At 70.2% G+C, this 230,686-nt stretch carries 192 protein-coding genes, 9 tRNA genes, 3 rRNA genes, 1 other RNA gene and 1 riboswitch (2 of these 206 cut by a window edge); of the genes, 99 read left to right on the forward strand and 106 right to left on the reverse strand.

The genetic code is table 11. From position 1 onward, the window contains the following. On the reverse strand, positions 1–1,310 hold the 5' portion of the coding sequence (locus tag H6726_06760) for a propionyl-CoA synthetase (protein ID MCB9657338.1). The gene continues 580 nt to the left of window position 1, outside the view; the window shows 1,310 of its 1,890 coding nt (coding positions 1–1,310); it begins with the start codon at positions 1,308–1,310; its stop codon lies off the left edge, out of view. Positions 1,311–1,465: 155 nt separating this feature from the next. Here H6726_06760 and H6726_06765 point away from each other — a divergent pair, with 155 nt between their 5' ends. Next, the gene (locus tag H6726_06765) at positions 1,466–2,626 is read left to right on the forward strand and encodes a pyridoxal phosphate-dependent aminotransferase (protein MCB9657339.1); all 1,161 of its coding nucleotides are present in this window, start codon (positions 1,466–1,468) and stop codon (positions 2,624–2,626) included. Between the two features lie 109 nt (positions 2,627–2,735). Here H6726_06765 and H6726_06770 read toward each other — a convergent pair whose 3' ends face one another. Next, positions 2,736–3,299 (reverse strand): hypothetical protein, encoded by a 564-nt coding sequence (locus H6726_06770; GenBank protein MCB9657340.1) that lies wholly within the window; start codon positions 3,297–3,299, stop codon positions 2,736–2,738. A 297-nt stretch (positions 3,300–3,596) separates the two neighbouring features. Here H6726_06770 and H6726_06775 point away from each other — a divergent pair, with 297 nt between their 5' ends. Beyond that, a complete protein-coding gene (locus tag H6726_06775) occupies positions 3,597–4,652 on the forward strand; it encodes a hypothetical protein (protein ID MCB9657341.1) in 1,056 nt (351 codons plus the stop codon). 2 nt (positions 4,653–4,654) lie between these two features. Here the strand turns inward: H6726_06775 and ligA are convergent, their stop codons facing one another. The 3 genes from ligA to H6726_06790 all read right to left on the reverse strand — a co-directional run bounded on the left by ligA (position 4,655) and on the right by H6726_06790 (position 8,627). Then, the gene (ligA, locus tag H6726_06780) at positions 4,655–6,781 is read right to left on the reverse strand and encodes an NAD-dependent DNA ligase LigA (protein ID MCB9657342.1); all 2,127 of its coding nucleotides are present in this window, start codon (positions 6,779–6,781) and stop codon (positions 4,655–4,657) included. Then, complete coding sequence (corA, locus tag H6726_06785; protein MCB9657343.1) at positions 6,778–7,752, reverse strand: magnesium/cobalt transporter CorA; 975 nt, start codon at positions 7,750–7,752, stop codon at positions 6,778–6,780. Before corA ends, ligA begins: the two co-directional genes overlap by 4 nt. 83 nt (positions 7,753–7,835) lie before the next feature. Beyond that, positions 7,836–8,627 (reverse strand): hypothetical protein, encoded by a 792-nt coding sequence (locus H6726_06790; GenBank protein ID MCB9657344.1) that lies wholly within the window; start codon positions 8,625–8,627, stop codon positions 7,836–7,838. A 122-nt stretch (positions 8,628–8,749) separates the two neighbouring features. Between H6726_06790 and H6726_06795 the strand changes: the two genes are divergently transcribed. The 4 genes from H6726_06795 (at position 8,750) to H6726_06810 (ending at position 15,162) form a co-directional block, all read left to right on the forward strand. Continuing rightward, positions 8,750–9,220: an SRPBCC domain-containing protein gene (locus H6726_06795; GenBank protein ID MCB9657345.1), complete on the forward strand. Its 471-nt coding sequence runs from the start codon at positions 8,750–8,752 to the stop codon at positions 9,218–9,220. A 337-nt stretch (positions 9,221–9,557) separates the two neighbouring features. Next, positions 9,558–11,018 (forward strand): hypothetical protein, encoded by a 1,461-nt coding sequence (locus tag H6726_06800; protein MCB9657346.1) that lies wholly within the window; start codon positions 9,558–9,560, stop codon positions 11,016–11,018. Positions 11,019–11,031: 13 nt separating this feature from the next. Then, on the forward strand, positions 11,032–11,523 hold the full coding sequence (locus H6726_06805) for a hypothetical protein (protein MCB9657347.1): 492 nt from the start codon (positions 11,032–11,034) through the stop codon (positions 11,521–11,523). Between the two features lie 108 nt (positions 11,524–11,631). Continuing rightward, positions 11,632–15,162, forward strand: a complete 3,531-nt coding sequence (locus H6726_06810) for a proline dehydrogenase family protein (GenBank protein MCB9657348.1) — start codon at positions 11,632–11,634, stop codon at positions 15,160–15,162. An 82-nt stretch (positions 15,163–15,244) separates the two neighbouring features. Here H6726_06810 and H6726_06815 read toward each other — a convergent pair whose 3' ends face one another. Genes H6726_06815 through H6726_06825 form a run of 3 tightly spaced genes read right to left on the reverse strand, consistent with a single transcriptional unit; the run spans position 15,245 to position 17,528 of the window. Then, the gene (locus H6726_06815; protein ID MCB9657349.1) at positions 15,245–16,261 is read right to left on the reverse strand and encodes a metallophosphoesterase; all 1,017 of its coding nucleotides are present in this window, start codon (positions 16,259–16,261) and stop codon (positions 15,245–15,247) included. A gap of 44 nt (positions 16,262–16,305) precedes the next feature. Next, on the reverse strand, positions 16,306–16,737 hold the full coding sequence (locus tag H6726_06820; GenBank protein ID MCB9657350.1) for a hypothetical protein: 432 nt from the start codon (positions 16,735–16,737) through the stop codon (positions 16,306–16,308). Next, on the reverse strand, positions 16,734–17,528 hold the full coding sequence (locus H6726_06825) for a hypothetical protein (GenBank protein MCB9657351.1): 795 nt from the start codon (positions 17,526–17,528) through the stop codon (positions 16,734–16,736). The genes H6726_06820 and H6726_06825 overlap by 4 nt, the downstream gene beginning before the upstream one ends. Positions 17,529–17,699: 171 nt before the next feature. Between H6726_06825 and H6726_06830 the strand changes: the two genes are divergently transcribed. Then, on the forward strand, positions 17,700–18,866 hold the full coding sequence (locus tag H6726_06830) for an acyl-CoA desaturase (protein ID MCB9657352.1): 1,167 nt from the start codon (positions 17,700–17,702) through the stop codon (positions 18,864–18,866). 29 nt (positions 18,867–18,895) lie between these two features. Beyond that, the gene (locus H6726_06835) at positions 18,896–19,762 is read left to right on the forward strand and encodes a MerR family transcriptional regulator (protein ID MCB9657353.1); all 867 of its coding nucleotides are present in this window, start codon (positions 18,896–18,898) and stop codon (positions 19,760–19,762) included. A gap of 320 nt (positions 19,763–20,082) precedes the next feature. Here H6726_06835 and H6726_06840 read toward each other — a convergent pair whose 3' ends face one another. Both H6726_06840 and H6726_06845 read right to left on the reverse strand, forming a co-directional pair. After that, positions 20,083–20,715 carry a hypothetical protein gene (locus H6726_06840; protein MCB9657354.1) on the reverse strand — a complete coding sequence of 211 codons (633 nt, stop codon included), beginning with the start codon at positions 20,713–20,715 and terminating at the stop codon, positions 20,083–20,085. Positions 20,716–20,877: 162 nt separating this feature from the next. Further along, entirely contained in the window at positions 20,878–21,867 is a 990-nt protein-coding gene (locus H6726_06845; protein MCB9657355.1) for an NAD(P)H-quinone oxidoreductase, read from the reverse strand. 161 nt (positions 21,868–22,028) lie between these two features. Between H6726_06845 and H6726_06850 the strand changes: the two genes are divergently transcribed. Further along, positions 22,029–22,442 (forward strand): SRPBCC domain-containing protein, encoded by a 414-nt coding sequence (locus H6726_06850; protein ID MCB9657356.1) that lies wholly within the window; start codon positions 22,029–22,031, stop codon positions 22,440–22,442. Between the two features lie 21 nt (positions 22,443–22,463). On the opposite strand, the gene H6726_06855 is transcribed toward H6726_06850, so the two are convergent. The 3 genes from H6726_06855 to H6726_06865 all read right to left on the reverse strand — a co-directional run bounded on the left by H6726_06855 (position 22,464) and on the right by H6726_06865 (position 25,555). Then, complete coding sequence (locus H6726_06855; GenBank protein MCB9657357.1) at positions 22,464–23,357, reverse strand: hypothetical protein; 894 nt, start codon at positions 23,355–23,357, stop codon at positions 22,464–22,466. Between the two features lie 123 nt (positions 23,358–23,480). After that, a complete protein-coding gene (locus H6726_06860) occupies positions 23,481–24,548 on the reverse strand; it encodes an ABC transporter ATP-binding protein (protein MCB9657358.1) in 1,068 nt (355 codons plus the stop codon). After that, a complete protein-coding gene (locus tag H6726_06865; GenBank protein MCB9657359.1) occupies positions 24,545–25,555 on the reverse strand; it encodes an ABC transporter ATP-binding protein in 1,011 nt (336 codons plus the stop codon). The genes H6726_06860 and H6726_06865 overlap by 4 nt, the downstream gene beginning before the upstream one ends. A 65-nt stretch (positions 25,556–25,620) precedes the next feature. Here H6726_06865 and argG point away from each other — a divergent pair, with 65 nt between their 5' ends. After that, positions 25,621–26,976: an argininosuccinate synthase gene (argG, locus tag H6726_06870; protein MCB9657360.1), complete on the forward strand. Its 1,356-nt coding sequence runs from the start codon at positions 25,621–25,623 to the stop codon at positions 26,974–26,976. Between the two features lie 472 nt (positions 26,977–27,448). Here the strand turns inward: argG and H6726_06875 are convergent, their stop codons facing one another. Then, positions 27,449–28,153 (reverse strand): hypothetical protein, encoded by a 705-nt coding sequence (locus H6726_06875; GenBank protein ID MCB9657361.1) that lies wholly within the window; start codon positions 28,151–28,153, stop codon positions 27,449–27,451. 115 nt (positions 28,154–28,268) lie between these two features. On the opposite strand from H6726_06875, the gene H6726_06880 reads away from it, so the two are divergent. Then, positions 28,269–28,724: a hypothetical protein gene (locus tag H6726_06880; GenBank protein ID MCB9657362.1), complete on the forward strand. Its 456-nt coding sequence runs from the start codon at positions 28,269–28,271 to the stop codon at positions 28,722–28,724. 119 nt (positions 28,725–28,843) lie between these two features. On the opposite strand, the gene H6726_06885 is transcribed toward H6726_06880, so the two are convergent. The 5 genes from H6726_06885 to H6726_06905 all read right to left on the reverse strand — a co-directional run bounded on the left by H6726_06885 (position 28,844) and on the right by H6726_06905 (position 38,953). Next, positions 28,844–32,929: a DEAD/DEAH box helicase gene (locus tag H6726_06885; GenBank protein ID MCB9657363.1), complete on the reverse strand. Its 4,086-nt coding sequence runs from the start codon at positions 32,927–32,929 to the stop codon at positions 28,844–28,846. 133 nt (positions 32,930–33,062) lie between these two features. Then, positions 33,063–33,956 (reverse strand): NAD(P)H-dependent oxidoreductase, encoded by an 894-nt coding sequence (locus H6726_06890; protein MCB9657364.1) that lies wholly within the window; start codon positions 33,954–33,956, stop codon positions 33,063–33,065. A 94-nt stretch (positions 33,957–34,050) separates the two neighbouring features. Next, the gene (locus H6726_06895; GenBank protein MCB9657365.1) at positions 34,051–35,484 is read right to left on the reverse strand and encodes a TolC family protein; all 1,434 of its coding nucleotides are present in this window, start codon (positions 35,482–35,484) and stop codon (positions 34,051–34,053) included. Between the two features lie 20 nt (positions 35,485–35,504). Continuing rightward, entirely contained in the window at positions 35,505–36,851 is a 1,347-nt protein-coding gene (locus H6726_06900) for an HlyD family efflux transporter periplasmic adaptor subunit (GenBank protein ID MCB9657366.1), read from the reverse strand. Beyond that, positions 36,848–38,953, reverse strand: coding sequence for an ATP-binding cassette domain-containing protein (locus H6726_06905; GenBank protein MCB9657367.1), 2,106 nt, complete (start codon positions 38,951–38,953; stop codon positions 36,848–36,850). The genes H6726_06900 and H6726_06905 overlap by 4 nt, the downstream gene beginning before the upstream one ends. 119 nt (positions 38,954–39,072) lie before the next feature. On the opposite strand from H6726_06905, the gene H6726_06910 reads away from it, so the two are divergent. The 3 genes from H6726_06910 (at position 39,073) to pnp (ending at position 42,407) form a co-directional block, all read left to right on the forward strand. Next, the gene (locus H6726_06910; protein ID MCB9657368.1) at positions 39,073–39,366 is read left to right on the forward strand and encodes a winged helix-turn-helix transcriptional regulator; all 294 of its coding nucleotides are present in this window, start codon (positions 39,073–39,075) and stop codon (positions 39,364–39,366) included. A gap of 197 nt (positions 39,367–39,563) precedes the next feature. Beyond that, the gene (gene rpsO / locus H6726_06915) at positions 39,564–39,833 is read left to right on the forward strand and encodes a 30S ribosomal protein S15 (GenBank protein ID MCB9657369.1); all 270 of its coding nucleotides are present in this window, start codon (positions 39,564–39,566) and stop codon (positions 39,831–39,833) included. A 258-nt stretch (positions 39,834–40,091) separates the two neighbouring features. Next, the gene (gene pnp, locus H6726_06920; GenBank protein MCB9657370.1) at positions 40,092–42,407 is read left to right on the forward strand and encodes a polyribonucleotide nucleotidyltransferase; all 2,316 of its coding nucleotides are present in this window, start codon (positions 40,092–40,094) and stop codon (positions 42,405–42,407) included. A gap of 187 nt (positions 42,408–42,594) precedes the next feature. Here pnp and H6726_06925 read toward each other — a convergent pair whose 3' ends face one another. Continuing rightward, entirely contained in the window at positions 42,595–43,530 is a 936-nt protein-coding gene (locus H6726_06925) for a hypothetical protein (GenBank protein ID MCB9657371.1), read from the reverse strand. Beyond that, on the reverse strand, positions 43,527–44,054 hold the full coding sequence (locus H6726_06930; protein ID MCB9657372.1) for a hypothetical protein: 528 nt from the start codon (positions 44,052–44,054) through the stop codon (positions 43,527–43,529). Before H6726_06930 ends, H6726_06925 begins: the two co-directional genes overlap by 4 nt. A gap of 116 nt (positions 44,055–44,170) precedes the next feature. Here H6726_06930 and dut point away from each other — a divergent pair, with 116 nt between their 5' ends. The 9 genes from dut (at position 44,171) to H6726_06975 (ending at position 51,630) form a co-directional block, all read left to right on the forward strand. Continuing rightward, entirely contained in the window at positions 44,171–44,647 is a 477-nt protein-coding gene (gene dut, locus H6726_06935) for a dUTP diphosphatase (protein MCB9657373.1), read from the forward strand. A 143-nt stretch (positions 44,648–44,790) separates the two neighbouring features. Continuing rightward, entirely contained in the window at positions 44,791–45,120 is a 330-nt protein-coding gene (gene trxA, locus H6726_06940; protein MCB9657374.1) for a thioredoxin, read from the forward strand. A gap of 81 nt (positions 45,121–45,201) precedes the next feature. Beyond that, complete coding sequence (locus H6726_06945) at positions 45,202–45,642, forward strand: hypothetical protein (GenBank protein ID MCB9657375.1); 441 nt, start codon at positions 45,202–45,204, stop codon at positions 45,640–45,642. A gap of 39 nt (positions 45,643–45,681) precedes the next feature. Next, positions 45,682–47,280, forward strand: a complete 1,599-nt coding sequence (locus tag H6726_06950) for a hypothetical protein (GenBank protein ID MCB9657376.1) — start codon at positions 45,682–45,684, stop codon at positions 47,278–47,280. A gap of 77 nt (positions 47,281–47,357) precedes the next feature. Continuing rightward, positions 47,358–48,164, forward strand: a complete 807-nt coding sequence (gene ccsA, locus H6726_06955; protein MCB9657377.1) for a cytochrome c biogenesis protein CcsA — start codon at positions 47,358–47,360, stop codon at positions 48,162–48,164. Continuing rightward, positions 48,161–49,558 carry a glutamyl-tRNA reductase gene (locus H6726_06960; GenBank protein ID MCB9657378.1) on the forward strand — a complete coding sequence of 466 codons (1,398 nt, stop codon included), beginning with the start codon at positions 48,161–48,163 and terminating at the stop codon, positions 49,556–49,558. The genes ccsA and H6726_06960 overlap by 4 nt, the downstream gene beginning before the upstream one ends. After that, complete coding sequence (gene hemC / locus H6726_06965) at positions 49,555–50,544, forward strand: hydroxymethylbilane synthase (protein ID MCB9657379.1); 990 nt, start codon at positions 49,555–49,557, stop codon at positions 50,542–50,544. Before H6726_06960 ends, hemC begins: the two co-directional genes overlap by 4 nt. Positions 50,545–50,662: 118 nt before the next feature. Further along, positions 50,663–51,202 carry a group III truncated hemoglobin gene (locus H6726_06970; GenBank protein MCB9657380.1) on the forward strand — a complete coding sequence of 180 codons (540 nt, stop codon included), beginning with the start codon at positions 50,663–50,665 and terminating at the stop codon, positions 51,200–51,202. Continuing rightward, positions 51,193–51,630 carry an Rrf2 family transcriptional regulator gene (locus tag H6726_06975; protein ID MCB9657381.1) on the forward strand — a complete coding sequence of 146 codons (438 nt, stop codon included), beginning with the start codon at positions 51,193–51,195 and terminating at the stop codon, positions 51,628–51,630. Before H6726_06970 ends, H6726_06975 begins: the two co-directional genes overlap by 10 nt. Before the next feature lie 29 nt (positions 51,631–51,659). Here the strand turns inward: H6726_06975 and H6726_06980 are convergent, their stop codons facing one another. Next, positions 51,660–52,025 (reverse strand): hypothetical protein, encoded by a 366-nt coding sequence (locus tag H6726_06980; protein ID MCB9657382.1) that lies wholly within the window; start codon positions 52,023–52,025, stop codon positions 51,660–51,662. A 270-nt stretch (positions 52,026–52,295) separates the two neighbouring features. Here H6726_06980 and H6726_06985 point away from each other — a divergent pair, with 270 nt between their 5' ends. Genes H6726_06985 through H6726_06995 form a run of 3 tightly spaced genes read left to right on the forward strand, consistent with a single transcriptional unit; the run spans position 52,296 to position 55,736 of the window. Continuing rightward, a complete protein-coding gene (locus H6726_06985; GenBank protein ID MCB9657383.1) occupies positions 52,296–53,462 on the forward strand; it encodes an ArsA family ATPase in 1,167 nt (388 codons plus the stop codon). A gap of 52 nt (positions 53,463–53,514) precedes the next feature. Continuing rightward, positions 53,515–54,936 carry a bifunctional UDP-N-acetylglucosamine diphosphorylase/glucosamine-1-phosphate N-acetyltransferase GlmU gene (gene glmU / locus H6726_06990; protein ID MCB9657384.1) on the forward strand — a complete coding sequence of 474 codons (1,422 nt, stop codon included), beginning with the start codon at positions 53,515–53,517 and terminating at the stop codon, positions 54,934–54,936. Beyond that, positions 54,933–55,736 (forward strand): hypothetical protein, encoded by an 804-nt coding sequence (locus H6726_06995; GenBank protein ID MCB9657385.1) that lies wholly within the window; start codon positions 54,933–54,935, stop codon positions 55,734–55,736. Before glmU ends, H6726_06995 begins: the two co-directional genes overlap by 4 nt. Here the strand turns inward: H6726_06995 and rph are convergent. From rph to H6726_07010, 3 genes are read right to left on the reverse strand one after another with little or no spacing between them, the layout of a single operon-like run. Then, entirely contained in the window at positions 55,726–56,496 is a 771-nt protein-coding gene (rph, locus tag H6726_07000) for a ribonuclease PH (protein MCB9657386.1), read from the reverse strand. The two genes, H6726_06995 and rph, sit on opposite strands and share 11 nt — an antisense overlap. Further along, entirely contained in the window at positions 56,489–58,381 is a 1,893-nt protein-coding gene (locus tag H6726_07005; protein MCB9657387.1) for a HAMP domain-containing protein, read from the reverse strand. The genes rph and H6726_07005 overlap by 8 nt, the downstream gene beginning before the upstream one ends. Next, positions 58,381–61,356 carry a tetratricopeptide repeat protein gene (locus H6726_07010; protein ID MCB9657388.1) on the reverse strand — a complete coding sequence of 992 codons (2,976 nt, stop codon included), beginning with the start codon at positions 61,354–61,356 and terminating at the stop codon, positions 58,381–58,383. The genes H6726_07005 and H6726_07010 overlap by 1 nt, the downstream gene beginning before the upstream one ends. A gap of 75 nt (positions 61,357–61,431) precedes the next feature. Here H6726_07010 and H6726_07015 point away from each other — a divergent pair, with 75 nt between their 5' ends. After that, the gene (locus tag H6726_07015; protein MCB9657389.1) at positions 61,432–62,001 is read left to right on the forward strand and encodes a hypothetical protein; all 570 of its coding nucleotides are present in this window, start codon (positions 61,432–61,434) and stop codon (positions 61,999–62,001) included. Between the two features lie 108 nt (positions 62,002–62,109). Here H6726_07015 and H6726_07020 read toward each other — a convergent pair whose 3' ends face one another. Continuing rightward, positions 62,110–62,412 (reverse strand): antibiotic biosynthesis monooxygenase, encoded by a 303-nt coding sequence (locus tag H6726_07020; protein ID MCB9657390.1) that lies wholly within the window; start codon positions 62,410–62,412, stop codon positions 62,110–62,112. A 111-nt stretch (positions 62,413–62,523) separates the two neighbouring features. On the opposite strand from H6726_07020, the gene H6726_07025 reads away from it, so the two are divergent. Continuing rightward, positions 62,524–63,480, forward strand: a complete 957-nt coding sequence (locus H6726_07025) for a helix-turn-helix domain-containing protein (protein ID MCB9657391.1) — start codon at positions 62,524–62,526, stop codon at positions 63,478–63,480. Between the two features lie 184 nt (positions 63,481–63,664). Here H6726_07025 and ppk1 read toward each other — a convergent pair whose 3' ends face one another. The 12 genes from ppk1 to H6726_07085 all read right to left on the reverse strand — a co-directional run bounded on the left by ppk1 (position 63,665) and on the right by H6726_07085 (position 78,507). Further along, entirely contained in the window at positions 63,665–65,995 is a 2,331-nt protein-coding gene (gene ppk1 / locus H6726_07030) for a polyphosphate kinase 1 (protein ID MCB9657392.1), read from the reverse strand. Further along, positions 65,992–67,419: a DUF58 domain-containing protein gene (locus H6726_07035; protein MCB9657393.1), complete on the reverse strand. Its 1,428-nt coding sequence runs from the start codon at positions 67,417–67,419 to the stop codon at positions 65,992–65,994. Before H6726_07035 ends, ppk1 begins: the two co-directional genes overlap by 4 nt. Beyond that, positions 67,416–68,423, reverse strand: coding sequence for a MoxR family ATPase (locus H6726_07040; GenBank protein ID MCB9657394.1), 1,008 nt, complete (start codon positions 68,421–68,423; stop codon positions 67,416–67,418). Before H6726_07040 ends, H6726_07035 begins: the two co-directional genes overlap by 4 nt. After that, positions 68,420–69,844 (reverse strand): DUF4350 domain-containing protein, encoded by a 1,425-nt coding sequence (locus tag H6726_07045; protein ID MCB9657395.1) that lies wholly within the window; start codon positions 69,842–69,844, stop codon positions 68,420–68,422. Before H6726_07045 ends, H6726_07040 begins: the two co-directional genes overlap by 4 nt. Next, entirely contained in the window at positions 69,841–71,565 is a 1,725-nt protein-coding gene (locus tag H6726_07050; protein ID MCB9657396.1) for a DUF4129 domain-containing protein, read from the reverse strand. The genes H6726_07045 and H6726_07050 overlap by 4 nt, the downstream gene beginning before the upstream one ends. Continuing rightward, entirely contained in the window at positions 71,562–71,843 is a 282-nt protein-coding gene (locus H6726_07055; GenBank protein ID MCB9657397.1) for a hypothetical protein, read from the reverse strand. The genes H6726_07050 and H6726_07055 overlap by 4 nt, the downstream gene beginning before the upstream one ends. A gap of 134 nt (positions 71,844–71,977) precedes the next feature. Then, positions 71,978–72,094: ribosomal RNA gene (gene rrf, locus H6726_07060) — 5S ribosomal RNA — on the reverse strand. A 125-nt stretch (positions 72,095–72,219) separates the two neighbouring features. Beyond that, positions 72,220–75,230 (reverse strand): 23S ribosomal RNA (locus H6726_07065). Positions 75,231–75,494: 264 nt separating this feature from the next. Further along, positions 75,495–75,570, reverse strand: a tRNA-Ala gene (locus H6726_07070). A gap of 51 nt (positions 75,571–75,621) precedes the next feature. Then, positions 75,622–75,695: transfer RNA gene (locus H6726_07075), tRNA-Ile, on the reverse strand. Between the two features lie 331 nt (positions 75,696–76,026). Continuing rightward, positions 76,027–77,588, reverse strand: a 16S ribosomal RNA gene (locus tag H6726_07080). Together the 16S, 23S and 5S rRNA genes with 2 tRNA genes alongside form the textbook arrangement of a ribosomal RNA operon. 469 nt (positions 77,589–78,057) lie before the next feature. After that, positions 78,058–78,507, reverse strand: coding sequence for a D-tyrosyl-tRNA(Tyr) deacylase (locus H6726_07085; GenBank protein MCB9657398.1), 450 nt, complete (start codon positions 78,505–78,507; stop codon positions 78,058–78,060). Between the two features lie 92 nt (positions 78,508–78,599). Between H6726_07085 and H6726_07090 the strand changes: the two genes are divergently transcribed. Both H6726_07090 and H6726_07095 read left to right on the forward strand, forming a co-directional pair. Continuing rightward, a complete protein-coding gene (locus H6726_07090) occupies positions 78,600–79,217 on the forward strand; it encodes a dephospho-CoA kinase (protein ID MCB9657399.1) in 618 nt (205 codons plus the stop codon). Further along, positions 79,214–80,332, forward strand: a complete 1,119-nt coding sequence (locus H6726_07095) for an SDR family oxidoreductase (protein MCB9657400.1) — start codon at positions 79,214–79,216, stop codon at positions 80,330–80,332. The genes H6726_07090 and H6726_07095 overlap by 4 nt, the downstream gene beginning before the upstream one ends. A 71-nt stretch (positions 80,333–80,403) precedes the next feature. On the opposite strand, the gene H6726_07100 is transcribed toward H6726_07095, so the two are convergent. Both H6726_07100 and tldD read right to left on the reverse strand, forming a co-directional pair. Continuing rightward, positions 80,404–81,747, reverse strand: coding sequence for a TldD/PmbA family protein (locus H6726_07100; protein MCB9657401.1), 1,344 nt, complete (start codon positions 81,745–81,747; stop codon positions 80,404–80,406). A 39-nt stretch (positions 81,748–81,786) separates the two neighbouring features. Next, complete coding sequence (gene tldD / locus H6726_07105; protein ID MCB9657402.1) at positions 81,787–83,229, reverse strand: metalloprotease TldD; 1,443 nt, start codon at positions 83,227–83,229, stop codon at positions 81,787–81,789. Between the two features lie 86 nt (positions 83,230–83,315). Between tldD and H6726_07110 the strand changes: the two genes are divergently transcribed. After that, positions 83,316–83,699 carry a TerB family tellurite resistance protein gene (locus H6726_07110; GenBank protein MCB9657403.1) on the forward strand — a complete coding sequence of 128 codons (384 nt, stop codon included), beginning with the start codon at positions 83,316–83,318 and terminating at the stop codon, positions 83,697–83,699. A 15-nt stretch (positions 83,700–83,714) separates the two neighbouring features. Here the strand turns inward: H6726_07110 and H6726_07115 are convergent, their stop codons facing one another. Then, positions 83,715–85,175 (reverse strand): DUF2330 domain-containing protein, encoded by a 1,461-nt coding sequence (locus H6726_07115; GenBank protein ID MCB9657404.1) that lies wholly within the window; start codon positions 85,173–85,175, stop codon positions 83,715–83,717. Positions 85,176–85,220: 45 nt separating this feature from the next. Beyond that, a complete protein-coding gene (locus tag H6726_07120) occupies positions 85,221–85,949 on the reverse strand; it encodes a dienelactone hydrolase family protein (protein MCB9657405.1) in 729 nt (242 codons plus the stop codon). 376 nt (positions 85,950–86,325) lie between these two features. On the opposite strand from H6726_07120, the gene H6726_07125 reads away from it, so the two are divergent. From H6726_07125 to H6726_07140, 4 genes are all read left to right on the forward strand, one after another. Continuing rightward, positions 86,326–87,324 carry a ketoacyl-ACP synthase III gene (locus H6726_07125; GenBank protein ID MCB9657406.1) on the forward strand — a complete coding sequence of 333 codons (999 nt, stop codon included), beginning with the start codon at positions 86,326–86,328 and terminating at the stop codon, positions 87,322–87,324. A gap of 32 nt (positions 87,325–87,356) precedes the next feature. Continuing rightward, positions 87,357–88,373: a hypothetical protein gene (locus H6726_07130; GenBank protein MCB9657407.1), complete on the forward strand. Its 1,017-nt coding sequence runs from the start codon at positions 87,357–87,359 to the stop codon at positions 88,371–88,373. 141 nt (positions 88,374–88,514) lie between these two features. Then, positions 88,515–89,267, forward strand: coding sequence for a hypothetical protein (locus H6726_07135; protein MCB9657408.1), 753 nt, complete (start codon positions 88,515–88,517; stop codon positions 89,265–89,267). 3 nt (positions 89,268–89,270) lie between these two features. After that, complete coding sequence (locus tag H6726_07140) at positions 89,271–90,962, forward strand: hypothetical protein (GenBank protein ID MCB9657409.1); 1,692 nt, start codon at positions 89,271–89,273, stop codon at positions 90,960–90,962. Positions 90,963–91,220: 258 nt separating this feature from the next. On the opposite strand, the gene H6726_07145 is transcribed toward H6726_07140, so the two are convergent. Beyond that, the gene (locus tag H6726_07145) at positions 91,221–91,538 is read right to left on the reverse strand and encodes a peptidylprolyl isomerase (GenBank protein ID MCB9657410.1); all 318 of its coding nucleotides are present in this window, start codon (positions 91,536–91,538) and stop codon (positions 91,221–91,223) included. 68 nt (positions 91,539–91,606) lie between these two features. Continuing rightward, on the reverse strand, positions 91,607–92,452 hold the full coding sequence (locus tag H6726_07150) for an N-formylglutamate amidohydrolase (GenBank protein ID MCB9657411.1): 846 nt from the start codon (positions 92,450–92,452) through the stop codon (positions 91,607–91,609). A 304-nt stretch (positions 92,453–92,756) separates the two neighbouring features. Here H6726_07150 and H6726_07155 point away from each other — a divergent pair, with 304 nt between their 5' ends. The 12 genes from H6726_07155 (at position 92,757) to H6726_07210 (ending at position 107,692) form a co-directional block, all read left to right on the forward strand. Further along, positions 92,757–93,992, forward strand: coding sequence for an SPFH domain-containing protein (locus H6726_07155; protein ID MCB9657412.1), 1,236 nt, complete (start codon positions 92,757–92,759; stop codon positions 93,990–93,992). Positions 93,993–94,124: 132 nt separating this feature from the next. Continuing rightward, entirely contained in the window at positions 94,125–95,810 is a 1,686-nt protein-coding gene (locus H6726_07160) for a protein kinase (GenBank protein MCB9657413.1), read from the forward strand. Positions 95,811–95,857: 47 nt separating this feature from the next. Beyond that, positions 95,858–97,495, forward strand: a complete 1,638-nt coding sequence (locus H6726_07165) for a CAP domain-containing protein (protein MCB9657414.1) — start codon at positions 95,858–95,860, stop codon at positions 97,493–97,495. Beyond that, the gene (locus tag H6726_07170) at positions 97,483–97,878 is read left to right on the forward strand and encodes a hypothetical protein (protein ID MCB9657415.1); all 396 of its coding nucleotides are present in this window, start codon (positions 97,483–97,485) and stop codon (positions 97,876–97,878) included. Before H6726_07165 ends, H6726_07170 begins: the two co-directional genes overlap by 13 nt. 205 nt (positions 97,879–98,083) lie before the next feature. Then, positions 98,084–98,857, forward strand: coding sequence for a sulfite exporter TauE/SafE family protein (locus H6726_07175; GenBank protein ID MCB9657416.1), 774 nt, complete (start codon positions 98,084–98,086; stop codon positions 98,855–98,857). Beyond that, a complete protein-coding gene (locus H6726_07180) occupies positions 98,854–101,301 on the forward strand; it encodes a heavy metal translocating P-type ATPase metal-binding domain-containing protein (protein ID MCB9657417.1) in 2,448 nt (815 codons plus the stop codon). Before H6726_07175 ends, H6726_07180 begins: the two co-directional genes overlap by 4 nt. Further along, a complete protein-coding gene (locus H6726_07185; GenBank protein ID MCB9657418.1) occupies positions 101,292–101,492 on the forward strand; it encodes a hypothetical protein in 201 nt (66 codons plus the stop codon). Before H6726_07180 ends, H6726_07185 begins: the two co-directional genes overlap by 10 nt. Then, a complete protein-coding gene (ccoN, locus tag H6726_07190; protein ID MCB9657419.1) occupies positions 101,473–103,848 on the forward strand; it encodes a cytochrome-c oxidase, cbb3-type subunit I in 2,376 nt (791 codons plus the stop codon). The genes H6726_07185 and ccoN overlap by 20 nt, the downstream gene beginning before the upstream one ends. Continuing rightward, entirely contained in the window at positions 103,845–104,069 is a 225-nt protein-coding gene (locus tag H6726_07195; GenBank protein MCB9657420.1) for a hypothetical protein, read from the forward strand. The genes ccoN and H6726_07195 overlap by 4 nt, the downstream gene beginning before the upstream one ends. Beyond that, the gene (locus tag H6726_07200; protein ID MCB9657421.1) at positions 104,062–104,865 is read left to right on the forward strand and encodes a c-type cytochrome; all 804 of its coding nucleotides are present in this window, start codon (positions 104,062–104,064) and stop codon (positions 104,863–104,865) included. Before H6726_07195 ends, H6726_07200 begins: the two co-directional genes overlap by 8 nt. 2 nt (positions 104,866–104,867) lie before the next feature. Further along, positions 104,868–106,262 carry a cytochrome c oxidase accessory protein CcoG gene (gene ccoG / locus H6726_07205; protein MCB9657422.1) on the forward strand — a complete coding sequence of 465 codons (1,395 nt, stop codon included), beginning with the start codon at positions 104,868–104,870 and terminating at the stop codon, positions 106,260–106,262. Continuing rightward, complete coding sequence (locus tag H6726_07210; GenBank protein ID MCB9657423.1) at positions 106,259–107,692, forward strand: sigma-54-dependent Fis family transcriptional regulator; 1,434 nt, start codon at positions 106,259–106,261, stop codon at positions 107,690–107,692. The genes ccoG and H6726_07210 overlap by 4 nt, the downstream gene beginning before the upstream one ends. 7 nt (positions 107,693–107,699) lie before the next feature. Here the strand turns inward: H6726_07210 and H6726_07215 are convergent, their stop codons facing one another. Beyond that, positions 107,700–108,290, reverse strand: coding sequence for a hemerythrin domain-containing protein (locus H6726_07215; protein ID MCB9657424.1), 591 nt, complete (start codon positions 108,288–108,290; stop codon positions 107,700–107,702). Positions 108,291–108,573: 283 nt separating this feature from the next. Between H6726_07215 and H6726_07220 the strand changes: the two genes are divergently transcribed. The 3 genes from H6726_07220 to H6726_07230 are packed head-to-tail and all read left to right on the forward strand — an operon-like array spanning position 108,574 to position 111,652. Continuing rightward, positions 108,574–109,743, forward strand: coding sequence for a histidine kinase (locus H6726_07220; GenBank protein ID MCB9657425.1), 1,170 nt, complete (start codon positions 108,574–108,576; stop codon positions 109,741–109,743). Beyond that, on the forward strand, positions 109,740–110,087 hold the full coding sequence (locus H6726_07225) for a response regulator (GenBank protein ID MCB9657426.1): 348 nt from the start codon (positions 109,740–109,742) through the stop codon (positions 110,085–110,087). The genes H6726_07220 and H6726_07225 overlap by 4 nt, the downstream gene beginning before the upstream one ends. Beyond that, on the forward strand, positions 110,084–111,652 hold the full coding sequence (locus H6726_07230) for a response regulator (protein MCB9657427.1): 1,569 nt from the start codon (positions 110,084–110,086) through the stop codon (positions 111,650–111,652). The genes H6726_07225 and H6726_07230 overlap by 4 nt, the downstream gene beginning before the upstream one ends. A gap of 31 nt (positions 111,653–111,683) precedes the next feature. On the opposite strand, the gene H6726_07235 is transcribed toward H6726_07230, so the two are convergent. From H6726_07235 to H6726_07265, 7 genes are all read right to left on the reverse strand, one after another. Then, the gene (locus tag H6726_07235; GenBank protein MCB9657428.1) at positions 111,684–113,312 is read right to left on the reverse strand and encodes a hypothetical protein; all 1,629 of its coding nucleotides are present in this window, start codon (positions 113,310–113,312) and stop codon (positions 111,684–111,686) included. Next, the gene (locus H6726_07240; GenBank protein ID MCB9657429.1) at positions 113,309–115,537 is read right to left on the reverse strand and encodes a TonB-dependent receptor; all 2,229 of its coding nucleotides are present in this window, start codon (positions 115,535–115,537) and stop codon (positions 113,309–113,311) included. The genes H6726_07235 and H6726_07240 overlap by 4 nt, the downstream gene beginning before the upstream one ends. Positions 115,538–115,635: 98 nt before the next feature. Beyond that, a riboswitch (cobalamin riboswitch) is annotated at positions 115,636–115,788 on the reverse strand. A gap of 152 nt (positions 115,789–115,940) precedes the next feature. Next, entirely contained in the window at positions 115,941–117,092 is a 1,152-nt protein-coding gene (locus H6726_07245) for a hypothetical protein (protein MCB9657430.1), read from the reverse strand. 39 nt (positions 117,093–117,131) lie between these two features. After that, entirely contained in the window at positions 117,132–117,605 is a 474-nt protein-coding gene (locus tag H6726_07250) for a VOC family protein (protein ID MCB9657431.1), read from the reverse strand. Positions 117,606–117,779: 174 nt separating this feature from the next. Next, positions 117,780–118,544, reverse strand: coding sequence for a M23 family metallopeptidase (locus tag H6726_07255; protein MCB9657432.1), 765 nt, complete (start codon positions 118,542–118,544; stop codon positions 117,780–117,782). Between the two features lie 112 nt (positions 118,545–118,656). Further along, positions 118,657–120,708, reverse strand: a complete 2,052-nt coding sequence (locus H6726_07260) for a hypothetical protein (GenBank protein MCB9657433.1) — start codon at positions 120,706–120,708, stop codon at positions 118,657–118,659. A 61-nt stretch (positions 120,709–120,769) separates the two neighbouring features. Further along, positions 120,770–122,464, reverse strand: coding sequence for a hypothetical protein (locus H6726_07265; protein MCB9657434.1), 1,695 nt, complete (start codon positions 122,462–122,464; stop codon positions 120,770–120,772). Between the two features lie 46 nt (positions 122,465–122,510). On the opposite strand from H6726_07265, the gene H6726_07270 reads away from it, so the two are divergent. The 3 genes from H6726_07270 to H6726_07280 all read left to right on the forward strand — a co-directional run bounded on the left by H6726_07270 (position 122,511) and on the right by H6726_07280 (position 125,361). Continuing rightward, positions 122,511–123,239, forward strand: a complete 729-nt coding sequence (locus H6726_07270; protein MCB9657435.1) for a gamma-glutamylcyclotransferase — start codon at positions 122,511–122,513, stop codon at positions 123,237–123,239. Between the two features lie 155 nt (positions 123,240–123,394). Continuing rightward, on the forward strand, positions 123,395–124,018 hold the full coding sequence (locus H6726_07275; protein ID MCB9657436.1) for a hypothetical protein: 624 nt from the start codon (positions 123,395–123,397) through the stop codon (positions 124,016–124,018). A gap of 20 nt (positions 124,019–124,038) precedes the next feature. Continuing rightward, positions 124,039–125,361 carry a homoserine dehydrogenase gene (locus tag H6726_07280; GenBank protein ID MCB9657437.1) on the forward strand — a complete coding sequence of 441 codons (1,323 nt, stop codon included), beginning with the start codon at positions 124,039–124,041 and terminating at the stop codon, positions 125,359–125,361. A 105-nt stretch (positions 125,362–125,466) separates the two neighbouring features. Here H6726_07280 and H6726_07285 read toward each other — a convergent pair whose 3' ends face one another. The 7 genes from H6726_07285 to H6726_07315 all read right to left on the reverse strand — a co-directional run bounded on the left by H6726_07285 (position 125,467) and on the right by H6726_07315 (position 131,087). Further along, complete coding sequence (locus tag H6726_07285) at positions 125,467–126,393, reverse strand: hypothetical protein (GenBank protein MCB9657438.1); 927 nt, start codon at positions 126,391–126,393, stop codon at positions 125,467–125,469. Then, positions 126,390–126,719 carry a hypothetical protein gene (locus H6726_07290; GenBank protein MCB9657439.1) on the reverse strand — a complete coding sequence of 110 codons (330 nt, stop codon included), beginning with the start codon at positions 126,717–126,719 and terminating at the stop codon, positions 126,390–126,392. The genes H6726_07285 and H6726_07290 overlap by 4 nt, the downstream gene beginning before the upstream one ends. A 44-nt stretch (positions 126,720–126,763) precedes the next feature. Further along, the gene (atpG, locus tag H6726_07295; GenBank protein ID MCB9657440.1) at positions 126,764–127,639 is read right to left on the reverse strand and encodes an ATP synthase F1 subunit gamma; all 876 of its coding nucleotides are present in this window, start codon (positions 127,637–127,639) and stop codon (positions 126,764–126,766) included. Between the two features lie 6 nt (positions 127,640–127,645). Next, entirely contained in the window at positions 127,646–129,292 is a 1,647-nt protein-coding gene (locus H6726_07300; protein MCB9657441.1) for a F0F1 ATP synthase subunit alpha, read from the reverse strand. Positions 129,293–129,373: 81 nt separating this feature from the next. Beyond that, positions 129,374–129,916, reverse strand: coding sequence for a F0F1 ATP synthase subunit delta (locus H6726_07305; protein ID MCB9657442.1), 543 nt, complete (start codon positions 129,914–129,916; stop codon positions 129,374–129,376). Then, positions 129,913–130,620, reverse strand: a complete 708-nt coding sequence (locus H6726_07310; protein ID MCB9657443.1) for an ATP synthase F0 subunit B — start codon at positions 130,618–130,620, stop codon at positions 129,913–129,915. The genes H6726_07305 and H6726_07310 overlap by 4 nt, the downstream gene beginning before the upstream one ends. Beyond that, a complete protein-coding gene (locus H6726_07315) occupies positions 130,620–131,087 on the reverse strand; it encodes a H(+)-transporting ATPase (protein MCB9657444.1) in 468 nt (155 codons plus the stop codon). Before H6726_07315 ends, H6726_07310 begins: the two co-directional genes overlap by 1 nt. Positions 131,088–131,627: 540 nt before the next feature. On the opposite strand from H6726_07315, the gene H6726_07320 reads away from it, so the two are divergent. Next, a complete protein-coding gene (locus tag H6726_07320; GenBank protein MCB9657445.1) occupies positions 131,628–132,197 on the forward strand; it encodes an SRPBCC family protein in 570 nt (189 codons plus the stop codon). A gap of 21 nt (positions 132,198–132,218) precedes the next feature. On the opposite strand, the gene H6726_07325 is transcribed toward H6726_07320, so the two are convergent. Next, positions 132,219–132,824, reverse strand: coding sequence for a polymer-forming cytoskeletal protein (locus H6726_07325; GenBank protein ID MCB9657446.1), 606 nt, complete (start codon positions 132,822–132,824; stop codon positions 132,219–132,221). Between the two features lie 93 nt (positions 132,825–132,917). Continuing rightward, on the reverse strand, positions 132,918–134,561 hold the full coding sequence (locus H6726_07330) for a serine/threonine protein kinase (GenBank protein MCB9657447.1): 1,644 nt from the start codon (positions 134,559–134,561) through the stop codon (positions 132,918–132,920). A gap of 408 nt (positions 134,562–134,969) precedes the next feature. Between H6726_07330 and atpD the strand changes: the two genes are divergently transcribed. The 3 genes from atpD to H6726_07345 all read left to right on the forward strand — a co-directional run bounded on the left by atpD (position 134,970) and on the right by H6726_07345 (position 137,698). Next, a complete protein-coding gene (atpD, locus tag H6726_07335; protein MCB9657448.1) occupies positions 134,970–136,406 on the forward strand; it encodes a F0F1 ATP synthase subunit beta in 1,437 nt (478 codons plus the stop codon). 3 nt (positions 136,407–136,409) lie between these two features. Next, positions 136,410–136,835 (forward strand): ATP synthase F1 subunit epsilon, encoded by a 426-nt coding sequence (gene atpC / locus H6726_07340; protein MCB9657449.1) that lies wholly within the window; start codon positions 136,410–136,412, stop codon positions 136,833–136,835. A gap of 125 nt (positions 136,836–136,960) precedes the next feature. Continuing rightward, positions 136,961–137,698: a hypothetical protein gene (locus tag H6726_07345; protein ID MCB9657450.1), complete on the forward strand. Its 738-nt coding sequence runs from the start codon at positions 136,961–136,963 to the stop codon at positions 137,696–137,698. 106 nt (positions 137,699–137,804) lie between these two features. Here the strand turns inward: H6726_07345 and H6726_07350 are convergent, their stop codons facing one another. Next, positions 137,805–139,466, reverse strand: a complete 1,662-nt coding sequence (locus H6726_07350) for an FAD-binding protein (GenBank protein MCB9657451.1) — start codon at positions 139,464–139,466, stop codon at positions 137,805–137,807. 24 nt (positions 139,467–139,490) lie between these two features. Next, a complete protein-coding gene (locus tag H6726_07355; GenBank protein MCB9657452.1) occupies positions 139,491–140,414 on the reverse strand; it encodes a metallophosphoesterase family protein in 924 nt (307 codons plus the stop codon). Positions 140,415–140,528: 114 nt separating this feature from the next. Between H6726_07355 and H6726_07360 the strand changes: the two genes are divergently transcribed. From H6726_07360 to H6726_07375, 4 genes are all read left to right on the forward strand, one after another. Next, positions 140,529–142,220 carry a metallophosphoesterase gene (locus tag H6726_07360; GenBank protein MCB9657453.1) on the forward strand — a complete coding sequence of 564 codons (1,692 nt, stop codon included), beginning with the start codon at positions 140,529–140,531 and terminating at the stop codon, positions 142,218–142,220. 9 nt (positions 142,221–142,229) lie between these two features. Continuing rightward, entirely contained in the window at positions 142,230–142,724 is a 495-nt protein-coding gene (gene tpx / locus H6726_07365; protein MCB9657454.1) for a thiol peroxidase, read from the forward strand. A 247-nt stretch (positions 142,725–142,971) separates the two neighbouring features. Further along, a complete protein-coding gene (locus tag H6726_07370; protein MCB9657455.1) occupies positions 142,972–143,610 on the forward strand; it encodes a nuclear transport factor 2 family protein in 639 nt (212 codons plus the stop codon). A gap of 107 nt (positions 143,611–143,717) precedes the next feature. Continuing rightward, a complete protein-coding gene (locus H6726_07375) occupies positions 143,718–144,290 on the forward strand; it encodes a DUF1003 domain-containing protein (GenBank protein ID MCB9657456.1) in 573 nt (190 codons plus the stop codon). 158 nt (positions 144,291–144,448) lie between these two features. On the opposite strand, the gene H6726_07380 is transcribed toward H6726_07375, so the two are convergent. The 4 genes from H6726_07380 to H6726_07395 form a co-directional block, all read right to left on the reverse strand. Beyond that, a complete protein-coding gene (locus tag H6726_07380) occupies positions 144,449–147,679 on the reverse strand; it encodes an efflux RND transporter permease subunit (GenBank protein ID MCB9657457.1) in 3,231 nt (1,076 codons plus the stop codon). 10 nt (positions 147,680–147,689) lie between these two features. Further along, the gene (locus H6726_07385; protein ID MCB9657458.1) at positions 147,690–148,922 is read right to left on the reverse strand and encodes an efflux RND transporter periplasmic adaptor subunit; all 1,233 of its coding nucleotides are present in this window, start codon (positions 148,920–148,922) and stop codon (positions 147,690–147,692) included. Between the two features lie 68 nt (positions 148,923–148,990). After that, positions 148,991–150,628: a TolC family protein gene (locus H6726_07390; GenBank protein ID MCB9657459.1), complete on the reverse strand. Its 1,638-nt coding sequence runs from the start codon at positions 150,626–150,628 to the stop codon at positions 148,991–148,993. Between the two features lie 91 nt (positions 150,629–150,719). Continuing rightward, positions 150,720–151,379, reverse strand: coding sequence for a TetR/AcrR family transcriptional regulator (locus H6726_07395; GenBank protein ID MCB9657460.1), 660 nt, complete (start codon positions 151,377–151,379; stop codon positions 150,720–150,722). Positions 151,380–151,486: 107 nt separating this feature from the next. On the opposite strand from H6726_07395, the gene H6726_07400 reads away from it, so the two are divergent. The 4 genes from H6726_07400 to H6726_07415 all read left to right on the forward strand — a co-directional run bounded on the left by H6726_07400 (position 151,487) and on the right by H6726_07415 (position 154,793). Further along, positions 151,487–152,002: a hypothetical protein gene (locus H6726_07400; GenBank protein MCB9657461.1), complete on the forward strand. Its 516-nt coding sequence runs from the start codon at positions 151,487–151,489 to the stop codon at positions 152,000–152,002. A gap of 13 nt (positions 152,003–152,015) precedes the next feature. Beyond that, on the forward strand, positions 152,016–152,372 hold the full coding sequence (locus H6726_07405; protein MCB9657462.1) for a hypothetical protein: 357 nt from the start codon (positions 152,016–152,018) through the stop codon (positions 152,370–152,372). 86 nt (positions 152,373–152,458) lie between these two features. Then, positions 152,459–153,319: an endo alpha-1,4 polygalactosaminidase gene (locus H6726_07410; protein ID MCB9657463.1), complete on the forward strand. Its 861-nt coding sequence runs from the start codon at positions 152,459–152,461 to the stop codon at positions 153,317–153,319. A 79-nt stretch (positions 153,320–153,398) separates the two neighbouring features. After that, positions 153,399–154,793 carry a cytochrome P450 gene (locus tag H6726_07415; GenBank protein ID MCB9657464.1) on the forward strand — a complete coding sequence of 465 codons (1,395 nt, stop codon included), beginning with the start codon at positions 153,399–153,401 and terminating at the stop codon, positions 154,791–154,793. A gap of 55 nt (positions 154,794–154,848) precedes the next feature. On the opposite strand, the gene H6726_07420 is transcribed toward H6726_07415, so the two are convergent. Beyond that, positions 154,849–156,018, reverse strand: coding sequence for a hypothetical protein (locus H6726_07420; GenBank protein ID MCB9657465.1), 1,170 nt, complete (start codon positions 156,016–156,018; stop codon positions 154,849–154,851). Between the two features lie 170 nt (positions 156,019–156,188). Here H6726_07420 and H6726_07425 point away from each other — a divergent pair, with 170 nt between their 5' ends. Continuing rightward, positions 156,189–156,581, forward strand: a complete 393-nt coding sequence (locus H6726_07425) for a hypothetical protein (GenBank protein ID MCB9657466.1) — start codon at positions 156,189–156,191, stop codon at positions 156,579–156,581. Between the two features lie 92 nt (positions 156,582–156,673). Here the strand turns inward: H6726_07425 and H6726_07430 are convergent, their stop codons facing one another. The 6 genes from H6726_07430 to H6726_07455 all read right to left on the reverse strand — a co-directional run bounded on the left by H6726_07430 (position 156,674) and on the right by H6726_07455 (position 164,732). Then, a complete protein-coding gene (locus H6726_07430) occupies positions 156,674–157,411 on the reverse strand; it encodes an NAD-dependent deacylase (protein ID MCB9657467.1) in 738 nt (245 codons plus the stop codon). Further along, positions 157,408–159,855 carry a response regulator gene (locus H6726_07435; protein MCB9657468.1) on the reverse strand — a complete coding sequence of 816 codons (2,448 nt, stop codon included), beginning with the start codon at positions 159,853–159,855 and terminating at the stop codon, positions 157,408–157,410. The genes H6726_07430 and H6726_07435 overlap by 4 nt, the downstream gene beginning before the upstream one ends. Positions 159,856–159,919: 64 nt before the next feature. Then, positions 159,920–160,180 (reverse strand): SemiSWEET transporter, encoded by a 261-nt coding sequence (locus tag H6726_07440; GenBank protein MCB9657469.1) that lies wholly within the window; start codon positions 160,178–160,180, stop codon positions 159,920–159,922. Then, complete coding sequence (locus H6726_07445) at positions 160,177–161,055, reverse strand: DMT family transporter (GenBank protein MCB9657470.1); 879 nt, start codon at positions 161,053–161,055, stop codon at positions 160,177–160,179. Before H6726_07445 ends, H6726_07440 begins: the two co-directional genes overlap by 4 nt. Positions 161,056–161,070: 15 nt before the next feature. Then, positions 161,071–163,008 (reverse strand): transketolase, encoded by a 1,938-nt coding sequence (gene tkt, locus H6726_07450; GenBank protein ID MCB9657471.1) that lies wholly within the window; start codon positions 163,006–163,008, stop codon positions 161,071–161,073. A gap of 50 nt (positions 163,009–163,058) precedes the next feature. Then, complete coding sequence (locus tag H6726_07455; protein MCB9657472.1) at positions 163,059–164,732, reverse strand: alkaline phosphatase family protein; 1,674 nt, start codon at positions 164,730–164,732, stop codon at positions 163,059–163,061. A gap of 54 nt (positions 164,733–164,786) precedes the next feature. Between H6726_07455 and H6726_07460 the strand changes: the two genes are divergently transcribed. The 6 genes from H6726_07460 to H6726_07485 all read left to right on the forward strand — a co-directional run bounded on the left by H6726_07460 (position 164,787) and on the right by H6726_07485 (position 172,290). Continuing rightward, a complete protein-coding gene (locus tag H6726_07460; GenBank protein ID MCB9657473.1) occupies positions 164,787–165,779 on the forward strand; it encodes a hypothetical protein in 993 nt (330 codons plus the stop codon). A gap of 111 nt (positions 165,780–165,890) precedes the next feature. Next, positions 165,891–168,653 carry a hypothetical protein gene (locus tag H6726_07465; protein MCB9657474.1) on the forward strand — a complete coding sequence of 921 codons (2,763 nt, stop codon included), beginning with the start codon at positions 165,891–165,893 and terminating at the stop codon, positions 168,651–168,653. 220 nt (positions 168,654–168,873) lie between these two features. Beyond that, a complete protein-coding gene (locus H6726_07470) occupies positions 168,874–170,037 on the forward strand; it encodes a Re/Si-specific NAD(P)(+) transhydrogenase subunit alpha (protein ID MCB9657475.1) in 1,164 nt (387 codons plus the stop codon). Beyond that, positions 170,034–170,327 (forward strand): NAD(P) transhydrogenase subunit alpha, encoded by a 294-nt coding sequence (locus H6726_07475; protein ID MCB9657476.1) that lies wholly within the window; start codon positions 170,034–170,036, stop codon positions 170,325–170,327. The genes H6726_07470 and H6726_07475 overlap by 4 nt, the downstream gene beginning before the upstream one ends. Next, the gene (locus H6726_07480; protein MCB9657477.1) at positions 170,327–171,769 is read left to right on the forward strand and encodes an NAD(P)(+) transhydrogenase (Re/Si-specific) subunit beta; all 1,443 of its coding nucleotides are present in this window, start codon (positions 170,327–170,329) and stop codon (positions 171,767–171,769) included. The genes H6726_07475 and H6726_07480 overlap by 1 nt, the downstream gene beginning before the upstream one ends. Before the next feature lie 122 nt (positions 171,770–171,891). Continuing rightward, positions 171,892–172,290 (forward strand): hypothetical protein, encoded by a 399-nt coding sequence (locus H6726_07485; GenBank protein ID MCB9657478.1) that lies wholly within the window; start codon positions 171,892–171,894, stop codon positions 172,288–172,290. 190 nt (positions 172,291–172,480) lie between these two features. On the opposite strand, the gene H6726_07490 is transcribed toward H6726_07485, so the two are convergent. The 3 genes from H6726_07490 to H6726_07500 are packed head-to-tail and all read right to left on the reverse strand — an operon-like array spanning position 172,481 to position 174,686. Next, positions 172,481–173,149 carry a hypothetical protein gene (locus H6726_07490; GenBank protein MCB9657479.1) on the reverse strand — a complete coding sequence of 223 codons (669 nt, stop codon included), beginning with the start codon at positions 173,147–173,149 and terminating at the stop codon, positions 172,481–172,483. After that, on the reverse strand, positions 173,146–173,700 hold the full coding sequence (locus H6726_07495) for a hypothetical protein (GenBank protein MCB9657480.1): 555 nt from the start codon (positions 173,698–173,700) through the stop codon (positions 173,146–173,148). The genes H6726_07490 and H6726_07495 overlap by 4 nt, the downstream gene beginning before the upstream one ends. Positions 173,701–173,729: 29 nt before the next feature. Continuing rightward, the gene (locus H6726_07500) at positions 173,730–174,686 is read right to left on the reverse strand and encodes an AraC family transcriptional regulator (GenBank protein ID MCB9657481.1); all 957 of its coding nucleotides are present in this window, start codon (positions 174,684–174,686) and stop codon (positions 173,730–173,732) included. A gap of 191 nt (positions 174,687–174,877) precedes the next feature. Here H6726_07500 and H6726_07505 point away from each other — a divergent pair, with 191 nt between their 5' ends. From H6726_07505 to H6726_07515, 3 genes are all read left to right on the forward strand, one after another. Further along, positions 174,878–175,291, forward strand: a complete 414-nt coding sequence (locus tag H6726_07505) for an MAPEG family protein (GenBank protein ID MCB9657482.1) — start codon at positions 174,878–174,880, stop codon at positions 175,289–175,291. A 20-nt stretch (positions 175,292–175,311) separates the two neighbouring features. Beyond that, positions 175,312–176,784, forward strand: coding sequence for a beta-N-acetylglucosaminidase domain-containing protein (locus H6726_07510; GenBank protein ID MCB9657483.1), 1,473 nt, complete (start codon positions 175,312–175,314; stop codon positions 176,782–176,784). A gap of 87 nt (positions 176,785–176,871) precedes the next feature. After that, positions 176,872–177,822: a hypothetical protein gene (locus H6726_07515; GenBank protein MCB9657484.1), complete on the forward strand. Its 951-nt coding sequence runs from the start codon at positions 176,872–176,874 to the stop codon at positions 177,820–177,822. A 54-nt stretch (positions 177,823–177,876) separates the two neighbouring features. On the opposite strand, the gene H6726_07520 is transcribed toward H6726_07515, so the two are convergent. Continuing rightward, positions 177,877–179,496, reverse strand: a complete 1,620-nt coding sequence (locus tag H6726_07520; protein MCB9657485.1) for a Rieske 2Fe-2S domain-containing protein — start codon at positions 179,494–179,496, stop codon at positions 177,877–177,879. 115 nt (positions 179,497–179,611) lie between these two features. Here H6726_07520 and H6726_07525 point away from each other — a divergent pair, with 115 nt between their 5' ends. Continuing rightward, positions 179,612–181,369: an alkaline phosphatase D family protein gene (locus tag H6726_07525; protein ID MCB9657486.1), complete on the forward strand. Its 1,758-nt coding sequence runs from the start codon at positions 179,612–179,614 to the stop codon at positions 181,367–181,369. A gap of 73 nt (positions 181,370–181,442) precedes the next feature. Here the strand turns inward: H6726_07525 and groL are convergent, their stop codons facing one another. From groL to H6726_07570, 9 genes are all read right to left on the reverse strand, one after another. Then, entirely contained in the window at positions 181,443–183,098 is a 1,656-nt protein-coding gene (gene groL / locus H6726_07530) for a chaperonin GroEL (GenBank protein MCB9657487.1), read from the reverse strand. A gap of 21 nt (positions 183,099–183,119) precedes the next feature. Further along, a complete protein-coding gene (groES, locus tag H6726_07535; protein MCB9657488.1) occupies positions 183,120–183,407 on the reverse strand; it encodes a co-chaperone GroES in 288 nt (95 codons plus the stop codon). A gap of 380 nt (positions 183,408–183,787) precedes the next feature. Continuing rightward, positions 183,788–183,863, reverse strand: a tRNA-Arg gene (locus tag H6726_07540). A 65-nt stretch (positions 183,864–183,928) separates the two neighbouring features. Then, positions 183,929–184,021, reverse strand: a tRNA-Ser gene (locus H6726_07545). An 87-nt stretch (positions 184,022–184,108) separates the two neighbouring features. Beyond that, on the reverse strand, positions 184,109–184,570 hold the full coding sequence (locus H6726_07550) for a nucleoside deaminase (GenBank protein ID MCB9657489.1): 462 nt from the start codon (positions 184,568–184,570) through the stop codon (positions 184,109–184,111). Positions 184,571–184,643: 73 nt separating this feature from the next. Next, the gene (gene arfB / locus H6726_07555) at positions 184,644–185,075 is read right to left on the reverse strand and encodes an aminoacyl-tRNA hydrolase (protein MCB9657490.1); all 432 of its coding nucleotides are present in this window, start codon (positions 185,073–185,075) and stop codon (positions 184,644–184,646) included. 134 nt (positions 185,076–185,209) lie between these two features. Continuing rightward, positions 185,210–185,298, reverse strand: an RNA gene (gene ffs, locus H6726_07560) — signal recognition particle sRNA small type. A gap of 101 nt (positions 185,299–185,399) precedes the next feature. Beyond that, positions 185,400–185,489: transfer RNA gene (locus H6726_07565), tRNA-Ser, on the reverse strand. 97 nt (positions 185,490–185,586) lie between these two features. Beyond that, a tRNA-Ser gene (locus H6726_07570) sits at positions 185,587–185,676 on the reverse strand. 84 nt (positions 185,677–185,760) lie between these two features. On the opposite strand from H6726_07570, the gene H6726_07575 reads away from it, so the two are divergent. Further along, positions 185,761–186,795, forward strand: a complete 1,035-nt coding sequence (locus H6726_07575) for an NAD-dependent epimerase/dehydratase family protein (protein MCB9657491.1) — start codon at positions 185,761–185,763, stop codon at positions 186,793–186,795. 15 nt (positions 186,796–186,810) lie between these two features. Here H6726_07575 and H6726_07580 read toward each other — a convergent pair whose 3' ends face one another. Both H6726_07580 and H6726_07585 read right to left on the reverse strand, forming a co-directional pair. After that, positions 186,811–188,142: a hypothetical protein gene (locus H6726_07580; GenBank protein ID MCB9657492.1), complete on the reverse strand. Its 1,332-nt coding sequence runs from the start codon at positions 188,140–188,142 to the stop codon at positions 186,811–186,813. Continuing rightward, on the reverse strand, positions 188,139–188,840 hold the full coding sequence (locus H6726_07585) for a response regulator transcription factor (GenBank protein ID MCB9657493.1): 702 nt from the start codon (positions 188,838–188,840) through the stop codon (positions 188,139–188,141). The genes H6726_07580 and H6726_07585 overlap by 4 nt, the downstream gene beginning before the upstream one ends. A 366-nt stretch (positions 188,841–189,206) precedes the next feature. Between H6726_07585 and H6726_07590 the strand changes: the two genes are divergently transcribed. Together H6726_07590 and H6726_07595 are read left to right on the forward strand one after the other, a co-directional pair. After that, positions 189,207–190,730, forward strand: coding sequence for a YHYH protein (locus tag H6726_07590; GenBank protein ID MCB9657494.1), 1,524 nt, complete (start codon positions 189,207–189,209; stop codon positions 190,728–190,730). Next, on the forward strand, positions 190,727–191,599 hold the full coding sequence (locus H6726_07595; protein ID MCB9657495.1) for a hypothetical protein: 873 nt from the start codon (positions 190,727–190,729) through the stop codon (positions 191,597–191,599). The genes H6726_07590 and H6726_07595 overlap by 4 nt, the downstream gene beginning before the upstream one ends. 75 nt (positions 191,600–191,674) lie before the next feature. On the opposite strand, the gene H6726_07600 is transcribed toward H6726_07595, so the two are convergent. Then, positions 191,675–192,184: a PaaI family thioesterase gene (locus H6726_07600; protein MCB9657496.1), complete on the reverse strand. Its 510-nt coding sequence runs from the start codon at positions 192,182–192,184 to the stop codon at positions 191,675–191,677. Between the two features lie 118 nt (positions 192,185–192,302). Here H6726_07600 and H6726_07605 point away from each other — a divergent pair, with 118 nt between their 5' ends. After that, the gene (locus H6726_07605; protein ID MCB9657497.1) at positions 192,303–193,229 is read left to right on the forward strand and encodes an AraC family transcriptional regulator; all 927 of its coding nucleotides are present in this window, start codon (positions 192,303–192,305) and stop codon (positions 193,227–193,229) included. Here H6726_07605 and H6726_07610 read toward each other — a convergent pair. Beyond that, positions 193,211–194,479 (reverse strand): hypothetical protein, encoded by a 1,269-nt coding sequence (locus H6726_07610; GenBank protein MCB9657498.1) that lies wholly within the window; start codon positions 194,477–194,479, stop codon positions 193,211–193,213. The genes H6726_07605 and H6726_07610 overlap by 19 nt on opposite strands. Before the next feature lie 154 nt (positions 194,480–194,633). On the opposite strand from H6726_07610, the gene H6726_07615 reads away from it, so the two are divergent. Continuing rightward, positions 194,634–195,065 carry a hypothetical protein gene (locus H6726_07615; GenBank protein MCB9657499.1) on the forward strand — a complete coding sequence of 144 codons (432 nt, stop codon included), beginning with the start codon at positions 194,634–194,636 and terminating at the stop codon, positions 195,063–195,065. Between the two features lie 48 nt (positions 195,066–195,113). On the opposite strand, the gene H6726_07620 is transcribed toward H6726_07615, so the two are convergent. The 4 genes from H6726_07620 to H6726_07635 all read right to left on the reverse strand — a co-directional run bounded on the left by H6726_07620 (position 195,114) and on the right by H6726_07635 (position 199,692). Next, positions 195,114–195,494, reverse strand: coding sequence for a CBS domain-containing protein (locus tag H6726_07620; protein MCB9657500.1), 381 nt, complete (start codon positions 195,492–195,494; stop codon positions 195,114–195,116). 216 nt (positions 195,495–195,710) lie between these two features. After that, positions 195,711–196,157, reverse strand: a complete 447-nt coding sequence (locus H6726_07625) for a DUF4281 domain-containing protein (protein ID MCB9657501.1) — start codon at positions 196,155–196,157, stop codon at positions 195,711–195,713. Next, positions 196,147–197,667 carry a hypothetical protein gene (locus tag H6726_07630; GenBank protein ID MCB9657502.1) on the reverse strand — a complete coding sequence of 507 codons (1,521 nt, stop codon included), beginning with the start codon at positions 197,665–197,667 and terminating at the stop codon, positions 196,147–196,149. The genes H6726_07625 and H6726_07630 overlap by 11 nt, the downstream gene beginning before the upstream one ends. A 51-nt stretch (positions 197,668–197,718) precedes the next feature. Beyond that, positions 197,719–199,692, reverse strand: coding sequence for a hypothetical protein (locus H6726_07635; GenBank protein MCB9657503.1), 1,974 nt, complete (start codon positions 199,690–199,692; stop codon positions 197,719–197,721). A 228-nt stretch (positions 199,693–199,920) separates the two neighbouring features. Between H6726_07635 and H6726_07640 the strand changes: the two genes are divergently transcribed. Further along, on the forward strand, positions 199,921–201,786 hold the full coding sequence (locus H6726_07640) for a hypothetical protein (protein ID MCB9657504.1): 1,866 nt from the start codon (positions 199,921–199,923) through the stop codon (positions 201,784–201,786). 45 nt (positions 201,787–201,831) lie between these two features. Here H6726_07640 and recA read toward each other — a convergent pair whose 3' ends face one another. Both recA and H6726_07650 read right to left on the reverse strand, forming a co-directional pair. Further along, positions 201,832–202,902, reverse strand: coding sequence for a recombinase RecA (gene recA, locus H6726_07645; protein MCB9657505.1), 1,071 nt, complete (start codon positions 202,900–202,902; stop codon positions 201,832–201,834). A gap of 126 nt (positions 202,903–203,028) precedes the next feature. Further along, the gene (locus H6726_07650; GenBank protein MCB9657506.1) at positions 203,029–204,519 is read right to left on the reverse strand and encodes a YifB family Mg chelatase-like AAA ATPase; all 1,491 of its coding nucleotides are present in this window, start codon (positions 204,517–204,519) and stop codon (positions 203,029–203,031) included. Between the two features lie 177 nt (positions 204,520–204,696). Between H6726_07650 and H6726_07655 the strand changes: the two genes are divergently transcribed. The 5 genes from H6726_07655 (at position 204,697) to H6726_07675 (ending at position 206,400) form a co-directional block, all read left to right on the forward strand. Further along, the gene (locus H6726_07655) at positions 204,697–205,413 is read left to right on the forward strand and encodes a hypothetical protein (protein ID MCB9657507.1); all 717 of its coding nucleotides are present in this window, start codon (positions 204,697–204,699) and stop codon (positions 205,411–205,413) included. Between the two features lie 24 nt (positions 205,414–205,437). Next, the gene (locus H6726_07660; protein ID MCB9657508.1) at positions 205,438–205,989 is read left to right on the forward strand and encodes a TrmH family RNA methyltransferase; all 552 of its coding nucleotides are present in this window, start codon (positions 205,438–205,440) and stop codon (positions 205,987–205,989) included. Between the two features lie 70 nt (positions 205,990–206,059). Further along, positions 206,060–206,134, forward strand: a tRNA-His gene (locus H6726_07665). 106 nt (positions 206,135–206,240) lie between these two features. Next, positions 206,241–206,314: transfer RNA gene (locus H6726_07670), tRNA-Arg, on the forward strand. A gap of 13 nt (positions 206,315–206,327) precedes the next feature. Then, a tRNA-Lys gene (locus tag H6726_07675) sits at positions 206,328–206,400 on the forward strand. 677 nt (positions 206,401–207,077) lie between these two features. On the opposite strand, the gene H6726_07680 is transcribed toward H6726_07675, so the two are convergent. The 4 genes from H6726_07680 to H6726_07695 all read right to left on the reverse strand — a co-directional run bounded on the left by H6726_07680 (position 207,078) and on the right by H6726_07695 (position 211,692). After that, positions 207,078–208,139, reverse strand: a complete 1,062-nt coding sequence (locus H6726_07680) for a hypothetical protein (GenBank protein MCB9657509.1) — start codon at positions 208,137–208,139, stop codon at positions 207,078–207,080. Positions 208,140–208,237: 98 nt separating this feature from the next. After that, positions 208,238–209,671, reverse strand: coding sequence for a hypothetical protein (locus tag H6726_07685; protein ID MCB9657510.1), 1,434 nt, complete (start codon positions 209,669–209,671; stop codon positions 208,238–208,240). Between the two features lie 130 nt (positions 209,672–209,801). Continuing rightward, positions 209,802–210,248, reverse strand: coding sequence for an NAD(+)--rifampin ADP-ribosyltransferase (gene arr, locus H6726_07690; protein ID MCB9657511.1), 447 nt, complete (start codon positions 210,246–210,248; stop codon positions 209,802–209,804). 52 nt (positions 210,249–210,300) lie between these two features. Beyond that, a complete protein-coding gene (locus tag H6726_07695; GenBank protein MCB9657512.1) occupies positions 210,301–211,692 on the reverse strand; it encodes a right-handed parallel beta-helix repeat-containing protein in 1,392 nt (463 codons plus the stop codon). 216 nt (positions 211,693–211,908) lie between these two features. Between H6726_07695 and H6726_07700 the strand changes: the two genes are divergently transcribed. Then, entirely contained in the window at positions 211,909–212,643 is a 735-nt protein-coding gene (locus H6726_07700; protein ID MCB9657513.1) for a glutathione S-transferase family protein, read from the forward strand. A gap of 69 nt (positions 212,644–212,712) precedes the next feature. Here the strand turns inward: H6726_07700 and H6726_07705 are convergent, their stop codons facing one another. Further along, a complete protein-coding gene (locus H6726_07705; protein ID MCB9657514.1) occupies positions 212,713–213,339 on the reverse strand; it encodes a TetR/AcrR family transcriptional regulator in 627 nt (208 codons plus the stop codon). A gap of 91 nt (positions 213,340–213,430) precedes the next feature. Here H6726_07705 and H6726_07710 point away from each other — a divergent pair, with 91 nt between their 5' ends. Both H6726_07710 and H6726_07715 read left to right on the forward strand, forming a co-directional pair. Continuing rightward, a complete protein-coding gene (locus H6726_07710) occupies positions 213,431–214,702 on the forward strand; it encodes a DUF2236 domain-containing protein (protein MCB9657515.1) in 1,272 nt (423 codons plus the stop codon). Between the two features lie 19 nt (positions 214,703–214,721). Further along, entirely contained in the window at positions 214,722–215,318 is a 597-nt protein-coding gene (locus H6726_07715; GenBank protein ID MCB9657516.1) for a DUF4334 domain-containing protein, read from the forward strand. A gap of 103 nt (positions 215,319–215,421) precedes the next feature. On the opposite strand, the gene H6726_07720 is transcribed toward H6726_07715, so the two are convergent. Beyond that, positions 215,422–216,036: a hypothetical protein gene (locus tag H6726_07720; protein MCB9657517.1), complete on the reverse strand. Its 615-nt coding sequence runs from the start codon at positions 216,034–216,036 to the stop codon at positions 215,422–215,424. Positions 216,037–216,275: 239 nt separating this feature from the next. Between H6726_07720 and H6726_07725 the strand changes: the two genes are divergently transcribed. Together H6726_07725 and H6726_07730 are read left to right on the forward strand one after the other, a co-directional pair. Next, positions 216,276–217,736, forward strand: coding sequence for a cytochrome P450 (locus tag H6726_07725; protein MCB9657518.1), 1,461 nt, complete (start codon positions 216,276–216,278; stop codon positions 217,734–217,736). A gap of 121 nt (positions 217,737–217,857) precedes the next feature. Next, the gene (locus H6726_07730) at positions 217,858–218,847 is read left to right on the forward strand and encodes a helix-turn-helix domain-containing protein (protein MCB9657519.1); all 990 of its coding nucleotides are present in this window, start codon (positions 217,858–217,860) and stop codon (positions 218,845–218,847) included. Between the two features lie 17 nt (positions 218,848–218,864). Here H6726_07730 and H6726_07735 read toward each other — a convergent pair whose 3' ends face one another. Then, positions 218,865–220,661: a hypothetical protein gene (locus H6726_07735; GenBank protein MCB9657520.1), complete on the reverse strand. Its 1,797-nt coding sequence runs from the start codon at positions 220,659–220,661 to the stop codon at positions 218,865–218,867. A gap of 87 nt (positions 220,662–220,748) precedes the next feature. Between H6726_07735 and H6726_07740 the strand changes: the two genes are divergently transcribed. Continuing rightward, on the forward strand, positions 220,749–222,473 hold the full coding sequence (locus H6726_07740) for a mechanosensitive ion channel family protein (protein MCB9657521.1): 1,725 nt from the start codon (positions 220,749–220,751) through the stop codon (positions 222,471–222,473). A gap of 87 nt (positions 222,474–222,560) precedes the next feature. Here H6726_07740 and H6726_07745 read toward each other — a convergent pair whose 3' ends face one another. After that, positions 222,561–223,079, reverse strand: a complete 519-nt coding sequence (locus H6726_07745) for a hypothetical protein (GenBank protein ID MCB9657522.1) — start codon at positions 223,077–223,079, stop codon at positions 222,561–222,563. On the opposite strand from H6726_07745, the gene H6726_07750 reads away from it, so the two are divergent. The 6 genes from H6726_07750 (at position 223,069) to H6726_07775 (ending at position 229,183) form a co-directional block, all read left to right on the forward strand. Further along, positions 223,069–224,526, forward strand: coding sequence for an energy transducer TonB (locus H6726_07750; GenBank protein ID MCB9657523.1), 1,458 nt, complete (start codon positions 223,069–223,071; stop codon positions 224,524–224,526). The two genes, H6726_07745 and H6726_07750, sit on opposite strands and share 11 nt — an antisense overlap. Before the next feature lie 25 nt (positions 224,527–224,551). Then, positions 224,552–225,403: an SUMF1/EgtB/PvdO family nonheme iron enzyme gene (locus tag H6726_07755; protein ID MCB9657524.1), complete on the forward strand. Its 852-nt coding sequence runs from the start codon at positions 224,552–224,554 to the stop codon at positions 225,401–225,403. Between the two features lie 25 nt (positions 225,404–225,428). Beyond that, positions 225,429–226,265: a hypothetical protein gene (locus H6726_07760; GenBank protein ID MCB9657525.1), complete on the forward strand. Its 837-nt coding sequence runs from the start codon at positions 225,429–225,431 to the stop codon at positions 226,263–226,265. A gap of 136 nt (positions 226,266–226,401) precedes the next feature. Further along, positions 226,402–228,279 (forward strand): MFS transporter, encoded by a 1,878-nt coding sequence (locus H6726_07765; GenBank protein MCB9657526.1) that lies wholly within the window; start codon positions 226,402–226,404, stop codon positions 228,277–228,279. A 108-nt stretch (positions 228,280–228,387) separates the two neighbouring features. Beyond that, positions 228,388–228,663: a hypothetical protein gene (locus H6726_07770; protein MCB9657527.1), complete on the forward strand. Its 276-nt coding sequence runs from the start codon at positions 228,388–228,390 to the stop codon at positions 228,661–228,663. Beyond that, positions 228,647–229,183, forward strand: coding sequence for a GNAT family N-acetyltransferase (locus H6726_07775; GenBank protein ID MCB9657528.1), 537 nt, complete (start codon positions 228,647–228,649; stop codon positions 229,181–229,183). The genes H6726_07770 and H6726_07775 overlap by 17 nt, the downstream gene beginning before the upstream one ends. A 36-nt stretch (positions 229,184–229,219) precedes the next feature. Here H6726_07775 and H6726_07780 read toward each other — a convergent pair whose 3' ends face one another. Further along, positions 229,220–230,686, reverse strand: the 3' portion of a protein-coding gene (locus H6726_07780; protein ID MCB9657529.1) for an FAD-dependent oxidoreductase. 177 nt of this gene lie beyond the right edge of the window; only the last 1,467 of its 1,644 coding nucleotides appear in the window; the start codon falls outside the window, past its right edge — the gene reads right to left on this strand; the stop codon is at positions 229,220–229,222.

Consider the following 230,686-nt stretch of genomic DNA (forward strand, 5'->3'; position numbering starts at 1 on the left):
ACGTCACGCGCGGCCTCGTCCACCACGCGGATGTCCCAGCCCGGGACGGGCAGGGTGGGCGAACCGTGCTTCACCGGCAGCGGCTCGATGCCGAGGCAGTTGGACACGATCGGCCAGCCCGTCTCGGTCTGCCACCAGTGATCGATGACGGGCACGCCGAGGTGCTGCTCCGCCCACTCCAGCGTGGCAGAGTCGCTGCGCTCGCCCGCGAGGAACAAGGCCTCGAAGTGCCCGAGGTCGTAGCGCGCGAGCTGCACGCCGTCCGGGTCGTCCTTCTTGATGGCGCGGAACGCCGTGGGCGCCGTGAAGAGCTTCTTCACGCCGTGCTCGGCAATGACACGGAAGAACGTGCCGGCATCGGGCGTGCCCACCGGCTTGCCCTCGAAGAGCACCGTGGTGTTCCCGTTCAACAGCGGCCCGTAGACGATGTAGCTGTGGCCCACGACCCAGCCCACGTCGGAGGCGGCCCAGAACACCTCTCCTGGCTGCACGCCGTACACGGCCTGCATGCTGTACTGCAGGGCCACTGCGTGGCCGCCCTGATCGCGCACGACCCCCTTGGGTTGGCCGGTGGTGCCCGAGGTGTACAGCACGTAGAGCGGGTCCGTGGCCGCGACGGGGACGCACTCGGCGGGCTCGAGCCCGGGCGCCGCGAGCGCGTCGTCCCAGCTCACGTCACGCCCCGCAACGAGCGTGGCTTCCAGCTGCGGTCGCTGCTTCACGATCACGTGCGTTGGCTTGTGCGTGGCGAGCGCGATGGCCTCGTCCAGCAGCGGCTTGTAGGCGACCGTGCGCGTGGGCTCGATTCCGCACGACGCACACACCATGAGCACGGGCTGCGCGTCGTCGATGCGTGTCGCCAGCTCGGCCGCGGCGAACCCACCGAAGACGACGGAGTGCACCGCGCCCAGGCGGGCGCAGGCGAGCATCGCCACGGCGGCCTCCGGGATCATCGGCATGTAGAGGATCACGCGGTCACCCTTTTCGACACCGTTCGCGCGCAGGGCTCCCGCGAACAGCGCCACCTCGTCGCGCAGCTCGCGGTAGGTGAGCGTGCGCTGCTTCCCCGTGACTGGGCTGTCGTAGATGAGGGCCGCCTGCTCGGCGCGCCCGCCCTCCACGTGCCGGTCGAGGCAGTTGTACGCGGTGTTGAGCACGCCATCCGGGAACCAGCGGTAGAAGGGGGCGCGGCTGTCGTCGAGGGCGCGGGTGGGCGGCGTCACCCAGTCGATGGCGCGGCTGGCCTCGAGCCAGAACGACTCGGCGTCTTCGAGGGAGCGGCGGTGGACCTCACGGTGGCTGGCGGTCATCGAGGGGATCTACCACGCCTCAGGCGGCGTAGTGACCCGCACGGCGATGCCGATGCCTCTGGCGCGCTGGCCCGTACGGCCCAGCACGAGCTTTGTGACCCGCACGGCGACCCCAGCACTGGCGCGCGTCGCGACGCGCTGACACCCTGCGGCGCATGCACGACGCCCGCCTGAGCGCTCGCACGGAACAGATCGCGCCCTTCCTGGCGATGGAGGTGATGGAGCGCGGCATGGCGCTGGCCCGCGAGGGGCACGACGTGATCCAGCTGGGCGTGGGCGAGCCCGACTTCGACGCGCCGCCCGAAGCGGTGCGCGCGGCCGTCGAGGCGCTGCAGCGCGGCGAGACGCACTACACGGACAGCCGCGGGCTACGGGGCCTGCGCGAGGCCATCGCGGCGGACTCCGAGGCGCGCCGTGGGGTGGCCACGGACCCGGATCAGGTGCTCGTGACACTGGGCACGTCTCCGGCCATCTTGATGGCGCTGCAGGTGCTGGTTAACCCCGGCGACGAGGTACTGGTGCCGACGCCGCACTATCCTTGCTACCCGAACATGATCGTGGCCTGTGGAGGCGTGCCGCGCTTCGTGCCCACCTTCGCGCGGGACGGGTACCGCATCGACGTCGAGGCGCTCGCGGCCGCGAGGACTCCGCGCACGAAGGCGGTCATCGTGGCCTCGCCAGCGAACCCGACGGGGGCCGTGCAGTCGCGCGAGACCATCGCGGCCATCGCAGCGCTGGGGCTGCCCATCCTGAGCGACGAGATCTACGACGGTCTCCTGTTCGACGGGGAGCGCGTCACCTCCCCTCTCGCGTACAGCGACGACACCTTCGTGCTGGATGGCTTCTCGAAGCGCTACGCGATGACGGGCTTCCGGCTGGGGTACCTGATCGCCCCACGCTGGGCGTCGCGCGCGCTGCAGAGCCTCCAGCAGAGTCAGTTCATCTCCGCCACGCACTTCGTCCAGAGCGCGGGTGTGGCCGCCCTCACGCACGGCGCGCCGCACGTTTTGCACATGCGCGGCATCTACGAGCGCCGACGCGACCTACTGCTGGAAGGCCTGCGCACGCTGGGGCTCGGCATCCCGACCGCACCGACGGGCGCGTTCTACATCCTCGCCGACGCCCGCCACCTGAGCGAGGACTCGCTCGCCATGGCCATGCGCATCGTCGAGCAAGCGCACGTCGCGGTGGGCCCCGGTCGCGACTTCGGCGCCATCGCCGAGGGGCACCTGCGCTTCAGCTACGCGACGTCGGAGGCCCAGATCACACGCGCGCTCGAGCGCCTGGCGACCGCCCTGCCTGCGCTGCGTAGATGAACCGACAGGTCGCGGACCACAGCGCCGCGTTCGGTCCCCGCCATCGGCTGTCCGCGGACGCGAGGGCGGCGCGCGGAAGCCTGGCGCTGTTCGGCCGGCACCTCGCCGGTCACACCCTCCACGTCACGTGATAGCGCGCGCCGTCCGGGGTCCTGCCCCACTCGACGCGCACGCCCCGCCGCCCCGCGCACTTCAGCACCGTCTCGATGTTGACGGAGAGGATGAGGGCCGAACGCCGTGTCATGCCTGGCCAGCCCATGACCTCGAGGGTGCCGAAGCCGCGCCCGTGGTCGGTCACCGACAGCTCGCCTACGTTGCGGGTGCGCTTCCACAAGAGCGGCGTGCGCGTGATGATCGCGTCGTCGCTGGTCATGCGGAGCAGCACGCGCCAGACCGTGTTCAACGTGCGCTCGGTGGACATGCGGGTCGTGCGCGTCAGCAGCGCGTCCTCGTCGAGTCCGGTGCGCTGGCAGGCCTGGTCGATGACCTCACCGATGTGGACGAGCGGCACCCAGGCGGCCGTGGGGGCGGAGCGCACGGCGTCGCGCGCCTCACGCGGGATGCTCCGCAAGATGTCCTCGAAGACGTCGTCGCCGACGACGCTGCGCAGCGCCCACTGGAAGTCGCGCGCGGCGATACCGGTCGTGCTGGGCTCGATGATCGGGGTGCTCATGGGTGGGGCCAACGATAGTCCGAGTGGAACTCACTCGACACACCTTTGTCTCAACGCTTGATTCTGGCTCGATTAATGATATATTGACGGTCGACTCAATCAGACGTCCTGCACGGCCCGCGCACATCGAACAACACATGGTTCATGGCGTACGAGGTCGTCACCTGATCCAGTCCGAGAAGCACGTTCGCCAATCGCCGCCCATCCGATGGCGCCAAGGCGGTGGTTGCGTGCAGCGTCGCGCGCGGAACGCGCGTGAGCACCCACAGAACCAGCGCCCACTCCCGAGGACTTCCTTTGCAGACATCCATCGACACCCAGACGAAAGACACACAGAACCAGCACGACACCGACGCGGACTTCGCGGCGATGCCATCCCTCTACCGGCACGCGAAGCGCAGCGAGTGGGGGCTCGGCGTCATCCTCGACCGGCGGGTGGACCGCGTGACCATGCAGTTCCAAGACGGTCGGGCGCGCGCCATGCACCTCGACTACTGGGAGCTCTTGCAGCCGGCGGACCGCACCTACGATGCGGCGCACGCGCTGGTGAGCGCGCTGCATGCCATGGCCCCCGAAGAGCTTCGCCCGAGCATGCGCAAGGGTCGCCGACCGATCGCGCTGGCGGAGCAGGTGGCCTACTTCCGCGAGCTGTTCGAGGGCGGCTTCCGCGACGCCGCCTACGCAGAGGAGCACCGCAGCGATGGTCGCAAGCGGCTGCTCAAGCGACACCGTGACGGCATGGTGCGGGTGGCGGCCAAGCTACTGAGCTCCGATGCCCTGCGCGAGGCGCACGAAACCAACGGACCGAGCGCCGTGCACGGGGCCCTCCGACGAGTGCTCGAGAGCTCCAGCATCGTGACGGCCCAGGAGCGCGCGGCCTTCGCCGCCGTCGACGTCGCGCACCACGCGCCCATCGCGGAGGGCGTCCACGAGCTGCTACACGGAAAGGCATCGGTGCCACAGCGGCTCGACGGCTGGGTACGCGTGCTCGAGGCCGCGCTCGGCACGGCCCCGTCTTGGGAGCTGGCCACGTTCTTCCTCGCGGCGTTCCACCCCACGACCCTCCCCGTCGTGCGACCGAAGACGTTCGAGCGCCAGGCGCGCTTCATGGCGCCGGGCCTGCGCGTCGGCGAGCGCCCGATGGGCATCTTGTACGCCCGGTTGGTGCGCATGACGACGGACATCCGCGCTCGGCTGCGCGAGCACGGCCTCGAGGCGCGCGACCAGCTGGACGTGTTCGACTTCGTATGGCTCACGCTCAAGCCAGCCGGACGCGAGCGCATCCTCGCGCTGCGCTCCGAAGCGTTCGAGGCCCCGACGCCAGTCGACGTCCAGGAACGCGCCGCCGCGTAGTCCTACCCGTCGAGCATCGCCAGCAGCGCCGCTTCGTCGAGGACGGTCACGCCCAGCTTCTGCGCCTTCTCGAGCTTGCTGCCGGCCTCCTCCCCGGCCACCACGTAGTCGGTCTTGGCGGACACCGAACCGACCACCTTGCCGCCGGCCTCCTTGATGCGCGCGCCAGCCTCCGAGCGCTTCAACGTGGGCAGCGTGCCGGTCAGCACGAAGGACTTGCCGGCCACCCCCTCGACCTCGCGCGTGGTGGTCTCCGGCGCGGCGAGGCTCACACCCGCCGCCGCGAGGCCCTCGAACACGGCCCGCACGGCCGGGGCGTCGAGCTCCGCGAAGATGCTGTCCGCGGACTTGCGCCCGAGCCCCTCGACGGCGCCGCGCTCACTCGACTTCTCGGGGGCGACGAAGGCCACGGCCTCGGGGTCGCCCGCCACGTAGCGCGCAGCGAAGTCCAGCAGCGCGTCTGCATCGCGCCAGTGCTTGGTGAGCTCCTCTGCCATGGACACGCCGACGTGCCGGATGGCGAGCCCGACGAGCACCCGCGGCAGGCCGCGCGCCTTGGCGCCCTCGAGCGCGGCGATGACGTTGGCCGCGCTCTTCTCGCCCATGCGCTCGAGGCCCGCGAGCTGGGACACCGTCAATCGGAAGAGGTCGTCTGGGCGCCGCACCCCCACCTTGTCGATGACCTGCACGATGAGCGCCTCGCCCATGCCCTCGATGTCCATCGCCTGACGCCCCGCGAAGTGCTTCAAGCGCTCGAGCACCTGGTCCGGGCACGCGGGGTTCGGGCAGTAGATGAAGATCTCCTCGCACACCACCGCGCTGCCACACGTGGGGCAGGCCTCGGGCGCGACGAAGGGCTCGGTCCCCTCGGGGCGCTTGTCGTGATCCACGGCCACGACCTGCGGGATGATGTCGCCCGCTTTCTCGACGTACACCTGGTCGCCGACGCGCACGTCCTTGCGCGCGAGCTCGGGGAAGTTGTGCAACGACGCCCGACTGACCGTGGTGCCCGCGAGCGGAACAGGATCGAGCTCCGCCACGGGTGTGAGCTTGCCGCTCTTCCCCACTTGGACGCTGATGGCGCGCAGCCGCGTGGCGCGCCGCTCGGGCGGGAACTTGTAGGCGATGCCCCAGTGCGGATGGTGGCCCGTGGAGCCCAGCGCGGGGTAGTGCGAGAGCTCGTCCACTTTGATGACCATCCCATCGATGTCGAAGGGCAGCTGGTCGCGGCGCTCGTGGTAGCTCGCGCAGTAGGCGTACGCAGCGGCCGCGTCGGGCGCGAGGAACACCTCGTCGGCGTAGACCTCGGCGCCGGCTTCGGCGAGCCATCCGAGGATCTCGCTCTGGCGCCCGGGCAGCGAGACGCCCTCGCTCCACGGGATCTGATAGAGGAAGGCGCGGATGCCGACCTCGCCCAGCCCGCTCGGATCCTTGCGCTTCATCATGCCGGCGCAGCCATTGCGCGGGTTGGCGATGATCTTCTCGCCCGCAGCTGCCAAGCGCGCGTTGTGAGCGTCGAACGCGTCGCGCGGCCAGTACAGCTCGCCACGCACCTCGAGCTCGCCGCCGCCGACTCCCACCAAGCGCGCCGGGACGGCGCGCGCCTCCAGCACCTGCGCCGTGATGACGTCGCCCTTCTGTCCGTCGCCGCGCGTGACCGCCCGGGTGAGCCGCCCGCTCTCGTAGAGCAGCGACACGCTGATGCCATCGATCTTGGGCTCGACGAACAACGGCAGCTCGCTCCCCGGTGGCAGCTCCAGGTCCTTCAGGCGCCGCTGGAACCACGCGTCGAGCTGCACCTCGTAGGGCACGGGCACACCTTCCGCGTCGCGCCGGTTGGGCGTGAGCTTCTCGAGCGACAACATCGGGACATGGTGCGCGACCGTCTCGAACCCGTCGGTGTGGTCCACTCCTGGGCTGCGGTCGATGCGCTCGTCGGCCGCGACACCCAGCGAGTCCGCCAGCTCTTGATAGCGGTCGAAGAGCTCGTCGAAGACGCTGTCCGGAATCTCAGGCGCGCCCTTGCGGTACAGCGCCTCATGATGCGCGATCTGCGCGCGCAGAGCGTCTAGCTCCGCGAGCGCGTCCCCTGCGTCGCTCGCTGAAAACCCCAGCTCACCTTGCATCACCACCAATTCCTACGCTTGAAGAACAAGAAGATCGCGCTGGCCGTGCCGATCATCACGAACCACGCCACCTGGTAGCCGTACTTGTGGTGCAGCCCCGGCATGAACTCGAAGTTCATCCCGTAGAGGCCCGTGATGAAGGTCAGCGGCAGCATGATGGTGGACATCATGGTGAGCGCCTTCATGACGTCGTTCAGTCGGTGCGACTGCATGCTGAGGTACGCGTCGAGCGACCCGCTGATGGCGTCACGATAGGCCTCCGCCTGGTCCGCGATGCCCACGAAGTGGTCGTAGATGTCGCGGTAGAAGGGGCGCACCTCGCCGGGGATGAACGGCACGGGCCCGGTCGCCAGCTGACGAAGCACCTCTTTTTGGTGCCGCACCAGACGCCCGAGGTGCAGCACGTCGTGCTTGGCGTCGAGCACGGTCTCGAGCACCGACGCCGAGTCGGCTCGGAGCGCCGCGATCTCGAGGCCGTCGATGCGCTCACCCAGCGCGTTCATGCGCACCATGAAGCGGTCCACCATGTGGTCCACGGCGCGGTGCGCGATGACCGCCGGTCCCTGGCGCAGGAGCGCGGGGTTGCGTTCCACCATCTGGCGCACGAACGGGATGGCAGGGACGTTGCCCTCGTGGTGCGTCACCACGAAGCGCTCGGACACGAACAGGTCCAGGTCGCGCAGCGTGATCTCGTCGGGCACCGGATCCGGCTCCTCGGGCCCGAGGATGATGAAGTAGATGTAGTCGTCGTGCGCCTCGAGCTTGGGCGTGTCCTGCGCCTTGAAGGCGTCCTCGATGAGCAGCGGGTGGATGTGCAGGACGTCCCGCATCATGACCATCTGCTCGTCGGTGGAGCCTTCGATGTCGACCCACACGTGGGCCTCCTCGTCGGCCAGGTACGCGGCCAGCTCGTCCAGACCGGGCCGCAGGAGCTTCTCGGAACCCACCTTGGTGGCGTAGATGGCGACGTGCACGGACGGGACTATCGCGCGCCCGCGAAGCCCTGTAAATGCCCACGCGGCCCGGCGCGGAGACGGTCGGCGGGCGCGGGCGTAGCTCAGTTGTTGACCGCGTCGCGCAGGCGCCACTCGTTGCCGTAGGGCCCGAAGCTTGCGGCGAAGCGGCCGAAGTTCTCGACCGACACCCACACCGAGCCCTCGATGCGGTACGGGATGACGAACTCGGGGATCTGCCGGTTGCGCAGCAGGTCGATCAGGTTGCGCGTGGCCTCGCGGAGCAGCGTGATCATCTGCCGCGGGTCCAGCTGCAGGCGCACGATGAAGCGCAGCTCGCTTCCCGCCGGGACCGTGCGCACGCGCAGGTCACTGAAGTTGCGCTCGCCCACGGCAACGGACATGAGGAAGTTGACCGCCGCGTTGGCGAAGTCCTCGCGGCTGCGGATCTCGGGCTCGTCCGAGTCGCACGAGCTGGCCGACTGAGCGCAGTTGTTGGGGTCCTCGCAGAACGTCATGCACACGCTGCCGAGCGTCTGGTTGGCCTCGGTCTCGGGGAAGGCCGTGAACCCGACGAGCGCGGACACGACCGGCAGCGGGATGGGGTTGCGGTTGGTCAGCACCAGCTCGAGGTCGAACAGGAATTGGATCTCGCTCTCGGCCGGCACGTCCCCGATGAAGCCGCAGAGAAAGCGCCCCAGGCGCTCGGCGCAGTAGTACGCGCCCAGCTGCCGACGATCGGGCATCTGCGTGAGGCGGACCTCGGCCACGCTGACGCCGGGTGGATCGGGGGGAGCCTGGGTGCCCTCGAGACCGGGCAAGAAGCCGTAGCACCCGGAGGTGAGCGCGCTGGCCAGCGTGATGGAGGCCAGGAGGAGGGAGCGAGTGGAGTTCATGAGGCTCATCCGGAACGGGTTCGAGGGCTCTATTCCCCAAATGGGGACACCGTGTCAAGGTCCGATGGGTCGGGAGACGTTCGTGCGCCGCGAACCTTCACGCCGTGATAGCAGATCCTGCCATGCCCCAGACCCCCGAAGAGACCATCGTCCGCAGCGTGACGGACATCGACGCGCCCGCCGAGCTCGTCTTCTCCCTGATCACCGACCTGCCCCGCTACCGCGACTGGAACCCGTTCACACCGGTGGCCGTCTCGACCCTCGAGCTCGGTGCCCCCATCGACATGAAGGTGCGCCTGTTTCCGTACTACACCAAGGCGCAGCGCGAGTTCGTGACCGAGCTGAGCGCGGAGCGGCGCCGCGTCGCGTGGGGCATGCACATGGGCCGCCCCGAGTGGGGCCGCGGGCACCGCACCCAGGAGGTCGTCGCGCTCGGCGAGGGCCGCTGCCGCTACGTGTGCGAAGACAACATCGGTGGGCTCCTGCGGCCGGTGATCATCCGGTTCTTCGGGGGCGCGATGCAGCGCGGCTTCGACGACGTGGGCCGCGCGCTGAAGGCGGAGGCCGAGCGCCGGGTCGCCGCGGCCCGCTGAGGTCCGACGACGTGGACGCGCCCGAAGCGGACGCCGAGCGCCACCCAGCCCCGCCGCGGTCACGGGCGTTTGGCGTGGTGCCATTGCCCCAAAGCGTGAGGACACCCGCGGACACGTGGACGCCCCGATGTTTTGGGGAACAGGGCCGGGGCCGTCCGTGCTATCGGGGCGCATGCATTCCCCCATTCGCGTACCGCGGTGTGCCGGCCGCGGCGCGGTGCTCTTTTCGGTGCTGGCGGTCACGTCCGCCGTCACGTTCGGCTGCAAGGGCAGCGCCGAACCCGATCCTGACCCCGACGCGGGTCTGAACGTCGACGCGGGTCCGAACGTCGACACCATCACGGTCCAGGGCAGCGCGACCTACGACTACGTGCCCGTGACCACGACACCGGCGGTCACGCTCGCGTTCGCCGACGCGAGCGCGAGGCCGGTGCGTGGCGCCATCGTGCAGGTGCGGCGCGGTGCCGTGGTCATCGCGACGACGAACACGGACGAACAAGGCCAGTACATGCTCGAGTTCCAAGCAGCCCCGGAGGGCCTCGAGGTCGCGGTGCTGTCGGAGACGACGCTGCCGCCGATTCGCGTCGAGGACAACACCAACGGGGACGCCGTGTGGGGCATGGTCCGCCCCCTCGCAGAGGCCGAGAACGGGACGCTCGATCTGCACGCCACGCACGGGTGGAACGGCACGAGTTTCGACGCGGGGACGCGCGTCGCGGCGCCCTTCGCCATCCTAGACACGATATACGCGACGGCCCAGGCCTTCCGCGCCGTGCGAACGGTCACGTTCCAGCCGCTGAAGGTGAACTGGAGCCCGGACAACGTGCCAGAGGCCGGCGATCACGCGAACGGCTTCATCGGCACCTCGTCTTTCAGGCGCGCAGACCGCGAGATCTACGTGCTCGGCAAGGACGGCGTCGACACGGACGAATTCGACGCGGGCGTGCTCGCCCACGAGTGGACACACTACTTCGAGGATCAGCTGGGGCGCGTCGACGGCCTCGGGGGCGACCACGCGCCCGGAGCCGTCTTGGACCCGCGACTGTCGTTCGACGAGGGCCTCGCCGACGCCATGGCGGGCCTGACGCTCGGGGTCCCTGTGTATGCGGACACTGCTTGGGCAGGCAGCACCCTCACGGGCTTCTCGTTGGACGTGGAGACGCCACCGACGCCGACGGACGACACCACGCCCGGTCCGTTCTCCGAGTTCAGCGTGATGCGCATCGTCTACGACCTCTTCGACTCGGGCGCGAGCGAGGCACATGACACGGTCGCCCTCGGGCTCGGGCCCCTCTACGACGCGCTCGCCGGGCCGCACCGCACGACCGACGCGCTCGGGACCATTGGCTCGTTCATCGCGGGCCTGAAGGCGCAGCCGGGCGTGAACGCGGCCGACGTGGACACCCTGCTCGCCTTCTACGACATCGGTCCGATCACGAGCGACTTCGGCGCGGGCGACCCCGACCTCGCGGCGATGTACACGAACGTCACGGTCCCGTTCACGGGCACCCATGACTTGGTGGGCGGCCAGGACGCGAACCGGCGCGCTCAGAACCAGTACTTCGTCTTCATGGGGACGGGCGCCACGCTCACTGTATCTGCCGGCCACGCGTCGGAAGACGTCGGCATCTCCCTGTACCGCACGGGGCAGCTCGTCGCCTCCGCAGACGCATGGCTGGACGGAGGCACGGAGAGCTTGAGTGCTCCCACCGTCTCGGGGGCGACGTACGTGCTCACACTGACCGGCTTCCGTGGAGCTCCCGGAAGCTACACCGTCGACCTCACCATCGCCCCCTGAGGAGCAGCGCATCATGAACCAAACGACACTCCTCGCGCTCCTCGGTCTCCCTGGCGCGCTCGCGCTCGCCACCAGCGCGTGCAGCAGCCCTCACGCCGCGTCGTCGACGCCTGCGCCCGAGCAGGACGTACACGCCAAGCCCGGGGCCGCCGTCACCGTGGACGCAGCGCTCGCAGCGAGCAGCGCGCGCGTCCACCTGCGCTTCGACGCCGACGCGCAGGACGTCACCGTGCACGTCGGTGGGGTCGACGGCCTCGTCGTCACGCGTGGAGGCATGCTCGACGTGGGCGACGTCGCGCGCGGTGACGTGCGCACGCTCGACGTCGCTTTCACACCAGGCGACGAGCGCTCGCACCTCGTCGTCGCCGTCTCGGGCACGTATGCAACTGGCGCGCTGTCGCGCGTCTCGAGCTTCGCGGTGGGCGAGACGCGCGAGAAGTCGACCCAACTCATCCGCGGTGACGGACGAGAGCGCGTGCACCTGATACCCGTGGGCGGCCGCTGAGGCGGACGCGGGCGCTCCGCATCTGCGAAGCGGTCATGGGTGATCGCCTAAACGACCGCGCCCACGAAATCGCGCGACAAACATCCTCTGAGCCACCAGAGTGAAGGAGTGAATCACGTCGACGCAGCGAAGCTCGCTGCCCGCGAGTCTTCCGACCCCAACGCCTTTCCCGAACCCTCCGCCCCCCCGCTCGCCGCGCTCCACTCCTTGGCGCACAGCGCCATCGCACTCGCGAGGAGGTGGCTGAGCGACGACCGATGTTTGGGCGTCGACGCAAGAGACCGTGAGACCGCCGAGCGGCTGGGCGCGCTCGTCGCGAGCCCCGCGGGGCTCGAGTTTGCGCTGCGCTTCGTGGACGACGTGGCGCGGCCACAGGACGTGCAGGTCTCGGCGCGCGCGCTGCGCCGGCTCGCCTCCCGGACGACGGGCGCGCGCGCGATCCTCGGTCCCGTCGACCGTCGGCTGCTACAGCTCGGCGCTCGCGTGGCAACCCTCGCGCCTTGGCTCGTGGTGCCAGCCGCGCGTGCGCGGCTGCGTCAGCTCGTGGGGCACTTGGTGGCTGACGCGGGGAGCGGCCTCGGCGGGCACCTCGCCCGGACGCGCGCGCGAGGCTTCGCGCTGAACGTGAACCTCCTCGGTGAGGCAGTGCTCGGCGAGGACGAGGCGCGCGCCCGCCTCGAGAGGACGCTCGCGCTCGTGCGACGCCCCGAGGTGGACTACGTCTCGGTGAAGGTCTCCGCCGTGGTCTCGCAGCTGAACCCGTGGGACCTCGAGGGGTCCCGGGCACGCGTGGTCGAGCGCCTGTCTCCGCTCTACACCGCGGCCCTGCAGCACGGCACGTTCATCAACCTCGACATGGAGGAGTACCGCGACCTCGCGCTCACCCTGGAAGCGTTCGTCGAGGTGCTGTCCCAGCCGCAGCTCCACGGACTGCAGGCTGGCATCGCGCTCCAAGCCTACCTGCCCGACGCGCTGCCCGCGCTGCACCAGCTCGCGGCCTTCGCGTCGAAACGCGCGGGGACCGGAGGCGCGCCCATCAAGGTGCGACTCGTGAAGGGGGCCAACCTGGCCATGGAGCGCGTGGAGGCCGAGCTGCGCGGGTGGCCGCTGGCCCCCTACGACAACAAGCCCGACGTCGACGCCAACTACGTCCGCCTGCTCGACTTCGCGCTGCGTTCGGAACACGAGGGCCTCCGCGTGGGTGTGGCCAGCCACAACCTCTACCACGTCGCCCTCGCCATCCTGGCGGCGCGTGCGCGCGGCATCGCCGCCATGCTCGACGTCGAGATGCTGCAGGGCATGGCCCCGGGTCAGGCGCGCGCGGTACGCGACGAGATGGCGGTACATGGGGGCCGTGTGGTGCTCTACACGCCCGTGGTGGCGGCCTCGGACTTCGACGTGGCCATCGCGTACCTCGTCCGCCGACTGGAGGAGAACGCCGCGCGGCAGAACTTCTTGTACGCGCTCTTCGCGCCGGACGTCGACGTCCCGCCGCTCGTCTCGGACGACCTCCCGCGGGCCCACACGGAGCGCAACGCAGAGGCATCCGACGCTGCGATGCACGCCACGGAGCACGACACGGGGGCGCCCAACGCTGCGATGTGTGCCCAGGAGCGCGCCTTCGTCGCTTCCGTCACCGCGGGCGCGTCATCACCACCTGCACATGTCACGCCCCACCGTGGTCTCCGTCGCGTAGGACAGCACACGACGTTTCGCAACGCGCAAGATACGGACCCCACGGTCGCCGAGCATCGACGATGGGCGCGTGCGCTCGTCTCGACACCCCCCGACGCGCTGGCCCTACGGACCGCCATGCTCACGTCCACCGCGGCCGTCGATGCAGCGGTGGACGACGCGCTGCGCGCGCAGGTCGCGTGGGCACGCGCTCCGGGCGAGCAGCGCGCCGAGGCGCTCCGTGCGGTGGCCCGGCAGCTCGAACGCGCTCGCTCGGAGCTAGTGCGCGTGATGGTGCACGAGGCGGGCAAGACCGTGGCGGAGGCCGATCCCGAGGTCAGCGAGGCGGTCGACTTCGCGACCTACTACGCGGACCGCGCGCTCGAGCTGGACACAGTGCGAGGCGCGCGCTTCGTACCCGGAGGCGTCTCGCTGGTCACACCGCCGTGGAACTTCCCCTGCGCCATCGCCGCGGGCGGAGTGCTCGCGTCGCTCGCGGCCGGGTCCGCCGTGATCGCCAAGCCTCCCCCGCCCACCCCACGCTGCCTCGAGGTGACCATGGAGTGCGTCCACGCAGGGCTCGTGGAGCGGGGCGTGGACCCGCTCGTGGCACAGCTCGTGCGCGTCCCCGACGACGCGCTCGGCGAGCACCTCGTCACACACGAAGGCATCTCGCGGGTGCTGCTCACGGGCGCCATCGACACCGCGCAACGCTTCGTCGCGCTCCGGGCAGAGCGCCCCGTCTTCGCCGAGACCTCGGGCAAGAACGCGATCGTCGTAACGCCCGCAGCCGATCTGGACCTCGCGGTGGCGGACGTCGTTCGCTCGGCGTTTGGTCACGCGGGGCAGAAGTGCAGCGCGTGCTCGCTGGTCATCCTGGTCGGGTCCGTGGCGGACCCCCGCAAGGCGACCGGGGCGCGCTTTCGCCGCCAGCTGGTCGACGCCGTGCGTTCGATCGCCGTGGGGCCGGCGACGAACATCGCGACCGTCATGGGTCCGCTGATCGAACCGCCACACGGGAAGCTACTGCGCGCGCTGACGACCCTCGATGCTGGCGAGCGGTGGCTGGTGCCTCCCCGACGCATCGACGCCGCCGGGACGCTGTGGACACCTGGCCTCAAGGAGGGCGTCACTCCGGGTTCGCACTTCCACTTCACGGAGTGCTTCGGACCGGTCCTGGGCCTGATGACGGCGGACACGCTCGACGACGCCCTCGCGCTCCAGAACGCGGTGCGCTTCGGGCTCACGGGTGGGCTCCACTCCCTGGACGATGCGGAGATCACGCACTGGCTGGAGCGGGTGCAGGTGGGCAACGCCTACATCAACCGGTCCATCACCGGGGCCATCGTGCGACGGCAACCCTTCGGAGGCTGGAAGGCGTCGTGCGTGGGGCCTGGCGCCAAGGCCGGCGGCCCGAACTACGTCGCCCAGCTCGGCGTGTGGTGTGACGACGCGCACCAGGTGCCCGATCGAGAGCGCGACCCCAGCGCATGGCTCGCGTGGGCCTTTGCAGACGACGCGCGCTGCTGGGCGACCGACCTGGGTATTCCGCACGACCCGAGCGGTCTCTCGTCGGAGTCCAATCTCTTGCGCTACGTGCCCGTGGACGACATGACCGTGCGTGTAGGCCGCGGCGCGCTCCCGGTCGAAGTCGAGCGAGTCCTGGGCGCAGCGCAGACGGCCGGTGTGGGTCCGCGCGTGAGCTACGCCGAGGGCCCGCGCGCAGAGTCCGACGACGCGTTTGCGGCGCGGGTGGCTCAAGGACACGTCGTCGGACGCGTGCGCGTCCTGGGTGCATCTCCCGGCCTGCGCGACGCTGCTGCAACGCAGGTGGGACGCGTCGACGTGCTCGACCAACCCGTGCTGGCGAGCGGACGCCGTGAGCTGCTGAGCATGCTGCGGGAGCAGACCGTGAGCCGCATCCACCATCGCTACGGGCACCTCCGCACCGCGAGCGAGGCGTGAGGGCCACCTGCGCACCGGTTCCCATGACGCGTTCCGTCGGCGTAGTGCGCGTCGCCACCGGAGGATCCGCAACGGGAACCGTTCAGTCCGCGACCACCTCGGGGAGCGCGCGAGGCGCCCCGCGCGCAGACAACACCCGCGCCCGCCCCGCGCGTAGCTCGATGACCTCCACGGGCCCGCCGTAGTGCGAGCTCATGCCGCAGTCGATGGCGATCACGCGCCCCCCGCAATAGGCCGTGATGCCGTCGTCTTGCACCGTGTGGGCCACGATCATGCGTCGCAGCCCGGCCCCGTCGAGCGAGCGCCCCACCTCGGCGCAGACGCGCGCGTCTGGGCGGACCGAATACCGGCGCGTCCACAGCGGGCTGTCGGGATGCAACGCTACCCCCGAGGGGACCCGACCTTCGTCGCGCAGCCAAGCCTGCGCCTCGCGCTCCATCCCGGCGAGCTCGCTCCAGTGCTCGGGGAGCACGCCGCCGTGCACGAAGACCGCATCACCGCTGCGATAGGTCAGCCCGTAGGTCGCCAAGCGCAGGGCGTAGGGCCCACCCGGCAGGAACGCACGGAGGCGGCCATGGGCCAGCTGTGGGGCACGCCGCACATCGGCCTCGTGCGTGGGGTGCGGCGGCGTGCGCGCGAACTGCTCGAAGCCGCCCCTCGTCACATAGCGCAGGTCGCCAGCGGCGTTCATCAGCTCGTGGTTGCCGAGCAGCAGGTGCACCTCCCCGCCCGCGAAAGGCGCCTCGTCCCGCAGCCGCTCGAAGAGGTCCATCAGCTCGGCCTCGCCGTCCCCGCGGTCCAGGAGGTCACCCACCTGGATCATGACCGTGTCGCCACCGCTCCAGCGCTGTTGTCCGTCGATGAGCCCGGCTGTGCGCAGGGCCGTCAGACCAGCCGCGAGGTCGCCGTGCACGTCGCCAATCGCTACCACGCGGCGTGCATCTGCGGGCAGGTCGCGCGTCGCGATGCGGGTGGGGGCTTGCGCCCGCGCGCTCGGCACCACCACCTCGGCGTGGTCCTCCCCGGCGGGGCGATCGCACGCGAAGGCCGCGCACGCGCACAGCACCAGCGCGGCTCGGGTGAGACAGGCGCCAGCCACCGCGTTAGACCGACTGTGGGACGATCGCGCGCCGAGCCCGGCCATCACGCCGACTCGGGCGGTGCCCCTGACCCAGCCTGCACGGCCGCGGGCTCCGGCTGCGTGAAGAGGTAGGCCCAGGCGATGAACACGGCCTGGAACGGGAGCCGCAGCCACGCTGCCCACTCGGGCGCGGGGTGCTCGGGAAAGATCTGGATGCCCTCCAGCGCCATGTAGATGTTCGCCGGGAACACCGCCACGTAGAGCAGGATGAGCCCCCACGCCGCCGCCCGGCGCGTCTGCGGAAGGAGCAGCCCCACGCCGCCCAGCACCTCGAACGCACCACTGACGAGCACGAGCAAGCGCGCGTCGCCGAAGGAGGGTGGGACGATGCGCATGAAGGGCTCCGGCAGCACGAAGTGCAGCACGCCGATGCCGACCATGCCGGCTGCCAGCGCCATCCGCAACGGCGCGCGGGCGCGCTCGAGTCGGGTCATGGCGTCTCACAGCGATAGCGCACGGCATCGAGGGCCGGCTGCAGCGCCGCCAACACCTCGCTCGCCGTGCTGTAGCGCGCGGGCGTGACACCCGAGGCGGGGGCCGACGACGTGGCGAGCGTGGCGGTGACCACACGTGCGCCGCGCGCTTCCAGATCCAGGACCCCGTCCGTGGTGCCCGAGACGACGCAGCCGCTGGAGGTGTCCGTCAACAGCACCACGAGCGTGTCGCTCAGGTCGGTCTCCGTCAGGCCCTCTGCGGCCCGCTGCATGGCGCGTGCGCGGGGCTTGCCCAAGATGACGCCCTGCATGCTCCACAGCGCCCGCAGGACTCCCTCCATCGAAGACGCCTCACGCAAAGGATACTGCTGAGCCAGCGCGTCCACGCCGGGGCAGTCGGGCTCGTCGAAGGTCTGGCTCGGGAACAGCAGGAGGCCCGCTTGGGACGTATCGGGCAATGACGCGATCAAGTCCGCTGCGGCGGTGCTGGCGACGACGTTCAGCGCTGCTCCGTCTCCGCCGGTCGTGAACTCCGCCATCGTGTCCGAGCGGTCCAGCACGAACAGCACGCGCACGTCCTGCGGGTCGTTGAGGCACCCCACGCCGCCGCCGTCGCCGCCGCCGTCCGACGGGTGTCCCTGGTCTTGGCCAGGACCAACCGGCGGCCGCACGAACCCGTCCGTGCTCCCATCGACGGTAGGGGGCGGGGGCGGAGCCTCGGACGAGTCGACGCAGCCAAAGGGCCCCAGCAGAGCCGCGAACAAGATCCCCAGAGTGGCGGCGTGGCGCATCCCGCCAGTGTAGCCGCCCAACCCCGCAAGGCGAATTTCACACAATGTGACACAAACAACCTTGACACTATTCACTGTCACGCTCATAACTGTCTCATACACAGATGACGCAGTTTATGCGTCCGTTCCCGCGGAGCTCGCCAGCGCGGCCCGCCGACAAGGAGAACACCCATGAACCTCCCCCTGAACCGCCACGATCAGGTCGCCCTCGCCACCAACAGCCGCTCGGAGCGCACCTTCGCCGACGAGCGCGAGCGCTATGACAGCCTCGCCAAGGCCCTCGAGGCCATCCGCCTGCGCGAAGAGGCCGCCGTGGGCGAAGAAGACCTGCTCTACATCCGGCGCGTGGACCGCATCTCGCGCAGCGCCGAGGTGATCGGTCGCGCCCTGATCCACTTCAGCTTCGAGCCCATCCTCTTCAGCCTCGGGGTGGGCGCCCTGTGGGTGCACAAGCAGCTGCAGGCCACCGAGGTGGGCCACACCGTGCTGCACGGCGCCTTCGACAAGATCCCCGGTGAGCACCGCTACCACTCCGAGGGCTTCAACTGGCAGGTCCCCATCGACGAGCGCTCGTGGCACCGCGGGCACAACGGCCGCCACCACGGCGCCACCAACGTGGCGGGGCGCGACCCGGACATCCACTTCGGACCGGTCCGGCTCACCGAGGACACGCCCTGGACCCGTTCGCATCGCCTGCAGCTCTTCTACACGCTGTTCGTGCTGTTCCCGAACTTCGGCGCGCTCATGAACCTGCACTTCACCGGAGCGGTCGACCTGCTGCAGGGCAACGGTCGTGAGAGCGAGTTCGACTTCATCCACGACCGCAGCGCCGCGACGAAGAAGGACGTGCTCAAGCGCGTGATGCGCAAGTACGTGCCCTACTACGCCAAGGAGTACGTGCTGTTCCCACTGCTGGCGGGGCCCTTCTTCTGGAAGGTGCTGCTCGGCAACTGGCTCAGCGAGGTGATGCGCGACGTGTACAGCGCCGCCACCATCTACTGCGGGCACGTGGGCGAGCACGTGGCGACCTACCCCGAGGGCACACGCCCGAAGAGCAAGGGGCACTGGTACGAGATGCAGATCGAGGCCAGCAACAACTTCGAGGTGCCGCACGTGCTGTCCGTGTTCTGCGGGGCGCTCGACCGGCAGATCGAGCACCACCTGTTCCCCAAGCTCCCGACGCAGCGGCTGCGCAAGATCGCGCCCGAGGTGCGGGCCATCTGCGCCGAGCACGGCGTGCGCTACCACACGGACAGCTGGCCCCGCACACTCAAGAAGGCGTTCGCGCAGATCGCGCGGCTGAGCGGGCCGGTCGAAGCCCTGCGGGCGGCCGCGTGATGTTGGCCGAAGGAACCGCAGCCAGCGCGGTGAGCACGGACGACGCGCCGGACGTGTCGGACGTCCACGACGCGGCGCATGAGGCCGAGGGCGTAGCGCCAGACCCGCGCGATGGTGTACGAGACAGCATGAGCGCAGGGTCCGACGAGCCCTCCCCCGAGAGCATGACCATCGACGAGCTGGCCGCGCACACGCGCACCCCCAGCCGCACCATCCGCTTCTACCAGGCCAAGGGCGCGCTCATGGCGCCCGAGATCCGGGGGCGCACCGCCTACTATGGGCCTGCGCACGTCGAGCGGCTCGAGGCCATCGGCATGCTCAAGGACCGCGGGCTGAGCATCCGCGCCATCCGCGACCTGATGAGCCGCATCGACCGCGGCGACCTCGACCTGGGCGAGTGGCTGGGCCTCGAGGAGAAGCTCGCCATGCCCTGGTCGGAGGACGCGCCCGTGGTCATGTCGGCCGACGAGCTGAACGAAGCGCTGACGGGCCTGCCCACGGGCACCCTCGCATTGACCGTGGAGTTCGGCCTCGTGGAGCGCCGCGGCGACCGCTACCTGGTGCAGAGCCCGGGCATGCTGCAGGTGCTGCGGCAGGCCCACGGCGCCGGGGTGGACGTGCACCTCGCGGCCGAGGCGGGCGACATCATCGAGAAGCACGCCAAGGCCCTCACGCGGGACCTCGTGGAGCTGTTCATGGCGCACGCCGGGCGCGGCTTCGGCACGTCCAGCACGCCCGAGGCCATCCGCGAGACCATCGCCGCCGTGCGCGCCCCGGCGCGGAGCGCGGTCAGCCTGCTCTTCGCGCGCGCCATGGAAGAGGCGCTGCGCAAGCTGGTGGAGTCGGGCCTCACGCTGGACCCCAAGAAGCGCCGGTCGAGCTCGCGCCGCAGGTGAGCGGTCAGCCAACGCGCAGTCGCACGGGGCGTTGTCACTGGTCCGAGACCGCCTCGAGGGTGGAGGATGCAACGACCAGCGGGATACCGGCGCCCTAGCAGCCCGTTGAAGAACCTTCCCTTCCTCTCGCTTGCAGCCCGAGGCCCACTTGCCGCACGCCTCGGTCGCAGAACCATCGAGGTTCTGCTCCCTCACCGTGCGGCAATTGAGCCCCGGTTGCTGGCGCGATGGAAAGGGTAGTTCTTCAGCGGGCTGCTAGACACGGGTCGTCGTACGGCGCATGGCGCGGGGTCGAACACCAACCTCTCCGAAGCGCTCAGTCACAACGTCAGTCCTTCGAACCAAGAGTCGATCGACGCCTTCGCGATTCCCAGCCCAACCTCTCGGGCACGCTCGACCCCCACGTGGCGGACGAGGTCCTCCAGCGTGATGACCCCCGCCATCTGACGGGTTTTCAGCCTTGCCAGTAGGTCCGGGACGCGAGTCCACGCGTCCCAGACATCCTCGAGAAGGACCAGCAACCACTCCTGCCGTACTGGTCGGTCACATGCGCGGAGCTTCAGCTCAACCGCGGCCCCTCCCCGCCCATTCGCGTCCAAGAGCGCCACCATGCTCCCCGCGAGGGCAGTGTTTCCGTGCGTGAGCCGTACCTCGTTGCCCACGAAGCGATCCGCGAAGTCGGCTGGGCTGAGTCGCGTGCGCCCAAGCTTCAGCTCCATCGCGACGACCTCGCACTCGAGGACCAGTGCGCAGTCGATCTGATGCTGTCCATCGAAGCGTGGCGAGTTGGCCGATCTCTCGAGCGACGCATTCGGTAGGGCGCGGGGGCGCACCTTGCAGTCGACGAAATCGGAAAGCACCATCGCGACCGTTGGACGCGCCGGATTGCGAACGGGGAGGTCCCCGAGGCTGTCGGCAGAACCAATCAGCCCCGCGACGAGTGCCTCACCCATGTGAGAAGGACTCAGCGAAGTAGGTCCGGTGGGCATCCTGGCAGTCTACACGGCGGCCCATCCCGCACGCTCCCCGTCAGGGATCTGCCGTGCGGCGCCTCGACAACCATGCGCTCGCGCATGAGGCGCACAGCGCCGGTCCGCGGTCCGATTCGGAGGCCGTCACCAGGCCATGACGAGCTTGCCGAACGTCTCGTTGGCGTCCATGCGCGCGTGCGCCGCGACGATGTCCGTCATGGGCAACGTCGCGTCGATCACGGGCCGGTACGCGCCGCTGTCGAAGCCCCCGAGCACGTGCTTGGCGAACGACTGCGCCAGCGCGGCCTTCTCCTCCGGCGCGCGGCTGCGCAGCACGGAGCCCTCGACCCGCGCGCGCTTTGGCAACAGGGCGCCGAGGTTGAACTCGGCCTTCACGCCGCCCATCAGGCCGATCACCACCACGCGGCCGCGCAGCGCCAGCGCCTTGATGTTCTCGTTGGCGTAGGCGGCCCCTACGGTGTCCAGCACCACGTCGGCGCCAGCTCCCGCGAGCCGGGCGAGCTCGTCGGCGAAGCGCGCGTCAGTCGTGTGCAGCGCGTAGTCGAGCCCCAGCTCGGTGCAGCGCGCAAGCTTCTCGGCCGTGCGCGACGTCCCGGCGCTGCGGGCCCCTGCGGCCCTGCAGAGCTGGATGGCGGCCGTGCCGACCCCGCTCGCCACCGAGTGGATCAATGCGAGCTCCCCCTGGCGCAGACCGCCCAGCTCGAACAGCGCGTCGAAGGCCGTCAGGAACGCCTCGGGCACGGCGGCCGCGTCCGTCAGCGAGAGCGACGACGGCACGCGGAGAGCCTCGCGCGCGGGCGTGACCACGTGCGTCGCCATACCCGCCCCGGGCACGATGCCCATGACGCGGTCGCCCACCTTCCACTCGCTCACGCCGGGACCCACCTGCTCCACCTCGCCGGCGAACTCGAGCCCCGGCACGTCGGGCGCCACGCCGGGGGGCGCGGGATAGAACCCACGCCGCTGCAGCGTGTCGGCTCGATTCAGCCCCGCCCCGGCCACGGCCACGCGGATGTCCCCGGCTCCAGCGTCCCGGACCTGCACGTCTTCGACCGCGAGGACCTCGGGGCCCCCATGCTCACGAATGCGCACCGCGCGCGCGTTGATGCTCATGCGAGACCCGTAGCACGGGGCGGCTTTGCTGAGCCAGCAGCGTCGGACGCGGACGTCGCGGAGACGGGGGGCCGACGACCAGCACGCGCGGCCCACACCCAGCCAGACGGGCACCGAGCCGAACGGCGCGCCCACCGCCAGCCTGCTAGACTCGGCCCACCATGGAGTACAGCGCCGCAGCCACGATCAACGCCTCCCCCGACGTCGTGTGGGCCCTCCTGACGAACGCCGCAGACTACCCGAACTGGAACCCCACGGTCGTCCGCGTGGAGGGCGACATCGTCGAAGGCCAGAAGATCAAGGTCGTCGCCACCATCAGCCCCGGCCGCGCCTTCCCCGCCAAGGTCACCGAGCTCGTCCCCCGGCGGCGGATGGTGTGGCAGGGGGGCATGCCCCTCGGGTTGTTCAAGGGCGTGCGCACCTTCACTCTCGAGCCCGCCGGCGAGGGCACGCAGTTCAGCATGCGCGAGGTGTTCAGCGGCCCGCTGCTGGGCATGTTCAAGGGCTCCATGCCCAACCTGCAGCCTTCGTTCGACGAGTTCGCGCGGTCCCTCAAGCTGCGCGCGGAGGGCTGACCCAGGCGACTCGGGTCTGCCCTACGAGCGCAAGAGCAGCACGGCGCGCGCGCGCTCCTCACCCATGATGGGGATCGCCACGCCGAACGCCAAGCCAGCGCGCGTCGCGTCTTGGTCCGTCACGCCGCAGTCTTCACCGGAGGGCGTCCACACCCGCGGCTGCCCCGTGAGCGCCGCTTGCGCCGCGACACCCTCACCCGGCATCAGACACGTGGTGCGGCTGGTGCGCCCGAGCGTCTCGAGCCCCACGTCGTGCACCGCCTGATCCAGCCACAAGCGCCCCTGGTCGTCGGGCACCCACACCTCGAGCGCCCGCGCCGGTGGCGTGCTCAGCGCGGTCAGCAGCAACACCACGTGCTCCACGTGCCCGGCGCGCCCGATCGGCACCCCGAGGCCGAGCACCAGCGCGTGCTCCCGCGCGTGGGCCGCGCGCAGGAACAGGGGGGAGAAGCGCACGTCGTCGATGATGTGCGGTAGCTGGCGGTCCCACGTGATGCCGGGCAGCCCGATCCCGCGCGCGAAGCGCGTCGAGCGGCTCGCCATCTCGAACCCGCTCAGCCCACCGTAGAACCCCTCGACCCGCACCAAGTCGTCCTCTGGCGAGGGCTCCCACACCTCCACGCCCCCGCGTCGTCCCGCCTCGCTGTAGCAGCCCAGCACGACCACGGAGGACACCTCTTCGCCTGTGAACAAGGGGAGCGCGACCCGCACGTGCTCACGCCCCTCCGTCGCGAAGCCCGGCCGCCCGTGGGACACCGTGCGCGTGACCAACGCAGCGGCCCCCTCGCGGCCCTGCGGCGCACCCACCTCCGAGATGGTCTGGCCCGCACGGTTCGCCATCATGCAGGTGTAGGCACCGCCTCCCAGCGGCGACCAGACCTCGACTTCGCGGACGAACGCGGCGTACTCGACCATCAGGAATCCCTAGCGCTTCACTGTAGGGAGACACGGACCACGGGACCACGAAAGCTTGCTCACCGTGCCGCAATTTACGCCGCCGACACACCCGCGAAACGGGTCCGCCGCGCGACGACGCGGTCAGGCCTTGAAGCAGGCCACAAAGTGCTTTGGACGCAGCTCCACCAAGGGCGGCGCCTGCTGGTCGCACACGCCGGGTTCGGCCAGGGGACAGCGCGGGTGAAACGTGCAGCCTCGCGGCGGGTCGAGGGGGCTCGGCACGTCGCCCTTGAGCGGTGGGTGCTCGCGGCGCCGCGTCGGGTCTGGCACCGGCGCGGAGGCCAGGAGCGCCTTGGTGTAGGGATGCCGCGGCGCGCCGTAGAGGTCCTCGGAGCGCGCGCTCTCCACCACGCGGCCCAAGTACATGACGGCCACGCGATCGCTGATGAACTCCACCACGCTCAGGTCGTGCGCGATGAACAGGTAGCTGAGGCCCAGGTCGTCCTGCAGGTCCCCCAGCAGGTTGACCACCTGCGCCTGGATGGAGACGTCGAGCGCGCTGATGGGTTCGTCCAGCACGATGAAGCTGGGCTCCACCGCGAGGGCGCGGGCGATGCCGATGCGCTGCCGCTGCCCGCCGCTGAACTCGTGGGGATAGCGGCGCATGTGCTCGGGCCGGAGCCCCACACGCGAGAGCAAGCTCGCCACGCGCTGCTCTTCTTCGCTCGGGCTGCTGACCAGACCGTGGATGCGCAGCGCCTCGGCCAGCGTCGCGCGCACGGTCATGCGCGGGTTCAGCGAGCTGTAGGGGTCCTGGAAGACGATCTGCATGCGCCGCCGCAGGGGCCGCAGCTCGCGCTCGCCGAGCTTGGCGATGTCACGACCCTCGAAGACGATCTCTCCGGCGCTCGGCTCGATGAGCCGGAGCATGACGCGCCCCAACGTGCTCTTGCCGCAGCCGCTCTCGCCCACTAGTCCCAGCGTCTCGCCGCGCTCGATCGCGAGGCTGACGTCGTCCACGGCGCGCACCTCGCGCGTGGGGCGCCCGAGGAGGTCGCGCTCGACGGTGAAGCGCTTGGTGACGTGGGTGACGCGCACCAGCGGCCCGCTCGGCGTCGCCGCGTTCGTCCCGCTAGCCGCGCGCTCGGCTCCCGGCTGGAGCGACGGCACCTCGGCGTTCGTCCCTTGCTGCGTAGCAGGCCCGCTCATGCGTGGGAGCCCTCCAAGAAGCACGCCGCGCGGTGTTCCTGGCTGCCCCCGAGGGCGGGTTCCTCCTCCGCACAAGCGGCCATCGCGAAGTCGCAGCGTTCGCGGAAGCGACAGCCTCCCGAGAGCGCCCGCAAGTCGGGCACCACGCCGCGAATGGTGGCGAGACGCCGCCGGGAGCCGTCGTGCTGCCGCGCGGTCCCGCTCTCGCCCAATGCGTGTATGCCAGGCAGGCTGGCCAGGAGACCGCGCGTGTACGGGTGCCGCGGATCCGCGAAGAGCTGCTCGGTGCGCGCCGTCTCCACCACGCGACCCGCGTACATCACCACCACCCAGTCGGCGACCTCGGCCACCACGCCGAGATCGTGCGTGATGAGCATCACGCTCATACCGGTGTCGCGCTGCAGCTCGCGCAGCAGCGCGAGGATCTGCGCCTGGATGGTCACGTCCAGCGCTGTGGTGGGCTCGTCTGCGATCAGAAGCTTGGGCTGGCAGGCCAGCGCCATGGCGATCATCACCCGCTGCCGCATGCCACCGCTGAGCGAGTGGGGGTAGTCGTCGACACGCTGCGCGGGCGCTGGGATGCCGACCTTCCGCAGCAGCTCCACCGCGCGCGCCCGCGCGGCCGCCTTGCTGAGCCCTCGATGCAGCCGCAGCGACTCGCCGATCTGGTCGCCCACGCGGTACACCGGGTTCAGCGACGTCATCGGCTCTTGGAAGATCATCGCGAGCTCGTTGCCGCGCAGCCCGCGCATCTCACGCTCGCTCAGCTTCAGCAGGTCACGCCCTTCGAACAGGATCTCGCCAGCCTCGAGCCGCCCCGGGGGCTCGGGCACCAAGCGCATGACCGACAGGGCCGTCACGCTCTTGCCGCAGCCGCTCTCCCCCACCACGCCCACCGTCGCCCCCTTGGGGATGGTGATGGAGACGTCGTCCACCGCGCGCAGCGAGCCTTCGTCGGTGTGGAACGCGGTGACGAGGCCGCGGATCTCGAGCAGGTTCTCGGGCACGGGCACGCACCATATCACCGAACCCGGGCGCAGAACGCTGGTTCGTACTATCTTGCCGCCCCATCATGAGCCGCATCTACCGCACCCTCCCTCCCCCTGGCACCAAACTGGGCATCGCCTTCTCCGGCGGGCTCGACACGCGCTGCGCCGTGGCGTGGCTCACGCACCAGGGCCTGGCGGTGCACGCGTACACGGCGGACCTCGCCCAGCCGGACGAGAGCAACGTGGAGGACATCCCCCCGGTCGCGCTGCAGCACGGCTGCGTGGGCGCGCGCCTGGTGGACTGCCGGGACGCGATGGTGCGCGAGGGCATCATCGCCATCCAGTGCGGCGCGTTCCACCTGGGCGTGGGCGGCAAGAAGTACTTCAACACGACGCCCCTCGGGCGCGCCGTGACCACCACCGCCATCGTGCGCGCCATGCGCGAGGACGACGTGCACGTCTTCGGCGACGGCAGCACGCACAAGGGCAACGACATCCAGCGCTTCTACCGCTACGGCATCTTCGTGGACCCCACGCTGAAGATCTACAAGCCGTGGCTGGACCCCAAGTTCGTGGCCGAGCTGGGCGGGCGTACGGAGATGTCGGAGTACCTCATCAAGCACAACCTTCCGTACCGTATGGGCACGGAGAAGGCGTACAGCACCGACGCCAACGTGCTCGGCGCCACGCACGAGGCCAAGGACCTCGAGTCGCTCGGCACCAGCATGAAGATCGTGCAGCCCATCATGGGCGTGGCCCACTGGGATCCGAGCGTCGCCATCGAGCCCGAGACGGTCACCATCGAGTTCGAGGGGGGCGTGCCCGTTTCCATCTCGGGCAAGCGCTTCGAGACCACGTTCGACCTGTTCCTCGAGTGCAACCGCATCGGCGGCCGGCACGGGCTCGGCATGAGCGACCAGATCGAGAACCGCGTCATCGACGCGAAGAGCCGCGGCATCTACGAGGCCCCGGGCATGGCCCTGCTGCACATCACGTACGAGCGCCTGCTCTCGGCCATCCACAACGAGAACACCCTCGACACGTACTTCACCACCGGCCGTCGCCTGGGGCGCCTGCTCTACGAGGGCAAGTGGTACGACCCCGAGGCCATGATGCTGAAGGACGCGCTCACCCGCTGGGTGGCGCCCGGCGTCACAGGCTCGGTCACGCTCGAGCTGCGCCGCGGCGACGACTACACCATCGTCGACACCAAGGCGACGTACATGGCGTACGAGGCGGACAAGCTCTCCATGGAGAAGGTCGAGCAGGCCTACTTCACGCAGGAGGACCGCATCGGGGCGCTCGAGATGCAGAACCTCAGCCTGATGGACAACCGCGCGTTCCTGCTGCACCACCTCGACAGCGTGAAGCGCCTGGGCGCGCCCGCCGACAACACGCTCGGGAAGCTGCTCACCAGCGACGGCGGCGACGAGGGCTGAGGCCTCGGGACGGCGCCGTGGGCGCTCGGGGGCTTCAGAGGCCGTACCAGAAGCCCGCCTCGACCCGGGCTGGGTGGGGCTGGGTGTCCTTGTTGATGGGGGGCACCAGGCTGAAGCCAGGTGCCCCGAGGCTGCAGCGCGACCAGCAAGTCCGCCCCACTGCGGGGGCGGACTACTGGGTCGTGGGCGATGGAAGACCGGAGCCGCGGTATCGCAGCCCGGACCGCACACGGACGGGACGCAGACTCGACCGCGAGGTCGCAGGCTGGTCCCGGCGACCGCTGCCTCGCCGCTCCAATGTCGACCATCACGTAGTCCGCCCCCGCAGGGGCGCGGACTTTCAGCGAGGATCGCGGCTCCGGGGCACCTGGCTTCAGCCTGGTGCCCCCCAACATCCTCGCCAGCTCACCTGTGCCGCCAAGTGCCCGAGGGACCACTCCTCTGGAGCGACGAACGCCGCGCCCGGTCGCGCTCAGCCCCCCAGCTTCCACCACGGCTTCTTGGCCGGTGGGGGCTGGGACGCCTGGGCCTCGAGGGCCGCGACGCGCCCGTGTTGGTCGAGCTTCACGCGCAGCTCGTCCCCGTGCGGCCAGCGCGCCAGCAGCCCTGCTTCGTTCGCCTCCACGTAGAGCCCCTCGCCCACCAGGAACGCAGCCACGGCGCGCTCGTGGTTCAGGTCGAAGCCGGAGACCAGCTGCTGGATGACGTGCGTGGCGCGCGGCACGTCCACCGCCGCGGCCACATGCGGGGGCGTGTCCAGCACGTAGAAGAACACCGCGCCGCCATCGTAGGGCCCGCGATAGTAGGGCAAGCGCCCCACGAGCCCGGAGCAGGCCAGCGCGATGGCGTGGCCGTCCACCAGCTCCATCCGGAAGCGCCCCTTGCACAGCTCGGGGATGCCCTCGGCGTTGCCGTGATCGTGCAGGTGCCGGCTGTACTCGGTGACGCTCTCGGGCAGGCCGCTCTGGGTGTTGGCCCAGGCCCACATGAAGGTGTTGTCGTGGGTGTTCTCGGTGCCGAGGATCTGGACGGCGTGCTTGCGCTTGCGCCCGAAGCTGACGCGTCCCTCTTGCGTGTTCAGCTCCCACTCGTGCGAGCCGAGGTACTCCGCGAGGGCCAGCTGCCGCGCCAGCCCACACCCCACGCTCGACTCCATCAGGTCCAAGAAATTGCTCATCGCGTGCTCGCCTGCTTCCCCCGAGGCCTCAGAAAATTCCACCGATCCAAGGGCTGGAGTATCACCGCCGGGGTGCGCTAACGCCAGCCCGAAGCGGCATGCTAGATTCGGCGGCATGGGTGAAGTCCTTCCTCGCGCGGCCGCTGCGGCGGTCGTCTTGTGGTCTCTCGGTCTGGGAGCGCTCGGCTGCGGAGGCAGCGCGCCGGCCACGGAGACACCGCCCCCACCGACAGGGGACATCACGGTCTCGCCGGGCTTCGGCGACGTCGCGCGCAGCGGCACGGCGGGCGGCCCCGATGGGGAGACGCGCTGCCCGGGCTTCTTCCCCGCGGAGCCCCAGCATCGGCTGACGCTGACGGGCAACCAGCTGGAGATGCACGTCGAGGTCGCCGGTGAGGGCCTCGCGCTGTTCATCCGCCAGGGCAACAACGTGTTCTGCAACGAAGCGGGCGAGAGCCCCACGCAGGTCAGCCGCGGCGCCTGGAGCCGGGGCGAGTACGAGATCCGCGTCGGGACCGTCGCGGCGGGCGGCAGCGTGCCCTACGTGCTGCGCGTCGTCGAAGACCGCTGAGGCCCTTCACGACGGGGGCTGCGCGCGCCGGGCACGTGCCCCGCAGGCGCGGCCGCGTCGTCTGCAGCGAGAGAGAGCACGCAGCGGCTCGCACCGTTCGCGGGGCGCTGGCTTCGCGCTCAGGCCGAGAGCAGCGCGCGCAGCGTGTCGAGGTCCAGCTTCTTGGCGTCGTCGAGCCCCTCGAGCAGATCGCTGCTGAGCTGCTTCTTGCGGCCGTGCAGGGCCAGGATCTTCTCCTCGATGGTCCCCGCCGTGGCCAGCCGGTACACGTGCACTGGGCGGTGCTGGCCCATGCGGTGCGCGCGCCCCGTGGCCTGCTCCTCGACGGCGGGGTTCCACCACGGGTCCACGTGGAACACGTAGTCGGCGGCGGTCAGCGTCACGCCCGTGCCCCCCGCGTGCAGGCTCATCACGAACACGTCGGCCTCGCCCGCCTGGAACGCCGCCACGCGCTTGGTGCGCTCGGCGGCCGCGAGGCTGCCATCCAGCGTGAGCACCGTCAGCCCCTCGCGCGTGAGGCGCTCCTCGATGCGGGCGAGCGCGCCCAAGAACTGCGTGAACACCAGCGGCTGGTGGCCCTCCTCGTGGAGTGCCACCACGCGCTCGGCCAGCACCTCGAGCTTGGCTCCCTCGGGCCCGTGCTTGGGGTCGTGCAGGCGCGGGTCCACGGCCACCTGCCGCAGGCGCATGATCTCCGCCAGGATCTCCACGCGAGCCTGCCCGCTGGGGGCGTCGCGCTGGGACGCCAGCCGCTGCTCGATCTGGCTGCGCAGCGCCTCGTAGTAGGCGCGTTCCTCCGGATGGGGCGTGACCAGCAGCGTGGTCTCGCTGCGCTCGGGCAGCTCGTCCAGCACCTCCGCCTTGGTCCTCCGCAGCAGGAAGGGGCGCAGCCGCTGACGCAGGTCGACGAGGCGCTCGCGCTTGCCCGCGGCGATCGGGTCCACGAACGACCGCGCGAAGGCGCGCTCGCTGCCCAACAGGCCGGGCACCACCGCGCGCATCAGGCTCCACAGCTCGCCCAGGTGGTTCTCCATGGGGGTGCCCGTCAGCCCCACACGGAAGCTCGCCTGCAGCGCTGCCGCGGCCTGCGCGCGCTGCGTGCCCGAGTTCTTGAGCGCGTGGGCCTCGTCGAAGATCACCGTCTCGAAGGGCTTCGCAGCGAGCGCCTCGGCCTGCGTGACCAACACCCCATAGCTCGCCACCAGCACGTCGTGCGCGCCGGCCTGCTCGATGACCTCGGCGCGGTCGCCCGTCTCCCCCAGCGCGGTCACGCGCAGCCGCGGCGCGAAGCGCGCCGCCTCGGACTGCCAGGCCCCCACCACCGAGGTGGGCGCGACGACGAGCGCGGGCCCGCGCTTGGCGCGGTGCAGCAGGAGCGCGAGGGTCTGCACCGTCTTGCCGAGCCCCATGTCGTCCGCCAGGCACGCCCCCAGCTGCGCCTCGCCCAGACGCGCCAGCCACTCGAAGCCCTCCCGCTGGTAGTCGCGCAGCTCGGCGGCGAGCCCGCGCGGCACCGGGATGGTGGCGGACAGCGCCTGTTCGAGCGTCGCGAGCCGCTGCTGGCTGCGCGCGTCGAGCGTGCGTCGGCCGATGTCCTCACTCAGCTCGGCGAGACGGGGGAGGAGCACCGGGTCGGTCACCAGGCCCTCCTTGCGCCAGGCGCCGAGCGCGCCGAAGGCGTCGAGCCTGCGACGGAGCTCGCCCGTCAGCGCGAGGATGGTGTGCTCACTCAGGTGCACGAAGCGCCCCGTGGCCTGCGTGGCCATCAGCTGCTGGTAGTCGACCACCAGGTCCGCGTCGACTTCGACGTCGATCGAAGCGACCAGGTCACGCCCCTGCCCGCGCACCCTCACGCGCAGCGCGTCCACGCCCACCGTGCGCGGCACGGGCAGTGACTTCCCGTCGGGCCAGGCCACGAGCCGCGTCTGCTCGTCGAGCTCGCCCAGCTCGCTCAGCAGCTCGTAGGCCCCAGGCAGGCCCTCAAGCGTGACGGTGTCCTCCTCCCAGTCGAGCGCGGCCAGGCCGGGCGCGGCGACCAGGAGGGCCTGTTTGGCCTGGCGTTCTGCCCCCAGGTGACGCTCCGTGCGGAGCGGCTTTCCATCGACGACGGCCACCATCTGGGCGGGCCCACGCCCGGGGAGCGCCTGGGGACCCCCGAGACCGAGCGGCACCGCGCGCAGCCGCACCTCCAGGCGCTGACCGATGAAGCGGCAGAGAAACGCGAGGCGCGTCTCGGCGGGCACTTGCTCGCCCGCCAGCTGCACGTCCGCTCCAGCGCCGACGCGCACGCGCCGTCCCACCTGTCCCAGCACCTGGCCCAAGCGCGCCGCCCCCGCCGCAGGGACCTCGAGCGAGCCGTTGGTCAGCAGGTGCGCGAGCTGCGCGAGCTCCGCGGTGCGCTCGTACACCACCAAGCGGTCGGGGGGCTGCGGCACCGCCAAGAGCGCGCTCTTCGCCAGCTCGGGAGGATGCAGCGACAGCCGCGTGGCGCCCGAAGCCAGCGCCTCGGCCCGTAGCTCGCCTTCGCCGCGGACCACCTGCAAGCCCTTTCCGTCTACGTCGACGACCGCGTCGTGGCCCACGAGCGCCGTGAGCGCGCTCGGCTTGAGCGCCATGGGCGGCACCTTCCCCCGCCGCGCCCCCCGCGTGGGCTCCTCCGCCTCGGCGTGTGCCAACACGGCGCGGTCCTGGTCGCTCAGGTAGGGGCGCTCGCCCGTCAGCAGCTTCTCGATGCGGACCTCGCGACCCACGCGCGCCGCCGCGCTCTTGAAGTGCAGGGGACGGATGTCCACGCCGCGCTTGGGCACGACCGTCACCTGCCACACCAGGCGCTCCCCGGTGCCGGTCGCGGGTCGCGACGCGCGCCCGGGCTCCTCGGCCGCGAACTGGGCCAGCGCGTCGAGCGCCAGCTCCCACCCGGCGCGCACCTCGTAGGCCGCCACGAGCGACCCAACGGCGGGCGGCGCTCCACCGATGGCGGAGAGCGTCTGCTGGAGGGGCCGCGACGCGAGCGCGTAGCCCCGCGCCTGGGCCTGCGCGTGCCAGTGCGAGAGGGCCCGCACCCGATAGGCGGACGTGTCGGCCGCCTCCGCGGGTGCGCCGTCGCGCCAGTAGCGCAGCAACGCCGCCGTCAGGTCCACCGTCCAGGCGGTCGTGGGCGCGTCGCGCGGTAGATAGCCATCGCTGGGGTGCGGGCGCCCGAACTGGAGCGCGTGGACGAAGCCCTCGAGGCCGTCGTCGTGCGTCACGTGACCGCGCTCGTGGTGCTCGGCGACCAGGCGGGTGGTGAGCCGCACCCAGGCCCCCGCGTCGTCCCCGCTGGCGACCACCCAGCACCAGACGAGGGCGGCGCGCACGTCAGCGTCGAGCGCGCGAGGCTTGCTGGGGTCCTTTCCGTTGACCGTGTCGGCGAGCTTCCGAGCGGCCTTGAAGTCCCCGCTCCACATCGCGTGGACCAGCTCGAGCTCGGCCCGCGCCAGCCGGCCCAGCTTCAGCGCATCGGCGTCGACGACGTCCCCGCGCAGCAGGGCCAGGCGTGCTGCGCGGGCGCGCAGCGTGGGGCTGTCCGACTCGAGGGCCGCCTGGACGACGCTCGCCGCGATGGGCTCGAGCGCGTCCAGGCCGGCGGAGACCAGCGTCCCGAGGCAGTACGAGAGAGCCCGCGGCCCCACGAACGAGAGCCACCGAACGTCAGGCTCTGCGCCGAACAGCTCGCGCACGAAGTCGGCGATCTTGCCTGGCCGCTCGTCGTAGCCGACCCCGATCCAGAAGCGACGCCGAGCCTCCTCGTGGTTTCCCCGCAGCAGCGCGAGCTGCACGGGTACTGCGTCGGAGAGGAGCTGGAGCAGCTGATGGCGCTGCTGATAGCCACGCGCCGTCCCGGACTCGAGCGTATCGACGAGCGCCGCGAGGGCGCCTCGCTCCCACGCAGCCCGCACCACGGGCCAGCGGCGGTCCGGGTCGAACACCAGATAGGCGGCCGTGGCGGTGGTCGGGCGAAGCGCGCCGCGCCGCTCGAGCTCGTCGAGCGCGGGAGCCACGTCGGCGGGCTTCACGCGCCGCCCCGTCTCGTCGCGACCCGACAGCAGAGACACGGCCTCGGCGAAGGTGGTGCGCGACATGAACGGACGCACCAGCGCGGCGTAGAGCTCGACCTCTTCGACCGTGAGGGACGCTTGATCCAATGTCGCCTTGCGGCTCGCCACGGGGGAGGCTTGCCTGGTCCCGAGCCGCCCGTCCAGTGCGCAGCGCACCGCACCAGCAGGGGGACCAACGCCCCGCGAGCGCGGGTCAGCCCAGCTGCGCGAGCGCGGGTCAGCCCCGCTGCGCGAGCGCGGGTCAGCCCAGCTGCGCGAGCGCGTGTGGCCCCAGCTCGGAGAGCGCGGTCGCCAGGGTGGGCGAGGCGTCGACGCGGGCGATGAGCGCCTCCAGCAGCGCACGCCCCAGTGCGGCGTCGTCGCTCGCCAGGACACCATCCAGGCGGGCCAGCACCAGGGCCGGGCCACCGGGCGGGGCGACGCCCAGCGACAGGGCGAGGAGCTCGGACAGCGCGCGCACGGAGCCGTCCACGTCGGCACCTGACGGCGGCGCCGCAGCCGTGTCCCTCCCCTGCCAGAGGCGCGTGAGCAGCAACGGACGGAGCCAGGTACCACGGACCAGCGCGTCGATGGGCGCGGGCAGCTCGCTCCCGGGTGGATCCGACACTGGCTCGCCAGCCTCGCGCGCTTCGCGAGCGTGACGCGCCGCCGCCACCAGCTGAGCGAGCAACCGTCTCGCCGCTTCGTCCAGCCCGGGCCCGCGGGGGATGGGCTCCCCCCCCAGCACCATGGCCTCGAGCGCGTTCAGGGTCTGCGCCAGCGCGGCGAGGCCCCGCAGGCCGCGACCGGGCCCCGCGCTCGCTGCAGTGATGACCACGGGCTTGCGGTACAGCTCGCCCGAGCCGAACACCCAGTCGATGGCGTTCTTGAGCGCTCCGGGGAGGCTGTGGCCGTACTCCGGACACGCGATGAACACGCCGTCCGCGGCGGCGAGCGCCTCGCGCCAAGCGGCCACGCCGTGTGGCGGTGCCCCTTCGTTCGCGTCCTCGTCGAACGGCGGCAGATCCCGTAGTCCCTCGAACGCGCTCAGCACCACGCCCGGCTCGGCCAGGCCAGGCAGTCGCTCGAGGAGCGCGTGATTGCTGGAGCCAGCCTTCAAGCTGCCACACACGGAGAGCAAACGCAGCGTCGCCATCGGAGGAGCGTTGCAGACGCCGGCGCCCGTGGCGACTCGCCCCGTCACGAACCGCGCGTGGCGGACCTCGCGCGGGCGGGCGCGACCCATTCCGTCATGAACAGCGCGTGGCGGCCCCCCAGCGCACGGACTGGTCCCACAGCGCGCGCACGGCTTGCAGCAGCGACATGGCGGCATCGCCGACGGCCTGCTCGCGCATGTTGACGACCAGCAGCGACGTCGCGCCCAGCTCGAAGCGTCGCCTCTCCGCCTCGGCGAGCCGCGCCGTGGTCTCGCTGAGGCGAGCGAGCAGCGCGTGACGCTCGTGCGCCGCCCGGTAGGCGCTCTCGATGTCCCCCAGCTCGGCGCGCAGCTCGTCCTCCATGAGCCGCAGCTCCTGCTCCGCGGCCGTGACGCGGGCCTCCGCCGCGGCAAGCTGCCCGCGCGCCTCGCGCAGGGCGAGGGGCACCGAGAGCTGCAGGCCCAGCTCGAAGACCGTGCCGGGCAGGGAGGTCGCGCCCTCGCCGAAGTCCCGCGAGAGCTGCGCCTGCGCGTCCAGGCGCGGGAGCCGACGCGCCTGCGCCAGATCGCGGGCAACGCGCAGCTGCTCCACCTGCGCGCGCTTGGCCGCGAGGCGCGGGTGACACGCGAGCACGCGCTCGGCGGCGGCCTCCGCGTCCACGGGCGCGTCCGGCACGGGCAGCGCGGCCGGCAGACGCATCGCGGACGGGGGCGCAGGCGCCCCCGCGGCGTTCCGCACGAAGAGCCCCAGCACCAGCGAAGCGGCTTCGACCCCACGGCGCGCCTGGATGACGCAGTCACCCCGCGACAGGACCGAACGCTCCGCCTCGAGCGCCTCGACCTCGGGGATGAGCCCCGCCGCAGCCCGCTGCGTCACGGCGTCCAGGCGCTCCTCGGCGAGGCTGAGCAGCTCGCGGCACACTTGCTCGGCGCGGCCCGCGGCGACCCACGACCAGTACGCTGCCGCCGCGCGCCGCTCCAGCTCGATGAGCGCGAGCGCGCGGGTGTGGCCCGCGGCCGCGACGCCCAGCTCGGCTCGCTCACGTCCAGCGCGCCGCTCGTCGGTCTGGCGGTCACGCAGCAGGGGCACACGCACGCCGACGCGCAGCTCGCCGCGGTCGAGCGTCTGGTCGGAGTAGTACGTGGGGTAGCGCGCCTCCCCGTCGACCCCCTGCCCGTAGCGGTAGCGCGCCCAGAACTCGGCGCCCAGCCAAGGCGTGGGCGCGCGCAGCTCGGCGTCCGCGCGGCGCAGCTCGTAGTACCCCCCTTGCGTGAGCGCCCCCCGCACGCTCAGCGTCGGGTCGAAGGCCCCGCGCGCGCGCAGCAGCTCGGCCTCCGCGACGCTCTCGTTGGCGAGCGCAGCGCTGACGCTCGGGTGGTGCTCCACCGTAGACTGCAGCACGTGCTCGACGGTGAGCGGCCCGTCGGCCTCGCTCTGCGCGCGTCCCTCTTGCGAACACAGCGCCACGAAGGCCGCCGGCAGCCACGCGCAGCGCCTCGCGGGACGCCCACGTCGTGCGCGGCGCATGGACACTCCACAGGCCCCGCTCATGAGGCCCCTCCGGAGCCTGCCTCGTACCCCGTGGAGGGCGCGCGATCGTAGCGGGGCGGGAAGCCGTTCAGCTGACGCCACAGCTCGAAGCCGACGGTGACCTCTTCCAGCAACAGCCAGCCCTTCACGCGCGTGCCCTGCCTCAAGAACGTGGGGTCGGGCCAGGGCTCGTGGTCGGGGTCGGGCACCACCACCACGCGGAAGTCCCCGCGCCCATCGTCGGACGTGTCCACGAACGCAACGCGCCCGGCAAAGCTCCCGACCGCGACGCTCGGCCACCCCGCGAACTGCACGGCCGGCCAACCCTCGAACTGGAGCCGCACCTCGCGCCCTGGGCTCACGAGGGCCGCGTCGTTGCCGTCGACGTAGAGTTGGACCGAGCGCGACGCCGTGCGTGGCACGAGCAGCGCCAACGTCGCGCCGCTGGAGACCTGCGCCCCCCCTTGCTGGGACATGATGCGCTGCACGACACCCGCGCGTGGCGCACGCACCCTCTGCGCGCTCTGCTGCGCCAGCCGCGACTCGGCCTGGACGAGAGACGCACGGGCCGAAGCCACCTGGGTCTCCGCCGAGCGGAGGGAAGCGTCGGCGGCGCGCAGGTCGGCCTCCGTGGACGCTTCGACGCGGTCCAAAGCGGACCGCGCCACGCGCAGGCGGGCCTCCGAGGCGCTGACCGAGGCGCGCGCGGACCGCAACGAGGCCTGGGCGTCCGTCGCGCCCAGGGTCGCCAGCTCGCGCTCACGCTGCGAGGCGAGGCCGTCGCTCGAGAGTGATGCCACGCGCGCTTGCTGGATGTCCGCCGTGGCCACACGGGCCTCGGCCGTCACCAGCAGCTCACGCTGCGCCGTGAGCGTGTCGGTGGTCACGCGCACCTCTGCGCGGGCGGCCGCGATCTGCGCGTCGCGCGCCTGCCGCAACGCCTCCACGCGCTCGCGGAACGCGGTGACCTGCTCGACGTAGGCGGCGAGGCGTTCGGCCTGCGCGTCACGCTCGAGCGTGAGACGGGCCAGGCGGTCGGGGTCGTTGTCGCTCAGCTCCACGAGGAGCTCCCCCTCCTCGACCTGCTGGCCTTCGACCACGTGCCAACGCGCGATGCGTCCCGAGATGGTCGCCTCGATGACCTGCGGTCGCTCGTCGGGCAGGAAGGCGAACACCTGCCCGGTCCCGGAGACGCTCTGGCGCCACGGGGCCAGCGCCGCGAAGCCCAGGAAGGCTGCGAACGCGAGCGCCAGATAGCGCGCGCGGCGGACGGGCGTCGTGGTGTTGGGGACCAGACGCGAGGCGGGCAGCAGCACGGCGACGTGGCCGTCGTCCACCGCGGCGTGTCCGGGTCGAGAGCTCATGGGCTGTCCTCCGTGAGGGTGAGGTGGGCGTCGACGTGCGCGTCGAAGCCATCGGAGTGAGAGACGACGACGAGGGTCTGCTCGCGTCCGAGCGCGTCGAGCAGCGCGTGTCCGAGGGAGGGTGGGAGCGCGTCGAGCGTGCGGTCGAGCACCAAGAGGCCCGGCTGCGCGGCGAGGGCGCGCGCCACGGTGAGCCGCAGCGCGTCCGTGCGCGTGAGGGGCGTGCCCGACGGCGTCAGCACGGTCTGCAGTCCGTCCGGCAGCGCGCGCACGTGCTCGGCGAGACCCACGCGCTCGAGGGTCTCCCAGATCTCGCGTGCCGAGATGGCGCGGCCGACCGCGCTGACGTTCTCGGCGATCGTGGTGGGTAGCACCTCGGCGCCGTCCACCACCGCCACCCGCTGTCGCAGCGCCCGCAGGCTGACGTCGCGCAGGTCTTCGCCGTCCAGGAGCACGGCGCCGGCCGATGGCGCACGCAACCCGAACAGCACGTCGACCAGGACGTCGGTGCGGCGCTCGTCCCCGCTGACCCGCAGCCGCCGGCCTGGCGCCACGCGCAGGCTGAGACCGTCCAGCAGGCCGTCGGCGGAGCTCACGGTGGAGAGCTCGAGCGCGGCCGGCCCGCGTCCGCGTCCGCGTCCGCGGAGCGTGGCCGCGCCCCCTTCGCGCTCGAGGGGCTGGTAGAGCAGGACGTGCAGCTTGTCGGCCGACGCCGCGAGGTCGTAGGCCGTCTCCAGCTTCGTGCCGAGCTTGTTCAGGGACGCCACGACGGCGCCCACCACCAGCTCCGCCGCGACCAGCTGACCGATGGTGAGCTCGCGCTGGATGACGAGCCAGCCGCCGATGCCGAGCAACGCCGCGCTCGTGATCACCTGCAGCCCGAGCGTACCGACGTACTGCCGGAACACGACTCGGAAGTGGGCGTCCCGGGCCCCGAGCCACGCCGCCGCCAGCCGGTCGAGACGGCGCTGGGCGAACTCGGCGCCGCCCGCGAGCTTGAGCGTGATGCGTTGCGCGGCCATGTCCTCGAGCCACGCGGCGACCGCGTACTTCGCCTTGGACTCGTCGATGGCGGTGCGCGTACCGCCGCGCCCGAGGACGCGCAGCACGATGGCCACGCCGAGGATGATGAGGCCACCGAAGGCGAGCAGGACGGGGTGGTAGAACGCGAGCAGGAGCAAGCCCGCGAACGTCGCCAGCGCTGCCTCGATGCCGCCGATGGCGAGCGACGCGAGCGCCTTCTGTGCGACGAACACGTCGAAGAAGCGGTTCAGCAGCTCGGGCCCGTGCCGCTGGTCGAGCGCGTCGACGTGGAGCCGCGGTAGGCGCGTGGCCAGCTCCGACACGACGCGTACGAACAGGCGCCGCTGCACGACCTCGGCCATGAAGGCCTGCAGCCCCTGGAGGCAAGCGGCGAAGACGAGCCCGGCGGCGAGCATCAGCGTGAGGACCACGATGGGCTGGAGCAGCGTCCCGAACGCGACCGTGTTGACCAGGACCTGCACGGTCAAGGGCAACACGAGCGACAGGACGCCCACCCCCATGGCGTAGACGGCGATGGCGAGCAGGTCCGAGCGGTCTGCGCGCAACAGGTCGCTCACCATCCGCCAGACCGAAGGGTGCTCGCTGGTCGGCAACACGAACGCCGTCGGAGAGTCGACCGCGAGCCACGTGTGCTCGGCGGCTGCGCTCGCGTGCCCGAGGCGGTCGGCGAGCGCGTCCGGGTCCAACCAGGCGCGAGACCCGTCTTCGTCCTCGACGCGCACCAGCCGAGCGACGCGCTCGAGGAGCAGGACCACCGAGCCGCTCCGATCGAGCGCCGCGACGGGGCGCCCCGTGCGCAGCTCGGAGCAGACGACCGACACGGGCGCGTCGAAGCGCTGGAGGGCGATCCCGCGCCGCGCGAGCCGCGTGACCAACATGTCGACCGGACCCGGCGGGGGTGGGTCCGTGCCCTCCTCGACGACGTCGGGCATGTCGAGGTCCGCGGACCGCTCGACGAGCGCCTCTGGGGTGGCGGCGGGGAGTGGTGAGTGAGTCGGCAGGCCGATCAGGTCGCGCAGGCGCTCGACGAAGGGGTCTCGGGTGGACGGCAGTGACATGCAAGACAAATCATGTATTTGTTTGCCCGAAAGTCAATGCATGATATTATATTCACGTATTATCTAGCAGGTCGTCGGCCTACGCTCTCGACGGCCGCTCTCCGCCACGAGGTCCGCAGATGCCCGAAGCCACCTCCCACACATGGACTTTCTTGAGCAATCACGCGCATGTACTGCTCTGCATCGCGCGCGACCCGGACGCGCGCGTGCGCGACATCGCGGAGCAGGTCGGCATCACGGAGCGCGCTGTCCAGCGCATCCTGACCGAGCTGGAAGACGGACGCGTGCTCGCCCGCGAGCGTCGTGGCCGCCGCACACACTACGCGATCGAGGCGAACGCGCGGCTGCGGCACCCCTTGGAGTCCCACCGCAGCGTCGCGGACCTAGTGCGGCTGGTGGAACACGACGGCTGAGCGCGGCGCCCGACCGTCGCGTGGCCCGAGCCCGGGGGCGCGCGGCTCGTCCCGTGGAGTCTCCCTCGGTCGCTTTCTACGCCCCGTCCCTTGACACCCCCCGGTGCCCCTCGCATGCTCCGCCGGCTCTTTTCCTACGTTGCAGATACGGGGGCCCCTGCTGTTTAGAGCCAGCAAGCCCCCGAGAGACGATGAGAATGGCTCAGACCACTGACCGACGCGCGGAAATCATCAATCAGTTCCGCACCCATGAAAACGACACCGGTTCCCCCGAGGTCCAGATCGCGCTCCTCACGGACCGCATCCAGTACCTCACGGAGCACTTCCAGACCCACAAGAAGGACCACCACAGCCGGCGTGGGCTCCTGAAGATGGTGTCCCAACGTCGCGGCCTGCTTGACTACGTCAAGCGCAACGACATCGAGCGCTACCGCAAGATCATCACGGCGCTCGGCATTCGTAAGTAAGCTGTGCGGCGGCTCGAGTTGGTTCGAGCCGCCGTTTTCAATTCCCAACCCAGCAGCTCCCTCGACCTGATACGTGGGTCGTTCGCTCTTCGCTTCGATGGCTCGAAGCACCGCAGCTGAAAAGCCCCGTCGAGCCATGGAACCGAGGATCGAGCCCCGCTCTCGTCGACCCCGGGCTGCGCCTACCGATGTCTCGGGCCTCCGCCTCGACGCTGCCATCCGTGCGCGTGGGCTGTCCGGGCATCTGGAGTGTGCCCAGTGATCATCAGAGAATCCGTCAAGATCGGTGACAAGACCATCACCCTCGAGACCGGCCGCATCGCCAAGCAGGCGGGTGGCTCGGTCTTCATCTCGTGCGGCGAGTCCGTGCTGCTCGTCACGGCCTGCGGCAACGAGGAGGCGCGCCCCGGCACGTCCTTCCTCCCGCTGACCTGCGACTACATCGAGAAGACCTACGCCGCGGGCAAGATCCCCGGTGGCTTCTTCAAGCGCGAGGGGCGTCTGCGCGACCACGAGACGCTGACGTCGCGCATCATCGACCGCCCCTGCCGGCCGCTCTTCCCGGACGACTGGCGCGCCGAGATCCAGATCGTGGCGACGGTCATGTCGGCCGACCGCGAGAACCCGACCGACATCCTGGCCCTCACGGGCGCCTCGCTGGCGCTCATGCTGAGCCCCGTGCCCTGGGCCGGTCCCGTGGCCGGTGTGCGCGTGGGCAAGGTGGACGGCAAGCTCATCGCGAACCCCACCTTCAAGGACCTCGAGAAGAGCACCTGCGACATCGTCATCGCCGCCACCAAGGACGCCATCGTCATGGTGGAGGGCGAGGCCCAGGAGCTGACCGAGGCCGAGATGGTGGAGGCGCTCGCGTTCGGCAAGGACGCCGTGCAGGGCGTGCTCGAGCTGCAGGAGCGCATCCGCGAGGCCGTCGGCAAGCCCAAGTTCGACCACACCCCCGCCGTGCCGGACGCGACCATCGCGGCGCGCGTGCGCGACGTGGGCCTCGAGCCCATCAAGGCGGCCTGCAACGTGCGCGAGAAGTTCGCGCGCTACGCGGCGTTCAAGGCCGGCAAGAAGGCCACCGTGAAGGCGCTCGCGGGCGAGTTCGAGGGCCGCGAGGAAGAGATCAAGGAGGCCTACGGCGAGCTCCAGTACAACACCATGCGCGAGCAGGTGGTGTTCGAGAAGGTGCGCGTCGACGGCCGCGACACCCGCACGGTGCGCCCCATCGCCATCGAGGCGAGCCTGCTGCCCCGCGTGCACGGCAGCGCGCTCTTCACGCGCGGCGAGACGCAGTCCATCGTGACGGCGACCCTCGGGACCCGGCGCGACGAGCAGCGCATCGACGGCCTCACCGAGGACTCGTGGAAGAACTTCCTGCTGCACTACAACTTCCCTCCCTACAGCGTGGGCGAGACGAAGATGATGCGCGGCCCGGGCCGGCGTGAGATCGGCCACGGCAACCTCGCCGAGCGCGCCCTGAAGGGCGTCATCCCGGACAAGGAGGCCTTCCCCTACACCATCCGCATCGTCTCCGAGATCACGGAGTCGAACGGCTCGTCGTCCATGGCGACGGTCTGCGGCGGCAGCTTGGCCATGATGGACGCGGGCATCCCCGTCCGGACGCCGGTCGCGGGCGTGGCCATGGGCCTCATCATGATCGGGGACAAGTACACGGTCCTCACGGACATCCTCGGCGACGAGGACCACCTGGGCGACATGGACTTCAAGGTGTGCGGCACCGCGAAGGGCATCACCGCCATCCAGATGGACATCAAGATCGGCGGTCTCACCACCCAGATCATGAGCGAGGCGATGGACCAGGCGCGGGAGGCGCGCCTGCACATCCTCGGCGAGATGGCCAAGGTGCTCCCGGCCTCGCGCCCCGAGCTCAGCCGCTACGCGCCGCGCATCACCACCCTGAAGGTCAAGCCGGACCAGATCCGGACGATCATCGGACCGGGTGGCAAGATGATCAAGGCCATCGTCGAGCAGACGGGCGTCGCCATCGACGTCGAGGACGACGGCACGGTCAACATCTCCTCGGACGACTCCGAGGCGGTGAAGAAGGCCATCGCCATCATCGAGAGCCTCACGACCGAGCCCGAGGTGGGCGGCACGTACAAGGGCATCGTCAAGCGCATCGAGCGCTACGGCGCGTTCATCGAGATCGCCCCGGGCAAGGACGGCCTGTGCCACATCACCGACATGGCGTGGGACTACGTCGAGAACGTCGAGTCGCTGATGCAGCTGGGCGACGAGGTCGAGGTGAAGATCACGGCCATCGACCGCGAGGGGCGCATCCGCCTGTCGCGCAAGGAGCTGCTCGAGAAGCCCGAGGGCTACGTGGAGCGTCCGCCCCGCGAGGACCGCGGCGACCGCGGTGATCGTGGCGATCGCGGCGACCGTGGCGACCGCCCCCGCCGTGACCGAGACCGTGGTGACCGCCCGCGCCGTGACCGTGGGCCGCGCGAGGGTGGCGAGGGCGGCGAGCCCCGTCGTCGGCGCCGCCGCGAGGGTGGCGAGGGTGGCGGTGAGGGCGGCAGCGCGCCGTCCGGTGGCGCCGAGGGCTGAGCCCCAGCGACACGTCACGGCTTGTCCGTGAGTCCAACGACGTCCGGCCGGTCGCGTGAGTGCCCGGCCGGTGCCGTTTTGGGGGAAGACGAGCGGCGCAGAGCGCGATTTTCGTGAGCTGATGGCCGCGTCGACGCGTCGCGCGTATCACGCCAAGGCGCCCTGCGCGCGCAGACGGCGGGGCTAGCTAGCGTTCCGCGCTGACGTAGAGCTGCCAGTTCACGCCCGCCGGGACGTTGGCGGCCACGATGGCACCGTCCGCGGAGAAGCCCAGGCGGAACGTGCTCGCGACGCGCACGGAGAGCTCCACGCCCGGGCTGACGAAGCGGACGCTCGCGCCCAGCCCCACGGTGCTGCTGACGCCGCTGTTCCGGAACGGGGTCACGCCGACCAGGCGCAGGACGAGCTGCAGACGGTCCCAGCGTTCGCGCACGGGGCTCGTGCCGAGCTCGGCGCGGTACACCAGCTGCATCTGCTCGCCCGCCGAGAGCCCCTCCGGTCGGCCCTGCCGATACGCGAGGCCCCGCGCCCACAGGCCGAGCTCAGCGATGACGTAGTGCGCAAACGGCCAGCGCCGTCCTCCGTGAAAGCTGTGCCCCGCGTAGACCCGCAGCGCCACATCCAGCTCTCCGTCGCCTGTCGGCAAGGCCCGCGCGACGAACTGGTCTTCGACGCTCGCTCCAGCCCCGGCGGAAGGGGATGGATCGCCCGTGGGGAGACCCACCTGCACGCCGAGCGCAAGGCGAAAGGGCGCCGTCAGGAGGCCCGTGTACGCGCCAATGCGTAGATCCCCGAGCCCCGCGGTCGCGCCCTGCTGCACCAGCACGGAGCGTCGAAACAGGTCTCCGTCGAGGCTCAGCGCGAGCCAGCGCGGGACGACGCCTACCTCCGTGTAGAAGCCGAGCGCGTGTTGCCGATAGCCGTCCCCAACGGGGCGCCGCTGTCCGTCGGGGCCATACAGCGAGCTGGCCCGGATGAGGCGGTAGCCGAGCTTCGCGTAGGCGTGGCCCGGCTCGCGGATCCAGGCCTGGGCGCGGGCGCTGGGGCTGGCTGCGAGCAAGGCCGTGATCAGGACCGCCAGGGCGGCGCCGGCACGCTCGGCGCGGTGTGTGACCCGCGTCACGGCGCGGGCTCCAGCTGCGCGCGCGCGACCTCCACCGTGAACGGGAGGCAGTAGACGAACGCATACAGCGCGCCCGCACCCGCTTCGGGCGCTGCGTACGACTGTGCCCCGGTGACGCTGCTCATGGGGCCGAGGGAGATGTCCCCGAGCGCGGGCTGGACCCCACCCGTGACGAGATCGCGCGTCGTCAGTAGCGCGATGGGGCTGGGCACGCCCTGCGCGCGGAAATCGTCGGAGAAGCGCAGCGTCAGCGAGCCATCCACGAGCCTCCGCAGCTCGACGCTCCCGGAGGCGCCATAGCCCGAGCGCCCTTCGAGCGCCCCTGTGGCGATCAGCGCGCCGGTGTCGGCGTCCGCGCCCTCCCCCGCGTCGCTCGACCCGCCGTCCAGCGGGCCGTTGTCTGCGAGCCCTCCGTCTGCGGTCCCGCCATCACCCAGTGGACCTGGTCGGAGGCTCTCGAAGCGCGCATCGCACCCCAGGCCAAGGGCGCCACACAGGATCAGGCTGGTCAGCGAGGTGCGCACGTGCCTCGTAGGCGCGTCCCGCGTCATCGTTAGCCCGCATGACAGATTCCTGCCTCGACGCCTCGCGAGCGCGCGATGGGGGTGCAGCGGAGCGCGCACGGTGGCAGAACGGCGGCATGCAAGACGACGCTCCAGCAACTCGCCCCTCACTCCGTGTGGAGCGCCTCCGCCCGGGCGCCCTGGTGCCCGCCTACGCGTCCGCTGGGGCGGCAGGCCTCGATCTATCATGTGCGTTCGAAGACGAGACCCCTCGGGTGCTGGCGCCCGGGGCGACGCTCAAGGTCCCCATCGGGCTCCGGGTGGCGCTCCCCCCGGGACACGAGGGTCAGGTCCGCCCCCGCTCGGGGCTCGCGGCCAAACACGGGGTCACGGTCTTGAACGCCCCCGGCACCATCGACGAAGACTACCGCGGCGAGCTCATGGTGCTGCTGGTCAACCACGGGCCCGAACCCCTCGAGCTGCGCAACGGCATGCGCGTGGCCCAGCTGGTGGTGGCCCCCGTCACGCGTGTCGGGGTGGTGGAAGAGGCCATCGGGACCGACGAGACCGCCCGGGGGACCGGTGGCTTCGGCAGCACGGGCACGGCCACCTGAGCCCGCCGTAATGCGGCTCGAGGGCGGACGACTCCACCCCAAGAGACCACTGGCCACGGACGCCGCCTCAGGGCGCCAGTTGACAGAAGCCTCGGGGATATCTACTCAGTCCCCTTCCGTACCCCTTCAGGAGATCCCTCACCATGGCAGGAAAGAACATCGTCGCAGCGAACGACCTCAACTTCGACGAGGCGGTCCTCGGCAGCGACACGCCCGTGCTCGTCGACTTCGCGGCCACGTGGTGCGGTCCCTGTAAGATGATCGCGCCGCTCGTCGAACAGCTCGCCGACGAGTACGAGGGTCGGGCCAAGGTCGCCAAGGTCGACATCGACGAGAGCCCCGGCACCGCCTCGCGCTTCGGCATCCGCGGCGTGCCCACGCTGATGGTGTTCAAGGGCGGCCAGGTCGTCGCGCAGCAGGTCGGCGCCGCCCCCAAGGGCAAGATCGCCGAGCTGATCGAGCGCTCCCTCTGAGCGCCTGACCCAGCGTCTCTCGCCGCGGCGCGGGCCTTTCGGGGCTCGCGCCGTATGCGTCTGTGGTGTAGGCTCGGCCGCATGGCGGAGCACCGCATGTTCGTCTCGCAGACCACCCTCGACGAGTGGCTGGGCAAAGGTGACGTCGTCGTGGACGGCGACGTCATGTCCCTCGCGCGCGTCGGACGCTTCCAGCTCGAGACCGCGTTCCACTTCGTCGCCGAAGTCGCCGAGGGAGGCGACGCGGAAGAGCTCGTGGGCAAGGTCAAGACGCAGGAGCAGCTCCTCACCCTGGGCGGAGAGCACTGCGCGGGATCCGTGATCCTCGGAGACAACGCCTACGAGGTGGTCGAGGGCTTCCTGGGCGTGCCGGTCGAGGCCGAGGTCCGCGGCGACGCCTCCGACGAAGCAGGCATCAGCGGCTCCAGCCTGGCCGCGGTCACGCTCGCGGCGGCCGGAGAGGGTCCTCCGTCGCAAGAGATCGATCTCCTCGCGCAGTTCTTCCTGGGTTCCAAGAGCTGACCCTCGAAGACCCGTCCCCCCCATCACCAGGTCACGCAGTTGCACGGCGGCACCACGCAAGAAAGCACCCCGCAAGGCCACGCCCCCCTCCGTCCGGGGTCGGTCATCGGCGAGCGCTACGAGGTCATTCGCCAGCTCGACCAAGACCCCCTGAGCGCGATCTACGAGTGCCGTGACCATGAAGACGACGGCCTCGTGTGGGTGCGCCTGGCCAGCCCTGCGCTATGTCCGGACGCGGACACGGCCGCTGCCTACATGGCGCGCCTGACCTCGCTCGTGGGCGCGCGAGGACCCCACCTGGCCGGCCTACGCGCCGTCGACGTACATCAGGGCACCACGCTGTTCGTGGTGTCGAACCGATCCGCGGGGACGTCCCTCGCCGCCATGCTGTTGGACCGCAGTGAAGCACGCATGAACGCCGACGAGCTCTTGCCCATCATGGCGCAGCTGTCGGACGCGCTCGCCTCGTGCGCGGGTCGGCACCACGGCGAGGTGCGCCTCGAGCGCGTCTTCGTGGACACCACGGGCAAGGTCCAGCTGACGGGTCCGTTCCTGGTGGCAGCAGCGCCTCCCCGCGCCCTGGCCACCGTGCTGCGCGCCCACGACAGGCTGCGCCGAGAATTCGCGCCCGAGGTGCTCACCGGGGTCGCGCGGGAGTCCGCCGACCTCTACGGCGCCGGACAGCTCGCCCTGCAGGCGCTCACCGGCGACCGCGCCAGCGAGCCCGGAGCCACCGTGCCCGCGCGCCTCGGTGGTGTCGGCGACGAGATCGCGAAGCTCATCGCTGCCCACCCGCGGCGTCGTCCCCCTTCGCTCACGCCTCTGCTGGATGCGCTGGCGAAGCAAGCAGGCACCATCGCGCCGGTGCGCGAGGTCGTGAGCGGCTCCATGCTCGAGCTCGACCCCGACGAAGACGACGGCGACGAGGTGGCCGAACCGACCGCAGTGGTGCGCCACCCCAACGCCGCCCTCGCGTCTCCGGAACAGAGCGGAAGCGTCCAGCTCACCCTCGAAGAGGTGCAGATCATGGACTCTGGTGACGCCGACCTCGACGACTTCGTGAGCAACCCGGCGCTGGCGGCCCGCGAGAGTGACCCACCCGAGCTCGAGGAAGAGGCCAAGACCCGTCAAGTCAAGGTCGCCGACATCCAACCCGCACCAAGCGTTGCGCGCACGGCTCACGGGCGCAGCGCCCTCGAGGACGCGCGCGGGCGCGAGCACTCGGCGCTGGCAGACGCTGGCGGCGACGATGGCGAACGCGCCCCGCGGGAAGACAGCAGCGACGAGCTCGTGCTGCCTCGCGACCAGGCCACCATGAAGATCGCGTACGCGGACATCGCGCCTCCCGCCGGCGCACAGCGCACGCGCCGAGGGGCCTCGACCCTGATCACGCGGGTCCCCGCGGGCGCGCAGGCAGCGGCCGCGGAGGCCGCGACGCGGTCCGGACCGCGGAAGCCGAAGCGCAACATCCTGGTCCCGACGCTGGTGGCGGCCGTGGTCATCGTCGCGGCGAGCCTCGCCTTCGCGCTGTTCCGACAGTGGCGCGCAGAGCAAGACCAGCACGAGCGCGTTCGGGAGCACATCGAGAACCTCGAGCGCGAAGGCCAGAGCCCAGCGCCCGCGATCCAGTCGCCCTGACGGGCGCGCATGCGCAATCGGCCTTACACTCTCTGCACCTGTGGGCGCCCCGTCGCGGCCGCAAGACCTCGTCTGCGATGCTCATCTCCGGCCTCTTCATCACTACCGCCGTCCTGTACGGCATCGCGTGCGCGCTGTACCTGGCGCACCTCACGCGCGGGCGCGCTGGACTGACGCGCGCCACGAACGCGGCTCTGGGAGCCGCGGTGGGCCTGCACGTCGCCTACCTCGTCAGTGACATCGCGGCGGGGCACACCTCCTTCACGGACATCTACCGCGTGCTGTCGCTGGTGTCGTTCGCCATCGTGGCCGTTTTCCTGGCGTCGACGCTTCGGCGCCCGGTGACCGTGCTGGGTGCGTTCATCACGCCAGTCACGCTGCTCTTCTTCCTCGCATCGGGGCTGGGACACAGCGTGGACTCGGTCTCCCCCGAGGTTCGCTCGCGGCTGCTCCCGTTCCACGTGGCGGTCAACGTGCTCGGTGTCAGCGCCTTCGCCCTCGCGTTCGGCGCCGCGCTCGCATACGTGCTCCAGGAGCGGCTGTTGCGTCGCAAGGAGCTCGGCGGAGTGTTCCAGCGGCTCCCCGCGCTCGACGTGCTGGACTCGCTGAGCTTCAGGGCCTCGCTCGTCGGCTTCTCGCTGCTCACCATCGGCGTCGTGACGGGAGCGCTGTGGGTGGTCCGCGAGCACGCGAGCCAAGTCATGCTCGCCCCGGCCCCACTCATGGGCATCGCGACGTGGTGGGTGTTCGCCTCCATCCTGGGCCTGCGTGTCATGTCCGGCTGGCGCGGACGGCGAGCCGCCCTCGGGACCATCGTGGGCTTCCTGTGTGCGGTCAGCGTGCTCGCCTTCTACGCACTACGCGCTGGGAGCGTCGCCTCATGAGCGGGGACCTGATCATCGTCGGGCTCTCGCACCACACGGCGCCCGTAGAGGTACGCGAGCGCCTGGCCACCGACGACGCCCACGTGCCCGCCGAGCTCCAGAGCCTCGTGACGGAGGCCGGTCTGCACGAGGCGCTGCTGCTCTCCACCTGCAACCGCGTGGAGCTGTACGCGCACGCGTCCGAGCCCCACCGCGCCATGGAGCAGGCCCGCGCCCACTTCCATGCGCGCGCCGGAGACGGAGTGCTCAGCTGCCTCTACCAGCACCGCGGGGCCGACGCGACGCAGCACGCCTTCCGGGTAGCCGCCAGCCTGGACTCCCTGGTGGTCGGCGAGCCCCAGATCCTCGGGCAGGTGAAGACGGCCTTCGAGCTCGCCAACGACGCCGGGACCGTGGGCATGCTGCTGGGGCGCTGCTTCACGCGAGCGTTCGCTGTGGCGAAGCGCGTGCGTACCGAGACGCGCATCGCCGAGGGAACGGTGAGCATCAGCTCGGTAGCCGCGGAGCTGGCCCAGAAGATCTTCGGCGACCTGCGCGGCCGCCGCGCGCTCCTGCTCGGTGCGGGCGTGATGGGCGAGACCGCTGCGCGCAGCCTCGGCGCCACGGGGGCACGGCTGGTCGTGATCAACCGCAGCCGCGAGAAGGCCGACGCCCTCGCTGCGTCCTGCGGCGGTGAAGCGCGCGACTACGAGCTGCTGCAGAGCGAGCTGGTCCAGGCCGACGTCGTGATCTCGTCGACCTCGTCCGACCGCTTCGTGCTCACCCGCGACCTCATGAAAGAGGTGTGTCGCGCTCGCCGTCACAGGCCGCTGTTCATCATCGACATCGCCGTGCCGCGGGACGTGGACCCGCGCGTCGCGGACATGGACAACGTCTTCCTCTACGACGTGGACGACCTCCAGAAGGTCGCCGACGAGGGCTTGGCCCAGCGCCGCCAGGAGGCAGAGTCCGCCGAGGCCATCGTGCGCGCGGAGGTCGCCGAGTTCGAGGCGTGGCGCCGCACGCTCGCCCTGACCCCGACCATCGTGGAGCTGCGCGGCTACTTCCAACAGGTGGTGCGCGACGAGGTCGCGCGGACGTTGCCGCGCCTGTCGGCTCAAGGCGTCGAAGACGAGCGCGCGCTCAAGGCCATGAGCGAGGCCATCGTCAACAAGCTGCTACACCCTGCGCTCACGAACCTCAAGGCCAGCGCATCGCAACCCGAGGGCGAGCAGCTCATCGCGGCCACGCGCTTGCTCTTCCGACTGGATGTGCAGGGCGCGTCACCACCGGATGCCGACGCGAACACGGCCTCCCCCGTCGGCGACACCGCCTCCGTCCACGACGCCCCACGATCCGGCCGCGAGCCCGCAGGCGCCCCCCCGCTGACCCCTCGAAAGACCCACCGCGCATGAGACTCCGCGTCGCCACCCGCCGCAGCAACCTGGCGCTGACCCAGATGCGCGCCTTCACGTCGCAGCTGACCGCGCTGCACCCGCACGTCACCGTGGAGGAAGTACACGTCACTACGCTGGGCGACCGCGTGACGGACCGTCCACTCGCCGCGATCGGGGGGAAGGGCCTGTTCATCTCCGAGGTGGAGGCGTGCGTCTCGCGTGGTGAGGCCGACTTCGCGGTCCACTCGCTGAAGGACGTGCCGGGTGACGTCGAGCTGGCGGACGGAATGGCGCTCATCTGCTTGCCGGAGCGCGAGGACCCGCGCGACGTGCTGCTCACGCGTGACGGCACGGACCTGATGTCGCTCACGGCGGCGGCGCGCGTCGGGACCACCTCCCTGCGGCGCGTGGCTCAGCTCCGCGTCCAGCGCCCCGACCTGCACTACGCCACGCTGCGTGGGAACGTGGAGACTCGCCTCGCCAAGCTCGATGCCGGCGAGTTCGACGCCATCGTCCTGGCCGCGTCGGGGCTGCGCCGACTGAACCTGCTCGACGCGCGGCCCCATCAGCTCCTCGAGCGCGAGCTGTGCCTGCCCGCCGTTGGCCAGGGTACCCTCGCGATCGAGGCGCGCGCGGACAACCAAGCGCTGCGCGACCTCCTCGCGCCACTCGAACACGCGACCACCCGGCTGACCACCGAGGCCGAGCGCGCGCTGTTGCGCAGCCTCAGCGGCAGCTGCCGCGTCCCCATGGCCGGGCACGCCCTGCTTGACGAGGTCTCAGGGCGCATGCGCCTCGACGGGTTCGTCGGAGGCATCGAGCACGACGAGACGCTGAGTGGGAGCAGCGAGATCTACCTGGAAGGGCGCACCCACGAAGCGCGCTGCGAAGAAGCCCGCGCCTTGGGGCGTGAGGTCGCGGAGGGCCTGATCGAGCGGGGCGCCCAGCGGCTCATGCGAGAAGCCGAGGCCGCGGTGCTGCGCCGCGAGCGCTCCAGCAACTGACCCAACGCCACGGGACGCTCACGAGCGCGACACGTCGGCGTCCCCCCGCTTGACGCCATCGCGCAGGGGCACTATTTGGTATTTTAGATACCCATTCAACCACGACGAGGAGCAGCGCATGCACGAGCGAGTCGAGCACCACCTGGGCGAGAGGGTCCTCCTGGACGAGGAGCTACACACCGTGACCGAGGTGGCGCGCACACGCTGGGGCTCACCGACCTACCGCGCGAGCACGGCGGAAGGCGCTTCCCGCTGGCTCACCCCGCGCGCGGTCGAGACCCCGGCGTCGTACGTCGACGCGGCATCGATCGAACGCTTCGTGCGCGCCTTCTACGGACGTGTGCAGCAGGATCCCGTGCTCGCGCCGATCTTCGCCTCCCGGATCGTTGCGTGGGAGCCGCACCTGGCGCGAATGGTTCACTTCTGGAGCGCGATCCTGCTCGCTGCGCCGGGCTTCATGGGCAACCCCATGCAGAAGCACCGAGAGCTGTCTGGCGTGGCCCCAGAGGACTTCGAGCGCTGGCTCGCGCTGTTCGAGGCCACGCTGCTCGAGGTGTACGAGCCAGATGTGGCGGAGGCCGTGCTGACCCGCGCGCGCCGCATCGCCGCGAGGCTCAGCGCCGCCATGTTCTCGGAGCCGGCGCGCGTATGCGGCTGACCTCGTTCACGGACTACGGGCTGCGCAGCCTGATGTACTTGGCGGTCGCGGCCGAGCGCGGGACCTCGTGCGTGTCGGTACAGGTCATGGCCGAGGCCCTGGACATCAGCGCACACCACCTCGCGAAGGTCGCTCAGGCGCTCGCGCGTCACGGGTTCGTCGAGAGCCGACGCGGGCGCGACGGGGGCCTCTCGCTCGGGCGCGACGCTGCATCGATCCGTGTCGGAGCGGTGGTGCGCGCGCTCGAGCCCAGCGACCTGGTGCCGTGCTTCGTGGACGAGGGTGCGTGCACGATCACGCGCGGGTGCGGACTGCGGGGCGCGCTGGGCGCCGCGCAGGAGGCCTTCCTCGCGGCGCTCGATCCCGTGACGCTCGCCGACTGCGTCACGCGGCCGCGGGCCCTGGCACAGCTGGTTGCGACCCGCTGAACCCGGACGCTCGCGCCGAACGCTGCGCGTCAGTTCGCTGACAGGATGCGTTGGACGCCGGTCACCGAGTTGCTCATCAGCGCGTCACGCGCCACGCCGCCGCCGATGCACGCCAGGTACAGATCCTGCCCGTACAGGCGCAGCGGCCGCACGACGACCTCGCCCCCCCGCAGCAGCGGCGGCAGAGGCATGCCCATGACCGAGCGCGTCATGAGCGGGGCGATGGCCCCGAGCTCCTCGCACACCTCGGCCGCACCGGCGCTCGCCACGACCATCCCCTGTTGATCCGCCAGCACCAGCGCTTCGAGGCCACCGCGGGCGCGACTGTGCTCGAGCTGATAGCGCAGCGCGGCGTCACGCTCGTTGGTTCGTTGCTGACGTCGTTCCTGGAGCATCCACATGCAGTACCTGCCTCCGCGCACGTGAGTATTTGTGCGACATGTAGGCAACTGTAGTCAACGACGACGCGGGGGACAAATTCCAGACGTGCCCCTCGAGCCGCACTCGCCCTGGGTGATCGACAAGGGGCCTCGCGTGCGATATCACCACGGGCCCCCCGCGCGTCCCTGGACGAGGGAAGGCCACCAAGCCGCGCGCTGGCGCGCCATGCCATCACCGAGCGCGCCCAGGAACGACCCGGAAGTACAGGAAGCACGCAGACGACCATGAGCCTGGCAACCGTCCTAGAGAGCAATCGCGTCGTGGTCACCGTGGGCAGCGGCGGCGTCGGCAAGACCACCACGGCCGCCGCGCTCTCGGTGCACGCCGCCATGCAGGGCAAGCGCGTCCTCTGCCTCACCATCGATCCGGCGCGGCGCCTGGCCAACAGCCTCGGGCTGGACGAGATGACCACCAGCGAACAGGAAGTGCCCGCGCGGCTCTTCGCGGAGAACGATCTGCCCCTGCCTGCCGGTGGGCAGCTGGCCGCCATGATGCTGGACACCAAGTCGACCTTCGACGAGCTGGTGCGCACCCACGCCAGCAGCCCGGAGGCGCGCGACCGCATCCTGACCAACCGCATCTACCAGTACGTGGCGGGCTCGCTCGCAGGGACCCAGGAGTACATGGCGATGGAGAAGCTCCACGCCGTGCGCAAAGAGTCCAACTGGGACCTGATCGTCCTCGACACGCCGCCCACCAGCAACGCGCTGGACTTCCTGACCGCACCCGAACGCCTGATCGACGCCATCGACTCGCCGGCCGTGCGCTGGTTCATCCAGGCCACGGAGCCCGGAAAGGGGGGCTTCGGCATGAACCTCGTGGGGCGCGCCTCCACCGTGCTCATCAAGGGCCTGGCCAAGTTCACGGGCATCGAGTTCCTGGAGGAGGTGGCCGGCTTCGTGACCGGCATCAACGACCTCTTCGGCGGGTTCCGCCAACACGCCACCGAGGTCAGCAACGCGCTGCGTAGCCCCGAGGTCGCGTTCGTGGTGGTGACCAGCCCGAGCCCCATGGCCATCCGCGAGGCGACGTACTTCAGCGACAAGCTGGCCGAGGCGGGCATGCGCCGCGACGCGGTGGTCATCAACGCGGTCCACGAGCTGCTGGCAGAGCCCAGCGAGAGTGACGAGGCGCTGGTGCGCGAGCTGGCCCCACACCTGCCAGGCCTCGACGCGGCGGACACCGTCGAACGCATGCTCCAGGCCCTCCAGGACGAGCGTCTGCAGGCCGTGGCCGACCGCATCGAGTCCGACCGGCTTCGCAACCACATCCGCAACACCAAGGCCGGCGACGGCGTGGCGTTCGTCGAGGTGCCCGCGTTCGAAGAAGACGTCCACGACCTCGCGGCGCTCGCACGCGTCGCCGCGCACCTGACCACCACGGCCGCCTGAGACATCACGAACCTGCACACGCAGGGGAACGGGGAAGAACGTGAGCCACGCCATGAAGTCCGACTGGGTCGCCATCGTGCTCGCCGCTGGGCAGGGCACCCGCATGAAGAGCCCCTTGCCCAAGGTGCTGCACACCATCGCAGGCCGACCGCTGGTCGCCTACGCCATCGGCGCGGCGTTCGACGCGGGCGTGACGCGCTGCGTGGCCGTCGTGGGCCACGGACGCGAGCAGGTGGAATCAACCCTCGAAGAGCGCTTCGGGGACCGCGTCACGTCGGCGCTGCAGGCCGAGCAGCGGGGCACGGGGCACGCTGTCCAGTGCGCCATGGCCGCAGCGGCCCTCGCGGAGTTCGACGGGAACGTGTTGATCCTCTACGGCGACTGCCCGCTCATCCCGACCGAGAGCGTGCGCGCGCTGATGGAGGCGCTACCGGCGGAGGGCCCAGCGCTGGCCATGCTCACGTCGCACCTCGACCAACCCACCGGCTACGGTCGCATCGTGCGCGACGCTGCGGGGCAGGTCTGCGCCATCCGCGAGCAGCGCGACTGCTCACCCGAGGAGGCGCTCATCCAAGAGGTGAACCCAGGGGTCTACGCCGTGCGCGCGCCCTTCCTGCGCGACGCCATCGCGCGGCTGCAGGACGACAACGCACAGGGCGAACTCTATCTCACGGACGTGGTGGCCCAGGCGGCGCGCGAAGGCGGCGTGGCGGACCTGCCATGGGACATGGCGGACCTACGCGGGGTGAACGACCGCTACGAGCTCGCGCTATGCGCCGAGGAGAGGCGGCAGCGCATCGCGGCGCAGCTGGCGCGGAGCGGTGTGGCCGTGCGCGACCTGCGCACGCTGTACGTGGACGCCGACTGCGAGGTCGCGCCGTCAGCCATCCTCGAGCCCCAAGTCCACCTACGCGGGCGATGCGTCATCGAGGCGGGCGCGCGCGTGGACGTCGGCGCCGTGCTCACGGACGTGGTCGTCCGCGCGGGGGCCGAGGTGCTGCCCTACACCGTGGCGACCGAGAGTGTCATCGGCGAAGAGGCCTCGGTGGGACCCTTCACGCACCTGCGTCCGGCGACCGAGCTGGGCCGCAAGGCGAAGGTGGGCAACTTCTCGGAGACGAAGAAGACGCGACTGGGCGACGGCTCCAAGGTCAACCACCTCAGCTACGTGGGCGACGGTGTGATCGGCAAGAACGTCAACATCGGCGCCGGCACGATCTTCTGCAACTACGATGGCGTACGGAAGCACACCACCACGCTCGAAGACAACGTGTTCATCGGCAGCGACAGCCAGCTCGTAGCGCCCGTCACCGTGGGCGAAGGCGCCTACGTGGCCAGCGGCACGACCGTCACGCGTGACGTCCCGGCGGACGCGCTGGCCGTCGCACGCACGCGGCAGCAGAACAAGGAGGGCTACGCGGCCCGCTTCCGAGCGCGCGCCAAAGCCTCGCGCGGGCCGACGGAAGGGACATGACTCGCACGCAGTCGCCGACGGCACGGGCCGTGTCCGACATGCGTCCGCGCATCGTGGCGGCTGCGCTTGCGTTGCTGAGTGTGGCGCTGCTCGTCGCGCCAGCGACGGTGTCGGCGCAGGATGCGCTGCACTGCATCGACGAGCTGGACGACGCCGAGGTCGTACGGCGCACGCGCGCGTTGAGCGAACGGTTCCGGGCACACGAGCGGCACACACGGGTGTTCCGCATCGGCTGGGCGAGCCTCTTCGCAGGCTTCGCCATCGCGGAGTTCGCCGTGATCGGCCCTCGCGTGGACGGCGCGCAGCGCTGGAACGCCTACATCAGCGGGGTAGGCGCGGCCTCGGCCATGCTGCAGATGACTGCCCTACCCATGCCCGGCGTTTGGGCTCGCCGTCGCATCGCGCGAATGCCCGACGACACCCCCGAACAGCGCCGGGAGCGCCTCCGCTACGCGCTCCGGGCGTTGGAGACGGCGGCCAATTCCGACCGGATCATCCACGGCGCGCTGTCACACGCCACGGCGATCGTGTGGGGCCTGACGTGGGGCACGACGCTCAGCGTGAAGTTCGACAACCGCTTCGTGGCCGCGCAGGCGTACCTGGGCGGGATGCTCGTGAACGAGCTGCGCATCCTGACCGCCCCATCCTGGGCTACGCGGGCGTGGACGGAGGCGCGCGGGGGCTCGTGCTGGGGCCGCTACGTAGCGCCCCAGCCGAGTGACCCTTACGCCCACGAGCCGGAGCTCGAAGTGCAGCTGGTCCCTTCGATGGGCGGTCTGGGCATCCAGCTCACGTTCTGAGCAACGCGTCCAAGTCGACGCCGGCTCGCTCGAGGGCGGTGCGCTGGCGCGCCATCAGGGCCGGCATGCTGCCGAGTCCGAGGGAGAGCATGGCGTCGAAGCGCTCGCGGGGGATGGGACTCGCCTCCGCCGTCCCCTGCACCTCGATGATGGCTCCGCTGCGCGTACCCACCACGTTGAGGTCCATCTCGGCATCGCGGTCCTCCTCGTAGCAGACGTCGAGCAGCGCCCGTCCCGCGGCCCAGCCCACGCTCACCGCGGCGACAGGCTCTCGCAGCACGCCGCCACCCAGCAACGCGCGCTTGCGGAGCGCGTCGAGCGCCAGGGCCACGCCGATGTAGCCCGCGGTCACCGAGGCCGTGCGCGTACCGCCATCACTCTCGAGCACGTCGCAGTCCACGGTGATCGTCCGCGGGCCGATCTGGTCGAGGCGCACGGCGGCGCGCAGAGAGCGGCCGATCAGTCGTTGGATCTCGGCGCTGCGTCCATCGATGCCGCCTCCCCCGCGCCCATCTCGCCGCTGGCGACGAGCGCTGGCGCGCGGGTGCATGGCATACTCGGCCGTCAGCCAGCCGCCCCGCGCGTTCTGCATGAAGGGTGGCACACCCTCCGCGACGGACGCGGCCACCAGCACGGTCGTTCCTCCGCAGCGGTAGAGCACGGAGCCTTCGGGGTTGCGCTGGAAGCCGGTCTCGACGACCACTGCGCGTAGGTCTTCAGGGCCGCGCCCATCGGGACGCACAGCGTTGGAGTCACTCATGCGGGAACCATAGCTCGAAGGCCGTGCCGCCGCCCTCGGGGCGCACGCACGCGATGGAGCCGCCATGCGCCATGACGATCTGCTGCGTGAGTGGTAGCCCCAAGCCCGTTCCGCGCTCCTTCGTGGTGTAGAACATGTCGAAGATGCGCTCCCGTACCTCGTCGCTGATGCCCTCACCGTGATCCCGCACGGTCAGTCGCACGCCGCTCTCCTCCGAGCGCACCGTGACGTGCACCGCCCCCCCGCCGGGCATCGCCTCACGCGCGTTGCGCAGCAGGTTCAGGAGCGCTTGGCGCAGCTGGCCCGTGTCGAGCGCGACCCGCGGGAGCGGCTCGTCCAGCTCGAGGACCAACGTGGCCCTGTGGGCGCGCATCTCTTCGGCCATGAAAGCGGCGATGTCGCGCACGAGCCCTCCGAGGTCGCCGCTCTCCAACTGCGGGCGCGGCACGCGCGAGAGCCGCAGGTATTGCTCCGTGATACCCGTCAGGCGGTCGACCTCCTGCTGCACCGAGCGCAGCAGCGCGGAGGCCTCGGGCCCGGCGTCCGCGAGCTCCTCCTCGAGCAGCTCGACGTTCAGCCCGATGCTCGAGAGCGGGTTGCGCACTTCGTGAGTGACGTGCGCCGCCATGCGCCCGATGGCCGCGAGGCGCTCCGTCTGGATCAGGCGGGCCGCGGTCGCGAGCTCGTCCGTGACGTCCTCGAGCACGACCAACACCGATCCGAGCGCGGTGCCGTCATCCGCGCGGCCGAACGGGGCGAGCGCGACGTCCAGCGTGGCCTGTCGCTTGCCGCGCGCAACGGCGACCCTGGCGAGGGTCACCCGTTGGTCGCTGTCCCGAACCGTCCCCACGGCGTCCAGCAAGCCGGGTACCTCGGCGAGACCGCTGGTGGCGGCGCGCTCCTCACCACGGACCCCCAACAGATCCGTGGCGGCCGGGTTCGCGATGCGCACGACGCCGTCGCTTCCGATGACGACCACGGCAGCACGCAGCCCCTCCACGATCTCGCGCTGCATCTGCTGCAGCTCGCGCAGGCTCGCGTCACGGCGCGAGAGGGCTTGCACCATGCGGTCGAACGCCGCCGCGAGGCGTCCGAGCTCGTCGTCGCCACCCAGATCGAGCGTCGTGCTGAGGTCACCGCGAGCCACCGCTTCGACGCGCTGGTGCAAGGCCGGGATGGGCTTGAGGATGCGCTGCGACCACCACGTCACGAGCACGCCGAGGCTGAGCGCGAGGAGCACGAGCACACCGAGCACGATGCTCGCGCGGCGCTCGTGCTCGGCGGCGATGGCGCTGATGCTCGCGATGGCCTCCTGGAGCTCACGCCATCCATCGCGGTAGTGGCGCTGCACGTCGCGCTCACGCAGGCGCATCGAGCGCAGCATGCGTTCCGCCCCAGGGCGGTCGCCCCGGCTGTGCGCGAGCTCGAGCGCCTCGTAGTCCGTGTCGCTCGCGCGATAGGCCGCCTCGACGTTGTCGAGCGAGGTTCTCACCCTCCCGAGCGCCTCGGCGCCAGCGTCTCCGCGGGCTAGCCGCTCGGCCCGCTCGAGCCCGTGGAAGGCTCGGCGCAGCGTGGCGGGTCGAACGGCACGCGCGGCGTTCAGCCACCCACGGCGAGAGACGGCGTCTTCGCTCTCGATCTGGTTGAGCAGCGTGGCGAACACGGCTTGGGTCGCCTTCGCCTCACCGAGCGTCAACGCCAGCGGCAAGAGACCCTCGTTCAGGAGGCCGAGCGTGCGTACGGTGCGGGCGTGCTGGGTGAGGCTGAACACCGCGACCGCACCGAAGGCCGTGAGCACGAGCGCGAAGCCCAAGAAGATGCGCGTGGGAATCGAGAGCCGCGGCGGCGGCTGGGCGGGGGCGCGGGATCGTTCGCTGGGCCGCATCAGCGCTGCGCGGCCGCGCCTCCCTGGCCGGGGCCCGCGAGGATGGCCGCAGCGTCCTCGGCTGTGGTGGGGTCGAGGCGCATCGCTTCATCGACGGCGGCCTGCGCGTCGGCCCGACGCCCGAGCGCCATCAGGTGCCGCGCCCGCGCGAGCTGCACGTGCGCAGGCGCCGCAGGCGAGAGCAGAAGCGCCGTGTCGTACTCGTAGAGCGCTCCTTCATGTTGGGCGCGCTCGCCGAGAGCGCCGGCCAGGGCGAGGTGAGCCTCCACCCGCGCGGGGTCTACCATCAGGCTGCGCTCACCGAAGCGCACCGCATCCTCGAAGCGGCGCTCGTCTATGGCGAGGTCGAGTGCCTGTGCGTGCAGCTCGCGATCGTGCTCCTCGAGGTCGACCAGGCGCGCGAGCGCCCGTCGCCGCAGGTCGGCGTCCTCGCTCTGCGTCCCGATCTCGAACAGCCCGAGCCATGCGGTCGAGCGCCAGGGCTGAAGCCGCGTCGCCGCTTCGAGGTGGGCGCGGGCCCCCGCGACGTCCTCGGCCGCCAGCGCAGCGCGACCGAGCAGCAGGCGCAGGTCGAAGCCGTCGCGACCCGAAGTGACGATCTTCTCCAGCGCGGCGCGCGCCTCGGGCAGCCGCTCCTGCGCCAGCGCAAGGCGCGCGGTGAGGTACAGCGCCACGGGCTCGTTCGGGTCCAGCGTGAGCGCGCGCGCCAGGTCCGCGGTGGCCTGCTGGCTGTCGCCGTGGATCAACCGGGCGGCCGCTAGCCGGGCCAGGGCGCCCGCGTCGTTCGGCGCGGCGGCGGAGGCCTGTTGGAGCGCCTCGAGGTCCGTGTAGGCCGACATGTCGACGTTGAACTGCCCGTCGAGCGCGGCGAGGCGCGTGCGGGTGTGTGCGCGGAACTGGGTGTCCAGCTCGGCGGCGGAGACGCCCAGCACCTGCTGGATCACCTCGGCCGTGGTCTTGCCCTCGCCCCACGCGCGCAGCATGCGCGGGATGCGCGCGAAGCCGAAGCGCTCGGCGATGAAGACCACCATCTGCGAGCTGGCGTAGTACGCCACCATCATGTCCTGGCCGGTCCGGGCGTGCGTGAACGCGCGGTTCATGTCCACGATGGCCGGCAGGCGGTCGGCCACGATGGCAGCGTGCAGGTCGTGATCCATCTCGCGTCGCCACTCGGGCCGCGCCACGATGGTCTCGTACTCGGCCAGCCCCTCGGTGAACCAGCGCGGCACGTGGTTGTGGCTGAGCTGGATGTGGAACACGTGCGCCAGCTCGTGCCAGGTGATCTGGCCCCAGTTGAAGGGCCCGCCGCGCGGGGAGATGGCGGTCACCACCTTGCCAAAGCACACGCCCTGGACCCCCAAGTTCGGGAGGCCCGTGGTGCGCAGCGAGAAGTGCTGCACGTCGGCGTAGAGCTCCATGGCGAGCGGACCATCCGGGGTGAAGCCGTAGCGCCGCACCATGTCGGCGTACGCCGCGCTCAGGTGCCGCGGCACATAGCGCTCGAGAACGGGGCGCTCCTCCTGATGCATGCGGAAGCGGAAGGGGGCCTGCTCGAAGCTCCCGTACTGCTGCGGGATGACGTCGTCGTACAGGTTCAGGATGTTGAAGACCTGGACGTTGTAGCGGTCGCGCCGCCACGCCTCGCGCAGCGCCGTCAGCCCCGTTTCCTCGTCGCCCATGCGCAGCAGGTTGATGCCCAGCGTGGCTTGCGCCACGGCGTCCCGCGGGTTGAGCGCGATGGCCTCACGCGACATCGCGACGATGGCGGGGTAGCGGTGCTCCCACTCGGCGTACTCCGCGATGATGGTGAAGAGCTGGCTGTACGTGGGGTGCCGTCGCAGCACCTCACGCTTGGCGGCCTCGAAGCCCGCCGTGTCGTCGGCCAGCAGGCGCCCCGCTGCACGCACGCTGAGCGCCTCCAGGTCGCTCGGGTCCTGCGCGACCACCGCGGCGAGCTCGCGGTCGGTCGCGGCGACGTCGAGGTCGTAGAGCGACAGCCCGGCGCGCGTGACCCTCGCCATCGCCAGGTTGGGGTTCACCGCCAGCGCGCGCTCGAGGTGCCGCTCGGCCTCGACGAAGTTGTAGTTCTGGACCATCCGGATGCGCGCGTAGAGAGCGTGCGCCACCGGGTGCTCCGGGTTCACGCGCAGCGCGTCGCGTACGCACTCCTCGGCGTGCCCCGCGTCGTACTTGTCGAGGAACAGGCGCGCCCACTCGAGCTGCGTCTCCACCCGCTGACGGTCGGCCGTGACCGACTCTTGGAACGCGGTGTTGGCGTCGCGGGGACTCCCCAGCGCGTGCGCCGCGCTGCCGACGTACGCCAGCCCCTCGGCGTCGCGGGAGGTGATGCGGTCCGAGTTGTAGCCCTGGATGATGCGCCGGTAGAAGGTCCCTGCCTCCACCGTGCGGCCACGGCGCTCGGCCGCGCGGGCCAAGTACAGCGACGCGCGGTCGTGGGTGGCGGGCAACGCGCCGAGTAGCCGGTCGACATCGTCCAGGCGACCGCGTGCGAAGTGAGCCTCGGCCTCGAGCATGACGGCCTGTTCACGCAACCCTGTGTCCCGCGCGGCCTCACGCGCCTGCGACACGGCGTCGTCGTAGCGGCCTGTGGCGAGCGCGAGACGAGCCGCGAGCAGCGCACGCGCTGCAGGTGGCCCCGAGAGCGCGTCGAGGCGCTCCGCGACGGCGCCGTAGAAGCCCTCCGTGAGTGCCTGGTTCGCCTCCTCCACGGTGTTCAGAGTGGGAGGCGTACGCGCCGCGCTCGCGTCCTCGGCCGGCGCGTCCGGCATGCTCGGAAGGGGGATGGCGTCGGCGCGCACCTCGGCCCCCTCGCGAGGGCCCTCCCCCCCCGTCTCGGTCGTCGGAGCAGCCCCACCACAGCCCCCACCGCAAGCGCCCACGAGCGCGCCGGTCGACACAGGCAAGGTAAGCCACACCACGAACAGGCGGGCACGGGAAGCAAGGAGACGTCGCATCGCCGCGTAGGATAACGCATGCATCAAGCCACGCCGGCGTGTACTTCGGCGCAAAGGCACTACACTGCGAACTCGATGTCAGTCGATCACTCGCCCTACGCGACGTTCCAGGGCTTCCTGCGCAGCGCCATCACGCAGTACTGGGAGCGGCGCGGAGCCAGTCGGGTCACCTTCCTCGCCCTCCTGTTCGCCACCCGCGAGGCATGGGGCGTGGCCCTCGACAAGACGCTGGACATCGAGACCGGTCGCAAGGCGCTGCGAGGCGCTGCGGGCGTCGCAGCCATCACGGTGCTGCTGCGCATCTTCCTCGGGGGGCCCATCGGGGTGTTGCTCACGGGCGCGTCCCTCGTGTCGTTGGTCGCGGCCTACGCGAAGAACCACGACCGCGTGTGGGCCAAGCAGGAGCGCATCCGTGAGCTGGTGGGGGGCTGCCGCACGGAGCACGAGCGCGTCCTGAGCGAGTTCCGCGCGGGGCAGTTCGCCGAGCACGAGCGCGACCTGATGATCGACGGGTTGATGTCGCGCTTCCTGCTCGCCTTGGATGATGGTCCGGAGGACAAGCGCGAGCGGGGCAAGCCTGCGGCTCCGGCAGGCCCCAAGGCGGATAGCTTCGCGGCGCACGTCGCGGAGAAGCGCAAGGGTTGAGCGCGAAGGCGTCGCTACGGCGGTGGGGACAAGTCCTGGCGTGGGGCCGGTGGCGCGGGCGGGTCCCGCCGTGGGTCCCGTCCGCGCCTCCCAGGGCTCTGCAGCCTGCTAGACGGTGACCTTCGCGCCGAGGACCGACGCGCGCTCGATGACCGGCGGGGTCGCGAGCAGATCGTCGGCCTTGGCCATCAATGCGGCGGCGATGGCGCCCTCCAGGTGACGAGTCCGAGCGGACTCGCTGGCGAAGGCATCGACGATGTAGAAGGTGGTCTCGTCGGCCCGGAACGCGAACCACACGGGCGTGAAGTCTTCCGCGACGGCGAGCGGTTGGGCCCCCGCGAGGAAGGCGGCGACCTCGTCGGCGCGGTCGGGCTTGGCGGTGAGTCGGACGATGAGGGAATGAGTCAGCACGTTGTCTCCTTTGGTCGATGAACCGCCACACTGGCGGCGACCGGGTCAACGTAGGGTGCGGGCGCCGGACTGGGTATTGTCGTATTCGACATCAATGGTATGTTTCACGCCATGAACATCTCTGTCGTCGTCCTCGAAGGAATGTTCGACACTGGGCTCACGGCCACGCTCGACACCTTCGCGCTCGCCAACGAGCTGGCACCTGCGGCGGGTGAGGCCGCGCCGTTCGAGGTCACGGTGACTTCGGTGCGGCGACGAGTGCGCACGATGCAGGGGCTGACAGTCCCCACGGTGTCGCTCGTGCGCGCCCCGACCCCAGATGTCGTCCTGGTTCCGGCGCTCGGAGAGAAGACCCCAGACACCCTCGGGAGAGCTCTCGAACGACGCGATGTGCGCGACGCCAGCGATGCGATCAAGCAGGCTTCGAAGGACGGTGCGCGCATCGCGGCAGCGTGCACGGGCACGTACGTGCTCGCCAAGACGGGGCTCCTGGATGGGCGCGTGGCGACGACCACGTGGTGGCTCTCCGCAGACTTTCGCCAGCGCTTCGACGAGGTGCGACTCGAGGAGTCGAAGATGGTCGTCGAAGACGGGGCCTACCTCACGGCAGGCGCGGCACTCGCCCACGTGGACCTCGCGCTGTGGCTCGTGCGCCAGTCCAGCCCGGCGCTCGCGCAGCTCGTGAGCCGGTACCTGCTCGTGGACGATAGGCCGACCCAGACGGCGTATGCACTCATCGACCACCTCTCCCATGCGGACCCCATCGTCGAGCGCTTCGAGCGGTGGACGCGCGCGCACCTCCGCGACTTCTCGATGAGCGACGCTGCGCACGCCATAGGCGCCAGCGAGCGCACCCTCCAGCGCAGGCTCCGCGACGTGCTGGGGCGCACGCCCATCGCCTTCGTGCGCGACCTGCGCGTGGAGCAAGCGACCCACCTCCTGCGAACCACGGACCTCAGCGTGGACGAGATCGCCGAGGCGGTTGGCTATCACGACGGTGTCACCCTCCGCACCTTGCTGCGCGAGAAGACTGGACGGGGAGTGCGCGAGCTGCGTCGCGGCGGTTGACGCCTGACAGCCCCGCTCTCGAACGGCCCTCTCCGTCGCATCAGCGACCGCGGCTCCCACGCTGCACAGTGAGCAGAACATCGGCGGTCCTGGGACCGAACCGGGCGGCAAGAGGGCGCTCTGGCTACCAGCGAGAGGCAGGAGCGGCTCGAGACCGGCTGCCATGCCGCGCGCCGGTCGCGTATCAGTCGCGGGCCGCAGGCGGCGCGTCGTCCGTGACCGAGCTCGGAGCGAACACGGTCGGAGCTGACGCGGGGGGCGGGGCCGACACATCCACCAACACGGGCGGAGGGGCTGGCACGTCCGCCGGGTCCTGCACCACTGGCGCTGCGGCCGCCACGGGTGGGGGCATGGTCTGCGAGGGGACGGCGTGCTTGGTGGGTCGGATGCGCACGGGCCGGACGAAGAACGGGCGCTCCTCCCGGCGCTCGGCGTCGACGCGACGAGCCGACTCGAGCGCTGCGCGCTGCAGGTCGGCCTGACTGCGGCAGGCCCCTTCGCCGACGACGCGCCGGTACGAGCCATCGGCTTGCAGCTCGTGTGCCTTGGTGTCGTCCCGCAGGGCGAGACCGAGCACGCGGTCCAGGATGCGGCGCTTCAGCTTCTCGTCCTCGAAGGGAAACATCACCTCCACGCGCCGCTGGAAGTTGCGCGGCATCCAGTCGGCGCTGCTCGCGTAGACCTCCTGCGCGCCGCCCGCCTCGAACGCGAAGACGCGGCTGTGCTCGAGGAAGCGGTCGATGACGCTGCGCACGCGGATGTTCTCGCTCAGCTGCGGCACACCCGGGCGGAGACAGCAGATGCCTCGCACGATGAGGTCGATCTGGACGCCCGCCTGGGACGCACGGTAGAGCGCCAAGATCACCTCCGGGTCCACCAGCGAGTTCATCTTGGCGATGATGCGCGCGCGCTTGCCCTCACGCGCCAGCTGCGCCTCCCGCATGATCAGGCCGAGGATCCGCTCGTGCAGGCCGAGCGGCGCGACCACCAGTCGTTTCCACTCCTCGGGGCCGGTGCACGAGGTGAGCAGGTTGAACAGCGAGGTGGCGTCCTCGCCGAACGCGTCGCGGGCCGTGAAGAGGCTGAGGTCGGTGTAGAGGCGCGCCGTGTGCGGGTTGTAGTTGCCCGTGCCCAAGTGCACGTAGCGCCGCAGCTTGCCGCTCTCGCGCCGCACGATGAGCATGACCTTGCAGTGCGTCTTGAGGCCGACCAAGCCGTAGACCACGTGCACCCCCGCCTGCTCGAGCTTGCCGGCCCAGTGGATGTTGTTCTCTTCGTCGAAGCGCGCCTTGATCTCCACCAGCGCGACGACGTGCTTGCCCTGCTCGGCGGCGCGTACGAGCGCAGCCACCACGGGGCTGTCGCCGCTGGTGCGGTAGAGGGTCTGCTTGATGGCCAGCACGTCGGGGTCGCGCGCGGCGCGCTCGAGCAGCTCCACGACGGGGTCGAAGCTCTCGTACGGGTGGTGCAAGAGCACGTCGCCACGCGAGATGGTGTCGAAGGGGTCTCCTTCGCTGAGGGCCGCCACTTGGACACCGTTGGCCGGGGGGTCGCGCAGCTCGCGCATCCCGCGCAGCGGACGGCCCAACTCCACCAACTCCTCGAGCGCCAGCGGCGCCACGCTCGGGATGACGAAGTCCGGGTCCAGCTCCATGGCGTCCGTCAGCAGCGAGAGCGCCTGTTCCGGGCAGTCGTGGGCGACGCTGAGGGTCACCGCGTTCCCGCGGTCGCGGCGCCGCACCTCTTCGGTAATGACGTCCAGCAGGTCCTCCGCCTCCTCCTCGTCGATGGAGAGGTCGAAGTTGCGCAGCACCCGGAAAGGCCACGCGCCCAGGCTGCGGAACCCGCGGAACAGCTCGTTCGCGTGCTGCGCCACCAGCTGCTCCAGCAAGACGACGCGCTTGCCAGCCTGCTCCGGGTCGGCGGTGGGCAAGGCGACGACGCGAGGGAGCACCGGCGGCACCTGCAGCAGCGCGAAGGCTGGCTCCCCGACGCGCTCGCCCGCCAGCATGACGATCAACTGGAGGTCCTTGTTGCGCATGTGCGGGAAGGGGTGCCCGGGATCGAGCGCGAGGGGCGTCAGGACGGGGTAGACCTGCGTGTCGAAGTACTCCCGCAGCCAGCGCTGCTCCTCGCCCTCCAGCTCGCGCGGGTCCACGCGCATCACGCCATGCTCCCGAAGCGCGGGCTCGAGCTGGTCGATGAACACTTGGCTCATGTCGCTCATCAGGCGCGCCACGCGCGCGGCGATGGCGGTGATCTGCTGGCGGGCCGTGAGCCCGTCGGGGCTGCCGCTCGAGATGTGCTCGGCGCGCTGCTCGAGGAGGCCTGCCACCCGCACCATGAAGAACTCGTCGAGGTTGCTCGCGCAGATGCCCAGGAACTTCAGGCGCTCCAGCAGGGGTACGCTGGGATCGCTGGCCTCGTCGAGCACGCGCTGGTTGAACTCGAGCCAGGACAGCTCTCGATTGATGAACAGCGCGCTGGGTTCCGCGAGACTCGTGAGCGTGGTCATAGTGCGTGCTTGGCCTTGATCTCCAGATAGCGGCGCACGGTCGACAGCGCCAGCTCCGAAGCCGACGCCTCCACCAGCCCCACGCCGCTCTTCGCGAGGTGCGCCTTCACCCGCTCCCGGTCCGTCAGCAGGTCCGCCGCCGCCGCCCGCGCGTAGACCTCGCTCGTGTTGGTCGCCGGGGCGTCGGCCAGCCGGGTCGCTAGAGGCTCTTCCAGGGTCACGCACAGGGGGAGATGCTTCTGCCGCAGGACCGCGGCGCATTCGGCGAGGGGCATGGCGTGCTCCTCGTCCAACAGGTCGCTGAACAGTACGACAAGCGCGCGCTTTCTCACGCGTGTTCGCACAAACGACACAAGTGAACGAAAATCGACAAACGTCGACTGCGCCTCCACGTCGAAGCTCGCCTCGAGCAGCCGCGCATAGTGCCCTGCCCCACGACCCGGCGGCACGTACCTCGAGACGCCCGCGCCGAAGATGACGAGCCCCACTTGGTCGCCCTGACGCAGCGCGAACCACGCCAGCATCAGCGCAGCGTGAAGGGCGTGGTCGAGCTTCGTCAGACCCGCGCGACCCGCGTGCTCGTCCATACGCGCGGCCATCATGCGCCCGACGTCCAGGCCCAGGACAATGGTCTGGCTGCGCTCGTGCTGCAGGACGCGCGTCACGGGTCGTCGGCGCTTGGCGGTCGACTTCCAATCGAGGTCGCGGAACGGGTCGCCGGCGACGTACTCGCGCAGCTGGGCGAACTCACCGCCTCCGCCCAGCTGTCGGACCTGTCGGTTGCCCGCGTGCTGCTGGTCTCGGAGCCGCAGCTGCAGCTCGTCGCCACGGGTGCCGAGGACGTCGGGGTAGACCCGCACCGGGGAGGCCGCGGGCGCGCGGACACGGAGGGCTCCGAGCCCGAGCGGGCCCTCTAGGTGGAGGTAGACATCCCCGAGGGTGTAGCTTCCCCGACGCGTCGGTACGAGCGTGTACGGCGCGCGTGTACGCCCGTACGGGGGAAGGACCAGCGACAGCTCGGCAGGCGCCACGGTCAGCTCGCTCGGGGGCGTGTCGCGGAGCCGGACACGCACGAGCGTCGGGTGCGGGTTGTGAACCACGAGCTCGGCGCGGGCGTCACGGCCGCTCACTAGGCGGTCCAGCACATGGCGCGACACGCGCGGAACGCAACGGCGCAGGCGCCGCGCCTCCAGCCAAGCTCCCAGCAGCAGCAGCCCATCGTACGCGACGACCAGCCACAACCCGAGCCCAGATCCTCCATCGAGCGCAGCGAGGGGCAGCCCGAGAGCGGCGAGCCACAGCAGGCGTCGGCCCGGCAGGCCCCCCTGCCGCGCCGATGCTCCACGCGACCCGGTCGGCGCGTCGAAGGCATCGTCGTGTAGGGCATCCGTCGCGGTGCGCTGTGCCGTCCAGGCGAGGTTCACCGTGGTACGTCCACCGTCGTCGCGATGCGACGCAGCACCGCATGACCATCCAGCCCGTCGAGCTCGACGTCGGGGGACAAGACCAGGCGATGCGCGATGACGGAGGGAAGCATCCGAACCACGTCGTCCGGCGTGACGAAGTCTCGTCCCTCCAACACAGCGGCCCAGCGCGCGGCGACCATCAGGTGCACGCCAGCGCGCGGCCCCGCGCCCAGCAGCACCATGGAGCTGCCGCGCGTGGCTCGGATCAGGTCGCGCACATAGCGACGCACTGGCTCCTCCACGCGCACGAGAGCACCGAGCGCCCGCGCGCTGTCCAGCATCGCGGGCGTAGCGACGGGCCTCACGCCGCTCTGCACGACGTCCTCGGAGCCGACCGCTGCCGTCGCCGCCGCCAGAATGCGGTCTTCCTCCTCGGCGCTGGGGTAGCCCACCTGGATCTTGAGCAAGAAGCGGTCGAGCTGGGCTTCGGGCAGCGGGTAGGTGCCCTCCTGCTCGACCGGGTTCTGTGTGGCGAAGACCGTGAAGTGCGTCCCGAGATCGTGGCGCTCCCCGTCGATGGAGACCTGCCTCTCCTGCATGGCCTCGAGCAACGCGCTCTGGGTCTTGGCCGGCGCACGGTTGATCTCGTCGGCCAGCAGCAGCTGAGCGAAGATCGGACCCTTCGTCATGCGGAAGGCTCCCGACTGTAGGTCGAACACGTGTGTGCCGAGGATGTCGCTGGGCATGAGGTCGGGCGTGAACTGGATGCGCCCGAACTGCAGGCCGACCGACGCGGCGAGCGTCCGGACCATGAGCGTCTTGGCGGTCCCCGGCACGCCCTCGAGCAACACGTGTCCGCGGGCCAGCAGGGCAATCATCATCGCGTCGATGGCCTCCTCCTGACCGACAACCACCTTGCTCACCTCCGCGGCGATGGCCTCTCGGAGCTGCACGACCGGGCGCACGTCGAAGGCCGCAGGGACGTTGCTGGCGGGGAGGGATTCGAGGTCGAGGTCGGTCATGACGTGGGCGCTTCGAGGGTGGGTGGGGACGGTGACGGGGTGGGCCGGGCCAGCGCCGGGAGTACATCCGGCGCACAGGCACGAGCAACCAGGATGTCGACGCGCTGAGTCAACGTGAGGAGGGCCTTCTCGCTGGTCACGGGCTCGGCGAAGAGCTGGAGCAGAGCTTCTGTGGCGTCCGCCGCCTGATGCCGGCCCAGCGCGCGTAGCTGACCGACCACCTGCTCGGGGCGGCGCGCGTGGATGCGCTGATGGGTTGCCACCCGGTCGAGCGCGCGGACGAGGAGCACCCGAAGGACGCCGCCACGGTCCGCCGAGCGTGCGTAGAGAGCGCTGGTTGCCGCGACGTACGAGACGGTGCCGCCGGGCGGCTGTGAGGCAGGCTCCTCCAGCTCACCCAGGGGACGACCCGAGCGGAGCAGCCAGAGCGCGCCGAGGAACAGGAGCTGCAGCAGGACGACGCTCACCCCGACTTGCCGCAAGTAACGAACGAGCGAGCGCGTACCCCCGGTCCCAAGGTGGTACTCGTCGAAGACCACCGGCGCCCCCGCGGGCGCGTACGCGTCGACCAGGCGGCTGATGAGCACGCCGCCATGCTGCGACAGGACGCGCTCGTTGGCGAGCATGCTCGCAGACGCGACGAGGATGACGTGACCCTGTCCCAGCTCGAGTGCCAGAACGGCGTCACGTCCTCCGAAGCCAGCGAGCACTTGCACGTCTGCGTTGTCTCGGAGGTCTCCCCGCACCAGGCGCGCCGGGCGACTCATCGGGACGCCCCCGAGGTCGGACAAGGGACCTTCGTTCGCGACCGCCCCGTACACCGCCTCACCGTCCGCACCGGTCGCGAGATACCAAGGGTCGAGCTCCTTGCTCTCGGCCTCCTGCAGCCGCGCGGCGTCGGCATCCGCCGACTCGGGATCGGCGCCGCCTGGTTCGGGAGGTTCGACGGCCGGCGGCTCCGACTGCGAGGGTGCCCCTCGCTGTAGCTCGCCGAGGACCTCGGCCAGATCAGGAGGACCGCAGACACCCGACGCGCGTTGTAGCCGGATCGGAAAGTCGGTCGGGAGGTAGTCGTGTGCGCCGAACACCATCAGCGTGCCTCCCGCGCTGACCCACTCGTGAAGCCTCTCCGCTTCGTACCGGGAGAGGGGACGATGCAGCGCCGCCTCGCATCCCCCGAGCGCTACGAGGGCGCCGTCCGGGGGCAGCGCCCAGAGGTCTTCAACCCAGCGTTGCACCGGGCGCCCGTGGCTGGCAATGAGATCGTACACGGCCCGCGCCCCGTCCGGACCGGCGCTGTAGGTGGACAACGGAGCGGCGTAGCGACCACGGTCGGCGACGCGCGCGCACATGAGCCCAGAGAGCCCGAGCCCCAGGACCACGAGGACGGCTACCAACGCGCGCATCAGGACGCGGGTCACGCCCCCTCCTCGGCAGACCCACGCCGCTCTGCATCATCGCGCCGCGGCAGGGTCAGTGTGGTCGCCAGGGAGCGGCCGCGCTCGTACTCTGGTCGGGACGTCGGCTCGTCGCCGTACCACGTGCGATCGAACAGGGCCGTGAACGTGCGGAACGCGTCGGCGCGACTGCCGCTACCCATGCGGCGCAGGTAGTGCCAGTTGGTGCGTGCAGGGTCGAAGTCGATCTCGCCAGAGCGGTCCAACGCGACCAGCGTCGCGAGGTACAGCGCTCGAAACGCAAGGCGATAGTGCCCCTCGGCCGCCAGGCGACCCGCGTCGTCGAGGTGGTCCCCAGGCGCACGCTCACGGGGGTCGTCCGACGCGCCGAGGGGGCTCGCGACGTCGGAGCGCGCGCGACGCTCGCGACGCCAGCTGAGCAACAGAAACGCGACCACCGCGAGCAGGAGGGTCACGGCCAACGCCACGAACGCCCATGTTGGTGGCACGGGCATTGGCGTGTTCGCGTCGGACCCCTCGGGAGCCGACGCACGAAGGGAGCGAAGCCACCGCTCGAGCGCGTCCAACAGGCGCGTCAACCAGTCGACTCTGCCCTGAGGTCCGCCGGCCATGGGTGCATCTTCGAACTCCCGGAACTCGGAGCCGGACAGGATGCGCGCGAGCTCGCGCTCGGTCACTTGATCCGCTGCCGAGAGGGACGGGGCGGGACCCAGCGTCGCCCCTCCGGCCTCCGAGCGAGCCTCGTCGTCGAACTCGGACTCGGTGGGGGTCCGTTGCCCCACATCAGGGGCATCGACGGTCTCAGCGACCGCCCCGGCGTTCTCGTCGTCCGTCGCCAGCTGGGCGAGTGCGCCGCGCGGGAGCGTGAGTGCCGCGCCGAGCAGCAGCAGGAGCGCGGCCTCGCGCGCCCGGGGCCGCGCTGGCGCGGAAGACGCGCTGAGCGCCAAGAGCGTTGTCCGCAGATCCGCCCCATCACGTCGCGCGCGCGCGTGGAGGACTGCGACGGCGGCGAGCGCCACGCGCACGGGTTCCACGAGGAGGAGGACGAGGGCTGCGGTCGCCAGCAGGGCGAAGTCGTTCTCGAACGACATGAACGCGCCGATGGCCGAAACCTCGAGCCCAAGGAGGCCCTGCAGCCCGGCGAGCGTCATGCCGACCACCGCGACGGCGTTCAGAAACAAGAGCACGGTGCCCAGGAAGAGGCACACGTGGAGCAGCAGCGCGCTGCCCCGCAAGCCCGCGCCGGCGCGCGCAGCAGCCCACCACGTGCGAGGCACACCGTCCGCCGGCTCCGCCGCGATGAGCAGCCACGCGGGGGCCAGAGCTCCCACGGGCACCGCGAATCCGAGACCGAACAGCAGCCCTGGTCCACCCAGGCGCGCGAGGCCCGCGGCAGGGAAGAGCGAGAAGACGAGCAGGATCCCGGCCACGCCGCCCACCCGGAGCGTGTCCAGTGGTTTGGGCGGCGAGTGCTCGCCTCCGAGGGCGCTCAAGAGGACCGCGCCACTCTGCGCGTGGGCGTAGCTGCGGAACCACCAAGCCAGCGTGAGCGCCCAGGCGACGCCCGCGCGGGCGCTGCGTATCCCCTCGACGCGCTCCAGATAGAACGCGAAGACACACACCAGAGCGAGGGGAGCCGCGCCGAGCACACAACGCGCGAACAGGCGCCGCCCAGCCATCCGCAGCAGCACGAACGCTCGGTCGATCCAGTCGAGCGCGTTCACGCCGCCTCCGGAAACCCGAGCTTCAGCAGCGCCCACAGCAGCGCCCACAAGCAAACCCCGGCGATGATGGCGATCGCGAGCCGCGTTGGCACCGACGTGTCGGCGGGCGAACCCTGCGGGACGGCCTCCGCACGGGCACGAGCCGCCAAACAGCGGACGCAGAAGTTGATGCCCTCGACCTTCGTCGTGCACTCCGCGCAAACGCGCGCGCGGCACGCGACGCAGACGCCGAGGGCCTCCCTCTCCGCATGAAACGCGCACGCCGCTGCCTGCATCACCTCCCGGGTGTACCACGCACGTCGCTAGGCCGCGAGCGAGCGCCACCGTAGAGATTCGCCTCCTTCTGCCTGCTTCGAGGAGTGGGTGATTAAAAGGGCGAAGCCCCTCGTCGTGAGACGAGGGGCTTCGATAAATCCGGCGGCGTCCTACTCTCCCACAGCGCTTCCGCTGCAGTACCATTGGCTCTGAAAGGCTTGACTACCGAGTTCGGGATGGGATCGGGTATGACCCTTTCGACATCGCCACCGAAAGAGATGGAGAGCAACAGCTCTGGAAGTTGATTAGACGTCTCCAGGTTGGCAGGTCCGCGCGGCGCTTGGCCTGCGGGACTCATGTCTCCAACCCTGAACTCGAACTGACACGACTCGTACCTTAGAGATAGGTCAAGCCGCACGGCCGATTAGTACTGGTCAGCTCCATGTGTTGCCACACTTCCACACCCAGCCTATCACCTTGTAGTCTACAAGGGGCCTTCAGGGACCCGAAGGTCCGGGATACCTCATCTTGAGGCCGGCTTCCCGCTTAGATGCTTTCAGCGGTTATCCGTTCCGTACATAGCTACCCGGCTATGCCCCTGGCGGGACAACCGGAACACTAGAGGTACGTTCAACCAGGTCCTCTCGTACTATGGTCAAATCCTCTCAAGTATCCTGCGCCCACGGCAGATAGGGACCGAACTGTCTCACGACGTTCTGAACCCAGCTCGCGTACCGCTTTAATTGGCGAACAGCCAAACCCTTGGGACCTGCTCCAGCCCCAGGATGCGATGAGCCGACATCGAGGTGCCAAACCGCGCCGCCGATATGAACTCTCAGGCGCGATCAGCCTGTTATCCCCGGAGTACCTTTTATCCGTTGAGCGATGACCCTTCCATTCGGAGCCACCGGATCACTAAGACCTGCTTTCGCACCTGCTCGACCTGTCGGTCTCACAGTCAAGCTCCCTTATGCCTTTGCACTCTACGGCTGGTTTCCAATCAGCCTGAGGGAACCGTCGCGCGCCTCCGTTACTTTTTGGGAGGCGACCGCCCCAGTCAAACTGCCCACCAGACAGTGTCCCCGCACCGGATGACGGTGCTGGGTTAGAAGCCCAGAACATTCAGGGTGGTATTTCAAGGTTGACTCCACCGAAGCCGGAACCCCGGTTTCAAAGTCTCCCACCTATCCTACGCAGAATGTCCCGAGCTTCACTGCCAAGTTGCAGTAAAGGTTCACGGGGTCTTTCCGTCTTGCCGCGGGTAGAGGGTATCTTCACCCCCAATACAATTTCGCTGGGTCACTGGCCGAGACAGTAGGGATGTCGTTACGCCATTCGTGCAGGTCGGAACTTACCCGACAAGGAATTTCGCTACCTTAGGACCGTTATAGTTACGGCCGCCGTTTACTGGGGCTTCGGTTCGAAGCTTCGCCCGAAGACTAACATCTCCCCTTAACCTTCCAGCACCGGGCAGGCGTCAGACCCTATACGTCCTCTTACGAGTTCGCAGAGTCCTGTGTTTTTGGTAAACAGTCGCAACCCTCATTTCTCTGCAACCCCCTTCCGCTCCAGCCGCAGGGCCTTCACGTAACGGGGGCACACCTTCTCCCGAAGTTACGGTGTCAATTTGCCGAGTTCCTTAGCCAGTGTTCTCCCACGCGCCTTGGGATATTCACCCCGCCCACCTGAGTCGGTTTGCGGTACGGTCACCGAATGCACTCACTGCGCAGCTTTTCTTGGAAGCATGGGATCACCGAGTTCTGGAGCCGGAGCTCCACCTCATCACGTCTCGGCGTTGCCCCCGCGTTTGTCCCTATTGGGTCCTACGGGAACCGCCTACGCGCTTGAACCAGCACAACCAAACGGCTGGCTCGGCCTACCCTTCTCCGTCCCTGCTCAGGTCAACGTACAGTCAGTGGTGCAGGAATATTAACCTGCTTGCCATCACCTACCCCTTTCGGGCTCAGCTTAGGGACCGACTAACCCATGGGAGGATTATCCTTCCCCAGGAAACCTTGGGCTTACGGCGACAGGACTTCTCATCCTGTTTATCGCTACTCATGCCTGCATTTGCTCTTCTCAGGTCCGACACCACTCCTTACGGTATGGCTTGTATCTACCTGACAATACTCCGCTACCGCTCTACTTGCGTAGAACCCTAAGCTTCGGTACCAGACTTTAGCCCCGTTACATTTTCGGCGCAGGCTCGCTCGACCAGTGAGCTATTACGCTTTCTTTAAAGGGTGGCTGCTTCTAAGCCAACCTCCTGGCTGTCTGAGCGCTCCCACATCCTTCGACACTTAGACTGGATTTGGGGACCTTAGCTGTAGATCTGGGCTCTTTCCCTCTCGACTACGGACCTTATCACCCGCAGTCTGCCTCCCGGATACTTGTCACCGGCATTCGGAGTTTGATTGGGTTTGGTAGTCTGGTAAGACCCCTAGCCCATTCAGTGCTCTACCTCCGGTGCAATTCGTCCGAGGCTATACCTCAATATATTTCGCGGAGAACCAGCTATTTCCGAGCTTGATTAGCCTTTCACTCCGATCCACAGGTCATCCCCCGAATTTTCAACTTCGGTGGGTTCGGTCCTCCACGTGGTTTTACCCACGCTTCAACCTGCCCATGGATAGATCGCTCGGGTTCGGGTCTACGCCATGCCACTCAATCGCCCTATTTGGACTCGGTTTCCCTTCGGCTACACCTCACGGCTTAACCTTGCGACATAGCGTAACTCGCAGGCCCATGATGCAAAAGGTACGCTGTCGCACTGTCCGAAGACATAGTGCTTCAACTGCTTGTAGACACACGGTTTCAGGTACTATTTCACTCCCCTTGCCGGGGTGCTTTTCACCTTTCCCTCACGGTACTTGTTCACTATCGGTCGCCGAGGAGTACTTAGCCTTGGAAGATGGTCCTCCCAGATTCACGCCGGGTTCCACGTGCCCTGCGCTACTCGGGTGCCAATGCAGAGGTGTATCGTTTTCGTGTACGGGGCTGTCACCCTGTATCGCCAGCCGTTCCAAGCTGTTCCACTAACCATACACTTGATAACTCTGTGAGAGGCTGGTGCACTCTCTCACTGGACCCACAACACCCATTCAGCAACGCCACCAGGCTTACACTGATTGGGTTTAGGCTGGTCCCCGTTCGCTCGCCGCTACTAGGGGAGTCTCTTTTGATGTCCTTTCCACCAGGTACTTAGATGTTTCAGTTCCCTGGGTTGGCCGCACCGGACCTATGTATTCAGTCCGGCACTAGTGCGTATGACCGCACTCGGTTGCCCGATTCGGAGATCTCCGGATCAACGCTTGTTCGCAGCTTCCCGGAGCTTTTCGCAGCTATCCACGTCCTTCTTCGCCTCTCGTCGCCTAGGCATCCACCGTGTGCCCTTTCTAGCTTGACCGTATCCCTAAGGCACGTTTCGTATCTTCGTCGTTCGAGTCCAGGGTTCGAGTCACGAGCTTCGCTCCGACGCTCCCTGGACACTCACTTCTCGAGGCAGCTTCGCTGCCTTCTAGAAAGGAATTTCTAATCATGAGCTCTCTTTCCACTTTCGTGAAATGAGTTCTCTCCATCCTATTCTGTTGTCAAAGATACACGCGAGAGAGCGGACTCTCTCGATTCTGAGCACCTTCGCAAAGGTGCGCAGAAGCAAACGAATCCAGAAACCGTGGTGGAGCTGATCGGGTTCGAACCGATGACCCCCGGCTTGCAAAGCCGGTGCTCTCCCAACTGAGCTACAACCCCTGCTGGGTCTGATGTACTTCTCGCCGCCTCGCTCTCGAGGGAGGGAAGTAGTGGGGCACGCTAGACTCGAACTAGCGACCTCACCCTTATCAGGGGTGCGCTCTAACCACCTGAGCTAGTGCCCCGGGGAAACCGGTGAGACGGGCGCCATAGCGGCTTACGTCCTCGGTCGTTCCCTGCGAGGTAGCTCCGCTACCTCTCAGTCACTCCCTGTGGGCGCGCTCGCTCTGGCATCCCGTCTCACCGGTTTCCCGGCAACGTGATGGTTCAGAGAGCAAACGCCCGGACGGGCTACCTGGGATGCCACCTCGTGGTGGTTTCAGGATTCTCTCGCGTGTTGTCAACGAGCGGAGCGTTCGGCTTGCGCGGAACGCTGTCGGTCGCTGAAAACTGAAACGGAAACTACTCTTTGCGCGGGTTTGACCGAGCTGACTTCCGAAGAAGTCGATGCTCCTTAGAAAGGAGGTGATCCAGCCGCAGGTTCCCCTACGGCTACCTTGTTACGACTTCACCCCAGTTACCAAGCACTCCTTGGGGACCTGCCTCCCTTGCGGGTTAGCGCAGCCACTTCTGGAGCACTCGACTCCCATGGTGTGACGGGCGGTGTGTACAAGGCCCGGGAACGTATTCACCGTCGCCTGCTGATCGACGATTACTAGCGATTCCGCCTTCATGCAGTCGAGTTGCAGACTGCAATCCGTACTGAGGCCGGCTTTTTGCGATTCGCTCCCCCTCGCGGGCTCGCTGCGCTTTGTACCGACCATTGTAGCACGTGTGTAGCCCCAGACATAAGGGCCATGAGGACTTGACGTCATCCCCACCTTCCTCCGGGTTAACCCCGGCAGTCTCATTAGAGTGCTCGGCCGAACCGTTAGCAACTAATGACAAGGGTTGCGCTCGTTGCGGGACTTAACCCAACATCTCACGACACGAGCTGACGACAGCCATGCAGCACCTGGATTAGAGCTCCCCGAAGGGCACCCCCGTATTTCTACAGGGTTCTCTACTTTTCTAGCCTGGGTAAGGTTCTGCGCGTTGCGTCGAATTAAACCACATGCTCCACCGCTTGTGCGGGCCCCCGTCAATTCCTTTGAGTTTTAGCCTTGCGGCCGTACTCCCCAGGCGGTGTGCTTAACGCGTTAGCTACGGCACCGCAGAAGTCAAATCCCGCGACACCTAGCACACATCGTTTACAGCGTGGACTACCAGGGTATCTAATCCTGTTTGCTCCCCACGCTTTCGCGTCTCAGCGTCAGTAAGTGTCCAGAAAGCCGCCTTCGCCACTGGTATTCCTCCCGATATCTACGAATTTCACCTCTACACCGGGAATTCTACTTTCCTCTCCACTACTCTAGACATGGAGTTTCGAACGCAGTTCCTGGGTTGAGCCCAGGGATTTCACGTCCGACTTTCATGCCCGCCTACACGCGCTTTACGCCCAGTAAATCCGAGCAACGTTTGCACCCTCTGTATTACCGCGGCTGCTGGCACAGAGTTAGCCGGTGCTTGCTAAAGAGGTACCGTCAAGCCTGGAGCCTATTCGAAACCAGGGTTTTCGTCCCTCTCCACAGAGCTTTACGACCCGAGGGCCTTCATCACTCACGCGGCGTGGCTGGGTCAGGCTTTCGCCCATTGCCCAATATTCCTCACTGCTGCCTCCCGTAGGAGTCTGGCCCGTGTTCCAGTGCCAGTGTGGCTGATCATTCTCTCAAACCAGCTACCCGTCTTCGCCTTGGTAGGCCATTACCCTACCAACTAGCTGATGGGACGCAGGCTCATCCTCCGGTGGTAGCTTTCAAGAAGAGGCCACCTTTTCCCACTGCCCCCGAAGAGGCCGTGGTCTTATGCGGTATTAGCGCTCCTTTCGGAACGTTATCCCCCGCCAAAGGGTAGATTACCTACGTGTTACTCACCCGTGCGCCACTCTACTCAGTCCGAAGACCTTTCGCGTTCGACTTGCATGTGTTAGGCCCGCCGCTAACGTTCGCTCTGAGCCAGGATCAAACTCTCCAGTTAAAACTGTTGAGCATCCTGTCGGGACACCTCAAAGATGTGCCCCTTGGTTGCTGCTTTGCAACAACCCTCTCGGATACGGTTCTTATTACCTTGTCGACTCTCGCCGACTTGGGACCCGCGCAAATTTGCGAGTAGTTCCGATTCAGTTTTCAACGACCGACTTCATCGCCGCTTCGGTTCTCGAAGCGGGTCACCAGCTTTCGGGGCCGGTGGGGCGCGGTTAGTAGTCCCGCGCCGTGCGCCTGTCAAGTCTTTTTTCTTTGAGTCCGTTCCGCGTCCGCTGGGGGTGGGAACCGGGCCGATCACGTCGGCCGTGGAGACTCATGCTTCGGCTTGTCAGGGCCCTTCGTTGGCTGCGCCGCCGAAGGAGCCGGTTTCTAGCATTCGCTCTCAGGGGCGCAAGGATGATCTCGTCTTGGCTTGTCGATTCCGTACATTCGCGCGTCTTTTCGGGCAATTCCTGGTGACGATTCAGTAGAGCTTGCGGCTGTCCACCTGGATCGTGACGGGCCCGTCGACCTCGCAGCGGACGCTCATGCTCGCGCGGAAGCGTCCCGTCTCGACCTCGAGTCCACTCGCGCGCAGCTGGGAGACGACGTCTTCATAGAGAGCCTCCGCACGCTCGGGAGGCGCCGCGGCCGTAAAGGACGGGCGACGGCCCTTCCGCACGTCGCCGTAGAGCGTGAACTGCGAGACCACGAGCACGGCGCCGCCCACGTCCGCCACCGAGCGCGACATCTTGCCTTCCGCGTCCACGAACACGCGCAGCCCCGCGATCTTCTGGACGACGTAGCCCACGTCGTCGGCCGTGTCGTCCGCGCCCGCCCCCAAGTACACGAGCAAGCCCTGGCCGATGGCCCCGACGATGTCAGCGCCCACCACCACATCGGCCCGACTGACTCTCTGAATGACGGCGCGCATGAACCGAGCATGACGCGAGCGCCCTGCCCGAGCACGCCCCCCGCCGAGCACATGGCTTGCCTTGGCGAACGGCATGAGCGTACACCAACGCGATGACCAAGCCTGTCTACGGCCTCACGGGGGGTATCGCGTGTGGCAAGAGCACCGTCGCGGCCATGTTCCGAGAGCATGGCGTGGGCATTGTAGACGCGGACCAGCTCGCTAGAGAGATCGTCGAGCCCGGGACGGAGGCGCTCACACAGATCGTCGCGACCTTCGGTACGGACATCGTGGGCGACGACGGGCGACTTCTCCGAAAGAAGCTCGGTGAACGCGTCTTCGGGGACAAGGAGGGGCTCGCAGCGCTCAACCGCATCACCCACCCGCGTATCGCCGCGCTCGGCATGCAGCGCCTCATGGAGCTGCAAGGCACCGACGCCCCATACCTGCTGTACGAAGCAGCGATCCTGATCGAGCAGGGCATGGCCAAGAGCTTCGCGGGCCTGATCGTGGTGCACGTCGGCGCGGAGGTGCAGCTCGCGCGCCTGATGGCACGCGACGGTGCTGGGGAAGCCGACGCCCAGGCACGCATCGCCAGCCAGATGCCGCTGGCTGACAAGGTGGCGCTGGCCGACTTCACCATCGACAACAGCGGCACCGAGGCCGAGACGCGCGCTGCGGTCGACGCCCTGCACGCCGAGCTGCTTCGTCGCACGAGGAGCACCCCATGAGCGACCCTTGCATCTTGGTCACAGGTTTTCCCACCAGCTTTCTCGCGCTGCGCGTCGTCCGCAAGCTGCTACGAGACGCGCCCGAGTCGCCGCTGCGGCTCGTGGTTCAGAGCAAGTCCCTCGAGCGGGCCACCGCCCTGTTGGCTCAGATGGACGGCTTCAGCGCCGAGCGCGTCCGCGTGTACGAAGGCGACGCCGCGAGCATCGACATGGGACTCTCCGGCCCCGAATGGCTCGAGCTCTCCCGCGAGGTCAACGTCATCCATCACTGCATGGCGGTGACCTACCTGGGGGCAGACCGTGAGTTCGCCGTCGCAGCGAACGTCGGTGGCATCCGCGAGGCCGTCGAGCTAGCCGAAGCCGCGCCGCGCTTCGAGCGCCTGGTGCACTGGTCGAGCGCACTCGTGAGCGGGGCCAAGCGCGGCTACGTCCTGGAGGAAGACCTCGACGCCAGCCGCGGGTTCCGCAACGTCGTGGAGAAGACCCGCTTTCAGGCAGAGCGCATCGCACGGGAGGCGCTCGACCAAGGGCTACCGGTGACGATCCTACGGCCCAGCCTGGTCGTGGGTGACTCGCTCACGGGCGAGATCGACCGTCTGGAAGGCCCGTACCTGCTCGTCACGCTGATGCTGAACGCGCCGACGGACCTGCGCATCCCCATGCCGGGCCCGGGGGACGTGAAGCTCAACCTCGTGCCGATCGACTTCGTGGTGGACGCGGGCTGGCACATCGCGGGGCTGCCCGACTCCATCGGAGAGACCTACCACCTCGTGGACCCGCGCCCGCTCACCACCCGGCGCATCTTCGAGCTGATTGCCGCCCGCACGGGGCGCCAGCCTCCGCGGGGCTTCGTTCCTGCCGGGTGGGCCACGACGCTGATGCGTACCCCAGGCCTCGAGCGCTTCGCGAACATCCCACGCACGTTCCTCGAGCATCTGTTGACGGACGTCGTCTATGACGACCGCCACACGCGACGCGCGCTCGAAGGCACGGGTATCGTGTGTCCCCCCTTCGAGAGCTACGCCGACCGCCTCGTGCAGTACGTAGAGGACCGCGAGGCGGCGCGTCGCCACCACGAGGTGGAGACGCTGGTGGAGTCCGACCCCCTCGAGTGAGCGCCCGCGCGTGGGAACGACGCGTCTCGGCGGAGGCGAACGCGTCATCGGAGTGAGCGTCCGGCTGGTTCCTAACGTCCCGCGACGGTCATGGCGCTGACGCGGAACGTCGGCGCTGCGATGCTCGTGCGGAGGTCCAGGTCGCTGGCCACGCCGTCGATGCGGGCCAGGAGCTGATCGAGATTGAGGGAGATGGTGACCTCGCTGACCGCGTGCCCGAGCGCGCCGTCCTCGATGAGGAAGCCGCTCGCGCCGCGGCTGAAGTCGCCCGTCACCGCGTTGAACCCGAAGCCCATCATCTCCGTGACGTACAGCCCGCGCGGCGTGCGCGCGATCAGCGCCTCGGCGGACTCCTCGCCCGGCTGCAGGATGAAGTTCGTGGTGCTGATCCCTACCCCACCCGAGCTGCCACGCGACGCGCTGGCGGTGCTGGGCATGCCGAGCTTGCGCCCACCGTAGGAGTCCAGGAGGTAGCTGGCGAGCACCCCCTGGTCGACGACGAGGTTGCGACGCGACGCCAGCCCCTCGCCGTCGAAGCGGCGGGACCCCGGGGCACGATTGATGAGCGGGTCATCGACGATGGTCACCAATGGACTGGCGACCGTGCTCCCCAGGCGCCCGGCGAGGTAGCTGCTCTTGCGCCAGATGCTACTGCCGTTCACGCAGCTGGCCACGAGGCCCAGGATGGCGCGGCCGGCGTCTGGATCGAAGATGACCGGCATCTCGGCGCTCTCGATCTTGCGGGCACCGAGCTTGCGCAAGGTACGCCGCGCAGCCTCACGGCCGATCTCCACCTCGTCGTCGAGCTCGGCCAGGTACCTGCGCGCCGACCAGTGGAACCCACGGCGCTTCTTGCCGTCGCTGTCCTCGGTGAGCGGGTTGACCACCAACGACACGTAGGTGCCCTCGGTGTACCCGCGGAAGCCACCGCTGGTGACCAGCGCGCTCCCACCGACCGCGCGGCTGACGGACGCCCCCTCGCTGTTGACGATGCGCGGGTCGTAGTCGCGCGCGGCCTTCTCGGCGCGCACAGCCAGCTCGAGCGCCCGCCCGGCCGTGAGCGAGCCCATGTCCGGGTCGTACGTGTCGAGCGCCACCCAGTCCGACTCGCCGCTCAGCAGTTCGGGCTCCGGGCCTCCCGCGAACGGGTCGGGTTCACTGAGCTGGGCCAGCTCCAGCGCGTCTTCCACGAGCCGCGCCCGCCCCGCTTCGGTCAGGTCGCTGGTGTAGCTGACAGCCACCTGCTGACCGACCATCACGCGCAGCCCGATGGCCCGCGACCCCGCCTCTTCGACGAGCTCGGGCTCGCCGAGCCGCACCTTCACGGACAGATGCGCGCCCTCTCGCACGCTCGCCTCTGCCACGCTGGCGCCGCCCTCGACGGCACGCGCCACGATCTCGTCACCCAGCCGCAGCAGCTCGCCGCTGCGCTCGTCTGCGTTGCTCTGCGTCATTCAGCCCCCGAGCTCCGTGCCACCCACGGTGACGGCCGAGATCTTCACCGTTGGACACCCGACGCCGACGGGCACCGACTGCCCATCCTTGCCGCAGGTCCATATGCCGTCGGAGACCGCCATGTCGTTCCCGAGCATGGTGACCTTGCGCATCACGTCCGGCCCGTTGCCGATGAGGTTCACGCCCTTGAGCGGCGCTGTGATGCGCCCGTCTTCGATGAGGTAGCCCTCGGTCAGCGAGAACACGAAGTCCCCGTTGGTGATGTCCACCTGTCCGCCGCCGAACTTGCGGGCGTAGACCCCGCGCTTGACGCTGGCCACGATCTCGTCAGGGTCGCTCTCGCCGTTGAGCAGCAGCGTGTTGGTCATGCGCGGCATGGGGTGGCTGCGGAAGCTCTCGCGGCGCCCGTTGCCGGTCGGCGTGACCCCGAAGAACTTGGCCGAGTGCTGGTCCTGCATGTAGCCCACGAGCTTACCGCGCTCGATCAACGTGGCGCTGGTCGGGGTCTCGCCCTCGTCGTCGACGTTGATGGTGCCGCGCCCCGAGAGCAGCGACCCATCATCCACCACCGTACACAGCTCGCTCGCGACCTGCTGGCCGATCGCGTCCGCATAGTTGCTGGTCTTCTTGCGGTTGAAGTCTGCCTCGAGCCCGTGACCGACCGCCTCGTGCAACAGGATGCCGCTGTCACCTGGCGCGAGCACCACCTCCATCTCGCCAGCGGGCGCCTCACGCGCGTCCAACATGGCGATGGCCTGGCGCACGGCCTCGGCCGCGTGGGCCTCGGGGGTGTGCTGCTCGAGGTACTCGATCCCGGTGCGCCCGCCGCCGCCCGACGAGCCGCTCTGGCGCTTGCCGCCCGCCTCGGCGATGACGCTCACCCCGAAGCGCACGAGCGGCTGGCTGTCCCAGGCAAAGTGGCCTGCGCTGGTGGCCACCAGGATCTCCCGCAGCTCTTCGCTGAGGCTGGCGTTGACCTTGATGATGCGCTCGTCCGCCGCGCGGGCCGCCTTGTCCGCACGCTCCAGGAGGGCCCGCTTGGCCTTGCCGTCGACGTCCAGGGAGTGCTGCACGATGGGGTAGCGCGTGGGCAGCGCGCGCGCCTCGAGCGCCACGGGTGGGATGCTCTTGCCGCCGCGCGCGATCTGGGACGCCGTGCGCGCCGCGTGCGTGAGGGCGTCCCACTCGAGGCTCTCGACGTAGGCGTAGCCCGTGGCGTCGCCCTGCATGACGCGCACGCCGAGGCCCATGGTCACGTAGCGTCCGGCCGACTTGAGCAGGCCCTCGTCGTAGCCGTAGCTCCCGTTGACCGCGTACTCGAAGAAGAGGTCGGCGTAGTCCCCCCCCTGAGCGAGCGCCACGGCCAGCAGGCGCTCGGCCAGCGCGCGGTCGATGGGGGCGCTGCCCCCCTGGGCGAACGGTGCCTGGTATCGAGATGTCATGAAGGTGGCACCATACCAGGCTCCCCCGTCACGCGCAGCGCGCAATGACGCTTCCTCTCCCGTGGGGCTTCGGTTAGAGTCGCCGCATGCAGGACTATCAGGAAGCCATGGTGAAGTCCCTCGTCGCCGTCGCCTGGGCCGATGGCAAGGTGGAGGACGAAGAGACCGAGGTGATCGACGCGCTGATCTCGGCGTTCGAGCTGGAGGGCGAAGACGCCGACGCGATCCGCGAGTTCGCCAAGACGCCCCGCACGCTCGACGAGATCCCGCTGACCGAGCTGAGCCTGCACGACAGGCGCATGCTCTTGCAGCACGCTGTCATCGTGACGTTCATCGACGGTGAGCAGAGCGCGGAAGAGGTCGCCCTGCTGGACGACCTGCAACACAGGCTGCACCTGGATGACGGCGAAGCGAAAGAGCTGCGCGAGATGGCGACGTCGCGCGCACAGCGGCTGCTGCAGCTGATGTAGCCACGCCCGGGGCCCTCAGAGGAGGTCTTCCAGGCGGACACCTGGGCCAACGCCGGGCCCGTTGTTGCCGCCCCACTGGTTGCGTCGCGGGGCTCGGCAGCGGATGGGCCCCGTCCAGCGGTGCTTGATGATGAAGCGCACGCTGTACTCGTTGGCGGGCGCAGGCCGCGGCTGCCGGAGGGACCTCGCTCGGTCGGCGCTCTCGAACCCCCCGGCGATGGGACGCCCGCGCTGGAACACGAGGTCGTCGGGCAGGCCCGCCGGCCCGTACCGATAGTGCAGCCGAGTGAGGACGAAGTCGCGATAGCGCTGCTGGCCCTCGGCGCTCGACCATCCGACGTGGCCGGGCAGCTGGCCGGCGCCGAGCGCGTCGAGGGTGCTGGGGTTGACCCCCGTGCGCGCGCAACCGAGGCAGCTGGAGCTCGAACGCTGCGGCACGACGGGCCCCGCGTACTCCGTGAAGACCGCGCGCGGGGTGTTGCGCGACATGGTGGCGAACAGGCGCTCGTACATGGCGTCGAAGTCGCCGGCGGAGCCCTGGCCGTAGCGGCGGTTGGTCGGGACGAAGCGGTTGCGATAGTTCGCGGTGGTGTAGCGCCCCTCGGGCGACAGGATGTGGATGGCCAGGTCCTGCTCGCCGCGGCTGTTCGCCAGCCCCAGTCGCACGGGCAGCGTGAAGCGCTCGCTGTCGTAGTGGAAGCGCAACGGCGACAGCATGACACGCCCCGACCGCAGCCCAGCCGCGTGGGCTGGGGAGAGGGCCGCCAGACGCGCGACGTTGATCTTCGCGACGAAGAACTTCATGCCCTCCTCGAGGTACGGCCGGAACGCCCGCTCGGCACCCTCGGGCACGGCGTAGCGCTGCTCTCGGAGCCAGTTCTCGAGCCCCAGCGAGTCGCTCGCGCTCAGGATCACCACGTCGTACTCACCCGCCTGGAATTGTGCCTCGACGCGCACCGACGGAGGCTGCGCCGCCTCGCGGGAGGCGTTGTCGGCCATCGCGACGCCTCCGCTGGCGGCTACGCTCGCCCGTAGCCCCAGCCCCGTGCCACGCGACGCAGGACACGGGTCCTGCTCCCAGAGCTCGACGACGCGCGGCTGCGCAGCGACCTGGACCTGCCGGAACACGGACGGGTGCAGCGTGCGCACGTCCCCTTCGTGCAGCACCACCGGCACGGGGACGATCAGCGCGAAGTCCTCGGCTGGTCCCAGGTAGTCGTTCTGGAACGCGACCACCGTACGCGTGCCCTCGCGCATGAGCGCGACGACCGTCTCGCGGTTGGGCAACGCGGCCCGCTCCACCGGGCCGGTCCGCGGCATCGGCCGCACCATCATGCCGCACATGGCGGCGACAGGCGCTGGCAGCAGGGACGCGGGCAGGAACACAGCGAGCCCCGTGAGCAGGAGCGAGCCCAGGGTGAGTGCGTGAACCAAGCGCGCCCCCACGGCGCGCCAACCGAGTGTCGGTCTGTGCATGGACCCTACGATACACAGGAACGACCGGACCTTGGGTGCTGGCGGTCACGGGGCCATGACGAACGCGAACGCGGCGCGCAGCACGTCGGGGTCGCGCGGGAGCGTGTGGGTCCCGGGGTAGTGCGTGAGCTGCGTGGGTACCCGCGCCGCGCGCACCGCATCGTGGGTGCGGGCAATGCCGCGCCGCCGTACGTCGGAGTCGTCTTGTCCGATGGCGAACGCCACCCGCACGGAGCGCTCGCGCATGATGTGGAAGCCGCGGCCGCGCACGCGCGCGCTCGATCGGGCGCCGAGCACGACCGCTCCGCGGTAGATGTCGGGGTGCCGGGCCAGCAAGGCCCAGCTGGTGTCGCCCCCCAGCGAGAACCCCGCGAGGTACACGCGCTCGGGATCGAGCGCGAAGCGCTCACGCGCCGTGGCCAGATCGCGCTCGAGCCGCGTCTCCATCCAGCCGACGTAGTCGCCGAAGCGTGGCAGGTAGTGTTCCGTCGTGGGCTGCCCCGCCGGGAGGACCGCCAGGTAGCGCGCGAAGGGCACCGCGCCGCTCAGCCAGTTGAACTGGCCCGCCGCGGTGCCGTTGGTGGCCGCCAGGAAGACGACGACCGGCACGCGCTCCCCATCCGCGGGGGCGCCTCCCACGAGGCGCAGCTCGGACGCCACGTCGAAGGACGACGGCCGGACCTGCGCGCGCGTCGGACCCGTCGCGCGCAGCGCGAGCGGCAGAGAGAGCGCAAAGGCGAGGAGAGCGGCGGGTCGGACGACGGCGCGGGGCATGACTCACCCTACCCGAGCGACGAGCGAGGAACAGCGCCTAGGACTTTTTCCGTAGGCCGTGCGAAAAATCGCTGGACACGGGATTGCCACATTGCTAACCAACGGGTGCGCGTAGGCCTTTGACCGGTTAGCGTGCGCAGGCCCGGGCATCCTGCAGTCCCTCCCCTCCTTGCACCCCCGGGCCTGACCTAATTCCACCGCCCGAGCGCCTTTGCTCGGGCGGTTTTGTTTTGTGCGTGGGGGGCGGCTCCAGGGACGGCTTGGGGATGCCTTTCGGGCGGGGTGCTGCTAGTCTCGCCGGCTACTTCTGCCGTGGCGTGAAACACGCGCCCGGCTGATCCCCGCTCCGAACGAAGGAGCCTCACGAGGAGTTCCCATGTTGCGTACCGCCATTCTAGGAGTGGGTCATCACGTCCCCAGCAAGGTCGTCACGAACGACGACCTCGCGAAGATGTTCGAGACCAGCGACGAGTGGATCCAGCAGCGCACGGGCATCAAGGAGCGTCGCTTCATCGACCACGTGCCCTGTGGCCCGAGCGACCTCGCGGTGCCGGCCGTCCAGATGGCGTGTGAGCGCGCCAAGATCGACGTGTCCGACATCGACGCGATCATCTTCGCCACGCTGTCCCCGGACTACACCTTCCCGGGCAGCGGCGTGCTCCTAGGTGACAAGCTGGGCCTACCCGGCATCCCCGCGCTCGACATCCGCAACCAGTGCAGCGGGTTCCTCTACGGCCTGCAGGTCGCGGACGCGTGGATCCGCACGGGGATGTACAAGCGCGTGTGCCTCGTCGGCGCCGAGGTGCACTCCACCGGACTCGACTTCAGCAACGAAGGGCGTGACGTGGCCGTGCTGTTCGGCGACGGGGCCGCGGCGACCATCCTGGGGCCCACCGAGGACCAGAGCCGCTGTGTGCTGGACGTGCAGGTCCACGCGGACGGGAGCGGCGCCAAGCTGCTGTGGATCGAGTCACCCGCCAGCTGCGAGATGCCACGCATCACGCACGAGATGATCGACAACCGCAGCGTGTGGCCCTCGATGAACGGCCCGAAGGTGTTCCGCTGGGCCACCAGCAAGATGCCCGAGGTCGCGCAGGCCGTGCTCGAGCGCAACGGTGTGACCGTCGCCGACCTCGCCCTCCTCGTGCCGCACCAGGCCAACCGCCGCATCAACGAGATGGTGGCGCAGAAGCTCGAGGTGCCCGCCGAGAAGGTGGTCCACAACATCGAGAAGTACGGCAACACCACCGCCGCCTCCATCCCGCTCGCGCTCAGCGAGGCCATCGGTGACGGGCGCGTCAAGGAGGGCGACCTGGTGCTCTTCGCAGCCTTTGGCGCTGGCTTCACCTGGGGCGCGGGGCTCGTCCGCCTGTGAGCGGCGCACGCTGACGCCACCCCGTGTCCGACATCCACCGCGACCGTGTCGCCGTCGTCATCAACGGCAACGCCAAAGACGTCACCCGGGAGCTGGTCGACGTCCTCGACCAGATCATCGCGAGCGGCGATCTCTTCGTGAGCCGTTCCCTGGAGGAGGGTCGTGAGATCGCGCGCGAGATCGTCGCGCGTGGCTATCAGACCGTGCTGACGGGGGGCGGGGACGGCACCTTCTCGCAGATGGTCACCGCCGTGGTGCGCGGCTGCGAGGAGCAGGAGCTGCCCTGCCCACGTTTCGGCTTGCTGCGACTGGGTACGGGGAACGCGCTGGCGTGGGTGTTGGGTGCGCAGAAGCACCACCGTGGCGTCGTCGCGGACCTGGGGCGCCTGCGGCGTGAGGGCGGGCACCGCGATCTGCGCCTGCTGGAGGTTGAGGGCACGCTCGCGCCCTTCGCGGGGGTGGGCGTGGACGCGCTCGCGCTCCGGCACTTCAACGAGGTCCGTGACATCGTGGCGAAGGTGCCGGTGCTGCGACGCTTCGGGCGCGGGCGCTTCAGTTACTTCGTCGCCATCGCGGGCCGCACGCTGCCCGAGGTCCTGGTGCGGTCGCACGCACACATGCGCGTCATCAACGAGGGTGCGGACGCCTATCGCTTGGGACCCAACGGGCAGCCGGAGGGGGATCCCATTCGCCGTGGGGAGACGCTCTTCGAGGGTCTGGCGCGCGCGGTCACGTTCTCATCCATCCCCTACTGGGGCTTCGGCTCGCGCATCTTCCCGTTCGCCGACGACCGAGAGGACCGCTTCAACCTCCGCGTGGTGAACCTCGAGTCCGCGGACGTGGCGCTCCACATTCGCGAGATCTGGAAGGGCACCTACCGCACCCCGCGCCTGATCGACTTCTTGGTCGACGACGTGCGCATCGAGAGCGACGAGATCCTCCCCGTGCAGATCGGCGGGGACGCAGCGGGCACCTCCCGCTCCATCCGTGCTCGGCTCTACCCAGAGCCCATCGCCGTAGTCGACTTCTACGCGCCACCCCGAGTGTAGCGCCGTCACTGGCCGCCCCCCCGCAGGCCAGAGCGCAGCGTGAGCGCGAACAGCTCGTCGGACCGCGCCGGGATGCGTTGACCGCGAGGGGCAGCCTTCGGTAGCATGCCCACCCGAACCTGTGTGAACCTAAGGGGTTGCATGCCGTCCCAGTTCTCTCCCGTGCATCCACCGGCCACGGATCCGCCGCGCCGCGCCGCACCCGCGATCAGGGTGCGCCCGGTCCTCGCCTGGGCTCTCGTCTCCGCGCTGGCGTTGGCCATCGTGGGCACCCACGCGAGCGCGACCCCCGTACGCGGAACGGTCGCTCTGCCGCCGAACGCGGCGGGTTCCTCGACCGCGCCTGCGCGCCGCGATCACTATTGGAACGTGTGGGCCGAGCTGCTGGACCCGGCTCCCGCGCGCGTGTCGACGGAGCGCGAGGTGACCATCGTACTGACGGGGGAAGGCAGCCCTCGCTCGCAAGGGTGCAGCTACCTCATCGAGGGGGGCCAGTTCCTGCCGCGCACGCTCGTGGCGCAGGCCAACTCGCGCATCTCTCTCGAGAACCGCGATGGAACGGCGCACGAGGTGTTCTCCGAAGCGCTGCCCGCCATCACGCCGCTGCGCACCGCGCCTGGCCGGGCACGCGAGATCGCCGTACCCGACGCGGGTCGGTGGGACCTCCGAGACCGGCAGTACCCACAGGTCGGCGGGCACCTCGTCGCGGTCCCCGATCTGGTGTCCTGCGCCACCGTGAGCCCCCGGGGCGAGTGGCGCTTCGCCGAAGTCGCCGCCGGGACGTACACGTTGCGCGTGTACCGCGCAGGCGAAGAGGCCCACTCTGCTCCTTTGACCGTCGGCGCACACTCACGCGAGCTCGTCGTCGATCCCATCCTCCTCACGGGTAACTGAATCATGCTCTCTCGCCTCTGGTACATCGTCCTGGCCGCGCTGTTCGCCACCGCGCTCATGGCGACCATGCTCGCGCAGAACGCGTACAACCGCTCGTTCGCCACGCGCCTGAGCGACGATCTGGTCCGCGATCGCACCGAGCTCGAGCTGTGGCTGCGCCTGGAGGCGCGCACACGTCTGGACGCCATCGCCCCGCTGGCTGCGAACGGTGACGTGCGTGCTGCGCTGGCCGCCGCGACCGATCGCCGCGACCGCACCGTGGTGGACGCGCCCTTGCGCGCTGGCCTCGAGCGGCAGCTCACGCGCCTCAACGACGCGCTTCAAGAGGGCAAGGCCGACATTCTTTTCGCGGTCGACCTGCAGGGACAGATCATCGGTCAGGTCGGGGGGACCGCCCCTCCGCCGCAGGCGAGCCTGGAGGCCTTCCCAGTCGTCACGCGGGCGCTACAGGGGTACGCCACCGACGACGTCTGGAACTACAACGAGCAGCTCTACCGTGTCGCGACGCACCCCGTCGCACACAACGGGCGCTACGTGGGCGCGGTGATCCACACCGCCGAGCTGAACCAGACCTTCGCGGAGCGCTTGGCCGGCCGCATCCCGGGTGCCAGCGTCGCGTTCTTCATGGGCGATCGGGTCGCCGCGAGCTCGACCCCACGCGACGTCGTGGGAGCACCCGGGACACCGGAGTTCACCGCTGGCCTCCCCGCAGCCCACGAAGATGCTGCGTACACCGAGGGCAACGCCAGCGCGCCGGTACCGCTCGGTGACACGGCGCTGGCCATCTACGCCCCCGTGACCGGAACCGCAACGCACGTGGGCGCGGGCTATGCCGTAGGTCGTCCGCTGCACGTCGTGCAGTCGCCGATGGCGGTGTTCGACAACGCGACCCCGGAGGACCGCGACAACGTCCCTCTGCCGGGCATCGTCCTCGTGGCGCTGTTGCTCGGTCTGCTGGGCATCCTCTTCAGCTTCCTCGAACATGATCGGCCGCTGAAGAAGCTGCGGGCGGGCGTGCTCGCGCTCAGCCGGCGCGAGATCGATCGCCTGGACATCGCGGCGTATGCGGGCGGCCACCGACAGATGGCAGACCACATCAACACGGCGCTCGACAAGGTGGCCACGGAAGGGCGAGCCGCGGCGCCGCGCGTGGCGGCCAACCTGGACGAGATCCTGGGCGCCGCACCCGCCGAGCGCGAATCGGTGCCGTACTTCGGCTTTGCGACCGACGACAAGGCGAACGCCCAGGCGATCCCAGACGCGCCCCCCGCGGCCCCGCCTGTAGCGCCGCTCGCCGCGCCGCCCCCAGCTGCCCACCGGCCGCCGCGCGCCCCCGCGACCGCGCCCGCGGCCCCGCCGCCAAGGCGCCCTCCGCCCCGGCGCCGCGGCCCGCCCCGGCCACTCCGGCCCCTGCTCCGGCAGCATCGGCGCCCCCCATCCCGGCCGCACCGACACCCGCCGCGCCCCCCGCCCCTGCGGCCGCTGCGCCCGTGCCGCCGACTCCTCCAGCTCCGGCGCGCGGGATGCCCCCCGCGCCGAAGCCCCTCGAGTTCGACGACGAAGACGGCGACGACGAAGACGCTACGATGGTCGCGTCCATCCCCCAGGAGCTGCTGGCACAGAGCTCGACCGAGAGCGCCGCGAACGAAGAAGAGCGTCACTTCCGCGAGGTTTTCGACCGCTTCGTCGCGCTGAAGCAGGAGTGCGGCGAGAGCACGGCCGGCCTCACCTTCGAAAAGTTCGTGGTCACGCTCCAGAAGAACCGCGACACCATCCTCAGCCGGCACGAGGCGGCGCGGGTTCGATTCACCGTCTACACCAAGGCGGGTAAGGCAGCGCTGAAGGCCACGCCCCTGAAAGAGTGACCTTCACGCGGTCCAACGGGCTCGCCCAACGTACACGCGCAGAGCGCTGCGCCGAGGGGGCTGCGGCGCTCGTGGCGCGCCGTGACGCTCAGCCGGTGCGCTTGATGATGTGGTAGCCGAAGTCGGTCTCCACGACGCCGCTGACGTCCCCGACGTTCATCGAGAACGCCGCGTCTTCGAAGGGCTTCACCATCGATCCCCGTCCGAACGCGCCCAGGTCACCACCCCCGCTCCCGCTCGGGCAGTCGCTGTGGGCCCTGGCGAGTCCCGCAAAGTCCGAGCCCTGGTCGAGCTGAGTCTTCAGCTCGGCGATGAGCCGCTCGGCGTCCGCTTTGCTGCGGGTGGCGGTGGAGCGGGCCGAGCCGGCGTACATCAGGAGGATATGGGAAGCGCGAACCTGCGACATGACGACTCCTCGTCCACGCCTTCGATCGCGCGGACCTTGGCCAGACTATCAGCGTCGGCTGCCCGGCTCTACCCCGTGTTGCTGCTCGGTGTTGGGCGTGGCAGCCGCCCGAGACGCGCGACGAGCTGACGGAGGCTCGCGCGGAGTGCCTCGAAGTGTTGGTCCTTCGGTCGGCTGTCGCGCTCATCCATGTACAGCGCGCGGTTGAGCTCGAGTTGCACGGCATGCACGCCCTCGCTGGGACGTCCGTAGTGGGCGGTGCTGTGCCCCCCTCGGTAGGGTGCGTCGTGCGCCACGCTGAAGCCCGCGCTGCGGAAGTGGTCGTCGATGGCGTCGATCACGCTCACGGCAGCCGACGAGCGACCGAGGCTTCCCGGCACGATGTCGGCCCGCGTGAGGATGGGCCCGCCGCGCACGTCGCGCCCCATGGACGGCATGGAGTGCCCAGCCAACAGGATGGCGAAGCCGTGGCGCGCGACGGTCTCGTCCAGCAGAAGGCGAAGCTGTGTGTGATAGGGCGTGTAGAACAGCTCGATGCGCTTCGCGTAGCGCTCTGCGCTCAGCGGCCGACGCAGGACGGGCGCGCCGTCGGTCGCGATGCGCCAGATGACGCCCCGCCCGCCTGGACGGGGCACCCGCGGACCACGCAGCACCGAGAGCGGGTCGACGTCCGTCGCAGCGCGGTTGAGGTCCACCACGTAGCGGGAGACCTTGGCGCAGAGCAGTGTGGCGCCGACCTGTGGCGCGTCTGCGAAGAGCTCGTCCACCCAGGGATCGGCGTCCCGCATGAGAGCGTCCTTCGGCGCCAGCAGCTCGTCGGCCACCTGCTCCGGCACGGCGAGGCCCGCATGCGGCACCTCCACCACGACCGGGCCGGGGTCACCCTGGGGCCGCACCAGCTCGAAGAAGGACATCCGGCGAGGTGTATCGCGGAACGGTCGTCACGGAAAGCGGGCGCACCCTGACGCATGGTGGACCGCACTGACCCTCACACGCCCCCGGTGCCTGCGCGCCCCCTGCCGCCGGCTGCAGCGCCTGCGCTGGACACCGGCCGCCCCCGGGTAGGGAATAGACCGGCACGTGGGGCGTACAACGGTTCGTTCCGGCTCGGCGGGTGAGGTGCACTGTAGTCAGGCGCCGCGCACTCCGGTATGGTGTCCCCACGCGCACTCACATCCATGTGCGGAAGAGGAGTCTCGAATGGTCTTCGGAAGGGTTATGAACTTCGTCAAGGACGGCATCCAGGAGATGCTGATCCAGCGTCCGGACGACAAGAAGAACCTGATCGTCTACAAGCACCCCGAGAACACGATCCCGACGGGGGCGCAGCTCACGGTGGACGCCGACGAAGCGGCCGTGTTCTTCCGCGACGGTGGGCTCGTGGGCGCGCTGCGGACGGCGGGCGTGGGCCAGCGCCACACCCTGACCTCGCAGAACATCCCCATCCTCGGCCGCCTGGTCGACAGCGTCACGGGCGGGAACATCTTCGTGACGGACCTCTACTTCGTCACCATGCGTCCCATCTACGGGCAGCGCTTCGGCGGCGCGCTCGGCTACATCGAGGATCCGATGCTGGGCGAGATGGTGTCGCCGCGCATCTTCGGCGAGTACGCGTTCCGCATCTTCGACCCCGAGCGCTTCATCGTGAACTACGTGGGCCTGCAGCAGACCGGCACCAACGAAGAGGTCGCGCGCTGGCTCACGGGCAAGTTCATGAACTCGGTCACCACCGTGCTCGGCGAGGTGATGGAGGCGGAGCAGAAGAGCATCCTGCAGCTCATGCGTCTCCAGCAGCAGCTGGCGCAGACCTTCCTGCAGCGCTGCCCGGACCTCAACGACATCGGTGTGCAGATCACCGACGTGGGCGAGTTCCGGGTCAACCTCGATGAAGAGGAGGAGGCGCAGCTCAAGGCCGCGCAGGCGGAGATCGGCTCGGCCAAGCGCGCGGCGCGGGCAGCGCAGATCGGCATCAGCACGGCCCAGGCGCAGGCCGCGCAGAAGCAGTTCGAGCTGGACCAGCAGTTCCAGCAGGACGCGCGCTACGTTCAGGGCCTGGCGGGCGGCAACTTCGGCGCCTACGCGGCCGGCAAGGCCATGATGGGCGCAGGCGAGGGCATGGCCAAGGGCGGCGGCGAAGGCGGCGGCGGTGGCGGCATGATGGCCGGCGCTGGCCTCGGCGCGGGCTTCGGCATGGCGAACATGATGATGGGCTCCATGCAGCCCGGTCAGCAGATGCCCCAGCAGCAGCCTCCCCCGGCTGCGGCGGCGGCCCCGGCAGCGGCTGGCGGGACGGTGCAGTGCCCGGGCTGCTCCGCGAACGTTCCTCCTGGCAAGTTCTGCGCCGAGTGCGGCACCAACCTGAGCCCCGCGCCGCGCTTCTGTCCGTCGTGCGGCACACAGGGCGCGGCCGGCGCGAAGTTCTGCGCGAACTGCGGCACGGGCTTCCCCGCTTGACGCGGGGTCACTCCCGCACAGCCCCGCACGGCGAAGTGGCGCTCGATACGACGCGCCGCTTCGCCGTTGCGCGTTTGCGCGCAGCGTGGTTGCGCGCGGGTCGACCACGGATGGTAAGCTGACGCGATGCGAATGTGTCCCGCATGCGCCTCGCGCTTCTCGCAGGAGGTGAGGTTCTGCCCGACGGACGGGCAGCCGACCCAGCCGCTGCCCGAGGAGCCGACGACCGCCACGGACCCGCTCTTGGGCACCGTGGTCGACGGGCGCTACCGCGTGGACCGCGTCCTCGGTGAGGGCGGCATGGGCGTGGTCTACGCCGCCATGCACGTGACGCTGGGCAAGCGCGTGGCGCTGAAGGTGCTGCGCGGCGAGATGGCACGCGACGACGAGGTCGTGCAGCGCTTCGTGCAGGAGGCGCAGGCGTCGTCATCCATCGGGCACGCGAACATCATCGACATCACCGACTTCGGTCGCCTGCCCGACGGAACGTCCTACTTCGTCATGGAGTACCTCGAGGGGCAGTCCCTGACGCAGCTCATCGAACAGGGCGGGTCGATGAACGGCGACGAGGCCCTAGGGATCATCGAGCAAGTGGCCTCGGCGTTGAGCGCCGCTCACGGCCGCGGCATCGTCCACCGCGACCTCAAGCCGGACAACATCTTCCTCATCCGACGCGGGCAGCAGAACCACTTCGTCAAAGTGCTCGACTTCGGCATCGCGAAGGTCGGGGGGGCGAACAGCAAGCTCACCAAGACCGGCATGGTGTTCGGCACGCCACACTACATGTCGCCCGAGCAGGCCGCCGGTCAGACCATCGACGCGCGCACCGACATCTACGCGCTCGGCATCATCATGTACGAGATGTTCACGGGGACGCTGCCGTTCGACGGCGACACGTTCATGGGCATCCTCAGCAAGCACATGTTCGAGGCCCCCGTGCCGCCGCGTGAGAGGGTCGCAGCCGCGCAGCTGCCAGCCGAGCCCATCATCCTGCGGTGCTTGGCCAAGCGTCCCGAGGAACGCTACCCCAGCATGGACGCGCTGATCGGGGACCTGCGCGCGGTGGACTCCATCGCCCCCGTCTCCATCGGCCGCTCCGCCAGCCAAGCGCCCCCCCCCCGAAACGTGGCGGGCAAGCTGGCGACGCCCTCGTTGCGCCGACCGACCTCCGGCTCCCACGGCGGCGGTCGCGGAAAGTGGGTAGTGCTCGGAGTCGTCATGGTGCTCTTGCTGCTGGGGGGCATCGGCGGCGCGGCCATGGCGTTGATGCAACCGCGAGGGGCGGACCCACAGACCGCAAACGCCGACGTGCCGCGCGTCGTGAGCGAAGTGACGCCCCTCCCCGCACAAGGTGGTGCGAGCGGTTCGCCCGCAGCGCAACCAGCCGCCCCGGAGCTCCCCGCCGCCGGCACCGTCCCAGGACCCCCGTCGGACGAGGTGGTCATCGAAGCCCCACGCGCTCTGATCCGAATCACGACCGACCCACCAGGCGCCATGGTCGAGCACGATGGCGCCCTCATCGGCAACACCCCGCTCGAGCTCCCGCGGCCGACCGACGATGCATCGACGGCGCTCAACGTCACGCTGGACGGGTACGAGCCCGCGCGTGTGGCGATCTCGGCGCACTCGCCAGAGTCCATCGAGGTGCGCTTGCAGGAAGAGTCGCGCTCGCGTCGCGGCCACTCGCGCCCCGATGGCACCCGGGTCGCCTCGGACACCCCGCCCTCCGTTCCTCCGCCGGCAGCGAACACGCCGCAACCGCCACCTACCATGGCGCAGCCTCGCGTGACTGACGTGGTGGACCCGTGGGCACACTGAGCCGCGGCTCACGCTCTCGTCATCTCACCCCTACTCGGATGCTCCTGATGGTCCACCCTCCCGTCTCGTTGGTCGCGCGCGCTGCTTTGATCATGTGGCTCCTGTCCGCAGTGGCAGGCTGCGGAGGAGGCGGAGGGAGCAGCGGGCCCACCACGGGCCGCGCCGCCCGCTACGTCGTGGTGGAGGGGCCCGGGGCCACCGAGTACGGCACCACGGCGGAGGAACAGCCGCCGCTGGACGACGACGCGGGCCAGCTCGCACAGACGACCATCGAGGTGGGTGCCGCGCAGGGCGCACCGCTCACGTTGGACGGGCGCCTCTCCGAGCTCGCGGCGCGCGTGGGACGTGAGGTCGTGGAGCAAGGTGCGGCGCCAAGCGCCGAGGTCGTCCAGTTCTTCGCGCGTCACCTGGGCATCGCCGAGCCGGTGCCCTCGGTGTCCCACGCCGCCTACGCGGACCTGGAGGGGGCGCGGCTGGGGCTCCAGGAGCAGCTGCCTGCGCTGCTCATCCCGGGCCGCTTCACGCACCTGGGGGTCGCCACCGTCCCACACGGCGACGAGCGCATCGCCGTGGTGGTCCTCACGCGCCGCGGAGTGGATCTGACGCCCGTCCAACGCGTGCGCAGCGCCGGGCCGCTCGTCTTGTCGGGGAACCTGCTGGGCGACCTCCGCAACCCCGAGGTCGTAGTGGTGCACCCCGACGGGCACACGCAGCGCTCGCCTGCGGGGTCCGGGCCGCGCTTCCAGGTGCGGCTGCTGCTCGCGGAGTCCGGCACCTATGCGGTGGAGCTGCTCGCGCGCGGGAGCGCAGGCATCACGGTGGTGGCAAACTTCCAGCTGTACGTGGACGAACCGGCGCCGACCCGCCTCGCGGTGTCAGCGGCGGACACGCCAGGGGTCTCCACGGCCGACGACGTACGAGAGGCGCTCATCGCGCGCATCGCCGAGGAGCGCCGACGCGCGGGCGCCCCCGAGCTCACGCTGCACCCAGGTCTGAGCGAGGTAGCCGAAGCGCACTGCCGTGACATGGTGGCCGCGGACTTCGTGGGGCACGACTCGCCCACCACGGGCACCCCAGCGATGCGCCTCACGGCTGCGGGCTTCGCCAGCGGGCTGATGCTGGAGAACGTGGCGCGTGGGTACAGCGCCGACGAGCTGCACCGTGGCTTGATGGACAGCCCGGGGCACCGCGCGAACATCCTCGAGCCGCGTGTGACCCACCTGGGCATCGCCGTGGTGGCCGTCCCCGATGGCGACCGGACCGCGTTCCTGGCGACCCAGGTCTTCACGCAGATGACCGCTCGGATCGACACGGCAGCGGCGCCGGCCGCGCTGCTCGCCGCCATCAACGAGGGGCGCAGAGCGCGCCGCACGGGGCCCGTGGCCTCCGACGAGCTGCTCGCGCAAGCGGCGCAAGAAGCGGCCGAGGCGTACTTCGCGGACCCCAGCCTCAGTGAGCAAGACGTGACGGACCGCGCTAGCGCGGCCCTCCGCCGCTACGCCATCGCGTACCGTCGCGTCGGAGCCTTGATGACGGTGGTCACGCGCATCGAGGACGCCGGGCGCCTGGAGCCCACCTTCGACCCCGACGTGACGACGCTGGGCATCGGCGTGGCGCAAGGAGACCGACCTGGGCAGGCGCCCAACTCCATCGCGGTGGTGATGGTGCTCGGGTGGCCCCGCTGATGCGTGTGGTCACGGCCCTGACCGGGGTGTACCAGGCAGACGGGTCGCTGCGTGGCGAGCTGACGTACGCCCTGGGCAAGCTCATGGGCACGGCGCACTGCGCGCTGTGCGACATCACGCACGCCGGGGTGCGCGAGAAGCGGGGGTTCGCCGCCTGCCGGGAGGCGCTGCCCGTGCCGCTGCGCAACGTACACCTGGACGAGCGCGTCCCCGAGCTCCTGCAGTTCACGGAGGGCCGGACGCCTTGTGTCGTCGCCCATACGAGCCAGGGCCTGGTGCTGCTGTTGGACGCGGGGGCCCTCGACGGATGCCGGGGCAGCGTCACGCGGTTCCGCGAGGAGCTGGAGCGCGCCATGGACGAGCTGGGCCTCTCGTTCGCGTAGACGCGTTGGTCGCGAGCCGACGGCCACGCACGCAAGGGCTGCGCGCGGCCCACCGACGGCGCAGGACCTGCGCCTGATACGGCCCGAGGTCACCCAGAACGCGCAAATGCTGCGCTGACGGGGCCTTCGAGGGTGTTGGTCCGGCGGTTGCAAAGGGCCCGCTCGTGCCCCCCTACCCCCCGAGGACGCGCTGAGCATGGGCCCTATGCTCGCGTCGATCACCGCAGGCCTCGTCGCCGGCGTCAGCAGCGTGCCGCACTGCATGGGCATGTGCGGGCCGCTGGTGGCCGGGGTGTGCTCGGGGCCGCGTGACGGCGCTGCCTATCAGGTGGGTCGCACGGTGTCGTACAGCGTGCTGGGTGCGGTCGCGGGCGGCGTGCTGCAGCTGGGCACGCTGCCGCTCTCGCGCACGATGGCCTCCACGCTGACGAGCGTAGTGTTGGCCGCAGGGCTCCTGTGGGCGGCCTTCTCCCTCGTTCGCAGCGGCGCTCGAGCGCGGACGACGTCCAAGACACACGAGGGCGCGCAGCGCCCCCGTGACGTGGAGCTGGTCCCGCTGCGGGCGTCACGGAGCGCTCCGGCTCGGACCGCGTCCGCCACCGGACGCTGGGCAAAGGCCGTTCGCCCATGGCTGGGCTCGCCCCTGCTCGTTGGAGCGCTCAGCGCGCTGTTGCCCTGCGGGGCGCTCCTGACGCTGGCCTTGCTGGCGGCTGGCGCCGGCTCCGCGTGGGGTGGCGCCTTGACGGGCGCGGCCTTCGCCACGGCGACGGGCGCTGGGCTGGCCACGAGCGTGTGGGCGAGCGCGCTGCTCCGCCAATCCCGCGCCGGCGCACGGGTCGTCGCCGCCGTCTTGGTGCTCGGAGCAGCCATCGTGAGCGTGCGGGCGTTTCCGCAGCTGCTGGGTGGCGCGAACGAGGGAGCCGCCTGCCACTCCGACACGGGCGCGGTCCGTGCGGCCCCCGTCGCGAGGCGCCCATGATCGGCATGGTGGCACCCGTCTCCTGCGCACACTGCGGCCTCCCCGTGGAGGAAGAGGGCGCGCGCTTCTGCTGTCAGGGCTGCGAGGCCGTCTACGACCTGCTGAAGGCCGAGGGGCTCACGCGCTACTACGACCTGCGCCGTGGACCGGGACAGGCGCGTCGGGAGCAGGAGGCGTTCGCGGCGGGCGTCTGGCTCGAGCAGCTCGAGGGCGCGCTGGAGGCTGCGGAGCGCGAGGGACCCTCGGGGACGCTGCGCGCGACCATCGACGTCGATGGCGTGCACTGCGGCGCGTGCGTGTGGCTGATTGAGAAGACCTTCACGCGCCAGGCGCAGAACGCCGGGACCCCCTCACGCATCGAGCTCAACCCCGCGCTCGGCAGGGCCTCGCTGCAGCTCTCGCCGGGCTTCCCGCTGCGCGCCTGGCTGACAGAGCTCGCGCGCTTCGGCTACCGCGCTGGCCCGGCCGCGGACGACCGCGAGCGCTCGGAGAGCCATGGCCTCCTCGTTCGCGCGGCGCTGTGCTTCGCGCTGGCCGGCAACATCATGCTGTTCGCCCTGGCGGAGTACGCGGGCCTCGAGGAGGGCGTGCTCGCGCGGCAGGTGCACGTGGTCACCTTCGTCGGGGCCTCGCTCAGCGTGCTGATCGGCGGGAGCGTCTTCTTCCGCACGGCGTGGGCCTCGCTGCGCTCGCGCGTGCTGCACTTCGACGTCCCCATCGCGCTGGGCATCGGCCTCGCGTACGCCGGCGCCACGGTGCGCTTCGCGGCCGGCGACGGCCAAACGCCCTACCTCGACACCGTGGCCGTCTTCATCGCGTTCATGGTGCTGGGACGCTACCTGCAGGAGCGCACGCTCGAGCGCTCGCGTCGCCGCCTGCTGGGAGACGACGCACAGCGCTCCCTGCTGACGCGACGTCTGCGGGAAGACACGCGCCTGGAGGAGCTCGTCGCGTGTCGCGAGGTGCAGGCTGGCGACACGCTGGTGCTGCGGCGTGGCGACTTGGTGCCCGTCGACGCTCGCGCGCTCGCACCGGCGCGCTGCTCGCTCGACTGGATCGACGGAGAGAGCGAGCCGCGCACCTTCTCGGAGGGGAGCGTCGTCCCGGGGGGCGCGTTCTACCTGGGGTCGCACGCCGTGCGCGCCGTCGCGACCCAGGGCTTCGCCGACTCGACCGTGCAGCGCTTGCTGCGGCGCGAGCAGGAGGGCGGACCGCGCATCGACGCGTTCTGGACCCGCGTGGCGCGCTACTACGTCGTCGGGGTGCTCGTGGCGGCTGCGCTCGGGCTCGGCCTGACGCTGGCGCGTGGTGAGTCGTGGGCAGAGGCCATCTCCGTCTGCACCGCCGTGCTCGTGGTCACGTGCCCTTGCGCGTTCGGCATCGCCGTCCCCTTGGCGCACGAGCTGGCGCACGCGGAGCTCCGCCGGTCGGGGGTGTTTCTGCGCAAGAGCGGCGTCTTGGACCGCTTGCTGCGGGTGCGCCGGGTGGTGTTCGACAAGACCGGCACGCTCACCACCGGGGCACTCGCCGTGCATGACGAGGGGCGTGGTCGTGACCACGCGCTGACGGCCGGGCTCGATCGGCAGGCAGTGAGCGCCCTGCAGGCTCTGGTCGGCGCGCAGGACCACCCCAAGAGCGTCGCGCTACGGCGTGCGCTCCGGGGCGCGCCATATGACGCGGCGCTGGCCGAGCGCGTGCTGGAGGTGCCCGGAAGCGGCGTCGAGGTCACCCATCACCAGCACGTCTACCGTCTGGGAGCCCCCCGTTGGGCGACCGACGACGACGCGCCCGACAGCGTGGACCTGGTCTTCGCTCGGGATGGGCGACCGCTCCTGATGCTGTCGACGGACGAGGTCGTGAGGCCGCGCTCGCGCGAGCTGCTCGCCGAGCTGCGCGCCCGCGACATCACCCCGTACATCCTCAGCGGTGACCGGCAGGCACGCGTGGACACCGTGGCGAGCGCCCTCGGGCTCGACGACCCCACGACGCCGCCCGGGCTGGCGGTCGGCGACGCGTCCCCCGACGACAAGGCCGAGTTCGTCCGCGCGCTCGGCGGTGAGGGGACGCTGATGGTCGGTGACGGCCTCAACGACGCGCTCGCATTGGACCTCGCCGAGGTGTCCGCCACCCCCGCAAGCGACCGGCCGTTCGTGGCGAGCCGCTGCGACTTCTATCTGACCAGCGCCGGCCTGGGCGGGATCGTCCGCGCCCTCGACGTCGCACAGCACCTGCGGCGCGTCGTGCGCGTCGACCTCGCCATCGCGGTGACCTACAACGTCGGCGCGGTCGCGCTCGCGGCCAGCGGCGCGATGCGCCCGTGGCTCGCCGCGCTGCTGATGCCCGCGAGCTCGCTCTTCACGGTGGCGTTCACGATCCACGCGATGAGCCGCGCACGCCACGCGCGCGCCCACGCCGTGACCGAGAGGAGGCCCGCATGGAGGTGATGACCCTGCTGCTCTTCATCGGCGTCGTGTTCGTCCTGGGCGCAGCCCTCGCGTTCATCGCCAACGCCAACAACGGAACGTTCGATCACACCGAGCGCCTCGCGCTCTTGCCGCTCGATGACCCCCATGACGCGCCACGCGACGCCGTGACGCCCGAACAGGAACTGGATCATGCAAACCCAACGAATTGAGTATGACGACCGCATCGTGCGCGCCTTCTTGTGGGCGTCCGTGATCTTCGGGATCATCGGGATGCTCGTCGGCGTCGTCGTCGCGCTGCAGCTCGCCTGGTGGCCGGCCAACGTCGCGCCTTGGCTGAGCTTCGGGCGGCTGCGCCCCCTCCACACCAACGCCGTGATCTTCGCGTTCGTCGGAAACATGCTGTTTGCGGGCGTGTACTACTCCACGCAGCGCCTGGCCAAGGCGCGCATGGCGTCCGACCGCCTGTCGTGGGTCCACTTCTTCGGCTGGCAGGCCATCATCCTCTCCGCGGTGGCCACCCTGCCCTTCGGCATCACGCAGGCGAAGGAATACGCCGAGCTGGAGTGGCCGATCGACATCGCCATCGCCGTCGTGTGGCTGGTGTTCGCGACGAACTTCTTCTGGACGCTCGCCCGGCGCCGCGAGAAGCACCTCTACGTCGCCATCTGGTTCTACATCGCGACCATCGTCACGGTGACCATCCTGCACGTGGTCAACAGCCTGGCCATCCCGGTGTCAGGGCTGAAGAGCTACTCGGTGTTCGCCGGCGTCCAGGACGCGCTGGTGCAGTGGTGGTACGGGCACAACGCCGTCGCCTTCTTCCTGACCACGCCGATCCTCGGCATCATGTACTACTTCCTGCCGAAGGCGGCGGACCGCCCCGTCTTCAGCTACCGGCTCTCGATCATCCACTTCTGGGGCCTGGTCTTCATCTACATCTGGGCCGGCCCGCACCACCTGCTCTACACGGCGCTCCCCGACTGGGCGCAGACCCTCGGGATGATCTTCAGCCTCATGCTGTGGGCGCCCTCCTGGGGCGGCATGCTCAACGGCCTGATGACGCTGCGTGGCGCGTGGGACAAGCTGCGCGCCGACCCCGTCCTCAAGTTCTTCGCGGCCGGCCTCACCTTCTACGGCATGGCCACGTTCGAGGGCCCGCTGCTCTCCATCAAGAGCGTGAGCGCGCTGGCGCACTACACGGACTGGATCATCGGGCACGTGCACGCCGGCGCCCTCGGGTGGAACGGCTTCATGGCCGCGGGGATGTTCTACTGGCTGGTGCCCCGCCTGTACGGCACGCAGCTCAAGTCGGTGTCGGCCGCCAACTTCCACTTCTGGATCGGCACGTTCGGCATCCTGCTCTACGTCACGTCCATGTGGACTGCGGGGATCACGCAGGGCCTCATGTGGCGCGAGATGGCGGAGGGCGGGGGGTTGGCCTACCGCAACTTCGTCCAGACGCTGGTCGCCCTCCGTCCGATGTACTGGATGCGCCTGATCGGCGGCTCGCTGTACCTGGTCGGCTTCATCGTGATGGCGTGGAACCTCTGGGCCACCGCGCGCAGCGGCAAGGCCGTGAACGGTGAGGCCGAGGTCACGGTCGACGACGCCACGCCCGCAGCTGCCGAGCCCTCCCCCAAGCAGCTCGTGCTCTCTCCGCCCGTCATCGTCAGCGCCATCGTCATCGGGCTGGTCATCGCCGCGGGCTACCTCGAGGTCGTGGCGTCGCTCACCTTCGTCGTGTTGGCGTTCGCCGTCGGCTTCTTCACCATGCTGCTGCTCAGCCTCGCCAAGCAGCCGGGCAAGCCCACGTGGCACTCGCTCATCGAAGGGCGCTCGGGGGTGTTCACCGCGCTCACCATGTTGGCGGCGCTCGTCGGCGGCGTCGCGGAGATCGTGCCGAGCGTCGTCGCGGCACCCGAGGCCCTCGCGACCACCAACAACGTGCCCTACAGCCCGCTCGAGGTGGAGGGACGCGACGTCTACATCCGCGAGGGCTGCTACACGTGCCACTCGCAGATGATCCGCCCCTTCACGTGGGAGACGGCCCGCTACGGCGCGGTCTCCACGCCGGACGACTCCATCTTCGACCACCCGTTCCAGTGGGGCTCGCGTCGCATCGGGCCCGACCTGGCGCGTATCGGCGGCAAGTACTCTCACACCTGGCACTACCGCCACATGATGGACCCGCGCGAGATCTCGGCCGACTCCAACATGCCCCCCTTCGCGCACCTCGCGGGGGAGGCGTTGGACTTCGAAGGCACGGCCGCGAAGATGCGCGCGCTGCGCACGGTGGGCGTGCCCTACGGCGCCGAGCAGATCCAGCGCAGCCAGGCCGCAGCCCACGCGCAAGCACAGGAGATCGCCGACTTCTTGGCCACGGACGCAGGCGTCCGCGTGTGCCCGACCGACGAGCTCGACCCCGAGACCTGCGACCTGGTCGTGGACAGTCGCATGACCGCGGTCATCGCCTACCTGCAACGCGTCGGCCGCGTGCCGGCCGATGGAACGTACGACGTCCCGGCGACCGAGACGGTGGCCTCGAACACAGGAGCACGACCGTGATCAGCTGGCTCGCATCCGACTTCTTCGCCCAGAGCCCCGTGCTCGCTCTCCCCATCGCCGCGCTGCTGCTCTTCATGGCGCTGTTCACGGTGATGGCGGTGCGCGCGCTCCGGCTCCCCATCGCGCAGGTGGAGACCCTCGCGCAGCTCCCCATGGAGCACGACACGCAACCGCTCGACACGAGCGCCGCAGCTATGCAGGAGAACCCCAGCCATGTCTGAAGGCAACCGCCGCGACGAGATCCAAGGCGAGATCATCCACGTCTACGACGGCATCGAAGAGGCCGACAACGAGCTCCCGCTGTGGTGGTTGTTCACCTTCTACGGGGCGATCATCTTCGCGGTCGGCTACTGGTACTACTACGAGGGCTTCGCCGTAGGACCCTCGTCGATGCAAGCGTACGCCGGGGAGTTGGCCGCAGCCGCCGCGGCGGGCGGCGAGGTCACGGACGAGCTGCTGGACGCGATGGCGCAGGACGACGCGGCCATAGCGGCTGGGCGCGAGACCTTCGCGGGTCAGTGCGCGGTCTGCCACCGCGAGGACGCGGGCGGCAACATCGGCCCCAACCTGACCGACCGCTACTGGCTGCACGGCGGTAGCCCGGTCGACATCCACCGCACGATCCAGGATGGCGTCCCGACAGCCTCCATGCCGCCCTGGGGCGCGGTGCTGGGGCCCGTCGCCGTTCAGCAGGTCACCGCCTACGTGATCAGCCTGCGCAACACCGACGTGGACGGCAAGGCTCCTCAGGGGGAGCTGTGGTCTCCTGGCGCCGCCGCGGCCCCTGAAGAGGGTGCCGAAGGGGCCGAGGCCGCCAGCGGAGCCGAGGCCGCCGGCGGAGCCGAAGGAACACCCGAGGCCGCCTCTGCCGAAGCCGACGAAGCGGCCCCCGCCAACGGAGAGTCGGCGCACGACGCGGATGACGCCGTCGCTGGCGATGTCGGCGCTGCCGCAGCAGCCCCCGCGCCTGCTGAAGCGGACCCAGTCCACGAGCCCGCGCCGCGCCCCGAGGAGTAGTCATGTCCAAGCGCCCGTTGCCAGTCATCGACGAGCCCGCGAGCTCCCTCCACGTGGATGGACGCCGCAACTACGTGCATCCGGCAGACGTGCACGGGCGCTTCCTCACGCGGCGACGCATCGTGTTCGCGGTGCTGATCGCGGTCTACGTCGCGCTGCCGTTCGTTCATGTCGGCGGGCGGCCAGCCGTCTTTCTCGACGTCGCGCACCGTCGCTTTTTCCTGTTCGGCCTCAGCTTGAACGCGCAGGACTTCTGGCTGGCCTTCTTCGTGTTGAGCGGCATCGGCTTCGCGTTGTTCGTCGTGACGACCCTCTACGGTCGCATCTGGTGCGGGTATGCCTGCCCGCACTCGGTGTTCCTGGAGGGGGTGTTCCGCCCCATCGAGCGCCTGATCGAGGGGCCGCGCAACATCCGCATGCGCCGCAACCAAGGCCCGATGAGCTGGGACAAGCTGTGGCGCAAGACGCTCAAGCACGCGCTGTTCGTGCTCACCGCGTTCTTGATGAGCCACTTCGTGCTCAGCTACTTCACGTCCCTTCCTGCCCTGCTCGACATGATGCGCAGCGGCCCGAGCGAGCACACGGAGGCGTTCGTGTGGATGCTCGCGATGAGCGGCGTCATCTACTTCAACTTCGCCTGGTTCCGAGAGCAGCTGTGCCTCGTGGTGTGCCCCTACGGCCGTCTGCAGTCGGCGCTGATCGACAGCGACACGCTGGTGATCGGCTACGACACCGCCCGAGGCGAGCCGCGCGGCAAGGTGGGCACCAGCGGCGCAGGGGACTGCGTGGATTGTCGTCGCTGCGTGGTGGTGTGCCCGACGGGCATCGACATCCGCAACGGTCTCCAGATGGAGTGCGTGGGCTGCGCGCAGTGCATCGACGCGTGCGACGACGTGATGCGCAAGCTGAGCCGCCCGGTCGGGCTCGTGCGCTACGACTCGCTCAATGGCCTCGACGGCAAGGCGCGCCGAGTGCTTCGACCGCGCGTGTATTTCTATGCCGTGCTGGGCGTGATGGGCCTCGTCGCTGCGACGCTGGCTCTGAGTAGTCGTCAGGCCTTCGAGGTCAACCTGCTGCGCACGGGAGCCCCCTTCGCGGTCGACGCCGAAGGCCACGTCCTCGACATCCTCAACCTGCACCTCGTCAACAAGCGCGACGAGCAGGTGCGCTTCCGCATCGAGCCCGTCGACCCGAACGACGGGTTGCTGTACCGCATCTCCGACCCGAACCCAGAGGTCCCGGCGCTCGAGTCCGCCCGCATCAGCGTGTTCGCGACGTGGGAGCGGGGAGCACCCAACGCCCCATCCACCGCGCCCGCACACGTGCGTCTCCGCATCATCAGCGACCATGGCGACGAGTCGCGCGTCGCTGAGGTATCCTTCGTGGCCCCGCGATGAGCACCAGCGAGACCCACACCGAGCGCGGCCGCGTCCTGGTCGTCGACGACGAACCGAGCGCCCGCAGCGCGCTGCAGCAGCTCCTGCAGCTCGAAGGCTACGAGGTCGAAGCCGCGGCCGACGGCCGCGCGGCGCTGCTCAAGCTGTCCACCTTCGAGCCCGACGTGGTGCTGACGGATCTGAAGATGCCCGGCATGGACGGCCTCGCGTTGGTGGAGCAAGGCCGCGTGGAGGCGCCGCACTGCGCGTTCTTGGTGATGACGGCGTTCGGGTCGGTGGACTCCGCCGTGAGCGCGATGCGGCTGGGCGCCGAGAACTACCTCACGAAGCCTCTCGACATGGGCGCGGTCACGGTCCAAGTGGAGCGGGCCATCGAACACGCGCGACTCCGACGCGACGCCGTGCGGCTCCGGGAGCAGCTCGGTCAGCGCCTGGACGCCCGCAACCTGATCGGCGATCACCCGTCCATGCAGCGCCTGTTCAAGAGCGTGCTGCAAGTCGCGAAGAGCCAGGCCACGGTCCTGGTGCACGGCGAGACCGGCACGGGCAAGGAGCTCATCGCAGCGGCCATCCACCGTAACTCGTCACGCAGCGAACAGCCCTTCGTGAAGCTCAACTGCGCTGCGCTCGCAGAGTCGGTCCTCGAATCCGAGCTCTTCGGCCACGAGCGCGGCGCGTTCACGGGAGCGCTCCAGCGACGCCGAGGCCGCTTCGAGGCCGCCCACGGCGGTACGCTCTTCTTGGACGAGGTCAGCGAGATCCCAATGGCCGTCCAGGTGAAGCTGCTGCGCTTCCTGCAGGAGAAGGAATTCGAGCGCGTCGGCGGGAACGAGACGGTGCACGTCAACGTGCGCGTGGTGGCCGCCACCAACCGCGACCTGATGAACGCAGTGACCGACGGGACGTTCCGCGAAGACCTGTATTACCGCCTCAACGTCGTGCAGCTGGAGGTGCCGCCGCTGCGTGTCCGACGCACGGACATCCCGTTGCTGGCGCACCACTTCCTCGACCGCTACGCCCGAGAGAACGACCGTCAGCTGGCAGGCTTCACCGAGGCCGCGCTACGCGCGCTGGTGAGCTACTCGTGGCCGGGCAACGTGCGCGAGCTGGAGAACGCCGTGGAGCGGGCCGTCGTGCTCACGGAAGGGGACGAGATCGACGTCGACGGATTCCCTCAGCTGCGCCGCGCACCCCGTCCCTCCTCGGGCGGCGGGCTGGACGACCTGATCCCGGGCATCACCATGGCCGAGCTGGAGCGCCTCGCCATCGAGCGGACGCTGGCGGCGGTGGGCGGATCGACGGCGAAGGCGGCCGAGCTGCTCGACATGAGCCGTCGCACGCTCCAGCACCGGATGAAGCAGTGGCGGGATGGCGACGACCGCGGCGGCCCGGAGGGCGACGACGACGGGGAGGACGACGAGACCCCCTGAGGGCGGCTCAGTCGTCGTCTCCGTAGGGCGCCTCCCCCGAGAGCGCACGCGGGAAGAGTTCCTCCTCCTCGAGGCGGTGGTGCTCGGCGAGTTGAATCTGCAAACGGTCGAGCAGGCGATGCAGATCGCTCATCAGCTTGGGGTCGAGCGCAGGGGCCTCGGTGTTCTGGGCGCTCTGGCCCACCGCCTCGGCGCAGAGCGCCGCCAGGCGACGTAGCCCGCGACCGCGCTCGCAGCTCTGGTGGTTGTCGATGTGCAGCGCGGCGACGATGGTCGCGCAACGGGGCCCCTGACCCGACAGGATGCGGGGGAAGATCTCGTTCTCCTCGCGGAGCATGTGTAGCCGCGCGTCCTCCGCGAAGCGGTTGGCCAGGACGAGCATGGCGCGGGCCGCCGGATGTCCGCTGAGCGCGGCGCTCTCCGTGAGGTGCTCGAGCAGCCGGAGGTCCTTGCGCAGCGGTACGTGGTAGGCGTCGAAGACGTGCGAGATGAGCTGGGCGAGACTCTTGTCGCCCCAGTGGTCGACGTCCCTGACCAGCGGTGACAGCATGGTGACGGGACTCGGGGAGTGCGCGTGTTCGGAATTCGGGGTGCCCATGCGGGAACCGGTAGCAACCCGCGTGCCCACCTGATCTCCCTGCAGTTGGCGCTATCGGTCGACCATGGTAGGTCGACCGTTGCGCCTCCCCGCAACCCCGACGCAAGCGTTGCGCCACGGAGCGCTGCCCGGCGCGGGAGCGCGCGTCCCGAGACGGCGCCATCACTCCGCCCCCGACGTCTCGCCGACCGGCCAACCGTCGGGCCCCTCGCTGTGAGACACAGCGCCCCGCGCCACGTTCGCTCCTGTCCGTGCCGCCGATGGCTGCTACGCTGCAGACTGCATGGTGCCCCTCTTGGACGAGCTGTTCCGATACGTCGGCTTCACCGAGCACGACGGGCGTCGACTGCAGGCCGCATCCGACGCCCTGCGGCCGACCTTCGACGGAATCGTCGAGGCCTTCTACGTCGCCATCGAAGCGAACCCGGAGGCCCGCGCGGTGTTCGAGGACGAGGCCCAGGTCGCGCGCCAGAAGCGGCTGCTGCGGGGTTGGCTCGAGCGCTTCTTCACGGGTCCTTACGACGCCAGCTACGTAGAGGAGCGCTCCCGCATCGGTCGCGCGCACGTGCGTATCCGCCTGCCCCAGCGGTACATGTTCGTGTCCATGAACATCATCCGGGACGGCCTGACGCGTGCCGTGTGGGCCCTGACGGACACGCCCCTCGACCGGATGGCGTTGCTCCAGTCGATCCACCGCCTCTGTGACGTCGAGCTGGCGATCATGCTCGAGACCTACCGGGAGGGCTACGACCGCGCGCTACGCACGGCGGAGCGGTTGGCTGCCCTGGGTCAGTTCGCGGGGACGCTGGCGCACGAGATGCGCAACCCGCTCGCGGTGCTCAGCACCTCGAGCCACCTGCTGCGCCGCCACGCGGGCGAGGCGCCGGCCATCGCGCGCCACGTCGACCGCATCGAGCGACAGGTCGCCGTGTGCGGGCAGATCGTGGAAGATCTGCTGGGGCTCGCGCGGGACACCCCACCACGCGTCGCCCCCGTGGACGTCGCACGGCTCGTCGAGATTGCGTGGGCACAGCTCACCAAACCCCTGCACACCCTCTCGCTGCGCGTCGCGCCCGACGCGGCGACCGTGCTCGCCGACGAGGGGCAGCTGCGGCAGGTGCTGGTCAACGTGATGGAGAACGCCACCCAAGCAATGCCCGAGGGTGGCGTCGTGGACGTAGACGTCCACGTGGGAGTGCTGGCCAACCCCGCGGGCGACCTGGATGGCGTCGTCATTCGCGTCGAGGACACGGGACCGGGCTTCACCCCCGAGGCACTGGAGCACCTGTTCGAGCCGCTCTTCACCACAAAGGCCCGCGGCATCGGGCTGGGGCTGCCCCTGTGCCACCGCGTCATCGGCAAGCACGGCGGCCGACTGAGCGTGCACAACCGCGAGCCGCGCGGAGCCCGCGTGGACATCACCCTCCCCGCCACGACCCAGGGGGCGGCATGAGGGTCCTGTTGGTGGACGACAATCTGGAGCTCGCGGACAACCTCGCCGAGCTGCTGACGCTCGATGGCACGGAGGTGGTGACCCACCACGACCCCACCCGCGCGCTCGACTGGGCGCGAGCGCACGAGTTCGACGCGGCGTTGCTCGACGTGCGCATGCCCGTGCTGGGCGGCGTGGAGCTCATGCGCCAACTGCGACCTGCGCACCCCGAGGCGCGCTTCGTGCTGATGAGCGCGTACACGCAAGACGTGCGGCTCGACCCAGCCAGTGACCGCGTGGACGCCGTGCTCACGAAGCCACTGGACCTGCGGTTGCTCACGCGAGCGCTAGGGCTCGAGGCGTGAGGCTGCGGGTTCTCGTCGTCGACGACAACGTCGAGCTCGCGGAGAACATCGCCGAGCTTCTGCAGGATCTCGACGACCAGCTGGACGTTGTGTTCTCGCGCGGCGCGCGGGGAGCGATGGACATCGCCGTGCGCGGGGGGTTCGACCTCGCGCTGCTGGACATCCGCCTGAGTGAGGGCGACGACGGCCTGACGCTGCTCCCCAAGCTGCGCGAGCTGTGTCCGCGGGGCGAGGTCATCCTCATGACGGGGCACGGGACACTCGACTCGGCGATCACGGCGCTCCGCCAGGGTGCCTTCGCCTACGTGTTGAAGCCCTTCGACGCACAGGACTTCCTCGAGTTGGGCGGCCGCGCACTCGCCCACATCAGGCTGCGCAACGAGCGGCAGCGTTTGTCGCGCGAGCTCGAACGCTCGGAGGCGCTGCATCGCGCCATCGTCGAGCACACGGAGGCGCTCTTGGTCGGTGTCGGGCCAGGGGGCGACGTGGTCTTCGCGAGCCCACACGCGCTGCGTGCTCTCCCGGCGGTCGAGGGGGGTCGTGAAGCCATCGTGGGGACCCCCTTCCTCGATCACTTCGCCGACGGTCCGGGCGGCCCATTGGCGCGGGCGCTACACGGCGCGCTCGCAGGGGAGCGCGCACACGACATCGACGAGCTCGTCGCGCGCGCAGGCGGACGACGGCGCGTGGTGCGCTGGACGCTGACGCCGGTCCCGGCGCTCGCGCACGACGCCGCCCAGGTCGCCGTCATGGCCGTGGGGGTCGACGTGACGGAGCAGCTCGACGCCGAACGGACGGCGCGAGAGACGGAGTCTCTGGCCGCGATGGGTCGCCTCACAGCCGGCCTCGCGCACGAGATTCGCAACCCCCTGAACGGCGCCTTACTGCAGCTCGAGTTGCTCATCCGGGCCAACGAGAAGGGCGCTGATGGGCCTGCGCGGAAGGTGGTACGTGACACCAGCGACGTCATCAAGCGCGAGCTGCGCGGCCTGGCCGAGCTGCTGGACGAGTTCTTGGAGCTGGCCCGGACGCCCGTGCCACGTCTCGAACCCGTGGACGTCGTGGCGCTGGTGCACGACCTCTTGACCAGCCAAGCCCCTGTCGCCGAGGCCGTGTCCGCCCGCTTCCGGTACGATGGGCCCGCGTCCGCATACGTCTTGGCCGAGCCGGGGAAGCTCAGGCAGACGCTGCTGAACTTGCTCAAGAACGCCCTCGAGGCGCTGACGACAGGCGGCGAGGTGCGCTTCGAGGTGCTCGCTGGGCAGCCCGCGCTCGAGACCGAACCGGGCCCGGAGCGGGTCGAAGTCCGCGTCTATGACGACGGCCCGGGTCTCGACGACGAGATGCTGCGGGAGGCCTTTCGTCCGTTCAAGACCAGCAAGCACGCGGGGACGGGCCTTGGGCTCGCCATCGTCGCGCGCACCATACACGCGCATGGCGGCGCCGTGAGCATCGAGAACCGGCCGGAGGGAGGCGCGCTGGTCCGCGTGCGCCTGCTGCCCGCGCCCCCCCTCGGGAGCGCAGGCGTGGGCGCGCTCGCTTCGTCGCATACGCCCGGCCCTTAGCCCCTCGCGCGGAGTCCGCGCTGCAGACCACCTAGCGACCGACGAGCGCCACGTGTCGAGGCGCAAGGCCCCGCGCCATGCTGAGCGGCACAGGCGCCCCCTCGGTCGCGGCCGCGGCCTCCAACGTGAAGCGCCGTAGGCCCGCGCTGGCGTCTGGCACCAGGAGCAACCCGCTGTCCGCGTCGTACGCTGACGTCCCCATCACGTACTGGCCGCTGGCGGTGCCGAGCTGCTCCTGCGCGCCCGTGGAGATGCGCACACGGTACACGGCGTCGTCGGTGGGGGCGATGAAGTCGCCGTACTCGACGGCGACGAACTCGTCAGCCGAGAGCGCCACGATGCCGTTGACCGCGACCGCCGCGAGCGCGTCGGCGCCGGCCTCCCAGCGGTCGTCCTCGACGAGCCCGTCCGCGACCTGCTGCACCACGACCACACCGGCGGTCGCGCGCACCTCGGCCGCGTCGAACGTCCCGGAATGCCCGGTGCAGGCGACCACCGCGCGCGTGGCATCGCCCGGCACGGGCACGAGGGTGCCGCAGTTGCGCAGCCCGGTCAGCGTCAGGCTGCTGAACGTGCCCGCGCTCGGGTCGACCAACACGACCACGCCGTCTGCGGACGCGCCGAAGTCGGCGCTCAAGAGACCGAGCCCCACGGCCACGTAGCTGCCCAGGCGCACCATGCGCGACGGGCGCGCGAGCACCGGGTTCTCATCGACTGTGGTGTTGAAGCTGCTGAGGTCGACGCGCTCGCCCGTGCGGGTCATCGTCGTCGGGTCGATCTCGATCAGATCCGTCCCACGCTCGGCCGGCACGGCGTTGGGGTCGGCGTTCTGCTCGAACCGCGTGACCCAGGCGCTCGTCCCGCTGACGCTGACGTAGTCCTGCGGATTGCTCGAGAAGCCCGCGGCGCCACCGGTCGCGTGCGTACGCAGCTGCCCGACCAGCTCGCCGCCCGGGATGGCGACGCGCGTGAGCACGTCCACGCGCAACCGGTCGATGACGGTGATGTGACCGGGCTCTGGCATCGTGGGCAGGGACACGTCACCACCCAACGCGGCGACCAGGCCCGCGAGCGCGTCGGCCGAGGTGAACCACTCGGTGACGAGTGGGTCGCCCGCAGCGTCCAGCATCGCAATGGACGTGCTGCTGTAGTCGCTGCTCACCACGGCGAACGTGGGCGTCGTGGACAGCTCGGGCAGCTGCGTCGCAAACGCCCGCACCACCACGAACACGCCGCCCGAGGTGACGTTGAATGTCGCCGCGCCGTCCGCGAAGGAAGCCCCGGCGACGATCTGCCACGGGTCGGTCGGGCCTGCCGCGAAGAGCACGAAGAGGTCATCGTCCGCTCCCGAGTACGGCAGGTTCACGCTGACCCCGGCCGCGAACACGGTCGCGAGCGGCGCGAGCTCGAAGGGCATGCCCGTGAACTGGACGTCGGCCGCGAGCGCCGTGACCTCGCGCTGCGACAGGCGACTGAGCGTCAGCTCGGTGGTCTCGGTCAGGGCTCCCGCTGGGACCGTCACCGTGACGCCACCGGCGCGCAGCGCGCCCCCTTCGGCGCCAACGCTCAGGGTGGTGGAGGGCGCGCCGTCGTCCGCGCAGCCCAGCACGAGGATCGCCGCCGCGCAGACGAGCGCGAGGGTGTTTCGAGTACGAGTCATTCCCATTCCTTTGTGTAGACGGCGCTCACCGCGACGCGGCGGCCGGGGAGCGCATAGCCGAGGACATCCGACCCAGCGCGGTTGCGCAGGTCGCGAACGGAGAGCGCGAGCTCGAGCCCGCGGTAGGTGACGCGCGCGCCCACGCCGAGCCAGACGCGCGCCGGGATGGCGACCAGGTTCGCCGCGTCCGCGTAGAGGCGCCCCTGGTGACGCACGTCGGCGTACAGCGTGCCCACCACACCCGAGCGCAGCCGACCCGTGCCGAGCTGCGCACGCAGGAAGGCGGTCGTGCGCGCGCGATAGGGCAGCGCGTTCCCGAGCGTGTCACGCGAGTAGAGGTACGAGAGCATGCCGGTCACCTGCAGGTGCTGACCCACCTGCAGGTCGCCACTCGACTCGAGGCCCGCGACCCAAGCCGACGCGACGTTCTCGAACACGCTCTGTGACTGGCTCGTGCGCCGTGCACGGATCAGGTCTTCGTCGCGTCGCGCGTGCCCACGGAGCTCGAGGCGCGCGCAGAGTACGTCACCCGTGGTCTGCAGCAACAGCCCGAGGTCACCACCCATGCCCGTCTCGGGGCGCAGCTCCGGATTCTCGCGCACCATCGCGCGGTCGCCAAACAGCTCGAGCTGCGTCGGCAGGCGCGCGCCCCGAAAGACGGAGGCCGTGATGGAGAGCGCGCCCAGTGGGCTGAACGCCGCTCCGACCCGAAACGTGGGCAGCGCGCTGCGCGCCGTGTGCGACTGGATGCGGCCGAGGCGTAGCTCCTCGGTGTGGCCAAAGCTCCCTTGCACGCGCACCGACGGACGCAGCGACCAGAGGCGCCCGCCGCGCCCGCCGTGCGCGTGCAGCTCCAGCGTCCCGGCGACGGTCTCGCGACGAGAGGTCGGCTCCTCGAAGCGGCTCGCGGCGTCCTCCGGGTCGTATCGATAGCCTGCAGCGTCGAGCACCAGCGTCGTGTCGAGCGCGTCGGCGGGCGAGAGCGTGAGCGTCGAGCGCGCACGCCAGCTGCGTGAGCGATCATCCGTGTCGTGAGGACCGGAGCCGATCTCCCCCAGCCGGTCTTCGAAACGGTTGCGGCGCCCACCGAGGATCCCCTGCAGCGACAGGCGCGGCTGCGCGCGACCTTCCCAGCTGCGCGACACTCCCAACACGCCGCGCAGCTGCGTCTGGAGTCGCTCCGTCTGCAGCGAGGGAGCCGAGAGCGGTCCAGGGACGCCAGCGTCGCGGGTAATGGTCAGGAGCACCGCGCGCAAGACCCACTCCCCCTGCTGAGCGCGCACGTGGAAGAAGGTCGACGTGTCCAGGGCCTCGGCGTTGCGCACGCGACGCCGCACGTCATCCGTGTAGTCGAAGCGGGTGTTGCCGTCGTCGAGGTATGGGTAGTTCGATCGCGAGCCTCGCGCCCCAGCGAGCGCCAGCACCTCCACGTTGCCGCGACGCAGCCCCACCTCGAGCGAGCCTCCGCCGGTCAGGTAGCTGCCCGCGTTGCCGCGCAACACCATGCGCGTGCCGAGCACGCTCGCGGGGATCAAGCGCACGACGCCTCCCATGGGCGCCACGTTGAGAGCCGCGGGCGCCCCCCCCCGGTACACCTCGATGGCGTGGAACGCATCGAGAGGTAGGAGCGAGAAGTCGAACGCGCCATCGTCGATGTCGTGGATGGGGAGATCGTCGAGCACGACCTCGGTCTGCGAAGCGTCGCCCCCCCGGAGCCCGAGCCCAGCGAACGCGCCCATGCCGCCGAGGCTCTGGAGCTGCGAGCCGGGGAGCTCGGGCAGCACGTCCACCACGTTCTCGCCCGCTGCGGTGCGTGCGCGGAGGTCGACCCGCGTGCCGGCGGCGGTGGGGTCGAGACCGTTGGCGGACGGGAGGCGACGCGCGACCTCGGCGGTCGCGCCGAAGGACGGCTCGTCGTCCGGATCGCGGGGACTGGTGGTCGCGCCGAAGGACGGCTCGCCGTCGGGCGGACCAGCGTCCGCATCTCCCGCCTCCTCCGCGTCGGCTCCCTCGGGGTCCGCGTCGGAGGGGGTCTCTACCCTGTCGGCTCCCGGTGGGTCCGCATCGGCCTCTCCCGCGGTCGATTCGTCCCGCTGGTCGCGGCGTGCTCCACCTCCAGTGGGTGTGTCGCTCGCGGCGGCGGGGTACGCGACGCACGCCGTCCACAGCCCGGCCACGAGGGCCAGGGATGAGGAGGGTCGGGGGGTGCGCGTGCGTCCGGTCATCAGGGTGATCCCTGCGGATGACGGGCTTACGGGAGGCGACGCGACACTGCGCGAGGCCCTCGTAGGCTGTGTCCCGCAGCAGAGGGTCGCGCTCGAGCAGGTCTCCGGACTCGCGACCCTAGGCCGCGTCGCCTTCCCGCGCGGCGGCTCGGTTCCCTTGGGGTGAGCCGTCCTCGCAGTGGCACCATGACGCGGTGTTCGATCGCATACCGTGGCGGGAACCGTGTCGGCTTGGAACCGACTTCCCTCTTCGGCCCCCGCATGTCTCCGCGGTGACCTCGCGCGACCTTCACCCGATGTGAGCAGCCGCGACCCGATCGCTCCGGGGACTCTGGGAGGAACGCGCCGCCCGGTCAAGTCGGCGCGCTCCAGGGGCGAGCGACGACGCCCTCTCGCGCAGCCCCTAGAAGCGCGTGCCCAGGCGCACCGAGAGGCCGAGCGAGACCGCGCCGCCGTTCGCGCTCAGCACCGTGATCTCGGGCAGCTGGGCCTCCAGGTACAGCGCGCTCGTGGCGTGGTACACGACGAGCGCTCCCGCGCGCACCATGAACGACGGCACCCGGTTACCGGTCAGCCCATGGAAGAAGCCCAGGTCGACGGCCGCGCCCAGATGGAGCGGACGCTGGAACGGGCTCGCCAGGTACGCGGCGCCACCGTGCAGCGCGATGCCACCCGCCGCACCGAAGTACACATCGAGCCCCGCCCGCAGCTCGAGCCCCGTGCGACCGATCGCGTAGCCGAAGAGGGCCTCGAACGTGCCGAGGGTACCGCCCGAGCCGTTCGACCCCGCGCGCAGCAGCGGGTGGACCCCCAAGCCCACCTCGAACAGCATGGGCTTGTCCGCGCCATATCGCTCGCGCCCTTCGAAGTCCGCACGCTCTCGGGCCTCGCGCTCCTCGGCCGCCTGCTGCTCGGCCGCCAGCCGGTCACGCTCCGCCTGCTCGGCGGCCTCCTGCGCGCGGCGCGCTGCTTCCTCTGCGGCGAGGCGCCCGGTCTGGTCGGCACCCGCGAGCTGCGCGACGTCGTCGCCGAGCCCCTCGGGGCGCAGGAGGGCCTGCAACAGCGCCATGAGCCGGGCGCCTTCATGCGCCCGCAGCACCTCCGCGTCGATCTCCTCCACACGGTTCTCGAGCACGTAGCCGACGCGCAGCGTGATCCAGTACCCGTCCTCACGCGCCTCGCGCACGATGGGCACCACGACCCACTGTGCGTTGTTCATCTCGGCGACGGCCCTCAGCTCGTTGGCACCCTCGGGTACCTCCTGCTGCACGGCATCGATGGCGCCAGCCTCCGAGACCGCGTCGTGCGAGAGGCCACGCACGGCCTCCGAGACGGCGTCGGTGAGATCGTCCAGGGCGTCCTGGTGCGTGTTCCCGGTGGCGCCGATGACGACCACACGGTCTGCGCGGGCGGCGCCGGTCCAACCGAGCGTCAGCGCGACGCACGCGAGCACCGCACAGTGGAGCGCCGCCCGCGAGCGGCGAGCCCCTGCGCCAACCAGCGGCCCCAGCCACCTCGCGGCGCGAGAACCTGGGTTCACGGAATTGTCGAGCATCGGTGAGGTCCGCATGGTGCGCCGCAACCTACGCAACTTCTACGCCAATTTCGAGAAAGCCTCGACCACCTCGGGGGGAGCCTGGACGAGCTCGATCAAGACCCCCTCACCGCTCAGGGGGGTTGCCTCGTTGCCCTTGGGGTGAACGAAGCAGACGTCGTAGCCCGCCGCGCCCTTCCGGATGCCGCCCGGCGTGAAGCGCATGCCCTGCGCCGTCAGCCACTCGACGGCGACGTGGATGTCGTCCACCCACAGGCCAATGTGATTGAGCGCGGGCTGATCGACGCGCGGCTTCTTCTCGGGGTCGATCGGCTGCATGAGGTCGACCTCCACCTTGAATGGGCCACTGCCGAGCACGGCGATGTCCTCGTCGACGTTCTCCTTCTCGCTCTGGAAGTTGCCGTGAAGCGTCAACCCCAGGGTGTCGACCCACAAGCGACGCAAGGCCGCCTTGTCGGGGCCGCCAACGGCGATCTGTTGAATACCAAGGACCTTGAAAGGGCGTTCGCTCACCAGCAGCTCCTGTGCGGACCCCTCGGCCCGCCGCGACGGCGCGGCGGCTGGGGGTCGCGGCGGGCACCATACACCGCCCGAGCGACGGACGCATGCCACGGGCCGTGCGTCGGTCGGCGCGTGGGACCGCTCGGGCCACCGCCGACGGGAGGGCGCCCACGAGGCCTGACGCTGCTACGGGTGAGCGGACGCGAGCGCGTCTTCGAGCGCCTCCAGGCGGGCGAGCGGCTCCTCCCCAGCAGGCGCGTCCGCGCGGTACGCGAGGCCCACCGCCCGGCGCACGCCCAGGGGCATACCGTGCTGCACCAGCCAAGGCAGTGGATCGACCGCGTTGTCCCGATACGGTCCGGGAAAGGGCTCCGCGCCGTCGCTGTCGCGCTGACGGACCTCGAAGTGCAGGTGCGACGTCATGCCGCGAAAACGTTGGTTGTTGGTGTTGCCCACACGACCCAGCTTCTCTCCCGCCACGAGCATCTGGCCGGGGACCACGAGCACCGCCGAGAGGTGCGCATAGAGCGTGAAGTCGTCCGTGTCGGGATGGTGCACGACGACCGCGTTGCCATAGCCGAGGAAGCCGTGCTGTGTGTCCGACTCCGACGCGACGTGGCGAACGACGCCTCGGCGCGCGGCGAGCACCGCAGTGCCGTAGCGCGCGCGGAAGTCGATGCCCGCGTGGAACTGCCTGCGGCGACGCAGCCGCGCGCGGCGATAGCCAAAGCCGCTGGCGACCAGCCCGAATTCGACGGGCGACACCGCCGCCTCCTCGGAGAACGTGAAGGGGCGCAGCGCGAGCTTCACGGGCATGGACACACCTCGCGTGCGACGCGCCCCGACGCCCGTCACCCGTGGGACGGCGCGCGCGCCAGCGTCGTCCGGGAGCGCGCTGGCCGGTGGCTGGCGGATGGCCAGTACCACGAGGCACAGACCCGCGAAGCTCACGGCGCGAGCGGCACGTCGTCGCGACGCGGTGGTCCGGGCGGGTGGCGCTGGGGGAACAGACACTGGCGGATAGAATGACCAGTGAGCAGGGGAGCGCAACCTGCGCGCGCGTTCAGGGCGGCGATCCCGCGTTGAGCGTGGGCACGCCGTTCTCCACAAAGGTGGTGAAGAAGTTCGTGATCAGCGCCTCCGCCGGCGGATCGGTGGCGACGAAGTGACCGCCGTCGTACTGCACGAGCCCGACGGTGTAGGTGCCACCAGTGCCGTTTCCGGTGACCGAGGCCGCGACGGCCGGCGGTCCGAAGGTCTCGTGGTCCGCGATCCGGAAGAGGTAAGGGCTCACCTGTGGGAAGCCCCCCGCCAGCGAGAGGGCCTCGATGGAGCGGGGAGGCGTGTAGGGGTCGCTGGTACCCTCGGTCTGCAGGATGCTCTTGGGCGAGAAGCCGGCCCGTGGCGCGCGGTGGATGAGATGCGCGTAGCTGGCGGTGTCGGCGACGTCCACCCACGTCTGGATGAGCGACAGCAGAGGGTGCTCGTAGACCATGTGCTCCCGCACGTTCGGGTCCATGCCCACGCCCGGCAGACCCAGGGCAAACGCGATGGCGCCTGGGATGTTGACGGGCTGGGTCTTGTCGACGACGGCGATCACGAAGACAGCCCCCGCGCCGCTGAGCACGCCGCCCTGTGCGTGGTCGTCGATGGCGAGGAACAGCGGACCGTTCACGCCACCTTGGGAGTGCCCGTAGAAGTAGATCTTGCTGGTGTCGAAGGTCACCGGCTCCGCGCGCCCGCTGACCGTGATGGGAACCGTCAGCCCGGCGATCAGGCGCGCCTGCTGCACGACATCCAGCGCGGACTGGCGCGCGTTGTCTCGCAACGACAGCGGGTTGAAGATGTTGAAGACGAAGAGGTCTGGATCGAGGCCGTCGGGGATGCGCTCGCCATGGTGGATCTGGTCGACGCCCATGACCGCAATGCCTTGTTCGGCGAGCATGCGACCCACCCCGTTGCGAGTGTACGAGCGGTAGTCGCCGCCTGTGCCGTGCGCGTAGAGGACGATGGGGAATCCTCCAGGCGGCATCGGCACGGTTGGAGGCGGGAGCGTCAGCGAGAAGCGGGCGTCGAACTCGTCCTGCACCACGGGGACACCGTCGACGATCTCGAAGTCGCCGCCGTCCGCGGCCAGGTCGTACGGGATCTCGCCGCGCTGGAAGATGGGGGACGGTCCGTAGCGCCCGAGCACCTCCACGTGGGTGGCCGCGCTGACGTTGGGAGCCCACGCGGTGGCGTCGGCCGTGGGCAGCTCGTACTCGTCGACGATGAAGTCGCGCGCGGCGAGCAGCTGCTGATAGCTGTCGCTGGTCGTGAAGACCGCCATGCTCAGGATGTCGTCGCTGTCGACGCCCGCGTTCGTCAGCGCGGTCAGGGCGGGTGCGTGGACGGCCCGCGCCGCGACGACCTCGGCCTCCGTCCCCGTGCCCAACATCGCCTCGAAGTCGAGGTCTCGCTGGAACTCGCCCCCCGCCGCCGGCTTCACGTCGCGCGTGACCACGACGGCGTAGGTGGTGTTCCACTCGAGCGGCACACCGAACACGGGCATCACGGCCACGCAGTGGTCGGGCCAGTAGCGCGTCGCCTCGTCGCGGTAGGTGACGTTCACCGGGTGTCGGGTGCCGACGTTCGGGCTGTCGGGGTCGACGTTCATCAAGAACACAGACGCGTCGGCCGCTTGCGATGCGAGGCCCGCAGGAGGCAGCGTGTCCGTGTCTACGCTCGTGGAGAAGCGCAGGTAGGTGCCGCCGCTCAGCGAGTAGCCGTGGGTGTCCGCCTCGATGGCGTCGAGGTAGCGCCGGACGATCTCGATCTCGCGCGGCTGCCGGAACTCGGACACGTCGATGGTTCCGTCAGGATTGCGGCGCACGTCGGTGGGCCACGGCAGATCGAAGAACTCGTGCGGCATCCCCTCCCGCGGCAGAGCGAACACGGCGCGCACGTCGGGAGGGAGCGGCCCTTGGTCTTCGCCGCCCAGATCGGGCACGGCGACGTCTGGCACCCCCATGTCCGCCGTCGAGCCGCCGCTCGAACCACACCCCCCGTTCACCGCGCCGCACAGCGCCAACCCCAGCACCAACCGGCGCATGTGCGCCCACAAAAAGCGATCCATCGGGTCAGTGTACGTCAGCCGAGCGCGCGTGGGAAGACCGAGGCCCCACGGGCGACCTCGCTCACCGTCGCGCGAGCGGCGCACGTTCGCACGACAGCAGGGCCTCGTAGTGTTGCCGCGCGGGGTCGGTCAGAGGACGCGTCGCGGCGAGGGCGCGCGCCAACCTCCGTGTCTCGAAGGCACGCGCGAGGCGCATCACTTGGACCCAACGCAGCCGGAGGTTTTCCTCGGCGAGCAACGCGCGGTCGGTCGCGCGGCGCGCGCGCTGGTACGAAGCGGCGGGTGCGGAGCGCAGCAGCAGACGAAGCGCAGGCGCATCCCGCCTGAGCGTGCGCTCGAAGTCCGCGCGAAACGGGTCGAGCAGCTCCGGCCAGCGTTCCGCGAGCCGCAGCACGAGCGCGCGCTGGGCCTCGTCCTCCTCTGCACCGAGCGCTTCGACGCGAGCCGCGGCCTCGCCGAGCTGCGTCTCGAGCGTCGCCCGCGTGGACTCGGCGTCGCCTTCGCTGGCGATGCCCAAGAGCGCACCGAGCGCGCGGATGACCGCGTCCTCCTCGGGGGTGGCGTAGGCCTCGTCCGACGACGCCGGTGTGCCCGAGGGGACGTCGAGCGCCGCGGCAAGAGAGCGCAGGTAGCGCTCGCTGGTGGTCGAGGGCAGGTCGATGGAGCGTGAGGCGACCCGTGCCTGTGTGTGCGCTTCCAGCATGCCCACGATGCCATCGCCGTCCAGGTCGAGCGCGCTCAGCGGTGCCCCATCGCGGCCCTCACCGCGGAGGGCGTGCAGGACGTGCAGGGCGTAGCCCTCCTGAGCCTGCCGGTCGGGGTTCGGGTCGCAGCCACTCGACTCGTGCTCGGCCGATGTCGCAAAGAGTCCACAAACGTCGCTCGCTGCGGGCCCCGCGGAGGAGTCGGCGCCCTCGAAGGCGAGCTCCGCGAACCCGCCGCCGAAGCACGCGGTGAGGAGCACCCGCGCGCCGCGCTGCGCCGTGGGAGGAGCCAGGGCCCCGGCCAGCTCACGCGCGTCGAAGGCAGAGTCGCCCCAGAGCGCGACGTAGTTGTCGGCGGGCGTGTCCCCCTGGTCCCCGTGGCAGGCGATGAAGAGCTCGAGCCGCTCACCTGGCTCGGCAATCTGCGTGGCGATCAGCTCGAGCACGCGTGCGGCCTCTGCCTCGCCGTGCACGGGGACGGCCGGCAGGCGGTACGTGGCCGCACGTTCCGCGCGGGGATCGAGCACGTCGCCCAGCGCAGCGCGTAGATCCGCCCACGCGTCCGTAGCGAGCGGCGTGTCGTCGCCGTCCAGCACCTGGACCGCGCGCACCGAGCTACCCCCGGCGAACAGCGTGGCGCCAGGGCCCGGCGTGAGAGCCGCGAGCGTTCTGGCGAAGAGGTCGACGTCCTGCTCCAGCTGCACCTGTGTAGAGACGGGGTCGGCGCCGCCACCGACCGCCAGGAAGCGCAGCGGTCGCTGCAACAAGGCGCGGCGTTCCGGCTCCGACGGCTGCGTAGAGACCCCCATCGACGCTCCGCCGGGCTGCGCGCCCTCCGCGGCGTCTGCAGCACCATCGACGGATATCGTCGAGGCCGCTTCGTCGCCTTCGTCCGCCGCCTGGAAGACGACCTCCCGGGTCCCGTGGGGGGGACGCGCGAGGTTGGCGGACAGCCCCCCGCCCGCCAGACCTCCCAGCGCGAAGAGCAGCGCACCACGCACCCACGCTCGCGTCGCCTGCGCGCCGGGAGCGTTGCTCTCTGGGCCGTTCATGTCGCCTGCGTATCAGCTGCCCGCTTCGCGTGCTATCCCTCAGCGCGTGTCCCCCGCCGAGACCAGCGCTCTGCCTCGCTTCGCTCCGCTGGTTGACGGCCCGCCACGCCACGATGACGCGGGTCTCGTGTTCCTCGCGGACTGCACCCTGTCCACCGAGCGCTCTGACGTGTTTGTTTCGATGCTGGGCGCGGCCATCCCTGGTCGTGTGCAGGGCACCGCGCCGGGCGTGGTGGCCGGCCCACGAACGCACCACGGGGCGATGCGCCACGCGGTCCACCCCGACGGACGCGTGGTGGCGGTGCAACCCGAACGCCCGAGCCAGCCACCGCGCACCGCCGGGGCGTCCCTCTTTCCGGAGGCCGTGTTCGTCTACGGGACGCTGATGCGGGGCGAGGAGCGCGAGGAGCCGCTGCGCGACTTGCTGGCGGGCGTCGTGCCCGAGACGAGCGCGGTCGACGGGCAGCTGGTGCATCTCGGCGCGTGGCCTGGCCTGCTCGCGGCGCCGGGCCGGGTCGCGGGCGAGCTGTATTCCGTCGGCACGGCGGCGCGGATGGCCTCGGTGCTGTCCGTGCTCGATCCCATCGAGGACTTCGTTGGATACGCCGTTGTCCCCACGGAGTATGTGCGGGTTGTGGTGTCGGTGCGCACGCAGAGGGGCCCGCGCTGGGCCTGGGCGTACCGCTACGTGGGCCCTGTGACGCGGGCGCAGCCCATCCCGACTGGGCGCTGGAGGGACGCTCCCCGACGCCTCCCCTGGTGGCGCGACGACTGATGGAGAGGACCCTCGCCGTTCGTGCGGCACGTGTCGCCCGCCCAGCGGCGCTGGGGCGGACCTGCGGCCACCGACGGCGCCAGATCCACCTCGCGCCTGTGCGCCGGCCGGGCGGTTGCGGAATGCGTGGGCGCCACGAGCGGGTATAACCCGGCATGGCCGCGCACCCCCTCCCCCTCCTGCCCGCCTTGGTGCTCGCCACCGCCGTGGCCGAAGCGCTGGGGCTGGTGGTGACGCGAGGCCTGAGCGTGCTGGTGGCCAGCGCGCAGGTGGAGCCCGGCACGACGGCCGCGTACCTGCTGCCCTTGCTGGGTGTCGTCGGCGGCCTGATCGAGGGGCTCCTGCTGGGGGTCGCCCAGGGGCTCGTGCTGCAGCGCGATGGCCACACGCGCGTTGTTGCTTACGCAGGGGCCACGACGCTCGGCATGGGCATCGCGTGGGTTCTGGTCATGCTGCTCGAGGCCCTCGAGCCCTCCGTCCAGACGTCACCGGGCCTCAATCTCCTCGTCGCGATCCTCGCCGGTGCAGGGCTCGGGACGATCCTCGGGGCGCTTCAGCGTCGGGTGCTGACGCCCTACCCTCCGCAGTTCGTGCTGCACAGCGCGCTGGGCTGGTGCGCGGGGCTGGTGGCGACGCTCTTCGTCGAGCAGTTCGTTCCCACCGCGGCCTCTCACGGCTTCAGCTTCGCGGCCAGCGCGGGCGGCGGCGCCTTGACGGGGGGCATCGTCGGGCTGGTCGTCGGCGGTGCATTTCCTCGCCACGGTGCGTACGGTACCTAGGGCTGCTACGGTCGGCCGCGATGAGCAAGTCGATCGGAATCGGTCTCGTGGGCTGCGGTGTCGTGGGCACTGGGCTCCTCCAGGTGTTGAGGGACAACGCGGCGGCCATCGAGGGCCGCTTGGGCATGCCCCTCGAGGTGCGTCGCATCGCGGTCCGCGACACCTCGGCCGTGCGCAGCGACTTGGTGGCCCGCGATCGACTGACGACCGATCCCCTCGAGGTGGTGAACGACCCCACCGTCCAGGTAGTCGTCGAGGTCATGGGTGGCGTCGAGAAGGCCTACGAGGTCGTGCACACCGCCATCCTCGCGGGCAAGCACGTGGTCACGGCGAACAAGGCGCTGTTGGCCGAGCGCGGCGCCGAGATCTGGAACCTCGCCGAAGAGAAGGGCGTGGACGTCTACTACGAGGCGGCCGTCGCCGGCGGCATCCCCGTCATCCGCGTCCTGCGCGAGGCGCTCGCGTCGGAGCGCATCCTCGCCATCCGCGGCATCGTGAACGGGACCAGCAACTACATCCTGTCGCGCATGACCTCGGAGTCGCTGTCGTTCGCCGACGCGCTGGCCGAGGCGCAAGCGGCGGGATACGCGGAGGCCGATCCGACGCTCGACGTCGGCGGCGGCGACGCGTGCCACAAGATCGCGATCCTCGCGACCCTCGCCTTCGGTCAGCGTGTGGCGGCCGATCAGGTCCCGACCGAGGGCATCGACCGTGTGACCACGACCGACATCGCCTTCGCGCAGCGCCTCGGCTTCATCATCAAGCCGCTGGCGGTCGCACGTGTGGCCGGCGACGCACTGGATCTGCGTGTGCACCCTGCCCTGGTGCCCGTCGAGGCGACGCTGGCCACTGTACACGGCGCGCTCAACGCCGTGGCCATCGAAGGGGCGCTGCTGGGCCCCATCCTGCTCAGCGGCCCAGGCGCGGGCGCTGGGCCCACCGCGACCAGTGTCGCGGGAGACCTGCTGGACGTGGCACGCAACATCGGCTGCTGCACGCACGCGCGCGTGCCCGCCCGGGGCTTCCGCCAGGTGGCCCTCTCGGACGCGCAGCTACGTGACATCGGCGAGCACCGCGGCCGCTTCTACCTGCGCCTGACGGTGGAGGACCGCCCTGGCGTTCTCGGCGCCATCACCAGCGCGTTGGGCGCGAACGACGTGTCCATCGAGCAGATGTTCCAAGAGGGTCGTGGGCGACGCAGCAAGGACACGGACAACACGCCCGTGTCGGTCGTGCTGCTGACGCACCGTGCCACCGAGCGCAACGTGCGCGCCGCCCTCGAGGTGATCGAGGGGCACGAGGCGGTGGTCGCGCCCTCGCAGCTCATCCGCATCGAGGAGTGAGCTACGGGGGTGACCCCGGCTCCCGCGCCTTGCCTGCGAACCTTCGTATGGCGCCAGGATCTTGCGGCGATCCTGATCTGCGCTCTAGGGCCAGAGTTGGCGGCGTCAGGGGAGTCGCGTGGCGCGGTAGTGGGTCGTGGGTGTGTGGGCCTCGCCGCAGCTGGTGGGGCGCAGCGCCGCGGAGCGCGTCTCTTGCTGGACGCGCATGCGCACGTCCCCCGCCGAGGTGCGCAGCATGACGACCGACCCGTCGTCCTCGACCCGCTGCGACGCGCCCGGCAGGAGCGCGTCGAGGGCGCGCAGATCGTCGTCGATGCGGAGTTGGACGCTGGCCGCCTGCAACCACGCCGGGTCCAGCGTGCGACCGCGAAGACGAGTGGGCAGGTGGATGTGCCCAGCGGCCTGCGCCGCGACGAAGGCGCCAGCTTCTTCGGGCCGGACACGTCCGTAGCAGTGCCCATCGGGCAGGCTGAGCACCACGGGGGCGAAGCGGTGCCCGCCCAGGTGGCTCGCCTGCCACACCCGTGGAACCTCGTCGTCACAGCCGCCCGCGGCGGCCGTCAGCGCGTCGAACACGGGATTCCCGAGCAGCGCACAACACACGTCGCGGCGCCCGTGCGTGCAGACCAGCGTGAGGGGTGCCGTCAGCGCTTCGGCGCCTGGGTGCGTTCCCGTCCGCAGGAAGCTGTCGAGGTCGACCCGCACCAGATCGTCGAGCCGGTCGAGCAGCAGGCGCGCACAGCCCTCGCCCACCCGGCACAGGTACAAAGCGAGCGGCCCCAGTGTGCGCCGCGGCGCACGGATGAATTGGAGGCGCAGGCCCGCGTGCTGCGAGTCTGCGGCCCGGAGCCACGCGCGCACGTCCTCCGGCAGCTCACTCGCGAGGATCTTGGACGCCCATGCTCCACGCACCTCGAGCAACAGGAACGCGCTGGCCTCGGGCGCCGTGCCCAGGAGGGGCTCCTGCTGGGTGGCGCTCACGAGCGAGCAGCGCTGCTCCGCCGCGACCAGGGGGCGGAGCGCCTCGCTCACTGGTCCGCGGGGATGGGCAGCGGGCGCGACATCTCGTCGGCGGCCGCGTCCGTGCGGCCCTGACGCCCCGCCGCGATCTTGCCGTTCCAGGCAGCGTACTGCTCGGCATAGTGCGCCTGCAGGCGCTGCACCTGGCCCTGGAGCGCGGTCCACTGGGCGCGCTCCTCAGCCGTGTCTGCCGCAGCCAGCGCCGCGCCAATCTTCTCCGCGGCGAAGCGCATGCGCCCGGCCGCTTCGTAGAAGTTGTCGCGTTTCGCGAACCCCGCCGCCTGGTTGATCCAGACGACGACGGTCTGCGTGTCGAGTGAGTCGGAGTGAGTGGCCATAGTGTTCCCGAGACCCGGTGTGATACCAGAGCCGCGCGCCAGAGTCAGCCCTTGAGGGCCTCGGCGCCGCCGATGATCTCCATCAGCTCGGTGGTGATGGCCGCCTGACGGGCGCGGTTGTACTGCAGGGTGAGCCGGTCGATCATGTCCGACGCGTTGTTCGTGGCCGAGTCCATGGCCGTCATGCGCGCGCCGTGCTCGGAGGCGACGGACTCGAGCAGGCCGCGGAAGACCTCGACCTCCACGTACATGGGCAGCAGCCGGTCCAGCAGCTCGGGCTTGCTGGGCTCGTAGATGAAGTCGCCCACGCTCTCGGCGTCGGTGTCCATCGGCACGATGGGCAGCAGGCTCTCGACGCGCACCTCCTGCGAGATGGCGCTCTTGAACTCGTTGTAGACGAGGTAGCAGGCGTCCAGGTTCTCGCTGGTGTACTCGCTGATGATGAAGCGACCGATCTCGCCGGCCTTGTCCACCGAGAGGTTCTCGAACACCCCCGTGAACTCGTGGCGGATGTCCGCGTTGCGCCGGCGCAGGTAGTCGCGGCCCTTGCGGCCGATGACCGCGAAGCAGACGTTGACGCCAGCCGCCTCCAGCTCGCGCCAGCGGCGCTCGGTGGCCTTCGTGACACTCGAGTTGAACGCGCCCGCGAGACCGCGATCGCTGGTGACGACCACCAGCATGACGTTCTTCTCTTCACGCCGCTGGAGCAGCGGGTGCAGCTTCTCGGGCTCGTCGTCCGTGGTGCGCGCCGCGACCGAGCTGAGGACCTCGTAGGTCTTCACGGCGTACGGGCGCAGCTCCTGGATGGCCTGCTGCGCCTTGCGGAGCCTCGCAGCGGCGACCAGCTTCATCGCACGCGTGATCTTCTGCGTGCTCTTGACGGTGCCGATCCGCTTGCGAATCTCTTTCAGGTTCGCCATGAGGGCCTACTTCTTTCCGGGCTCGAACGTGGCAGCGAACGACTCGAGAGCGCCTTCCAGCTCCTTCTCGAGGTCGCCGTCGATCTTGCCCTTGCTGTTGATGGTGTCGATGATCGACTTCTTCTCGGCCTTCAGCCACGAGATGAACTCGGACTCGAAGCGCTTGATGGCCGCGACCGGCAGCTTGTCGAGGTAGCCGTGGGTACCCGCGAAGATGGCCACGACCTGCTCGGCCACGGGGACCGGCTGGTACTGACCCTGCTTGAGCAGCTCGGTCAGGCGCTCACCGCGCGCCAGCTGCTGCTGGGTGGCGGCGTCGAGGTCGGACGCGAACTGCGCGAAGGCCTGCATCGCGCGGAACTGCGCGAGCTCGAGGCGCAGCGTACCGGCGACCTGCTTCATGGCCTTGATCTGGGCGTTACCACCGACGCGCGACACCGAGATACCAACGTTGATGGCGGGGCGCACACCGGAGTTGAAGAGGTCGGACTCGAGGAAGATCTGACCGTCCGTGATGGAGATGACGTTCGTCGGGATGTAGGCCGACACGTCACCACCCTGCGTCTCGATGATGGGGAGCGCCGTGAGCGACCCACCCGAGTCCGGGAGCTTCTTGGCGACCTTGTCTCCGCCCGCTTCCTTCGCGGCCTTCTCGGCCTCGTGCTTGGCCTCGCCGCCCATGAAGACCTCGCCCTTGCGGGTGGGCTCTTCGTCCTTGCCACACACGGTCCACTCCTCGGCCATCTTGGCGGCGCGCTCGAGCAGGCGGCTGTGGACGTAGAAGACGTCACCCGGGTAGGCCTCGCGGCCGGGCGGGCGGCGGAGGAGCAGCGACAGCTCGCGGTAGGCGACGGCCTGCTTGGAGAGGTCGTCGTAGATGCAGAGGGCGTGCATGCCGTTGTCGCGGAAGTACTCGCCCATGGTCACACCGGTGTACGGCGCGATGAACTGGAGCGGGGCCGCCTCGGAGGCGCCGGCCACGACGACGATGGTGTACTCGAGGGCGCCATGCGCGCGGAGCTTCTCGACCACGTTCGACACGGTCGACTGCTTCTGACCGATCGCCACGTAGACGCAGAACATGTTCTGCCCCTTCTGGTTGATGATCGCGTCGATGGCGACGGCGGTCTTACCCGTCTGGCGGTCGCCGATGATCAGCTCGCGCTGACCGCGGCCGACGGGCACCATGGCGTCGATGGCCTTGATGCCGGTCTGCATGGGCTCGGTCACCGGCTGACGGCCGATGATGCCGGGCGCCTTCAGCTCGATGCGGCGCGTCTCCTTGGCCTCGATGGGGCCCTTGCCGTCGATGGGCTGGCCGAGCGAGTTCACGACGCGGCCGACCAGCTCCTTGCCGACGGGCACCTCGACGATGCGGCCGGTGCGCTTGACCGTGTCGCCCTCGCGGACGTTGCGCGAGTTGCCGAGGATGGCGACACCAACGTTGTCCGCCTCCAGGTTGAGCACCATGCCCATCAGCGCGCCGGGGAACTCGACGAGCTCGCCAGCCATCGCGCTCTCGAGGCCGTGGATGCGCGCGATGCCGTCACCGACGGTGAGCACCGTGCCGGTCTCCACGACGTCGACCGCCTTGTCGTAGTTGGCGATCTGCTGCTTGATGATGTTCGAGATTTCTTCCGCGCGAAGCTGCATTGGGGGCTCCCTAGGGTGAGCGACCGGGGCGCTCCGACGAGTGATCGGGAAGGCGCGACCGGGGTAGACGTTGGGCTGGGGTTAGTGAGCGAGGAGCTGCTCTTTGAGCTCGGTGAGACGATTGCGCACGCTGCCGTCGAAGACCTTGTCGCCGACCCGCGTGATGACGCCGGCGATGATCGAGGGGTCCTGCTTGCGAACCACGACGACCTTCTTGCCGGTGACCTTCTCGAGCACCTTCTGGAGCTCGACGTAGTAGGGCTCGGGCATGGCCGAGGCCGTGGTGACCTCCGCCTCGACCTGGCCCGTGGCGCCCTGCGCCAACAAGCTGAACGTGGCGGCGAGCTCGGGCACGAGCGACATGCGACCGCGATCGGCCAGTAGCTTGAGCGTGTTCTTCAGGACGGGCGGCGCGGCGACCCGCATGGCCAACTGGTCCAGCACCTTCAGGCGCGACTCGCTGGTGACCGAGGGGTTCTCGAACAGGTCGCGCAGGCTGCCGTTGGCGCTCCACGCTTCGGCGAAGGCCGAAAGGGCCTTGTGCACGGTGGGGGTCTGCGTGGCCTCTTCGGCCAGCTCGAGCAGCGCCTTGGCGTAGCGGCGGCTGATGGTTGCGTTGCTCACGCCTGCTTCTCCTGGGCGGCGCTCTCGGCGGCCACCTCGGCCAGTCGGGTCAGGTAGCCGTCGGCCAGCCGCGTCTGGTCGGCCGCGGTGGACTTCTCGCGCAACACCGCCTCGGCGGCGCTCAGGGCGGACTCGACCGCTTCGCGCGTGAGGTCCTCGCGCAGCTGCTTGAAGCGCTGCGCGATGACGAACTCGGTGTCCTTGCGCAGACGCGCGGCTTTCTTCTCCGCCTCGGCGACGATGCGGTCACGCTCGGCCTCTCCGGCCTTGACCATCTCGTGCCGGATGGTGTCGAGCTCGTCATCCAAGCGCGCAAGGCGCTCCTGGAACTCCTTCTGCTTCGCTTCGGCCTCCGCCTTGAGACGCGCCGCCTCGGCCATGGCCTCCTGCATGGCCTCCCGCTTGGCAGCCAGCTGAGGGTTCACCTTGGTCTTGATGACCCAGACGAAGATGCCAAAGAGGATGAGGAAGTTGACGATGGAGCCGAGCAGCTCACCGAACTGCTCGCCGTGGACGATGCTGTCGAGCGTCACTGGGCCGCCGTGGCCGCCGTGCGCCTCGGCGGCGATCTCGGCCTCCACGTCGTAGGACGCGACGTGGCCGTCTGCGCCTTCGGCGTCATCGTGGTGCTGGGCGCCCACCGACGGCGCCACCACGAGCGCGAGCATCAGGAACGCGAAGAGAGCCTGGGTGAGGCGCTTCATTACTGGACCTCTCGCTGCAGCAGCTTGCCGGCGATGGTGCGGGCGAGCGCGGGGATCTGGGCCTGGAGCTCGCGGCGCAGCTTGGCGGCCTCGGCCGTGAGCTGGGCGTCCGCGTCGGACATCTGCTTCTGGGTCTCGGTCTGCACCGACTGGAGGATGCCAGCCTCGAGCTTCGAGCCTTCGGCGCGCAAGCGGTCACGCTCCTCGCCGGCCTTGACGCGGATGTCACGCATCTTCTCCTCGAACTCGGTTCCGGCGCCCGCGGCGTCCGCCTCGAACTGGCGGGCGGCGTCCTTGGCGCCGTCGATGGCCTCTTCACGCGCCTCGAACACCTTCAGCAGCGGCTTGAAGATGAGCGTGTGCAGCACGAGGAGAGCGACGAAGAAAAGCCCCATCTGGACGACGAGCGTCGCGTCCAGGTCGATCATGGAGCCTCCGGAGAGGAGGGTGCTCGTCAGCAAGGTCATGGTGGAGTCTTCTCGGTGAGCGGCGAGCGGGGTGCTCGAGGAGGGTGGCTCAGTGGGCGCCACACGGCAGCAAAGCTGGGGTGGGCGGGCACAGGGGCTGTGGGGCCAACGCGGCAGACAAGGCAAGGGATGGCCTGACCACGGCGCGCGCGTACGTAGCAGCGCCCCCTGGGTGAGTCAAGCGCGGGCGTGCCGCGCGCGCCGGCCGGAAGCCTTGTTTCATGAGCAATTCGACTCCTGCGTCGTCGGGCAGGCGCGCGTGGGTGCCGATCTCCGAAGTCGACGGCGCCCTGACGCCGGCTGTGAACCATCGGTCACGGCGTGCGACCCACGGATCGCGTACCGCTGGACAGGCTCGCCGCTGCGTTGTTCGCCGTTGTGCGCCGACCCTGCTGTATCCACGCTGCAACGCTGTTAGGGTGATGTGCGACAGAGCTTGGCGCGGGACTTGTATGCCACGGGTGAATGTCCGCCGCGCCCCCTGCGTCGAGGGGAAGTTCGAGGTTCCCCGTTCTCTCACCACCTCTCGGAGGCCTGCCCATGTCCCGCACGTCCGTTTCTGCCATGCTCGCCCTCACGCTCGCCCTGGGCGCGTCCGCGACAGCTTCCGCGCAAACCGGCGAGGAGATCGTGACTGGCCAGCAGAGTCAGTCCGGCACGTCGGTGGAGTGGGGCACTGGCCGCGGGGTGGTCGCACACCCGGTGGACACAGTGATGGGCGTCATCGAGGACTACGCGAACTACGCGAGGTTCCTGCCCCACTTCGCTGCGTCGCGCGTCCTCTCGAGGCGTGGGTCGGCTGCCATGGTGTACGTCGAGGTCAATGTCATGCGCAACACCGCGACGCTCTGGGCTCAGCTGCGCATCCGTGCGCGTCCCAACCGGGGTGACACGCGCATCATCGAAGCGACCATGACCGATGGCAACGTGGACATGTTCCACGCTCTGTGGGAGGTGACACCCATCGACGCGACGCACACCATGGTGGAGTTCCGCATCCTCGTGGACCCCGACCTGCCGCTGCCAGCGTCGGTGTTCACCGCCGAGAACGTCAAGGCCGCCCGCCGCACGATCCGTGCGCTGCGTCAGCGCGTCGCGAGCGTGGGCTGATCCCGCCGCTGCAGCCCCACCTCAGCCGGGAGAGTCGTCGCTCGGAGCCCGCACGAACGGATCGTCGTCCGGCGCGCTCTCCGGCTCCGCCTCCGACACTGCCGGCGGCGCCTCCCCTCGAACCTCGTCGGGCGCGCCTCCATCGCCTTCGTGCAGCGCGTCGGTCGGACCGGCGGCGAGAGGCGGCTGGCGAAGAGGCTGGGCATCGGCGCTGGCGAGCACCTTCCCACCAAGTCCACCCACGCGGGGCTCGGGGGTCAGCTCGTGGACCTCGGTCGAGCCCTCCCCCATGCGGCACTGCCCCGTGAACGTAGCGCCCTTGTCGATGAACAGCTGAGGGGTCTGAATGTCCCCGTGCACCGCACCGGGCGCGTGCAGCTCCACGACGCGACGCGCCACCACATCGCCATGCAAGGCGCCTCCGAGGACGATCAGCGACCCCACCTCCACGTGGGCGTGGACGTCTGCCGTCGCGCCGAGGATGAGGACGTCGCTCCCGAGGATCTCGCCCACGAAGCGACCATCGACGCGCACTCGCCCCTGGAAGACGAGCTTGCCTTCGTACTCGGTTCCGGCGCCGAGGAGCGCGTTGATCTCCGAGAGCCCTGTGAGGTCGGTGTCGGCCATCGATCGGAGCGCACCCTACGTAGCGGCAGAGCCGCCGTCAAACGCCGTGTGGTAGTGGCGCGCGAGACGCACGCAAGCCCTCTTCCCAAAGGGTCAGTATGGGGAGTCGTGGTAGCCGCTCTGGCGCACCGCCGGACCGTCGACCATCGTCGTCGACGTCATGGTCGACGAGGAGTCGGAGCCGGTGCGCGTGGGGCGCCGGATGACCTGCGTGCGCTGCAGGGTGACCTCCACGAGCATGTTCGGCTCGCCCGTGACGACGCGTACCGAGTTCTGCACGTCGTACCCGGACTTCTGGAACGTGAACGTGAGCTCGCGGCCGCGCTCGGCGTCTTCACCCACCAGCTCGCGCTGCGTGGGGGTGACCCCGAGGGCCCGGCTGCCCAGAAGCACCGTCGCACCGGGCGGGTCCGAGCGAAGATCCACGACGACGCTCGCGAGCGGGGCCTCTTCCACCTCGGCGGCGGGCGGCGCGTCCGCCGCAGGCTCCGAGCTGGGGGCCTGCGCTCCGACCGGGTTGGCCTCGGGCGGCGTGGTGGGCGTGGTCTGCGTGGTGGCCGCGACCGTGTCCTGGCTGCTCAGCACCGCCGCCGCAGCGCCTCCGCCGAGAGCCAGCAGCAACAACAGCACGATCCACTTCGCCGAGCCGCCCTTGGGCTCGGGCTCGGCGTCTGCTTCCATGCCGACGTGGAGCGAGCCACTCGCCGCAGCGAAGCCGCTGCTCGGGCTCGCCGAAGGGAAGCCCTGGCCGGGCGTGCCGTTCGGAGTGATGCCCGGCGTCGCGCGCATGCCGCTGAGATCGAACGCGCCGGAGAGCGCGTAGTTGCCGCTGGTGTTCAGCGGATTGCCCATCTGGCCGCTGGCGCCCTTGAGCGCCGCCACCAACTCGTTCATGTCCGAGTAGCGGTTGTTTGCGTCTTTCTCGAGGCAGTTCATGACGACCGCCTCGAGCGCAGGCGGCACGGCCACGCCGTCGTCGCGCACCATGGGCGGCACGGCCTCACGCATGTGCGCCATGAGGATCTGGACCTGGTTGTCCCGGTCGAAGGGCACGCGGCCGCAGAGCATCAGGTAGAGGATGACGCCGAGCGCATACACGTCCGTGCGCGCGTCCACGTCGCCGCCCTGAATCTGCTCGGGCGACATGTACTTGGGCGAGCCCATGAAGAGGCCGGCCTGCGTGAGCTCTTCGTTGGCCTCGACGTCCTTCACCAGACCGAAGTCCAGCACCTTCACGAAGTCCTCTTCGTCGCCGTGGCGCGTGAGCAGGACGTTGGCTGGCTTCAGATCGCGGTGGATGACGCCGAGCCCGTGCGCCTCGCGCACCGAGCGGGCGATCTGGACCGCGATGTTGATGGCGCGATCGGGGGCGATCGGCCCCAGCTCCTTGAGCAGCGCGGAGAGCGTGCGGCCCTCCACCAGCTCCATGACGATGAAGTAGATGTCGTCGGTGGTCTTACCGTAGTCGAAGACGGTGACCGTGTTCGGGTGCGAGAGCTTCGCGGCCGTCGACGCCTCGAGAAAGAAGCGTGTCTGGAACTCGGGGTCTTCGTCGCCCTTGTAGCGCGGGTCGAGGATCTTCAGCGCGACCTGGCGCCCGAGCGGTCGCTGCTGCGCACGGTACACACGACCCATGCCGCCCCGCGCGATCAGGTCGAGGATCTCGAAGCGGTCATTGATGACTCGGCCGATGAGAGTGTCGGTGTTCGACGACGTTTTGGGCGATGGGTCAGCCATGAATCTCGGTGCTTCGATTCCCCCGAGGGACGAAACCTTTGGAGGCATTGTCATCTGGCAGGGTGAAAACCGCAAGCATTTTTGGCGAATGGCGCATGTTTCGTACAGTTACGCCCCTGTCTGGACTGTCTGAACAAGGGACCCTAGGCCATCAGACGCAGCGGCCACAAGAGAGGATCTGAAAAAAGTCACCTCTTGAGGACAGCTGCCAGCTCCCCCCGCTCGAACCTCTCGCCGTTGACCACCCAGAGCACGCGTGCTAGATGCGGCGCGCTCGCGGAGGGCCCACGGCCCCGCCTCAGCATCTCTCCCTTCGGTTCGGCGCAGCTGGACCAGCCCACGGCCCCGCGTCGGACCGCACGGCGGACGCAAGCCCCCTCCTCGAATAGGACGTACCAGGTAAATCCCATGGCAGACCTTCAGAACGGACGCATCACGCAGGTCATCGGTCCCGTCGTCGACGTCGAGTTCCCCGCCGGGGCGCTCCCGGAGATCCTCACCGCGGTCCAGGTGACCAACCCCGCCATCTCCGACAAGAGCTGGAACCTCACCCTCGAGGTCGCGCAGCACCTCGGCGAGGGCACCGTCCGCACGGTGGCCATGGACTCCACCGACGGCCTCGTGCGCGGCATGGACGTCCGCAACACGGGTGGCCCCATCACGGTGCCCGTGGGCAAGGAGTGCCTCGGCCGCATCCTCAACGTCATCGGCGAGCCGGTGGACGAGGCCGGCCCGGTCAACGCGGAGAAGCGCTCGCCCATCCACCGCGAGGCGCCCGCCTTCGTGGAGCAGAGCACCCAGGTCGAGATCTTCGAGACCGGCATCAAGGTCATCGACCTCCTCGCCCCCTACAAGCGCGGCGGCAAGATCGGCCTCTTCGGCGGCGCCGGGGTGGGCAAGACCGTGCTCATCATGGAGCTCATCAACAACGTGGCGAAGGGCCACGGCGGCGTGTCCTGCTTCGCGGGCGTCGGTGAGCGCACCCGCGAAGGCAACGACCTCCTGCTCGAGATGAAGGAGTCGCTGCTCGACTCCGGCGAGCCCGTGCTCTCGAAGGCCGCCCTGGTCTACGGCCAGATGAACGAGCCACCCGGCGCGCGCGCCCGCGTGGCCCTCTCGGCCCTCACGGTGGCCGAGCACTTCCGCGACGAGGAGGGCCAGGACGTGCTCCTCTTCGTCGACAACATCTTCCGCTTCACGCAGGCCGGCTCCGAGGTGTCCGCCCTCCTCGGCCGCATCCCCTCCGCCGTCGGTTACCAGCCCACGCTGGCCACCGAGATGGGCTCCATGCAGGAGCGCATCACGTCCACCACGAAGGGCTCCATCACGTCCGTGCAGGCCGTGTACGTGCCCGCCGACGACCTCACCGACCCGGCCCCCGCGACCACCTTCGCGCACTTGGACGCCACGACGGTGCTCTCGCGCGAGATCGCGGCCATCGGCATCTACCCCGCCGTGGACCCGCTCGACTCGTCCTCCACCATGCTGGACCCGTCCATCCTCGGCGAGCGTCACTACAACGTCGCCCGCGGCGTGCAGGAGACCCTGCAGAAGTACAAGGACCTGCAGGACATCATCGCCATCCTCGGCATGGACGAGCTGAGCGAGGACGACCGCATGACGGTCGACCGCGCCCGCAAGATCCAGCGCTTCCTGTCGCAGCCCTTCTTCGTGGCGCAGCAGTTCACCGGTCTGGCCGGTAAGCTGGTGTCGCTCGAGGACACCATCCGCAGCTTCGAGGAGATCCTGGGCGGCAAGTACGACCACATCCCCGAGCAGGACTTCTACCTCAAGGGCGGCATCGACGACGTCCTCGAGGCGTACAACAAGCGCAGCAAGGACTGACCCGTGGCCGCCGTACTGAACCTCGAGGTGGCTACGCCCACCGGGCTCGCGCTGAAGACCGAGGCGGCCTCCGTCGCGGCTCCCAGCGTGCGTGGTGAGTTCGGCGTCCTGCCGGGCCACCTTCCCCTGCTCGCGGCGCTGCGCTGCGGCGTGCTGGAGTACGTCGCCAACGGCAAGAAGCACGTGGCGGCCATCGGGCCCGGCTTCGTCGAAGCCGGCCCCGAGAAGGTGCTGCTGCTCACGGACATGATCGCCACGCCCGAGGAGATCGACGTCTCGGTGGCGAAGGCGGAGTACACCACGGCCAACGAGGCGCTGCGCGCGTTCCAGGACCGCCACGAGGGCTCCGAGTACGCCGAGCTGGCGCGCGACCGCGACTGGGCCGAGGCCCGCATCAAGGCGCACGAGATGGCGTCTGCGGCCCGCTGAGGCGCTTGATCAGAGCTCATCAGAACGACGCGCCCCGTGGCACCTGCCGCCGGGCGCGTCGCTCGTTCTGGCGTGGCGCTGCCGAGCGAAGCCACGCGCGCGCGTCACACCGGGAAGGGTCCGGTGTGTACCGTTCACGGTCCCGGGGCTGCTGGGCATGGACGCTGTGGCTCGTCGCGTTCGGCGGCCTCCTCGTGGGTTGTGGCGGCTCCGAGAGAGACTCGGCGTCCACGTCCGCAGGCACCGGCGCGACACCACGCCCGTACACGGCCGGCGCCGAGGAAGAAGCCAGCGAGAGCCCGGGCATCGCGGACATGCCCTACCTGCCGATGCGCCTCGGCAGCACCACGGCGCGCTTCCAGCGGGTGTACCGCCTCGTGCTGCTGGCCAGCGAGTCGCCCCTCGTGCCGGTGCCTGACGGGGCATCGCGCGCCGCCGTCGAAGTGTGGGCCAGCGACGTGTTGGTTCCCTGGATCGAGCTGCGCAGCGACATCCTCGCCTCGTGCCGGATCGAGCTGCGTGCGCTGCGGGCGGGTGAACTGGAGGAGCACCTGATCGCCGCAGCCTTGGTGGGGTACCTGTACGAAGACACCGCGCTGCAGCTGCGCGGCGTGCGCATCCCGACGCCCGGCAACCCCCGCGCGGACGTGCGGGCGGCGCCGCCCGCGCGGATCGAGTTCTTGTTGGAGCAGGCGCGGCGCGCGTTCGAACGCTGCCTGCTAGCGGGCGTGGGCGAGCTCGAGGTCGCGAGCTACCGGCAGTACTGCGAGGAAGCCGTCGCGCGCCTCGGTCCATCGTCACTCGAGTACGAGACGCCCTCGAGCGACGAAGACGAGGCGGAGGATGCGGAGTTCGACCCCTGAGCGAGCCGGGTCACGGAGGACGCCGAGCGCCCCCGTTCGGGCTGTTGCGAGCTGCAAGCGGTGACCGCGCCGACGAGAGGACTCCCCGTCGACGCGCGGAGGCCGCTCAGGCCGCAGCGTGGCGCGCGGCGCGGCGGCCCGAGAACACGCAGTCGGCGATGCTGAGACCGCTCACGTACTGACGTGAGCAGATGCCCACCGCCGTGCGACCGGCCGCGTAGAGGCCCTTGACCGTGCTCCCATCCGCGCGCTTGACCAGACCGCTTTGCTCTTCGACAACGAGCCCGCCGAGCGTCAGCGTGGGGCACGGGAAGCGCTTGCTGTGCACGGAGCAGTCGATGCCGTAGTACGGTCCGCGCTGCATCGATCGCATGGTGTCGGGGGTCTTGCCGAACTCGTCCGACTGGCCGCTCTCGGCCGAGCGGTTGTAGGCGTCGAGTGTGGCGCGCAGCGCGTCAGGCGGGACCTTGAGCACGCGCGCGAGGTCCTCGATGGTCTCCCCGCGCTTCGCGTTGAACCACAGGTTCAGGAGCGCGGGCGCCCGCTGGAACCACTGCGCCTCACCCGGCCGGCTCTGCTCGCGCGCGAGGTCCTTGAGGTGTTGGTCGATGACGAGCAGCGCGGTGCCTTCGTTCTCGTCCACCATGGCCTCGCCGATGGCGGCGCCGTAGCGCATCTCGTTGATGTAGCGCTGCCCCTGCTTGTTGACGATGAAGCCGTGCGCGAACGCCATGGGCGGGTTGATGAAGCGCCACGCGGAGACACGGCCCATGCGGTCGATGGCGCCGCCCACGCTCTGCCCAAGCTGGATGCCGCTGCCGTTGTCGGCAGGCGTGCCCAGCGGCATGCCCTTGCGGTAGCCGGGCGCATGCTCCTCGATCATCTCGCGGTTGTAGACGAAGCCGCCCGCGGCGAGCACGACGCCCTTGGTGCCGCGCAGGCGGACGGTCTTGGTGCGCGTGCGCTCGATCTCGAAGCACTGCTCGCGCAGCTTGTTCGCCAGCCCGGGGTTGTACGGGACGATCTGGATGCCGCGCTTGTGCAGCTCGCGGTGGACGCGCGCCCAGCGGCCCTCGACGCGCTCGGCCTCGACGCCGATCACGGTTCCGTCGCTGTCGGTCAGCAGGCGCGTCACGCGCGTCTCCGTCATGCAGCGCGTGCCGATGCGCAGGGCGGAGTCGCGCAGGGGTTCGTAGAACGACGCCCCCGGCAGGCCCTTGCCCTTGGCGCGGTGGCCACGGGGCGCGGGCTTGGCCTTCTCCTTGAACGGCGCCAGCCCTTCGTTGCCCGAGTAGTAGAGGTAGTACTTGTCGAGCGGGTAGCTCGTCTTGAAGGGGCACAGGCTCGCCTCGAAGGGCACGCCGTAGCGCTCCAGCCAGCGCAGGGTGTCCGCGCTGCCCTCGCAGAACTCGCGCAGCAGCTCGTCGCTGACCACGCCCTGCGTCTCCATGGCGAGGTACTTCACCATCTCGTCGACGCTGTCCTCCACGCCCGCCTCGCGCTGGATGTGCGTGCCACCGCCCGAGTAGAAGACGCCGCCGCTGATGGCCGTGGCGCCGCCGCCGTGGAAGCGGTCCAGCACCAGCACGTCGAGCCCCAGCTCCCGCCCTTGGATCGCCGCGCAGGCGCCCGCGCCACCGAAGCCGATCACGAGCAGCTCGGCGGTGTCGTCCCAGCGCTCGCTCTCCGGGTTCTGCACCACCAACGGAGGCAGCGCGGGATCAGGGGCGGCGGAGCGGGAGCGACCGGATGACTTGCGTGAACTCATAGCCCCGCAAAAGTAGAACGTGTTTCACTTCTCGTCGAGCCGGAAAGTGGAACCACCATTCTTTGCCGTGCGTTTGGCCTTCTTCTTCACCACCGCCGCCGCGCGCCGGGCCTTGGTGGCCGCCGTGGGTGGCCGCCCTTTGAGCGCGGGCTGGTCGTCGTGGTGCTCGTCCACCGCGCCGATCGCCATGCCCAGCTCGAAGGAGGTGACCTCCCGACGCGCGCGCTCCCCGAGACGCAGCGGCATGACCGCGGCGCCCACCCCCGCGCCGACGTAGAGGGCGCCCTTGGGCAACGTGTCGGCGCGCCGCGATCCGTACACGCCGTGCACGTACTTGTGACCGGCGAGCTTGCCCACGGCCAGCTCGTGCAGTCCCGCGAGCGTCACCTGACCCGCGTGCGTGTGACCCGCGAGCACCAGCTCGGCCCCCTTGTCCCACAGCGCGTCGGCCTCTTCGCCAATGTGGCTCAGCGCCAAGGTGGGAATGTCGGAGCGCAACCCACGTGTGGCCGCGCGCAGGTCGGCGTGTCCCGTGTACGCGTCGTCGAGCCCCACGACCTGCAGGGGCTTGCCACGCAAGTGGAGGACTGTGTGTTGGTTGCGAAGCACCTGCACCCCGGCGCGCTCGAGCGCCTGCTGCACTTCTTCCCCACCCGCCCAGTAGTCGTGGTTGCCCAGCACCGCGATGGCCGGTGCGTCCAGGCGCTTCAGCACGTCGGTGAGCTCGTCGAGGTAGTTGAGGCTGTGGCAGACGAAGTCGCCGGTCAGCGCGACGAGGTCGGGCTGCTGCGCGTTGGCGATCGCGACGGCCTCGTGCTGCACGTCCATGGGCGTCACGCGCCCCACGTGCAGGTCGGTCAGGTGCGTGACGCGCAGGCCCTCGAGGGGCTCCATCCAGCGCTCGGGGCCGGCGAAGCGGCGCACCTCGAACGGGCCCCCGCGGACCATGCGGGGCAGCAGTCCGAGGCGCTTGGCCTCCTTGTCACGACGCGCCACCTCGTCGAGAACGTCCTGTGGCGCTCGGGATCGCTTGAACATGTGCGATCAGTGTATCATCGCCGGATGGTCAAGTTCAGCACCGATCCCAAGCTCGCCGAACGCCAGATGCAGGCGATCATCTTCTACCTGACGACCTTCGGCTACATCGACGGGGACTTCGACAGCAGCGAGAAGGAGTTCGTCCGCGACTACATCCGGAAGCTGGTCGAGACGCGCGTCACGACCGGCATGCCCAACGCCGACGAGAACCTCCGCAAGGAGCTGGTGGGGAAGTTCACGCAGCACTTCCACGAAGTGTTCGAGGGCATCGACCGCCACGTACGCGAGCTGTTCACGGAGGCCGTCGCCAAGGACGAGGACCAAGACGCGTTCATCCACGCCAAGCTCAAGCTGCGCTGCTTCGAGCTGTTCCAGGAGTTCGACGAGGACAACCAGAAGATCTTGATCGACGCGATGGACGACCTGATCGCGGCGGACGGCGAGCTGCATCCCGCCGAGCTCAAGTTCCGCAACGAGCTGATCGACCTGTTCGAGAGCGAGATCGACATCGACATCGCGGTTGCCGACGGCGACAAGAAGGTGCGCATCGCGGACGCGCCGATCGACATGCGCGCGTCCCAGGTCACGCACCCGTTCTTCGACCAGTTCGAGCACCACTACTCGGCCGACCCGGAGACCATCAAGCAGCAGATTCAGGGAGACCGGAACCTGATCGACACCATGATCGACCTGCTCGCGAAGCAGGCCGAGAAGGGCGCCGGGAAGCTCGAGGGGGCGCAGAAGGTGGACGCGTTCATCGGCCAGGAGCCGTTCCTGGACGGGCACACCTACGTGCACCCGGTGGACCCGAACTGCCCGGGCTACGAGCTGACCGTCCTGGGCGACGTGCATGGCTGCTACAGCTGCCTCAAGGGCGCGGTCATGCAGGCTGACTTCTTTGCGAAGGTGGCCGCCTACAAGGCCAACCCGGCGGGCATGAAGAAGCCCATCCTGGTGCTGCTCGGGGACTACATCGACCGCGGCATGTTCAGCCTGAACGGCGTGTTGCGGAGCGTGATGCAGATGTTCGTGACGGCGCCGGACCACGTCTACGTCCTGCGCGGGAACCACGAATACTACCTGGAGTACAAGGGGCAGATCTTCGGGGGCGTGAAGCCGGCCGAGGCCATCAACACGCTCAAGCCACACCTCCCGGTGGAGGTCTTCCAGCACTACATGAAGCTGTTCGACAAGATGCCGAACGTGCTGCTCTTCGGGCGCACCATGTACGTACACGCGGGCATCCCGCGCGACCGCTTGCTGAAGGAGAAGTGGCACGACATGTCCGCGCTGAACGACCCGGACATGCGCTTCCAGATGATGTGGAGCGACCCCAGCTCGGCCGACGTCATCCCCGCCGAGCTGCAGGAGCAGTCCGCGCGCTTCCCGTTCGGGCGGCTGCAGGCCACGCGCTTCCTGAACCGCATGGGCTGCAACACGCTCGTGCGCGGGCACGAGAAGGTCGACGACGGGTTCCTGAAGAACTACGACGACGAGAACATCACCCTCATCACGCTCTTCTCGGCCGGAGGCATGGACAACGGTGACCTGCCGCCCGATTCGAGCTATCGCTCTGTGACTCCGAAGTCCATGACCGTGACCTACGAGGGCGACGACATGACCGTCGCCCCCTGGGTCATCGACTACAAGACCTACAACGACCCGACGACGAACGCGTTCTTCAAGCGCGCGCCCGAGATCGAACACCGAAAGTAAGCGACACCGATGGCCAATATCACCTTCAAGGGCAACCCCGTCAGCACCAACGGCGACCTCCCGGCCGTGGGCAGCAAGGCCCCCGACTTCACCCTGGTCGCCGCCGACCTCAGCGAGAAGACCCTCGCGGACTTCGCGGGCAAGACCAAGATCCTCACCATCAACCCCAGCTACGACACGGGCGTGTGTCAGGCGACCGCGCGGGCCTTCAACCAGAAGGCGGCGGGCAAGGACGGCGCGGTGGTGCTGGCCATCAGCGCGGACCTGCCTTTTGCGCAGAAGCGCTTCTGTGGCGCCGAGGGCATCGAGGGGGTCGTGACGCTCTCCTCGTTCCGCAGCAGCTTCAGCGCCGACTACGGCCTCACCATGGAGGGCGGTCCGCTGAAGGGCCTCACGGCGCGCGCCGTGCTCGTCATCGACGGCGACGACAAGGTCGTCTACAGCGAGCTGGTGCCCGAGATCGTGCAGGAGCCGAACTACGACGCGGCCCTCGCCGCCGGCTGATGCGCACCGCGCGCGGGAGCACTCGCGCGTAGGACCTCTTCCGACGCCCCTCCACGTGCGAGGGGCGTCGGCGTTTCTCGCCCGACGTGGAAGGGAGACCCCTGTGTCCAGCGCCGCGGCACGAACGGGCCGCGCCTCGCCTAGCCGCGATAGGTCTCGCCGCGACGCTGGACGCGCAGAGGCGCCGGGTTCACGCCTCGCCGCGAGGTCTGGTACCGTGGCGCCGCATCACGCACGAGGAGCCACCATGACCACCGTCCAAGCCATCAACCCCAAGCCTGCTGGCAAGTTCACGCGCGAAGAGCTGGAGCAGACCATGAACGCGTGGCTGGACGCCAACCGGCGCGCGGAGGCTGCGGGGGACTGGATCTCCACCCTCGGGCCGTTCTACACGGACGACGCGGTCTATCGCTGGAACATCGGGCCCAACGAGGAGTTCGAGGCGCGCGGGCGGCGCGAGATCGAAGACGTGGCCATCGGCTACCAGATGAAGGGCTTCGAGGGCTGGGAGTATCCCTACGAGCGCATCCTGATCGACGAGACGCTGGGCGAGATCGTCGCGTTCTGGCGGCAGGTCGCGCCCGTCAAGCGACCCGACGGGAGCGACTACGACGTGGCCGGCGTGGGTGGCTCGTGGTTCCGCTACGCGGGCGGCGGGAAGTGGAGCGAGCAGCGCGACTTCTTCGACCTGGGCAACGTGTTCGCGCTCTTCGCAGAGCTGGCAGCGGACGGGCACCTGAACCCGGTCATCGCCGAGAAGGTGCGCACGAAGGTCAGCAGCAAGACGCTGCTGCGCGGGCACCGGCACCTGCGCACCCCGGACGGGCTGCGCGACAAGCTGCGCAAGGGCGCGGCCATGGCCCGCATCGTCCTGCGCGGCCGCTGAGCGCTCGCGACGCGGGAGGCTGCCGCACGACACAGCGGGCGCTCGTCCGGGGGCTCATGAGGCGCGGCACCCTCGACCGCGAGCCGCACTCGGCGTATTCGACGTGCATGAGCACCGACGAGCCGACCCCCGCCACGTCCGCCCCCTCCCCTGCGCCCGCGGCTGCGGGCCCGAACGTTCACCCGGAGAACCACGCGCTGCGCTTCCACCTGCGCAGCGTGCACCTGGCGTCGGTGTTCGGTGGGGACGCGTTCGGGATCCGCGCGGAGCGCTTCGCCCGCTTCTTCGGGACGCCCACCTTTCTGCTGGGCCAGACGGTGGTGGTGTTCGTGTGGATCGCCGTCAACGTGGCGGGCGTCGCGCGCTTCGACCTGTACCCGTTCATCCTGCTGAACCTCGCGTTCAGCCTGCAGGCGGCCTACGCCGCGCCGCTCATCCTGCTGGCGCAGACGCGGCAGGCCGACCGAGACAAGGCCAGCGCCGAGAACGACGCGCGGCACCGCGAGGCGCTGGCCCGTGACGCGGCCCTGCGCGAGGCGGCGAGCACGGAGCAGCTCGCGCTGCTGGTGACGCTCATGCAGCGCAACACCGAGCTGACCGACCTGACCCACCAGCTGAGCCAGAAGATCGAGCTGCTGACCCGCGAGATCCACGAGCACGTGCACGCGACGGGCGGCTGAGTCGTCACCGCGCGGCGGCTCGCTCGGCCCCGGCGCACTCGCGCCACGGCAGCTCGCCCGACCCGCAGCGGTTGTCCCGTCGACTTGGTGGGGTTCGCGCGGCGCCCGGCCGGCCCCCCGCACGATGCGTGCGACGCACGGGGGGGGCAGCCTACCGCTCAAGCCGCGTGGGGAGCCTCGTCGCCGTCCACGCCCTCGTCATCGGACCCCAGGCGCGCGCGCACCCAGGCCGCCACGCGGGACCCGCGGCGTGCCAGGTCGTCGAGCCACGTGAAGATCACGGGGGTGCCGACCAACGTGAGCAGCAGCGCGAGCGTCTGACCACCGAGCACGATGCCGGCGATGGCGTGGTTGGTGCCGCTGCCCGCGCCCTTGCTGAGCAGCAGCGGGACCATGCCGGCCACGAAGGCGATGGTGGTCATGAGGATGGGTCGCAGGCGGTCGCGGTTGGCGAGCATGACGGCGTCGGGTCGTGAGAAGCCCTCGCGCATGAGCGTGAGCGTGTGGTCCACCTGCAAGATGGAGTTCTTCTTCACGATGCCGAACAGCACCAACAGACCTAGCATGGAGTAGACGTTCAGCGACTGCCCGAAGATGAGCACGGAGAAGAGCGCGAACGGGACCGTGAGCGGCAGGGACGCCAAGATGCTGAGGGGGTAGACCCAGCTCTCGAACTGCGCCGCGATGATGAGGTACATGAAGACGAACGACAGCACGATGGCGATGAGGAAGCCTCGCGCCGCCTTGCCGAACTCACGTGCCTGACCCGTGAGGGCGGTGGAGTAGCCGGGGGGCATGTTCAGCTCCGCGGCCGTGCGGTTGAGCGTCTGGATGAGCTTCGCCGTGGACGCGCCGGGGAGCGTGGTCGCGTAGACCATGACGCTGCGCTCGCGCCCCACGTGCTCGATGGCCGCGGGCCCGACGCCCTCGACCACGCGCGCCACCTGGGAGAGCGGCACGAGCCGTCCGTCGAGCGCCCGCACCTCGTAGCGGTCGAGGTCCGCCGCGCTGCGTCGGAACTCCTCCCCTGCGCGCAGGTTCACGTCGTACTGGTCGCCCGCCACCGCGATGTTGGTCACGTCGGCGCCGCCCACCAGGATGCGCAGCGCGTCCGCGATGGCGGACACCGTCACGCCCAGCTCCGCCGCGCGGGGGCGGTCGATCTCCACGCGCAGCTCGGGGCGACCCTCACGGAACGTGGTGTCCGCCTGCGACACGCCCTGCTCGTGACCGAGCGCCTCGGCCAGGCTGTCCGAGAAGCGCTCGAGGGACGCGAACTCCGGTCCGCGCAGGAGGTACTGAATCGGCGCCGATTGCGGTCCCGACCCACCGAAGCCCGAGATGCGGGAGATCTCGGCTTTCGACTGCTCCCGCTCGACGAACGAGGGGAGGTACTCGGCGCGGATGTGCTCCTCGACCTCGAGCTCGCTGCGGTCGCGCTCCGTCTGGTCCACCAGGCCCACGTAGATGAGCGCCTCGTGGCTGCCGCGTCCGCTGATGTCGCCCTCCGCGCTGCCGACCATGAGCACCGTGTGCTCGACCTCGGGCAGCGACCGCACCTGGCGCGCCAGGCGCTCGGCGATGATCTCGGTCTCGGCGAGCGACGTGCCCTGCGGCGCCTCGACCGTGATCTCGAAGCGGCCCTCGTCGTCGGTGGGGAGGAAGCCCGTGGGGACGCGCGCGCCGATGACGGGGATGCCAGCCAGCGCGACGATCATGACGATGCCCACCACCCAGCGGTGACCCATGGAGAACGCGAGCAGCTTGCCGTACCAGCGCTCGAGGAAGCCATCCTCCAGCTGGAAGCCGGACTCGCCGCGCAGGAACTGACGGTAGCGCGCGCGCTCCTCGGGACCGCTCATGGGCAGGGCCTCCCCGACGGGGTGCGGGCGCGTGCCGTGGTGCTTGCCGCTCCGCTTCAGCCACTTGGACGAGAGCATCGGCGTGAGGCTGAACGCCACGAACAGAGAGACCAGCACGGCGACGCTCATGGTGATGCCGAAGGACGACAGGAAGCGCCCGACGATGCCGCCCATGAAGACCACCGGGAGGAACACGGCGACGAGCGACAGCGTCGTGGCCATGACGGCCAGGCCGATCTCCTTGGTGGCCTCGAGCGTGGCCTCGCGTGGGGCGAGCTTGCGCTCTTCGAGGAAGCGGATGACGTTCTCGATGACCACGATGGCGTCGTCGATGACGATGCCCACCGCGAGCGTCAGCGCCAACAGAGTGATCATGTTGAGGGTCAGGCCCAGCGCGCTCAGCACCGCGAACGTGGCGATGATGGACACGGGGATGGCCAGCGCCGCGATGACCGTCGCGCGCCCGTTGCGGAGGAACGAGAACACCACGAGCACGGCGAAGATGGCGCCGAGCAAGAGGTGCTCCTTCACGGCGTCCACGGACGTGCGCGAGAACGTGCTCTCGTCGCGGACGACGTCGGCCTGGTAGCCCGCCGGCAGGCGCGCCCGGATCTCGTCGATGCGCTCGGCGAGGCGGTCCGCCACCGCGATGGCGTTGGTGCCGCTCTGACGCGTGACGGTGAGCATGACGATGTTCTCGCCGTCGAGCGTGACGAGCGACTCGGCCTCGGCCGCGCCATCGGTCACCGTCGCGACGTCGCGCAGGTAGATCACCTGCCCGCCGCGCTGCATCACCGGCAGGTCCGCCAGCTCGGCCGCGGTACCGACGCGCCCGGGCACGCGCACCTGGCGTGTCTCGCCGCCGTTGACGACGTCGCCGCCCGGCAGCTCGAGGTTCTCGCGACGCAGCGCGACCGCCACGTCCGTGATGGACAGGCCGAGGGCCTGCAGACGCGCGGGGTCGAGGGCCACGCCGATCTCGCGCTCACGCCCGCCCAGGATCTGCACGGAGCCGACGCCCGCGAGACCTTCGAGGGGCCCCTTGAGCTCGTCGTCCGCGAACTGCGTCAGCTCCTGCGCCGTGCCAGGACCGCGCAGGGCGACGTAGTAGATGGGCTGCGCGTCCGGATCGAGCTTCTCGATGCGCGGCGGCTCGACGCCCTCGGGCAGCTGCGACAGCACACGGTTGACGCGGTCGCGCACCTCCTGGGCCGCGACGTCACCGTCCTTCTCGAGCTCGAACTGCACCGCGACGACCGCCAGGCCCTCGTAGGAGGTGGAGCGCAGCTCCGAGAGGCCGGAGACGCTGCCGACCGCCTCCTCGATGATCTCCGTCACCTCGGTCTCGACCTGAGCGGGAGAGGCGCCGGGGTAGGGCACGACGACCGTGACGTACGGCACGTCGATGTTGGGAAAGCGGTCCACGGGGAGGCTTCCCACGCTGGCCACCCCGAGGACGAGGAGCACCAGCGACATGACCCAGGTGAAGACCGGGCGAGAGACGGCGACGCGTGCGAGCCACTGCATGACGGACTCCTCAGCTCTCTGGGACGACGCGCACGGGCACGCCGTCGGCGAGGTTGCGGGGGGGGAGAGTGACGACGACGGTCCCGTCGGGGAGCTCGGCGTCGAGGGTGGTGACGTCGTCCGTGCGATCGATCACGCGCACCGCGGTGGTGGTGGCGATCCCGTCCTCGACGACGAACAGACGGTACACGCCCGCCCGCTCCGAGAGCGCGTTGGTCGGGACCCGGACGACGCGGCGCGTCCCGTCCAGCTGCAGCTCGGCGCGCGCGAAGTGCCCCGCGCGGATGGCCCCGTCGTGGTTGTCGATGACGACCTCGATGGTGAGCGTGCGATTGGCGGTGTCGAGGGCGGCGGCGATGAAGCGCACCTCGCCCGTGACCTGCTGCTCGGTTCCATCCACGGTCACCTGCACGGACTGCCCCTCGTGCACCAGCGCGGCGTACCGCTCCGGGACCGCCAGCTCGAGGCGCAGCTCGGAGGCGTCCACCAGCTCCACCACGGGCGACTGCGTGCCGACGAACTCGCCGACCTCGACCAGGCGCTCCATGATGGCCCCCGCGAACGGGGCGCGCACAGTGGTGTTGCTGGCCTCGTTACGACGCAGGCGCGCCTCGGAGGAGAGCGCGACGTAGCTGGCGAGCGAGCCGCGCGCGCGGGTGCGGGCCTGATCGTAGCGTGCGCGCGCGGCCTCGGCTGCGCTGCGCGCCTGCTCGAAGCTGCGGTCGTCCACGACGCCCTCGGCGTGCAGCGGGGTCACGCGCCGCAGCTGGTCCTCGAGGTTCTCCCAGTCGGCGCGGGCGGCGACCACCTCGGGCACGGCGTCCGGGTCGAACTCAGTGGTGCGCTCCACGCCCAGCTGCTCGAGCTGGGCCTCGGCGCGCGCGGACGCGGCCCGGGCGGCGAGGCGTAGGTCGACCTGACGTAGGACGACCAACGGGTCGCCCTCGGCGACGACGTCACCGCGCTCGACGCGTACTTGGGCGACGTGCCCGCTGACCAACGGCGAGAGCCGCGCGTGGCGACGGGGCTGCAGCGTCCCGTCGAGCGCGAGGGTGTTGGGGATCTGCTCCACGCGCGCGGTCGCGGTGCTGACCTCGACGACCTCGGGCGTGGTGTCGGCGGGGACGGCGGCGCCAGCGCGGGAGCTCTCGCAGCCGCTGAGCGCACCGCCGAGGGAGCCGGCGAGCAGGCCGCCGAGGAACAAGGCGGGAGCGAGAGAGGAGTGGGTGTGGGGGGAGTGCATGGTCGTACCTACGGAGAGGGCTCGGGGGGAGTGCGATGAGCTCGATGAGGTGGGGGGAGAGCTGACGTTCATGGGGTGCCGTCGGCGCCAAGGGCGCGGACGAGGCGGGCGTTGGCGATGTGGGCGTCGACGACGGCGTCGACCAGGTCGAGGCGCGCGCGCAAAGAGGCCACGCTGGCGTCCAGCACCTCCCGCCGCGTCCCGAGGCCCGCGCGCGTACGGGCCGCGGCATCACGCTCACGCTGAGCGGCGCTGGTCGCTGCCAGGCGGCGCGCGTCCACCTCGGCCAAGGAGGCGACGAGCAGCCCTTGCGCCTCGATGGCGGCGCGGCCCGCACGACGGGCGTCGTTCTCGGCCGTGAGCGAGCTCTCGAGGGCGAGGGCCAGGCGCTGGTTGCGGCGGGCGCCGGCCAACAGCGAGCCGTCGAGGGAGAAGGTGAGCTGCGCGCTGATGTCCCACGTCCCACGGAACTGCGTGGTCTGGGGGAAGATGCGCGAGTTGGGGTTCGCGTAGGTGTGGTTGAGCGTCACGGACAACGACGGGAACATGCGCGCGCGCTCGGCGTCGGCCCGCACGGCCTGCGCCTCCGCGCGCAGCGTCGACGCCGTCACGTAGGGGTCGTTGGCCTGCGCCTCGGTGCGCAGCTCCTCAGGCTCGCGCGCGTCCCCGGCGGGCAGCGCGGCCAGCTCGACAGACAGCACGATGGGCTCTTCGTCGGGTAGCTCCAGCAAGTCGCGCAGCGCCCGCTCGGCCACCACGACGCGGCTCCGCGCGACGGTCTGCAGGCGTACGAACGACTGCGCGCTGGCCTCGGCCTCCAGCAGCGCGCTCGCGGTCACGAGTCCGCTCTCGACCTGCGCGCGCGTGTCGCTGGTGCGCTGCTCGGCGGCGGCCACGGCGTCGTCTGCCACGCCCAGCTGGGCGCGCGCGCGCACGACCTCGAAGTAGGTCTCGAGCGTGACGAGCACGCTGTCGCTCGACGCGCCGCGCTCGGCGGCCACGGCGGCCTCACGCTCCAGCTGCGCGGCCTGCAGCTCACGGCGGGTCGCGCCCACGTAGTCGCTGAGGGGCACGGACACGCTCGTGGTGAGCGCGTACTGGTTGAGGATGGGCTGCTGGAGGACGACGTCGTTGAGATAGTTTCCAGGGTTGGTCTGACAGTCGGCGATGTTGGACAGACAACCCGGCGTGTCGAATGACTGGATGGTGCCGGGCGTGTAGCTGGACAGCCGCGTGTAGCGCGCGGTCACCGAGGCGCGTGGCACGTAGGCTCGTCGCGCGCCTTGCACCGCAGCGTCCGCCGCCTCGCGCCGCGCCCCGGCGATGCGGGTGTCGAGCGAGACCTCGCGAGCGCGGGCAATCGCGGCCTCGGGCGTGAGCCCCGCCGCGGCGGACACCCCCTCGGGCAATAGCTCGGGGAGCTCGAGCGGCTCGGCTCCGGCGACGGGCCCGACGGGGAGCGCGTCGACCAGCTCCGACCCGCTGCTGCGCGTGGTCGGCGGCGCGGTGGGGTTCGCCGTGGGCGCGACGATCGTGCCGCTCCCCGCTGGTGGAGGACCAGCAGGCGTCGTGTCCAGCGGCGAGACAGGCGTATGCGTCTGCGCCGATGCGAGCGCGGCAGGGAGCGCGAGGGCGCCGAAGATGGCCAGCGCGACCGCCTGAACAGCAGTCGCGGAAGCAGGGGAAGTGGGGGGAAGGTAGGTCATGGGAGGTCTGGGGGGACGCTAGAAGTGAGCACTTACTTACTAACTGAAGGTGACGAGTCCGCCCACGTCGGTCGTTCGAGTGGCAGGAGCGTTAGTCGCGCGGGCGTCGCGCGCGTCGTGCGGGTGTCTGGGTGGGCTGCTGCGCCTCGGGCACCGTGGCGAGCCGGGCGACCGTCTCCGCGATCAGTCGCGCCACGGTGGGTGGGCTGGACGGGACCTGGTCTGGGAAGTGCAGCCTGAGGTTCACGTCGTGGATGACCGCACCGATGAACAGGCGCGCGAGCCCGCCGGGGTCGCAGGCGCGCACCCGCCCGAGCTTCATCTCGCCCTGGAAGTACGAGGTCATCGCGTCGATGCTCATGAACGGAGGCGCCTTCTCGCCCTTGCCCAAGAGCTTGGCGAAGTCTTTGGGCTCGAGCTTGCCGTTTGCCGCGATCATCTGAGAGCAGGGCATCAGCTCGCTGACGTAGCTGTGCATGCCGAGCGCGATGTGGGCCAGGTGCTCCTCGATGCTGCCCTTCCCCACGCGCTCGGGGATGGACGTGAACCACTCACACTCCTCGATCTGCGGGAGGCGGAGGGCGAAGATGAACATCCGCAGCTTGCTGCCGAAGCGCTTGTAGAGCGTCCCCTCGCTCACGCCCGCGCGCTTGGCAAGCTCCTGCGTCGATGCGCCCGGCCCCAAGTCGAGGAAGGTGTCCCTCATGGACTCGAGGAGGGCTTCGCTGTCGAACTGCTGGGGCCGCGCCATAGTAAGAAAGTGTTTACTTACTAAACCGCGAACGTCAAGCTGCGGGCACGCACTTTGTGCCCGCTCACGCGCTTTTCGCCTGCTCCGTGCGACCCCAGACCTTCGCCATGGACCTCAGCAACCCCTACCCCGCCCAGTGGTCCGTGCTCGCCGCACGTGATGCATACCTCGCCGAGAACGGCTTCAGCATCGAGGCCTACGACTCGCCATTCACGGACGCGAAGCTGGCGGGCGGCATCGCCATCAAGGTTCCCAACACCAAGAAGCACCGCTGGGCCCTGATGTGGCACGACCTGCACCACGCGCTGCTGGGCTACGGGACCGATCCCGCCGGCGAGGCAGAGGTGAGCGCGTGGGAGCTGCGTCGCGGTCTGCGCCCCGTCGGCCTGTACGTGGGCAGCATCGTGGCGAGCGGCGCGCTCTTCGGTCTGCTCGTCGCGCCGCGTCGCACGCTGCGTGCGTTCCGCGCGACGGGTCCGCGCCCATCCCTCTTCCACGAGCCGCTCCCGTACGAGCAGGCCCTCACGCTCACGCTGGGTGAGCTGCGGGAGCTCCTCGGCGTCCCACGCGACGGCCTGAACAAGAGCGGCCGCGGCCGCCACGCAGGCGCCCCGCGCGCGTGATACAAGCTTGGACGTGAGCACGGAAGCGACGACCCCGGTGAAACCCCTTGGGCTCCCCGACTATGCGGCGATCAGCGTGGGTGTGCTCGTGCTGGTGAGCGCGCTCGCGGCCATGGCCTTCGCCGCGATCCACCACGCGCAGATCGACGATGCGCGGGCCTACCGCGAGAGCTTCCTGATCCTCCCGGAGCTCGGGACGCTGCTGTGCAGCTGCGGCAACCAGCCCTTCGTGCTGGTCGGCTTCATCACCTTGTTGGTGCGCCGACGCTTCAAGCTCGCGCTCGCCGTCGGCCTCGCCGGTTTCCTCGGACTCGTGGCCGCGTACGCGGCGGTCGCGCTGGATTCTTCCACGCTGCTCTACGCCACCTGAGCGCCTGCGATCGCTCCCGAGCGTGCTCGCCCGGTCGAAGGCACATCCCCAGCCCCGACCCTTGCACACCCCTCTATACTCCTCGGATGCGCTCGGCCCGCCGCTGCTCCTCGCTCGTGCTTCTCCTCACGCTGCTACCAGCGCAGCATGGGTGTGGCGGCGCGTCCGGTACCGCGGGTGACGCCGGGGTCACGGACAGCTCGCTGGCCGACACGGGCGTGGTGGAGTCGACGTATCCGCTCCCGCCCGCGAACGGCGGCCTCGACTACCAGCTGGGCGAGGCGTACCCACCTCCTGCCGGTGTGAGCATCGTCTCACGGGACCGAGAGGCCCCCATCGTCACGGGGCTCTACAACATCTGCTATGTGAACGGCTTCCAGGCGCAGGCGCACGAGAACGCCTTCTGGCTGGACGAGCACCCCACCCTCGTGTTGAGGGACGACGGCGGTGACCCGGTCATCGACCCCGACTGGGACGAGATGCTCTTGGACGTCGGGACGCCCGAGAAGCGCACCGCCATCGCGGCGATCGTGGACGACTGGATCGCTGGCTGCGAGGCCGCTGGCTTCGACGCGGTGGAGATCGACAACCTGGACACCTTCGCGCGCTCGGGCGGGCGCCTGACGGAGGCGGACGCTGTGGCGATGATGCGTCTCTTCGCAGACGGCGCGCACGCGCGCGGCATGGCGGTGGCGCAGAAGAACTCCGCGGAGCTGGTGGGCCGCCGGGCAGAGATGGCCACGGACTTCGTCGTGGCCGAAGAGTGCAACCGCTACGACGAGTGCGACGTGTACACCGCCGTCTACGGGACCAGCGTGCTGGTCATCGAGTACCGCGAGCAGGACTTCACCGAGGGCTGCGCGGCGTTCCCTCAGCTCTCGATCGCACTCCGCGACAGAGACCTCGTGGGACCCTCGGACGCGGCCTACAGCTACGACGGCTGCTGAGCATCGGCCTCCACGCAGGGTGAGTCGTCGCCGAGGAATCCGGGCGACAACGGCGGACGCCCGTGCGACGCTGACGAGCGTGGACCTCCGCACTTCCGTCGTCGATGAGCTCGCCCGCCGCGCCGCGCGCCCAGCCCACGAGGCTCGCCGCGACGCGCTCCCGCCTGGCCCCGGCACGCCTGCCACCATGCAGATGCTGTCGTTCCTGCTCACGCCCCAGGCGTTCCTGCGTGCCGTCCGCGCCGAGTACGGCAAGACCGCGACGCTGCGCATCCCTGGCATCCCGCGCCTGGTGCAGTTCAGTGAGCCCGAGGCCGTGCGCGAGGTGTTCGCGACGGGTGACGAGGTGATGCACGCGGGCGAGGCCAACGGCATCCTCGAGCCCTTCCTGGGCGCGTACTCCGTGCTCGTGCTGGACGGAGCGCGCCACCGCTCGCAGCGACGCCTGCTGTTGCCTCCGTTCCGCGGCGACCGCATGCGCGCATACGGGGAGGCGATGCGCGACATCACGGTGCGGGCCATGGCGCGCTGGCCCCGCGACCAACGCTTCCCCATGCAGCGCGAGACGCAGGCCATCACATTGGAGGTCATCCTGCGGACCGTGTTCGGCATGGTCGACGGCGCCGACCAGGACCGCATGAGGGATCTGCTGGCCACGGCGCTACGCATCCTCGACAACCCGTTGTACGTCGTGCGGACGTTCCAGCGCGACCTCGGGCCGCGCTCCCCGTGGGGGCGTTTCGTGCGGCTGCGGAGGGAGATCTACGCCGAGATGGACGCGCTCATCGCGCGCAGGCGGCGTGAAGCGCCGCGTGAGGACATCCTGTCCATGCTGCTCGCGGCGAAGCACGAGGATGGCTCCCCCATGAGCGACGAGGAGATCCGCGACGAGCTCTTCACGCTGCTGGTCGCCGGACACGAGACCACCGCCACCGCCATCTCCTGGACGTTGCATCGGCTCTCGATCCACCCCGACGTGCTCGCGCGGACCCAAGCGGAGCTGGACGAGGTGCTCGGCACGGAGGCCGCGTTCGACGTCGATCGCTCGCGAGAGCTCGTGTACCTCGACGCGGTCTGCAAGGAGTCGCTGCGCATGCACCCCGTCATCCCGGGCGTGGGCCGCATCGTGAAGCGCCCCACACGTATCGGCGGCGTCGACCTGCCCCCTGGGGTAGCGGTGGGGTGCAGCATCTACCTGGTGCACTTCGATCCGGACACGTGGCCCGACCCCGAGCGCTTCGACCCGACGCGCTTCATCGACCACAAGCCAGCGCCCTACACGTACTTTCCTTTCGGCGGTGGGCTGCGCCGCTGCATCGGCGAGGCCTTCGCGCTCTACGAGATGCGCATCGTGCTCGCGACGATCCTGCGCGAGCTCGCGCCGGTGGCAGAGGTGACCGAGGTGCGCACCCAGCGGCGGAACATCACGCTGACGCCCGCCGGAGGGCTGCCGCTGCGCGTGCGGGCGCGCTGATCTGGACGCGCACGTACCGCGGCCACCACGCAGTCTACCAAGACGCGGTCGCCGCTCACGAAGCGCAGTGGGCGCCGCAGAACGACCAGTCGTCGCGCCTCACCGCGCGGGGCCCGTGGCGCTCGACGAACGCTACGATCTCGTCGGGGTCGTCCGTCACCAGCACGCGATCGCTCCAGCCTCCCTTGTCGGACAACGCGCGTAGGAGCGGCGCCGCCGGCAGCGTGTTGGTCCAGTAGTCGACGCCGTAGAGGGCCATCGGGGACACTAGACCGCGCACCGTACCGTAGTGGTTCTGACACGCGTCCTGGAAGATCTCCTGCACGGTGCCGCCGCTGCCCGGCGCGAACACGATGCCGTGCGTCGCGAGGCTGACCAGGCCCTCTTCCCGAGTGCAATTGGCGAAGTACTTGGCGTGGTGGGACGCGAAAGCGTTCGGGGGCTCGTGGCCGTAGAAGAACGTGGGGACACCGAGGCTGACGGCCGCGGGGTCGGCGAAGAGTGGCGCGTATCGAGCGCGGACCTCGAACGCACGGGCGAGCCAACGCTCGTCGGTGTACTTGGGCGCGCTGGACAGGAGCCCGAGCGCGTCCGAGAGCGCCGCGGGCGCGCGACACAGGCGCCCCCCGAGATTGGCGGCCTCCATGGCGCCGGGGCCGCCGCCGGTGGCGATGAGGAAGCCGCGGGCCGCGAGCTGCGCGGACAGCCTGGCCACGTCGTCGTAGGCCTCTGTGCCACGCGCCATCCCGTGGCCGCCCATGAACGCGACGACGCGTGGGTGATCGACCAGGAACGCCTCGAGAGCCTCCGAGATGCCGTGGTCGTGCAGGCGACGAGCCAGGGCCTCGAGCAGCCCGGGCTCATCGGCGCCGCCGTGTGCGCGGAAGTGGCGGTAGATGCGGGCGTCCAGGGTGTCGCAGTACGAGCAGGGGTCGGTCGGGTCGAATGCGTCGAACAGCTGCTCGACACGGTAGAGCTGGCTGCGCCAGGGCTCGAACGGCAGCGCGCGCGGCAGCCGCGGGAACACGAGCGCGCCCTGGTCCACGGCAGCGGCCAGATCGTCCGACCCCATCTCACATCCCAGCAGGACGGCGCCGTCGAGCCCAGCCTGACGGAGGGACGCACCGTGGGCGCTGAGGTCGAGCCCACACAACACCACCTCGCGCAGCTCGTGGCCCGCGGCCAAGTGGGCCTCCAGAGATGCTAGTTCGCGAATCTCGATCATGCGGCGATGGTCAGGGCGGCTCGCGGGGAGCGCAACCCCGTACGCGCGTGGCGTCCCGAGGGCTCCTGGGCGTCGCAGCGATATTTTTGGTGAGGTGGATGTCAAACGCTCGAAAACGTGGTCTCCTCCCCGGGCTTCGACAGGAAGCACTACGAGAAGAAGGAGACATCATGAACACGATTTCGAAACTCATCCTTGCGGGGGCGCTCGTGCTTGGAATCGGCTGCGGCGGTGAGGCCGAGGCGACCGAAGCTCCGGCGGCGGAGGCGGCCGAGGCTCCGGCGGCGGCGGCTCCGGCGGCTGAGGCGGCTCCGGCCGCAGGTGGCGGTGGTGGCAGCGTCTGCGAGCGCGCCGCCAACTGCTGCACCGGCTACATCGAGGCCATGGTCGCGCTGAACCCCGCCATCGGCAACACGCTCAACGCCGAGTCCACCTGCGCTGGCGTGCGCCAGGCGGGTCAGTCGGGCTCCGCTGGTGACGCCGCGTGCCAGGCCGCCATCGACGGCTGGCGTCAGGGCCTCGCCGCCATGCCGAACGCGACCGTTCCGGCCGCGTGTCAGTGAGCGTGATCGCGACCGCGTGAAGATGGCTTGCATGCGTCGCCGAGGGCCAATGGGGGTGTTCGGCGACGCAGCGGCGCATCATGCGGGTCGCGTCAGGTGACCCGGAAGAGGGTGGGCAGCACCTCGCCCGCCTTGCCGAGCCGCACCTCCTGGAAGCTGTCCGCGTTGGCGGGCTCTTCGAGGCCGACGTAGACGGAGCGGCAGGTCTCGCCCATCTGGCGGCGGTAGAGCAGCTCGCGCACCAGGCCGGCGGCTGGGTAGACCACGCCGCTGCTGCCGATGGTCACGAACAGGTCGCAGCCGCGCACCTCGCGCACGATGCGGTGCATCCCGAACGGCTCCTCCCCGAACCAGACGATGTGCGGCCGGAGCCGCGCGCCACAGGCGGGGCACACGGGCAGCTCGTCCATGTACAGGGCGTGGTCGTCGAAGGGCTCGAGCGAACACGCGGGGCGTTCGCAGCGGGTCTTGTACAGCTCGCCATGCATGTGGAACACCTGCGGTGAGCCCCCCGCCTCGTGCAGCGCGTCGACGTTCTGCGTGCACAGGAACACGTTGTCGTCGTCGAGCGCGCGCTGGAGCGCCGCGATGGCCTCGTGGCCGGGGTTGGGTCGAGTGCGGTCGGCCTGCGCGCGCCGCTCGCTGTAGAAGCGCCACACCAAGTGGGGGTCGCGGGCCCACGCTTCGGGCGTGGCAACGTCCTCTGGGCGGTGACCCTCCCACAGGCCGCCGGCGTCGCGGAAGGTGGCGATGCCGCTCTCGGCGCTGATGCCTGCGCCGGTGAGCACGAAGACGCGGTCGGTGCGTCGAAGCTCGATGGGTGCGTTCATGACATTGTGGCGAGCACGGTGCGGACCGCATGCTCGAGCTGCTCCACGGTGAAGGGTTTGGACAGAAACACGCAGTGGGGGTCGGGCGGCAGACGGTCGAGGACCTCGTGCCGATCGTAGCCAGAGCACAGCACGACGGGCAGGCTCGGCTTCGTCCGGCGCACCTCGCGCAGCACCTCGTAGCCATCGACACCAGGCATGGTGAGGTCGAGCAAGATGCCACGCACATCATCGCCATGGACGGCGTACCGCTGGAGCCCCTCCCTACCGTCGCGTGCCTGGGCCACCGACAGGCCGAGGTCCGTCAGCGCCGCGGCCGCGAGGGTGCGCACCGTCGGCTCGTCGTCGACGACCAGGAACAGCCCCGACAGGGGAGGAGCGACACCGCCCGACGGAGTCGTCTTCGGTCCGGCGTGTGAGGGCGCGCCGACCGGGATGAAGACCCGGAACGTCGTCCCGACGCCCACCTCCGACTGGATGTCCAACGCCCCCGCGTGCGCGCGGATGATGCCCAACACGGCGGCGAGCCCAAGCCCGTGGCCTCCCTTCTTGGTCGTGAAGAAGGGGTCGAACACGTGCGGGAGAGTCTCACGCTCGAGCCCCACGCCATCGTCGGTGACGCTCACGCACACGAACGCCCCCGGCTGGGCGCGCCCGTGCTGGTGCATCTGGCGGAGCGCCTCCTCACTCAACGCCACACGCGACACGCTCACATCGACGCGCCCCGCGCCCGCGTGCCGCTGGTGGGCGGCGTCGCCCGCGTTGGTGATCAGGTTCATGACCACCTGCCCCAGCTGGGCTGGGTCGCCGAGCACGGCACGCGCCTCGGTTCCGAGCGCGTAGTGAACGGCGACTCCGTCGGGGACGCGCGACTGCAGCAGGTCGCGCATCTCCGCCACGAGCGCGCGCACGTCCACGGTCACCGTCTCCAGCTGGGCGCGGCCGGCATAGGCGAGCATCTGCTTGGTGAGGTCCGCGGCGCGCCTCCCCGCCGTCACGATGTGTTGCGTGGCTTGCCACTCCCGCGAACCTGGCTCGAGGCCGCGCGCCAGCCAGGACGCGTTGCCCAGGATACCGACCAGCAGGTTGTTGAAGTCGTGCGCGACGCCCCCCGCCAACAAGCCGAGGCTCTCCAGCTTTTCGCTGCGCTGCACCTGGTCCTCGAGCTGGCGCCTGAGTTCTTCGTCCGCCTTGCGCTCCGTGATGTCGACGAAGGTCACGATGGCCCCCGTGAGCTCTCCCGTGTTGGGCGCGCGCACCGGCGAGGCGCGGAAGATGGCCCACGAGGTGGCGCCGTCGGGGCGCCGCACGCCGAGCGTCTCGGGGCCCTGTGGTTCCCCGGTCACGAGGGCGCGGGTCACCGGATAGTCCTCGGGGGCTGCCGGCTGGCCGCTCTCCCAAATGGTCTCCGTCGCGAAGTCGGTGGTGTAGCGGCGCGTGAGCTCGTCGTAGGCAAGCCCCAAGATGCGCTGCGCCTCGCCGTTGGCCGCGTGGATCGCCCCGTCGGCTGCGACGTGCACGATGCCGCTCGGGACGGCCTCGACGATGTGGCGGTTGATGGCCTCGGACTGTCGCAGCGCAGCCTCCGCCTCGCGTCGCTCGTTGAGCTCCCGGGTGAGCGCCTCGTTCGCGCGCTGCAGCGCCTGGGTGCGCTCTTCGACGCGTCGCTCGAGCTCCACGTTCTCGCGTGCTAGCTGCTCCGCATGAGCCGCCTGGGCCTCGGAGGTCCCCTTGCGGCGAAAGAACCCCGGGACCTCGACGCGCTCGGCGCGCCGGACTACCTCCGGGTGCGCCGCGGTGTAGGCGTCGATGCGCTCGGCGATGCGCGCTGGGGGCGCCATGATGAAGCGGCACTGGGCGTCGCCCATGGCGCGGCAGGTGATCTCGGCCGCGACGAGCGGCATCTCGAAGGCGGACTCGCACCACCCCGACGAGTACCCCGAGTTCATCACGCACACCGGGAAGTCCGCGTGGCGCCCCGCCGCGATCCACCCGTCGGCCTCCATCGAGTAGGGGTGGTCGTAGTACAGGACGAAGTCGTCGTCCGGCCGCGGGCGGCTGTCGGCGTGGATGTCGACGAAGGCCCACCCCGCGTGCGCGAAGTGCACGGGACCCGCCGACAGCTTCTCGACCGGATCCTGTACGCCCAGCCGCTCCGCGAACACGCGGGCGTCGCTCATGCCCATGGCGTGCGCGAGGTCGAACAGGATCTCGCGCGCGACCTTCGTGCCTTGGTCCCCCTGCGATCCGTACAGCTCGCGCACCACGTCGACGAACTCGACCGAGAGGGCGCGCGCCCGCACGAGGACGTAGCGCTCGTCGGCCACGCCGATGGTGCCGCGCTCGGGCTCCTGCCGGAGCTCCTGGAAGTACTGCCGCACGTACTCCTGCGCTCGCTCGAAGACGGGCGCGAATGCAGGTGGGACGCTGACGGACTCGAGCAAGAGGGCCTCTCTGACTGGCAGCGCCAGAGTGCCACACTCGCGCCCCGCTCGGGTCCCCGAACGGCTACGGGCGCCGCCGGCCCTCGGTCAGCTTCATCAGGAGGATGTACGCGGCGAGCACCAGCGTGGCACCGTTGGCGACATAGACGGGCGCGCTGTCCGCCAGCAGGCCGTAGGCGAGCCAGAGCGCGACACCGGTGGTCATCAACGAGAACATCCCGAGCGAGAGGTCCTGCGTGCGACGCGTACGCCACACCTGGACCACCTGGGGAACGAAGGCGGCGGTGGTGCAGAACGCCGCCATGAAGCCAATCCACTCGGTCATGACGGTACGACCCCCTCGCGACGCTTGAGGCGCTCGCGGTGCAATGTATAGAGCCCCGAGAACACGACCAGGGCCGCCCCAGCGAGGGTGGGGGCATCGGGCCGCTCACGAAACACGAGCCCACCGATGACGAGGGCGAACAGCAAGCGCGAGTAGCGGAAGGGAGTCACGACGGCCACCTCGCCCGCACGCATGGCCTCGGTGATGGCCCAGTAGGACACGATGCCGCACAGGAGCGCCCCGCCCAGCAGGCCCAGCTGCCCGGGCGTCGGAGACAGCAACCCACCGCCCGAGACGACCAGCACGGCGCCCAGCAAGCCCACCGAGAGAAAGCCCGAGAACGCGAGCTGCATGGTGGAGACGCCCGCGGGCACCATGCGCGTGGTGACGTCGCGCACCGAGAGCCCGAGCACCGCGAGCACCGCCCACAGGGAGTTGGGCTCGAAGCCGTCGAGCCCGGGCTGGATGACCACGAGGACGCCCGCGAGCCCGACGAGCATCGCGAGCCAGCTGCCGACGCCCACGCGCTCTCCGAGCAACGTTGCGGCGCCGATGGTGACGACCAGCGGGGTGGCCTGGAAGATGGCCGTCGCGGTGGTCAGGGGCGTGAGGGAGATGGCCATGACGAAGCCGAGCGTGCCGACCAGCTCGCCCAGGTTGCGCGCCAGGACGTGTCGGTGAAGCAGGGCGCGCGACCACACGGCCGCCCCGTCGCGACGGGCCGCGGCCGCGAACAGGGGCGTGCCCACCACGCTCAGCGACAGCAGGATCTGCCCGATGGGCAGCGCGCTCGACGCGCGCTTGATGAACATGTCCTCGAGCGCGAAGCCCAGCATGGAGCCCACCATCAACGCGATGCCGCGTAGGTTGTCCACGGCCCTCCCGCGGCGTCAGCCGAGCTGCGCTTCGGCGGCCTCCACCACCGCCGCTGCGGTGATGCCGAACTTCTCGTAGAGGGTCTCGGCGGGCGCCGAGGCGCCGAAGCGCGTCATGCCCACGAAGCGGCCCCGCATGCCGAGGTAGCGCTCCCAGCCGAAGCCGCTGCCGGCCTCCACGGCCACGCGCGCGCTCAGCTCGGGGAGCATGACCGAGTCACGGTAGGCCTGGTCCTGCGCCTGGAAGAGCTCCCAGCAGGGGAGGCTCACCACGCGGGCACGGACACCCTTGCCCGCCAGGGTGGCCTGAGCCGACAGCGCCAGCTCGACCTCGCTGCCCGACGCGATCAGCAGCACCTGCGGCGCGCCGCCCTCCGCCTCGCTCAGCACGTAGCCGCCGCGGGCGGCGCCGCTCACGTCACGGTCCATGGTGGGGATGTCCTGGCGCGTCAGCACCAGCGCCGAGGGGCCATCCCACGCGAGCGCGGCCTTCCAGCACTCGCGGGTCTCGTTGGCGTCGCCGGGGCGGAAGGTCGCAAAGCCCGGGATGGCGCGCATCGTGGAGAGCTGCTCCACCGGCTGGTGCGTGGGGCCGTCCTCGCCGAGGCCGATGCTGTCGTGCGTGAAGATGTAGCGCGTGCGCAGCTTCATCAGCGCCGCCAGGCGCATGGTGGGGCGCATGTAGTCGGAGAAGATGAGGAAGGTGGCGCCGTAGGGGATGACGCCGCCGTGCAGCGCCATGCCGTTCATGGCCGAGCCCATTGCGTGCTCGCGCACCCCGAAGTTGATGTTGCGGGGCACCTCGCCCTCGGCCACGCGGCCGTAGAACGGCAGACCGGCCAGCTCGGAGCCGTTGCTGCCCGCCAGGTCGGCCGAGCCACCCACCAGGTGCGGGATGTTCTTGGCCAGCGCGTTGAGCACCTTCTGGCTGGCCTTGCGTGACGCCACGCCCTTCTCGCTGGGCTCGAACACGGGCAGCCCCGCGTCCCAGCCGGCCGGCAGGCCCTGGGCCAGCGCGACGTCCAGCTCGGCGGCCAGCTCCGGGAAGGCCTGGCCATACGCGGCACGCTGCGCGTCCCAGGCGCCCTTGCTCTTCGCGCCTGCCGAAAGGGCAGCCTCGCGCGCCGCGCTCAGCTCGGCCGGCACGTAGAAGGGCTCCTCGGGCCAGCCCATGATCTCCTTGGTGGCCTTGATCTCGGCCGCCCCGAGGGGCGCGCCGTGCGCGGCGGGGGAGTCCTTCTTGGTGGGCGCGGGGAAGCCGATGATGGTCTTCACGCGGATCAGGCTCGGGCGCGGGTCGGCCTCGGCCTTGCGCGTGGCGGCCAGGATGGCGTCGATGTCCTCGCCGTCGTCCACGCTCTCGGTGTGCCAGCCGTAGGCGCGGTAGCGCGCGAGCACGTCCTCGGTGAACGAGATGTCCGTGCGGCCGTCGATGGTGATGCTGTTGTCATCCCAGTAGGCGATGATCTTGCCCAGCTTCAGGTGGCCGGCCATGGACGCGGCCTCGGCCGAGACGCCCTCCATGAGGTCGCCGTCGGACGCGATGACCCAGACCTTGTGGTCGAACAGCGTGTGGCCGGGCTTGTTGAAGCGCGCGGCGAGGAACTGCTCGGCCATGGCCATGCCGACGGCGTTGGCGATGCCCTGCCCGAGGGGACCGGTGGTGACCTCGACGCCCGGGGTGTCGTGCAGCTCGGGGTGGCCCGGCGTCTTGCTGTGCCACTGGCGGAACTGCTTGATGTCGTCGAGGGAGAGGTCGTAGCCCGTCAGGTGCAGCAGCGCGTACTGCAGCATGGACGCGTGCCCGCACGAGAGGATGAAGCGGTCGCGGTCGGCCCACTCGGGCGAGGCCGGATCGTGCTTGCGCAGCTTGGTGAACACCGTCCACCCCAGCGCGGCGAGCGCCATGGGCGTCCCCGGGTGACCCGAGTTGGCGGCCTGCACGGCGTCCATGGAGAGGCCGCGGATGGTGTGGACCGCGAGGGCGTCGAGGGGGGTCTGCGTCACGTCATGTCTCCTGGGCCGGGCGGCGCTGACCCGCCTACCGTGGGCCGCTCATAGTACGAAACCTCTCGCTTGGCCATGGTCCCCAGCAAGGTCGCGGCCGCGGCCAGCAGCGCGCCGACGCCCGCCGCAGCCAGGAAAACAGGGGCGTAGGCGGCGAAGGCGGTGACGGGCCAAGGGGAATACGCCCCGCCGATGCGGGCCCAGGCGAGCCCGAACGCCGCGATCGACGCCCACACGAGCCCGCCGGCGGCGCGGCGCAGGGCGAGCCGCGGGTCCGCTCCGGCGCCCGCGCGCGCGATCGCCAGCCACGCGCCGAGGGCCATCCCGAGCGCGCCGGAGACCGCGCCGCAGACTCCGACGGCGACGACGTGGGGGTTCACCAGGTGGATGGCGCTCAGGGTGAGTGGGCGACCGAGGACCGCGAGGTGCAGCACGACGGTCCCCGCGAGCCACACCAGCGGCGCAACCACGCTCCCCGCGTCGAGGCCCGAGAAGCTGCGCTTCGTGGCGCCCAGCCCCATGAGGGTGAGCAGCATCCCCAAGCCGAGCAGCCCGAGCGTGCGGGCCTCGTGCAGGCCCCGCTGGCGGCGCGCTGCGTCCTCGGCGAACGCGACCCGCTGGAGACCCCCGGGCGTGGGTTGCTCGCCGAGGCACGTGCTGGAGCGCGGGGTGGCGGAGCCCGTGGCCCCCGCCAGCAGCGCGGCGACGCACTCGGGCGCGAGCTCCAGCGTGTCGCCGTCCCGGTCCGCGATCTGCGCTCCCCGGATGGCGAACGGGGCCCGGACGACCTCTGGCTCGTCGCCCCCGTGGCCGCCCACGTCGAGGTGGCCGTGGTCCGCGATGACCAACGCCACGAGCGCGGGCTGAGCATCGACGGCGGCGTGCAGCGCGGCGACCAAAGCGTCGGCCCGCCCGAGGGCCGCGGCGTGGAGGGCGCTGTCGACGCCCGTTTCGTGGGCGCTCTCGTCGACCGCGAGCATGTGCGCCACCAGCAACCCGGGGGACGCGTCGCGCGCGAACGCGGCGAACGCATCCCTCGCCGCCGCGTCGAAGGCCTGCCCGGTGAACAGCTCGCGCGCTTCGGCGCGCGGTGTCAGCAGCTGCAGGAGCCAGTCGAGGTCCTCGGCCACGTAGCGCTCGCGACCGGCCACCGCGCGGACGCGGTCGGCCAGGCTGTCGACGCGCGCGACGCCGCCACCGGAGGTGAGGTGGTAGCGGTTGGTGAAGACGCCGCTCAGGCGGTTGGGCGTCCCCGTCACGAGCGCGTGGTAGGCGCCCGTGGACAGCGTCGGCCGCGGATAGCGGACGGTGCCGTGCAGCGCACCAGCGCGAAACGCACGCAGCGCGGGCGAGCGCTCGGCCTCGTCCACGCGTAGGCCGTCCACCAACAAGATGGCCAGTGGACGCGGGGAGCTCGGGGCCGGGTCCACGACGTTGGCATCGTCCCGGTCCGCGAAGTCGCGCAGCGCGCGCGTGGCGTCCGTCTCGTGGTCGGCGTGCACCCAGAGCGACTCGGCCATCCACCACAGGAGGGGCATGGCGAGCAACGCCACCACGACGAAGCCCTTGGAGGCTGCGCGCGGGTCGATGACGCGCGTCGAGAGCGCCCGCACGTCCTCGGACATGCCGCGGTCCAGAGAGCGCGCGTGGCTGTGGAGTGGTGCAGGCACGGGCGCGCACTCTACCGCGGCCACCGCGACACCAGCGACGGTATCCTCCGCCGCATGATCCAGACCGACTACAACCACTTCCGCTACGCCGGTGGCTCGGGCGGGCACTACGAGAGCTACTTCCAGCGCGCCAACCACCCGTCGCGCAAGCTCGCGTTCTGGATTCGCTACACGGTGTTCTCGCCTCGGGGACGCCCCGAGGACGCGGTGGGTGAGCTGTGGGCCATCTACTTCGATGGCGAACGAGGGCGCATCATCCCCGTGAAGCAGGTGTTCCCCTACGCGCGCTGCGCGTTCGTCAGGACACGGCTCGACGCGCGCATCGACGACGCCTCGCTCGACGGCGCGGCGCTCCAGGGGAAGGCCGAGGCGCTCGGGCACGCGGTCTCGTGGGACCTCCGCTACGCGTCCCCCGAGGCCCCGGTGTTCCTCTTGCCGGATGCGCTGTACGACGCGCCGCTACCGAAGGCGAAGGCCCTCGTGGGGTCGCCGATGGCGGTCTACGAGGGAGAGCTGGTCGTCGATGGAGAGCGTGTGGCCGTGGACGGCTGGGTCGGCAGCCAGAACCACAACTGGGGCGCGAAGCACACCGACGAGTACGCATGGGGTCAGGTGGCCGGCTTCGACGACGCGCCGGACACGTTCCTGGAGGTCACCACGGCGCGTGTGCACGTCGGTCCGTGGAAGACGCCCTGGCTGAGCCCCATGGTGCTGCGACACGCGGGCCGCGAGCTACGCTGGAACGCGCTCGGCACCGCGCTGCGCACACGCGCCCACTACGGCTTCTTCCGCTGGACCTTCGACGCGCGCGCCGCGTGCGGGCGGCTGCACGGCGTGGTCGAGGCAGACGCTGCGGACTTCGTCGGCCTCCCCTACGACAACCCTCCCGGCGGGCGGAAGACCTGCCTCAACTGCAAGGTGGCGCGCTGCACGCTGACGCTCGAGCGACCCGGTGAGCCAGACGTGCAGCTGCACACCGCCCACCGGGCCGCGTTCGAGATCCTCACCGACCGCAGCGACCACGGCGTCTCGGTGCTGGCGGTCTGAGTGCACCTCCCGGGACCATGTGCTGCTACGTAGGGATCGCACGCCTCACCTGCGCATTTGCACACATGTGCGAATCGGCCCATAGCACTGGACCTCTTGGAGGAAGACGACATGCAGCGGCTCTCGGCAGTGCTTGGTTTGATGGTGGTCGTGGTGGCCGCGGCGGGCTGTGGGGACGACGGGCCCCCGGGGGCAGACGCGGGTGTCGACATGGCTCAGCCAGACATGGCTCAGCCGGACATGGCCATGGATGCTGGTGTGGACGTGGGCGCGAGCGACGCAGGGGACGACGCCGCGCAGGACGCGGGCCCGAGCGACGCGGGAACGCCGAGCGACACAGGCACCGACGGAGGGCAGCCGACCCCGCTGGACATGCTGACGGTCGTCACGGCCGGCACGGGCACCGGCCACGTCGCCTTGAGCGCCCCGGTGCGGGACTGCGAAGGCGTCTGCGTCGCGACCTACGACGCGCCCTCGAGCGTGACCCTGACAGCCACCGCGAGCACAGGGGCGGACTTCGTTGGCTGGAGCGGGGCGTGCGCCGGCACCGACCTCGTCTGCACCCTCTCGGTGTCGGGCGCCGCCGTCGCCGTGGCGACCTTCGTGCAGCGCACGTACGACCTGGACCTGTTGGTGGACGGGGCGGGCTTCTTGACGTCGGACAGCGCGGGCCTCGCGCTCTCCTGCAACGGCACCTGCCGCGTGCGCGTGCCCCACGGCGCGGAGGTAGCGCTGGCTGCTCAGCCCGAGATCGGGTCCGCGCTGAGCAGCTGGAGCGGCGCGTGCGCGGGAGCCGACGTCGCCGGAGCGTGTACGCTGACTGTGACGGGCCACGTGACGGCGGGAGCGACGTTCGGCGCGCTGCACCACCACGTCGGCGTGACGCGGGTCGGCTCGGGGACGGGGACGCTGAGCCTCGGTGGAGCGGGCTGCTCGGGCGACTGCGCCACGGATGTCGCGTACGGCACGACGCTGAGCGTCACGGCCGCGGCCGACGCTGGCTCCCACTTTGTGGGCTTCGGCGGAGACTGCAGCGGGACCACCTGCTCCTTGACGGTCACGGCCGACCTCGACGTGACGGCCGAGTTCGCGCGTAACACCTACGTGCACACGGTCACCGTCACGAGCGTGCGTGGGGGCGCGGGGCGCGTGGTGTCGGCCCCCGTCGGCATCGACTGCGGGAGCGCGTGCGAGGCGACGTTCGCGCACGGCGAGGCCATCGCGCTGACAGCCGAGCCCGAGCCCGGTTCCACGTTCCTGGGCTGGACCGACAGCGGCGGTGACTGCAACGGCACGGGGAGCTGCGCCTTCGTCGCGAGCTCGTCGCGCACGCTGGTGGCGCGGTTCGAAGGGCACACGGTCGTGCGCCTCAACCCGGACGACCGAGACGCCGACGTGCGCCTGCGTGAGTACGACCTGCTGGCCGCGGACCTCGACCTCGACTTCGGTGGGGTGCGCTCGGACGTGGCCGTCGCCCCCGGGTCCGGTGTGTTCTACTTCGAGGGGCACCGCACCAGCGACGAGCTCGGCCCCTATGGCGTGGGGGTGTGCAGCGCGCAGCACCCCATCGAAGGGTCGAGCGTGGGGACGACAGACCAGGCGTTCGGCGTCACAGCGACGGGCGGCATCGACCACGCGAACATGTTCCAGGGGCTCTTCGACGCGGAGGAGACCGAATACTACGGGATGGTCGTGGACTACCGCGGGGCGAACCCGATCGTGCATGCCATCGTGAAGGACTTCGACTGGAACGCGCTCGAGGTGCGACCCTACGTGGCGCGCACGCTCACGATGACTCAGGTGACCACACCTGTGTACATCCTCGCCGCCGGGCTCCGCACGGTGGTGGGCCCCGAGATCGAGATCAACCCTGGCAACGACACGACCAACTTCCCGTTCGCGTACGACCCTGACGCGCTGCTGCGCGCGGCTGGCTTCTCCGACACAGCCGACGCACTCGTGATGGGCTGGGGCAGCGCTTACGCCGGCCCCGTGGACGACGCGCCTGCGCTGAGCGTCTCCTTGGCGCAGAGCGCGTCCAACGGCGCCACGGTCACGGTCACGGCCAGCGCGACCGACGCCGAGGACGGCGACCTGACGGCGGCGATCACGTGGGAGCTGCTGTCCTCGCCCTACTACGAGGGGCGCGTCACGGGCAGCGGCGGGTCCTTCACCTTCGACGCGGTCGGCGTCGGCGTACACCCCGCGCGAGCACGCGTGGTCGACGCGGCGGGTCAGGTGACAGAAGCGATCGTGCGCGTGACGGTGACCGACCCCCTCCCCACGTTCGCGACGGTTCAGCTGGCGCAGGACCCGCTCACGGGGGAAGGCATCGTGCTGGACGGCAGCGCGACCCAGGTTCGCTTCACCGGCAACGGCAAGATGGCCATCCGCGCGAACCAGGGCTGCTACGGCTGCTTCGCGTACTTCGAGTTCTCACGCCTGCACGACCCCGAGAACATGGGCGGCGGCCTGGTCACGGGCACGGGCAACCTGAACCCCTTCGGCTGGGACGACGTCCCCGAGAGCGTCGCCATCAACGTGCTCGGTGGGAGCTGGCGCAACCTGATCCCGAAGGCGAGCTTCCCCGGGCCGGCGAGCGGCTTCGACACGTACGGCGTGGTGGTGGACTACCGCGCCGAGCACCCCACCGTGTACGTCATCGTCGACGGAGTGCTGCACTACGAGGTGTACCTGGACGACGTGTGGACCGAGCTGTACCCGATGCTGTACGGGAACCCGCTGGGGACCGCGCCAGGCAGCTACGACGAGGGCATCAACTTCGGCGCGTCGCCGTTCGTGTACGACCCCGTGACGATCCTCGGCGCGCACAGCATCGACACGACGGGCATGACGCTGGGCTGGGCTCCGTAGGTTCCCCTCCCAGCCACCCAGCAGCACACGACGTGGCGCGCCCCCATCTGGAGGCTGTCCGCTGGACAGGAGGCGAATCCCCGCCTAAGCCTCGTGTGCGCAGGGCACCCACACAGCGTGGGGCCCGACCAGAGACCTGTGAGTGCGTCGACAAGGCGCGGCCGACGAACGGGAGGGAGACCCCCGGAACGTCTCCCCGAAACGGACAGAAGGAATCGCGATGGCAAAGGTGTTCGTCCCCAAGGAACGCGCGGAAGGCGAGACGCGTGTCGCCGCTAGCCCGGAGACGGTGAAGCGGCTGGTCAAGGAAGGCTTCGAGGTCGTCGTCGAGACCGGCGCCGGTCGGCGCGCCTCGTTCCTGGACTCGCAGTACGAAGCGGCGGGCGCCAAGGTCGTCAGCGGCGACGCCGTGAAGACGGGCTGGGCGGAGGCCGACGTGGTGGTCAAGGTCGCGCCCGTGGGCGAGAACGAGTCCGTGGGCGGTCACGAAGCCGACGCCATGCGTGAGGGCGCGGTGCTGATCAGCTTCGCGAACCCGCACAAGGAGCTCGAGGGCATCAAGAAGCTGCGCGACCGCAAGGTCAGCGCGCTGTCCATGGAGCTCGTGCCGCGCATCAGCCGCGCCCAGAGCATGGACGCGCTCAGCTCGCAGGCGTCCATCGGCGGCTACAAGGCCGTGCTGCTCGCGGCGACCAAGCTGGACAAGTACTGCCCCCTGCTCATGACGGCCGCCGGCACCATCCAGCCCGCGCGCTTCGTCATCATGGGCGCCGGCGTGGCCGGTCTGCAGGCCATCGCCACCGCGCGTCGCCTCGGCGCCATCGTCGAGGTCAGCGACGTGCGCCCCGCCGTGAAGGAGCAGGTCGAGTCGCTAGGCGGCAAGTTCATCGACTTCCCCATGGACGAGAGCGGCGAGGGCCAGGGCGGCTACGCCCGCGAGCTCACCCCCGAGCAGCTCAAGGCGCAGCAGGCCGTGGTGCGCAAGCGCGTCGTGGACGCTGACGTCGTCATCACGACCGCGCTCGTCCCCGGCCGCCCGGCGCCCAAGCTCATCACGGCCGACATGGTGGAGGAGATGCGCGAAGGCTCGGTCATCGTGGACATGGCCGTCATCGCGGGCGGCAACTGCGAGCTGAGCGAGCCCGGCGAGACCGTGAAGCACGGCGTGACCATCGTCGCGCACCCGAACCTGCCCGCCACACTGCCGCTCGACGCGAGCCTCATGTACGCGCGCAACGTGCAGACCCTGCTCTTGCTGTTCGGCAAGGGCGGGGAGATCAAGCTGGACCTCGCGGACGAGATCATCGACGGCGCGTTGCTCACGCACGAAGGCCAGGTCCGCCACGCCCCCACGCAGCAGGCCCTAGAAGGAGCCAAGTCATGACCGGTACTCTTCTCATCGGCGTGTACGTCTTCGTGCTCGCCAGCTTCGTCGGCTTCGAGATCATCAACAAGGTCCCGCCGACGCTCCACACGCCGCTCATGAGCGGCGCCAACGCCATCAGCGGCATCACGATCATCGGCGCGTTCGCCACGGCGAAGACCGCTGACCCCACGATCTCCAACATCCTCGGCGGGCTGGCCGTGGCGCTCGCGACCATCAACGTGGTCGGCGGCTTCATGGTCACGGACCGCATGATGGCGATGTTCGACAAGAAGAAAAAGAAGAGCTGATGTCTCCCGAACTCCTCAAGAACATCGCGTTCCTGGTCTACATCACGTCGACCATCTGCTTCATCCTGGGGCTCAAGCGGACCACCAAGGTGTCGACCGCGCGCTCGGGCAACCGCCTCGCGGCCGTGGGCATGCTGCTGGCCGTCATCGGCACGCTGATCGAGCTCGGCATCATCGAGGACTACCGCTGGATCATCGGCGGCATGGTCGCGGGCGGCCTGATCGGCGGCCTGATGGCCAAGCGCGTCGAGATGACCGAGATGCCCGAGCTGGTCGCGCTGCTCAACGGCTTCGGCGGCGCCAGCTCCGCGCTGGTGGCGCTCTCCGTCGTGTGGAGCGAGGTCATCGAGGTGGCCACCGCCGAGCAGACCGTGGGCGAGCTCGTCACGGGCGGCGCGGCCTCGGCCGTGACCATCGCGCTCTCCATCATCATCGGCGCCATCACGCTGACGGGTAGCGTCATCGCGCTGCTCAAGCTGAAGGAGAAGCTCAACAAGGGCGCGCCCATCATGCTGCCCGCGCGCCACATGATCAACGCCGTGCTCCTGCTCGGCGCCGTCGGCGGCATCGGCTTCCTCGGCTTCGTGGCGGCTGGTCCGAGCGACATCATGACGGCTGCGCTCGCGGTAACCGCGATCTCGCTGGTGTTGGGCGTCTTGCTCGTGATCCCCATCGGGGGCGCGGACATGCCGGTCGTCGTGTCACTGCTCAACTCCTACTCGGGCATCGCCGCCGCCATGGCGGGCTTCGTCATCGGCAACCCGCTGCTCATCGTGGTGGGCGCCACGGTCGGCGCAGCCGGCCTCATCCTGACGCAGATCATGTGCGTGGCCATGAACCGCTCCCTGCTCAACGTCTTGGTGGGTGGCTTCGGAGCCGATGGGGCGACCGACCTGGGCGACCAAGAGTACCACTCGGTCACGTCCTGCGGCGCGGAGGAGGCGGCCATGGTGCTCGACGCCGCCGAGAGCGTCATCATCGTGCCGGGCTACGGTCTGGCCGTGGCGCAGGCGCAGCACACCTGCCGCGAGCTGGCGGACGAGCTTATCAAGCGCGGCGCCAAGGTGACCTACGCCATCCACCCCGTGGCCGGTCGCATGCCCGGTCACATGAACGTGTTGCTCGCGGAGGCCGACGTGCCCTACGAGCAGCTGATCGAGATGGACCAGATCAACGGCGAGTTCAAGAACACCGACGCGGTCATCGTGGTCGGCGCGAACGACGTCGTGAACCCGGCCAACACGGACCCGAAGAGCCCCATCTACGGGATGCCCATCCTGAACGCGCACGAGGCGCGCTCGGTGTTCATCATCAAGCGCAGCCTCAGCCCCGGCTACGCGGGCATCAAGAACGAGCTGTTCGACTACCCGAACGCGATGATGATCTACGGCGACGCGAAGAAGATCATGCAGCAGATGACCACGGAGCTGAAGGAGCTCTGAGCGGCGGGCTCCTCCGGGAGCTGATTCACGAGCGAGACGCCCCGCTGGCCACGTGCCGGTGGGGCGTTTGGCGTTCTTTGGGGCCGTTGGTGGGTGGGGGCCGGACCAGGCATCCTGTGCCGATGTCGGAGAGGCGCGCGCGTCTGTGCTTGGGGCTACTGATGGTGTGCATCTGCGGCTCCCTCGGGTTCGCACACGACATCACCGGGCCGATTCGCCGGGCGGGGATGCTGCGCGGGCTCATCGCGCTCGCGTTCGCAGTGCCTGCGGTACTCGGCGTGCGCGCGCTGGCCCGGCGAGGGCTGCTGCGCGAACGACGCACCTGGGTCGTGCTCGGCGGCGCGGTGGCCGCCTACGCGCTCGCCGTGTGGCGGACGGTGACGTGGGAGGAGACGCTGCACCTGATCGAGTACGGGCTCGTGGGCTCGCGCGCGCGAGCGTGCCGCGCGACTGGAGCCCACCGCGCGCCTGGGTCGGCAGCTGGCTCGGCGCAGCCGCGCTCGGCGCGGTCGACGAGCTGATCCAGGCCTGGCTGCCGCACCGCACGGGCGATCTCGGCGACGTCGCCCTCAACGCCGTCGCCGCCGGTATCCCCCTCGTGATCGCGTACGTCCTGTCGGAGCCGCGCGCGCTACCTGCGTGGCTGGGAGGCGCGACGACCGACGCGTCGACGGTGGAGTCCATGGAGTCCACGGTCGACGCGCGCGACGCTCACGAAGGCGACCGAGAGCCGGTGGGTACCCACTCGTAACGCTCGCGGATGCCGAGGCGCCCACCGCCCACACGCGCCAAGCTGACCACCGCGCGATAGTCGGCGTAAGCGAACGTGGCCGCGACGCGCGCATAGCGGGACGCTTGCGTGAACGCGCCGAGGTCGCCCGTGCGCGAAGTCTCCGGGCCGACAGCGACGCGGACCGCGTGTACGCGCTCCGTGAAGCGCGCGTAGGAGTCCTCGGTGGACACCCGACGCCACAGGTCGAGCGCGACCACCTCGCCCGTGGGCCCCACGAACGCGCGTAGCTCGCGGAGCTCGGTCGCGGCGGGGAACGTGCACGCGACGGTGTCCGCGGCCTGGGTGCACGTGGCCTCGTGGGCCTGAGCCCAGGCGAGCACCTGCGCCCCTCCGTCCGCACGCGCCGCGAGCTCGCCAACCGGCGTGAAGCGCATTCGCGCCGAGCCCTCCCCGAGCCGTGGCGCCAGCTGCGCCTGGCGAAACGACTCGCGCGCGGCAGGCGACGCGGGCTGACCCACGGGGCAGTCGACACCATCCCCCAGGCGCGCGAGCAAACCCCGCGCGACGGGGAGATGGAGCGCCGCCCCGAGCGCCAGGACGAGGCCCACGACCAGCCCGCCCGTCCGCAGCGCCTGCCGCGGCGTCATGGGGTGCACGTCGCCTCGGTGAGCGCGTCCGACGAGACCTCGACGATGGGGTCGCGCAGCCCGAGCACGGTCGGCGCGACGGCGTCGATGTCGGCCTGCGCCACACCGGCGGCCTGCATGCCCGCGACGATGTCCTCGATCACCGCGTCGAAGTCACCGTCGCTGATGCCGAGGCCCGCATGCGCCGCGGTCATCGATCGACAGGCGCCGCCGTTCGCGTCCGTCGCCCCGGCGTACTGGACCCCATCGCAGCCGAAGACCTCCTGGACCTGGATCTGGAGGCACTGCACGAGGTGCGTCTGGCCGGCTTCGCCGAGGGCTGCGAAGCGCGACTGGACGCGGCAGTCGCCGAGCAGCTCGGGGACCACGTAGTCGGCGACGACGCCGCCCACGTTGGCGGCGCCGCCGTAGCGTTGGCAGAGGCTCGCGCTGGAGGCGTCCGACTCGACCATCGGGTCGGAGCCGGAGTCACAGCCGGGCGCGAGCGAGAGGAGCGTGACGGCGACGAGCGTCGTCACGCGGAGGAGGAGAGGCGTGTGGAGGTGATGCATGCCACCACCATGGCGCGCCGCCGCGCGGCCTACCTTGATGCCGCGTTCGCCGTTCTTGCTCGCGCGGCGTCTTCGTGATGACGACGATAGGTCGCGGGCGGCTTCCCATAGGCACGCTGAAAGGCGCGGTTGAACGCCGCCTCGGACGCGTACCCCACACGCTCGGCGACGGCCGCGACGACGTCGCCGCTGTCGAGCAGGTCGCGCCGAGCGCGCTGCAGCCTCCAGCGCGTGAGGTAGGCCATGGGCGGCATGCCCATCTGCGCGCGGAAGCGCTCCGCGAAGAGCGTCCGCGACATCCCGGCGCGACGCCCCAGCGTCTCCAGCGTCCACGCGTTCGCGGGCGCTTCGTGGATGGCATAGAGCGCGCGACCGAGGCTCGGGTCCGCGAACGCCGCGATGACGGGGTGCGCGTCGGGACGCTCGAGGGCGCTGCGCAGCGCGTGGATGAAGAGCACCCCGGTGACGCGGTCGACGATGGCCTGCCAGCCGGGCCTACGGTCCGCCATCTCGTGACCCACGGCGCGTGTGGCGGCGTCGATCCACCCGAACCCGCCGCCCTCCGCGGCGGGCACGTGCAGCAGCGACGGGAGGACGTCGAGCACGGGGTGGAGCAGCTCGTCGTCGAACGCGAAGTGGCCGCACACGAGCAGCGTCGTGTCGCCATCGCCGCCATGAACGAGGTCGGTCACGCCGTCGAACGCGAGCTCGTCCAGCACGTCCTGCACGGGGACCACCGGCTCGGTGGGTCGCGAGCGCAGCGCGTGGGTGGCTCCGTGCGGGACGAGCAGCAGGTCGCCAGGAGCCATCGCGACACGAGCGGACGCCGTGTCCACGAACGCGGCACCGCGCACCAGGATGTGGAAGCGCGTGACCCCGACGTTCGCAGGTACGGAGAGGCCCCACGGCTCGCCCAGCGCGGCGCGGAAGTAGAGGGCGCCGCGCATGCGCAACGTCGAGAGCACGTCCGAGAGAGGGTCGAGCATGATGTTCCACGCCGACGTATGCGCGGAGCGCCGTTCTGCTACGCCGCGCGGGGTGCCCGGGTGACCAGGCCGCGCGCTCCGGACGCTGGAGCAAGAGGCGTGGACGCCCGAGCCCTCACGCCACGGGCCGGACGCCATAAGCCGCTCCGACGCGACCCATGTCGGTGTCGCGCCTCGACCCAGGAGCTCCCATGACCTCGACCCTCTCCGCCCTCGTCGCCGCCGCCGCTCTCGCGCTCCTCCAGTGGACGCCGTACATCGCCCAGCGCGCGTTCCTGTGGGGGCTCGGCGACTTCCTCCGCAACTACCCCGAGGGCTTCCCGGCGCGCGAGCCCGAGCCACCGCTGTGGGCGCAACGGGCCAAGCGGGCCCACCTGAACATGGTGGAGAGCTTGCCGAGCTTCACGGCCGTCGTGCTCGCATCGCACGTCGCTGGCACGCCAGACGTGGTCACCGCCACGCCTGCGTTCCTGTTCCTCGTGGCCCGCGTCGCCTATGCGGTCGCGTACACGGCAGGCGTGCCCTTCCTGCGCACCCCCACGTACTTGCTCGGCTGGGGCGCCACGCTCTACATCGCGGCCCAGGCGCTCGGCGGTGGTGCGTGACGGCGTGATACGTTCGCGGCATGCGAACGCTCTCCGTGCTGGTGCGGGCCGTGGGCTCCATCTCGCTGGTCGTGGCGCTGGCCTGTGACGCTGGAGCACCTGCGCCGTTCGAGCCCCGCTGGGCCGGGGTCATCGAGGGCTTCTACGGCGAGCCCTACACGCACGAGGCGCGCCTCCAGGTGATCGACTTCCTCGCGGCGCGCGGCCTCGACACGTACGTGTACGGGCCCAAGGACGACCCCTACCACCGCGACCGCTGGCGCGAGCCGTACCCCACCGACGCGGCGAGTGAGCTTCAGGCGCTGGTGGCCCACGGCACGACGCGCGGCGTGCGGGTGGTGCTCGCCCTCGCACCGGGCAGCGACTACGCCGCCGACGAAGCCGACGAGGCGGCCCTGCGCGCCAAGCTCGACCAGCTGCTCGACATGGGCGCACAGTCCGTGTGCGTGCTCTTCGACGACGTCTCGCCCGGGTCGCCGGCGGCCGAGCCCGAGGTGCAGGTGCGGGCGCTGCGCCTCGCGTACGACCACGTCCGTGCGCGTGACCGAGACGCGACCGTGTGCTTCATCGGGCCCTACTACTTTGGCACGGCAGAGCAGCTGGCGTCGGGCGACACGCCTCCCTTCGCGTTCTCCTACGAGCACCCGTCCGACGCGTACTACGACGCCTACCGCGCGCTCCCGCGCGACATGCCCATCCTGTGGACGGGGCGGCACGTGATCCCCACGACCATCACGGCCGAGGAGGCGCGCGCCATGCGGCGCTTCGTCGGGCGGCCGCTGCTGGTCTGGGACAACGTGCCGGTCAACGACATGGTGCTCACGGGCGACGTGTTCCTGGGACCGTGGCAGCGGCCAGGGGAGCTGCTCGGAGCGACCGACGGCGTGCTGCTGAACCTGATGACGCAGCCGCGCGCGAGCCTCGTCATGGTGGGCGCCGCGGCCCACGCGATGCTCGAAGGGTCCGCACCCGAAGCGGCGTGGACGACCGGAGCCGCCGACGTGGACGCGTTCCTGTCGTCGGGCGACGCGCTGCAGCGCCTCGCGCCGTACTACCGTTCGCACCCGCTGCTCCCCGACACGCGTGACGCGGTGCAGCTCGCGCAGCGCATGGAGACCTTCTGGACCGATCCGAGCGCTGCCAACGAAGCCGCCCTGCGCGAGGAGCTGCTGGCGGCCGAGGCCATCGCCGCAGATGTCGCGACGCTGTCCGACGCCACCCTGATCACGGAGCTGGCCCCCGCTGCCGCGAGCGTGCAGCGCGCCGCCGAGGTCGCGCGCGCCGCGCTGGACGCCGTGCTGGACGCGCGAAACGGCGGAAGCCCGGACCGAGCTGCCCTCGAAGCCCAGCGCGCGGAGCTCCGCACGCTCCGGCCTCAGCCGGGTGGGCACGCCCCCGTGCCGAGCCTCGTGCAGCGCTTCATCTCGGACGGCAGCTCGGTGCGTGTCGACGTGTTCGGGGCGTTCGTGGAGCGGGCGCTCGAGGAGCTCTGACCGCGGCGCGAAAAAGTCGGTCACGAATCGGCAGGCCGTGGCCACTCCCCATGGGGCCCGGGAGCGGGCTGCCATCGGAGGCCCGCCATGCCCGCACACCACGCTCGTCCCTGGACCAGGCGCTTGCTCGCCGCGCTCTGCATGCTCGCGAGCGTCTCCGCCGTCGATGGCACGCCTGTTGCGGCCCAAGGACGCCGTGCGCCCGAGCCTCCTCCCGTCATGCGCATGCGGCGCGCGGTCGATCTCGGCGCAGGGCGGGTCGCGCGGGTGCGCACCGAGATCCCCATGCAGGGCCCTGGTGCGGGCGCGTGGCTGGAGCTGCCGGACGACGTGGTGGTGCCCCTGCACGAGGGCTCCCCGACCGTCGCCACCGCCACCACGGGTCATGGCAGCCTCCTCGTCGCGTTCGCTTCCGAGCGGCTCGAGGGAAGCCCGCGCTTCGCGGTACGACGGGCGGAGCTGGGCGAGGGCGCGCCCCGCGTGGAGGAGGCACGCCCGATCACCCGCCCGAGCGCGCCGCTGGGCTCTGCGTTCGGCGTGGCGGCCACCACGACGCCTGAGGGCTTCACCGTCTTCTTTCAAGAGCTGGACGCGCGCGACCAGTCGCTCGCGCGCACCTTCATGGCCCGGGTCGGCCCGGACGGCGTCCCACGCGGAGCCACCGTCGAGGTGCCCGTGCCGTGGGGCATCGCGGCCGCCGCGTGGAACGGTGCCGGCTACCACCTCGCCCTCAACTACCCAGCGGGCAACGGCGTGCGTCTCAGCATGGTCAGCCTCACCCCAGAAGGGAGCCCGCAGCAGCACCCCGACTGGGCGAGCGCGGCTGGCGTCGTGATGGACGTGCACCTCGCGACCGAAGCGGGGCGCGTGATGGCGTACTTCCGCGGGGGCCCGACGGGTGAGGACCTCCTGGCGGCCGACGTCACCCAGATCGGCCAGTGGGGGCGCGAGCCGCCCGCCCCGCGCCGCGTGAGTCGCCTCGAGTGGGACCAGCTGATCGTCGTCAGTGCCGGAGCGGGGGCGCGAGCCGTGCGCTGAGTCGCGGCGCGCCCGCGTCGTGAAAACCAGACCGGCACCGCGCGTGCCTTACGCCTAGGGCGTCACGCCGCCGTAGGACACGCCCGTCAGGTCCGCGATGTCTCGCTTCCACGTCGTGAGATCCGACAGCGCGAAGTCGCGCAGCGCGTGGTGCCCGCAGGCCCGCGCGAGGACCTGCATCAGCTCTACCGTGGCCTCGAAGAAGCGCGCCAGGCGCTCCGCCGACTTGTCGATCTCGAGGCGCGCGCGCAGGTGATCGCGCTGCGTGGCAATGCCCACCGGGCAGTTGTTGGTGTGGCACGCGCGCATGCCCAGGCAGCCGATGGCCTGCAGCGCCGCGTTGGACACGGCCACGCCGTCCGCGCCCAGGGCGAGGGCCTTCACGAAGTCGGCCTCGGTGCGCAGCCCGCCCGTGATGATGAGCGTGACGTCCGCAGCATTGCGCACGTCGAGGTGCCGTCGCGCCCGCGCCAACGCGACCATGGTGGGCACCGAGATGTTGTCCCGGAAGATGAGCGGCGCCGCCCCCGTCGCGCCACCGCGTCCGTCGAGGATGATGTAGTCCGCCCCCACGTCGAGCGCGAAGTCGATGTCCCGCTCGATGTGCTGCGCGCTGAGCTTGAAGCCCACGGGGATGCCCCCCGAGACCTCGCGCACCTCTTCGGCCACGCGCTTGAAGTCGTCCACCGTGTGCAGGTCCTCGAACGTCGGCGGGCTGATGGCGGGCTGCCCGGGCTCGAGGCCGCGCACGGCCGCGATCTTCGCGCTCACCTTCTTGCCGGGGAGGTGCCCCCCCGTGCCGGTCTTCGCGCCCTGCCCGCCCTTGAAGTGGAAGGCCTGCACGCGCTTCACCTTCTCGATGTCCCAGCCGAACTTGGCCGACGCCAGCTCGTAGAAGTAGCGACCGTTGCTCGCCTGCTCATCGGGCAGCATGCCGCCCTCGCCGCTGCAGATGCCCGTGCCGGCGAGCTCGGCGCCCTTCGCCAGCGCCACCTTGGCCTCCTCGCTCAGCGCCCCGTAGCTCATGTCGCTCACGAACAGGGGGATGGCCAGCTCGAGCGGTCGGCGCGCGCGCGGCCCGATGACCAACTTCGTGTCCACGAGCTCGTCTTCCTGCAGCGGACGCACGGCCAGCTGCGCGGTCAGGAGCTGCACGTCGGACCAACGCGGCAGCTCGGTCAGCGGGACGCCCATCGCGGCGGCCGCGCCGTGGTGGCCCGTCTCGCGCAGCCCATCGCGGGCGAGCCCCTGGATGTACCCGTTGAAGGGCTCCTCGGGCGCGCCGTGGGGGTCTTGGTACAGCCCCAGGTACGTCTTGCGGTCGTAGGGCTGCGGGTGCTCCGCCGCGAACGCGCGCACCTCGGCCTCATCGACCCACACGGCGTCATGGTCGTGGTCCACGCGCGCAGAGAACCTGTGCAGCGCCTCGCGGTTGTCGTACGCGCTCACCCCCGTGTCCAAGCGGTAGTCCCAGCCGTGCAGACCGCAGATGAGGTTCTCCCCCTGCACGTGCCCGTCGGACATGAGGGCGCCACGGTGCAAGCAGCGCCCATAGAGCACGCTCACCGCGTCGTCGTAGCGGATCACCACCAGGTCCACGTCCGCTACGAGCGCATAAGCGGGCGCGCGGTCCTCGAGCGCGGAGTACGACGCGACGCGCACGGGTCGCTGCATGGTGTCGGTCTCGGTCATGGCGCCAGCCTACACGATGGCGCGCGAGTGACCTGCGCGTACGCAAACGTCACGCGGCTGCCACGCGCGTGTGGCGCTGCTCACCCACCCTCGCGGCATGATGAACATACAGGTGCGCGTCCCCGCGCTCTTCGCCCTGTGCGCGGTCCTGGCCTCTCCCCTGAGCACCTCGGGGTGCGAGGAACGTGTCATCCCGGTGACCCAAGCGAGCATGTGCCAAGAGGTCGTGCTGCCCGCGGTGAACGTGGCGCGTGGCCCCTTCACGCTCGAAGGCTTCCCCCTGCTCCACCCAGAGGTCGACGACGAAGGCGTGGTGCGCTTCCGCGCGCCGTCCGTGCTGCGCGAGACCGAGCTGACGCTGCACGACCGCCGCGGCACGCTCGTGCAGCGCGTGGTGGTCTCCCCGGACGCGAGCCAGGTGGACGACGCGCTCGGGCTGGTACCCGGCTGTGGTCCGTTCGCGCACGGCGTGGCTTCGGGCGACCCGGCGCCCGAGCGCGTCTACCTCTGGACCCGCGTGACGCCGAGCAACGCGTCGCAGGCCGAAGAGGTGCGCTGGGAGGTTGCCGAGTCGCTCGCCTTCACGACGCGGGTGGCGGAGGGCGCCGTCATGGCGGAGCCGAGCGCGGACCACACCGTGCAGGTCGAGGTGACGGGGCTTCAGCCGGGGCGCACATACTACTACCGCTTCACCAGCGCCGCCGGTGAGCGCTCCGAGCTCGGTCGCACACGCACCACGCCAACGGACGCGAGCGTCGGGGTGCGGCTCGGGGTGATCTCCTGCAGCAGCATCTACTCGGGCTACTTCAACGCCTACCAGCGGCTCGCCGAGCGGGACGACCTCGACGCCATCGTCCACCTCGGGGACTACCTCTACGACTTCGTCGACGACGAGGAGCGCGTGCGCGTGCCGGTCCCCGAGCCCGCCGTGCCCGACGACGTGGTGACCTGGCGCGCCCGCCACGCCTACTACCTCAGCGACCCCAACCTGCGTGCGGCGCGGGCCGCCATGCCATGGGTGATGATCTGGGACAACCACGACCTCGACCAGCGGGCGCTCGACTTCGGTGGTGGTCTCGCAGCGTACCGAGAGTGGAACGCGATCAGCCCACCGCGTGTCGGCGACGCTGACTCCATCGGCTATCGCACGCTGAGCTTCGGCCCCCTGCTGGACATCATCATCACGGACGTGTTGCTGCACCGCGGCGAGGGCAACGTCGCTGGCACCGAGGAGCCCAGCATCCTCGGTGAGACCCAGTTCGCGTGGCTCACGGGAGAGATCGAGCGCTCGCAGGCGGTCTGGCGGGTCATCGGCTCGCAGAAGATCGTCGCGCCCATCGAAGGTGGCCTCGCGCTGCTGGGTGGCTCCACATGGGACGCGTACGAAGCCTCACGCGCGCAGCTGTTCGGCTTCCTCGCGGACGGCGGCCACAGCGACAACGTGTTCATCAGCGGCGACGCCCACATCACCGTCGCCAGCGACCTGCCCGACCCGCGCGAAGGCGCACCGACGTACGACCCGGCCACCGGCGCGGGCTCGGTCGGGGTCGAGCTAATGCCCGGCAGCATCAGCCGCGGCAACGTCGACGAGTCCGTCAACGGCGTGATGAGCCTGGTGAACGCCCTCGACCGCGGCGCGCGCAGCAGCAACCCGCAGTTCGCGTTCCTGGACCTGGTGCGCCACGGCTATGGGCTGCTGCACGTGACGGCCGAGCAGATGCGCGCGGAGCTGTGGTACTCGCCCATCCTGGAGGTCAGCGACAGTGAAGAGCTGGGGGGCGCGCTCGAGGTGCATCGCGGGGAGAACCACTGGCGCCGCCCCGTAGAGCTGCCGGCCACGCCCGACACCCCGTGAGAGTTCACGACCGACCCATGAAAAAAGCCCCCGGCGCGTAGCCGGGGGCTCTCTCAGCGAGAAACGGTTGGGCTCAGAAGCCCATGCCGCCCATGCCGCCCATACCACCCATGCCGCCCATGCCGGCCGCCGCGGCAGCGCCGCCGTCGTCCTTCTCGGGCTCCTCGGCGATGAGCGCCTGCGTGGTGAGCATCAGGCCAGCCACGGAGCCGGCGTTCTGCAGCGCGGTGCGGACCACCTTGGCGGGGTCGATGACGCCAGCCTTGAGCAGATCCTCGTAGACCTCGGTGCGGGCGTTGAAGCCGTTGCCGCCCTTGGCCTTGCGCACCTCGTTGACCACCACGGAAGCCTCGTGGCCCGCGTTGGCGGCGATCTGACGCAGGGGCTCCTCGATGGCGCGGCGGATGATGGTGACGCCCACCATCTGCTCGGGCGAGAGCTCCAGCTTGTCGAGCGCGGCCTGCGCACGGATGAGCGCGACGCCGCCACCGGGCACGACGCCCTCTTCGACCGCGGCGCGGGTCGCGTTGAGCGCGTCCTCGACCAGGTCCTTCTTCTCCTTCATCTCGATCTCGCTCGCGGCGCCGACCTTGATGACGGCCACGCCACCGGCGAGCTTCGCCAGACGCTCCTGGAGCTTCTCGCGATCGTAGTCGCTGGTGGTGTTCTCGATCTCGCGGCGGATCTGCTCGACGCGACCGGTGATGTCGGCCTTCTTGCCCTTACCGCCCACGATGGTGGTGTTGTCCTTGTCCATCGTGATGGTCTTGGCGTGACCCAGCGAGCTGAGCGTCACGTTCTCGAGCTGCATGCCCAGGTCCTCGCTGATGACCTCGGCGCCGGTGAGCACCGCGATGTCCTGCAGCATGGCCTTGCGGCGGTCGCCGAAGCCCGGCGCCTTGACGGCGGCCACGTTGAGCGCGCCGCGCAGCTTGTTGACCACCAGGGCCGCCAGGGCCTCGCCCTCGATGTCCTCGGCGATGATGACGAGCGGCTTCTGCGCGCGCGCCACGGCCTCGAGCACCGGGATGAGGTCCTTCATCGACGAGATCTTCTTCTCGTTGATGAGGATGTAGGCGTCCTCCAGGATGACCTGCATCTTCTCCTGGTTGGTGACGAAGTACGGCGAGAGGTAGCCGCGGTCGAACTGCATGCCCTCGACGACCTCGAGCTCGCTCTCGAGCCCCTTGGCCTCTTCGATGGTGATGACGCCCTCTTCGCCGACCTTCGCCATGGCCTTGGCCAGCATCTCGCCGACCTCTTCGTTGCCGTTGGCGGACACGGTGCCGACCTGGACGATCTCCTCGGTGCCCTTGACCTTCTTGGCGATGCGGGCGATCTCGGTGGTGAGCGCGCCAACGGCGGCGTCGATGCCGCGCTTGATCTCCATCGGGTTGTGCCCGGCGGCGACCATGCGCGCGCCCTCACGGTAGATGGACTGCGCCAGGACGGTGGCGGTGGTGGTGCCGTCGCCCGCGACGTCGTTGGTCTTGGAGGCGACCTCCTTCACCATCTGGGCGCCCATGTTCTCGAACTTGCAGGAGAGCTCGATCTCCTTGGCAACCGAGACGCCGTCCTTGGTGACGCGGGGCGCGCCGAAGCTCTTCTCGAGCAGGACGTTGCGGCCCTTGGGGCCCAGGGTGACCTTGACGGCGTTCGCCAGGGCGTCGACGCCGGCCAGGATGCGCTTCTGCGCGCTTGCATCAAAAAGAATCTGCTTTGCAGCCATGGTTCAGTCTCCTCCGTCGAGTCAGTCGAGAATCGCGAGAATGTCCGACTCGCGCATGATGATGTAGTCCTTGCCGTCGAGCTTCACTTCGGTGCCCGAGTACTTGCCGAAGAGGACGCGGTCGCCCTTCTTCACGGTCAGCGCGCGGACCTTGCCGTCGTCGCCCACGGCACCATTCCCTACCGCCACGATCTTCGCCTCGATGGGCTTCTCCTTGGCGGTGTCGGGGATGATGATGCCGCCTTTGGTCTTCTTCTCTTCTTCCACGCGCTCCAGGAGCACGCGATCCTGTAGGGGTCGGATCTTCATCGCAGAGTCACCTCGGTTGAGTCGTTGTGCGCGGCGGTGGCCGGAGCGGCCGCGAGCCCGCGCGGGATGCCTCTGATAAACACCCGGGGCCGTCGGGGCAAGGGGGTTTGATGAACTTTTTGGCACTCGCCACCCCCGAGTGCTGCTTTTCGCGGCCCCTGCCGCGCGCCCCGGGCGAGCACGTCGAGGAGACCGAGCGGCCCCCGCGGATTCCTCCATACCCCCCCCGCTCAGGGCTGCGTGTATCCCCCGGCCCCGCGCCGTTCGGCGCCACGGCGCCGGGCTCGGAGCAAACGGACGGCGACGGCTGGGGCGAGTCAGGACCGCCGCCTCGAAACGCGCATGAAAAAGCCCCTGCGCGGGGAGCGCAGGGGCTTTGCTGGCGGACGCGGGAGGACTCGAACCTCCAACCCCCGGTTCCGTAGACCGGTGCTCTATCCATTGAGCCACGCGTCCAGCGAGTCGCGCACTTTAGTCGTCCAAGCCCGCTCGTCAAGCGAAGTTGGCGCCCGAAGCGCACTTGGCGGAGAGGAAGGGATTCGAACCCCCGGTACAGGTTTTGCCCGTACGATCGCTTAGCAAGCGATTGCCTTCGACCACTCGGCCACCTCTCCAAGAATGTTGTCAATCCACGCGCCTCCCGGAGACCGGTCGGCAGGGGCGGGTTCTTAGCCCCCTGCCCCCGGCGTGTCAATCCTCGATCAACGCGAAGCCGCTGGCTCGCCCTTCTGTCGCGCCCGCAGGGCCCGAAAGAACGACGAGAGCTGCTCGGCGCACTCGCCGGCCAGCACCCCGCCGACCCCCTCGAAGCGGTGATTGAGGCGGGGGTCGTCTCCGAGCTGATAGAGGGTGCGCGTCGCGCCGGCCTTCGGGTCGTCCGCGCCCCACACCACACGCCGCACGCGCCCGTTGACCATCGCCCCGGCGCACATGGGGCAGGGCTCGAGCGTCACGTACATGCACACGTCGTCGAGGCGGAAGGTGCCCAGGCGCGCGGCGGCGGCCCGCAGCGCGATGAGCTCGGCGTGGGCCGTGGGGTCCTGGCTGCGCTCCCGCAGGTTGCGCCCCACCGCGATGATCTCGCCCGCCCGCACCGCCACGGCGCCCACTGGCACCTCGCCTTGGTCCGCGGCCAGCGCGGCCTGAGCCATTGCGGCGCGCATGAAGTCTTCGTCCATGGTCGGCTGTGGATAGCAGGTTCCGACGCAACGCGCGCGCCCACGACCCTCCGATCGCTCAGTAGTCTCCGCTGTCCACCTTGCCGCGCCCCCGCTTGACCTCGGAGCGCTGGCTCTTGCCCTCGAGGCGCCGCCGCACAGCGCCCTTGCTGGGCTTGGTGGGGCGCCGGCGCTTGGGCACGACCGTGGCCGAGAGCACCAGCTGCTGGAGCCGCACGCGCGCGTCCTCCAGATTGCGCTGCTGGCTGCGGGTCACGTCGCTCACCACCCGGATGGACCCGTCCTGATTCAGGCGCTGCCCCGCGAGCTGCTCGAGCCGGAGGCGCACGGCGCCGGGGAGCTCGGCGGCGTCCAGGTCGAGGCGCAGCTCCACCTTGGTGGAGACCTTGTTCACGTTCTGCCCGCCGGGGCCGCTGGCGCGTGCGGCCGACCAGGAGAGCGCACTCCCTGGCACCGTGATGCGCGCGTCGATGACGAGGTCGTCGGACATGACGGGCTCGACCCTAGGGCAAAACGCGGCGACCGGGAGAGGGAAAGGACCGAATCGACGGACACGTGAGCCGCGCAGGACGTCGCATCGCGGGTCCGCGACGAGCTCTCCGCGCGTGGCCCCGGCGCAGAATTGAAAGTGGCCCCACCACACGCTGGAGACCGCTACCGTTGCTCCCTTCCGGGCCTGGCGGGGTTCACGGGCCAGCGTTGGCAGGACCATAAGAGGTGTCCGAAGACGAACACCCCGTAGCACACGGGGCGGGGACGGCGCTCCGAAAAAGCGCCTCGCCCGAAGACCCCCGAGCGGACGAGGGCCGAAGAATGGCGGAGAGGAAGGGATTCGAACCCCCGGTACCCTCGCGGGCACACACGATTTCCAGTCGTGCACCTTCGACCGCTCGGTCACCTCTCCTAGGCGAAGGGCAAGCCCTTCTAAGGCATGGATTAGCCCACTTGCGCCTTTGGCGCAGAGTGGAACGCAGAAGTTCAAAGACCAACCAGACCCGTTTTGGCGGAGAGCAAGGGATTCGAACCCTTGGTACCGTTGCCAGCACACTTGATTTCGAATCAAGCTCCTTTGACCGCTCGGACAGCTCTCCGCGGCGGAACCTAGCAAAAGGATCTTGGGTGTCAACAGCGAGCAACACTTGCGTCGCGATGGTGTCTGACGGTACGTGCGGTCGATGACAGTGTTCTTGACGGGGGCCACCGGACAGGTCGGCCAGGCAGTGCGTAGGCGCCTCGCGCAGGCAGGGGTCGCGGTGCACGCGCTGACCCGCAGCGGGACCCCCGACGAGCCCGGACCGGCCGGTGAAGACATCACCTGGTTCCCGGGGGACGTGGGCGATCCGAGCGCCATGGCGGAAGCCGCGCGGGGCTGCGACGTAGCCGTGCACGCGGCCCGCGAGTGCGCCCACGACGCGAGCCTCGAGGTGCTCGGCTGGGTCAACGTGGCGGGGACGGAGAACGCGCTCAAGGCCGCGCGCCACGCCGGCTGCAAGCGCTTCGTCCACGTGGGCTGCGTGGACGTGACCCTGGCCGACCACGACCGCGTGAACTGGAACGAGGACAAGGCGCTGGGCCACCGCCCCAAGGCTCCCCACGCGCGCACGGAGCTCGAGGCGGAGGAGCTGGTGATCGGCCTGGGCGATCAGCGCATGTCGACGGTCGTCCTGCGCGCCGCGACCCCCTGGGGTCCGGACGAGCGGCGCCTGCTGCCGCGTCTGGTGCGGGAGTCGCGCGCGGGGGGCGTGCAGCTGGTCGGGCGCGGGGACACGTTGGTGGCGACCTGCCACGTCGACAACCTCGCCCTCGCCGTCTGGCTGGCCGCCCAGCGCGCGGGCGCTGCGGGCTCGCTCTATCACGTGACGGACGATGAGCTGACCCTCGCGCGAGACTTCTACGGTGGCCTGTGCACCGCCCTCGGGCTCGCAGCGCCCCGCCCCGGCGCCGGAGTGGCCGTGGCTGCGCTCAAGGCGCGCCTGGGGCTGGGGACGCTCACGCTGACCGACGTCATCCAACGTGGGCGCAGCACGTCGTTCGACATCTCTCCTGCGCGTGAGCAGCTGGGCTACGCGCCTCAGGTCACGGTCGACGCGGGCCTCGCGCAGCTCAGCGCGGCTGTGGCAGCACGGGGCGGCGCCGACGGCGTGCTCGCCTCCGCGCGCACGACGCCTACCGCCGACAGCATCCGCACGCAGGTCGAGCGCGCGAGCTGAGCGCTGCGGCCTGCCCTAACCAGCTGCGGGCAGACGCAGCGTGACGCGACAGCCGCGCTCCGGACTCTGCGTGATGGCGACGGATCCCCGGTGTCGCTCCACGACGCGCCTGACGATGGCGAGCCCGAGGCCCGAGCCGCCCGTCTCTCGACTGCGGCTGCTCTCGAGGCGCACGAACGGCTCGAAGACGTCGTCGCGGCGCTCGACGGGGATGCCCTCGCCACCATCGTCGACGTGCACCAGCCACTCGGCGCCGGCGCGCTCGAGGCGCAGCGTGGGCGGCTGCGCATAGCGCACGGCGTTGGCGGCGAGGTTGTCGATGGCGCGGAACAGCAGGCGCTCGTCCCCTGCGACCAGGGCGCACGCGTCGGCCCGCTCCACCACGGCACCGGTCCAACGAGAGGCGACATCATCGACCAGCTCGGAGAGGTCCACCGAGCTCCGCTCGATAGCAGGTGCGTCGGGCCCCAGGCGATAGAACGCGAGCAGCTCGTCCGTGAGGGCGCGCATCTCTCCCGTCGTCGCGCGCATGTCCGCCAAGATGGCGTCGCGCGCGAGCGGGTCCTCTTCGTCGGCCAGCTGCTCGATGGCGAACAGCAAGCGCGCGACGGGCGTGCGCATCTCGTGGGACACGGACTGCAGGAGCTCGCGGTGGCGCTCCAAGAGCTCCTCCGAGCGGGCGGCCATCCCGTTGAAGGCCTTGGCGATGTCTTGCATGGCGTCAGCGCCGCTCAGCTCGACGCGCGCGCCGAGGTCGCCCCCGATGAAGCGCTCGGACGTGTCGGCGAGGTGCACGAGCTGCCTGCGCAGCGGCCACAGCGCGAGCGTGAGGCCCAGCGCCGCGAACGCCATCAGCAGCAGCGTGCCCAACACGTGCCCGCCCAGCGGCGGCGGCTCGGGGGGCGGCAGGCGGCCGACCACGACCCGGTCGCTCTCCGGCACCAAGAGGAGCGCACGACGCGCGTAGGGTGGTCCGGTCATCACCACCTCCCCGCGGGCGAGCCGCGTGCGGTCGCGACCATGCACGTCCAGACGCGCGAGGGGCGCGACGTGGACGCTCTCCCCGACCCACGGCCGGGCCGCGGCGAGCACCTCTGGAGCGGGCTCGCCCGCCTGTAGCCGGCGTGCGGTCTCGCGCACGAAGGCGACGGCGCGCTCCTCGGCCACGTCGCCCCGCGGGGAGCGCCCCGCGTGCGGCGGACGCGCTGGCCCCTCTCCGGACTCACCTCTCGGGAGGCCGAGGCCGTGACGGATCCGCGGGAGGGAGGCGAGCGTGATCATCCCGAGCGCCGTCAGGAGCGCCGCGACGCCCACCGTCAGGTACAGCCGCAGGAACAGACGCCTCACGTCCGCACCGCGAAGAGGTAGCCGCGCCCGTGAACCGTGCGGATCATGGCGTCCCCGCCGAGGTGCTCGCGCAGCTTGCTGCGCAGCTTGGAGACGCGCAGATCGAGCGAGCGGTCGAGGCCGTCGTAGGGGACGCCACGCAGCGCGAGGAAGAGCTCGTCGCGCTCGATGACGCGCCCCGCGTGCTGCACGAAGAAGGCGAGCAGGTCGTACTCGGCGCTGGTGAGGGGGATGGGCCCGGACGGCCCCAACGCCTCGCGCGCCCCCGTCTCGAGGCGCAGCGCACCGAAGCGCAGGACGCTCGAGGTCGCCTGCCGCTCACGGCGCAACATCGCGCGGACCCGCGCCAGCAGCACCTGAGGCACGACGGGCTTGATGACATAGTCGTCCGCGCCCAGCTCGAGCCCCGTGACCTGATCGAAGTCGTCGCCACGCGCCGTGAGCATGAGCACGGGGCCTCCCCAGCGAGGGCGTAGGGCGCGCAGCACGTCGAACCCGTCCAGGCCCGGCAGCATCAGGTCGAGGATGAGCAGGTCGGGCGCGAGAGAGAGCACCCGCTCGACCGCGCGATCGCCGCGCCCCTCGGTGTCCACGCGCAGTCCGTCGCGCGCGAGCGCTGCGGCCATCAAGCGCGCGAGGGGCGCGTCGTCTTCGACGATGAGGACGTGGGCGGTGGCGGTGGCGGTGGAGGTCGACATGCGCGCGAACGACGAACGAGGCCCACTCAGCCTGCCGACAATCCCAGGCGGTCGCCACCGAGGAGTTGTCACGAAGTGTATCCTCCGCATCGCCACTGCCCCGCGGTTCCGGTGGTGGCGCTCCATGGTCGGCACGCGCCGCACGACACGGCCGCATCTGGCTACAAATCGATACACGAACACGACACGCGTACGACAGCCGAGCACCGAATCTCCGGACACCCTGTCGAGCATGCGACGCTCGTGCGACCCTGACCGAGGGCGCGTGAGCCCCAACGCCGGAGATCGCCATTGTCTGCCCTACCCGCCCCGCATCCGCGCCCCTCTCACCGCGCCTCTCTCCACCTTCGCACCACACGCGGGGCCATGCGGCTCACGACGTGCTGCGCGCTGCTCGTCGGCTTCGCGGTCGCGGGCTGCGGGGGTGGAGGTGGGGGTTCCCCCGATGCGGGGGCGGACGTGGGCGTGACAGGCGACCAAGGGGTCGTCGCCCCCACGGCCTGCACCGCGCTGCTCGAGGAGGCCGGTGACGCCTACACGCTGACGGGCACGCTGCGCGACTGCGCGGGCGTGACGGGAGGCGCCGCGGTGGCCGGCTCGCTCATGAACCTGAGCGGCATCACCATCGACAACGAGGGCACGGACATGACGCCGTGCATCGCCGTGCTGTGCGACGACACGCACGCGTACGTCGCGACGAACGCGCTACCGCACTACGACTTCGTCGCGACCACGCCCAACGCGCTCGTGGAGAACGCCTTCATCTACCGCGTCCCGCTCACGCCAGCCCCCTATGCGGGCACGACGAGCGCGACCGACGCGAACACCATCAACGGCTGCGCCGCCGCGTACACGCAGTACCTCGCGGCCCCGGACACCGCCACCCAGAACGAGCCGAGCGGCTTGTGCGCGCTCGGCTCGGCGACCCTCATGTCGGACACGGAAGACAGCGTGACCCGCGTGTACCAGCAGATCCCTTGCTTCGACACGACGGGGTTCATGATCGCGGGCTCCCCGGTGTTCGGTCCGAACGAGGGGGCCATGCCGGACCCCTACGGCAACCCCGGGTACAACTACCCGAACGACACGAGCGACGACTACGGCAACGGCGCCGCGCTCGACTTCTGCGGCGGACACACCGCGTTCACCATGCACTACCATGCGGCCATCGACGCGTGCTTCGAGCGCGACGCGAGCGGAGCCCCCGCGAACTCCTACGCAGACGCGACCGCTGGCTGGGACATCGAGGCGGCGATGACCGCGCCCTGCACCGAGCCCTCGGGCGTGGTCGGCTGGTCCGCGGACGGATACCCGATGATGGGCTCCTGTGTGTGCGTGGCGCGCGACGGCGACGGCGCCTGCACGGACGTGCGGCGCGCGCGCAGCGGCTGGGTCTATGGCGGGCTCGGCACGTGGGGTGACGCGCCGGGCGAGGCCGCCGCCCTGGGCGTCGAAGGGTCCACCTGCACCACGGACGACGACTGCTGCACCGACGCCAACTGCCACTTCTCGTGCTCGGTGACGGTGGCGGGCAATGGCGGGACGGACACGGTGGTCGGGCGCCGCTGCGTGCTGGTGGACTACTCGTGGTGCACCCACCAATACGTCCGACGGGACGACAAGCTGCCCGCCGGAGAGGACTACGTGTACCTGGACCGCTGCAACGGGTACGACGGGCCCGACGGCTACGCCTACCACACGACGTTGACCTTCCCGTTCATGACGGGCTGCCTGCGTGGCGCCGCCGACGACTACGTGGCGGACCGTGGCGACGGCGGCATGAACATGATGGGCCTGCCGATGTGCATGCCCGGGCAGATGATGTGCTGTGGCGACGGCATCTGCGGCGGCCCCGAGAACGCGCAGAACTGCAGCGCGGACTGCCCATGAACGCTGGGCCGGCGGAGCCGCCGCGAGCCCGGGCACCGCGCGAGGCTGCGCACGGGCGCACGACGGCTGCGCGGGCGGCGGCGCACAGGCGGTCGGCGTGCGGCGTGCTGGCGGCGTTCCTCCTGTTGACGGCGAGTGGCTGCGAGGACGACCCGAGCGGCGCGGACACCCCGATACGACTCGTGGGCGACGGCGCCCACGTGCGCTACCTCATGGGCGTCAGCTGGGAAGGTGCCGTGCAGGACGACACGGACGACGCCTACCTCTTCACCTCCGACGAGGGCGTGGAGGTGCGGCTCACGGCGCTGTGGTTCGGGGTCGGGGCGGTGGAGCTGGTGCCCTGTGAACCGGACACGACGGACGCGACGGTGGCGGCGCTGCGCGCCCTGGTCCTCCCCGGGCGCGCGCGCGCGGATCACGTGTGGGTCAGCGACGGGACGTTGGTGGAGGCGCCCACGGTGTTGGACGCGCTCGACGGACAGCTGGTGGAGTACGGCGGCGGCACCACCACGGAGGGCACGACCTACTGCGGTCTCTACCAGCGCGCGATCGTCGCCCAAGACGGCCTCGATGCGCAGCTGGTGCGGCAGAGCCTGCGGGCCTCGGGGACATACCGCGCGCCCAGCGAGGCGCAGGCTCGAGCGTTCGACGTGTCGGTGGACCTGCTGGTGGGCTCGACGGATGTGCTCGCGCGTGACGAGCTCAGCGCGTGGCTTCCCGGGGTCACCGACGTCGTCATCACCTACGAGGGCGCGCGCGCGTTCGACGGGGTGCAGCCGGAGACGCTCTCGGAGCGAGGGCTGGCGTACGAGCTGCTGCGCAACGTGATCGCGTCTGCGCGAGTGAGCGTACGCATGCCCCTCGACTGACGGGATGAGCTCGGCGCCTCGCGTCGCGTCCCGCAGCAGCCGGCCGAACATGCAGCCGGCGTGCGGGGAGCGCCGTCAGCCCTGAAGGATGAGGCAGGTCGACGTGGCGTGGGCGTACACGCGCTGCTCCGCGTCCAGGATTTGCGCGTCGGTGACGGCGGTGGTGCGGCCGCGATGCACGAGGCGGCCGACGGCGCGCAGATCGGCCTGGCCCACCTTGGCAGCACGCGTGAGGTTCACCTTCAGCTCGAGCGTGGTGTAGCCGACGCCCGCGGGGAGCGTGGAGTGCAGCGCCACGCCCAGGGGCGCGTCCAGCACCGCCGCGTACCAGCCGCCGTGGACGCCGCCGAGGGGGTTGAAGAGGTGCGGCTCGATGCGGTCGATGGTGAAGACGCACGCCCCGGGCTCGACGCTCGCGAGGCGGAAGCCGAGCGTCGCGCCGATGGGTACGTCGGTGTCGTGCGCGATGAGCTCTTGGAGGAACTCGAGACCGCTCATCGCGCGGGCGCGAGCGCCCAAGTCGCCGGGCTGGGCGAACGCGTAGGTGCGGGAGAGGGTGCTGAGGGGCTGCGAGTCGTGTGGCATGGCGTGCTCCGGGGTGACGCGACGACGTCCGTCGCTGGGTGGACACGCTAGCCACCGCCCGGCGGATGCTCCATGCTCATGTGGCCGTGTTTCGTTGCCGTTCGTTCGGAGGTACGCCGTGGATGTCCTCTCCAGTGTGTTGACCCACCTCGAGCTGCGCACCACGCGCTACTTCCGCGTGCAGGTCGGTGGGGCGTGGGGCGTGCAGATCCCGCCTCAGCAGGGCGTGATCCGCTTCCACGTGGTGCTGTCGGGTGCATGCACGCTGACGCTGGGCGACGAGACCAAGGCCCTCGGCCCGGGGGACCTGGCCTTCGTGCCCCGTGGCCTAGCCCACGGTTTGAGCGACGCGCCACGGCGACGCATGACCAGCTTGGGAACCGTGCTGCGACGCTCGCCGGTCGGCCCGACGGGCATCCTCTCGCTCCACCCCGAGCCCTCGACCGAGCTGCTCTGCGGGCACATGACCCTCCGCAGCCAACACCACCCGTTGCTGGTCGCCATGCCCGACCACGTGGTCGTCCAGTCTGCGGAGGCGAGCTGGCTGCCCGCCCTGGTCGCGGGCCTGTGGCGGGAGCTGCGCGAAGAGCTGGAGGGGAGCGCGGCGCTGATCGATCGGCTGGTGGAGGTGGTGCTCATCCAGGCGCTGCGGGAGCTCGTGCGCACGCGCGCGGACGTGCCGTTCGCTCGAGCGCTCGGGGACCCGGCCATCGCGCGCTGCTTGCAGGCGTTCCACGCGGACCCGGCGGCGGACTTCAGCATCGCCGAGCTCGCCCGCCTCGCGGCGCTGTCACGCACGACGTTCTGTGAGCGCTTCCGCGAGACGGTGGGTCTCTCGCCCGCCGACTACATGACGCGCTGGCGACTGGACCTCGCCGCGCGCTACCTCGCGCAGGACGCGCGGCTGAGCGTGGACGAGGTGGCAGCGCGCGTCGGGTACCAGTCGCAGGCCGCGTTCTCGCGCGCCTTCGCACGCCACCATGGGATGCCACCGTCACGGCTTCGCAGCGGCACCCCGGCCCAGGCTCACATCTGGAAGCAGTAGTAGCGGTGCAGGACGTTGCAGGCCCCGGCCGTCCCGCTCTGTGTCCAGGTGTAGTCGGTGCCGCCGGTGCTTCCGTACGCCCCACCCCCCGTGGTGGTCGTCCAATCGTTGCAGTCGTTGCCGTTCCACTCCGTTCCAGCGCCGGTCGTGTTGGTGAACGGGATGTTGTTGCTCACCTGCACCCCAGCCTCGGTGCGGAGGAAGCGCGCCTGGATGGACCCGTCCGTCAGGTCGCTCCAGTCGTTGGCGAGGACGATGCCGGTGTTGCCCGCGGGCATGATCCACGGGATGGTCGACCGCGTGAAGCGCGTGGACGGCGAGCCCGTGCTGTCGCTCAGCCAGGCGCGATACGTGCCGGGTAGCTCGGCCGCGTCCGCGTGGCTCTGGCAGAACGCGTCGGCGCCGGCCAACCCGCCGAGGTCACCCATGTGCGTGCCGCTCGTCGTGAACGCCCAGCGCCCCTCGATGCAGGTGCTCGCGACGCACATCGCGCCCGCGCGGCAGTCCGCGTGGCTGGAGCAGAACGCTGGGCACGCGGCCGCGCTGCCGGTGCACTGGTAGGCACCACAGGCTGTCTCGTCGTCGGCCAAGATGTCCGCTGGACACTCCGCGCTCGCGCCGGTGCAGACCTCGGTCAGGTCGCACGCGCCGGCGGCGGGGCGGCAAGCCAGCTCGCTGTCATGCAGCTGGTCGGCCGGGCACGCGGCGCTGTCTCCAGAACAGTGCTCGGCGACGTCGCACGGCCCGGCGGCTGTGCGGCACTCGGTCGACGTGTCGGCGAGCGTGTCGGTCGGGCAGGCAGCCGAGCTTCCGTCACACAGCTCCGGAACGTCACACGCTCCCGCGGCCGGACGACACTCGGTCCCGGCGCTGGCGAGCCCGTCGACGGGGCAGACGGCGGACGTGCCCGTGCACAGCTCGGCCGCGTCGCACGCATCGGTGGCCGCGCGGCAGATGGTCGTCGCGTCCGCCAGGATGCACTCTCCCGCGGTGCTGCAGGTCGCGGACTCGCACACGCCGTCGCATGCAGACTCGCAGCACACGCCGTCCACACAGTACCCGCTGGCGCACGCTGCGGACGCGGCGCACGTGGCGCCGAGTGGGGCCGGGCCCTGGTCTGGCAGGGCGGCCGCGTCGGAGACGGATGCGTCCGCGAGGGGCGCGTCGCCGCCGCCACACCCGGGCGCGGGGAGCGTGGAAAGCGCGAGCAAGGTGAGCAAGAATCGGCGTGAAAGCGAGTGTACGGGCATGACGGTCTCCTCGGGCCGGACGTGGCCCTCGAGTCGTCAGTGGCGATACGCGCCGCTTCGATCACCAGATTCGGCGGCATGCGCACGAACGGGCCGTCGGCCGTGCGCTCGGGCCGTTCTCAGGGTCGGGGTGCGGCGCTATCCTGGCGGCACCATGACGCGCCGTTGCCACCCCCTCCTCTCTCTCGCCCTGTCCGCCGTTTGCCTCGGAGGGTGCGGCGGGCCCGCGGACACCCCGAGCGGAGCCGAGTCGACGACGGGCGCCGAGCCCATCGCGACCCCCACCGCGGTCGGTGAGGTGGCCCCCGTCCACGGAGCCACGCTCTTCGCGGTATACGTCGCCGTCGCGGAGGCCGGCGCGCCCGCCCTCGAGCAGGCCGCAGGGCCCTTGCGCGAACGTTCCATCATGGTGTCCGTCGGCGAGCTGGGCTGCGACCGCGGCGCAGCCGAGGCCCTCGGGGTGGCCCCCGACTGGCACGGCGTAGCGGTCATGTTCGAGACACGCGAGGCCGCGCTGGCGTTCGCCGACAGCCTCGACACGCCGCCCGCCGGCGTCGCGCAGGTGACTGCCGGCTGCGCCGACTGAGCGGTCGCCGGTGCCGCCGGGCCCGCGACCCAGCGAACGAGCCTCCCCTCAGCGCGACGCCAGGCGCCCGTGCAGCAACGCGGCGAAGGCCGTGCACACATCGACGGTGGTGAAGATGCCGACCACCTTGTGGTTCTGCACCACGATGGCGGAGCCGTACTTCTTGCTGGCCATCTCGCTCACCACCTCGTCCAGGGGCGCATCGGGGGACACGGTGTAGACGCCCTGGCTCATGGCGTCTTCGACGAGGATCACCGTCGGGTCCACGTCGCGCAGGGTCTCGACCAGCGCCAGGTCGCGCTCGGTGATCATGCCCACCAGCTCTCCTCCGCGCAGGACGGGCAGGTGTCGCACCTCGAGCTCGCGCAGCACCTTGTGGGCATGCGCCAAGGTCTGGTCGGCGCCGACCGTGTGCGGGCTGGTGGTCATGTACTTCTGGATGGTGGGGATGCTCTTGCTCATACCAGACCCCCATCGCAACAAGCGTGCCCGGCCGGGGCAGAGGAACGCGGCGCGCGAGCGCGCGGGATTCGAAGCGCCCGCAGATATCCAGACACCGTCGACCAGCGGTCCCCACGCATGCCCGGGTGCCCGTGGCGCGCAGGCCTTGCGCGGCGCCGTGACGGGACGCAAGGCGCGGCTCCCTCAGCCCAGGACGAGCCGCACCGCCATGTATGCCAGCAGCCCAATGGGGCCGTACATGAACGTGAGCCCGTACACGGGCAGCAGCCACGCGTGCGACAGGCCCTCGCGCTCGGCATCGAACGCGATGGACGCGCCGACGAACAGGTCGAAGGCCAGGAAGTGGATCCAGCCGACCAACACCACACGCGGCGTGCGAAAGAGCGAGATGACCCCGCGCAACGTCGTGAAGTTGCCGCGCGGCTTGCCGTCGGGCGTGTCGTAGCGTCCGCCGAGCGCCAGCAGGAGCAGGTACAGCACGCACAGCGCCGACAGCGCGCCCCCGAGCAGCCACGTGCGCAGGGGGGCCGGCACGAACGGAAAGAGCAGCACGACCACCCATCCGCCGAGCGCGACGAGCGTGGCGAGCCGGAACGCGCGGCCCAGCACGGGCGCCGTATCAGAACCCACGCGGCGCGCCCCGCAGCGTGACGTCCAGGGTGCTGGCCCCCGGCACGGCAGGGAACGTCACGGCGCGTGCGGCTGCCTCGAGACATGCCCGCACGTTGGGCGACCAGCTGGCGCCGCCGAGCGTGACGTTCGTGACCTGACCCGCGGCGCTCACGCCGATCGCGAGGGTGGTCTCGTGCGGTTCGCGAGCGCCCGCCAGACACGCACCGAACGCGGCCACGTGCTGGCGGAGGATGCGCCTCCCGACCTCCGCGCTGAGAGGGCCACGCGACGACGCACGCGCCACCGTCACGTGCAGGGGATGCGTGCCCAGCAGGTTCACGCGCACTACGAACGCACGTCGGGTGACCCGTGGGGTGGGCTCCGCGCGCAAAGGCAACAGCGCGTCCACGCTCGCCTGGGGCAGCACGTAGAGCAGCGCGTCCTGCGCAGCGCCGATGCCCAGTGACCCAGCGCGGTCGGCGCTCAGTACATCGATGGTCTCCGCCCGGATGCCATCGCCGTCGCGCTCCGTCTCGTCGTCCACCATGTCCGCCTCGTCGCGCGTGCCGAACAGGGGCGCACTCCAGGCACGCAGGAAGGCATCCCGCTCCTCGTTCGTGAGCCCTGCCGCCACGAGCGCCGCTCCGAGGCGCGCCTCGGCCTGCTCCGCGCCGAGCGAATGCTCGTCGGCTCGCTCGATCACGGCGGGTGCCTCGCCGTCGAGCGCCACCACGCGTGCTCGAGTCTGCGAGCGGTCGCCCGGGCGGTAGACGCGCATGACCCAGCCCGCCACGCGAGGCGCGCCGGTGTCCGTGAGGGCGCGCTGTGTCACGCGCACTGCCGTGTCCGTCGCGACCGAGACCTCGAGGGGCAGCGTCGCGCGAGCGGGACCCGTCCGGTAGAAGAGAAAGCCGAGGGCGTCGTCGCCCACGTGCACGCAGTCGGCGTCGTCCGTCTCGTAGCGCGCCAGCTCGCGCACCTCGCAGACACCGTCGGCCGTGCTGCAGGGCGCGCTCGGCGCCGGGTAGATCCCCGTGCAGTCGCCTCGCGTCACGCGCACACCGGCATAGCGGAGGCCCCCTTCGGCGAGGAGCACGCCTTGCGGATAGTGCTCCAGCACGCGGCCCCCCCCCGAGGGCGTGACCGTGAGCGCGAGCGAGAGCGCGTCGGCGCCGTCGTCCAGGTGGAAGTAGAGCACCGGCTTGTCCACGTTCGTGACGCTCAGGTCGATGGACGGAATCCGTGCCCCTGGCTCGGAGGCGGAGGCCACGGGGAGCGCGCCGGCCAGCGCCTGGGCCTGGTCCGTGCCGAAGGGCGCATCGAGCAGACCCCACTCGTGCAGCGCGTACGGAGCGCCATCACCAGGCGGCGCCTCGACGAGCTCCGCCTGGGCGCCCGGCGGCTCGGTGAGGACGGGCTCTGGCCCCGCGCCGCAGCCGAGCGCCAAGCCGAGCGCCAAGCCGACCGCCAAGAGGGCGACGCCCATCGAGCCCGCGCCGCACCGAAGGATGTTCCACGCGCCTGCCATCGAGCGAGCGTCGCACCGCGCGTGGCGGACCACAAGCGCGGCGCCGGCGGTTCAGTACACGACGATGGCCGCGTAGACGCTCGTACCGTTGGTGTACACGACGGCCGCGCCGTTGTTGGACGGAAGCCCCGCCACGCCGGGTGCGTTCCCCGTGACCGCGACGGCCCGGAGGTCCGCAGCGGCGACCGCGCTCCCGCCCGTCACCAGCCGGTCGAGCTGGACGGCGCCCGAGGAGAGCTGCGAGACGACGTAGGCGTTCCCGAGCGCGTCGGCGTCGATGGCGCGCACCTGCGCGAAGGCGACACCCGACGGGAGCCCCTCGGCCTGCGTGCTCGTGCCGGGGGCGGAGAGGGGGATGACGTCGACGTTGGTGTCTCCGTTCGTCCCGACCACGTAGAGGAACCCGTTCGACGCGGCCCAGTCCGAAAAGAAGGCCTGACCAGGTGGGTTCGACTCTGCGCCGAAGGTCACGCCGTGGTCGACGCTGGAGCGCACGCGGAACGCTGGGTTGTCGGAGCCGAGCCAGACGGCGCCCGACACGCGGTCCACCATGATGTCGTGGAACGAGTTCGCCTGGGGCACGCGGGTGAACTCGAACGCGCCCACCCCTGATGTGAGGTTGCGGAAGACATCGATGGTGTTCGCCTGCCGGATCGCGGTGACGTAGACGGCGTCCCCAAAGGAGTCGATGCTGAAGCCAACGTTCACCAACCCGGTCGCGAGGGTGACGGGCGCACTCCAGGTCGCGCCATAGTCCGCCGTCTGCGACAGCACCAGGGTCGTGTCGCTCAGCACGGCCACGGCCCAGGCCACCCCTGGCGGCCCGCCCTCGATGGCCAGCTCGATGACGTTGGCAGCGACGACGTTGATCGGGTCTGCATAGGTGACCCCGCGGTCCGTGCTGCTCGCGATGTACGCCGCGCCACCGCACTTCATCGCGACGTAGATGGCGCCTGCGTCGTCGAGGCCGATCTTGCGGCCGGTATTGGAGCTTGCCGAGGTGCAGCTCAGCATGCCGCTGACCACCTGAGCCGCGACCGACGTGAACGGGAACTCGAACTCGCACACACCGCTGCAGCCGTCGCCGTCCATGTCGGACCCGTCGTCACACTGCTCGCCCGTGATGGCATCGATGATGCCGTCGCCGCACTCCTCGAGGCCACGGCAGTCGGCACGGCAGCCATCGCCCGCCAGGACGTTGTCGTCGTCGCACTCCTCGTCGACGTCGAGCAACCCGTCACCACACTCCTCGAGCCCCAGGCAGTCGGCGCGGCAGCCGTCGCCGTCTTCGTTCCCGTCGTCGTCGCACACCTCGCCGTCGTCCAGAACACCGTTGCCGCACAGCAGGGTGCAGGTGGTGCCGTCCCCGCCGTAGCCGACGTTGCAGGTGCACGTGGGCGGCGCGCCGAGGTTGTTCGCGCATGCAGCGTTGAGGTCGCACCCGCCGTTCGCCGTGTCGCACTCGTTCACGTCGTCACAGCCCAGTCCGTCCACGTTCAGCAGGTACCCGCTCCCGCAGCTGCACGTGAACCCGCCCACGTCGTTCGTACACTGCTGCGCGCACCCACCGTTCGCCGTGTCGCACTCGTTCACGTCGTCACAGCCCAGACCGTCCACGTTCAGCGCGTACCCGCTCCCGCAGCTGCACGTGAACCCGCCCGCGTCGTTCGTACACTGCTGCGCGCACCCGCCGTTCGCCGTGTCGCACTCGTTCACGTCGTCGCAGCCCGTGGCGCCGTCGCCCGCGTAGCCGCTCGGGCACGCACCGCACAGCACGTCGTCGTCCTCCATGGTGCACGTGACGAGCGCATCACATCCCCCGTTGTCCACCTCACAGCTGGCGCTCTGGCCAGCATCCATGCCCGCGTCCATGGCGCCGAGGTCGACCCCCTGATCACCGCCGGCGTCCGCGCCACCGTCAACCTGGACGATGATGCCGCCATCGCACCCTGTCCCCAGCGTGGCGCAGGCCAGGAGCACGGCCGAGGCCAGCACGGGAATTCGGGAGAGGGGGATCGCGGGCACTGAACGCATGACACCTCGAGATGGGTTGGGGGAGCGGGAGCAGGCGTGCGCACGCCGAGGTGTGCATTGATTGCACAGTGCCAATTGCGTTTCAATCACATTTTTTCACCAACAACATCTCGGCACGCGGTGTATGGACGCCCTGCCGTGCGTCTGGCAAGCAGGGTAATCGAACCTTCGCGACACAATGATCCGCGGCGCTGGTCTGCCTGGCGCGGGTGCCTGCTGATGTGGGCGTTGTCCGCGGCCGGTTGCGGCTCGGGCGAGTGCGTCGACCTGGACTTCGACGGCTTCGGGCGCCACTGCGGGCAACCCGACTGCGACGATCGCAACGCGGACCGCAACGTGGACTGCGAGGCCATTCCGGCCCCGGACTGTGACGCCGACCCCACGGCCACAGGCTGCCCGTGCGTCGTGCTGGCCAGCCGCGCGTGCTACCTGGGGGATCCGGGCACCGAGGGCGTGGGGCTCTGCCGGGCAGGGACGGCCGTGTGCACCAACGGGTTCTGGGGCGCGTGCCGTGGCTCCGTCGCGCCCGTGGCCGAGGTCTGCGACGGGTACGACCAGGACTGCGACGGGCGCGTGGACGACGGCGTGGGCAGCCCGTGTGGCGGGTGCGACCCGTCCTGCGTGGGGAGCGTGTGGGGCGAGGGCGACGCGCCCTTCGAGGGCGACACGACTTCGGGTACGGCGCTCACGCCCGAGGGCTGGCTGACGCTCGCACGCACACCCGTGAGCTCGGACTCGCTGTTCATCCCCAACACGGGCGACGGGACGGTGACGCGCATCGACGTGTCCTCCGCGCAGGCCGTGGCGCTCTATCCGAGCGGGGGGGCGGACCCTGCGCGCGTGGCGGTGGACTGGCGAGGCGACGCCTTCGTCCTCAACAGCGCGTTCGGTGGGGTCTCCACGCTGCGCAAGATCACCACCGACCCCGCGCGCTGCCTCGACCGGGATACGTCTGGCACCATCGAGACATCGGACGACCCCACGGTCGCCCTGGCGGACGACGAGTGCGTCCTGTTCACCGTGCCCGTGGGCGGCGCGGGCGAGGTCGGGCGGGCGCTGGCGGTCGACGGCGCGCTGACGAACTTCGAGGGAAGTCCCTCGGGCGGCGACGTGTGGGTGGGGTTGTACGAGGCAGAAGCCCTGCTCCACCTCGACGGGGAGACTGGCGCGCTGCGCGAGCGGATCGAGACGCCGGGCTTCAAGCCGTTCGACGCCACCTTCGACCCCTTCGGCACGCTCTACGCCATCTCGCTCGACGGCTATCTCCTCGCGCTGCCGCGAGCCAGGCCGAGCGAGCTCACGCTCGAGGCGGTGCCGCTGACATGCTACCTGCTGCACGCGCTCGCGTCCGACGCGGACGGGCGCCTGTTGATGTCGGGCTTCTCGTGCGACCAGGTCACGCACTTCGACCCGCTCGCGCACGTGTACCGACGCGTTGGAACGGAAGAGAGCCCACGTGGCGTCGCGCTGCTCGGTGAGCAGGCCTGGGTGGCGCACACGGATGGGCGCGCGTCCCAGCTGGGCCTCGACCCGCTGCGGGTCGCCCGCACCGTGGACTTGGGCGGGCCCATCGAGACCAACGGCGCGGCCGCAGACGGTGCGGGCCGCGTGTGGCTCGTGAGCAGCCAGGCGTCCTTCGGTGAGCCACAGGGGGTGGCCACCGCGCTCGACGGCACGACGGGGGCGTTCATCACGAGCGTGCCGCTCGGCACGCTGCCCCGCGCTCAAGGGGACCTCAGCGGAGCACGTCGCTCGGGCGTGTTCGCGCCCCTCGGCGTGGCCCAGCACGTCTTCACTGGCTGCGGCACGGCGGCCACCGAGTGGGAGCGCCTGCACGTCGGCTGGGTCGCCGGGGCCGACGCCACGCTCGAGGTCTGGCTGCGCCACGCCGCCACGGTCGAAGCCCTCCCCTCGGCGACCTTCGAGCGCGTCCTGCTGCTCCCCTCGGACCAGCTGCCGCTGGATCTCGAGTTGCCGATGGGAGGTGCGGTGGAGGTCCGCCTCGAGCTCCGCGCCAACGCGCGCGACGGCGCCGTGCGGGTAGAGCGCGTGGGCGTCGAGTGGTCCTGCGGCGGCTTCGGCTGACCCACGCACGCGCGAGCCGAGCCGGCAGGACACCACGACGTCCCGTCAGGCGGCCTTCTTGCCCTTCGGGTCCTTCTCGGCCTTGCCGCTTCCGTCACCGTCGCCGCTGCCGCCCGCCGAGGCGGACGCAGGCGCGATGCGCGCCGAGACCGCCGCGAGCAGCTTGGCGTGCAGCTCGCTCGACTCGACCAGCGAGGCGCGCGCCTTCTCGCGCCCCTGACCCAGCGACGTGCCTTCGAACGAGAAGTAGGCGCCGTTCTTCTCGACCACGCCCAGCGCCGCGGCCGTGTCCAGCAGGTCGCCCACCGCGTCGATGCCCGTGCCGTAGCGGATGTCGAACTCCACGTTGCGGAACGGCGGCGCGAGCTTGTTCTTCACCACCTTCACGCGCGTGCGGTTGCCGATGACGTCGTCCCCCGCCTTGAGCGAGCCGATGCGCCGCACATCGAGGCGCACCGACGCGTAGTACTTGAGCGCGTTGCCGCCCGTGGTGGTCTCGGGCGAGCCGAACATGACGCCGATCTTCATGCGCAGCTGGTTGATGAACACGATGGTGGTGTCGGTCGCGTGGCACACCCCCGTGATCTTGCGCAGCGCCTGGCTCATGAGGCGCGCCTGCAGGCCCACGTGGTTCTGGCCCATGTCACCCTCGATCTCGGCCTGCGGCACCAACGCCGCCACCGAGTCCACCACCAGGAGGTCCACCGCGCCGCTGCGCACCAGGGTCTCGGCGATGTTGAGCGCCTGCTCGCCGTTGTCCGGCTGGCTCACCAGCAGCGCGTCCACGTCCACGCCCAGCGCCCGCGCGTAGTTGGTGTCGAGCGCGTGCTCCGCGTCGATGAAGGCCGCGACGCCGCCCGCGCGCTGACACTCCGCGATGGCGTGCAGCGTGAGGGTGGTCTTGCCGCTGGCCTCGGGGCCGTAGATCTCCACCACGCGCCCGCGCGGGTAGCCGCCGCTGCCGAGGGCCACGTCGAGCGAGGGGCAGCCCGTGGAGATGCTGGGCACGCTCACCACGGGGCGCTCGCCCAGGCGCATGAGCGAGCCTTTGCCGAACTGCTTCTCCACGTCGCGGAGGGCCTGGTCCAGTGCTTTGAGTCGGTCTTTGAGGGTCATCTTGCTTGGTCTCCTGGTCACGCGCGCGCCGCCCTGTGCGGACACGCCGAGTCTCGTGGGGGTCGCTCACGCTGACGCGCGGCAGAGCCCTCCCCTGCGCCCGCAGATGCGAGCGCTCGTGGCCACCTACGGCGCGCGGCGGTCCAGCCGGCGGTACTGCACGGCCTCCGCCACGTGTGGGGCCTGCACCACGTCCTGCCCTTCGAGGCGCGCGATGGTGTGCGCCACGCGCAGCGCCTTCACGTAGCCGCGCGCCGAGAGCCCCAGCTTGGCCACGGCGCGGTCCAGCAGCTGCACGCCGCGCGCGTCGGTCCGGCGGTGCAGCTCGGCCAGGTCTGCGTGCGGCGCAAGAGCCCCCGCGCGCGCCACCGAGACGCGCTCGCGGATGGTGATGGAGCGCTCGCCGAGCTCGGCTTCACGCAGGTCGCGCGCCCGCACGCGGGGCACATCGACGTGCATGTCGAAGCGGTCCAGCAGCGGCCCCGAGACGCGCGCACGGTAGCGCGCCACCTGCTCCGGGGTGCACGCGCAGACGCGCTCCACGTCGCCCGCGAAGCCACACGGACACGGGTTCATGGCGGCCACCACAAGCGGGTCCGCCGGCATGCTCACCCGGCAGCGGGCGCGCGCGATGCTCACGGCCCCCGACTCCATGGTGGTGCGTAGCGTCTCGATCACGTCGCGCCGGAACTCGGGCAGCTCGTCCAGGAAGAGCACCCCACCATGCGCCAGCGTCACCTCGCCGGGCTGCACCGGGTCGCCCCCGCCGATCAGCGCCGCCGCCGAGGCCGTGTGGTGCGGCGCGCGGAAGGGGCGCCGCACGGCCGCCTGCGACGCGCCCGTGTAGGCGCCCGCCGCGCTCGCCACGGTGGCGATCTCCATGGCCTCCTCGGGGGTGGGCTCGGGCAGCAGCGTCACGAGCCTCCGGGCGAGCATGGTCTTGCCGCCCCCAGGCGGCCCCAGCAGCAGCAGGTTGTGCGTGCCGGCCGCCGCGATCTCGAGCGCGCGCCGCGCCCCGCTCTGGCCGCGCACGTCCGCCATGTCGGCCCCCTCGGGCACCTCACCCTCGGGCAGCAGCGCGCGCGACTCGGCCGTGTGCAGGCTGCGGTGGCCGTTGAGGAAGCCCACCACGTCGCCCAGGCGCTCGGCCACGAACACGTCGATGCCCGTCGCGAGCGAGGCCTCCGCGGCGTTGGCCAAGGGCACGATGGCTCGCCGCAGCCCCCGCTCGCGCGCGCCGCGCAGCTGGCTCAGCACGCCGCGCACCGGCCGGATGGCCCCCGAGAGCGCCAGCTCCCCGAGCAGCAGCGTGCCCCGCAGCGCCTGTGGGTCCACCGCGTCGCAGGCCGCCTGCACCGCCACGGCGATGGCCAGGTCGTAGCCCGCGCCCGTCTTGCGCAGGTCACCCGGCGCGAGGTTGAGCACCAGCGCCCGCGGAGGCAGCTTGAAGCCCACCGCCGTCAGCGCCGACTTCACGCGCACGCGGCTCTCACGCACGCCGCGCTCAGGCAGGCCCACGATGTCGAAGCCTGGCAAGCCCGTGCCGACCTGCACCTCCACCTGGACGGGGTGCGCGTCGATCCCAATCAAGCAACCTGCGTGTGCGATGGCGACCATGCACCCCCCTGTTTCACGCCGCGTGCCACCCTCGCCCCGCGCGCGGCGCCCACGAATCACCACGGATCCGAGCCCCAGACGCGCCTCCTACCCCACGCGCCGCCGCCACCCGGGTGGCGCCCGCCGGCGCTCGCGAGCCCGCTGCACCGGCGGGCGCGGTGCTATGGTCCCGGCACCATGTCGGAGCTGACCCGTCTCGACCCGCTCAAGATCCTGAGCACCGCGGAGCTGCTGGCGCGCCGCATCCACGAGCGCTTCCCGGAGAGCGGGCTGTCACGCGTCAGCCAAGAGCTGGTCACGTTGGCCTCGCACGCCAAGGAGACCAGCGAGTGGATCGAGCGCCCCAACATGAAGCTGCGCGCGCTCAGCGTGGCGGTGGTCACGCTCATCGTGGTCGTCAGCGTTGCGGCCGTGGTGGCCACCGTGCGCGCGGGGCACCAGAGCGCGACCTTCGGGCTGCCCGAGCTGGTGCAGGTGGCGGAGGCCGGCGTGAACGACCTGGTGCTGCTCGGCGCCGCCATCTTCTTCCTCTTCTCGGTGGAGCGCCGCGCCAAGCGCGCCAAGGTGTTCCAGGCCGTGCAGCAGCTGCGGACCCTCGCGCACCTGGTGGACGTCCACCAGCTCACCAAGAACCCCGACGCGCTCGAGGCGGACTACACCAGCACGGAGAGCTCGCCCGTGCGGCGCATGAGCCCCTTCCAGCTCAACCGCTACCTCGACTACTGCACGGAGATGCTCAGCCTCGTCGGGAAGATCGCCGCCCTCTACTGCGAGGGCTTCGACGACGAGGAGGCGGTCGAGGCCGTGACCGACCTCGAGCAGATGACGATCGGCCTGCAACGCAAGATCTGGCAGAAGATCGTAGTCTTGGATCACCACACCACGAGCGAATAGCCCCCCACCCCCCCCAAGGAGCTTATGGCGCACGTCCCCCCCTTCGACATGCCGCGCAGTGAGATCCGCGACACGCTGGACACCATCCGGCACCCGTTCCGCGTCGCCATCGACCGCGCGAAGAACCCGTTCAACATCGGCGCGATCATCCGCACGGCGCACTCCTTCCTGGCGCGCGAGATCATCCTCATCGGCTCCGAGCCCTGGTACCCACGCGCGGCCATGGGCATGCAGCGCTACGAGAACATCGTGGAGATCCCCAGCAGCCAAGCCTTCGTCGACAAGGCGCGGCAGGAGGGCTGGCCCATCGTCGCGTTCGAGAAGGACGCGTCCAACGTGGGGCTGTGGGAGGCCGAGCTGCCCGAGGACGCGGTGCTGGTCTTCGGCAACGAGGACGACGGCTGCGCGCGTGAGGTGCTGGACGCGGCGCAGCAGGTCGTGGCCATCCCCATGTACGGCATCAACCACAGCTACCCGATCGCCGTGTCCGCGGGCATCGGCATGGCCGAGTGGGCGCGGCGCCGCTACCAAAACGGGTGCGTGGTGACGCCCACGGCGCGTGTCACAGCGGGGTGAACGGAAGGGGGCGGGATAGGACTTGCCAAGTCGTCATCCGCCGCTATAGTCCGCGCCGTCCTCCCTTCTGGTGGGTGTAGCTCAGTGGTAGAGCACTGGATTGTGGCTCCGGGTGTCGCGGGTTCAAGTCCCGTCACTCACCCCAGAAACCCGCCGAGACCCCTCGGCAACTTTTCCTTGACATCGCTTAACTTTCGCTTCACGTGGTGGCGCCTCGGCCTTCCCGGAGACCGAGACGCGACCTCGCGATTGCACCCGTAGCTCAGCTGGATAGAGCGTCGGACTTCGAATCCGCAGGTCGTAGGTTCGACTCCTACCGGGTGTGCCCCATCCCTTTCGGGTCATTAGCTCAATCGGTAGAGCAGCGGATTCTTAATCCGTTGGCTCTCGGTTCAAGTCCGAGATGACCCACCCAGCCCCTTGGTGCATTGCACCAAGGGGTTTTCTTCTTCCGTCAGCGGCTACGAAATGCCCGTGCGTCGTGGGCGCGGGCCCTAGCGAGCCCAGACCGCCTCTTCACGTGCCTTGAACCGCCCACCGCCCTCGCTCAGACTTTCGGCATGAGCGCCCCGGGAACGAGAGACCCAAGCACAGCATCCACGTGAACATCCCACTCAGTCACCCCCCGGCGATGCACGTGCGACGACGGCTAGGAATCGGGCTGTCTCTATTCCTTGTCGCGTGTCCGGCGCTTGAAGAGACGCGAGGTGAAAACGGTGTCCTCTCCTTCAGTCGTTTCGACTCGGCTGACTGCCCGTCGCAATGCACCGTGCCTCCTGAGATGCCAACACGTACGACTTGGCACATCGCGGTCCGTTCTGACGACCCATTCGACGGCTCACCTGATGGAGTGGGGGTTACTCTCGGAGACTGGGAGCTTGCCCATTGGTGCCGGTCTGGATCGCGGAGTCAACGGCTAGAAAGTCCTGATGCGATGTGCGGTGGGACAGTCTACTCGGTGCTGACGGTTGACGTTCACTCCGCCGATGAGGCGAGCGCGGCCGAGCTCGCGATTCGAGACCCTGGTGGGGCCGTGATCGATCGAGTGACGTTCGATGTCGTCGTGGAGTAGCAGCGGGGGAGACCCCTCAAGGGGCAACGCGCGTGGCGGTGGCCGTGAGTCCGAACGAGAGCGCCGTGCACTGACCGTCAACCTGCACGTCGTACCGTGCCTCCAGCAGCGGCTCGATGTCGTCGAAGGTGACGTCATCCTGCCGTGTCGCCAGCAGCTCCATGACCGCCGCCTCCAACGACGAGCGTTCGAGCGCGCCGCTGATGACCACGTCCGTGAGTGAGTCCGCCCCGACGATGCCGGTGGCGACGACGTTCGTGAGCGCGAGGGTGAGGTTCACGGTCTCGGTCCCCGTCGCGTAGGGAAGCATCAGCTCCACAGTGGGACGCCGAGCTCGGAAGCGGCCGCTCCCATCCAGGACGCCGAGGAACTGGCCCACCGCGAGAGGATCGCCTTCTTGGTTCTCCCACTGCAGCACGACACAGTTGGTGCCCACACCGACGGACACGAAGAGCTGAAGCCCCTCGCGGATCCCCTCCTGCAGGTCGATCGGGTCGACGACATCCACCGCCAACAGGTCGGTGGCGAGTCCAATGAGAACGTTGTCGACTGAGCCAACGAAGTCCGGCACCCCGCAGCGGTCGCCAGCATGGTCCACGTCGTGTCCGACCACGCTCCCCTCCTCCGCCTGCTCGGGCGTGGGAATGAGCAAGGCGTCCAGTCTGTAGCGCACGCTGTCGCCAACATCGGCCCCGCAGCCGTGAGCGCAGGCAACCCCATCGCCGCCATAGTTGGGCAGGCACGTGCAGGTATAGGCCGCCGCCGTATCCGTGCAGGTCGCGTCCGGCGAGCAGTTGTGCGTGCCCAGGTCGCACTCGTCCGTTTCGACGATCGAGGTGCACGTGCGCCCGTTGCCCGCGTACCCCGTGGGACAGGCGAGGCAGAGCACCTCGCCCGAGCTGCTGGTTTCGCACGGGACCATGGGGGTGATGGAGCAGCCGCCGTTGTTCACGGCGCACGTAGCGCTGGCGGCATGGTCGGCCGTCCCGCTGTCGAGGGACGCCCCTGCGTTCCCACAACCCATCACGACAACACTGGCGCCCACGACCAGACTGAAGAGGGCCTTGTGAATGGTCATGAGTCTCGTCTCCACGCGTCCTCGCCCTCCCAGTCTAGCGCACAGGATGCTCAGTCAAGAGCGCAGCGAGTGAGGCGCGCTGCGGGCCGCGTGGTTTGCTATGGGTCGACCGTCGCGGCGCCCAGCAGGCCGAGCGAGATCCCGGAGCACGCGGGGTCTTCGTCAGGGATGTCCACGTCGCGCAAGCCAGCGACGATGGCGTCCACGGTGGGCTGCAGGTCCGCGTGGTCGAGCTGCCCCAGCAGTACCTGCAGCGCGTTTCTCAAGCGGTAGTGGACGAGGGTGCCGGCCAGGACGAGCTCCGAGATGCCCGCGGGGCCTTGTCGTCCCGAGATCACCGCGTCCCGCAGCGGCAACGCGAGCATGGTGGTTCCTTCGTCAGCGCGGATGGGCACGGCCAAGGCGAGGTGCTCGAACTGCACGCGAAACACCCCGTCGGCCACGGTCGCTCGCGTCGGGCCAGCGAGGACGGAGCCCGCGGCGCTACGCACCGAGACGTCGGTGATGGCGCCGCAGGTACGGACGTCGATGACGACGCCGAGGGAGACGCACTCGCTGTCCCCCTCTCGACACGGGAGGGCGGCGTCCAGCTCGGCGTCGAGGTCGAGCGGCGTCTGATCGCGTAGCTGAGCTTGCAGCTCGACGAACGCGTTGTCGACACCGCCCGGGTAGTCGGCGTGACCGCACGCGTCGTCCACGCCATCGAGGTCCAAGCCTACCGCGCCGACGAGCGCGTCCTCGCGCGACGGAATCATCAGCGACGAGACCCGGTAGCTCAGCACCGGCGTGTCATCCGGGCAACGTGGCGGGCCACAGACGTAGCTGAAGTTCGAAGGCGTCGGCGAGAACGCACCCGAGCCCAGCTCCTGGTGGAGGTTGCACGACTGGTCTGCGGCACAGTCCGCGTTGCTCCGACAGTTCGCCGTGATGCAGTGGAGGTTGCCGGCAAAGGGGACCGTCGGGAGCGAACCGACGATGGGCGCACACGCGTGCCCCGCGAGGCAGTCGTCGTCGGTGAAACACTCGTCGTAGACACAGCCCCGTGAGCTGACCAGGTCTTGATGGCTGTGTGCGCACTGCCCGTTGACACCATCGCGGCAGTCGTCGTCCTCGTCGCAGCTCTCGAACGTCGCGGGCACTGGGGGCCCGAGCTGACCGGCATGGCGGCAGATGGGGTACGCAGGCACTTCATCCCGCACTTGCAACACCGGGCGTGCCTCACAGGTCGGTTCGCAGGATGCATGCGCGTGCTCGCAGCGTCCGCGGCTCTCGTAGAGCGCGTCACAGTCGGACCCCTCGCAGCCGGCGTAGCACCCGCCGTCCAGCACGGGCTCGCATGCATACCCATTCCAGGCGTAGCCCAAGGTCCTGGGCACCTCCGTCCCTCGACAGCGCGCCATGGGCTCGAAGCGCTGACGTACCGCAGGGACCACCGCGCAGTCCGCGGCGGGTGGTTGATCGCAGCCGACCGCGACCATGGACGCCGCGAGCCAAACGAACCCGAGCGCGACCTGGCACACGCCTCTCCTCATTCGTCTCCGCATCCTCACAGCCTATGTGGATCACGACGTCCCAGCCAGGATGGACGAACGGTCACTGGCTCCTTGCTCACGGCAGCGACCGTCCGCGGCATCATCGAAACGATGGATGGGGGTGTGAGGGCTACTCGTTGATCGCCTCGACGCCTTCTGCCGCGAGGCGCGCAAGACCGTCCGTCATTGCCTGGAGCTGTTCGGGCGCGTGCCCCTTCCAGTCGGTGACTTCGCCAGTGACCCGCAGTGGAGCCCGCGACCGGTACGACCTGGTTGGGTTGCCGGGGAACTTCTTGTCCGTGAGGTTCGGGTCATCCTCGACTGGACCCGTGGGTTCGACGATGTAGATGCGACCCCGGCCATCGCCGATCGCCAGCTCGGCGCCCCACGTGGCCGCATCCAGCGTCGCGGTGAAGTAGACGAACGCGGCGCTGTCCCGGTTGCCGTAGTTCGATCGACGACCGGGCTCGACGAGGTCGCCTGGCTTCAAGTCGGCCTTGGTCCCGTGGAGGAAGCCCTCTTCCCCACGGTCGTTGGTCCACACCTTGAACGGCTCGGGGGCAGGAGGCGTCACCATGTCCAACTCACTCATCCAGGATCGGCGGACGCGGAATGACGCCGCGCCCGCCCTACAGCTCCACCGGGACCAGCGCCGGTGAAAAGCTCGTGCAGCCGTACGCGAACAGCTCGTCGCTCTCTAGGTACAAGATGGGCGCGAACGGGGGCGCGGCGGCCTGGCTCTCGACGTCGATGTTGACGAAGGTGGAGCCGTTCTCGCCCACGCAGATGTTGGCGTCGTTGGAGGTCATGGACCCGTCCGCGGCGTTGAACATGGACTCGCCCAGGCCATCATAGAGGACCGCGGCCGGCGTCGCCCCAGCGTACGCGCCCGAGATGAGCGCGCCGAGCTGGCGCACGATGTCGTGGCGCGTCTGCGTGCGGATGTGCGTGTTGTTGCGGACGACGATGTCCGTGACGGCGAAGTTCACGACCGTCCCAGGGGTGGCCCCGGCAGGCAGACCCAGCTCGGCGAAGTCGCCCACGATGTTCGCGGGGGTGAGCTCCCACGCGGCCTCGGACTGCTCGATCAGCAGGCCGCTCGCGATGGCGATGTCCTGCGCGAAGTTGGCGTCGAAGGTGTTGCCCTCGACGATGACCCGGCGCGAGGACGCGATGACGAGCCCGAGGCCCGCCGGCACCAGCGAGACCGTGCCGCCCGGCGAGAAGTTGCGGCCATTGTTTCCTCGCGCGGTGTTGTCGTGGATGTGTACGTCGCGCCCGACGACCGGGTTGCCCGGCAGGTCGTAGACGAGGAAGCCCATGGTGTTGCCCTCGGCGTGGTTCTCGTACACGTCCGCGTACTCGGTGTTCTCGATCTCGAGCCCCGCCACGTTGTTGGTGACGGTGTTCCTGCGCACCACCACGCGATGGCACTGGCCCACGTAGAGACCAGCGTCGGAGGCGTTGACCGCCTCGCTGTCCTCCACCAGCACGTCGAAGCATCGCACGGGATAGATGCCGTACGCACCGTTCGTGCTGCGCCCGGGGTTGGTCCAGCTGGAGCGGATGCGCCGGAAGGTCACACCCGTGCTGGCCTCCACGCGAATGCCGTCCTTTGGCGCGTCGAGCACGTGCAGGTCTTGCACCAGAAAGTCGTCCGAGACCACGTCGATGCCGTTGGACTGCGCGGCGTTCCCGGTGAAGACGAGCACGGTCTCGTCCATACCCTGGCCGACGAGGCGGACGCCATCCGCGTCGCGGATCGTGACCTGGTTGTCCATCATGAAGGTGCCAGGCCCTAGGATGATGGTGGTGTCGTCCTCGAGCGCATTCGCCGCGGCGAGCAAGCCAGCAGCGTCCCCTCCCTCGATCTCGACACAGTTGGCGGTGTCGAAGTCCGAGCAGTTGTTGGTTGCGAATGTCCCGCCATCGTCACCGCAGCCAATGGCTGCGACGCCGAACGCGAAGCATCCCGCCGCGACCTTCGTCACGCGCACGAGTGAGGAGAGGTAGACCATCATGGAGTTTGCCCTGAGCCTTTCTGTGAGCCGTGTCGGATCGCCTGGAATCACCGTGCAACGCCACCGTTCCTGCACGCTGCTCTCCCCGAGATGGTCGCCCGCCCCTGCGAAACACGCAACCGTGGGATCGACGCCTCGAACGTCGTCGCGTCTTGGGGGCAACCACGGGCGCGCCGAGGCATGGCGCCCCCCACGCGCCCATGGCACGACCAGTTCGTGAAGCTCTACATCTTCCCCATCAGCCACTTCAGCGAGAAGGCCCGCTGGGCCTGCGACTACCACGGGCTCGACTACGAGCTGGTCAAGCTGGTGCCCGGGCCGCACATGCTGACGATGAAGCGCCTGGGGGTGCGTCGCACCACGGTGCCGGTGCTCGAGGGCACGGGGCAGACTCCCATCCAGGGCTCGGACCGCATCATCGCGCACCTGGACGAGCGCCACGGCGGCCCCGGGCTCACGCCCCGCGACGCGGGCTGGGAGGACCTGGTGAAGCGCGCGGACCTCGACCTGGGCGAGGGGCTGCGACGCATCTTCTACGCGAGCATGATGACGCGCGACGGCGTCATCCCGCTGTGGGCCGAGGACGGCGCGTGGTGGGCGAAGCCCGTGCTGCACGGCGTGTTCCCGGTGCTCGCGAAGCGCGTGACGCAAGCCTATCGCCTGTATCCAGACGACGTGGCCGTGGCCGAGCAAGCGTTCGAGGCGCTGTGGGTGGAGCTCGAAGCGCAGCTGGGCGACCGCCCCTACCTCTACGAGGACCGCCTGACGCGGGCGGACATCACCGTGGCCAGCCTGCTCTCGCCGCTAGTGGGGCCCGCGCAGCACCCCTTCCCGTGGTCACGCCACGCGCACGTGGACGCGCTGCTGCCGTTCGTGGCGCGCTACCGCGACCGCCCGCTGTGGCGCTACGTGGAGGCGCTGTACGCGCGCGACCGGCACACGGCGCGCTGAGTCGAGCTGGTGGGCGATGGTATGGAGGGCACCTGGCTTCAGCCTGGTGCCCCCCTATCGCCATCAGCGTCACCGGCTGTCCACGCGCGGCGAGACCCACTCGACCACGCGGCACGCCAGCTCGTCGAGCACCACGTCGGCGTCGACGTCGGGCGGGGGCGCGAGCACCAACCGGGTGAGCGCGGCGTCTACCAGCGTCACCACTAGGAACGACACCTCCTCGGCGCGGTCCTGTCGCACGCCGTCGCCTGCCATGCGGTACGCGCCGCGGGCCAGCGTGAGGTGGCGCTCCCAGGCCGCTTCGCGGTGCGGCTCGCGGATGGACGACGGGACCTCGGCGGCGATGGCGCGCAGCAGCCCCTCGCGTGAGCGCAGAGCGGCGAGCAGCGCGGCGAGCCAGCTGCGAATGGCGAAGTCCACGGGCGTACCCACCAGCTCCGCGATGGGGCGCTCGGCGTCGGCCACGAAGCCCTCCGTCGTCTGCCGCACCACCTCGTGGACCACGGCGTCCTTGTCGCCGAAGTATTCGTACAGGGAGCCGATGCTGACGCCGGCCGCCTCCGCGATGTGGTTCGTGGTGACGGCGCCGTAGCCTCGCTCCACCAGAAGCCGAGCACAGGCCTCGACGATGGCGTCGAAGGTCACGCGCGAGCGCGCCTGCCGGGGCAGCTTCTTGGGGCTGAAATCATGGCGCATGCGGGAAACCAGGGTGGTTGTGGACGGTGCGACGAGGAGACGACGCCGGATCCGAGTAAAGCTGAGCCTTTGCTCGGATTATACTCGGACGATGACCGACGACGCTACCCCCACGCCCTCACGCTGGCAGGGCCACCGCCTGTCCGACCCGCCCGCCGGCCACGCGCGCATGTGCCGCCTGCTGGGCGTGCGCATCGACCCGGACGGCCCCGAGGTGGCGCGCGTGCGCAAGGGGCTGATGCGCGGCGACGACGTGGCCGACGCGTTCGTCGCGTGGGCGGCCGAGCAGAAGCCCGGCAAGGGGCGCGAGCTGTTCGAGCGCGCGGTCGAGGGCGGGCTGCGCGCCGTGCCCGACGCCCCCGAGAGCCTGGTGCGCTGGTTCGAGCCGCTCGAGCGCGAGCCCGAGTGGCTGGACCACGACGCGCTGCGGCTGGGCTGCGACACGGCCTGGCGGGCGGGCCCCGCGGGTGGCGACATCCTGAGCGCCATGGCGCTGATGGGCGGCTACCGCAGCAGCGCCGCCGTGAAGCCCCTCTCGATGACGGGGGCGCTCGACCGCATGGTGGTGCGGCGCATCGCAGAGACCTCGCGCTTCGTGATGGACGTCTACCAGTCGCCCTCGATGGGTCGCTTCTCGGCGGGCTTCCGCAGCGCATGCCGCGTGCGGCTGATGCACACCATGGTGCGCCGCTCGCTCGCGTGCCGGGCCGACTGGGACGAGCGCGCCTGGGGCGTGCCCATCAACCAGAGCGACATGGCCGGCACGCACCTCGAGTTCTCGGCCATCTTCATCACCGGGCTGACGGCGCTCGGCTTCCGCTTCACGCGCGCGGAGCGCGACGCGGTGATGCACCTGTGGCGCTACGTGAGCGTGATCATGGGCGTGGACGACGCGCTCTTGGCGCACGACTACCCCGCGGGGCTGCGCCACATGGTGATCCACGCGCTGACCAACCCGCACGCCGACGAGGACAGCCGCGCCCTCGCCCGCGCGCTGCACGAGATGCCGCTGCGCCTGGCCGAGACCCCGCTCGAGCGCGCCCTGGCGCGGGTGCACACGCGCTACCAGACCGCCGTGTCGCGGCTGACGTTGGGGAACGAGGCGGTGGACGACATCGGACTGCCCAAGGCGCCGCTCTACCCGGCGCTGCTCGCGCTGAGCTCGGCGCGCTTCGCCGTCGAGACCGTCCGTCAGCACGTGCCTGCGCTGCACGAGCGCGCCATCCGCCACGGGCGTGCGCTGCAGCTGCGCTCGGTGGCCGACCTGATCGGGGACGAGCGCCTGAAGTACATTCCCTACGGCGAGCGCCACGGCGCCCCCGCTCACAGACGCCCCAACACCGGCGCGGCGTCGGCCGCCTGACCGCACGGAGAGAACGCCCATGCCGAATCCCATCGAGACCAAGAAGGACGTCCCCGCCGCATCCACCAGCGCCACCAAGCCGCTCAGCTTCGCGGAGGCCGTCGCGCGCGGTCGCGTGTCGCAGGAGGAAGCGCTAGCGCTGTTCGACAGCCTGCCCGCCGTCGAGGTGGACTTCATGCTGGGCGCCTGGAAGGGCGCGGGGTTTCCCACGGGGCATCCGCTGGACGGCGTGCTCGAGCGCTACCACTGGCACGGCAAGCGCTTCGACTCGGCCGAGCACGTGCACCCGCTCGTGTTCGCGCGCCGTGATGGGAGCCTCACCCACGTGAACCCGCTCATGACCCTGCCCTCGCTGGGCATGCTGGAGCGCATGCCCGCGCTGAAGTCGGACGCGGCCGGCAGCGCGTTCCGCGCGCTGATCGGGCTGGTCTCCACCAAGCAGTCCGCCGCGCGCCTGCGCGCCACCACCTACCGCGGCGTCACCAGCGCCACCATGCAGTACGACAACCTGCCCATCAACGACGTGTTCCGGAAGGTCGACGAGCGCACCGTGCTGGGGGTGATGGACCTCAAGGGGGTGCGCGCGCCGTTCTTCTTCGTGCTGCGCCGCGAGTGACGTGCAGACCTGCCGCGGCGCATCCCCTGCGCGTTGGAGGGCGCGGGGATGATGCATGGGGCCGCCGCGTCATGGCGCCGAGCCACATGGACGCCTCGATCTGCTAGAGGCGTGTCATCACCTGCTGCGCCAGCGTCCGTAGTGCAGCGCTCAGGTCGCCCGTGTCGGCGCCCGTGCGCGCATGCTGCAAGCTCAGCTGGAGCATGGGGTTGACGCGCACGAACAGGGACTTCAGGTCCGCGACGTTGCCGGAGTAGAGCGCCTGCTGCCCGAGGCCAGGAACCGCCGTGAAGGTCTGCACGGTGTCGGCCCGGCCGACGACGGGCAGCCCCTCTACGCGTGTCGCGAGGGCCCGGTCGAAGCTCGGGTGTCCGTCGCGTCGGCGCTCGACCACGAGCTCGAGCGACACCACCGCGTCCCCGTCGCGCCAGGTGTAGCGGCAGCCCTTCAGGTGCCCGCGCGCGTGCTGCTCTTCGGGTTGAACGTCCGTCGCGTCGAGCGCCACGCCGACCTCGGCGGGGGTGAGCAGCGCACAGCCGGTGAGCGCGTCGAAGTCCGCAGAGGTCGCAGGGACCGCTGGAGCGGCGGGGGCGCCCGGCGGTGCCGCTGCGGGCGACGCGCCAGCTGCGGCGGCTGGCGCGGTGGCGTCCGGCTCGCCGCCACACGCGGTCACGAATACGAGGAAGACATGGAGGGGGATGCGAAGGTCGCGATGCATACTCGCGGCATAGCAGCCCTCGGGGAACTCGCTGCCATGTTCGTCCGCCGATCGCCCGGTGGTCGCCCAGTGTGCTGCGACGTGCGCGGCGCGCGCTGGAGACCTGCGAGCGCCGCGGCCGCCTGCCCGGCCGGGAGCGCCCTCGGTGGACCACCTCCGCGTCCTTGGCCAGCGGAGCAACCCCCTCTGGCCGCCTGCGGCTACTGACCCGCGGGAGCGCGCGGTGCACACTGTGGCCCATGAGCAGCGCCCCCCGTCACCACGTCCACCGTCACCTGCCCGCGGGCCCGCGGGCCCCGCGCCTCAAGCAGCTGCAGTGGCTGGCCGAGGATCCGCACGGACTCTACCGCCGCAACTACGAAGAGTTCGGGCCCATGTTCACCCTGCAGGTCATGGCCTATCCGTGGGTGATCCTGGGTGATGCGGACCTGCTGCGCGAGGTCTTCCGCGGGACCAGCGACGACTTCCACTCGGACGCCGACGGCATCAAGTTCCTGCTGGGGCCCGAGGCGCTGCTGTTCATGAACGGCGCGCAGCACCGCGCCGAGCGCAAGGTCATGCAGCCGCCCTTCAAGAAGACGCGCGTGGACGACTACGCCGCCGGCATGCTGCGCAACGCGAGCGAGGCGGTGGGCACCCTGCGCGCGGGCGAGACGGTGCACGCGCAGCACTTCTTCGCGGACATCACGCTGCGCACGATCATCGAGTGCGTGTTCGGCATCACCGACGAGGCCCGCGCGGCGCGCCTGCACGACCTGTTCGGGTTCAGCATGCGCACCATGCAGCGCCCGGCCGTGGGGGCGCTGTCCATGACGGTCGGTGGGGCCCGCGTGCGCGCGGCGATCAAGGCCGGCACCGACCTCAGCCGCGCCCGGTACGGGAAGCCCGCGCGCCCCGCGCGCACCACCCTCGGCAAGCTGTTCGACGCCCGCCGTGAGGTGCTGGACATCATCGGCATCGAGCTGGCCGCCGCCCGCAAGACCGCCCCGGGCGACCGCTTGGACGTGCTCGCGGAGCTCGTGCACGCCCGCTACGAGGACGGCAGTCAGATGAGCGACGCGGCCATCCTGGACGAGCTCAACATGCTGCTGATCGGCGGGCACGACACCAGCGCCATCACCATGAGCTGGGTGCTCTACTACCTGGCACAGGACCTGAGCGAGGGCGGCAAGGTCACCGCGCGCGTGCGAAACGAGCTTTCAGAGGCGTTTGGTGATGGGCCCGTGGACCCCGCCGCGGTGCACCGCCTGACCTACCTGCAAGCCGTCATCGACGAGGTCTCGCGCCTGCGCCCGGTGGCGAACGCCGTCTCGCGCCGGCTCACGCGGCCCATGGTGCTGGGCGACTTCGCGCTGCCCGAGGGCACGGTGGTGCTGCCCAGCCCGACCATCATGCACTACCGCGAGGACATCTGGCCCGACCCCGAGCGCTTCGACCCGGAGCGCTTCCTCGGGACGCGCCCCTCGCCCTTCCACTTCCTGCCCTTCGGCGGGGGCTCGCGGGCCTGCCTCGGGCGGCCGTTCGCCGCGACGCAGATGCGCGTGGTGCTGGCCGAGGTGCTGCGCCGCGTGGACTTCGCGCGGCTGCCCGGGACCACCACGAAGGACGCCATGAACGGCGTGCTGATCGGCCCCAACGACGCGGTGCCCCTCGCCATCACGAACGTGCGCACCCCCACCCGGGCGCGACGCGCCGCGTGAGCGTGAACACCGCGCGTCGCGCGGCGGCGGTTCCGGCCTGAGCGGCGAGTCGAGCGGGCGCGCCGCGGCCAGGGCCTCACGCCGGGCCTGACAGGACGGGCCCGCCGGGCTACGGTGCCACGTGTCCCTGGGTCCGTCGTTCCACCCGGCGCTGCTGCGAGCGCCCGCGGCCGCGCTGCGAGCCGGTGGAGTGCCCATGCCCACCGAGGGCCTGCTGGCAGAGCTGCTGAGGGGCGGCGGGCCCGAGCGTGTCCCGCTCGACCTCGGCTACGACGCGTGGCGAGAGCTGGAGCGCAGCGCCGGGCGTGACGTGGGGGTGCGCGCCGCGCTCGCCATGGACGAGGGCGCCGTCGACCTGGCGGACTACCTGGTGGGGGCCTGCCACCACCTGGCCGACGCGGTGGGCATCCTGCACGAGCACCACCGCCTGTTCCACGACGTGGCCTACTTCCGCGTGGAGCGCGTGGGCGAGCACGCGCACCTGGTCGTCACGCACGACAGCACGCACGCGCCGCCGCCGTCGATGGTGGAGTGGGCGCTGCTCACGTGGGGCACCGTGCTGCGCGGGCTCATGCCGAGCGTGCACTTCCTCGAGGCTCGCTGCCACCACCGCGCGCCGAGCGAGCCGTCCGAGCTGTTCGCGCGCGTGCCGCTGCCCATGGTGTTCGAGGCGGAGGCCAACGCGGTGGTGGTACCGTGGAGCGACCTGCACGCGGAGAACCCTCGCGCCGACGCGCGGCTGCGAGGGTTGTTATTGGCGCAGGCCGCGCGGCAGGTGAGCGAGCTGCCGCCGCTCGAGGTGGGCTTGGTGGAGCGTGTGCGTCACGAGCTGGCGCGCCGGCTGCGCGACGGAGTCCCCAGCGCCGAGGACGTCGCCCACGCGCTGCACCTGAGCCCGCGCACCCTGCGACGCCGCCTCGAGGCCGAGGGCGCGGCCTTCTCCGAGGTATTGGACGGGCTGCGTCGCGACGAGGCGCGTCGCCTGGTAACCGAGACGGCGCTGAGCTTCGACGCGATCAGCTGCGCCCTGGGCTTCGCGCAGACGGCCAGCTTCCACCGCGCCTTCCGCCGCTGGACGGGCACCACCGCGAGCGCGGCCCGCGAGGGCTAGCCAGAGCGTGTGCCGCGTCAGGGCTCGACCGCACCGGCCGTGCAGCTGGCTGTCGGCCGCGGCATGCCGCGCTGGTCCGTATCTGGGCAGTCCGCGCCGAGGCCGATGGCCACGCTCTCAGCGCCGGGGAGCATGGTGGGCGTGGGCCCACCGTTGTCCTGTAGCGTGCCGAGCATGGCATCCGCGAACGTGATCCCCACCGTGCAGGGGTTGTCTTCGTTCATCGCGGGGCCGTTGCGCAGCATTGGCCACTGCGCGTTGCCCGAGCCGGGCAGCGGAACCGGCGTGACGGGGTTGCCCACCGAGCATGTCATGGGGGTCCACTCGTGGTCGTCGATGTTGTTCCAGAACAGGGTGTTGGTGATGGTGAGGTTCTGCGACTCGGCGCCGTGCGAGACCAGCGCGGCCCCGAAGAAGCCCACGCCGCCCGCCGCCTCGTTCTCCGCGAAGGTGCAGTTCTGGATGGTGCCCTGCCCCGCGAACACCAGCGCGCCGCCCAGCGACTCGTTCGCGACGTTGGCGTGGAAGGTGGTGTTGACGATGCGCACCGTGCTGCCGTGCGGTCCCTGGTCGATGCGCACGGCGCCACCGAGACCATCGCTCGTGTTCTCCGTGAAGGTGGAGTTGAACAGCTCGAACTCCATGTCCTGCATCCAGATGCCGCCCCCGCCGGCCCCCGCGTGGTTGCCGTCGAACAGGCAGCGGTTGAAGGTGCTGAGGCCGCGCTGCAGGTTGGGCGTGCGGCTGACCGTGCCCAGCTCGTTGGCGGTGTTGTCGCGGAAGGTCACACCGCAGAACTCCACGCGGTCCACGTCACCGCCGTCGATGCCCACGGCGCCCGAGTTGCCGCCCGCGCCCCCCTGCAGCGCGTGGTTGAACACGGGGCAACCAGTGGCGCCGCCGAAGTTCTGGCCCACGCCCGTGGCGGCGTTGCCCTCGAAGAGCGTGTTGACGAAGACGCCATCCGTCTGGAGCAGGCCCACGGCGCCGCCGTTCGAGCCCTCGTTCCCGATGAACGAGCTGCCCACGACGATGACCTCCAGCGCGCCCGCAGCGTAGATGGCCCCGCCGCCCGTGTCGGGCCCGGTGGGCGCCGCGTGGTTGTTGCGGAACACGCAGTCGACCACGTGCAGGCGACCGTCGCGCATGCGGATGGCCCCACCCTCGCCGTCCTTGTAGCCCCACGCGCAGACGGAGTCGCCCCCGGGCTGTGGAGTGAAGTCGGACGCTGGAGCGCTCGCGTTCTGCAGCGTCAGCCGCTGCAACACCACGAGCGTGTTCGTGGCGCGGTAGTTGGGCGACTCGTACTCGAAGATGCGGTTGTTGCCGCCCCCGTCGAGCGTGATGACGCCGCCCCCATCCACCACGGTGTCCGCGTCGATGCGCAGCGTCAGCGCGTCGGTCACGGCGATGGTGTGGTCCGCGTCACCGCAGTCGAACGTGATCACGCCCCCCTGCGCCACCGCGTCGGCCAGCTCTGCGTGGGTGCAGCTGCCCGGCGTGCCGGTGCCCACGACGTGGTCCGGGGTGCTGGTGTCGGTCAGCGCGATGGGCGGGGTGCAGGTGGACGGCGGCGGGTCGATCGGACCGCCACCCATGCACATCGACGCGCTGCACGTCTGGTCTGCGCCGCACGCGTTGTCGCAGCGACCGCAGTGCGCCTCGCTCGTGCGCGTGTTGACGCACACCCCGCCGCACTCCATCTGGGAGCCGCTGCAGCCCCCGGGCATGTCGGAGCCACCACCGCAGCCCAGCACGAGCAGCGCCGCCGAGAGGGACACGACACAGCCGGAGAGACAAAAATGTGCACGCATGTCGAGATGCTAATCGCCCTTGCCACAGGCGACCACGGTCCCGAAGGAGGGACAGCGCGAGCCTCCCAGGGGTTGCACCTCCGCGCGATGAATGCGACCCCAACGCACGACATGTTTGCTCCCTCGCGCTTCCTCCGCGTGGCCGCCGTTTGTCTGGCCGCGTCCATCCTGTCCCTGCTCGCCGCGCCCCGCGCCTCCGCCGAACCGAACAGCGCCGACTGCAGCACCCCGCGCCGCGCGGTCGAGACCTGGCTGGACAACGCGCACGACAACCCGTCCATCGCTGGCGCGTGCTTCGAGTTCACCGGCACCGGCTTCGACAGCGTGGAAGAGCGCCAGTTGGCCGTACGCCACCTGCTCGCAGTGTTCGATCAGCGCGGCTACTACGTCTACCCCGACACCATCCCGGACACGGCGGACATCGAGGGCACGACGCAGGTCGCGCCCGTGCGTCGCTTCGAGGAGGTGTTCGTGCAGCGGGACGCGGTGGGCTGGCGCTTCCCGGCCGCGGTCGTGCGCCAGATTCCCACCTGGTACGGCGAGACCTTCGACGTAGACGTCGAGTCGCTGGTGGGCGAGCTGCCCGAGTGGACCAAGGCGGAGCTGCTGGCGGGGGTGATGCTCTGGCAGCTGTTGTTTCTCGCGCTCGCCATCCTGCTCGGGCTCGTCACGCGCTCCGTGGTGGCGCACCTCGTGGGGAACTACGGGGGCAAGCTCATCACGCGCGCGGGTGAAGCGGCCGACGCCCAGACCGTCGCGCGCGCCGCGCACCCCGTGGGGACGCTCGCCATGGTGGGCGTGCTCTGGTACGCGCTCCCGTTGCTGCGCTTGAGCGTGCGGCTGAATCAGATCGGGACCATCGCGCTGCGCGTCATGATGGCCGGCGCGGGCGTGCTGCTGCTCTACCGCTTGGTAGACCTCGCCAGCGACGTGTTCGGGCGCCGCGCCGAGCAGACCGAGACCAAGCTGGACGACCAGCTGGTGCCGCTCGTGCGCAAGGCCTCCAAGGTCTTCGTGGTGTGCGTGGGCGTCATCTTCGTGCTGCAGAACATGGACGTGGACGTGGGCTCCCTGCTCGCGGGCGCCTCGCTCGGCGGCCTGGCGTTCACCCTCGCCGCGCGCGACACGGTCGCGAACCTCTTCGGCAGCATCAGCATCTTCGCGGACCGCCCGTTCCAGGTGGGCGACTGGGTGGTCATCGAGGGGCACGAGGGCGTGGTCGAGGAGGTCGGCATGCGCAGCACGCGCATCCGCACGTTCTACTCGTCGCTGGTGACCATCCCGAACTCGGTCGTGGCCAACGCCGCCGTGGACAACTACGGCATGCGCGAGTTCCGGCGCTGCACGGTGACGCTGGGCGTGACGTACAGCACCACCCCCGCCCAGATGCGCGCCTTCGTGGAGGGCATCCGCGCCATCCTGCAAGCCAACCCGAAGGTGCGGCAGGACGCCTACGAGGTGTGCTTCCGCAACTTCGGCGCGAGCGGGCTCGAGGTGCTGCTCTACTTCTTCTTCAAGACCGACACGTGGAGCGACGAGCTCGCCCAGCGCGAGAACATCTTCCTCGAGGTGCTGCGGCTGGCCGAGGCGCTGGACGTGCAGTTCGCCTTCCCGACGCAGACGCTGCACATCGAGTCCCAGGTCACGCGCGAGCCTCGCTCGCCCAAGCGGGACCTCGACGAGGCCGCGCTGGCGAGCGTGGTCACGTCCTTCGGCCCCGGTGGGAGCGCCAGTCGCCCCACGCCACAGCATCTGACCAGCGGCTACCTGCCGCGCACGAACCCGCTGGGCACCACCGAGGTGGACAACTGACACGCCCCGTCACCGCGGGGCAGCCGTGTGGCGAGCCACGCCTCGTCGCCGTCGCCGCGGCGCTGCGATCCCACGCCTCGCGTTCGCTCAGGGCCGGGGCAGCTGCGTCGCGAGCCACGCCTCCGCGTCCTCGAGGGTGGAGAACACCTTCTCCGGGTAGTCCGTGGGCTTCAGCCAGTGCAGCGCCGTCACGATACCGGCCAACACCATGTTGCTGACGACGATGGCCGACCCAGCGCAGTTGCGCGCGGCGTCGGCGGCGGTGGGCAGCGACGCGTCCGCCAGCAGCTTGCGTTGCTGCGCCCCGAGCGGCTTGGCGGCGCGGGCGTCGAACAGCAGCGTGTAGCGCACCCCCCGCTGCGCGATGGCCCCGAGCTGCTCCACCGAGCGCAGCAACGCCTCGTCCGGGACCGGGACGTCGGCGACGTGGATGCGCACGAACGGCCACTCTCTCTCGTCGATCGTGAAGTACGCGGTCATGACGGGGCCCTTCTGCGCCCACCCAGGCAGCCAGCATCCATAGCCGTCGACCGTAGCAGGCCGCGTGGTCGCAGGCCGGTGGAACTTCGGGCGCGCCTCGTTGTCGGACGAGGTGATGCCAGCCACACGCCCTTCGCCGTCCTCGCCGCGAGGCGAGTCCCTTCCCCACCCGACCATCGGTGACGCCCCGAGCATTGCCATCCCGGAGGACGACGCACCGAGGCGCGTGTGCGCCCACGTGGCCTACGCGGTGGGCGAGCGTGTGCTGCAGTCCATGCGGGTCCCCGCCGGAGCCACCCTGCGCGTCGGCAGCTCGGAGCTGAACGAGCTCGTGCTGTGTGACGCGCAGCTCGGCGAGACGCACACGCTGCTCGCAGAAGGCGCAGAAGGCTGGCAGCTGCACATCCCGCGCGGGCTGAGCGCACGGGCACGCCTCGGCGGACAGCACGGGTCGCTCCCCGAGCACCTCGCGGCCGGTCGCGCCAGAGAAGACGGAGACCACCTGCTCGTGCCCCTCGCCACCCGCGCACCGGGCGACGCGCGGAGAGCTCACGCGTGGCCCAGTGTGGTGCTGGAGCTCGGTACGGGGCGGCTGTTGATCGCCCTGGAGGAGCGGTCCATCGCGCGCGTCGCGCCCCTCCCGCGCGCGCTGCAGGCCAGCGTGCGACAGCAGGTGGACTACCGCTTCGCGGGGACGCTCACCGCGGTGATGCTGGTGTTCTTCGGGCTGGGGCTGGCGGCCGAGTCCGCCGACCCGCTGCTGGACACCACCCCGCCCGCCAGCGTGCTCGCGTTCCGACCGCTGTACACGGAGCCCCTGCCCCCTGTCCCGGAGCTGCCCACGGAGCCGACGACCAGCACGGAGCTGGCAGACGGTACCGACACACGCCCCAGAAACCCGCGGCCGGGCCCCACACGCGACGCCACCAGCGATCGTAGTCCGCGCGGGAACGGCGACGCGCCGCGCATGACCGCCGAAGAAGCGCGCACACAGACCCAGGAGCTGCTCGGCAGCATCGGCTCCCTGGGCCTCGAGGACCGCTTGCGCGGTGGCGCCGTGGTCAGCTCCAGGTCGCTGATGGACGACGTGCGCGAGGGCACGCCCGGAACGGGGCCGCGCCCAGGGGCGCTCCAGGCGCGCGAGGGCCGCGACACCTCGGGGGACCCGCTTGGTTCGCTGGACCCCGTGGGGACCACGCGCGCGGTCACGGAGGGTGGCCCGCTGACGGAGCGCACGCCCCCGCGGGTACGCCTGACACCCACCGGACCGCGCCCCGGCCCCCACATGCCCCAGGACCCTGTCACGCGCGCCATGCGCGGGCGTATCGCGGCGATCCGGCGCTGCTACGAGCGCACCCTGGTGAGCAACCCCGCTGCGCGCGGCCGCGTCGTCGTGAGCTTCCGCGTGGAGACCTCGGGCGTGTTCAGCGGCGTCAGCGTCACCGAGAACGGCACGGGCGACGCAGGCCTTGCCACCTGCATGACCGAGATCATCCGAAACGTGCGCGTCTACCCAGGGCCCGAGGGGGGCGCCGCCACCTTCCGCTACCCGTTCGTGTTCGAGCCTGGCTGAGTCACCCGTGGGGTACAGTGGGCGCATGACCCCTACGTCGCGCGCCCTCCTCTCCGCTTGCTTGCTCGCGGGCATGCTCAGCTGGCTCCACCGCGCACCCCCGAGCGCCACCGCCCAGCCCCGCGCGACGACGTGCCCGGCGGGAGCGGTTCGCGACGCAGGAGGACACTGCGTGGGCGCGCACAGCTGCCCCTCCGGCATGGTCCCCATCCCCGCTGGCGAGTTCCAGATGGGTGTCCCTTCCGCCACCGACGACCGCGGGCCCGCGCACACGGAGGCGGTGGCCGCGTTCTGCATCGACCGCCTCGAGGTGACCACGGCTGACTACCGCGCGTGCGTCGCGCGCGGGGGCTGCACGCCTACAGGCGGGAGCAGCACCTGCAACGAGCCAGGCACGGAGCGCGGGCAACACCCCATCAACTGCGTCTCGCATCCACAAGCCGAGGCCTACTGCCGGCAGCGCGGCGCGCGGCTCCCGACCGAGGCCGAGTGGGAGTACGCCGCGCGCGGCACGGACGGGCGACGGTACCCGTGGGGCAACGCGCCCCCGACGCGGTCACGCGCGTGGAGCTCGCTCGGCGGACGACTTCAGACACACACGGCACCAGTCGGGCAGCGGCGCGCTGGGGCCAGCCCCTTCGGCGTCCAGGACATGGCCGGCAACGTCTGTGAGCTGGTGGCGGGGCTGTGGAGCCCGCGCTACGGGCAACCCCCTGGCGACAACCCGAACACCCAGTACCACGTGTGCCGCGGTGGCTCGCTGAACAACCGGGACCGGCAGTCGCTCGAGGCGACGTTTCGACGCCACGGCTACAACGGGGACAGCACCGACGAGCTGACTGGGGTACGCTGCGCCGCGAACGTGCGCGCTCCCTGAGCGACCCAACACGGAGGAGGAGAGAATGTCCGCGACCCACTACAAGGCCCCCCAGACGATCGCCCCGCTGGGCATCGTGTTCGGAGGCGTCGCCGCGCTCCTCGGCGCGTTCGTGCTGGCCCCCATCTACGCGCTCGCCATCGCGTACATCCCCATCGTGTACCTCAACGCGCTGCTCACCGCGGGCTTCGGAGGACTGACGGGGTTCGGTGTGGTGATGGCCCTGCGCGCGGGGCACTTCCAGAACGCGGCGCTCAGCTACGTGTTGGGGTTCGGCGCGCTGCTGTTCGCGTACTGGATGCACTGGATCGCGTGGGTGGCGGTGCTCGAGTGGCGCGCCGACATGCCGGTCGAAGTGCTGCCGCTGCTGCTCCCGCCCGTCCTGATGGAGATCGTCGGACTCGTCTACGAGCAAGGTACCTGGTCGGTGCGCAGCAGTGACCCCGTCAGCGGGGGCGTGCTGGGCCTGGTGTGGGCCATCGAGGCGCTGATCTTCTTCGGCGCGGGGTTCGTGGGCATCGTCGGGGTGGTCGGGTCGGGTACCTATTGCGAGCGCTGCAGAGCCTGGTGCGACGTGGTGGGGACGCGCCTGCTCGCCCACGACGACAGCGGCACCCTGCCCGACGCGGTCAACCAGCGGCAGGACTGGGCTGCGCTGGTGCGCGCGGAGCCCGAGCCCGGGGCCGCCATGTACCACACGGTCGAGGTCAGCCAGTGTCCGCGCTGCAGAGAGACGAGCACGCTCACGCTGTCGACGGTCACCATCTCGCACGACAGCAAAGGCAACGAACAGCGGAACACGAAGGTGGACGCCGACCGCGTGTTCATCAGCGCGGCCGACGCCGCCCGGCTGCTTGGGTGACGTGGAGGTGCACGGAGTGTCCACGAGCCGGACATTCCATGCACGGGCGGATCGCGCGCTGACGCGGGCCAGCTGCCGATGAGCGCCGCGCCAAGGCGTGGCACGAAGCTCGCTAGGTCGTGCGAGCATGTCCGCCATGTCGACCACCCCTGCGTCTCAGCTGTTGCTCCGCCGTGACTTCGCGGCGTTCTTCACCACCCAGCTGCTGGGCGCCTTCAACGACAACCTCTTCAAGAACGCGCTGGTCATCTGGATCAGCAGCACGCAGGCCAGCGCCTTCGGGCTGACGCCCGCCATGATGATCACCCTCTGCACGGGGGTCTTCATCCTCCCGTTCTTCCTGTTCTCCGCCACCGCCGGACAGCTGTCCGACCGCTACGAGAAGACTCCCATCCTGCGCGTGGTGAAGGGGGCCGAGATCCTGATCATGGGCGTGGCCGCCGTCGCGTTCCTGCAGGGGAACCTCACGGTGCTGCTGGGTACGCTCTTCTGCATGGGCGCGCAGTCCGCCTTCGTCGGGCCCGTGAAGTACAGCATCCTGCCGCAGCTACTCGGCGCGGACGAGCTGGTGGCGGGCAACGCGCTGGTGGAGACGGGCACGTTCCTCGCCATCCTGCTCGGCACCATCGCGGGCGGCGTGCTCATCCTGATGGACAACGGCCCCGCGCTGGTCGCCGTGGGCGTGTGCGCGACGGCGCTGCTCGGGTTCGCGGGCAGCTACCTGGTGCCTCGCCTCGCGCCCGGCTCGTCCGCCGTGCAGGTCAGCAAGAACCCCATCACGCCCACGCTCGAGATCCTGCGCATCACGGCGCGTCAGCGCCCGGTGTTCCTGAGCGTGCTCGGCATCTCGTGGTTCTGGCTGTTCGGCGCCGTGCTGCTGTCCCTGTTCCCCGTGTACGCGCGCGAGACCCTGCGCGCCAGCGACCACGTCGTGACCCTGTTCCTCGCCTTCTTCTGCGTCGGTATCGCGCTCGGGTCCATGCTCACGGAGAAGATCTCGGGCGCCAACCTGGAGCTCGGCCTGGTGCCCTTCGGCTCCATCGGCATGACCCTCTTCACGCTCGACCTGTTCCTGGTGGGCGCACCTGGGTCGGCCCCGGCGGAGCTCTACTCCGTGTCCCAGTTCCTCGCGCTGCCCCACACGCCGCGCGTCCTGGTGGACCTCTTCGGCATCTCGGTCTTCGGCGGCTTCTTCACCGTGCCGCTCTACACGCTGCTGCAGCAGCGCAGCGCGGACGACGAGCGCTCGCGCGTCATCGCGGGCAACAACATCCTCAACGCCGTGTTCATGGTGGCGGGCGCGGGCATGCTGGCGGGGCTGTTTGCGGCGGGCATGGCCATCCACCAGGTGTTCCTGGTGTTGGCGGTGCTCAGCGCCGGGGTGGCCGTCTACCTCTACTCGTTCATGCCCGAGTTCCTGCTGCGCTTCTACGCGTTCCTGCTCAGTCGCGTGATGTACCGGCTCACGGTCACGGGGCACCACCACATCCCGGAGACGGGCCCCGTGGTGCTCGTCGCGAACCACGTCGCGTTCAACGACTGGCTCATCGTCGGCGGCTCCGTGCGGCGCCCCGCGCGCTTCGTGATGGACCACCGCATCTCGCAGACCCCGGTGGTGTCGCGCCTGTTCCGCTCGGCCAAGGTCATCCCCATCGCGCCTGCGCACGAGAACGAAGAGGTCATGGAGCAGGCCTTCGCGAAGATCCGGGAGGAGCTGCAGAACGGCGAGGTGGTGTGCATCTTCCCCGAAGGGAAGCTCACCAGCACGGGCGAGATGAACCCGTTCAAGGCCGGCATCGAGCGCATCATCGCGGAGACTCCCGTGCCCGTCGTCCCCATGGCTCTCGGCGGCCTGTGGGGCAGCATGTTCAGCCGCAAGGACGGCCCCGCGCTGAGCAAGCCCCCCTCGCGCTTCCGCGCGAAGATCACGCTCGACATCGGCGCGCCCATCCCGCCGGAGCAGGTGAGCGCGCAGCTGCTCGAGGACACGGTGCGGGGCATGCTGCGCAGCTGAAGCCGCGCGCCTGCACACGCCACGAGTGACACGCTTGCTCGTCGTCGCCAGGCGCCCTACCTTTCACTCGTTGGACCATGTTTTTCCATGGACCACGGAGGAGCTGGCATGAGCGACCAGTCACAGATCTCGGCGACCATCTCGGCGACCACCAAGGAAAAGCTCGATCGGTTCACCGAGAGCCGCGGGCTCAAGAAGAACTTCGTCGTGGAGCAGGCGCTTCTGTATTTCATGGAGGCCCGGCGCGAGCTGCCCGACGAGGCGCTGACCCCGGCGCGTCTCGTGCTCGACGCGAAGGCGTTCGATCAGCTCGCGGCCCGGCTCGCGCGCCCGCTCCCTCCCACCGACGAGCTGCGTGAGCTGATGCGTGGCCACGGCCGTTGACATCCGCCCCCTCGCCAAGGGGGATGATCGAACGCAGTTCTCGTGTGGCCAGCCCGACCTCGACCGCTTCTTCGAACACTACGCCGGACAGAACCAGTTCAAGCTCCACCTGTCGGTCACCTACGTCGCGACGTTGCACGCACGCATCGTCGGCTTCGCCACCGTCTCTCCCACCACGATCGAGCGTGAGACCGTCCCGAGCGCGCGCCTCCGGAAGCGACTACCCGCGTACCCCTTGCCGGCGCTGCGCCTCGCCCGGCTCGGTGTCGACCTCCGCGCCCAGGGCGCGGGCATCGGGAGGGCGCTGCTCGCACACGTCCTGTCGCTGGCGCTGGACCAGCGCGAGCGGCTCGGCTGCGTGGGCGTGGTGGTCGACGCCAAGGCAGACGCCATCCCGTTCTACCTCTCGCTGGGCTTCTCCACGCTCGATGGCGTGCGCGAGGGGCTGCTCGCGTCGGAGGCGCAGCCGCTGTTCCTGGACATCGCGACCATCGCTGCGAGCGTCAGCCCTGCGCGATGACGTGCGCGACACACGCATCGTTGGTCGCCGCGAGCGTCAGCCCTGCGCGATGACGCGCGCGACGCGCATTCCGTCGAGCGCCGCGCTGACGATGCCGCCCGCGAAGCCGCCGCCCTCGCCGCACGGGTAGAGCCCCGCGACGTCCGGGGACTGAAGCGTGTCGGGGTCACGCGGGATGCGCACCGGCGAGCTGGTGCGGGACTCCACGCCGACGAGCACCGCCTCGTTGCCGCCGTAACCGGGCATGCGCCGCTCGAACACACCGAGCGCGGTGCGCAAACGGGAGGCGAGGGGCACACCCGAGGCGTCCAGCACGGGCGCGATGTCGGTCGCGAAGAAGCCGGGCTGATAGCTGCCCTTGGGGACGGTGCTGCTGCTGCGGCCCACGCGGAAGTCCGACGCGCGCGTGGCTGGAGCCACCAGGCCGCCGCCCCCCGCTTGAAACGCCGCCTCCTCGATGACGCGCTGGAAGGCCACGCCCCCCATCGGCCCCTTGAAGCCGGCGCGCTCCCAGTCGCTGGGCTCCACCGCCACCACCAGCCCCGAGTTGGCGAAGGGCGAGTCACGCCGGCTCAGGCTCATGCCGTTCACCACCTGCCCGCCCGCCTCGGTGGCCGCCGGCACGATGAACCCGCCCGGGCACATGCAGAACGAGAACACGCCGCGCTGGTCCACCGTCTCGGCGACGCGGTAGTAGGCGGCCGGGAGCGCAGGGTGACCCGCGGAGCGCCCGTACTGCTGTTGGTTGATCATCGGCTGCGGGTGCTCGATGCGCACCCCTAACGCGAACGGCTTGGGCACGAGCTGCACGCCCTGCTCGTCCAGCATGGTGTAGATGTCGCGCGCCGAGTGCCCGGTCGCCAGCACCACGGCGGCGCACGGGAGCACCTCGCCGTCGCTCAGGCGCACCCCCCGCACGTGCCGTGCCGGGTCGATGTCGAGGCCCGCAACGCGCGCGCCGAAGCGGAACACCACGCCCAGCCCCTCGAGCCGCTCGCGCAGGGCGGTGATGACCTTGGGCAGCTTGTTGCTGCCGATGTGGGGGCGCGCGTCGGTCAGGATCACGTCGGGCGCACCGTGCAGCGTCAGCGTCTCCAGCACGTCGCGGATGGCCGCCTTCTCGCCCGTGCGGGTGTAGAGCTTGCCGTCACTGTACGTGCCGGCGCCGCCCTCGCCGAAGCAGTAGTTGCTGTCGTCGTCGACGCGGCCCTCGCGGTTGAGCAGCGCCAAGTCACGTCGGCGCGGCTGCACGGGCTTGCCCCGGTCGACCACCACCGAGGCCACCCCGTGCCGCGCGAGCTCGTAGGCGCAGAACAGGCCGGCCGGACCGTCGCCCACGATGACCACGGGCGCGCCACCCACGAGCGCGCGCGCTTCGACCGGCAGGGGAGCGCCGAGGTCCTGCGCAGGAGGGGCACCGAGCGTCACCTCGAGCTTGAAGCGCACGTTGTGGCGGCGCGCGTCGATGCTGCGGCGCACCAGCGTCAGCTCGGGCAGCTCGTC

The organism is Sandaracinaceae bacterium, assembly GCA_020633055.1.
Taxonomy (GTDB): Bacteria; Myxococcota_A; Polyangia; order Polyangiales; family Houyiibacteriaceae; genus JADJJE01.

What these genes read in the sequence shown, in the direction of transcription:
- tpx (MCB9657454.1), top strand. Translation starts at nt 142,230, where the DNA reads ATGGCCAATATCACCTTCAAGGGCAACCCCGTCAGCACCAACGGCGAC.
- H6726_07640 (MCB9657504.1), top strand. Translation starts at nt 199,921, where the DNA reads ATGTGGGCGTTGTCCGCGGCCGGTTGCGGCTCGGGCGAGTGCGTCGAC.
- H6726_07660 (MCB9657508.1), top strand. Translation starts at nt 205,438, where the DNA reads ATGGCGCACGTCCCCCCCTTCGACATGCCGCGCAGTGAGATCCGCGAC.
- H6726_07375 (MCB9657456.1), top strand. Translation starts at nt 143,718, where the DNA reads ATGAGCACCGACGAGCCGACCCCCGCCACGTCCGCCCCCTCCCCTGCG.
- arr (MCB9657511.1), bottom strand. Translation starts at nt 210,248, where the DNA reads ATGGTGACGCCTCCTGCCCCCGAGCCGTTCAAGGTGTGGACCAACGAC.
- H6726_07735 (MCB9657520.1), bottom strand. Translation starts at nt 220,661, where the DNA reads ATGCGTGCACATTTTTGTCTCTCCGGCTGTGTCGTGTCCCTCTCGGCG.
- H6726_07760 (MCB9657525.1), top strand. Translation starts at nt 225,429, where the DNA reads ATGTCCGCGACCCACTACAAGGCCCCCCAGACGATCGCCCCGCTGGGC.
- H6726_07550 (MCB9657489.1), bottom strand. Translation starts at nt 184,570, where the DNA reads ATGCGCGCCGCAATGGCTCAGGCCGCGCTGGCCGCGGACCAAGGCGAG.
- rph (MCB9657386.1), bottom strand. Translation starts at nt 56,496, where the DNA reads ATGAGTGACTCCAACGCTGTGCGTCCCGATGGGCGCGGCCCTGAAGAC.
- H6726_06830 (MCB9657352.1), top strand. Translation starts at nt 17,700, where the DNA reads ATGAACCTCCCCCTGAACCGCCACGATCAGGTCGCCCTCGCCACCAAC.
- H6726_07520 (MCB9657485.1), bottom strand. Translation starts at nt 179,496, where the DNA reads ATGCAGCGACCCGTGCGCGTCGCGTCGTACTCCGCGCTCGAGGACCGC.
- H6726_06820 (MCB9657350.1), bottom strand. Translation starts at nt 16,737, where the DNA reads ATGACCCGACTCGAGCGCGCCCGCGCGCCGTTGCGGATGGCGCTGGCA.
- H6726_07515 (MCB9657484.1), top strand. Translation starts at nt 176,872, where the DNA reads ATGCCCGCACACCACGCTCGTCCCTGGACCAGGCGCTTGCTCGCCGCG.
- H6726_07220 (MCB9657425.1), top strand. Translation starts at nt 108,574, where the DNA reads ATGGTGCCCCTCTTGGACGAGCTGTTCCGATACGTCGGCTTCACCGAG.
- H6726_07155 (MCB9657412.1), top strand. Translation starts at nt 92,757, where the DNA reads ATGAACTTCGTCAAGGACGGCATCCAGGAGATGCTGATCCAGCGTCCG.
- H6726_07770 (MCB9657527.1), top strand. Translation starts at nt 228,388, where the DNA reads ATGAGCGACCAGTCACAGATCTCGGCGACCATCTCGGCGACCACCAAG.
- H6726_07265 (MCB9657434.1), bottom strand. Translation starts at nt 122,464, where the DNA reads ATGAACGGCCCAGAGAGCAACGCTCCCGGCGCGCAGGCGACGCGAGCG.
- H6726_07650 (MCB9657506.1), bottom strand. Translation starts at nt 204,519, where the DNA reads ATGGTCGCCATCGCACACGCAGGTTGCTTGATTGGGATCGACGCGCAC.
- H6726_06860 (MCB9657358.1), bottom strand. Translation starts at nt 24,548, where the DNA reads ATGAGCGGGCCTGCTACGCAGCAAGGGACGAACGCCGAGGTGCCGTCG.
- H6726_06840 (MCB9657354.1), bottom strand. Translation starts at nt 20,715, where the DNA reads ATGGGTGAGGCACTCGTCGCGGGGCTGATTGGTTCTGCCGACAGCCTC.
- H6726_07510 (MCB9657483.1), top strand. Translation starts at nt 175,312, where the DNA reads ATGCGAACGCTCTCCGTGCTGGTGCGGGCCGTGGGCTCCATCTCGCTG.
- H6726_07325 (MCB9657446.1), bottom strand. Translation starts at nt 132,824, where the DNA reads ATGGCCGACACCGACCTCACAGGGCTCTCGGAGATCAACGCGCTCCTC.
- H6726_07165 (MCB9657414.1), top strand. Translation starts at nt 95,858, where the DNA reads ATGGTCCACCCTCCCGTCTCGTTGGTCGCGCGCGCTGCTTTGATCATG.
- H6726_06845 (MCB9657355.1), bottom strand. Translation starts at nt 21,867, where the DNA reads ATGAGCATCAACGCGCGCGCGGTGCGCATTCGTGAGCATGGGGGCCCC.
- H6726_07005 (MCB9657387.1), bottom strand. Translation starts at nt 58,381, where the DNA reads ATGCGGCCCAGCGAACGATCCCGCGCCCCCGCCCAGCCGCCGCCGCGG.
- dut (MCB9657373.1), top strand. Translation starts at nt 44,171, where the DNA reads ATGCAAGACGACGCTCCAGCAACTCGCCCCTCACTCCGTGTGGAGCGC.
- H6726_06895 (MCB9657365.1), bottom strand. Translation starts at nt 35,484, where the DNA reads ATGCGCCGCGCACGACGTGGGCGTCCCGCGAGGCGCTGCGCGTGGCTG.
- H6726_06980 (MCB9657382.1), bottom strand. Translation starts at nt 52,025, where the DNA reads ATGCTCCAGGAACGACGTCAGCAACGAACCAACGAGCGTGACGCCGCG.
- H6726_07465 (MCB9657474.1), top strand. Translation starts at nt 165,891, where the DNA reads ATGCAGCGGCTCTCGGCAGTGCTTGGTTTGATGGTGGTCGTGGTGGCC.
- H6726_07695 (MCB9657512.1), bottom strand. Translation starts at nt 211,692, where the DNA reads ATGATGGTCTACCTCTCCTCACTCGTGCGCGTGACGAAGGTCGCGGCG.
- H6726_07330 (MCB9657447.1), bottom strand. Translation starts at nt 134,561, where the DNA reads ATGGCTGACCCATCGCCCAAAACGTCGTCGAACACCGACACTCTCATC.
- H6726_07715 (MCB9657516.1), top strand. Translation starts at nt 214,722, where the DNA reads ATGCCGAATCCCATCGAGACCAAGAAGGACGTCCCCGCCGCATCCACC.
- H6726_07380 (MCB9657457.1), bottom strand. Translation starts at nt 147,679, where the DNA reads ATGCAGTGGCTCGCACGCGTCGCCGTCTCTCGCCCGGTCTTCACCTGG.
- H6726_07395 (MCB9657460.1), bottom strand. Translation starts at nt 151,379, where the DNA reads ATGGCGCGGCCCCAGCAGTTCGACAGCGAAGCCCTCCTCGAGTCCATG.
- H6726_07525 (MCB9657486.1), top strand. Translation starts at nt 179,612, where the DNA reads ATGATGAACATACAGGTGCGCGTCCCCGCGCTCTTCGCCCTGTGCGCG.
- ccoG (MCB9657422.1), top strand. Translation starts at nt 104,868, where the DNA reads ATGTCCAAGCGCCCGTTGCCAGTCATCGACGAGCCCGCGAGCTCCCTC.
- ccoN (MCB9657419.1), top strand. Translation starts at nt 101,473, where the DNA reads ATGCAAACCCAACGAATTGAGTATGACGACCGCATCGTGCGCGCCTTC.
- H6726_07025 (MCB9657391.1), top strand. Translation starts at nt 62,524, where the DNA reads ATGAACATCTCTGTCGTCGTCCTCGAAGGAATGTTCGACACTGGGCTC.
- H6726_07360 (MCB9657453.1), top strand. Translation starts at nt 140,529, where the DNA reads ATGGTCAAGTTCAGCACCGATCCCAAGCTCGCCGAACGCCAGATGCAG.
- H6726_07350 (MCB9657451.1), bottom strand. Translation starts at nt 139,466, where the DNA reads ATGAGTTCACGCAAGTCATCCGGTCGCTCCCGCTCCGCCGCCCCTGAT.
- H6726_07240 (MCB9657429.1), bottom strand. Translation starts at nt 115,537, where the DNA reads ATGACCGGACGCACGCGCACCCCCCGACCCTCCTCATCCCTGGCCCTC.
- H6726_06790 (MCB9657344.1), bottom strand. Translation starts at nt 8,627, where the DNA reads ATGAACTCCACTCGCTCCCTCCTCCTGGCCTCCATCACGCTGGCCAGC.
- H6726_07120 (MCB9657405.1), bottom strand. Translation starts at nt 85,949, where the DNA reads ATGCCCCGCGCCGTCGTCCGACCCGCCGCTCTCCTCGCCTTTGCGCTC.
- H6726_07750 (MCB9657523.1), top strand. Translation starts at nt 223,069, where the DNA reads ATGCCAGCCACACGCCCTTCGCCGTCCTCGCCGCGAGGCGAGTCCCTT.
- glmU (MCB9657384.1), top strand. Translation starts at nt 53,515, where the DNA reads ATGAAGTCCGACTGGGTCGCCATCGTGCTCGCCGCTGGGCAGGGCACC.
- H6726_07245 (MCB9657430.1), bottom strand. Translation starts at nt 117,092, where the DNA reads ATGCTCGACAATTCCGTGAACCCAGGTTCTCGCGCCGCGAGGTGGCTG.
- H6726_07765 (MCB9657526.1), top strand. Translation starts at nt 226,402, where the DNA reads ATGTCGACCACCCCTGCGTCTCAGCTGTTGCTCCGCCGTGACTTCGCG.
- H6726_07755 (MCB9657524.1), top strand. Translation starts at nt 224,552, where the DNA reads ATGACCCCTACGTCGCGCGCCCTCCTCTCCGCTTGCTTGCTCGCGGGC.
- atpG (MCB9657440.1), bottom strand. Translation starts at nt 127,639, where the DNA reads ATGGCGAACCTGAAAGAGATTCGCAAGCGGATCGGCACCGTCAAGAGC.
- H6726_07575 (MCB9657491.1), top strand. Translation starts at nt 185,761, where the DNA reads ATGACAGTGTTCTTGACGGGGGCCACCGGACAGGTCGGCCAGGCAGTG.
- H6726_07460 (MCB9657473.1), top strand. Translation starts at nt 164,787, where the DNA reads ATGATCCAGACCGACTACAACCACTTCCGCTACGCCGGTGGCTCGGGC.
- H6726_07390 (MCB9657459.1), bottom strand. Translation starts at nt 150,628, where the DNA reads ATGACCTACCTTCCCCCCACTTCCCCTGCTTCCGCGACTGCTGTTCAG.
- H6726_07705 (MCB9657514.1), bottom strand. Translation starts at nt 213,339, where the DNA reads ATGCGCCATGATTTCAGCCCCAAGAAGCTGCCCCGGCAGGCGCGCTCG.
- H6726_06905 (MCB9657367.1), bottom strand. Translation starts at nt 38,953, where the DNA reads ATGTCACTGCCGTCCACCCGAGACCCCTTCGTCGAGCGCCTGCGCGAC.
- H6726_07480 (MCB9657477.1), top strand. Translation starts at nt 170,327, where the DNA reads ATGTCTCCCGAACTCCTCAAGAACATCGCGTTCCTGGTCTACATCACG.
- rpsO (MCB9657369.1), top strand. Translation starts at nt 39,564, where the DNA reads ATGGCTCAGACCACTGACCGACGCGCGGAAATCATCAATCAGTTCCGC.
- H6726_07720 (MCB9657517.1), bottom strand. Translation starts at nt 216,036, where the DNA reads ATGCATCGCGACCTTCGCATCCCCCTCCATGTCTTCCTCGTATTCGTG.
- H6726_06985 (MCB9657383.1), top strand. Translation starts at nt 52,296, where the DNA reads ATGAGCCTGGCAACCGTCCTAGAGAGCAATCGCGTCGTGGTCACCGTG.
- H6726_07180 (MCB9657417.1), top strand. Translation starts at nt 98,854, where the DNA reads ATGATCGGCATGGTGGCACCCGTCTCCTGCGCACACTGCGGCCTCCCC.
- H6726_07275 (MCB9657436.1), top strand. Translation starts at nt 123,395, where the DNA reads ATGGCCGCGCACCCCCTCCCCCTCCTGCCCGCCTTGGTGCTCGCCACC.
- H6726_06880 (MCB9657362.1), top strand. Translation starts at nt 28,269, where the DNA reads ATGGGTGAAGTCCTTCCTCGCGCGGCCGCTGCGGCGGTCGTCTTGTGG.
- H6726_07010 (MCB9657388.1), bottom strand. Translation starts at nt 61,356, where the DNA reads ATGCGACGTCTCCTTGCTTCCCGTGCCCGCCTGTTCGTGGTGTGGCTT.
- H6726_07470 (MCB9657475.1), top strand. Translation starts at nt 168,874, where the DNA reads ATGGCAAAGGTGTTCGTCCCCAAGGAACGCGCGGAAGGCGAGACGCGT.
- H6726_07620 (MCB9657500.1), bottom strand. Translation starts at nt 195,494, where the DNA reads ATGACCACCAGCCCGCACACGGTCGGCGCCGACCAGACCTTGGCGCAT.
- tkt (MCB9657471.1), bottom strand. Translation starts at nt 163,008, where the DNA reads ATGGACGCCGTGCAGGCCGCCAACTCGGGTCACCCGGGGACGCCCATG.
- H6726_06900 (MCB9657366.1), bottom strand. Translation starts at nt 36,851, where the DNA reads ATGAGCTCTCGACCCGGACACGCCGCGGTGGACGACGGCCACGTCGCC.
- H6726_06805 (MCB9657347.1), top strand. Translation starts at nt 11,032, where the DNA reads ATGAACCAAACGACACTCCTCGCGCTCCTCGGTCTCCCTGGCGCGCTC.
- H6726_07430 (MCB9657467.1), bottom strand. Translation starts at nt 157,411, where the DNA reads ATGAACGCACCCATCGAGCTTCGACGCACCGACCGCGTCTTCGTGCTC.
- H6726_07320 (MCB9657445.1), top strand. Translation starts at nt 131,628, where the DNA reads ATGTCCCGCACGTCCGTTTCTGCCATGCTCGCCCTCACGCTCGCCCTG.
- tldD (MCB9657402.1), bottom strand. Translation starts at nt 83,229, where the DNA reads ATGACATCTCGATACCAGGCACCGTTCGCCCAGGGGGGCAGCGCCCCC.
- H6726_06825 (MCB9657351.1), bottom strand. Translation starts at nt 17,528, where the DNA reads ATGCGCCACGCCGCCACTCTGGGGATCTTGTTCGCGGCTCTGCTGGGG.
- H6726_07140 (MCB9657409.1), top strand. Translation starts at nt 89,271, where the DNA reads ATGCTCTCTCGCCTCTGGTACATCGTCCTGGCCGCGCTGTTCGCCACC.
- groES (MCB9657488.1), bottom strand. Translation starts at nt 183,407, where the DNA reads ATGAAGATCCGACCCCTACAGGATCGCGTGCTCCTGGAGCGCGTGGAA.
- arfB (MCB9657490.1), bottom strand. Translation starts at nt 185,075, where the DNA reads ATGTCCGACGACCTCGTCATCGACGCGCGCATCACGGTGCCAGGGAGT.
- H6726_06910 (MCB9657368.1), top strand. Translation starts at nt 39,073, where the DNA reads ATGCCCGAAGCCACCTCCCACACATGGACTTTCTTGAGCAATCACGCG.
- H6726_06945 (MCB9657375.1), top strand. Translation starts at nt 45,202, where the DNA reads ATGGCGGAGCACCGCATGTTCGTCTCGCAGACCACCCTCGACGAGTGG.
- H6726_06970 (MCB9657380.1), top strand. Translation starts at nt 50,663, where the DNA reads ATGCACGAGCGAGTCGAGCACCACCTGGGCGAGAGGGTCCTCCTGGAC.
- H6726_06765 (MCB9657339.1), top strand. Translation starts at nt 1,466, where the DNA reads ATGCACGACGCCCGCCTGAGCGCTCGCACGGAACAGATCGCGCCCTTC.
- trxA (MCB9657374.1), top strand. Translation starts at nt 44,791, where the DNA reads ATGGCAGGAAAGAACATCGTCGCAGCGAACGACCTCAACTTCGACGAG.
- H6726_07495 (MCB9657480.1), bottom strand. Translation starts at nt 173,700, where the DNA reads ATGCATCACCTCCACACGCCTCTCCTCCTCCGCGTGACGACGCTCGTC.
- H6726_07655 (MCB9657507.1), top strand. Translation starts at nt 204,697, where the DNA reads ATGTCGGAGCTGACCCGTCTCGACCCGCTCAAGATCCTGAGCACCGCG.
- H6726_07175 (MCB9657416.1), top strand. Translation starts at nt 98,084, where the DNA reads ATGCTCGCGTCGATCACCGCAGGCCTCGTCGCCGGCGTCAGCAGCGTG.
- H6726_07200 (MCB9657421.1), top strand. Translation starts at nt 104,062, where the DNA reads ATGTCTGAAGGCAACCGCCGCGACGAGATCCAAGGCGAGATCATCCAC.
- H6726_07725 (MCB9657518.1), top strand. Translation starts at nt 216,276, where the DNA reads ATGAGCAGCGCCCCCCGTCACCACGTCCACCGTCACCTGCCCGCGGGC.
- H6726_07630 (MCB9657502.1), bottom strand. Translation starts at nt 197,667, where the DNA reads ATGGCAGGCGCGTGGAACATCCTTCGGTGCGGCGCGGGCTCGATGGGC.
- H6726_06770 (MCB9657340.1), bottom strand. Translation starts at nt 3,299, where the DNA reads ATGAGCACCCCGATCATCGAGCCCAGCACGACCGGTATCGCCGCGCGC.
- hemC (MCB9657379.1), top strand. Translation starts at nt 49,555, where the DNA reads ATGAGACTCCGCGTCGCCACCCGCCGCAGCAACCTGGCGCTGACCCAG.
- H6726_07490 (MCB9657479.1), bottom strand. Translation starts at nt 173,149, where the DNA reads ATGACGCCGCGGCAGGCGCTGCGGACGGGCGGGCTGGTCGTGGGCCTC.
- groL (MCB9657487.1), bottom strand. Translation starts at nt 183,098, where the DNA reads ATGGCTGCAAAGCAGATTCTTTTTGATGCAAGCGCGCAGAAGCGCATC.
- H6726_07040 (MCB9657394.1), bottom strand. Translation starts at nt 68,423, where the DNA reads ATGACCGACCTCGACCTCGAATCCCTCCCCGCCAGCAACGTCCCTGCG.
- H6726_07145 (MCB9657410.1), bottom strand. Translation starts at nt 91,538, where the DNA reads ATGTCGCAGGTTCGCGCTTCCCATATCCTCCTGATGTACGCCGGCTCG.
- H6726_07615 (MCB9657499.1), top strand. Translation starts at nt 194,634, where the DNA reads ATGACGCGCCGTTGCCACCCCCTCCTCTCTCTCGCCCTGTCCGCCGTT.
- H6726_07115 (MCB9657404.1), bottom strand. Translation starts at nt 85,175, where the DNA reads ATGCACAGACCGACACTCGGTTGGCGCGCCGTGGGGGCGCGCTTGGTT.
- H6726_07485 (MCB9657478.1), top strand. Translation starts at nt 171,892, where the DNA reads ATGTCGGAGAGGCGCGCGCGTCTGTGCTTGGGGCTACTGATGGTGTGC.
- H6726_07355 (MCB9657452.1), bottom strand. Translation starts at nt 140,414, where the DNA reads ATGGTCCGCGGGGGCCCGTTCGAGGTGCGCCGCTTCGCCGGCCCCGAG.
- H6726_06960 (MCB9657378.1), top strand. Translation starts at nt 48,161, where the DNA reads ATGAGCGGGGACCTGATCATCGTCGGGCTCTCGCACCACACGGCGCCC.
- H6726_07595 (MCB9657495.1), top strand. Translation starts at nt 190,727, where the DNA reads ATGAACGCTGGGCCGGCGGAGCCGCCGCGAGCCCGGGCACCGCGCGAG.
- H6726_06995 (MCB9657385.1), top strand. Translation starts at nt 54,933, where the DNA reads ATGACTCGCACGCAGTCGCCGACGGCACGGGCCGTGTCCGACATGCGT.
- H6726_07310 (MCB9657443.1), bottom strand. Translation starts at nt 130,620, where the DNA reads ATGAAGCGCCTCACCCAGGCTCTCTTCGCGTTCCTGATGCTCGCGCTC.
- H6726_07150 (MCB9657411.1), bottom strand. Translation starts at nt 92,452, where the DNA reads ATGTCCTTCTTCGAGCTGGTGCGGCCCCAGGGTGACCCCGGCCCGGTC.
- ccsA (MCB9657377.1), top strand. Translation starts at nt 47,358, where the DNA reads ATGCTCATCTCCGGCCTCTTCATCACTACCGCCGTCCTGTACGGCATC.
- H6726_07280 (MCB9657437.1), top strand. Translation starts at nt 124,039, where the DNA reads ATGAGCAAGTCGATCGGAATCGGTCTCGTGGGCTGCGGTGTCGTGGGC.
- H6726_06795 (MCB9657345.1), top strand. Translation starts at nt 8,750, where the DNA reads ATGCCCCAGACCCCCGAAGAGACCATCGTCCGCAGCGTGACGGACATC.
- H6726_07300 (MCB9657441.1), bottom strand. Translation starts at nt 129,292, where the DNA reads ATGCAGCTTCGCGCGGAAGAAATCTCGAACATCATCAAGCAGCAGATC.
- H6726_07475 (MCB9657476.1), top strand. Translation starts at nt 170,034, where the DNA reads ATGACCGGTACTCTTCTCATCGGCGTGTACGTCTTCGTGCTCGCCAGC.
- H6726_07160 (MCB9657413.1), top strand. Translation starts at nt 94,125, where the DNA reads ATGTGTCCCGCATGCGCCTCGCGCTTCTCGCAGGAGGTGAGGTTCTGC.
- H6726_07225 (MCB9657426.1), top strand. Translation starts at nt 109,740, where the DNA reads ATGAGGGTCCTGTTGGTGGACGACAATCTGGAGCTCGCGGACAACCTC.
- H6726_07370 (MCB9657455.1), top strand. Translation starts at nt 142,972, where the DNA reads ATGACCACCGTCCAAGCCATCAACCCCAAGCCTGCTGGCAAGTTCACG.
- H6726_06855 (MCB9657357.1), bottom strand. Translation starts at nt 23,357, where the DNA reads ATGGTCGAGTACGCCGCGTTCGTCCGCGAAGTCGAGGTCTGGTCGCCG.
- H6726_07410 (MCB9657463.1), top strand. Translation starts at nt 152,459, where the DNA reads ATGCGCTCGGCCCGCCGCTGCTCCTCGCTCGTGCTTCTCCTCACGCTG.
- H6726_07235 (MCB9657428.1), bottom strand. Translation starts at nt 113,312, where the DNA reads ATGACTCGTACTCGAAACACCCTCGCGCTCGTCTGCGCGGCGGCGATC.
- recA (MCB9657505.1), bottom strand. Translation starts at nt 202,902, where the DNA reads ATGACCCTCAAAGACCGACTCAAAGCACTGGACCAGGCCCTCCGCGAC.
- H6726_07610 (MCB9657498.1), bottom strand. Translation starts at nt 194,479, where the DNA reads ATGCCCGTACACTCGCTTTCACGCCGATTCTTGCTCACCTTGCTCGCG.
- H6726_07500 (MCB9657481.1), bottom strand. Translation starts at nt 174,686, where the DNA reads ATGCTCGACCCTCTCTCGGACGTGCTCTCGACGTTGCGCATGCGCGGC.
- H6726_07425 (MCB9657466.1), top strand. Translation starts at nt 156,189, where the DNA reads ATGAACACGATTTCGAAACTCATCCTTGCGGGGGCGCTCGTGCTTGGA.
- atpD (MCB9657448.1), top strand. Translation starts at nt 134,970, where the DNA reads ATGGCAGACCTTCAGAACGGACGCATCACGCAGGTCATCGGTCCCGTC.
- H6726_07210 (MCB9657423.1), top strand. Translation starts at nt 106,259, where the DNA reads ATGAGCACCAGCGAGACCCACACCGAGCGCGGCCGCGTCCTGGTCGTC.
- H6726_07215 (MCB9657424.1), bottom strand. Translation starts at nt 108,290, where the DNA reads ATGGGCACCCCGAATTCCGAACACGCGCACTCCCCGAGTCCCGTCACC.
- H6726_07440 (MCB9657469.1), bottom strand. Translation starts at nt 160,180, where the DNA reads ATGACCGAGTGGATTGGCTTCATGGCGGCGTTCTGCACCACCGCCGCC.
- H6726_07290 (MCB9657439.1), bottom strand. Translation starts at nt 126,719, where the DNA reads ATGGCCACTCACTCCGACTCACTCGACACGCAGACCGTCGTCGTCTGG.
- H6726_07185 (MCB9657418.1), top strand. Translation starts at nt 101,292, where the DNA reads ATGGAGGTGATGACCCTGCTGCTCTTCATCGGCGTCGTGTTCGTCCTG.
- H6726_07015 (MCB9657389.1), top strand. Translation starts at nt 61,432, where the DNA reads ATGTCAGTCGATCACTCGCCCTACGCGACGTTCCAGGGCTTCCTGCGC.
- H6726_07125 (MCB9657406.1), top strand. Translation starts at nt 86,326, where the DNA reads ATGTTGCGTACCGCCATTCTAGGAGTGGGTCATCACGTCCCCAGCAAG.
- H6726_07385 (MCB9657458.1), bottom strand. Translation starts at nt 148,922, where the DNA reads ATGCACTCCCCCCACACCCACTCCTCTCTCGCTCCCGCCTTGTTCCTC.
- ppk1 (MCB9657392.1), bottom strand. Translation starts at nt 65,995, where the DNA reads ATGACCACGCTCACGAGTCTCGCGGAACCCAGCGCGCTGTTCATCAAT.
- H6726_07085 (MCB9657398.1), bottom strand. Translation starts at nt 78,507, where the DNA reads ATGCGCGCCGTCATTCAGAGAGTCAGTCGGGCCGATGTGGTGGTGGGC.
- H6726_07710 (MCB9657515.1), top strand. Translation starts at nt 213,431, where the DNA reads ATGACCGACGACGCTACCCCCACGCCCTCACGCTGGCAGGGCCACCGC.
- H6726_07400 (MCB9657461.1), top strand. Translation starts at nt 151,487, where the DNA reads ATGGACCTCAGCAACCCCTACCCCGCCCAGTGGTCCGTGCTCGCCGCA.
- H6726_06850 (MCB9657356.1), top strand. Translation starts at nt 22,029, where the DNA reads ATGGAGTACAGCGCCGCAGCCACGATCAACGCCTCCCCCGACGTCGTG.
- H6726_07260 (MCB9657433.1), bottom strand. Translation starts at nt 120,708, where the DNA reads ATGGATCGCTTTTTGTGGGCGCACATGCGCCGGTTGGTGCTGGGGTTG.
- H6726_07680 (MCB9657509.1), bottom strand. Translation starts at nt 208,139, where the DNA reads ATGACCATTCACAAGGCCCTCTTCAGTCTGGTCGTGGGCGCCAGTGTT.
- argG (MCB9657360.1), top strand. Translation starts at nt 25,621, where the DNA reads ATGAGCCGCATCTACCGCACCCTCCCTCCCCCTGGCACCAAACTGGGC.
- H6726_07095 (MCB9657400.1), top strand. Translation starts at nt 79,214, where the DNA reads ATGAGCGACCCTTGCATCTTGGTCACAGGTTTTCCCACCAGCTTTCTC.
- H6726_07585 (MCB9657493.1), bottom strand. Translation starts at nt 188,840, where the DNA reads ATGTCGACCTCCACCGCCACCGCCACCGCCCACGTCCTCATCGTCGAA.
- H6726_07420 (MCB9657465.1), bottom strand. Translation starts at nt 156,018, where the DNA reads ATGATCGAGATTCGCGAACTAGCATCTCTGGAGGCCCACTTGGCCGCG.
- H6726_07110 (MCB9657403.1), top strand. Translation starts at nt 83,316, where the DNA reads ATGCAGGACTATCAGGAAGCCATGGTGAAGTCCCTCGTCGCCGTCGCC.
- H6726_07590 (MCB9657494.1), top strand. Translation starts at nt 189,207, where the DNA reads ATGCGGCTCACGACGTGCTGCGCGCTGCTCGTCGGCTTCGCGGTCGCG.
- H6726_06975 (MCB9657381.1), top strand. Translation starts at nt 51,193, where the DNA reads ATGCGGCTGACCTCGTTCACGGACTACGGGCTGCGCAGCCTGATGTAC.
- H6726_07740 (MCB9657521.1), top strand. Translation starts at nt 220,749, where the DNA reads ATGAATGCGACCCCAACGCACGACATGTTTGCTCCCTCGCGCTTCCTC.
- H6726_07505 (MCB9657482.1), top strand. Translation starts at nt 174,878, where the DNA reads ATGACCTCGACCCTCTCCGCCCTCGTCGCCGCCGCCGCTCTCGCGCTC.
- H6726_07600 (MCB9657496.1), bottom strand. Translation starts at nt 192,184, where the DNA reads ATGCCACACGACTCGCAGCCCCTCAGCACCCTCTCCCGCACCTACGCG.
- H6726_07135 (MCB9657408.1), top strand. Translation starts at nt 88,515, where the DNA reads ATGCCGTCCCAGTTCTCTCCCGTGCATCCACCGGCCACGGATCCGCCG.
- H6726_06890 (MCB9657364.1), bottom strand. Translation starts at nt 33,956, where the DNA reads ATGGCGACGCTGCGTTTGCTCTCCGTGTGTGGCAGCTTGAAGGCTGGC.
- H6726_07315 (MCB9657444.1), bottom strand. Translation starts at nt 131,087, where the DNA reads ATGACCTTGCTGACGAGCACCCTCCTCTCCGGAGGCTCCATGATCGAC.
- H6726_06875 (MCB9657361.1), bottom strand. Translation starts at nt 28,153, where the DNA reads ATGAGCAATTTCTTGGACCTGATGGAGTCGAGCGTGGGGTGTGGGCTG.
- H6726_07090 (MCB9657399.1), top strand. Translation starts at nt 78,600, where the DNA reads ATGACCAAGCCTGTCTACGGCCTCACGGGGGGTATCGCGTGTGGCAAG.
- H6726_07685 (MCB9657510.1), bottom strand. Translation starts at nt 209,671, where the DNA reads ATGAGGAGAGGCGTGTGCCAGGTCGCGCTCGGGTTCGTTTGGCTCGCG.